The sequence below is a fragment of the Nocardia sp. NPDC056100 genome (assembly GCF_042266325.1).
Lineage (GTDB): Bacteria > Actinomycetota > Actinomycetes > Mycobacteriales > Mycobacteriaceae > Nocardia.
Genome location: NZ_JBHJVY010000004.1, coordinates 909025 through 1137776 on the forward strand (window position 1 = coordinate 909025; position 228752 = coordinate 1137776).

The following is a 228752-nucleotide window of genomic DNA, read 5'->3' on the forward strand; positions in this document are numbered from 1 at the left end:
GGCACGCACCGCTGGAGCGGTACGGCATGAGTGAAACCATGATCACGCTGTCCACCCGGCCGGACGGGGAGCGGCGGCCGGGGTGGGTGGGCACGCCTGTGGCGGGGGTGCTGACGCGGTTGGTCGACGAGGCCGGGAACGTGCTGCCGCATGATGGGGAAAGCGTTGGCGGACTTCAGGTCCAGGGGCCGATGCTGTTCGACGGGTACCTGAACAAGCCCGAGGTGACCGCCGAGAACTGGACCGCGGACGGGTGGTTCAAGACCGGCGATGTCGCGGTCATCGACGCGGAGGGCATGCACCGGATCGTCGGCCGTGAATCGGTGGACCTGATCAAATCCGGCGGCTACCGAATCGGCGCGGGGGAGATCGAGACCTCGCTGCTCGGACATCCCGCCGTGGCCGAGACCGCGGTGATCGGCGTCCCCGACGATGACCTCGGCCAGCGCATCGTCGCCTACGTCGTACTGCGGGACGGCGCGGATGATGCGGTGGCCCGGCAACTCATCGACCATGTGGCGGGCGAACTTTCGGCACATAAGCGGCCCCGCGAGGTGCGCGTGGTGGACGCGCTGCCGCGCAATGCCATGGGCAAGGTGCAGAAGAAACTGCTCGGCTGAACATCGCCCCGCCCGGACCGTGTCGCTTGACCTGAACCGCACTTCAGGTCATAACGTCGCGGACATGATCGCAACACTGACGCCCGCGCAGATCGAGTATCTGGGCAGCCAGCGCCTGGGCCGGCTCGCCACCATCCGGCCCGACGGGTCACCGCAGAACAATCCCGTCGGGTTCCGCTACAACGCGGACCTGGGCACCATCGATATCGCCGGACACAATATGGGGGCGTCGCAGAAGTTCCGGAACCTCGCCAAGGAGGAACGGATCGCCTTCGTCGTCGACGATGTGCCCTCGGTCAACCCGTGGACCGTGCGGTGCCTCGAAATCCGCGGCACCGCACAGGCTTTGCGCGGCGTCGAAAGCTATATCCCCGGCGGCACGCCGGAGCTGATCCGCATCACCCCGGAGCGGATCATCGCCTTCGGCATCGAATAGCGGTCCAGCGGTTGGAGAGTGAGTCAGTCGTTGGCGTGCAGTGCGGCATTCAGCTCGATGCCGGTGCCCTTGCGCGCCACCGCCTCCACCGTGCCGGTCACCGAATTCCGGCGGAACAGCAGATTGTCCTTACCGCTCAACTCGGCCGCCTTGATGACCGCGCCGTCCGGCAGCGTCACCTTGGTGCCCGCGGTGACATACAGCCCGGCCTCGACCACGCAGTCATTGCCGAGCGAGATGCCCAGACCCGAGTTCGCGCCGAGCAGGCAGCGCTCACCGAGCGAGATGACCTGCTTACCGCCACCGGACAGGGTGCCCATGATGGACGCGCCGCCACCCACATCGGAGCCGTCGCCGACCACGACGCCACCCGAAATGCGGCCCTCCACCATGGAATTGCCGAGCGTGCCGGCATTGAAGTTCACGAAACCCTCGTGCATGACCGTGGTGCCCGAGGCCAGATGCGCGCCCAGGCGCACCCGATCGGCGTCCGCGATGCGCACACCCGACGGCGCGACGTAATCCACCATGCGCGGGAACTTGTCGATGCCGTACACGGTGACCGGGCCGCGCGAGCGCAGCTTCAGGCGGGTCAGCTCGAACTCCTCCACCGAGCACGGGCCGTAATTGGTCCACACCACATTGGCGAGCAGGCCGAAGACGCCGTCCAGATTCAGGCCGTGCGGCTTGACCAGACGATGCGAGAGCAGTTGCAGGCGCAGGTAGACATCGTGCGTATCGACCGGCGCGGCATCGAGATCGGCGATGCTGGTGCGCACCACGACCGTCTCGACGCGGCGGGCCTCGTCGACACCGGCGGCGTCGGCGAACTTGGCGTACTCGATATCGGAGGCGTCCAGGCGCTTGGTGCCGGTATCGGCGACCGTGCCCAGCTCCGGATACGGGTACCAGGTGTCCAGCACCGTGCCGTTGGCGGTGATGGTGGCGAGGCCGACTGCTACTGCTCCCTGAGTGCTCACGTCGGTAAAGATTACCGGCCGCGAATTTTGCCCCGAATGGTGGCTTTTTGTGCCACGGCCGCCGCCATACCGGGAGCGGAGATTACACCTCCTTTAAGGTGGAAGGGGTGACCATCGATCTGAGCGCCGACCCGATCAACCTCGCTGCCGCTCTGGTGGACATTCCCAGCGTTTCCAAGGACGAGACCCGCATCGCCGATATCGTCGAAAAAGCCCTGCGCGAGCAGACCACCGGCTTCGAAATCCTGCGGCACGGCAATACCGTGCTGGCGCGCACCAGTCGCGGTCTGGCCACCCGGGTCATCCTCGCCGGACATCTGGACACCGTGCCCATCGCCGACAATGTGCCCAGCCGCTTCGAGGTCACCGCGACCGGCGAACGGCAGCTGTGGGGTTGCGGCACCGTGGATATGAAATCCGGTGACGCGGTCTTCCTGCACCTGGCCGCCACCGTCGCCGAACCGGTGCACGATCTGACCCTGATCTTCTACGACTGCGAGGAGATCGCCGCCGAGTTCAACGGGCTCGGCCGCATCGAACGCGAACTACCCGAATGGCTGGAGGGCGACCTCGCCGTACTGGGTGAGCCGTCCGGCGGCTGGATCGAAGCGGGATGCCAAGGGACGCTGCGGGTTCGGCTCACCACCTCCGGCGTGCGCGCGCACACCGCGCGAGCGTGGCTGGGCGACAACGCCATTCACCGGCTCGCGCCGATCCTGGAGCGGCTGGCGAATTATCGAGCGCGCGAAGTGGATATCGACGGCTGCGTCTACCGCGAGGGCCTGTCCGCCGTGCGCGTCTCCGGCGGCGTCGCGGGCAATGTGGTCCCCGATGTGGCCGAGGTGGACGTCAACTTCCGCTTCGCCCCCGACCGCACCCTGGACGAGGCGACCGAGCATGTGCGCGAGGTCTTCTCGGGCCTGGACCTGGGCTTCGAGCGCACCGACGGCGCTCCCGGCGCGCTACCCGGCCTGACCGCCCCCGCCGCCAAGGACCTCATCGAGATCGTGCACCTGCACGGCAGCGGCGGCGTCCGCGCCAAATACGGCTGGACCGACGTCTCCCGCTTCGCCGCCCGCGGCATCCCGGCCGTCAACTTCGGCCCCGGCGACCCCAACCTCGCCCACAAACGCGACGAACACCTCCCCATCGACCAGATCACCCAGGTCACCTCCATGCTCCGCAGCTACCTCCTGGGCGATAAAGCCTGACGGCTCGCAGCGGCGTCGGCCGCCGCAGCGAAGCGGAGGCAAACCCAACCCAGTACGGTGGCTGGCATGTCTGCTGAGGCTGAAATCCCGGGTTCGAAGAGTCCACGGTTTCGTGGGCCGATAATGCTGCGCCGGGATCGCAAGGTCGGGATCGGGACCACCGATCAGCATCTGCTGGATGAGCGGGGACCGGCGGATTGGGTGCATACCGATCCGTGGCGGGTGCTGCGCATTCAGGCCGAATTCGTCGAGGGCTTCGGGGCTTTGGCGGAGGTGCCGCGCGCGGTGGCCGTGTTCGGATCGGCGCGCACCGCACCGGAATCGCCGGAGTATCAGGCGGGCATCGCGATCGGCGGGGCGCTGGCGCGGGCCGGGTTCGCGGTGATCACCGGTGGTGGACCGGGGGCCATGGAGGCCGCGAATCGCGGTGCTTCCGAGGCGGGCGGCTATTCGATCGGGCTCGGGATCGAGTTGCCGTTCGAACAGCACCTCAACGAGTGGGTCGATCTCGGTATCAACTTCCGGTACTTCTTCGCGCGCAAGACCATGTTCGTGAAGTACGCGCAGGCGTTCGTCTGCCTGCCGGGCGGGTTCGGGACCCTGGACGAGCTGTTCGAGGCGCTCACGCTGGTGCAGACGCATAAGATCAATCAGTTCCCGATCATCCTGTTCGGCACCAAATACTGGTCGGGACTGGTGGATTGGCTGCGCGAGTCACTGCTCGGCTCGGCCAAGATCGCGCCCGGCGATATGAATCTGTTGCACGTCACCGACAGTGTGGACGAGGTGGTGCGCCTGGTGCTCGCGGCCGCCGAACAGCGCGCCGAAATGGATGCCGCGGCACAGGGAGATCAGTGGTGAGCGATTCGTATTCGGTCTGCGTGTACTGCTCGGCGAGCATCGGCGATCCCGCCGCACTGGAATTGTCCCGGCAGGTGGGAGCCGAAATCGGCCGCCGCGGTTGGCAATTGGTGTCCGGCGGCGGCAATGTCTCGATGATGGGCGCGGTCGCCACCGCGGCGCGTGCGGCGGGCGCGAAAACCGTCGGCGTCATCCCCAAGAAGCTGGTGCACCGCGAAATGGCGGATGTGGACTCGGACGAACTCATCGTCACCGATTCCATGCGCGAGCGGAAGCAGGTCATGGACGAGCGCGCCGACGCCTTCCTGACCCTGCCCGGCGGCATCGGCACCCTGGAGGAGTTCTTCGAAACCTGGACCGGGGCCTACCTGGGCATGCACGACAAGCCCGTGGTGGTGCTGGATCCGGACGGGCACTATCGCGGCCTGTTCGCCTGGCTGGAGGAATTGCGCGAGCGCGGTTACGCCGGGCGCGAGGCGATGGACCGGGTGATCGTGACCGGCGATCTGGCGGAAGCTTTCGAGGCGCTGCGCCCCGGGCGCTGAGTGCTGTTGAAGTTGACAGATTGCGCCGTCACGGGCGGTGCATCTGACAATTTTGTGCGGAACTATCGGGTTTCACTCGACAACGAAGGGTGTATCCGTCAGGGTGTGACCACGAGCACGACCCGGTGAGGAGCCCCGCGCAGTGAACAACGACGCCCGTTCGACGGTCAGCCTGGTGGATCTGGCGCGCAGCCTGCCCGGTATGGCGGTACAGCTGCCGGGCATGACCCGCAATGCCGTGCACATGCTGGTGAAGTCCGATTCCAAGGCTTCCATCGGACTCTTCTTCCAGCGGGCCGCCGCCAAACACCCCGAGCGCGCCTTCCTGCGCTTCGAAGGCCGCGAATACCGTTGGGGTGAAGCCAATTCCGAGGTGAACCGGTACGCGAGCGTATTGGCTTCGCACGGCGTCAAGCGCGGCGATGTGGTCGGGGTCCTGATGACCAACCGGCCCGAGGCGCTGTTCACCGTGCTGGCCGTGGTGAAACTCGGTGCCACGGCCGGACTCCTGAACCACAATCAGCGAGATGCCGTGCTGCAGCACAGCTTCGGACTGTTGAACTCGGTGCTGGACGTGATCGGCGAGGAATGCGCCGAAGCCCTGGACACGCTCACCGAACTGCGCCCCGCAGTGCTCTGGTCCAAGGATCTGGAGGCCGCCGCCCGCACCGCCGACGCCGCGAATCCCGCTGTCTGCGAACAGATTCTGGCCAAGGAACGCGCCTACCTGATCTTCACCTCCGGCACCACCGGCCTGCCCAAGGCCAGCGTCATGACCCATATGCGCTGGACCAAGTCCATGGCCGGGGTCGGCGGTCTGGGCGTGCGCCTGGACGGCGGCGACACCCTGTACTGCTGCCTGCCGCTCTATCACAACAACGCCCTCACCGTAGCGCTGTCCTCGGTGGTCGCGGGCGGCGCGACACTCGCACTGGGACGCAAGTTCTCGGCCTCCCGCTTCTGGGAGGAGGCCATCGCCAATCAGGCCACGGCCTTCATCTACATCGGCGAACTCTGCCGCTATCTGCTCAATCAGCCCGCCCGCCGCACCGATCGGCAGCATCGGGTCCGGCTGGCGGTCGGCAACGGCCTGCGCCCGGAGATCTGGGACGAATTCCGGGATCGCTTCGGTATCAAGCGGATTGTCGAGTTCTACGGCGCGAGCGAGGGCAATGTCGCCTTCATCAACGCGTTCAGCCTTTCGCGCACAGCGGGTTTCACCCCACTGCCGTTCGCGGTCGTCGAATACGACGATGCCACCGGCAAGGCCAAGCGCGGCCCGGACGGCAAACTGCGCCGCATCGGCGCGGGCGGGGTCGGCCTGCTGCTGGCCAAGGTCACCACCAGTTCCCCCTTCGACGGCTATACCGACAGTGCCGCAACCGAATCCAAGCTGGTGCGGGACGGTTTCACCGCCGGTGACTGCTGGTTCGACACCGGCGATCTGGTGCGCAATCAGGGCTGGGGTCATATCGCCTTCGTGGACCGGCTCGGCGACACCTTCCGCTGGAAGGGTGAGAATGTGGCGACCACCGAGGTGGAGGGCGCTTTCGACGGTATCGACGCGGTGCTCCAGGCCGTCGTCTACGGCGTGGATATCCCGGGCGCGGACGGTAAGGCGGGCATGGCCGCGATCACCCTCGCCGAGGGCGCGACCTTCGACGGTAAGGTCGCCGCGAAGACGCTCTACGACCGCCTGCCCACTTACGCTGTGCCCCTTGTCATTCGAGTGGTCCCGGAACTGGAGCAGACCTCTACCTTCAAGTCCCGCAAGGTGGAACTGCGCACCCAGGGACTCGGCACGGACGACATCAGCACGCTGTACGTGCTGACCGGGCGCGGTGACGGTTATGTCCCGATCTACCCGGAATACGCGGCCGAGGTGGCCGCGGGCAAACTTCCGCGCGGCTGAGGCCCGGGCGGCGGCCGGAATCCGGTCGGCTGCCCAGCATCAGCTGGACACGTGTCGGTACAGTCGAGGGCATGTGTGCGCCGTTGCCGACATTGTGCGGAAAGCCGGTGGCGACGGATCGGGCGCTGGTGATGGCGATCGTGAACCGGACGCCGGACTCGTTCTATGACCGGGGTGCGACCTTCTCCGATGAGGCGGCCATGGCCGCGGTCACCCGGGCAGTGGACGAGGGCGCCGATCTCGTCGATATCGGCGGAGTGAAGGCCGGTCCCGGTAGCGATGTGGATGCCGCCGAGGAGGCGCGCCGGGTGGTGCCGTTCGTCGCCGCTATCCGGCAGCGATTTCCCGAGCTGCTGATCAGTATCGACACCTGGCGGGCCGAGGTCGCGCGGGCCGCCGTGCACGCGGGCGCGGATCTGATCAACGACACCTGGTCCGGGGCGGACCCGGGACTGGTCGAGGTCGCCGCCGAGTTGAACGCCGGAATTGTGTGCAGTCACACCGGCGGAGCCATTCCGCGGACCCGTCCGCATCGGGTGCGCTATACCGATGTAGTGACCGAGGTCACCGAAACCGTTGTCGCGGCCGCCGAGAATGCGGTCGCGGCGGGAGTTTCCAAAGACTCGATATTGATAGACCCCACGCATGATTTCGGGAAAAACACGTATCACGGGCTCGATTTGTTGCGTTCTGTGGACGTTCTTGTGAATACCGGATGGCCGGTCTTGATGGCGCTGAGTAATAAGGATTTCATCGGAGAGACTCTTGGTGTCGAGCTATCCGAGCGATTGGAGGGCACATTGGCAGCGACTGCATGGTCGGCCGCAGCGGGTGCTCGAGTTTTCCGGGTACACGAAGTAGCGGCCACCCGACGCGTGGTGGACATGATCGCCGCGATCCAGGGCCTGCGCCCACCCGCCCGAACCCTGCGAGGTCTGGCATGAACAAGGTGACCGACTGGGTGACCAGCAATACCTGGGACCGCCCCGAATGGACCGTCGAGGAACTCGTGGCCGCCAAGGGCGACCGCACCGTCTCGGTGGTCCTGCCCGCACTCAACGAAGAAGCCACGGTCGCGACCGTGGTGGCCAGCATCCGGCCCCTGCTGGGCACGCTGGTGGACGAACTCGTCGTTCTGGACTCCGGTTCCACCGACGCCACCGCCGAGCTCGCACAGGCCGCCGGAGCGCGCGTGGTGACCCGCGAACAGGCCGTGCCCGAACTCGATCCGGTTCCGGGCAAGGGGGAGGTGCTGTGGCGCTCACTGGCCGTCACCTCCGGTGATCTGGTGGCGTTCGTGGACTCCGATCTCATCGACCCGGACCCGATGTTCGTGCCGAAACTGCTCGGGCCGCTGCTCACGGTCGACGGAATGCACCTGGTGAAGGCGTATTACCGGCGTCCGCTGCGGCAGGGCGCGAGCATCGACGACAACGGCGGCGGCCGCGTCACCGAACTGGTGGCCCGCCCACTGCTGTCGGCGCTGCGCCCGGCGCTGTCGAATGTCCTGCAGCCCTTGGGTGGTGAGTACGCGGGCACCCGCGAACTGCTCACCGCGGTGCCGTTCGCACCCGGCTACGGCGTGGAGATCGGGTTGCTGCTCGATACCCACGACATGCTCGGACTGTCCGCCATCGGGCAGGTGAATCTCGGTGTGCGCCAGCACCGCAACCGCCCGCTGTCCGAACTCGGGGTGATGAGCCGGCAGATCCTGGGCACCGTGCTCGGACGTGCCGGGGTCTCCGACTCGGGTGCCGCGCTGACCCAATTCCCGCTGATCAGTGGCGAATTCACGGCACGCTCCACGGATGTGTCGCTGGAGGATCGCCCGCCGATGAACACCCTGCGCCCGGAATGGGCTGCCGCGTAACGACCCCGGCGTCCCGGTCGCGTCCGCGACCGGGACTCAGCGGTCGTGCCGGTAGATCGGGGTGAGCAGGTCCGCCTCGATCGGCTCACCGGTATTGCGGTCGTAGCGCACGCCCACCACCGCCGAGAACGGGTGGGTGGCCGCGCGCTCGTGCAGCGTCGCCAATCGTGTTGCCAGCAAACGGATCGCGCCCAGTGAGGCCGGGGGATGCAATCCGTCGATGACAAGGACCGTTCCCTTACCGTCCGGGCGGGGGAGCCGGGCCAGGTACGCGATGTCGTACGGTTCGGTGCCGCCAGGGCGGTATACGCGCCGCGCGGCCCGATCCTCGATACCCCGGCGCACCCGGCCCGCGCGCGCCACCGTGCGGCGCAGCCGGGGGTCCGCGGCGACGAGATAGCGCAAGCTGGGCGATAATTCGGGGCCGCCGAGCACGATCAGGCCGTCCCGATCCAGATCCAGCGGCCGCCCGGGCAGGAAGCGCTGCACCGCCGCGGTGAACCCGAGTTCGCGTAGCAGCTCCACCAGGCGATGCGGCGCGGCCGCGTCCGGTGCGCCCACCAGGGCGATGGCGCGCGTGGTGCTGCGCACGTCCGGGGTGAGAATCGTGAGCGGGCCGTGTCCGAAGAACAGGCCCTCCGGCACCGGGCCCTGCGTGCTCACCTGATGGATGCGGGCCCGGGAAAGTCCGGCGGCCGCACCGATTCTGGCGAACGTCCAGCCCTCGGCATGTAGTTCGCGGATTACGGCGCGGCGTATACGCGTGAGCTCATTGATCTGCTGTTGCGCCGCCGCCACGCCGTCGGTGGCGGCTTTGAGGCGCTCGACCTTGTCCTCGATCGCGAACACCCGTGCCACCTCGTCGGCTGACATGGAGGCAGTCTAGATACCTGAACAGCCCCATGCGTCTAGACCGCTTGACGAAGTTGCTCTAGGTGGCGTCCGGATCGACCGGCGGACGTTCGTTGCGCTCCAGCGGTTTCTGCGGTTTCGGCATGGAGTAATCCTCGAAACCGCTGCTCGCGGCCGTGACCGGCTTGTCGAAGTTTCCGGTCAGAAACGAATCGTCGCCATTGAGAAGATGTTTGGTGACCAGAGTCTTGGGATTCATACCGCGGAGTTCGTTCAACTGCTCCAGCGGTTTGCGGATCTCCTCGAACTCCGGCCCCAACTCGTCCTTGAGTTGCTGCGTCGCACCGCTCGCGTAGTCGCGAGCCTGCCGCAGCGCATTGGTTGTCCAGCGCACGGCGCCGGGCAACCGCTCCGGGCCGAGGATCACGAGGGCGGCGACGAGCAGAATAAGTAGCTCGCCCCAGCTGATATTGCTGAACACGGTACCTATTCTGCCTTAATCCGATTCCAGGGTTACCGGCACATCGACTTCGCGGCCGTCGCGAATGAGGCGCACATTCACCTTCTGGCCGATCTCATTCGACTGCACCGCGACCGTCAATTCCTCCGGGCCGGTCACATCGCGATCGCCGACCTTCACGATCACATCGCCCTCCACGATGCCCGCCTTGGCGGCCGGGCTACCGGCCTGCACATCGGCGACGGCCGCACCGCTCATCACGTCATTGGCGACGATTTTGGTCTTGGCGCTCACGCCCAGGCGCGGATGATGCACCGACCCGTCCCGGATCAGCGCCTGCGAAATCCGCTTCACCTGATCCACCGGAATCGCGAAGCCCAGACCCACCGAACCACCGCTCTCGGACTTGATAGCCGAGTTGATGCCGATCAGTCGCCCCGTCATATCCACCAGCGCGCCACCGGAATTGCCGTGATTGATCGCGGCATCGGTCTGCACGGCGTCGAGCGTGGCATTGGTATCGGTGCCCTCGCCGCCCACCTTCACCGGACGGTGCAGCGCGGAGACGATACCGGAGGTGACGGTCTTCTCCAGGCCCAGCGGCGAACCGATGGCCAGCACATCGTCGCCGACCTTCACATCGTTGGAATTGCCGAGCTGAATCACCGACAGGTTCTTCACATCGACTTTCAGCACCGCCAGATCGGATTTGATATCGCGGCCGACAATGCTGGTCGGCACCCGGGTGCCATCGGAGAACACCACTTGCAGTTGGGCTTTGCCGCTCTTGTCATTGGCGGCCAGTGAGATCACGTGATTATTGGTCACGATGTAGCCCGCGCCGTCGATCACCACACCCGAACCCGTGGAACCGGAATCGCCGACCCAGGCGCGCACGGTCACCATCGCGGGCATGACGGTGTCCACGACCTTGGAAATCTGGCCGTGCGCCACATTCGTCGAATCGGCGGACTGCAATGAGACTTTGCGCGAGGTCAGCGCCGATTCGGCGGTGAGCCGGCCGACCAGACCGCCCAGCAGACCGCTCATCAACCCGACGACCAGCGCGATCACGGCCAGAATGGCCAGCGCCGCGGGCGCGACCTTACCGCCGAACAGCACCTCCCTGGCACTGATCTGGCGGCCCTGCGTCAGCGGCGGCGGCAGCGGGGTGCCCACGGCCGGAGTGCCAAGGCGGGCAGCGGAATTCGGATCCCGCCACGGGTCGGCGGGCCCGGCCGCGGCGGCCGTCTCGGCCTTGGCCTCGGGATCGCGCTGCAGGAGCTCCTGTGAACCGGTGGGACGGCCGAACGCCTCGGCCAGCACCGCGTCCGGCGGCCGGTTCTGCACCTGCGGGCCGTCCGTGGCGGCGGCAGCGGCCGCGGCGGCGGCCGTGCGCGGTGAGAACGAGCCGTTCTGCCCACTCGGGCGGCGGAAGGCGCGTGCGGTATGCGTGTCGACATGCGGCCGCATTACCGGCCGCGGTCCCAGGACCGGTGCGTCCGACGGCCTCAGGTTCCCCCGATCGGCCGCCGAATCCGAAGCCTGCGCGGAATTCTGCAGGTTGTTCGCCGCGGGCCCGTCACCCGGAACCGGGCCCGTGTTCTTCGATTCGGTGGTCACGCGATGAACTCTACTTGCGCCACCAGGATGTCCACCGTTTGCTGTCGAACGAATCTTGGCGCAGCCCGACGAAGTTCGCGCCGCGCGCGAAAGTTCCGCGATCCGCATTCAGCGTTTCCGCGGTGGGAAGTTCCGAGAGCGGGATGCGGCTCAGCGAATCGTGCAGGCGCATCGGCGCGGAAATCTGATCCGAGGACTGCCGCAGCGCAATGCGCGCCTGCTGCTGCGCGTCCACCTCCGCCGCGCATTCCACGCAGACGGAAAGATGGTGAGCGGCACGCAGGTACGCGTTCATCCGCAATTCGCCGTCCACATACGCGGCAATGGCCTCACTGGCCAGATGCTCGGTGGGGGCGAAACGCGGCGGACGCGGCGTTCTGTCCTCGCCACTCATAAGCTGCACACCCTTCCGGGACACCTCGGCTGCATCGGGAATGCCGGTGTTCGGGCGCTGGGCCCGGCGTGTCACCTGGCGTTCTCGGGGGCGGCGAAGCGCCGCTCCACTCCATTATGCGCAAGGTGTTCTTTGAGTGCCTGACGTCCTCGGTGGATCCGGCTGCGCACGGTGCCCAACTTGACCCCGAGCGTCGCGCCGATCTCCTCGTACGACAGACCTTCGATATCGCAGAGCACCACCGCGGCACGGAACTCCGGCGCCAGCGAATCGAGCGCCGCCTGCAGCTCCGGATCCAGATTCGCGTCGTGGTAGACCTGCTCGGGGCCCGGGCCCTCGGACGGCACCCGGTCGTAATCCTCGGGCAGCGCCTCCATGCGAATCCGATTGCGGCGCCGCACCATATCCAGGAACAGGTTCGTGGTGATGCGATGCAGCCAGCCCTCGAAGGTGCCCGGCTGATAGTTCTGCAGCGAGCGGAACACCCGGATGAAGGTTTCCTGGGTCAAATCCTCTGCGTCCTGCTGATCACCGGTGAGGCGGTAGGCCAGGCGGTACACGCGGTCGGCGTGCTCCCGGACCAGTTCGTCCCAGGTCGGCATCATGGTGCGGTCACCGGTGGCATCGAAGGCCGCGGTGCCGCTCAGGGCAGCCTCGTCGAGTTCGCTTTCCGGCACGGTGGTGCCGTCCAGCACGGAGTTCAAGTCCTGCGTGGGCAGGATGGCGGGTTCACGCGCCGCGTCGACCATGTGGATGGGATTACCTCCTACTCGGGACCGAAGTTCCGACTGCCGGGTACAACCGACCTGGTTGGTCGTGTGTTCCCCGCCCGCCGGACCGACTGTCGCTGGCCTGACTTGGCAATACTCTTGCCGGTCCCGATGTGGTGGTCGTATGCGCAGGCTGAGGGACACCTGAGAAAAATCGCCACACCGGCCGGTCGCCGCCGGGCTTTCCCGGTTCCGCGCCATTAGCCTCATAGCCGTGAGCCTCACTCCCGCGGCATCGAACCTGCAGCGCAACCTCGCCTACGTGGAGGAATCCGTCGCCGAGGACGAGATTCTGATCAGCGCGCGCGAACGCGCCCTCGAACTCGGCGCCGCACCGGTACCCCCGTCGGTGGGCGCACTTCTCAGTATGTACGCGCAATTGCTCGGTGCGCGAGCGGTCGTGGAGGTCGGCACCGGGGCCGGGGTGAGCGGACTCTGGCTGCTCGACGGCATGCGCGAGGACGGCACGCTCACCACCATCGATTCCGAACCCGAACATCAGCGCGCGGCGCGCGAGGCGTTCCGGTCCGCCGATATCGCGCCCGCGCGCACCCGGCTGATCAACGGCCGGGCGCTGGATGTGTTGCCGCGCTTGGCCGATGGCGCCTACGACCTGGTGTTCATCGATGCCGCACCGCTCGAGCATCCGCAGTACGTGGCGCAGGCGGTGCGATTACTCCGCGAGGGCGGGGCGATTCTGCTGCACAACGCGCTGCTCGGCGGGCGGGTGCCCGATCCGGCACAGCGCGATCCCCAGACCCAGGCGGTGCGCGCTGCCACGCGGGCCATCGCCGAGGATCCGGCGCTCACCAGTGTGCTGATTCCGGTCGGCGACGGACTGCTCTGCGCTTCGCGGGGCTGATCACCGCTCCACCGCCTCTGACCTGCGGATAGTTTTGTCCACGCGGGGACTTTCCGCGTAGCAGCAGCTGCTGCGGGGGAGGTGTTCCGCGCGTGGAACATCCGCGTTCGCGCTTGTTTTCGCACCCTTGACGGTTTCCTTCGGCGTGCGCTCTTGCCATCGCATTGAACGAGTGTTTAATCTATTGAACATGCGTTCAGCCTCTGAGGATCTGACCACCCGGGCCCGGATTCGCGATGCCGCGATCACCACCTTCGGCGAGCAGGGTTTCGGAGTGGGGGTGCGGGCCATCGCGGCCGCGGCGGGCGTCTCACCGGGTCTGGTCAACCACCACTTCGGGTCCAAGGAAGGGCTGCGCGCGGCGTGCGACGATCACGTCCGGGATGTCATCCGGGCCGCGAAAGTCGAATTCGCACAGCGTCCTTCACCCAACGGGCTGCTGGAACAGATGGCCGAGATCGAGGAATTCGCCCCGCATATGGCCTATATGCTGCGCAGCTTCCAATCCGGCGGCGATCTGCTGACCAGTTTCTTCGAGCATATGGTCGAGGATGTCGAGCAGTATCTGATCGCCGGTGTCGCCGCCGGAACCTACCGTCCCCCAAGGGATTTGAAGGCCACCGCCAGATACATCGCCACCACCAACGGCGGCGGCATGGTGATGTTCCTGCAGCTGTACGCGGCCCAGCACGAAGGCCGCATCGACTATCGAAAAGCCTTGCGCGAGTATGCCGATCACATGACCCTGCCCGCGCTCGAGATCTACACCAACGGGCTGCTCACCGACTCGATGGCGCTGGACACCCTCACCCAACAGCAGTAAAACCCACTGTCGTTTTCCTACAAGGAGATTCGATGAACACACCGGCCACCCCGGCCATCTCGGTCCGAGATCTGCACAAGAACTTCGGACAGGTGCGCGCCCTCGACGGTCTCGACCTGGAGGTCGCGGAGGGGGAGGTACACGGATTCCTCGGGCCCAACGGCGCGGGAAAATCCACCACCATTCGCGTGCTGCTCGGCATTCTGGCCCGCACCTCGGGTGCCGCCGAGGTGCTCGGGCGGGATCCGTGGACCGACGCGGTCGCCCTGCACCGCGATATCGCCTATGTGCCCGGCGATGTCACGCTGTGGCCGTCCCTGAGCGGCGGTGAGACCATCGATCTGCTGGCGCGCATGCGTGGCGGACTGGATCAGCAGCGGCGCGCCGATCTCATCGAGCGGTTCGAACTCGATCCGCGCAAGAAGGCCCGCACCTATTCCAAGGGCAATCGGCAGAAGGTGGCGCTGGTGTCGGCGTTCTCGTCCGAGGCCCGGCTGCTACTGCTCGACGAACCCACCTCGGGCCTGGATCCCTTGATGGAGCAGACCTTTCGCGAATGCGTGACCGAGGCCGCGGCGCGCGGCTGCACGGTGCTGCTGTCCAGCCACATCCTGTCCGAGGTGGAGGCGCTGTGCCAGCGCGTCACCATCATCCGGGCCGGGCGCACGGTGGAATCGGGCACGCTGGCCTCGATGCGGCATCTGAGCCGCACCGCCATCACCGCCGAAATGATCGGAGACCCGGGCGATCTCAGCCGGATTCCGGGCGTCGCGGACATCACCCTGGAGGGGCACACCCTGCACTGCCAGGTGGACAGCGAACATCTCGGCGAGCTCATCAAGGTGCTCGGTGACGCCGGTGTGCGCAGTCTGGTCAGCCAGCCGCCGACGCTGGAAGAGCTCTTCCTGCGGCACTATTCGCTCAACGGCGAGGACGCCGCCGAATCCGGCCGGGATTCCGCCGATCTGCAGCGGGCCGCGAAATGACCGCCATCACCGCACCTCGCTCGATCGAAAGCTCTTTACGGTCAACGGATTTCACCGGCACTGGGCAATTGCTGCGGCTGTACCTGCGCCGCGATCGCGTCGTGCTGCCGCTGTGGGTGCTGCTGCTGTCGCTGCCGCTGGGCAGTGTGTACATCAACAGCATCGTCAGCGTGTACCCGGACGAGGCCGACCGCGCCGGATTCGCCAACTCGATTCTCGCCAGTCCGGCCCAGCTGGCCATGTACGGGCCGGTGTACAACACCAGCCTCGGTGCGGTCGGCATCTGGAAGGCGGGGATGTTCTACAGCCTCATCGCCATCGCCACCATTCTCACCGTCATCCGGCACACCCGCGCCGAAGAGGAAACGGGCCGTGGGGAATTGGTGGCCGCCACCCGGGTCGGGCGCTACGCCGGGCTCACCGCGGCGCTCATCCTCGGCTACGGGGGTGCGCTGGCCACCGGCCTGATCGGCTTCCTGAGCCTGTCCGGCAGCAAGCTCACCGGTGACGACGCCAGGACCGGATCGCTGGCCTTCGGGCTCGCGCTGGCCGGATCCGGTGCGGTGTTCGCCTCGGTGGCCGCGGTGTGCGCGCAATTGACCACCAGTGCGCGGCTGGCCCGCGGCATCGCCTTCACGGTGCTCGCGGTGACCTTCACGCTGCGCGCCATCGGTGACGCCCGCGCCGGAGACGGGCCGACCAGCCCGCTGGTGTGGCTGTCACCGCAGGGCTGGTCATTGCAGGTGCGGCCGTTCGCGGGCAATCACTTCGCGGTGCTGCTGTTGCACGCGGCGGCGGTGATCGTGCTGACCCTCATCGCGTATTCGCTACTGCGGCACCGGGATATCGGTGCGGGACTGATCGCCGAACGCCCGGGCGCGGCCACCGCCGGACCCGGTTTGGCCGGACCGTTCGGACTGGCCTGGCGATTGCAGCGCGGCACCCTGATCGCCTGGACGGTCGGACTCGGCCTGTACGGATTGATCATCGGCAGCGTGATCCACGGCATCGGTGATGAATTGGGCAGCAGCCAGGCGATTCGCGATCTGATCACCCGGATGGGCGGCTCCGCCTCACTGGAGAATTCGATGATCAGCTACGCCTTCACCATGATCGGGGTGGCGGCGGCCGCCTACGCGGTATCGGCCGCGCTGCGCCTGCATTCGGAGGAGAGCAGCGATCACGCCGAAACCCTGCTCACCGGTGCGGTATCGCGAACCCGCTGGGCCGCATCGCATCTGCTGTTCGCCCTGCTGGGACCGGCGGTGGCACTGTGTGTTTCGGGTCTGCTCGGTGGCTTCGTGTACGGACGGGCGGCCGGTGACGTCGGCGGCAAACTGCCCGATGTGTTGGGCGCGGCGCTGATCCAACTGCCCGCGGTGTGGATATTCACCGGAATCACGGTGGCGCTGTTCGGTCTCGCGCCGCGCTGGACCCCGGTGGCGTGGGGCGTGCTGACCGCCGCCATCGCGGTCTTCCTGCTCGGTGCGATCTCCGGTGCCCCGCAATGGCTCCGCGACCTCGAACCGTTCGAACATCTGCCCAAGGTGCCCGGCGCCTCCTTCGACCTCGTGCCGGTGCTGATTCTGCTGGTCATCGCGGTCGCGCTGATTGCCTTGGGGCTCATCGGATTCCGCAGGCGCGACCTGCGCTGAACCGTCCGGAGGTGCCGCGAACCGTTGCCGACGGTTCGCGGCCCCTTCGGTATTTCCGGCAGGGGCAGTGCTGGGGCAGTCGCAGGGGTGGATTCGAATGGGCCGCAGGTGGTAAACGAGAGTAAGGAACGAAATAAGGAGGTGGGGCATGGAAGGTTTGATGCTCGGCATTCATCTGCCGGCAGGCTGGCTATGGCCCGCACTGATCATTTTCGGACTGGTCGTCTTCGCCGCGCTCCTGGTGCTGCTTCTGGTGAGCGGAGCCAGATTCGACGATCAATCACACGTGGTGCCCTCGACACCGGGGCCCTGTGAACCGTTCTGCGGGGGGCGCACCGTATCGCCCGTCTACCAGAACTGAACCGTCCTTCCGGACAACAGGATTACCGCGCGCGGATCGGGATACTCCAGGGGAAAGTTCGACGAGTGAGGTTTTCATGAGTCAGCGGGCCCCCGCCGTTGTCGGTCTGTATCTGCGCGAGTCGGGACGATGGCGACGCATCGCCGAGTTCCGGCTGAATTCGGACGGGCGGGCCAGCTTCCGCGCGGTCGATCCGGTCGAGGGCCTGGTCGCGCGCGTCTGGTATCACCAGGGCGTCGACCTCCTCGGCCAGGAGCGCACCGTGCTGCCCGCGGACGGCGCGGAATTCCTGCGAGCCCTGTTGCAGCCGTTCGGATTCCGCGATTACCGCTTCCGGGACGACAGCCGCCCGGGTCGCGCCGCGAACGGGCTGCCGCGCACCGGAGGCGGTCGCACGCGCATCGGGAACGGGTTGCCGCACACCGGTCATGCCGCGCTGCCGCATGACACCGGCGGCGCCGCAGCCGATTCCGACTGCGCGCACGGCACCCACCGCCCGTCCCGGCCCGCCGCGTGGCGAGCCCTGGACGAGGATGTCATCCGCTTCTGATCCGTGCGGGTCTAGAGGCTGTTGGCCAGCAGTACGTACTGCGCCGTCGCCTTCTTCTGCACCTCGTCCTGACTGCTGCCGGTCACCACGCCCACGAAGCGTTTGTAGACCACGTAGCAGCGGTAGGACGTGCTATCCGCGCGGTGCTGAACGCATTTGGTGTCCGGCACCTTGTCCGGCGCGCCGATCGCGGTCTCGCCCAGACTGCTGATCAATCCGGCCGTGAGATCGATACCGCCGCGCGCGTCCCGGGTGCGGAACAGATAGCCGTCCTTGGTGAGCGCCATGGCGTCCATGCCCGTATCGTTCACCAGCCGCTGCCGCAGGCTCTCGTCACCGGCCGGGTGAATGAGCATATTCGCGCCGTACACCGCGAAGTTGTCCGGGTCGGGGGTGTGAGAATCCCTGTCGGACACCAGGATTCGCGCCAGCAGCCGATCCGGATCCACCGGCAGCGCATCGATCTGATCGGCCGGCGTCGGGGTGAAGGCGTCCACCACCGGCACCTCGGCGTCGAGGGTCTTCTTCGCCCAGGACAGCAGATCCCCCTGATCCGCCTTGGGCCGCGAGATGAAGATGGAGATGACGAATTCCTTGCGCGCCATGACCACACCGATACTGCCGACACCGGGCCGCCAGTGCGAGAAGGCATCCGGATAATCCGCCAGCGACAACTTCTTGTTCTGATCCAGCGCGACGCTGAAGTCGGCGTCCTCCAACTCCTTGGCCGCCAGCTTGGCATTGTCGGCGGACGGGAAGCGCAGCAGCCGGATGGTGGCGGTGGTGCTGGCCGGATCCGGTGCGTTGGAACCGGCCGGATCGGGCAGATCCGAACCGCTCATGGCGAAACCGGCCACGAAACCGCGATTCTGCAGCACCGGTTTGGCCGAGGAGGACAGGTGGCTCACGCTCACCACATCATTGACGGTGGTCAGCACGATGCCGCCGCGCCCGATCTTGAGACTGGGATCGATCTGCACCGTCGGCACCACCGCCGACGCCATCCGCATACCCTCCAGCATCGGGCCGTTGCCGTTCGAATTGCGGTCGTAGGTGAATCGATTCACCGCGTAGGTGCCCGCGTCCAGGGTGCGGACGTCCATTTCCCCGGCGACGGCCTTACCCTTCTGCGCGCACCCGGACAGGGTGGCAGTCAGGGCCAGACAGGTGAGTGCGGTCAGGACCCTCGTTGCGCGGTTCATGGTCTTCCCTCCCGCGCGGCCCGGCGGGGCAGCGCTCCACCCACCGATTTTCGGACCCGGATGGGCGGCTGTCCACCGTTATCCGCGCGTCGCGGCTGCTCTCACACCCAAATGCCCTTGCCGACCGTGACCACCCCGCCATTGCTGAGCGCGAATCTGTCCCGGTCGCGATCCAGATCCACACCGATGATCTCGCCCTCGGACACCACCACGTTCTTGTCCAGAATCGCGTGCCGCACCACCGCGCCGCGGCCGATCCGCACCCCCGGCATGAGCACACTGCCCTCCACGGTCGCGCCGTCCTCCACCATCACATTGGAGAACAGCACCGAATTGCGGACCGTGGCCGCCGACAGAATGCTGCCCGCGCCCACGATCGATTCCTGCGCCAGCCCGCCGCGGCCGAATTTGGCGGGCGGCAGATTCTCCATGGCACCGCGAATCGGCCAGTGCCGGTTGTAGAGATCGAAGACCGGATCCACCGACACCAGATCCATATGCGCCTCGTAGAAGGCGTCGATGGTGCCCACATCACGCCAGTAGCCGCGGCTGCGATCGGTCGCGCCGGGCACCTCGTTGCCGCCGAAGTCGTACACCGAGGCCGCGCCCGCGCGCACCAGGGCCGGAATGATGTCCCCGCCCATATCGTGATCGGAGTCGTTGTCATCGGCGTCCGCGCGGATCGCGTCCACCAGCACCTTGGTGGTGAAGACGTAATTGCCCATCGAGGCGAAGGTGACATTCGGATCGTCCGGCGTGCCCGGCGGATGCGCGGGTTTCTCCAGAAAGCCGGTGATGCGGCCGGATTCGTCGGTGTCGATGCAGCCGAACGCGCTCGCGGTGCTGCGCGGTACCCGGATGCCCGCCACCGTGACGCCCGCACCGGATTCGATATGCGCCTGCACCATCTGCTCCGGATCCATCCGGTACACGTGGTCCGCGCCGAAGACCACGATGTACTCGGGGTCCTCGTCATAGATCAGGTTCAGCGATTGCATGATGGCGTCCGCGCTGCCGGTGTACCAGCGCGGGCCGAGCCGCTGCTGCGCCGGAACCGGGGTGATGTACTCGCCGCCGAACCCGGACAGCCGCCAGGTCTGCGAGATATGCCGGTCCAGCGAATGCGATTTGTACTGGGTGAGAACACAGATCCGCAGATAACCGGCATTCACCAGATTCGACAGCACGAAATCGATGAGCCGGTACGCGCCGCCGAACGGCACCGCGGGCTTGGCGCGATCCTTGGTGAGCGGAAAGAGTCGCTTGCCCTCGCCACCGGCGAGCACGATCCCGAGTACGTGCGGCTGGCTCCTCACACTCGCCAAACTACCGGGTATAGCGGAACCCTGAATGAACGTGTCCGTCTACGTCGCCCGCCGCGTCGCGTGTTCACGGCCCCGCAAGCCGTGGTTCGTCGCCGCTCCACTCCGCCGCCGCGTTCCCGCGCCGCGCCGCACACGGGACGGCGAACCGCGGGCCGGGTCGTGAACTCTGTGTTTTCTTTCATCGATGTGGGCCCGAGCCGCCCGGTGGCAGGCTGTAGTTTGAATCGGTGAGTTACGGCGCGGACGGCGGGCGCGAACTTCGAGTCGCGATGATGACCCGCGAATACCCGCCCGAGGTGTACGGCGGGGCGGGAGTGCATGTCACCGAACTGATCCCGCGCCTGCGGGCGCTGTGCGATGTGACCGTGCACTGCATGGGGGTGCAGCGCACCGATGCCGTGGTGCACCAGGCCGATCCGATGCTGTACGCCGCCAACTCCGCTCTGCAGATGATGTCCGCGCAATTGCGCATGGCCGATGCCGCCGGTGGCTCCGACGTCGCGCATTCGCACACCTGGTACACCGGACTTGCCGGGCATCTGGCCGCGGAGCTGTACGGGATTCCGCATGTGCTGACCGCGCATTCGCTCGAACCCCGGCGGCCCTGGAAGGCCGAACAGCTCGGCGGCGGCTATCGGCTGTCCTCCTGGTCCGAGCACAATGCCATGACCTACGCCGATGCCGTGATCGCGGTGAGCAAGGGGATGCGCGGCGATGTGCTCGCCGCCTACCCGGATATCGATCCCGCGAAAGTGCATGTGGTGCACAACGGAATCGACGCACAGGTCTGGCATCCCGGCGGACCCGCCCGCGATACCCGCGACATTCTCGCGGAACTCGGGGTGCGGCGGGATCGGCCGGTGGTGGCGTTCGTCGGGCGCATCACCCGGCAGAAGGGCGTCTCGCACCTGCTGGCCGCCGCCCGGTATCTGGATCCGGATATTCAATTGGTGCTGCTCGCCGGGGCCGCCGATACGCCCGCCATGGAAGCCGAAGTGGCCGGAGCCGTCCGCGAACTCGGCAAGACCCGGGACGCGGTGTTCTGGGTGCGCGAGATGCTGCCCACCGAATTGGTGCGCCAGGTGCTCGCCGCCGCAACGGTTTTCGTCTGCCCCTCGGTGTACGAACCGCTCGGCATCGTGAATCTGGAGGCCATGGCCTGCGGCACCGCCGTGGTCGCCTCCGATGTCGGCGGCATTCCCGAGGTGGTGGATCGGGACGCCACCGGGCGGCTGGTGCACTACGACGAGCACGCGCCCGACGCCTTCGAACGCGGACTGGCGCGGGCCGTCAACCAGGTGGCCGCGGATCCCGCGACGGCCGCCGCCATGGGTGCGGCCGGACGGGCGCGCGCCATCGCCGAATTCGATTGGGACCGCATCGCCGCGCAGACCGCGAAGATCTACGACCTGGTGCGCAAGAACTAGAGGTCGTAGCGCATGAACACGTCGGCGCGGTCGTAGGGCGTCGGCGGCAGCTCCGACGGCGGCACGTGTACGAAACCGATCGATTCGTAAAGGTGCACCGCCGGAGCCAGTTTCGAATTGCTGGCCAGGATCAGCGAGGTCGCGCCCAGCGCCCGCGCCTGCTCGATGGCCGCGCGCAGCAGCACCCGGCCGATACCGCGACCCTGAAAGCGCGGCGAGACAGCCATTTTGGAGAGTTCGAAGACGCCGTGACCCTCGGCGACGAGCGCGACGCAGCCCGCGGCCTCCGCACCGGCGCGGGCGATGAGCACCCGACCGCCCTCGTCGACGATGCGTTGCGGATGGTCCAGGGTGACCAGGTCCGCGGCCTCGACCGCGAAGAGTTCGGTGATCCACTCCAGATTGAGGTCCTTGAAGGCGCGCGCGTCGGCGGCGGTGGTCATCGGCTCGACCGTGATCGAGCGCTGCTCCGGGGCGAGGGAATCCGTTTGCTGAGTCACCCGTTCAGCATGTCCCGCCTGCACCTATAACGTCCAATACTTGATAGCTCGGATTGATATGTTGAACTTATGATCGAAGGGGTTGAGCTGCGGCACCTGCGCTACTTCCGCGCCGTCGCCGAGGAACTGCACTTCGGGCGCGCCGCCGCCCGGCTGCACATCGCACAGCCCGCGCTCACCCAGCAGATCCAGCGGCTGGAAACCCTGCTCGGCGCACGGCTTTTCGATCGCACCTCGCGCACCGTCGCGCTCACCGCCGCCGGGACCGTACTGCTGGAACGATCCCGGGCGCTGCTCGGGCACGCCGAACGCGATCTCGCCGAAATCCATCGGATCGGCCAGGGCAGTCAGGGCACGCTGTACCTCGGCTTCGTGCCCTCGGTACTGCCGCTGGAACCGCTGCGCGGCGTACGGGCCTTCCGGGACCGTTTCCCGCTGGTCGAGGTGGACCTGGTGGAAGGGTTCACCAGCCATCTGATGGAACGGCTCGCGCACGGCGCGCTGGATCTGGCCATCGTGCGCGATCCGGACGAACAGCCCGGCACCGTCACCACCCCGCTGATCACCGAACCGTTTGTGGCGATCCTGCCCGCCGACCATCCGGACGCGCACCGGGACAGCATCACCGGAACCGAACTGGTCACCAATCCGATGGTGTTCTATCCGCGCGCGGCGGGTGGGCGCGCCTATGACAAGAACCTCGCACCGCTGCTGGAATCCGGTCATCGGCCGCGCATCGTGCAGGAGGGTACCAACTGGACGATCCTGCTGTATCTGGTCGCGGCGGGACTCGGGGTCACCGTCGCACCGCGCAGCGCCACCTTCACCGCACCCGAATCGGTGCGCATCATCCCGCTCGCCGGGACCGATGCCGCCACCACGATCTACACCGCGCACCGTGCCGACGACAACCGGCCGCTGGTGCGCAATCTGCTGGATCTGCTGCCGAATCAGCCGCGCGGGCGATAGACCGATACTGTCACCGACGCGGTCACCTCGAACGGATCCGGCAGGGCCGCGATGCGTTCGGCGCGCTGTTCGGCCGCGTGGAATGCGGACGGTCCCATCGCGGACACATTCGCGATATCGGTGTGCGTCAATGACATTCGATACTCGACCGGAGTGCGGTCCAGCAGTTCGAAGCGATCTTCCAGCGAATCGGCGAGTCGCTCGGTTTTGCCCGCGTCCACGCGGACCATGTCGAGCGGCTCGATCAACTCGGTCAAATGCCGCGGCGTCGGGGTGACGACAAAAAACCGCCCGCCCGGATTCAGCACCCGGGCAACCTCTTCCGCATTGCGCGGCGCGAAAACCGACAGCACCGCCGCGACCGCCCCCGTGCGCACCGGCAGCCCGCGCCAGGCATCGGCGAGCACCGCCCCGGCTCGCTCATGCGCCCGGGCACTGCGCCGCGCGGCCGGTTTGGACACATCCAATGCCAGCCCGCGCGCGCCGGGCATCGCATCCAATGCCATAGCCAGGTAGTAACCCGTACCCGCACCGATCTCCAGTACCGCCTCCGCCGTCGCGGGTGTCGCCGCAGTGGTTGTCGGGCCACTCGAACCGATCGGCAGCAGGGTCGCCGCGAGCCGTGCCGCCGAGGCCGCGGTCACAGCCGCGCCCGGGCGTGTCATGCCGCTGTCGCGTGCGTGTGCGGTCCTGGGAGGTGCGGGCATGGCCGCGACAGCCGCCGCCAGGGCCGCGGCGATGGGCGTGAAATGACCGGCCCGCTGGAAGTCCGCGCGGGCGTCGAGCATGGCCGGGGTATCGCCGGTCATCTTGGTGGAGGCGCCGGTGAGCAGGCTGATATAGCCCTGTTTGGCGATATCGAAACTGTGCCCGCGCGGGCAGCGCAGGGTGTGCTCGCGGGGGCCGAGGTCCCGACCGCATTCCGGGCAGGACAGTAGGTCGGCGCAGGCGATCAGGCGATCGGCCGGGCCGAGGGGGTATGCGTTCTGAACCGATATGCCGGTGAGCGGCTGCTCTCCGGATCCTCGGGGTTCGGGGGCCGAGTCTCCGAGTGCCCCGGAGGGCGGGTTGCTCACCGGCACAGGCAAGTCTGGCAACTAGCTGGTGACACTCTTGAGTTCGTCACCCAGTGCCGCAGCTTCCTCCGGCGTGAGCTCGACGACCAAACGCCCGCCACCCTCGAGTGGAACCCGCATGACGATTCCACGCCCTTCCTTGGTTGCCTCGAGGGGACCGTCCCCGGTGCGGGGCTTCATGGCCGCCATCCTCTGCTCCCTCCAGATCTGCGCGAATATCTGCGCACTTTCATGGAACTCCAGTTGTCACCAACCAGGCAGCCCGCCGACATGTGGCGGGCTACACCATGACCATTCTTCCCTATCGCGGATCGGGGCGGGTACCTGAGTTCCAAAAACCGACCGTTGTGGCGTTCATGGAGTCCTGACATTCACCCAGCAATCGGCGATGTGATCGTCTACCATCCCCGTCGCCTGCATGAGTGCGTACGCAGTAGTGGGTCCTACGAACTTGAATCCGAGCCGCTTCAGTTCTTTTGCGAGAGCGGTGGATTCGACCGTGACGGCGGGCACATCGGCCAGGGTGCGTGGCCGCTTTCCCGGGGCCGGGGCGAAGGACCAGAGCAGCTCGTCCAGGGATCGTCCCAGGTCGCGAGCAACCCGCGCGTTGTGGATGCTGGCGTGGATTTTGGCGCTATTGCGAACTATGCCCGGATCGGCCATCAGGCGTTCCACATCCGCGTCCCCGAACTCCGCCACCCGCTCGATCACGAACCCGTCGAACGCCGCGCGGAAGGCCGGGCGCTTGCGCAGAATCGTGATCCACGCCAGCCCCGACTGGAACGCCTCCAGGCACACCCGCTCGAACAGGGCGTCATCCCCGTGCAGCGGGCGACCCCACTCCTGATCGTGGTAATCCCGATACAACTGCGACCCGTCGGCCCACCCGCAGCGGGTCCGGCCGTCACTCGGTTCGGCCGCCGCGGTCATCGCGCACCCGGCTCGGTGCTGCCGGGGGTGCCGGGCTCGGCCGCCGGGCTCGGCACGGCGGGTTGGCCACTCACGCCGTGGTCGCCCGGGAGCGGGGTCGGGTCGGCGGCGGGGAGCACCTCGGGAACGGGCGCGGCTGCGCCGGAGAGCGCGTCCGGGGCCATCCGGCGGGGTGCGGGTGGTTCGGCGGGAATCGGAGCGCCATTGGGCGATACGGCGATACCCGCGAGATGGTTGCCGGAGCGGGCGTGCGCCAGCTGGGTTTCGAGTTCGTCGATGCGCGCCGCCAGGCGGGTGAGGGCCCAGTCGACCTCGCCCGCCTTGTAGCCGCGGATCACCTGCTGGAAGCGCAGCGCGCGCACATCCGCCCCGCTGATGCCCTCGGCGGGCAGGACCGTCGCGGTGGTGTTCTCCGGTAGCGGGCCGAGCTCTTCCGACCGTCCGAACAGCGCGCTGACGACCAGGAACAGCAGGGCGGCTACCAGGCCGACGATCAGCACGTACAGAAGCAGCGTGAGCATGCTCCCGAGCTTAGGTGCCGACCGGGGCGCGGCCACATCTCACCCCGGCGGAAATCAGCCGTCGAATTCGCCCGCAGCCGAGCGTTTCTCGCTACAGGTGGCGAGTGGTGTCGATGTTGAGCGACATGCCCGCCAGGCCGCGGCGGCGGACCGCGAGTTTGTCGGCGATTTCGAGCAGGGCCTTGCCGGAGGCGCTTTCCGGGGCGGACAGCACGATCGGGGTGCCCTCGTCGCCCGCCTCGCGCAGTTCCTGTTCGATCGGAATCTGGCCCAGCAGCGGCACATTCGCGCCGACCGCGCGAGTCAGGTTGTCCGCCACGGTCTGTCCGCCGCCGGAGCCGTACAGCTCCATGCGCGAACCGTCGGGCAGATCCAGCCAGGACATGTTCTCCACCACGCCCGCGATGCGCTGGCGGGTTTGCAGCGCAATGGATCCCGCGCGCTCGGCGACCTCGGCGGCGGCCAGCTGCGGGGTGGTGACGACCAGGATCTCCGCGTTCGGGATCAGCTGGGCGAGCGAGATGGCGACATCGCCGGTGCCCGGCGGCAGATCCAGCAGCAGGATGTCCAGATCGCCCCAGAACACATCGGCGAGGAACTGCTGCAGTGCGCGGTGCAGCATCGGGCCGCGCCACACCACGGGCGTATTGCCCTGGGTGAACATGGAGATGGAGATGAGCTTCACGTCATGTGCGATGGGCGGCATGATCATTCGCTCGACCTGGGTGGGCCGCTGATCGGTGCCCAGCATGCGCGGCACGGAATGTCCGTAGATATCCGCGTCCAGCACGCCGACCGACAGGCCCTTGGCGGCCATGGCGGCCGCGAGATTCACGGTGACACTGGACTTTCCGACGCCGCCCTTACCGGAGGCGACCGCGTACACGCGGGTCAGCGAGCCCGGCTGGGCGAACGGGATGACCGGTTCGGCATTGTCGCCGCGCAATTTCTTGCGCAGTTCGGTCCGCTGTTCATCGTTCATCACATCGAGGGACACATTGATCGCGCCGACGCCGGGCACGTCATTGACGGCCTTGGTGACCCGCTCGGTGATCTGCCCCTTCATCGGGCACGCCGAGGTGGTCAGATAGACGACGACCTGAACGCTGCCGTCCGCGCCGACCTCGACGCTCTTCACCATGCCCAACTCGGTGATCGGTTTCCGGATCTCCGGGTCGTTCACCTTCGCGAGCGCGCCCCGCACATCCAATTCCGTTACCACTGGCATACCGAAAGCTTAGGAGTTCGGGCCAGCCGCGCTGTCACGGGGACCGCCTCGCGCCCATCGGCGGGGAACGATTCGGCCGCCCCGAGCTGCTTGCGCCGGGGCCTCACCGCTGACACGGGCACCGCGCGGCGACGACGGGCGTCGGCTCAGATGCGGGGGAGGGCGGAAGCGCCGGGGGCGATCCCGGTGGAGTAGGCGGTTTCCCAGGCCATCACGTTGGCGACGTAGGCCATGGAGTTGTTGTAGCGCAGGATGGCCCGGGTCTGCTGCGCCGGATCGCGCATATCGAGATTGCCGGAGCAGAGGTATTTGCCCGCGGTGAGAGCGGCGTCGAAGAGGTTCTGCGGATCGGCGATGCCGTCGCCGTTACCGTCCGCGGCGTAGTGCTTCCAGGTTTGCGGCAGGAACTGCATGGGGCCGATGGCGCGGTCGTAACCGGCGAGGCCGTCGAGTTCACCGCCGTCGGTGTCGTGCACGACATTGTTGCCCCAGAGGCTGCCGTCCAGAACCGGGCCGTAGACCGGATCGATGGGGTTGCCGTCCGCGTCGGCTTTACCGCCGAAGGCGTGCGTGGATTCGACCCGGCCGATACCGGCGAGCAGGGACCACGGCATGGCGCAGGCCGGATTCTCCACGGCCAGAATGCGTTCCGCGTTCTGATAGGCGTTTTCCGCGATGCCGGGCATTCCGATCGGGCCGGCGGGCAGGGCGGCGGGCACGCGGCCCTCGGGTAGAGCGACTGTCTTGACCACCGGGGGGCCAACGGGCACAACCTGTTTGGCCTCGCGGAGCATGACTTCCGGGACGGCGACCGGCGCGGCGGCCGCCTCGGGTCTGGGTAGCGCCGCGTCCGCGTCGGACGAGAACTCGTGCTGGAGAGCGGAAGTCAGGCCGCTGACGATATTGCCGCTGTCCGCCGCGCCGGAGATGGTGGCGCCCACCGCCGGGACGAGACTGGTGAGGGCGATGACCGATCCGCGGCGAATCGTCGGAACCGGGGGCTTGCGATGACGTCCCACTTGGTGCTGACCCTCCATTGCCGTCGGTTCTCGCGAACCGGTTGACGCAGTGAGGACCAAGCTACATCATTCGAGACCGTTCCGTTACTACTTCGTAATCTTTCCTGATGATTCGATTACGCCTGAGTGGTTAAAGGCGTCAATGGGACAGCCTGTCGTGCCTGTGCCGGACGAACTTTCGCGCCTGTACCGGACAGCTGTCGCACCCGTACCGATACGACTCGGCCGCAGCCCCGGGGCTGCGGCCGAATATCGGTCTTCAACTGTAACTCTCCGGACGTCGGCGGATGAGGCCAACGGCCGCAATGGATTACGGCACCGCCGGGGCGGGCGGCGCGGGCAGCGGAATGGTGATGCCGAACGGGAGCGTGATGCCCGGGGCCGGGGTGGTCGGATCCACCGATTCCGGTGCGGGCGCGGGCTCCGGCGCGGGGGGCGCGGCCTCATCGGTCTTGGCGGGCTGCGCGGGCTGATTGTTCGGCTGCTGCTGTTGCGCCTGCGCGGCCGGATCCTGCTGCTGCGGCTGGGCGCAGGTGGTGGTCTTCTCGATCGGCTTGCCGTCCGGCCCGAACTGCTGTTCGCCGGCCGCCTTGTCCTGATCGGTCTTGTCCTGCGCGCCGACCTGGACGCCGTCCTCGGGCTTGGCGTCCGGCTTGGTCTCGGTGGGCGGAAGGTTCACGGACTCACAGGGATTCGCGGGCACCACGGGCGCGGGGCAGAAGATGCCGCACGGAATGGGCGGCAGGCCCGGGATATTGATCATCACCTGGGTGGGCGTCTGCCGAGTGGTGCTCGGCGGCGCGTCCGTGGTGGTGGTCGTGGTGGTGGCCGGGATATTGACCGAGGCCGCCGTCATATCCGGTCCGGCGGTGAGCGCGCCGGGCGGGATCATGTCCGCGGAGATGTTCACGGCCGAGGGCGTCCCGCCGGTCTTGTACGCGTTCGACCAGCTGAGCACATTGGCCGCGTACGACATCGAGTTGTTGTAGCGCAGCACCGCGCGCAGCTGCTGGGCCGGATCGCGCAGATCCAATCCGCCCGAGCACAGGTATTTGCCCGCCGCGAGCGCCGCGTCGAAGACATTGTTCGGATCGGAGACGCCGTCGCCGTTACCGTCCGAGGCGTAGTTGGCCCAGGTGCTCGGCAGGAACTGCATGGGTCCGACGGCGCGCACATAGCCGCCGTTGGTGGCCTTGATGACCTCGTTGCCGGGCAGGGTGCCATCCAGCGCCGGACCGTAGATGGGCGAGATGGTGGTGCCCGCGGCATCGGTGCGGCCGCCGCTGGCGTGCAGCGATTCGATGCGCCCGATACCGGCGAGCAGATTCCACGGCAGCCCGCAGCCGGGCGTCGAGGATTCCAGTGCCAGTTCGGCATTGCGGTAGGCGGCCAGCACCAGCTCGGGGATGCCGAGCGCGCCGGTGCCGCCGGGCAGCGCGATGTTCTGCAGCTGCACATTGCCGCCGAGCCTGCCGTCAGCGGGCGGGGTCATTGCGCTGAGTTTGCGGGGCGCCTCGGGCGCGGCGGGCACCAGCCCGACGGTCTGATCCGAGGCGTTCTGGACGGCGTTTCCGGATCCGGTATCGGACGCGGCGGCCGCCAGAAGCGCTTCGGGCGCTGCCTGCGGCGCCTCGGTGTGCACTGTGGTGTTGGTGGCCGAACCCGCGGTGACCAGGCCCGCAATCAGCAGCGCCGATGCGGTCACCGGTGCAGATATTCTCTTGCCCACCACACAATCCCCTCAGTCGTGCGGCCGTTTCCCGGTGACGACGGCCGCAAAATGCGGGTGTCTGGGTCGGTCGCTCGGAACAACGTGATCCAGGTTACCCATCCGTAAGCTTGTTGGGTACAGCTTGTGCGGTTAGTCGCCATCTTTTTGCGGCGAAATTGCGACCTCCGCCCTCTTTCGATCGCTACTCTTCTTCGGTTTCCGCTCCTTCACGATCTCGCCGTCGGTGGCCAGTTTCTCCAACCTGACCAGCGCATCCTTGACATCATCCAACTCTCGGCGCAGATAGTCACGGGTCGCCACCTCGCCGACGGCGAGTCGCAGCGAAGCGAGCTCGCGCGCCAGAAATTCGGTATCGGCTTTTGTCTGGGCTGATCGCGCGCGATCCTCCTCGAGTGCCACGCGGTCGCGGTTGTCCTGCCGGTTCTGTGCCAGCAGGATGAGCGGCGCGGCGTAGGCGGCCTGGGTGGAGAACGCCAGATTCAACAGGATGAACGGGTACGGGTCCCACTGCAGCCGCAGCGCGAACACATTGAGCAGAATCCAGACGATCACGATCACCGTCTGGATCACCAGATAGCGGCCGGTGCCGAGGAAGCGCGCGACCCGTTCACTACTGCGCGCGAGAGCCTCTGCGTCCCAATCGAATCCGCGGAAGCGGGTCTCCATCGGCGATTCCAGGCGCTGGCGGGCGTTGGACTTCTCGGTGCGATCGGTCATGCGCGGCCTCCGGTGCCGTCGATCAGCGGAACGCCGTGCATATCGTGATTGTCCTGATCCTGTTCGCGCCAGTCCTCGGGCAGCAGATGGTCGAGCACATCGTCCACGGTGACCGCCCCCAATAGATGATTCTCCGCGTCCACGACCGGACCGCACACCAGATTGTAGGTAGCGAAATACCGGGTCACGGCGGTGAGCGGGGCCTCGGGCCGCAATCGCACCAGATCGGCGTCGACAATGCCGCCGACCAGGTTCGCCGGAGGTTCGCGCAGCAGTTGCTGAAAGTGCACGCAGCCGAGATAGCGACCGGTCGGTGTGGCGGTCGGCGGCCGCACCACGAACGCCATGGTGGCCAGTGCGGGCGTCAGCTCGGGATCGCGGATGCGGGCGAGCGCCTCGGCGACGGTGGTGGCCGGAGTGAGCACCACCGGCTTGGAGGTCATCAGACCACCGGCGGTGTACGGCGCGAATTCGAGCAGTCGCCGGACCGGTTCGGAATCCTCCGGATCCATAAGCGCCAGAAGCGATTCCGCTTCCCCCTCGGGCAATTCGCCGAGCAGGTCGGCCGCGTCGTCCGGATCCATCGCCTCGAGCAGATCGGCCGCGCGCTCCACGCCGAGCTGCTCCAGCAGCTCCACCTGATCGGCTTCCGGCAATTCCTGCACCACATCGGCGAGTCGCTCATCGTCGAACGCGGCCGCCACCTCGATCCGGCGCTTGCGCGGCAACTCGCGCAGCAGATGCGCCACATCCGCGGGCCGCATGCCCTCGAACTGGGTGAGCAGCTGGGTGACGTCCTGTCCGGGCAGGTTCAGCTCTGTCTGGGTGAGCCCGCGCACCTGCGCCCAATCCACCACGTGCACCGCCCCGCGCCGCCCGAAACCGACGCCGAGCCGCCGCCGTTCGCGCACCGCGACCCGGGAGACCACGTAATCGCGGGTGCGGGACTGTTCGATGCCGAGATCGACCACCACCACCTCGGTATCGGCCAGCTGCGGCAGTTCCGGATCGTCGACCCGCACCGTCGAATCGAGAATCTGTGCGATGGCGAGCATCTCGCTCGCGCGCTGTTCGAAACGCCGCACGCTGATGGTGCCGGTGGTCAGTGTCACCGCACCCGGATCGATCGCCTGCACCCGCAGCATCGGCACGAAAATCCGTTTGCGCGTTGGTAGTTCGACGAGCACGCCGAGCACACGCGGCTGCCGCTGGTCATAGCGGATGGAGATCACCAGGTCGCGGACGCGGCCGATAGACTCCCCGTCCGGTCCCAATACCACCAAGCCCGCGAGCCGGGCGGCGAAAACTCTCGTCGCTGCCATGAGTGTCAAGGCTAGTGGGTCCGGGCTGCCCGAAATGTCGCGCCACGAGCGCGGACGTAGAAGGAGTGACTCATGACATCGCGCCGTACGGTGCTCGCCGTCCCCGGCAGTAACCCCCGAATGATCGAGAAGGCCAAGGGGCTGGCCGCGGACGAGGTGTTCCTCGACCTCGAGGACGCGGTCGCGCCCGCGGCCAAGGCGCAGGCCCGCGCCAATATCGTGGCCGCGCTGAACTCGGACGGCTGGGGCGAGCAGATTCGCGTTGTGCGGGTCAATGATTGGACCACCGAGCACACCTACGCCGATGTCATCGCCGTGGTGGACGGCGCGGGCGACCGCATCGACGCGCTGCTGCTGCCCAAGGTCACCGACGCCGGCCAGGTGCAGGCCCTGGACCTGCTGCTGACCCAGCTGGAGAAGACCAACGGGCTGCCGGTCGGGCGGATCGGCATCGAACCGCAGATCGAGAACGCGCTGGGGCTGCGCAATATCGACGCCATCGCCACCGCGAGCCCGCGCGTGCAGACCCTGGTGTTCGGCCCGGCCGATTTCATGGCCTCGATCAATATGCGCACCCTGGTCGTCGGCGAACAGCCCGAGGGGTACGAGCCCGGTGACGCGTATCACCACATCTATATGACGATCCTGCTCGCCGCCCGCGCGCACGGACTCCAGGCCATCGACGGCCCGTACCTGGCGGTGCGCGATGTGGAAGGCTTCCGCCGCAACGCCTCTCGCACGGCCGCACTGGGTTTCGACGGCAAATGGGTGCTGCATCCGGATCAGATCGCGGCCGGTAACGAGATCTTCAGCCCACGTCAGGCGGACTACGACCGCGCCGAGGAAATTCTGGACGCGTACGCTTTTCACACGTCGGCCGCGGGCGGAGCCCGGGGCGCGGTCATGCTCGGCGACGAGATGATCGACGAGGCCAGCGCCAAGATGGCGCAGGTGATCGCTGATAAAGGACGAGCTGCGAAAATGACTCGCACCACGGTTTCGCCGTAATCGGCGCTGCGCGGCCCCGTCCGACACGCCGAAATAGCATGATGGAGATATGACGAATCCCTTGGGGAACGCGAGCCGGAACCGTCCGGGCCTGCCGACGCCACCGTCCGGCTGGCCGGTCGGCTCCTATCCGACCTACGCCGAGGCCCAGCGCGCCGTCGACTACCTGGCCGACAATTCCTTCCCGGTCGAGAACGTGACCATCGTCGGCGTCGACCTCATGCAGGTCGAACGCGTGCTCTACCGCCTGACCTGGGGCAAGGTCATCGGCGGCGGTGTGGTGTCGGGCGCCTGGCTGGGCCTGTTCATCGGCCTGCTGCTGAGCCTGTTCTCCTCCAGCGGTGCGATTCTGGTCGGCCTGATCGGCGGCATCGTCTTCGGCGTCATCTCCACCACCATCCCGTACGCCGCCACCCGCGGACAGCGCGATTTCGCCTCCACCATGCAGTTGGTGGCCGGGCGCTATGACGTGCTGTGCGATCCGAAGGCCGCCGAACAGGCCCGGGACATGCTCGCCAGGCTGGCCATCTAGCTCATGGATGTGATCAATACGGTCCGGGCCGGGGTGCTCGGGCATTTCGGTGTGGCAACCGCCGACGCCGCGTCGGTGACCTTTCTCGGGCTGGAGCCCATCGATATCCTGCGGATTCCCGATGGCGATCTGGTGCACTACGTGACACTCGGCGGCTCCCGCCACCCCATGACGGATCCGACTGCGGCACTTGCCGATCCGGTGCGCGGGCCGCGCGCGGAATTGGCGCTGACCCTGCGCGGCGGGGTGGGTGCGGGCAGCGGGCTCACCAAGACGCTGGCCGTGCTGGTGGCCTCACCGTCGGTGGAAGGCATTGTGCTGCAGGCCGATGCGCTGCTGGATATGGGCGAACCGATCTGGTCCGGTGCGCCGTTCACCGCGGTACTGCTCGGCGAGAGCGATATTCCCGCCGTGGAATTGCCCGAACCCGCTGAGCCCGTACGCTTTCTGGCCGCGACGCCGATCACCGCGACCGAGGCGGCCTGGGTGCGCATTCGCGGGGCCGCGGCACTGCGCGAGGCCTGGACCGAGGCGAAAATCGATGTGCGCGACGCGGATCGCGGTGCGGCCTCGCTGTAATCACAACCACTTGTTGCGGTGGAAGTTCACGTAGAGCCCGGCGCACAGCAGCACCATGATGCCGAACACCAGCGGATAACCGAAGGTCCACCGCAATTCCGGCATGTGGTCGAAGTTCATGCCGTAGATGCCCGCGATCATGGTCGGCACCGCCGCCATGGCCGCGTACGCGGAAATCTTTCGCATATCGGTGTTCTGCTGCACGCTCACCTTCGCCAGCGCGGCATTGATGAGCGCGCTGAGCGATTCGTTGAAGTCGATGATCTGTTCGGTGACGGCCGTGTGGTGATCGGTGACATCGCGCATATAGCGCCGAATCTCCGCGGGCAGCGGCAGTTTCGGGTCGTGGGTGAGCAATTGCAGCGGCAGCGCAAGGGGTTTCACTGCGCGCCGCAATTCCACCACCTCGCGCTTGAGCTGGTAGATGGCCTCGATGATGATATCGGCGGCCGGCGTGAACACCGCCTCCTCCATGGCGTCCACATCATCCTCGATGGCCGCGGTGACCTCGGTGTAGGTGTCCACGACATTGTCGGTGACCGCGTGCAGCACCGCGCTCGGGCCGAGTGCCAGCTGTTTCGGCGTCGACTCCAATTCCCTGCGCACACCGGCCAATCCGCTGTGATCGCCGTGCCGCACGGTGATCACGAAATCCGGGCCGAGGAAGATCATGATCTCGCCGGTGTCCACGATCTCGCTGACGCTGTTGAGTTCGTGCACGTGATAGCTGACCGTGCGCAGCACCAGGAACAGGATGTCGTCGTAGCGTTCGAGTTTGGGCCGCTGATGCGCGCTCACCGCGTCCTCGACGGCGAGCTCGTGCAGACCGAAGGATTTCGCCACATCGGTCATCAGCCCGGTGCTGGGTTCGAGCAGGCCCAGCCAGACATAACCCTCACCGCGCCTGCGCACCTCGGCCAGCGCTTCGTCATAGGTGCAGTGCGCCGTCAGCCGTTTGCCGTCCACGTACACCGCACAGTCGATGACCACGTTCGCGCCGTGCTTCGGCTTGGCCGGATGCGGATGCGCCGGTGTCCGGGTCGGCCAGCGGAAGGAGGGCAATTGCGGTATCGAGGACACCTGCCGGAGTCTAGTTCGCGGGACTCGCCGCGCTCGCGATGCGCGCGCTCCAGACCGGCTGCCCGGGATCGGCGGCGGGCCGCGTGCAAGATGGACCGTGTGCGCATCGATCTCCACACCCATTCCAATGCCTCCGACGGCACCGACACTCCGGCCGAGTTGATCCGCAATGCCGCGGCCGCCGGACTGGACGTGGTCGCTCTGACCGATCACGACACCACCGCGGGCTGGGCCGAGGCGGTGGACGCGCTGCCCCCGGGGCTCACGCTGGTGCGCGGTATGGAGATGTCGTGCGTGGGCCGGGGCGAGGACGGCTGGCCGGTCGCGGTGCACCTGCTGGCGTACCTGTTCGATCCCGCCGACGACGTCTTCGCGCAGGAGCGCGAGCGCCTGCGCGGTGAACGCATCATCCGATTGCGGGCCATGGCCGAGCAGATGGCGGCCGACGGCCTGCCGGTGGATCCGGACGCGGTGATGGCGTCCGCGGGACCGTCGGCGGGCCGCCCGCATCTGGCGCGGGCGCTGGTGGAGGCGGGCGTGGTGCCGACGGTCGACGCGGCGTTCCAGGATCTGCTGGCCTCGGACGGCCGGTACTACGTGGAGAAGGCCGATACACCGCTGCAGCGCGCGGTGGAGATGGTGCAGGCGGCGGGCGGGGTGAGCGTGGTGGCGCACGCGCGCGCCCGCAAGCGCGGCCGGCTGCTGGCGCTGGACCACATTCGTGAGCTGACCGCGCTCGGCCTGGGCGGTCTGGAACTCGATCATCCCGATCACAGCGCCGCGGACCGCGAGGTGCTGGCCGGGCTGGCCGCCGAACTCGGCCTGCTCACCACCGGGTCCTCGGACTACCACGGTCGCAACAAGACCATCCGGCTCGGCGAATTCACCACGGACCCGGCGCAATTCGAGGAGCTGGTGGGCAAGGCGAGCGGGGTTCCGGTGATCACCGCATGATCGGGACGGGCGTGACGGTATGAAGGTGCTCCGGGGTCTGAGCGGACTCATCGCGGGCGGCACGGTGATCCTGGTGCTGACGGTCGTCGGCGCGGCGATCATGGGTGCGCAGCGTGATTTTCCGGGCCCCGGGGCTTCCGATCTGGCGTGGCATATCGGTGCGGCGGTGGTGATTGTGACCGCCCAGGTATTTGCTGATAGACGTCAGGGAATTGCGGCTTTTTCCGGATGTGCGATAGTTTTTGCGGTAGCTGGAATGTTGTTGTGGACACAGTGGTGGAATTGAAATACGCATAACAGTTGCGAGCAGTTGAACGGTCGACGAACATTTGTCGATATGACCGAATTCGACGCGGATGTGCTCGTGCTGGGAGGCGGTCCCGCCGGGGCCTGGGCCGCGCTCGCCGCGGCGACCGCGGGCGCCCGCGTCCTACTGGTCGACAAGGCCCGTTGCGGTTCCAGCGGCCCCACCGCGCGCGCGGGCGCGACACTCTGGAACATCCCGCCCGGCCGGTTGCGCGATGACGCGGTGGCCGAGAGCTTCGCGCACGGCGGCGGGCTCGGCGATCCGGAATGGATGTACCGGGTGCTGGAGGAGACGCACCGGCGTGTCGGACAGCTCGTGCACGGGGGACTCCGATCACACGGCGACGGCTCCGCACGGCCCACCCGGGTGCACCTGGACGGACCGAAATATCTCGGGCGACTGCGCCGCAGCATGATCGTCGCCGGGGTGCGGATTCTCGATCATCATCCGGCGTTGCAGCTGATCACCGATGCCGACGGGGTGGTCTCGGGTGCGGCCGGGGTGGCGCTGCAGGGCGATTTCCGCAGTTGGTCCGCGCATGCCAAGGCCGTGATCATCGCCACCGGCGGCTGCGCCTTCCTCTCCGGCGGCGCGGGCACCGATGTGGATACCGGTGACGGTCTGCTGATGGGCGCCGAGGCCGGGGCGGAACTGTCCGGAATGGAGTTCTCCAACGCGTATTCGCTTGTCCCGGCCGGTGTTTCGGGACCCGCCTCGGTATCGGGCCAGCGCCCGCCGGGTGCGTTCCCGGCCGATCAGGTCCGGCATTTCGCGACGCTCTACGACGAATCGCGCTCGGTGCTCTGCGATCAGGGCGCGGGGTCGCGGGCCCAGGCGTTCGCCGCCATCGCCGACGGGCGGCGCGTCTACGCCGCACTCGACGAACTCTCCGATGTGAGCGCGCTGCTCGGCGGCCCCGATGAGCAGCCGTTCGGACCGCGCCCGGAGGCCGGGCCGGAGGACCTACTGGCGCAAGCGAATTCGGGCTGGTCGGGGCGGGTGCCGCTGCGTGCGGTGCTGGAGGGGACGGTGCGCGGGACCGGTGGGCTGCGGCTGGCCGGACCCGATTGCGCCACCACGGTTCCCGGACTCTTCGGCGCGGGCGATGTGACCACGCGGGAACCGGTGACCGGTGCGGTGTCCGGGGTCGGCGGTCAGCACGGGGCGTGGGCGGTGTCCTCGGGGGTGTGGGCGGGACAGGCGGCGGCGCGGTTCGCGGGCAATCGCCGCAAACTCGGTAAGACACGCCCGGTTCCGGGGGTCGGGCTCACCGATCGGGCGCGCATCGATCCGCGCGCGGTGGTCGGGCTGGTGCAGGAGCACACGCTGCCGCTGCGCCGCAGCTACTGGCGCAGTGACGGGAGCCTGCGGGACAGCATCGGCGAACTCGACGGTATGTGGCCCGGCGTCGAATACGACCTCGGCGGCAAGGGCGCGACCAGGCTGCACGCCCGCCAGGCCGCTGCCCTGCTGGCGGTGGCGCGCTGGACCAAATACAGCGCGCTGGCCCGCACCGAAACCCGCGGTATGCACCGCCGCACGGATCATCCGGGCGGGACCGATGATTGGCGCGTCCGCCTGCTCACCGGCGGTCTCGACAGCGTCTGGGTGCGGCCCGAGCGCACCGCAGCGCCGCGCACCATGCGCGGACCCGTGGAAAGCGCCGCGCCCGAGGCGTCCTGATTCGCAAGGCTCGGTTCGGGCTCGATCTCACCGCGCCGCTGCCAATCGGGCGCGACAGCTCACGGCGGCGGGCGGTATCGGGTTGTGACAGTTCTCCGCAGTCGCGGCCGGACGTGCGAGTTTCCCTTAACCTGCGGGTGATTCGGCTCACCTAGGCTTCGTTGATGGTGAACGCGCGCGATGGGCCGGGGGCGATTTGGCGCGTCGTCGACGCTACTGGCAGAATGTGACGACCCCCGGCCGCAGCCACCGCCCGGTCCGGGGCCACTCGGTGATTACGGTCCGCGACGCGCGGGTTGACTCTGATCACCCCGGCGATATCGCCCGGACCACCCGTCCGGTTCCAGCTCGACGATCTGTGCAGCGCCGTGTTGTCTGTCCGCAGACACGCTTCCCGCGATCGGTAATACTTTGTGCCCATTGCCACGATGTGGTGGCAAGGTTTTCGAAGTGGCCCGCGGTGATGGCCGACGCGCCCGAAAAACGAGTATCGAAACCCCCATTACCTATTACCGAACGGTAACCGTCAAACGGTTGAGTCCGCACCGAGATGGAGTGAAATCGTGTCATCCGTGACTGAAGCAGTGAATGCCCCCACGGCAAACCCCGCGACCAATACTGCGAACCTTTCCGACATCACCACGGAAGAGATTTTCGCGGGCCACCTGGGCGGCAAGCTCTCGGTCGAACTCACCGCGCCGCTGGAGACCCAGCGCGACCTCTCGATCGCTTACACCCCGGGTGTGGCGCAGGTCTGCCGTGGCATCCACGCCGACGAATCCCTCGCCAAGACCTACACCTGGGCCGAGCGCCTGGTCGTGGTCGTCTCGGACGGCACCGCGGTGCTGGGCCTGGGCGATATCGGCCCGCGCGCCTCGCTGCCGGTGATGGAGGGCAAGGCGGCCCTGTTCAAGAAGTTCGCCGGACTGGATTCCATTCCGATCGTGCTCGACACCAAAGATGTCGACAAGATCGTCGAAACGCTGATTCTGCTGCGTCCGAGCTTCGGCGCGGTCAATCTCGAGGACATCTCGGCCCCGCGCTGCTTCGAAATCGAGAAGCGCGTTATCGAGGCGCTGGATTGCCCCGTCATGCATGACGATCAGCACGGCACCGCCATTGTGGTGCTGGCCGCCCTCAAGGGCGCTGCCGCGGTGCAGGGTCGCGATATGTCCGCTCTCAAGGTGGTCGTGTCCGGTGCGGGCGCGGCCGGTGTGGCGTGCACCAATATCCTGCTGGCCGCCGGTGTCTCGGACATCGTGGTGCTCGACTCCAAGGGCATCGTGAGCCGGGACCGCGGCGACCTCAACGATGTGAAGGCCGAACTGGCCGAGCGCACCAACCCGCGCAATATCACCGGTGGTCCGGCCGAGGCGCTCGCCGGGTCCGATGTGTTCCTGGGGCTGTCCGCGGGCACCGTCGCCGAGGAGCTCATCGCCTCCATGGCGCCCGAGTCCATCGTGTTCGCCATGTCGAACCCGGATCCGGAGATCCACCCGGATGTGGCCGCCAAGTACGCCGCCATCGTGGCGACCGGTCGTTCGGACTTCCCGAACCAGATCAACAATGTGCTCGCGTTCCCGGGCGTCTTCAAGGGCGCGCTGGATGTGGGCGCGCGTCGCATCACCGAGGGTATGAAGGTGGCTGCCGCCGATGCCATCTTCGCGGTGGTCGCGGATGAGCTGGCCGTGGATCGGATTATCCCCAGCCCGCTGGATCCGCGCGTGGCCCCGGCCGTCGCCGCGGCCGTGGGTGCGGCCGCGCGTGCCGAGGGCGTCGCGTAGGCAGCAGCCGTAAACGATTCGGCCCCCGCACCTTTCCGGTGCGGGGGCCGAACTGTTAGACGGGGACGGCTTCTTTCACGGGTTGTTCGGTGGGGGATTCGGTCCAGCCGGGCGGGCCGAAGATGTAGGCGACGCGGCCCTTCCAGGTGCGGGCGGTGCGGACGTCGCGAACCAGGTTCATGAGTTCGGCGTAGTTCACCTTGATCGGATTGTCGGTGCCGATGTTCTTGGTGAGGCCGTAGGCGATGGGCTCGGACTCGGCCGCGAAACTGCCGAACAGACGATCCCAGATGATGAGGACGCCACCGTAATTCGTGTCCAGGTACGGCTGGTTGGAGCCGTGGTGCACGCGATGGTGCGCCGGGGTGTTGAACAGGAATTCGATCGGCCGCCACATGGTGCCGATGCGCTGGGTGTGGATCGGGAACTGGTACAGCAGGCCGATGGTCTGGAGCAGGAAGATCATCCACACCGGGAAGCCCAGGGCCGCGGCCGGAATCCAGCACATACCGCGCAGCTGCGCCGCGATCGGATGCGCCCACGGCAGCCGGATGGCGGTGGAGAGATTGAAGAACCGGCTGGAGTGATGCACGCTGTGCGAGGTCCACAGCAGCCGCACGCGGTGGTCGGCGCGATGCGCCCAGTAGTAGCAGAAATCCGTCACGATCAGGCCCAGCACCCACACCCACCAGTCACCCGGGGACAGGTGCAGCGGGGTGAAGTGTGCGACCAGCACCACCGTCGAGAACGGAATCAACTGGGCCACAAACGGTTTCACGAAGCGGCCGATGGTGTACGTGGCGATGTTGGAGGCGCGGTCCCGGCCGGACATGCCGTTCGCGGGGCGATCCGGATCGCGGCGGTCGGCAAACCATTCCACCAGCATGAGCAGCAGGAATGCCGGGACGGCGTATATGAACAGGTCTGGACTCATGGGGACTCCTGAACGGGAAGTTCCTGCTCGGCGGGCATATCTCGACGCTAATCAGCCCGGCGCGCCGAATCGTCGCGCCGACGGGGGATTTCACGTCCCCCACACGGGGGATCGGGGGTCTCGGGGGTACCGTCGCGCACAATGCCCGAGATGACGACGGAGGTGGTGCGCGGTGGATGTGAGCAGGTCGCTGGCGCGCCAGTCGCTGCTGGTGGCGGTGGTCGCGGCGGTGGTGGACAGCATGCAGCTGGTGGTGTGCGGTGCGTTCGGGGCCGCGCCCGGTATGGCGGCGCTGCTGGCGGTGGGGATCGTGATCGCGGATCTGGCGCTGGCGGCCCCACCGTCCACGGCGGCGTACGCGGCGTTCGCGCAGGTGCTGGTGAAACTGGGGATCGGGGCGTTCGTCCAGCATTACGCGTTGCACGCCCGGATACCCGATGTGGGGTTCCTGGTGGCGGGATATCGGGCGGGGGCGTGGCTGACCGGTGCGACCTCCTACCTGACGGTCGCCATGCTGGCGGGTGGTGCGGCGCTGGCGCATATCCTGGTGGGCGGCAATGACTCTCGGGATTGGAAGCTGCTCATCGTGACCATTGTCGCGGGGTATGTGCCGTGGCTGGTGGGACGCAATACGGTGGCGCGCGGGGCCTATATCGCCGAGTTGGAGCAGCGGGAGCGGTTGCGGGAGCAGGAGCAGCGGGCGGCGCTGGAGCGTGCGCTGTCCGAGGAGCGGGCCGCCATCGCCCGGGATCTGCACGATGTCATCTCCCATCATGTGAGCGCCATCGGAATTCATGCCGGGGTGGCGCGAATAGCGCTGTCCCGCACCGATTCCGACGGGGCTACCAAATCGCTGACGGCGGTCGAGTCGAGCAGCCGGTCGGCCATGGTGGATCTGCGGCGGCAATTGGATCTGCTGCACGGGCATGACGATGACGGACAGCGCCAGCCCGGACTCGCCGATATCGAGGATCTGCTGGAGCGGGTGCGCTCGGCGGGACTCGAAGTGCACGTGGAGATTTCGGGCGAGCCGCCGGTGCTGCCCGGCTCGCTGGACGTGATGCTGTACCGGGTGGTGCAGGAGATGCTCACCAACGCGCTGCGACACGGCCGCGCGCCCGCGCGACTGGAGATCGGCTATCGGCCGACGCGGGTGGAGGTTCGCGAGACCAATCCCATCGCCACGGTGCCGCAGGTTCCCGAGGGGGTGCGCCGGGGTCTGGACGGTATCCGGCGGCGTGTCGAATTGTTCGGCGGCACCGTGGTATCGGGGCCGGATCGCACCGGAAGTCGTTGGGACATCGTGGTTTCGGTACCGATTGGAGCGGCATGAGCGTAAGGGTGCTGATCGCGGACGATCACACCATGTTCCGGTCCGGGCTGCGGGCCGTGGTGGACGCGCAGGATGATCTGGAATGTGTGGCCGAGGTGGCGGACGGTCGCGCCGCGATCGAGGCGGCGGCTCGGCTGCGGCCGGAGGTGGCGATCCTCGATGTGCGCATGCCGAAACTCGACGGCCTGGCCGCCACGGAAGCCATTGTGGCGGCGGGCGGTACGCGTGTGCTGGTGCTCACCACCTATGACAGCGAAGCCAGCCTGTCCCGCGCCCTGGCCGCCGGAGCCAGCGGCTTCCTGCTGAAGAGCCTCCCACCCGAGGACCTGGTGGCGGCCATTCGCGTGGCGGTGCGCGGTGACGCGGTCATCGACCCCTCCATGACCCGCAGGCTCGCAACGCGTTTCGCCACCGAACTGGCCCCGCCCGCCGAACCCCCGGAACTCGCCCAGCTCACCGCCCGCGAACGCGAAGTGCTGCTCCTGGTGGCCGACGCCCGCAGCAACTACGAGATCGCCGCCGAACTGGGCGTGGGCGAGGAGACCGTCAAGACCCACGTCTCCCGCGTCCTCGCCAAACTCGGTGTCCGCGACCGCATTCACGCGGTGGTCTACGCCTACCGCAACGGCTTGGTGCGCGGCTGACACGAAACCGGCGGACACCGTGGAAGTCGGTGTCCGCCGGTCGGTGCCGTCGGCGTCGTGTCGCGAGGGCAGTCGCGGCATATGCGCCGGACCGGCGAGGGATGGTCCGGCGGGCGGCGCTGACGGGTCGTGGATTATTTGTGGCAGTTGGCGCGGTAGTCGCGTACGGCCTGGCGGGCGTCCTTGATGGCCTGGGCGTCCTGGGGGTGCGAGGAGGCGTACGCCTTCATTTCGGCGCGGCGCTGATCCTTGGGCAGGGTCTTGATCTTGGCGAATTCGGCGGCCGCGTCCGGATGGCTCGAAAGGTACGCCTGCACTTTGCCTTTCGCGTCGGCGCGGGCCGCGCTCAATGCCGCCGGGCTGCAATCGGGGCCGTCGGCCGAGGCCACGCCCGGCACCGCCAGCGCGATGGCGGCGAATCCGGCCGCACCGGCGACGACGGCGGCAATGCTGCGCTTCATACTCACTCCTACCTGAGGGGATCGGTCCCCACCGAATCTGCCCCCGGCACCTGAGGATCCCCTGAATCCCGGCCCCATCTTCAGCCGATCTTCAGCTCCACCCGCCAACGGCCCATAGCCCGCTGGGCTCAGTCGCGGGGGAGACGGAGCAGGAAGACCGCACCGGAGCGGTCGGGAGGGGGCGGTTCGCAGGTCAGGTCGCCGCCGTGGGCGCGGGCCAGGCCGCGGGCGATGGGCAGGCCGAGGCCGGAGCCGTCGGTGCGGTGGTCGCGGGCGGCGTCGAGGCGGACCAGGCGATCGAAGACGCGTTCGCGGTCGGCCGCGGGAATGCCGGGGCCGGTGTCGATCACAGCCAGTTCGGCGAATTCGCCTGTGGCGCACAGGCGAATCCGCACGGTGGGGAGGTACTGCCGATCGGTCGGTCCCGTTGCGTCGTTCATGGCCTGGCAGGCGTTGTTCAGCAGGTTCGCCAGGATCTGGGTGATGCGTTCGGGGTCGGCCGTCACCGTCACCGGATCGCCGTCGAGGCGGAAGGTTGTGTCCGGGTGCAGGATTCGCATGCGATCGAGTTGGGTCGCGGCCAGGGTGTGCAGATCGGTGGGTACACGGTGGAGTTGCAGTCCGGCGTCGATGCGCGCCAGATCGAGCAGATCGTCGATGAGGCGGCCCGCGCGGACGGCTTCGCGCACCAGGAGCAGGTGCATGCGCTGCAGGTCTTCCGGATCGGCGTCGGCCGGATGCTGGATGACCGCTTCGGCGAGGGCGCGGATGCCGGAGACGGGCGTGCGGAGTTCATGGGCGGCATCGCCGACGAAGGTGCGAATGCGCTGTTCGGAGGCCCGGGCGCGAGCTTCGGCGGCGGTGGTGGCGTGCAGCGCGCCTTCGAGGGTGTCCAGCATTTCGTCGAAAGCCGCTGCGGTGCGCCCCAATTCGGTATCGGTGCGGGACGGGTTCAGGCGTCGGCCGAATTGGCCGCGGGCGATTTCGCGGGCGAGCCGGGTCATGGCGTCCAGTGGTGCGAGGGCGCGTGGCACGCCGAACCAGAGCCCGGCGGCGATGACGGCGATGGCCCCCGCCGTGGCCAGGCTCAGCAGGATGCCGAGGCGGTCCTGTACGCGGGACAGCAGCGGGGTGTCGATTTGCAGGGTGAGGCGGCCGCCGTCCAACTGCCCGCCGGTGAGTTTGACGATGCGCGTTTTCACCGCGCTGTCCTCGGCGTTCTTGCGAGTGAGGCTGCCGAATCCGCGCCCGTCGGGCAGCACCAGCCGCGCCCGCACCGACCGGGTGTCCACCCGCGCGATCAGATCGTCGGGCGAAACCCCTTCCTGTGCCAACTGTTTCGCCAACTGCACGCGATCGGTGAGCACCGTGTTCTCGCTGCGATTCACCACCAGCCCGAACAGTGCGTGCACCGTGAACGCCACCGCCACCAGCACCACGCCGGAAACGATTGCGGTGGTGAGGGTTACCCGCCTGCGCAGCGATACCGTGCGCACCTATTCGCCCACCCGCAGCGTGTACCCGAGCCCGCGCACGGTGTGCAGCAGCCGATCCCCGTGTTCCTCGAGTTTGCGGCGTACCGCGCTCACATTCACCTCGACCAGATTGGGGTCGTAATTGTCGTAACCCCATACGGCCGTGAGGATCTGGGTCTTGGTCACCACCCGATCGCGATTCCCGGCCAGGTAGGTGAGCAGTTTGAATTCGGTCGCCGTGAGCGCCACCGGAATGTCCGCGCGCCGCACGCTGCCGGAGTCGACGTCGACGACGAGATCCCCCACGGTGATCCGGGTCCGCGCCCGCCCCATGCGCCGCAGCAGCGCGTCCACCCGCGCCACCACCTCGGCCAGCTCGAACGGTTTCACCACGTAGTCGTCCGATCCGGCGCGCAGTCCGCGCACCCGATCCTCGACGCCGTCGCGCGCGGTCAGCATGAGCACCCCGGACGCCGATCGCGCCCGCACCACTTCCAGCAGCGCGAATCCGTCCCGCCCGGGCAGCATCACATCGAGCACGACCATATCGGGCCGGAACTGCGCCAGATCCTGTTCCAGCAGCGCTCCGTCCGCTCGCCCGAGCACGTCATGCCCGGCGGCGCGCAGTCCCGCCGCGACGGCAGTGCGAATGGCTTCGGCGTCCTCGACCACAAGAATTCGTCCCGGTTGCACGGGCACATTCTCCGGCCGCTCCCTGTGAATCAGCTGGCGATGGCGATCGAGGGGGTACTCATGGCGGGATTCCACGGGATTCCACCGCCGTGCGCACCCCCTCCGCGCACTAGTGCGGGATGGAGACCGCGGCCACGAATTCGGCGAGCTGCTTATCGGTGACGTTCTTGGCGAGGTCGGATTCGCAGATCATGCCGATGAGGCGTTTGCCGTTGGCGACGTCGATGACGGGGAGGCGCTTGATCTGATTCTGTTCCATCATGTCGAGCACCGCGGAGACGTCGGTGTCGGCGTCGACCCAGCGGGGTGTGCCCTGGGCGAGGTCGCCGGCGCGGACCCGGGAGGGGTCGTGGCCCTCGGCAATGCAGCGGACGACGATGTCACGATCGGTGAGCATGCCGATCAAGCGGTCGTTATTGCAGATGGGGAGTGCGCCGACATCCATATTGCGCATCATTTGCGCGGCGCGGTCGAGGGTTTCGTCCGCCGGAATGCATTCCGCCGTGCGGTGCATGATGTCGCGGGCTTTCATGGCTTTCACGCAGACCTCCTGAAGAGTGGATGGTGCTTCGGGCCATCTGCCATCGTGTCCCAAGTCACACCGGAGGTCAATGCGCGACCGGTCAGCTGATCGGTTGTGCGGCCGCCGCGACGGGCGGTGGCGTGCGACGCAATCGGCCGGTGCCGGGAGCCGACAGCCACACCGCGAAGGCCAGCACCGCGTCCAGGGCCAGCGCGAGCGCCGCCACCAGAATCGCGCCGACGAGTACGCGATCGTATTTGTAGAGCCCGATGCCGTCGAAGATGTGGCGGCCCAGTCCGCCCAGGTTCACATAGGCGGCGATGGTGGCGGTCGCGACCACCTGCAGGGTGGCCGCGCGCAGCCCGGTGAGCAGGACCGGCAGCGCGTTGGGGAGCTCCACCCGGAACAGCACCTGGCGTTCGGTCATGCCCATGGCCCGTGAGGCGTCGACCACGACCGGATCGACATTCGCGATTCCGGCGTAGGTGCCCGCCAGCAGCGGCGGTATGCCGACGGTGAGCAGTGCGAGAATCGGCGGGAACAGTCCGAGACCGAGCAGCAGCACCACGAAGGTGAGCAGGCCCAGGGTGGGCAGGGCGCGCATGGCATTGGCGAAGCCGACGATCAGCGCCGATCCGCGCCGGGTGTGCCCGACCACCAGCCCGATGGGCAGTGCGACGGCCACCGACAGGCCGACCGCGAGCAGGCTGTACCAGAGGTGTTCGGCGATGCGCTTACCGATGCCGGTGGGACCGGACCAGTTCGAGCCGGTGCTCAGGTAATGCCAGGCGTCGAGGAAAAGGTTCATGCCGCAATGCCTTTCGCGCGGCGGATGCGTCCGCCGGTGCGCAGCCACGGGGTGGCGAGTCGGCCGAGCACATACAGCAGTCGATCCATGACCAGCGCCAGCACCAGCACCACGATGATGCCCGCGACGATCTCATCGGGATAGTCGCGCTGATAGCCCTGGGTGAAGAGTTTGCCGAGTCCGCCGACGCCGATCAGCGCGCCGACGGTCACCATGGAGATATTGGTGACCGCGACCACGCGCAGGTTGGCCACGAAAACCGGTAGGGCGAGCGGGAAGTCGACGGTGAGGGTGCGGCGCAGCCGGGTGTAGCCGATGGCGTCGGCGGCGTCGAGGACTTCGGCGGGCACCGAATCCAGGGCGGCGGGCACCGCGGTCACCAGCAGTGCGACCGAGTAGATGGTCAGTGCGATAACCACATTCAGCGGATCGATGACCGAGATGCCGATCAGCGGCGGCAGGATCACGAACAGCGCCAGCGACGGAATCGTGTAGGCGATGCCCGCCGCGGTGGTGGTGACGCGGCGCAGCCAGCGCGCCCGGTGCGCGAGCGCCCCGGCCGGTATCGCGATGAGCAGTCCGATGAGCAGCGGGAGCAGCGCCAAATACAGGTGGGTGCGGGCGAATCCGGCGATCTCCGCGAAATTGTCGAGGAGATACCTCACTTGGCCGCCTCCTCCTCGAAGAAGGCGCGATTGCGTTCGGCGTCTTCGGCGGCGCGCTGGTTCGAGAGTTGTTCCAGCACATCCGCGGCCAGGATGGCACCGCGCACCGCGCCGGAATTCTGCACCGCCACACCGATTTCCGAGGGTGATGAGATGGCGGCGTCCAGCGCCTGGCGCAGATCGCCGTCCGGCGGGTAGAGCGAACCGCCCGCTGCCATATTGTGCTCGAGCGGCTGTCCGGCGCGCACGGCCTCGACGCCGGTGGTGTCGATCCAGCCGAGCGGACGCCGTTCGGGATCGATGACGAGCCGCCATTCGCCCTTGCTCAGGCGCACCCCGGTGACTTCCTCGGGGGTGATGGTGGCGAGTTCGCGCAGCGGTACGGCGGCGGCGCTGCGGAACGACAGTTCCCGATAGCCGCGATCGCGCCCGACGAAGCCGGCGACGAAATCCGTTGCGGGCTGCGAGAGTACGCGCTGCGGTTCGTCGTACTGCTGTAGTCGCCCGCCCGCGCCGAAGACGGCGACGCGGTCACCGAGCCGGATGGCCTCGTCGATATCGTGCGTGACGAAGACGATGGTCTTGTGCAGTTCGGCCTGCAGTCGCCGCATCTCGGCCTGGAGCTCGGTGCGCACGACCGGGTCGACGGCGCTGAACGGTTCGTCCATCAGCAGAATGGGCGGATCGGCCGCCAGTGCCCGGGCCACGCCGACGCGCTGCTGCTGACCGCCGGACAGCTGTGCCGGATAGCGTTGCGCCAGTTCCCGATCCAGGCCGACCCGGTCCAGTACCTCGAGCGCCGCCTTGCGGGCCGCGCGGCGGGAAGCGCCGCGCAGTACCGGGACGGTGGCCACATTGTCGAGCACGGTGCGGTGCGGTAGCAGTCCGGCGTTCTGGATGACGTATCCGATGCCGAGCCGCAGCTGTACCGGGTTGATCGTCGAAACATCCTGTCCGGCAACGGTTATGGTGCCGGTGGTGGGACTGATCATGCGGTTGATCATCCGCATGGCGGTGGTCTTGCCGCCGCCGGAGGGACCGACGAATACGGTGAACGACCCCGATTCGATGCGCAGGTCGAAATCGTGGACGGCCACTGTCCCGCCCGGGTAGGTCTTGCTGACCCCGCTGAATTCGATGTCGGACACCGTATTTCCCCTATCAGCCGATCGGCTTGTTCAGCCCCTGCGCCTGCACCCACGCCTTGGCGGCCGCGGCGGGTTCGGTTTTGGCGCTGCCGGAGACCGCGGTATTGAGCCCGATCAGTTCGGCGGTGGTGAGTTTGGCCGAGACGGCATCGAGGACGGCGATCAGCTTGTCGCTCTTCTTGGCGGTGTTGAACAGCGGCACCACGTTCTGTGCGGCGAAGTTGTGCAGCGGATCGGCAAGTACCACCAGGTTATTGGCGGCGATGGACGGCGAGGTGGTGAAGATGTCGGCGGCGGTCACCTGACCGTCGGTGAGTGCGCGCACCGTGGCCGGGCCGCCGCCGTCGGCGATGGCCTGGAACTTGGCGGGCGCGATATCGAGGTTGTAGACCTTCTTCAGGCCGGGGAGACCGCCTGGGCGCTCGGCGAATTCGGCGGGCGCGGCGAAGCTGACCTCGGACGAATGCGGGGCGAGATCGCCGATGGACTTGAGATTCCAGCGTTCGGCGGTGGCGCCGGTGACCACGACGGCGTCGGAATCCTCACCGGGAGCGGGGGTTGCGATACCGAGCTCGGTGCCGAGCGCCTTGGTGAGCGCGGTGTTCACATCGGCGGGCGCGGTGGCCGTGGACGATTTGTCCAGGTACTGCAGCAGATTGCCGGTGTAGTCGGGGATCAGGCTGATCGCGCATTCGCGCAGCGCGGGCACGTACGCCTCGCGGCTGCCGATATTCAGCTTGGTGGTGATCTGGAAACCGTTGGCGCGCAATGCTTCCGCATACACGTCCGCGACGGTTTCGGATTCCGGGAAGTTGGCCGAGCCGACGGTGAGGGTATCGGTGCCGCCCCCGCAGTCGCTCTTGCCGCCGAGTGGATTGGAGTCGCCGCCGCAGGCGGAGGCGGCCATGGCCGCTGCGAGCGCGACGGCCGCGGCGAGGATACGTAGCACGGTGCGGGCTGTGCGCCTGCCGCCGGCGCGCGTGGAGATTAGCGAATGCACTGTTGTCCTTCCGAGCGAGGCCATTCGGATTCCCCGTGCGGATCGCGTCGGGGGAACCAACCTGAGTGTTCATACTGCCCGGTTTGCCGCGCGAACGTTGCCTACCTCGGGTTGGTTTCTTCGTGTGCCGCGGCACGATTTCCGATATCGGCTGGTGAGACACGCTCGGGGCCACCCGATCCGGAGTTCGCGCCCGGCGCGCGGCAGACTGTTGCGAATGTTCGGCAGAACGGATTCCCGCGCCCCCCGGCGAGCCCTGCTGTCCACCGCGCTGGCGGTCACGGTGGCACTGGCAACCCTCGCGTGCGGTACCGACGACGCGCCCGCGCTGACCATCGGCGCGGGTGATTCGGCGCAGTCGGGTCTGCTCGCCGAGATCTATGCGAACGCACTCGGGCGCACCGGCGCGCGCACCGCCGTGCACCGTGGTCTGGGCGCGCGTCCGGGTCAGCTCGCCGCGCTCGACGCGGGCACCGTCGTAGCGGTCGCCGATGTGACCGGTGATCTGCTCACCGCGCTCGATTCCACCTCGACGGCGAACAAGCCCGACGATGTGGTCAAGGCGCTCAATGCCGCTCTGCCCGAAGGGCTCACGGTCGGCGATCCGGCCGACGGCACCGATCTGCGCCCGGTCGTCGTGGCCGATACCACCCGCACCGAGGTCTACCCGTCGTCGCTGAAGGAGCTCGCCCCGCGCTGTCCCGAGCTGACCGTCGGCATCGCCACGGGCCCCGCGCTGGATCCGATGCGCGCGCCGCTGGATCCGCAGCGCGATGTGCTCGCTCCCCTGGAAGCGGTCTACGGCTGCGCCCTCGCGCATCCGGTCACCTTCCCCACCGCCGAGGACGCTCGAAAAGCCCTGTCCAGCGGTGAAATCCAGCTGGCGGTGCTGTCCGGCCCGCCGTCCTACCTCCCCGGCGGCGGTGCGGACCTGACCGCGCTGGCCGACCCGGCCTACGCCTTCCCCTCCGCCATGGTGGTCCCGGTGATCCGTAAGGCCGCCTTGACATCGACCCAGCTCCGCAAACTCAACTATGTCGCAGGCGAACTCACCACCGTCGACCTCGCCGATATGCTCCGCCGGATCCGCGATAACGGCGCGGTCCCCGCGGACCTGGCCCGCACCTGGCTGGACGCGCACGCGCTCTGAATCCGGATCGGGCCGCCGAATCCGCCGCAGGTATCGCCGATTGTGATGTGAGTTGCGGTTCCGTTCCCGGAAAGCTCGCTTACCGTTGAGTTTCGGGGACGATTCCAACTAGGCGGATTTGGATTCGATGGTCGATTTGGATTCTTGGCCGTGGCCGGAGAACACGTTGCTGGCGCGGTTGAGTCCGCGCTCGCGGCGGGAGCTGCTCGGGCTGGGGCATGAGCGGTACTGCAAACCGGGGACATTGCTGATGCGGCAGGGGGATCCGGGGAACATCGTGTACGTGCTGCGCTCGCACGATACGAGCGTATCGGCGTGCGTGAAGATCACCGCGGACGCCGGGACGCTGTTCGCCATTCGGGTGAGCGGCGATGTGATCGGGGAATTGGGCGCGCTGACACCGAATTCGGTGCGCTCGGCCACCGCGACCGTCTGCACGGCGACGATCGCGCACTGCATTCCGGGCAATATGTTCCTGTCGTTTCTCAACGAGCATCCGGACGGCTGGCAGACGCTGTGCCGCACGCTGGCCGATCGGCTGGCGTGGTCGGATCAGCGGCGGCTGGATTTCGGCGGCTGGCCGGTGCGGCGCTGTCTGGCCCGGCTACTGGTGGAATTCGCCGAATCCTACGGCCGCCCCAGCGAATCCGGTGTGGAGATCACCGTGCGGCTCTCCTATGAGGAGCTCGGGAATCTCATCGGCGCGGGGGAGGACGCGGTCGGGCTGGCGATGAAGCGAATGCAGCTGAAGGGTCTGGTCTGCCTGCGCAACAGGCATGTCGTGGTGCGTGATCTCGAAGGTTTGCGGAACTACGCGGAGCTGGAGTGAAAATTCTCTGAAATCTACTCCGCGGCCGGATTTTTCAGGCGCGGGGCGGGTTCGTCCGGTGGCACTCTCGTGGCCTGGTGATACACGAGATATGGGAGGGCACCGATGTCGACACTGGAACCCGAATACGACTGGAATCCCGCCGAACGGCTGTTTCTGACCCTGAGCCGCGCGCACAGCCCGCTCGCGGCGGCGCTCATGGCGACCGCGGTCACCGGCTACTGGCCCGAAACAGCCTCGCGCGCAATCGATACCCGGGTCATCGCGCCCGTGACCGAGCTGGCCGTCACTCGAGCAGGGCGGCGGCGAGCGTGGAGTTGAGCGCCAGCGCGGGCAGTGATTCGACCAGCAGGTCGATCAGCGCCTCGCGGGTGATGGGGGCCTCGCGGAGCCAGGTCAGGGTGGTTTCCTCGACGAAGGCGATCCAGCCGCGGACCGCCAGGGTCAGGCGCGGCATATCCGAATCCTCCACGGGGATGGGGGATTCGGCGAGGATGCGCTCGACCTGGGCGAGGCGGTGCGCGTTCACCATGGCGACCAGTTCCGGGCTGGCGCTGATGGGTCCGCGCAACAGGGCCTGGTAGGGGGTGCGGTTCTCCTCCACGTACGCGACATAGCGTTCGACCGAATCGCGCAGCATCTCCGCCAGCGGCAGCGCGGGATTGGGGGTGGTGCGTTCCAGCAGTTCCGCGTTGGCGTAGGCGATGATCGCCAGGTGGAAATCGCCCAGGGTGGGGAAGTAGTGGAACAGCAGGCCGCGCGAGATGCCGGCCTGTTCGGCGATCTCGCTGACCGACACCTCCTCCAGGGACCGTTCGCGCAGCATGTTCGCGCCCAGGGTGATGAGTTGCAGGCGTCGATCGTCGGGGCTGAGCCGGGTGCGTTTGGCACCCGCGTCCGGCTTGCTCACCTTGGCTCCTCGGGTCATGGCGAAATCTTACTGAACGTGAGTCAATACTATTGACTCCTACTCAATAAGACCCTACGCTGATGTACATGAGTCGCAAGGTTACAGACAAAGCTGTCGACAACCGGGCCGCCCGGCATTCCCACATCATCATCGTGGGCAGCGGGTTTTCCGGCCTGGGCCTGGCCATTCGGCTGAGTCAGCAGGGTCGCACCGACTATCTCGTGCTCGAGCGCGGCAATGATGTCGGCGGCACCTGGCGCGACAACACCTACCCGGGCGCGGCCTGCGATGTGCCCTCGCACCTGTACTCGTACTCCTTCGCGCTGAACCCGGACTGGTCCCGCTCGTTCTCCAAGCAGCCGGAGATCCAGGGCTACATCAAGTCCGTCGCCGATAAGTACGACGTGCGCGACAAGCACCTGTTCAACTGCGATATGACCGGCGCGCAGTGGAACAATGACACCGCCCGCTGGGAGATCCAGACCTCGCAGGGCGATTTCACCGCCGATATCCTGGTCTCCGCCGTCGGCGCGCTGTGCGAGCCGAACCTGCCGGATATCAAGGGCATCAACGACTTCCAGGGCGAGATCTTCCACTCCGCGCGCTGGGATCACAATGCCGATCTGACCGGTAAGCGCGTCGCCGTCATCGGCACCGGCGCCTCCGCCATCCAGATCGTGCCGTCGATCGCCAAGCAGGTCGCGCACCTGGACCTGTACCAGCGCACCGCCCCGTGGCTGCTGCCGCGCGCGGACCGGCCCTACCTGCTGCCGGAAAAGCTTGCCTTCAAATACATTCCGGGCGCGCAGGCGCTGTCCCGCGCCGCCATCTACGCCGCGCGCGAGACCCAGGTGGTCGGCCTGGCCAAGTTCCCGCCCGCCATGAAGATCCTGGAGACCGTGGCGCGCGCCAAGCTGCGCATCGAGGTCAAGGATCCGGAGCTGCGCAAGAAGGTCACGCCGAACTTCCGCATCGGCTGCAAGCGCATGCTCATCTCGAACGAGTACTACCCGGCGCTGGGCCGCGACAATGTCGACGTCGTCACCGACGGCATCCAGGAGATCCGCTCCGGGTCGGTCGTCACCAAGGACGGCGTGGAGCGCGAAGTGGACGCCATCGTGGTGGCCACCGGCTTCCACGTCACCGATTCCCCTGCCTACGACACCATTTCGGGTCGCGACGGCCGCACCCTGGCCGAGGTCTTCGAGAGCATCGGGCAGCAGGGCTACAAGGGTTCGGCGATCCACAACTACCCGAATATGTTCTTCATGCTCGGCCCGAACGTCGGCCTCGGCCACACCTCGATGGTGTTCATGATCGAATCGCAGATCAACTACATCGCCGACGCCGTGGCCACCATCGACCGCCTGGGTGTGCGCACCATCGAAGTGCGCAAGGATGTGCAGGACGAATACAACGCCGAACTGCAGCAGAAGCTGAGCGGCGCGGTCTGGAGCACCGGCGGCTGCGCCTCCTGGTACATGGACAAGCACGGCAACAACACCACGCTCTGGCCGGACTTCACCTTCCGCTTCCGGAGCCTGCTCCAGAAGTTCGACGTATCGGCCTATGAGACTTCAACTTCCGCCCGGACCGCCGCCTAACCTCCGGCAGCGCCCGAACAACCGAAAGTGGTAACCGTGAGCAACGATGCTTACTTCAAGGACAAGGTCTGTGTGATCACCGGCGCCGGCTCCGGCATCGGCCGCGCCCTGGCGGAGAACCTGGCCCGCCGCGGCGCGAAACTCGCGCTGTCCGATATCGACACCGAGGGCCTGGCCGAAACCGTGCGACTGTGCGAGAAGTTCGGTGTGGAGATCAAATCCGATCGGCTCAATGTGGCCGAGCGCGAGGCCGTGCTGGTCTACGCCGATGAGGTCAAGAAGCATTTCGGCAAGGTCAACCAGATCTACAACAATGCCGGAATCGCGCACCACGGCGATGTGCTGGACACCGCGTTCAAGGACATCGACCGCATCATGGACGTCGACTTCTACGGAGTCGTCAACGGCACCAAGGCATTCCTGCCGTACCTGATCGAATCCGGTTCGGGTCACGTGGTGAACATCTCCAGCCTGTTCGGCCTCATCGCCGTGCCCGGCCAGAGCGCCTACAACGCCGCCAAGTTCGCGGTGCGCGGTTTCACCGAGGCGCTGCGCCAGGAAATGATCATGAGCGGTAAGCCGGTCAAGGTCACCTGCGTGCACCCCGGCGGCATCCAGACCGCCGTCGCCCGCAACGCGACGGTCTCCGAGGGCCTGAACCAGCAGAACCTGGCGACCCTGTTCGACAAGAAGCTCGCCATGCACACCCCCGCCATGGCCGCGCAGACCATCACCGAGGGCGTGGCCCGCGGACACGGCCGCGTGCTGATCGGCTGGGAGGCAAAACTGCTGGATCTGTTCGTGCGCAGCACCGGCTCGTACTACCAGCGCATCTCCGCCGTTGTACAGAAGCGCTTCCTGCCGTAGGGAATTGGTTATGCCACAGCTGAATCTGCCGTTGCCGCTCGCGCGTGCGGTCCTGCATCCGGTGTTCCGGGTCATGCTGAACAAGACGCTGCCCTTCTCGGTGCAGCGCGCCCTGATGGATCTGGGCGCGCCGTTGCAACGGGCTCCGCGCGGTACGCATTACGAGAAGGTGCGCCTGGGTGGTCGTCCGGCCGAGCGGGTCACGCTCGGTCCGGCCACCGACAGCGCCACCGTGCTGTATCTGCACGGCGGCGGTTACACGGTCGGCTCGCCCGCCACGCATCGGGCGCTCGCCGGTTATCTGGCGCGTGAAACCGGTTGTCCCGTACAGGTTCTCGACTATCGCCTGGCCCCGGAGCATCCGTTCCCGGCGGCGCTGGACGATGCCGAGGCGGCGTTCCTGGAGCTGATCGCCTTCGGCTACAAGCCCGAACGCATTGCGGTGGGCGGGGATTCGGCCGGTGGCGGGCTCGCGCTGGCGCTCGCGATCCGATTGCGCGATAAGCACGGACTGGCCCCGGCCGCGCTCGGACTCATCGCACCGTGGGGCGATCCCAACGAGATCCCCGAGCGCACCCGGGATCTGGTCATCAACAAGCCGTGGTCGCGGGCCTGCGCCGCCGCCTATCTGGGCGCCGGTGACGGCCTCGACACCGGTTACGCGCCGCTGCTCGCCGATCTGCACGGGCTGCCGCCCACCTATGTGCAGGCCGATAAATCAGAGCTGCTGCACGACCAGTGCACCCGGCTCACCGCGAAACTGCGCGCGGCGGGCGTGGAGACCCGGTTCACCGAGACCGAGGGTCTCTGGCACGTGTCCCAATTGCAGGCGTCCCTGGTGGCGCCCGCCGAGGCCATTACCCGGGAACTCGGCGAGTTCCTGCGCCAGGCCCTTCGACCTGCGCAAACCCGTTCCATAGGATAGTGGTGGCACGGTTTGTGAAGCCCGTTCGAACGGTTCGATAGAACAGGTTCGGGCGGGCTGCCGGGTGTGACATGTAAGCGTGGCGTAAATTACCCGCGAGTAAACCCACTGTGGAAGGGCAGCGATGCGAGAGTTCGAAGTCCCGGCTACCTACACCATCCCCGAGAGCGCCAATATGTCGGACGGTGCGTTCCGGCATGCGGAGAAGACCCCGGACCTGGTCGTCTTCAACACTCCGGATGGTAAGGGCGGCTGGAACGACGTCACGGCGGTCGAGTTCGCCAAGGCCGTCACGGGTGTGGCCAAGGGCTTGGTCGCCTCCGGAATCGAACTCGGAGATCGGGTGGCCATCATGGCCGCCACCTCCTACGAGTGGGTCGTGCTGGACTTCGCCATCTGGGCGGCCGGCGGCTGCACCGTCGCCATCTTCGACAGCTCCTCGGCCGAGCAGATCCGCTGGATCCTGTCCGACTCCGCCACCAAGGCGATCGTCGTGCAGAACGAGAAGCAGCGCGCCACCATCGCCGAAATCGAAGGCGGACTCGGTGATCTGCGCGAGGTGCTGCAGATCGAGGGCGGCGCCATCGCCGAACTGACCACGCGCGGTGCCGAACTCGACGACAGCGTCGTGCACGAGCGCCGCGCCCAGGTCAAGGCCGCTTCGCCCGCGACCCTCATCTACACCTCCGGCACCACCGGACGGCCCAAGGGCGTCATGCTCTCGCATGCCAACCTGTACGCCGAATCGGCCGCCGACCGCTCCGCCATGAGCGAATTCCTGCGCCCCGGCCAGAAGTCGCTGCTGTTCCTGCCGCTCGCGCACGTCTTCGCGCGGGCCGTGGCGCTGGCCGCGTTCGACGCGGGCGTCACCGTCGCGCACAGCTCCGACTGGTCCACGCTGGTCGACCAGTTCGGCGCGTACAAGCCGAACTTCATCCTCTCGGTACCGCGCGTATTCGAGAAGGTGTTCAACGGCGCGAAGCAGAAGGCGCACGACGGCGGCAAGGGCAAGATCTTCGACTACGCCACCGAGGTGGCCATCGACTACAGCAAATCGCTGGAGACCGGCGGCCCCGGACTGGTGCTCAAGCTCAAGCACACCGTGCTGGACAAGCTGGTGTTCGCCAAGCTGCGCGAGGCCATGGGCGGGCAGTGCGGTTCCGCGGTCTCCGGCGGCGGACCCCTCGGCGCGCGCCTGGGCCACTACTTCCGCGGCGCGGGCGTCACCATCTACGAGGGCTACGGCCTGACCGAGTCCACCGCGGCCGTCAGCGTCAACACCCCCAAGAACATCAAGGTCGGCACCGTCGGCCAGCCGCTGCCGGGCCACGGCGCGAAGGTCGCCGAGGACGGCGAACTGCTCATCCGCGGACCGGTCGTATTCTCCGGCTACTGGAACAACCCGGACGCCTCCGCCGACGCGTTCGACGCCGACGGCTGGTTCAAGACCGGTGACCTGGGCGCGATCGATGAGAAGGGGTTCATCTCCATCGTCGGCCGCAAGAAGGAAATCCTGGTCACCGCCGGCGGTAAGAACGTCTCTCCGGCCATGCTCGAGGATTCGCTGCGCCAGCACCCGCTGATCAGCCAGGTCATGGTGGTCGGCGACGGGCAGCCGTTCATCGGCGCACTCATCACCCTGGATCAGGAAACGCTGCCGAAGTGGCGCGAGCGCAACAACATTCCGCCCGAGACCACCATCGAGCACCTGATCGAGAACCCGGCGCTGGTCGCGGAGATCAACGAGGCCGTGGCCGCCACCAATAAGCTGGTGTCGCATGCCGAGGCGATCAAGAAGATCCGCATCCTGCCGGTCGACTGGACCCAGGAGGGCGGCGAGCTCACCCCGAAGCTCTCGCTCAAGCGCAACGTGGTCATGAAGGAATACGCCAAGGACGTCGAGGCGATCTACTCCTAGATCTTCGTTCGGACAGGGCGCTGCCACCGGATTCTTCCGGGGCAGCGCCTTTTTCATACCGCTGACCGGGGGAGTTCCGGCGTCATCGGAATGTCATTTCTGTGGCCGGTGCGGTGGCCCGATCCCGCAGTAGGGTCGAATTCGTGGCCGGTCGTGAACTTCGAATTGCCGGTGGCGTAGCCGCCGCCGCGGTGACCCTCGGGGTTGCCGAGATCGTCGCGGTGCTGATCAGCCCGGACAGCACGCCATTGCAGGCGATCGGATCGCTGATCGTCGATCACACCCCGGATGGGGTGCGCGAGTGGGTGATCGGCACCTTCGGCACCAAAGACAAACTGGTGCTGTTCATTTCGATGGGCGCGGTCGCGGTGCTGGTGGCCGGGCTGGCCGGACTCGCCGAGCGGGTGAAGCGCCCGATCGGGTCGATCCTCTTCGCGGCCTTCGGGCTGTTGGCGATCGTCGCCGCGGTCACCCGCGCGGATTCGTCCTGGACCTGGGCGCTGCCCGCACTGCTGGGTGCGTGGGCCGGAATCGCGGTGCTGCGCAGCCTGATTCGCCGCATCGAGGATTTCGATGCGGCGAGCGCGGCCGCGCTGGCACCCGCCGACGGCTCGGAAACCGCCGCCGCGGAAGCGGATCCGGATGCACCGGTGGAGCGCCGACTGGTCATGCGCGGGATCGGCATCGCATTGGCCTCCGGTGCGGCGGCCGGTCTGGTGGGACGCGTTCTCGGACTGCGGAAACGGGACGTCTCGGGGGAGCGGGCGGAGGTGCAATTGCCGCCGCCGTCGGGGCCGCAGGTGGCGGTCGATCCGGCCGCCGATCTCCGAATCCCGGGCCTGTCTTCGTATCTCACGCCGAACAGCGATTTCTACCGCATCGATACCGCGCTGACCGTCCCGCAGGTCAGCAAGGATGATTGGTCACTGCGCATCCACGGCATGGTGGATCGCGAAATCCGGCTCAACTACGCCGATCTCGGCTCCCGGCAGGCCATCGAGAAACTGGTGACGCTCACCTGCGTCTCCAATCCCGTGGGCGGCGATCTCATCGGCAATGCCAGCTGGCTGGGCTATCGGCTGGATGAGATTCTCGCGGAAGCGGGTCCGCATCCGGACGCCGATATGGTGTTGTCCCGCAGTATCGACGGGTTCACCGCGGGCAGTCCGCTGGCCGCGCTCACCGACGGCCGCGATGCCATGCTCGCGGTCGGTATGAACGGCGAACCGCTGCCCACCGCGCACGGCTATCCGGTGCGCATGGTGGTGCCGGGCCTGTACGGCTATGTCTCGGCGACCAAATGGGTGACCGATATCGAGATCACCAGATTCGATCGCGCACAGGCGTATTGGACCCGGCGCGGCTGGTCCGAACGCGGCCCGATCAAGACCGGAACCCGCATCGACACCCCGGCCGGCGGCAAACTGGCGGCGGGCAAGGTGACGGTGGCGGGCGTCGCCTGGGCGCAGCATCGCGGCATCAATGCCGTGGAAGTGCGGATAGACCAGGGTGCATGGCAGCCCGCGCGGCTCGCCGCCGAACCGTCGATAGACACCTGGCGGCAATGGGCTTTCGACTGGGACGCCACCTCCGGCCCGCACACCATCTGGGCGCGCAGCACCGACGGTGCCGGCGTCGTGCAGACCTCCGATCAAGCGGGTGAGGTCCCCGACGGCGCGACCGGTTACGCGTCGCGGTTCGTGCGCATCGGCTGAAATACCGCAAACCACCGGTTATTCGGAGTGTCGGAGTGGCGAAAATGCCGAACGGCCGTTTTGCCCGCGCCCACGGTTTACGATCGCCCAGGCCGTTCGACGCCCGATCAAGGAGCGCCATATGACCGGAGTGCTGGAGTGGGCGCGGGCGGAAAACCTGCAGCCCGAACCGATCACCCTCGATGTCTGGAAGCAGCTACCCCGCGACTTCTGCCGCATTGTCGAAGTGGTGAACGGTGATGTGGTGCGCGCCGATCCGGCGCCGCAGCCGCATCGCAATGCCGCCCGCCGCCTCGCCGCCATGCTCGAGGTCGCCGCCATCTCGCATATGGGGCAGTACAGCGACGGTCCGCTCTACGTCGGCACCGATAAGGACGTACTGCTCTGGGAACTGCCGCGGGTCACGCTGCGCCGCCCGGACGTCGCGCTGTTCACCTGCGCCCCAACGGTTTCCGGGGTGCTGCCCGCACCGCGCGTGAAACTCGCGATCGAGGTGGTGTCACCGCTGACCGAACGCGTGGACACCGCCGACAAACAGGCCGAGTACGCACTCGCTGGCATTCCGTGGTTCTGGCTGGTGTATCTGGACCGCGATCATGTGACCGCGATCCAGACCCACGTGCTGGTGCTCGGGCACTACCGCCCGCACCGGCGGCTCACGCCCACCGGCGGTGAGACGCTGATAGATATGCCGATAGAGATCCGCATCGACTGGACCCGGTTGTACGGGCTCGTCTATTGATGCGGATCCCCTGTCGCACAGGATGATTCAGCCCGCGATATCGACCTTCTCCGGAGCCGGGGCCTGCCGGTGATCACTCTTGCCGTGCCCGACGAACAGCGCGGACGCCAGCACGCCGATCAGCAGGATGCAGCCCGGCAGAATCATGGACTGGCTGAGCGCGGTGCTGATCTTGTCCAGCACCTCCGGCGGAATCTTGCCGCCACCGCTACCGCCGCCCTCCATCACCGGACCGCCGGGCAGATGCTGCGCCGACAGTCGCGAGGACATCAGCGCCGCGATGGCCGCCGAGCCCAGCACCGAACCCACCTGACGGGTGGTGTTGTACACGCCCGCGCCCGCACCGGCCTGCTGAATCGGCAGGTTGTGCGTGGCCGTGGTGGCCAGCGGCGCCCAGATGCAGGCATTGGCGATACCGGCGATACCGCCGATGACCAGGAACAGCGGAATCGAGGTATCCGGCTTCATCAGCGCGGAGAAACCGAAGATGGTCGCCGCGAACACCGCGAAACCGATGGTCGGCAGAATGCGCGGCGGCATCCGATCCGAGATCTTGCCGATGATCGGCGCGAACACACCGGTCAGAATCGCCATCGGGGCCAGCACCAGCGCCGACTTGGTCGGCGACATGCCGTGCACCTGCTGCAGGAAGAAGTAGAACGGCACGAACGTCGCGGTGATCGACGCGCCCATGGCCGCGATCGCCAGGCTGGACAGCGAGAAATTGCGATCCTTGAACAGGCTCATCGGCACCAGCGGTTCACCGGTATTGCGCGCCTGATTGACCACGAACAGGCCGAGCACCACGATGCCGCCGCCGATCATCAGCCAGATCAGCGCGTCCCAATCCCGGGTGCCGCCCTCCTGGATGCCGAACACCAGCAGGAACATGCCGACCGCGGACAGTGCCACGCCGACGAAGTCGAACTTGTGCTCGTGGGTCTCCAGCGCGGGCACCAGCCAGGCCGCCAGCACGAACGCGATGATGCCGATCGGCACGTTCACGTAGAAGATCCACTGCCAGCCCTGCCAGTCCACCAGCACGCCGCCCAGGATCGGGCCGACCAGGGTCGCCAGACCGGCGACGCCGCCCCACAGACCCATGGCCGCACCGCGCTTGTCCGGCGGGAATGTGCGGGTGATGACCGCCATCGTCTGCGGGGTCATCAGGGCCGCGCCCAGACCCTGCACCGCGCGGGCCGCGATGAGCATCTCGATGCTCGTCGACATGGCGCACCACAGCGAGGCGAGGGTGAAGACCGTCAAGCCGATCAGGTAGATGTTCTTGGGGCCGAAGCGATCTCCGAGTCGCCCGGTCACCAGCAGCGGTACCGCGTAGGCCAGCAGATAGGCCGAGGTGACCCAGATGACCTTGTTGATATCGGCGTTCAGATCCTCCTTGATCGCCGGATTGGCCACCGCGACGATGGTCATGTCCAGCAGGATCATGAAGAACCCGACGACCAGCGCGTATAGCGCCAGCCACGGATTGTGTTGAGTGGACATGGGATTCCTATCTAGAGATGAAAGTCTGTGTAGTGGACCGGTTTTCGCGGTTTGTCAGGGGACCACGCCCTTTCGGACGGCAGCCAGATCCGCCTGACTCAGGCCCGCGCCCCAGTCCGCGCCGAGCCGATCGTCGTCATCGTCATCGCAGCTCGGGATGCGTTCGCCGGTCTCCGGGTCGAAATCGGACCACGGCAGTTCGCCGGACTCCAGTTCGGCGATCGTCTTGCGCAGCCAGCCGACCTCGGTGAGATTCGTGGCGTGCAGGAACTCGATGACCATCCAGTACCGCCGCGGCACCCGCCGCGAACGGATCCAGTCCTGCAGCGCCTCGAACTCGGCGACTCGCCCGTCCAGCCAGGTGACGCGTTCGCGCAGTAGTGCGATCACATCGTGCACTGGCAAATTGTGCGCCTCGGCCATGGCGAGCGGAAAAATCGGGTACTCCTTCACCGGAGTGCGAAGGATTTCCGTGATGCGCGTGCGCAGGCTGTCCCGGCCCGCCGGATTGATCCGATAGGTGGTCCGTTCCGGGCGATTACCGGCCCGATCGGTGCCTTCGGCCACCACCAATTCCTGCTCCGCCAACCGCGCCACCGTGTGATAGAGCGAGCCGGGTTTGATCTTCACCAGCTCGTCCTCGTGCCGGGTCATCAGGAGTTGATACATCTCGTACGGATGCATCGGCTTCTCTTCCAGCAGCGCGAGCACCGCGATCGCCAAAGGCGTCAGCGTCGCACTCGCCTGCTTGCCGGTCATATCGGCCTCCTGTTCCGCTCCAAATATTCCACGTGGAATATACGACGTGGAACATGGCGGGCACAACCCACTGTGCCCTGGCGCACAGTGGGTCCGGACGGCGCACGGGTGGGTCCGGATGGCGCACCGCGCCAGTCACTTTCGGGGCAGGACGAGAAACAGGCCGCTCGGTAGGCTGACGCGGTGGTCAGGGATTCGGTGGCATCACATGTGATGCGGTTGCTGGTGGGGGTGGCACGGGAGTCCGGGGTTGCCGAGCATGAGCTGGCCTTCATCGAGGGGGTGACCGGACCCGCGGTCGACGATGATCTGACCCGGTTCCCGACCTCATCGCTGCTGCGGGTGTGGGAGCTGATCGCGGCGGCCGATCCGGTGGGCGGGGGTGCACGCGCCATCGCGGCCGCGGACCGTGGGCGGTTGCACGTGTGGGACTACCTGGTGACCGGAGCGCCCACCCTCGCGGCGGGTTTCGCGGACGCGGGAGAGTATCTGAGCGTCATCTGCGATCCGGTCGCGCGAATCTCGGTGATGGAGGACGGTTCTCGGCTGACGGTGCAGCACGACAACCTCTCCACCGGCACCGAGGTGGACAACACCATCAACGAGTACGCGCTCGGATTGATACTGCGCCGCGCGCGAGATGCGCGCGGAGACGGATTACGGCCCGTACGAGTGGATTTCGCGCATACCGCGCCGCGGCGGCACGGACATCTCGACGAGGTGTTCGGGACCGGGAACATCCACTTCGGCCAGGGCGGGAATCGAATCACCTTCCTCGATACCGAATCCGAGCCCGCCACAAGACCTTTCGATCCCGAGCTACAGCGCGTCATGCGAATGTACGCGCGCTCGATCATCGACAGCGCGCGGCCCGCGCCGGATTGGCGCGAGAGCTTCCGCGGTGCGATCGGGGAGGCGCTGGCGGACAGCCACGGCCGCGGCACCTCGCTGGAGGAGGTCGCGCATCGGCTGGCGATGAGCCCGCGCACCCTGCAACGCCGGTTGGCCGAACACGAGACGACGTGGCGAGAGGAGTTGGAGGCGGTGCGATTCGAGCGTGCCACCCGGTTGCTGCGCGAGACCGATCTCTCGCTGCAATCCATCGCCGGACGACTCGGCTACACCGATCATCGCACCCTGCGGCGCGCCTTCCAGCGCTGGACCGGGCAGACCCCGGACGCCTTCCGGCGCGCCGCCTGAGCGCACCTCACGCCTTCGCGGCCCGCGCCGCCTTCGCCGCGTTCAGGGTGACGGCGGCGGCGTTCCAGATGGCGTACAGGCTCACCGCGTACGGCACCCAGGTCGGATGATGAACGGCGATCAGCACGATCGTCGCCACCGCCAGCGCGAGCGCGCGATGCACGATTCCGTTGTGCAGCAGGCTCTTCAGCACGATCGTATGCACCGATGGCTGGACCGTGGTCATCGCTCCACCCGCTTCTTCAGCGCCTCGTTCGACAGTTCGAAACTCTCGATGGTGCTCGCGATGGTGCCGCTCATGAAGGGAGCCAGCACCCCGCCGAACTCCTCCGCCTGCACGAACCGCGTCCCGCCGTCCCGCGCCTCCATCGTGAACTTGTGCGTACCGTCGAAAAGCCCGGGCACCACCACGATTCCCTTCCAGGTGACCGCCTTCGCATGCTCGGCCACCAGCACCCGGGGCTTGAAACCCATGGGCCGCCCCGTCACCGGATACATCCGCATCTCCAGCCGCTCACCGACCGCGAGCGTCCCCTTGGCTTCCCGAATGAACGGATTCCACTCGCTGTAACTCTCGAAGTCACTGAACACCGCCCACACCTGCTCCGGTGTGGCGTCGATCTGAATATCGGTACTGATCGATTTCATGAATCCGAGCCTATGACCAGCACATTCGCACCGAACGGGATGTAACGCGCCAGCTAGGGGACAAACGGCGCCGGGCCGGATTCCCGTGAGAATCCGGCCCGGAACGTGAAAACGGTTGTGCTAGACGGTCGGTGCGAACGCCTCGCCGATGATCTCGGCCTGCTCCACCGCGTGCACCTTCGACGAACCCGAGGACGGGGCCGACATCGCGCGCCGCGAGATGCGACGCAGCTTGGCGAAGCGGGCGGGCAGGATCTCCGGGAGGTTCAGGCCGAAGAAGGGCCATGCGCCCTGGTTGGCCGGTTCTTCCTGGACCCACACCAGATCGGTGGCGTTGGGGTAACCCTCCAGCGCCTCGTTCAGGCGGAACTTCGGGATCGGGTAGAGCTGTTCGACGCGCACGATGGCCACATCGTCGCGCTTGTTCTTGTTCTTCTCCGCGACCAGCTCGTAGTAGATCTTGCCGGAGGTCAGCAGTACGCGCTTGACCTTCGAACGATCACCGTCGCCGCTCTCGTAGGTGGGCTCCTCGAGCACCGAACGGAACTTGTTGTCGGTGAAGTCCTCGACCTCGGAGACCACGGCCTTGTTGCGCAGCATGGACTTCGGGGTGAAGACCACCAGCGGACGGCGGATGCCGTCGAGCGCGTGCCGGCGCAGCAGGTGGAAGTAGTTCGACGGGGTGGACGGAACCGCCACCGTCATCGAACCCTCGGCGCACAGCTGCAGGAAGCGCTCGATACGACCGGAGGTGTGGTCCGGACCCTGACCCTCGTGACCGTGCGGCAGCAGCAGCACGACCTCCGACAGCTGGCCCCACTTGGCCTCACCGGAGGAGATGAACTCGTCGATGATGGTCTGCGCGCCGTTGACGAAGTCACCGAACTGCGCCTCCCACAACACCAGTGCGTCGGTGTTGCCGAGCGAGTAGCCGTATTCGAAACCGACGGCGGCGTATTCGGACAGTGCCGAATCGTGCACCGCGAACCAACCCGGATTCTTCGACCCGATGTTGTGCAGCGGGGTGTACTCGCCACCGGTCTTGCGGTCGATGATCACCGAATGCCGCTGCGAGAAGGTGCCGCGACGCGAATCCTGACCCGTCAGGCGAACGGCCTTGCCCTCGTCGATGAGCGAACCGAAGGCCAGCAATTCGGCCATGGCCCAGTCGATCTTGCCCTCGTACGCCATCTCGCGGCGCTTCTCCATGACCGGCTTGACGCGCGGATGCACATTGAAGCCCTCGGGCGCGTTCACGAACGCGTCGCCGATGCGCTGCAGCACGGTCTTGTCGACCGCGGTGACCAGCGTGGTCGGCATCTGCTGCTCGTCCTCGACCGATTCGGACGGCTCCGGAACGTACTTCTCCAGCTCGCGCACCTCGTTGAAGATCCGCTCCAGCTGCCCCTGGTAATCGCGCAGGGCGTCTTCGGCTTCCTTCATGGAGATATCGCCACGGCCGATCAGGCTCTCGGTGTAGGCCTTGCGGACCGAGCGCTTGGTGTCGATGGCGTCGTACATGTTCGGCTGCGTCATCGAGGGGTCGTCGCCCTCGTTGTGGCCGCGGCGGCGGTAGCAGATCATGTCGATGACCACATCGCGGTTGAACCGCTGGCGGTAGTCGACGGCCAGCTTCGCAACCCACACACAGGCTTCGGGATCGTCGCCGTTCACGTGGAAGATCGGCGCGCCGATGAACTTCGCGATGTCCGTGGAGTATTCGGTGGAGCGCGAGTACTCGGGCGCGGTGGTGAAGCCGATCTGGTTGTTGACCACGATGTGCACGGTGCCGCCGGTGCGGTACCCGCGCAGACCGGACAGGTTCAGCGTCTCGGCGACGACACCCTGACCGGCGAAGGCCGCGTCACCGTGCAGCATGAGCGGCACGACGGAGAAGCTGCGCGCCTCTTCGCCCTTGGTGACCAGGTCTTCCTTGGTGAGCAGATCCTGCTTGGCGCGAACCAGACCCTCCAGCACCGGGTCGACGGCCTCGAGGTGCGACGGGTTGGCCGTCAGCGAGACCTCGATGTCGTTATCGCCGAACATCTGGATGTAGGTGCCGCGCGCGCCCAGGTGGTACTTCACATCGCCGGAGCCGTGCGTGGCGGCCGGGTTCATATTGCCCTCGAACTCGGTGAAGATCTTCGAGTAGGGCTTGCCGACGATATTCGCGAGCACGTTCAGGCGGCCGCGGTGCGGCATACCGATGACGACCTCGTCGAGGGCGTACTCGGCGCACTGATCGATGACGCCGTCCATCATCGGGATGACAGATTCCGCGCCCTCGAGCGAGAAGCGCTTCTGGCCAACGTATTTGGTCGCGAGGAAGGTCTCGAACGCCTCGGCCGCGTTGAGCCGGGACATGATGTACTTCTGCTCGGCGACGGTCGGCTTGGCGTGCTTCTGCTCGACCCGGTCCTGAATCCACTGCAGCTGTTCGGGATCCAGGATGTGGGTGTACTCCACACCGACGTGGCGGCAGTACGCGTCACGCAGGATGGACAGCACATCGCGCAGCTTCATGCGCTCCTGGCCGTGGAAGCCCGCGACATTGAATTCGCGATCCAGATCCCACAGGGTCAGGCCGTGCTGGGTGACATCCAGATCCGGATGCGAACGGAACTTGTCCTTCACCAGCCGCAGCGGGTCGGTGTCGGCCATCAGGTGACCGCGGTTGCGATACGCCGCGATCATCTCCTGAACGCGGGTCGACTTGTCGATACCGCGTTCCTTGATGTCCTTGCGCCACCGGATCGGCTCATAGGGCACGCCCAGGCCGTGGTGGATATCGTCGTAGAACTCGTCCGAGATCAGCAGGTTGTGAATGGTCCGCAGGAAATCGCCGGACTCCGCGCCCTGAATGATGCGGTGATCGTAGGTCGAGGTCAGCGTCATGAGCTTGCCGATGCCGATTTCGGCGAGCTGCTCATCGCTCATGCCCTGGAATTCGGCCGGGTACTCCATCGCGCCCGCGCCCACGATCGCGCCCTGACCCTGCATGAGCCGCGGCACCGAATGATTGGTGCCGATGGTGCCCGGGTTGGTGAGCGAGATGGTGACGCCGGAGAAGTCGTCGGCGGTGAGCTTGCCGTCGCGCGCGCGGCGCACGATGTCCTCGTACGCGCTGTGGAACTGCGCGAAGGTCATGGTCTCGGTGTTCTTGATGGCCGCGACCACCAGCGAACGGTTGCCGTCCTTGCCCGGAAGGTCGATGGCCAGGCCGAGATTGGTGTGCGCGGGGGTGACCGCGTTCGGCTTGCCGTCGATCTCGGCGAAGTGCCGGTTCATGTTCGGGAACGCCTTGACCGCCTGCACGATCGCGTAGCCGAGCAGATGGGTGAAGGAGATCTTGCCGCCGCGGGTACGCGCGAGGTGGTTGTTGATGACCACCCGGTTGTCGATCATCAGCTTGGCCGGGAAGGCCCGGACGCTGGTGGCGGTGGGGATGGCCAGCGACGACGACATGTTCTTGACGACGGCCGCCGCCGGTCCGCGCAGGATCTTGGTCTCATCGGCGGTCGCGGCCTTGGGCGCGCCCGTGGTGGGGGCCGCGTTGGAGGCCGGAGCCGGGGTGGTCTGCGGGGTGCGCACCGCGGCCGCGGCGGGCGCGGGGGTGGCCAGCGCCGCGGGGGCCGGATTGGCGGCGGGCGCGTTGTTCGCGACCGAAGTCGGCACGCTGTTCGTGGACGGTGCGACGCTCGGCGTGGCCTTCGGTGCGGCGGGGGCCGCGGGCGGGGTGACAGGGGGAGCTACCGCAGCTGTCGCCGGGGTAACCGGCTGGCTGTTGCCGGTATCGCCGGGAGTGGACTCCGGCGAGTAATCGGCGAGGAACTCGTGCCAGCTCTCATCGACCGACGACGGGTCTTGCTTGTACTTTTGGTACATCTCGTCGACAAGCCACTGGTTCTGTCCGAACTGGTCTGTTGAGCTGCTCACAGCAGGTGTTCGCCTCATTTCGTTCTTCGCGCTGCGACGTTTGTGACGTGCCCGGCACGGGTAATCGGCGGATGCGCGCCGACGCGCCCCCTCTGAGGATATGCCCACCCCTGTAAGCCCATGGGCATGGACTACCACCGAGCGGACACGTTCCTTAGTGACGACTCGTCCTCAACTGAGAATATTCCTTCGGTGGCCTGTGCCGCAGCCCAGAGGCGGGAGTACCCGCCGTGTGTTGATAGCAGTTCTTCATGAGTGCCGATTTCGGTGATCTTGCCCTGGGCCACCACGGCGATCAGATCGGCCTGCGCGGCGGTCGCGAGGCGGTGCGCGACGATCACCGCGGTCCGGCCCTGCGTGACCGATTCGCTTGCTACCAGCACCGATGCCTCGGCCGCCGGATCCAGTACCGCGGTGGCCTCATCCAGCAGCAGCAGATCCGGCTGCACCAGTTCGGCGCGGGCCAGTGCGATCAGCTGACGTTGCCCGGCCGAGAGTCCACGGCCGCGTTCGCCCACCGGCTGGCGCATTTTCAGCGGTAGCGCGTTGATGGTGTCCAGTGCGCCGACCGCCGCGGCTGCCGCCTCGATCTCCGCTGAATTCGCAAAAGGTTTGCCGAATGCAATGTTGCTGGCGATGTCGCCGGTGAACAGGTGAGCTTCCTGAGGAACGACGCCCAGCCGCGATCGATAGTCGGTGAGCCGATAGTCGCGGATATCGACGCCATCCACGCTGATCGTGCCGCTTTCGGCGGTAATGCGATGCGTCCCATAGGAATCGGCTATCGAGCCGGATATATCACCGTGCCGTCGATCGTGATTTCCGTCATAGGGCATGTCGTACAACCGCGCCAGCAGTTTCACGATGGTCGATTTCCCCGCGCCCGTCGCACCGACGAGCGCGAGGCTGGTGCCCGGCGGAATGCGCAGCGTGACACCGTCCAGCGCCGGGGTATCGGTGCCCGGATAGCGGAAGCGCACATCGTCGAAGACCACCTCACCGCGCAGACGGCCGGGTACGGCGACCGCGTCGGCGGGATCGGCGGCGATGGAGGACGGGGTGCGCAGCAGTTCCCCGATGCGGCGCAATCCGACTCGCGCCTGCTGATAACCGTCGAAGAGTTGGGAGAGCTGATGGATCGGGCCGAACAGCAGCTCCAGATACAGCACGAACGCCACCAGCGTGCCCGCGGTGGTGACGCCGTTCGCGACCTCGCGCGCACCCATGAACACGACCGCGGCCAACGCCAGATCGGCCCATGCGCCAACGAACGCGAAGAACAGCGCGATGGCGCGCTGCGCCCGCATCCGGCTCACGCGATAGCGGTGCGAATAGCCGGTGAAGCGCTCGGCCGAGCGCCGCTCGTGCCGATTCGCCTGCACCGCACGCAAACCCGCGACATTCTCGGCGAAATCGCCGTTCACGGTGGCGGCGTGCTCACGCGATTCGGTGTACGCGGCATCGGAGACCCGGCGGAACCACCAGGTGGCCAACAGCAATGGCGGCAGCGACAGGAAAACCACCAGCGCCAGTTGCACATTGATGATCAGCAGTGCCACCGCGATGCCGAGCACCATGAGCACGCTCACCAGCGCATCGGGCACCCCGGTTTGCAGGAAGGTGGAGAGCGCGTCGATATCGGTGGTCATGCGGGTCAGGATCTTGCCGGACAGCTCGCGCTCGTAATAGTCCAGCCCGAGCCGTTGCAGATGCGCGTAACTGCGCACTCGCAGGCCGTACAGCACCCGCTCACCCGCGCGGGAACCCCACACCAGCGCGGTCGAGGCGGCCAGCCAGCCGACGGCCGCCAGCACCGCACCGATGATGGCGGCCTTGGCCAGTGCCGCGCCGTCATGGTTGGTCACGCCGGAGTCGATGGCGTACCGCACGATCGACGGAAAGCCCACGCCGACAATCGCATCCACCGCCAGCAGCAGTACCGCGGCAATGACCAGCCAGCGCACCGGCCGCATGGCTTTGCTCAACCGGAATTCGGTATCCGGCTCGCGCAGCTCGGCCGGATCGAGCTCCGGCAGTTCGTTCGCGGCGGGCAGTTTCGCCAGCGATTTCCGAACCTCTTGCGGCGTATCGGGATCCAGCCCGGCGTCGGCTTCCAGTCCGGTGCGCGCGGGCGTCGCGATCGCCGGTCCGGGTGTGGTCTCTCCGCCCGGAGCGGGCAGGCGGATGATGCGGTCGGCGTGGGCGAGGGTGGATTCGCGGTGCGCGAGGATGAGGGTGGTACGCCCGGAATCGGTGGGCAGCGCGGCGAAGATGGCGGCCTCGGTGAGGGCGTCCACGGCGGAGGTGGCGTCGTCCAGGATGAGGATGCGCGGGTTCGCCAGCAGGGCGCGGGCCAGCGCGATGCGCTGGCGCTGACCGCCGGACAGGGTGAGGCCGCGCTCGCCGACCACGGTGTCGTAGCCCTTGGGCAGGGCCCGAATGAATTCGTCGGCGGCGGCCTGGACCGCGGCCGTGTGGATTTCGTCCTCGGTCGCCTCGGGGCGGCCCAGCGCGATATTCGCGGAGATGGTGTCCGACAGCAGGAAGGCCTCGTCGAAGACCACGCCGACGGCATCGCGCAGTTCGGTGGCGCGCAGTTCGGCGATATCGGCGTGGGAATCGTTGCCGTACAGCGAGATCCGGCCGGAATTCGGGGTGTAGAAGCGGGGGAGCAGCAGCGACAGCGTGGATTTGCCCGAACCCGCCGGGCCGATGATGGCCACCGTCTCACCGGGGGCCACGGTCAGATCGAAATCGTCCAGGATGGGCCGCTTCGGATCGAATCCGAAGGTGAGGCCGGAGATCTCGATACCGAGCGGCCCGGCGGGCAGTGCCACCGGATGTTCCGGATCGGTGCGTTCGGGCGCACTGTCGATGACCTGGTGCACGCGTTCGGCGGCGGCGCGGGTGAGCTGTGCCATCACCACCACCATGGAGATGGTGCGGGTGGCATTGGTCATGGTGGACAGGTAGGCGGTGAAGGCCAGCAGGGTGCCCAGTCCGATCGAGCCGTGCAGTGCCAGCACACCGCCCGCGGCGATGACCGCCACCAGCCCGGCCTGCGGCACCGAGGACAGCGTCGGCCCGAATTTGGCGTCGATGCGGGCGGCGCGCATGCGCTCGGCATAGAGCTTGCGGCCGTGCCGTTCCAGCAGATCCACCATGCGGGCTTCCTGCCCGAAGCCCTTCACCACGCGCACGCCGGTAATGGTCTCCTCGACATGCTGGGCCAGATCCGAACCGCGCTGCTGCGCCGACCAGGTGGCGGCGTACAGCCGCGGCCGGACGCGATAGACCACCAGCGCCAGCACCGGCACCACCAGCAGCGCGGTGAGCGCCAGCGGCGGGGACAGCCACAGCATGACGCCCGCGGCGAGCACGAATTGCAGTACCGCGAGCGAGGACCACGGACCCATGGCGAGCAGGCCCTGCACCAGGGTCAGATCGCTGATGGAGCGGGACACCACCTGCCCGGTGCGCAGCGCGTCCTGACCGGGACCGTCCAAACGCTGAAGCGCCGCAAGCAGATCCACGCGCAATTCGTGCTGCACATCGAGCGCGAGCTGCCCGGCGGCCATGCGGCGGCCGAAGGAGGACAGGAAGCGGCCGACGGCCAGCAGCGCCAGCAGCCCGGCCATGGCGGTGATGATGCCGGTGTTCCCGGCGGTGGCGCCGTCCAGCGCGCGCTTGGCCAGCAGCGGCCCGGTGACCTCGACCGCCGCACCGATCAGCACCGCGACGGCGATGCCCGCCAGCAACCACGGATGTTGACGGCAGCGCTCCCAGAGACGGCGCAGCCACCCGGGACCGGCCGCCGCTCCGACAGCCGCGTTTTCGGGCGCTCCCGTGGCGGCCGCATCCCCGCGCGCCGTCGTCGCGCCCGTTCGAGCCTGGTTCACCCCGTTTTTCTCCACCCCGGCCTCATCCACCTTCATCACGCTCACCTAGTGCCGTAACGACGGCCCTCCCCCCAGTTTGTTCCCGCCCACCGACAATCCCGGGGTCGCGGGCGTGTCGGTGCGCGAAGTCGGACTCGCGCTTGTGCGGGGGCGCGATGGCGTGGTCCGCTGGATTCATGCCGATTCAGGGTCTCAATCACGCCGTACTGTTCGTCGCCGAGTTGGAGCGGTCGGTGGCCTTCTACGAAGAGGTGCTCGGCTTCCGCCGGCTGCCGGGCGGGTTCCCGGGTGCGGCGTTCCTACAGGCGGCGGGTTCGGCCAACGATCATGATCTCGGCCTGTTCCAGTCGCCGGATCCGTCGGTCGCGCATCGCACCGGGCGGGTGGGCCTGTACCACCTGGCCTGGGAGGTGGACACGCTCGCCGAATTGCAGCGCGTCAAGGGTGTGCTGTCGGCCGCGGGCGCATTGAACGGAGCCTCGGATCACGGCTCCACCAAGGCGCTCTACGCCGCCGATCCGGACGGTATCGAGTTCGAAGTGTGCTGGCTGGTACCGGATTCCGCCGTCGAGGAGGAACTCACCACCATGGCCGCGCCCACCTCACCGCTGGATCTACCCGCCCTCATCGCGAAGTACGGTGCGGACACCCCGGGCGGTCCGCGCACCGATCACGAGGTGTGGCGTCGCCTGTTCGCCGACCGCGGCACCGACTGAATCCGTACTGCCGGAACGGGTCTCACAGGTCGCGGCGGGTGAAGAACCACCATGCCGCCGCGGCCGCGCCGCCGGTCCAGATCAGCAGTACCGCGATGGCGGCCGGGGTGGGCGCGATGAACGCGCCCTTGGCGTAGGCCCCATTGGTCATCGCACCGACGGTCGCCGAGATCGGCAGGATATTCGCCAGCCCGCCGAAGCCGACGGCCCGCGCGGTGATCCACACCAGCGGCTCGATCACCGCCACCGCGATCATGGCCGCGATCGCCTGCACCGGCGTCCGCAGCAGAAAGCCCAGTGCCGCACCGATAATCGACCAGCAGACCACCGCGAAGGCGACGCCGCCGAAGATGGCCAGCAGATTCGCGGTGAGCGGCACCCGATCCCGCCCGAACAGCAGTAGCGCCGCACCGCCGAGCACTTCCAGCCCCAGCGTGACGACCAGTGAAACCGCCGCCGTCACACCGAGTTTCGCGCCGAACAGCAGATTGCGGTCCGGTGTGAACAGCGCGCTCAACCCCAGTGACCCGAGTCGATACTCATCGCCCGAGGCCACCGCCCCGAGGATCGCGGCCAGCACCACCGCCGCGAGCAACGCCAGTCCTGGTGCGATGGCGGACCCGGTCGTGAACAGGAACCGATCCCGCACCGCCGCATCCGCCGGTTCGAAGCTCAGCCCCATGATCGCGAACGCCACCACCCCGTACCCCACCAGCACCCCGGCCACCCGCCGGTTCACCCGCAGGGAGGTGATCTTCCGAAACTCCGAATCCGCCGCCCGCAGTACAGAATCCGGCACGACATCCAGAATCATCGAAAATCCTCTCGTAGCTGGCCACCGGCCGGACGGGTCCGGCCGATCATCGGCGATCCCGCCACAGCGTCATGAGCGCGTTCGGCCGGAGCGGCCGCGGCGTCCGATTCGGAAGCGCGCGGGGCGTTCGCGCGCGCTGCGGTCAACGCGGCATTCCGTACATGGTGGGGGCCGGGTAGGGCTGGGCCGCGGGGGCGGTGTGGGCCAGGGCGGCCAGCACCTGGTCGGGGTGGATGTGTTCCGGGGTGATCTCGGTGAGCTGGACGCGAGCCTGGGAGGCGGCCGATTCCAGTTGGGCGAGTGAGGCTTCGGCGACGGCGAGGCGGCCGTCGGGGCGCATGACGGCGTCGGTGAAGCCCGCCGCGGCCAGGGCAGTTGCCAGGGCGATCGGGCTGGTGGCGCGCACCAGCAGGCGATCGGGGTGATTGCGGCGCAGGCGCGCCGGGCTGCCCTGATAGGTGATCTTGCCGCGGTCCAGCACGATCAGCTCATCGGCTACCGGGAGTACCGCGCTGAGGGTGCGGGAGGTGAGCAGGACGGTGCCGCCGCGCCGGGCGTGTGCGCGCAGATATTCGCTGAGCCAGGCGGTTTCGGCCCCGTCGAGCCCGTCGAAGGGATCGTCGAGCAGCAGCAGCGGCGGATTGCCGAGCAGCGCGATCGCCAGCGCGAGGCGGGTGTGCGCCCCGGGCGGCAGGGCACGCGTGAACTCCTGCGCGAGGGTGTCCAGGCGGGTCAGCGCCAGCACTTCGTCGATCCGCTCACCGGAAACACCCGCGGCCGCGGCGAATACGCTCAACTGCCCGCGCACGGTGCGGGCCGGATGCAGTCCGCGCGGGGATTGCACCGCGCCCAGCACCTGCTTTCCGCGCGGTGCGGCGGCCGGACCGCCGAGTTCGGCGGTACCGGAGTCCGGGGTCAGCTGGCCGAGCAACAGGCGCAGCACGGTGGTCTTGCCCGCGCCGGGCGGGCCCGTGAGCGTCGCGACCTTGCCCGCGGGCACCACGAAACTCACATCGTCGACGGCGGTGACGGTGCCGAAGCTCTTGCTCAGCCCGGCCGCGGCGAAGGCGAGCGGTCGCGCCGGGCTCACTGCTGCTTGGTCCGGGGTGCGGATTCCACGGCCGGGAACGGATCGGCGTCGATGACCAGCGGCTGCGGCCACACCGCGGGCGGTGCGCCGAAAGCCTTGCGCGAATTGTCGATAATGCCGTGCCCGAGCGCGCGGTTACCGAAACCGCCGATGGCCGCGCCGATTCCGGCTGGAATCACCTTGCCCGCCATGAGCGCGGTGCGCTTGGCGAGGAACTGCATGACGAATCGCTTGAGCAGGGTGTCGTTCATACCGCTGATGCCGGGGATCTTCCCGGCCATGAGCGTGCCCCAGTTCTTGGCGGAGCTGCCGACGCTCTTCTGCACGATCTCCATACCGCTCTCGCCCATGACGACGGCCAGCACCAGGGCGCGGCGGCGTTCCTTGTCATCGGGCGCGACGCCGTGCACGGCCGCGACGGCGAGGGTGTAGACCGCGGAGGCTTCGAGGAAGAACGCGGTCTCCGCGCTCATGGCCGCGATCGAGGCCATGGTGCCGACACCCGGCACGGCGGCCGTCGCGCCGACGGCGGTACCGCTGCCGGTGACGGCGGTCAGGTACAGCTTCTCGATCCGGGCAATGATCTGCGCGGGGGATTCGCCCGGGTGGCCATCACGCAGCTTCCCGACATACTTCGCGACAGCGGGGGCCTGGACCTGCGCCCCATTGTCGAGCAGCGAGACGACTGTCTTCTCGAGCCCGGCCTTGAACATCGCCATACCCCTAACATTCGCGCGGTCCTCCGACCGAAACTCTATTGCACGGCTTCAACGATCCGCGAGACCAGCCGGTTCCGTCTCAGCGCGGCTCCGCCTCGACGAGACTTTCACCGGTCACCTGGAGACATAGCCGTTTTCGCACCGGACATGCGGTGTGAGCGGGGCCAGTTCCGGGAGTTCTCCCGAAGGTCGCCGGATCACTCCTTACCCCTGTCGGACACGCGGCATATCGTGGGCTTCGTGGCGGGTGTGTCGGAAGGCGCGAGCGGAATCCCGGATCCGCGATTGCGCCCTTACGTCCTCGGATACGAGGGCTACCTGTTGCATGGGTTCGACCCGGGCACGCACATCGGGATGCCCGCATCGGTGCTGACGGTGATCATCACCATCGACGAGCCGATCGAGGTGCCGGTCTCCTCACATCCGGATCAGCCGGGCGGAACCTGGGAGATGCTGGCCAGCGGCCTCACCACCCGGCCATGTCTGATCGCGCACAACGGTTATCAGCACGGCGTGCAGCTGGCTCTGACCCCGCTGGGCTGTCGCGCCCTGTTCGGCATGCCGGTCTCGGCGCTGGGTTCCTGGATCGTGGATCTGTCCGAGGTGTTCGGACCGTCCGCGCGGGAACTGCGGGAGCGGCTCGCGGGCACCGCGCAATGGCCGCGCCGTTTCGAGATCCTGGATGAGATCCTGCTGCGCCGCGTGCGTCCCGTGCGGTGGGATCCGGAGCTGGCGCAGGCCTGGGACCTGCTGGCCGGACCGGATCCGGCGGTGCGGGTGGCGGCGGTGGCCGATGAGATCGGCTGGAGCCGAAGGCATCTCGGCAATCGATGCAGTGCCGAACTCGGCGTGAGTCCGAAGGATCTCGCGCGCATCGCCCGGTTCGAGCGTTCGCACGCCATGCTGCGCCTGCCGGAACCGCCCGGGCTGGCCGAGGTCGCGATCCGCTCCGGCTACTACGACCAGGCGCATATGGCTCGCGAGTGGCGCGAACTCGCCGGGCTGCCGCCGTCGGTGTGGCGTGAGCGCGAGGAGTTCCCATTCGTCCAAGACCAGCAGCCCGCCGGGATAGCAGGCTGAGGTCATGACCGAAACGACGACATCAGCAGCTTCCACCGCAGCGCCGACCGGCACCGTTCTGGTGTGGCCGACCCTGGTCTACCGCGACGCCACGGCCGCGATCGACTTCCTCGAGCGGGCCTTCGGTTTCGAGACCGTCGCCCGCCACAATGACGGCGATATCGTCGCGCACGCCGAACTGGCCTGGCCCGCCGGCGGCGGCGCGATCATGCTCGGTTCGTCCCGCGAGGGGATGGCCCTGGATTGCCAGCCGCCCGGGGTCGGCTCGATCTACATCGTGGTGCCCGATCCCGATGCCATCTACGCCCGGGCGAAGGCCGCGGGCGCGAACATCACCCGCGAACTCCGCGACGAAGAGGGTTACAAGTCACGGGGTTTCGTCTGCCGTGATCCCGAGGGCGTGTACTGGAGCTTCGGCACCTACGGCGGCGAAACCCGCTGACCCGGTTCCGGCCGCGCGGGGTGGCCGGAACACTGTCGTGCGGTGTCAGGCGGGCTGGTGCCCGGCGGGCACCAGCTCGGCCGGGAGCGGCGGCTCGGGTGGCGTGCCTTTGCCGAAGGGGTTGCCGCCCAACGCTTCCCGGCCGTGCGGGGTCAGCCAGTTGGCCAGGTCCGGGCCGTCGGGAACGATCTTGGTGGGATTGATATCGGTGTGCACGATGTAGTAGTGCTGCTTGATCTGGGTGAAGTCGGTGGTGTCACCGAATCCCGGGGTCTGATACAGATCCCGGGCGTACGCCCAGAGCGCCTCGAATTCGGTGAGCTTCTGCCGATTGCATTTGAAATGCCCGTGATACACCGGATCGAACCGCGCGAGCGTGGTGAACAGTCGCACATCGGCTTCGGTGATGGTGTCGCCCACCAGGTATCGCTGGCCGGTGAGGCGTTCCTCGAGCCAGTCGAGCGCGGTGAACAACCGGTCGTAGGCGGCGTCGTAGGCGGCCTGGTCGCCCGCGAATCCGCAACGGTAGACGCCATTGTTGACCTCGGTGTACACCCGCTTGTTGACGGTGTCGATCTCCGCGCGCAGCTCCTGGGGATAGAGCTGGGGCGCACCGGGCCGGTGGTATTCGGTCCATTCGGTGGAGAAGTCGAGGGTGATCTGCGCGTAGTCGTTGGTGACGATCTGCCCGGTCGCGATCTCCGCGATGGCGGGCACGGTGATACCGCGCGGGTAGTCGGGGAAGCGGGCCAGATACGCGTCGCGCAGGAAATGGATGCCGAGCACCGGATCCACCTCGCCCGGATCCAGATCGAAGGTCCAGCTGCGCTTGTCATGCGTGGGCCCGCAAAGGCCGAGGGACAGTACGGATTCCAGTCCGAGCAGCCGTCGCACGATGAGCGTGCGATTGGCCCACGGGCAGGCCCGCGCCGCGACCAGCCGATACCGTCCGGGTTCGACGGGGTAGCCGTCGCGTCCGTCCGCGGTGATCCGCGTGGTGATGTAGTTGGTATCGCGTTTGAACTCGCCCGGCTCGACGTACGCGCCGTTTTCGGCTTCCGAGGTGGTCACCGGATCAGTCTTCCAGATCGGCGGTGCGGGCGGCGGTGCTCCGCGACGCGCTGCGGATCCGATCTATCCCGGGGATGTGACTGCGCATACATTCAGTTCATGACCGACTCGAAGCCCACCCGTCTGGAACGCATCGTCACCGAGGGCGGCGCGCAGGCCGCGATCATCACCATCGCGCATCCGCCGCTGAATCTTTTCGACCAGGCCCTGCTGGACTCGCTCGCCGACGATATTCAGGAACTCGCCACCGAGACGCCGCGCGCGTTGCTGTTGCGCGCCGAGGGCAAACTGGTGTCCGGCGGCGTGGACGTGCATGTGTTCGACGGACTTTCGATGGCCGAGGGCGCGCAGCTGTGGCAGACGCTGTTCGCGCGCATCATCCATCCGCTGGAGGCGCTGCCGTGCCCGGTGATCTTCTCCGCGCACGGCCTGACCCTGACCGCGGCCTTCGAGATCGCGCTGGCCTGCGACATCATTCTGGCCGCGCCCAAGGCCAAGTTCGGTCTGGTGGAGACGGTGGTCGGCCTGACCCCGTCGATGGGCGGCCCGCAGCGGCTGGCCGAGCGCGCCGGTTCGGGTCGCGCCCGCGAATTCGTGATGACCGGCGATCTCTACGACGCGCCGACGATGGCGGACTGGGGTGTGGTCAACGCGGTGCACGAGGATGTCGACACCGCCGCCCGCGCACTGCTGGCGCGGCTCGCCGACGGCCCGACGCGCGCGCACGCGGCGACCAAGGAGATCATCGGCGCCTGGCGTTCCGGCGGTGTGGCGCATGCGGATTCGGTGACGCCGCAGGTCTCGGGCCAGCTCTTCGCCACCGATGATCTGCGCGGTGCGGTCAAGAGTTTCCTCGACGTCGGCCCGGGGAAGGCCACGTACACCGGGCGCTAGTCGTTTCCGTGCCGTGACGTCTCGACTACGTTTGCCGACAATCCGCCCACGGATGTGATGTGCATCATATAGTCACTGGTGCCTGCAGGCTCGAGGCGCTCGGAGGGACGGATGTCGCAGTTACTGGTCGAATACCCGCACTCGCGAAATGCCTGGTGCGACAACCCGGTTGCGCGCGGTGCCGATGGCATCCTGCGCTACGGGAACCTGACCCCGGCGCTCACGGAATTGCTGGATGTGCAGGTACACAACTTCTCCGCGCGGGAGGCGGTGGTCGAGATCGGCGGCCCCCGCCTCACCTACCGGGAGCTCTGGTACTCCGCCTCCCGGATCGCAGGAGGATTGCAGGAGCACGGAATCGGTTACGGGGACCGGGTCGCAGTGCGAATGCCGGTGGGCGCGCGCTGGGTGCAGGCGTTCCTGGGCGCGCTGCTGTCCGGCGCGGTGCCGGTGCTGGTGCATGACGGTTTGCCGGATGCGTTGGCGGACCGCGTGATTCGCGATGCCGATGCCGATTACATCCTGGACGGTGGTGGCAGCGCGGCGAATTACCGCGAGGCGCTGCCGGACGGCGCGGCGTTCATCGATGACGGTGCGTCCCTCGGTGAGCTGGCACTACTCTGCTACACCAGTCCCGGTGCCGAGATCGGACCGCGCGGTGTGGAGTTGACCAACGAAAACCTTTTGTCCGCAATCCGTTCCGTGGTCGGCACCCTCGATCTGCCGAGCGAAGGGCTGCGCAATCTGGTGCTGCTGCCGCTCGCGCACGCCAGCGGCTGTGTGGATCAGTTGCTGCCCACTTTCGCGGTCGGCGGCACCGTGGTGCTTGCCCCGGATCCGGCGGTGATCGCGAAAACGCTTGTCGCGGAACGAATAGACATGGTCTCCGCGACCCCCAGAATCTTTGCGGGCCTACTGCCCGAACTTGCGGGCCTGCGCCTGGATCGGGTGCGCCAGGTCTGCAGCGCGGGCCACCGCGCCGAACTCGCCGCCGCCGACCACTCCACCTCGGATTCGGTGGCGGCCGATCTTCGTGAGATCTTCCCCGAGGCCCGCCAGTGGTCGGTCTGGGGCGCCACCGAAACCAGCGGTATCGGCCTGGCCCGCGATGACGGCGCGGCCGCCCGCGATGTCCTCGGATTCCCTTTCGGCGGAACCGAACTCGCGCTCTGGGGTCCGCGCGCGGAAGCGGGCCACGGCGAACTGCTCTGCCGCGGCCCGAATGTCGCCCCCCGCTACTGGAACGATCCGCAGACCACCGAATCCCGCTTCACCGGCGCGTGGTTCCACACCGGCAACCACGTGAGCATCGACCCGGACGGCCTGGTCCGCCGCTCCCTCGCCGAATAACAGCCAGCGTCGACCGCGACCTCGCCGGTCGCGGCCCTGCGTCGTGTGCGGTGCTTACCCGACCAGGCGGGTGCGCAGCGCGTCGCGCTGCGCGGTATCGATGCCGACCTCGGTGAGGTAGCCGTCGATGCCGCCGTACATCTCGTTCATGGTGTTGGTGCCGGACTCGAGGTACTCCGGGCGTACGCCGAGCAGATCGTCGGAGAGTTCCTCATCGGTATCGCCCGCCATGTAGGCGCGCAGCACCGGGACCGCGTCATTGCTGAGCAGGTAGTCGGCGTAGACGTCCTCCTCGGTGACCTCGACCGCGCGCAGCAGTGTGGCCACGGCCCAGCCGGTGCGGTCCTTGCCCGCGGCGCAGTGCACCAGGGCGGTGCCGGTGAGCACCGAATCGGCCAGCGCCTTGATCGCGCTGTGCGCCTCGGGCATGGCCGGGAAGAGCCGGTAGACCTCGAGCATGTGATTGGCCGCGGTGACATTGCGGCGCGCCTCGTGCGGCGGGGTCTCGCCCATGCGCGGGTCGAAGGGGGTGACGTGCAGCCGGACCTGTTCGGGCAGGGCGTCGTGGCCGATCAGGTCGATCTCGGCGAAGCCGCGCAGATCGTGCACATCGGTGACGCCGAGTTCCAGCAGCCGGTCGCGGCCCTGGTCGTCGAGGCGGCTGAGCTGGGCGGAACGCAACAGCACTCCATCGCGCACGGATGCGCCCGCGGTGGTGCGGGCGCCGCCCACATCGCGGAAGTTGAAGGTGCCGTTGATCAGGAGGGGGTCGTGGCGCGCTGAAGTCACTCGGCCAGGCTATCCGTGGGCGTCCGAACGGAGGATGTCGAATCCGGCTAGTGGACGTGAATTTCGTGTCGCTACCGGCGCGTTGCGAGGGCGTGGCGGGTTCGGACGTGTGGGTTCGCGCACACTCGCTATCTTTAGCGGTACTAGCTTTCATAAAATACCAAGCGGTTCTAATGCCTGGTTTACCGGGCGATCGATGAATTTCGACGATTCCCATTCGATCGCGGACGAGTAGCGATTAGGTAACGAAACAATCTTCCGGTACGAAACCGGCTATCAAAGCTGGTCATCGACCCAGAAAACGACGTATCGTTGAGACCCGTTGAACGGGTACGCCGGGGTCCTGCTCGGGGATCAGTGCTGATCTGCAAACCCGTTGAGCGAGCCGCGCAAGCAAGATGCGCGAATCTTTTTCGCCAAAGGGAGTCGTCGTTGAGCGCTAGTGGAGAAATCGTCCAGGTCGGATTGCGATCGGCCATGTCCGAGGCGATCGAAAAGGCCGCCGATTCGCTCGACATCACCGGTAGCCGTGCCCTGCGAGTGCTGCTGCACGCGGGGGTGAGCACCCTCTGGCCGATTCTGAAGTCCTCGCCGGACCGGCAGTTACGCGCCTACGAGGGCACGCTGGCGGTCCTGCGCCGACGCTGGGAGGGCGGTCAATCGGTCTGTGTGCCGGATCCGGTGGCGTCGGCCATGTTCCGGGACCTGGATCAGGAGGTGACCGCGTTCCTGGAGCTGTGTGCGCAGCGGTCCGGTACGCAGTGGCTGGAGCCGGTGGATGCGATCTCCGCGTATCTGGTGGCGGTGATCCAGGGCATGGTGTTGCGCTGGCTGGCCGACTGCGATGACGAGATATCGCTGGTCGTGCTCGATGACCTGGTGTCGTACCTGTCCACCAAGGCGCTCGACCTCTGATCCGCTGTGTATTTCCTGGGGAGCCGCTGCGGCGTCGCCCGCGGACTTTCCGAATTGCTGGACGCATGACCAGTTTCGTGGTCGAATGAACCTGTGAGCGAACCGTCGCCGATCGCGGGGCTGCACGCGGCCACCGCCGAGCTCGACCCGCCCCTGGCCGCAGTCGACCTGGCCGCCCTGCGCGCCAACGCCGCCGATCTGGTACGCCGCGCCCGCGGAGTGCCGATCCGGGTGGCGAGTAAATCCGTGCGCTGCCGCGCCGTCCTCGAAGAGGTGCTCGGCAGCGACCTCACCGCATCCGGCGGATTCGCCGGAATCATGGGTTATTCGCTCGCCGAAGCCATTTGGCTGGCCGGACTGGGCGCGCGGGACATCCTGCTCGGCTATCCCACCGTCGATCGCGGTTCGCTGGCCAAACTCGCCACCGATCCGGTGCTGCTGGACGCGATCACGCTCATGGTCGACGATCTCGACCAGCTGGACTTCATTCGCGCCGCCGTCGGCAGCGATAAGGTCGCGCCCCGGGTGTGCATCGATGTGGATGCCTCGCTGCGCATCGGGCCGCTGCATCTGGGCGTGCGGCGCTCACCCATTCATTCCCCCGAACACGCCGCCCGGGTCGCCGGTGCGGCGCGGCGGCGCGGGTTCCGGGTGGTCGGCGTGATGACCTACGAGGCGCAGATCGCCGGGCTGCCGGACACCAATCCCGCTGTGCGACTGGTGAAGAAGGCGTCGGCCTTCGAGATCGGGCGACGCCGGCGGCAGGTCGTCGAGGCGGTGCGCACCGAGATCGGTGAACTCGAGATCGTCAACAGCGGCGGTACCGGCTCCATCGAGGTGAGCATCTCCGATCCCGATGTCACCGAGGTGACGGCGGGCTCCGGGCTGTATCTGCCAACGCTTTTCGACGGTTACCGCAATCTGGCTCCGCGCCCGGCGATGTACTTCGCCATGCCGGTGCTGCGGCATCCGGCCGAGGGCATTGCCACCGTCTTCTCCGGCGGCTACATCGCCTCCGGCCCGGCGGGGGCCACGCGTGTCCCGAAACCGGTGTGGCCCAAGGGTTTGAGCCTGATCGGCACCGAAGGCGCGGGCGAGGTGCAGACCCCGCTCACCGGTGCGGACCACCTCGCCATCGGTGATCGCGTCTGGTTCCGGCACGCCAAGGCGGGCGAACTCCTCGAACGCTTCAACCAGGTGCAGCTCGTCGCCGACGGCGAGCGCACCCAGGTGCCCAGCTACCGCGGCGAAGGCCAGAACTTCGGCTGACGCCGAATCCCGTTCAGACGCGGTCGAGTTGCAGGACCGCGGCGAGATCGGACAGTTCGGCCGCCGTGGTCGGCAGGTATTCGGTGAGCAGCGGTGAGCGGACGATGATCGCCGCCCACATGGCTCTGGAGATGGCGCTGGTCAGCCAGTGTCTGGACACCAGCGCGCCGATGCCGTGCGGGGCGTCCTTGGGTGCGGAGGTGGCCATGGAGACCAGCACGACCGCGGCCTCGCGGCCCTGGAAATGGTCCGCCGTGCCGACCAGCACATCCTCGATCCTGGCGCGGGACAACTGGGTTCGAATGCGCGCCACCTGGGCGTGATACGGCGCGACCACCACGATGTCGTGCGGATGCAGGCGGCGGGTGACCGCGCCGGTCTGCCACGGCAGGCCGAGCAGATTGCGCACCTGGCGCACGATCTCGCGGGCCTCCTCGGCGGATTCGGTGCTGTTGCCGTGATGTTCGATGGTGATGGTCCGCACGCCGGGCTCGATGCCCTCGAGTTCCCTTGCCAGGGTGACGGTTTCGTTCGATCGCAGCCGATTGTCGTAGCGCAGTCGCGACACCGGGCCGCAGACGCGCGGATGCATGCGCCAAGTGCGATCCAAGAAGTAGCCGAAGGCCGAAGGCAGGGTGCGATGCGCGCCGACCAGGCGGCCCAGCACCGAATCATGCACCGGCTCCGGATGAATGCCGTGCCCGCTGGTGGGCGCGGGATCGCCCACCAGCAGCAGATTTCGCGCGCACAGTGCCACCGCGACGGCATCGGCGAGCGGGTATTTCCCGGCGTCGGCGATCACCAGCAGGTCCAGGCCATCCCGTGCGATACGGCTCGGATCGGCGAAATCCGTCGAAAGTCCGCCCACCACACCGCCATTGACGGCATTGTCGAGGAAGCGCTCATATTTGGCGGCGTCGATGGGCAGCCATTCCGGGGCCACCGACTGCGCTTCGGCCTTGGCGACCAGTTCGGGCAGCACGCCCACCTGCACCACCGCGTCCAGCACATGCTCGACCACGGCGTGCGTGCGGCCGACCACGCCGACGCGCCATTTGTACCGTGTCACAAGCCTTTCCACCACACGCGCGGTAGTGGCGGTCTTACCGGTGCCGGGTGGGCCCTGCACCGCGATATAGGAGTCCTCCAGGTCGAGGATGGCGGCGGTGACGGCGGCGGCGTGATCGCCGAAGACCTCGGGCAGCGGTTTGCCCCCGCGCAGCCGAGGCGGGCGGCCGCACAGCAGATCGAACACGGCGTTGTCCGGCACCTCCGGCAGGGTCACCAGCAGCTGGTGTGCGATGTCCTCGAGCGATTCCTCCAGGTATTCGCTGCGGCCCGGCGGGCAGGGCGCGATGGCGGTGGGCAGTTCGTCATAGGGTTCGCAGCCGTCCGGCAGCAGTTCGACGACGCGCACCACATCCTCGAAATTGGTGTCCAGGGCGCAGCCCAGCACGGTCGCGTGCGCGGCCGCGCGCTGACCGGGCAGGGCGGTCAGACCGGGTGCGGAGCGGTCGTACAGGGTCAGCACCCGGGTGCCCGGCTTCGGCGCGTCACCGGTGCCGAGCCTGCCGGTCAGGGTCAGATAGCGGCGCATGGGCCGGTGATCGGTGCTGTGCCATTTGGTGTCCACGGTGCCCCAGTCGGCGACCAGGACGCCGGGAGTCTCGGCCCACTCCTCCACGGGATGATCCAGTCGATCGTCATGCGCCCAGCGCAGTGGTTGCCGTTCGCGCCGGAAGTAGCCCGCCGCCGCCGCGGTGAACGCGGCCGCGATCTGCGCCGAACTGCGTTCGCGGCCATCGCGATAGCCGGTCTCGGCGAATTCGCGCAGCGCCGCCTCGACCTCGTCCGGACCGGTTTCCCAATAGTCGTAGGACATGCGCCGGGCCGGTGTCACGTTGTGGTCGCGCGCCACCTCGAGTAGCCAATCCCGCAGTCGCCGAACATCTTCGGGGCCGCTGCCGGCCAGCCCGCCGGGAGCCGGGGGAGCGCTGGCGCCGACCTGATTCGGGGGGAGCTGGCGCAGGTCGTAGCAGCGTTCGCCGACGATCATGGCGGCGCGGACGATCGGGTAGAGGTCGACCAGGGCCGGAAGCAGTTCGGCGACAACGTCTTCGCCGTCCGGATAGCGTTCGCCGATCGTGCTCAGCAGTGGGCGCAGATCACCGCGGTAGTGGTGGATGCGCAGATCCGGATGCTCCCACTGGCGTTCGGTGAGGAAGTCCAGCAGGGCGTCGGCGTCATCGGGCCAGTGGGAAATATCCTGTGCCGCAGCGGTATCGGTGACCGAGACATCGTCGCCGGTGTGAATGACGAAGGTGTGCACGCGATCCGCGGACCAGTTCGACCACACCTCGATCCGATCCGGTGCGGTGCGGCTGACGAAAAGATCGCCGAGGCTGGGTTTCGGCAGTGCGGCCAGTGCTCCGGCATCGATGAGGGAGTGCGCGGGATGGCCGGTGCTCGCCCGCTCCAATTGCAGTTCGGCCTGCCGGCGCAGGGTGCTGAAGGTCGGGCCGGGTACACCGGTGACGGTGGCATCGGCGGCGGCGAGCCGCTGCACGGTGGTGATTCCGGCATCGCGGAGTTGCGCCCGGGTGGCGGGCCGCATACCCGCCACCAGCAGCAGATCGCGGCGGGATTCGAGTTCGGCGGTACAGGTCGGGCAGCTGCCGCAGGCCAGGAAACGACGATCGCCCCACTGCACGGGCAGCAGCTCCCCGAGCTTGGCCTCGACAATCCGGTGCAGCCGATCCCGGCGCGCCTGATGCACGACGGCGATATCGGCCAGCGAATGCGTACCGGCCACACCGTCCACCCATAGCCGGGCTCGTGCGGCGGGCCGGAATCCGCACCGCCGCAACGCATCCGCCATGGCGGCCAGGCTCAACAGCGCCGGAATCCGCCCGCTCCGCCCGACCACCGCCGCGGGCAGATAGTCATAGGTCTCCGGATCGCTGTCGTGCACCAGGAAATCGCAGCGCGTGGCGAACTCCCCGTCGAACACGACCGCCCCGGCGACCGCCTCGGCCTGCCCCCGCAGCGCCGCCAGCGTCCGCTCATGCGCATCCCGCAGCGCCGCGACCGCCGCCTCCGCGTCGACGGATCCGTCCGCGCACTGCTCGACCCCGGGGACGCGCACGCGCACCACCCTGTTCCCGTACCGGTCCCGCAGATCCGCGAGCCGATGTTCGACCGCCCGATCCCAGGCATGCGTCAGCACACCGGGCGCCGGATATCCGATCGACGTCACCAGCCCCAGTTCGGCGTCGAGCCCGCGCAGCAGCGCGAACTCACAACGCGCCGCCGACACCAGGTCACCGGTGCTGCACACGACACGATCACCGAACAGAATCAATCGCGGCCCTCCTGTGTCTCTCCGCCCGACACCCGCGACCCGCGCACGCCATTACGTGCCGAGTCGCGCCATAGCGTAGTGACTCCACAGCCGATCCCACGCCGCCAGGTAGCCCCCGCGCACCCCTGCTCCCCGGCCCAACCCCCGGCCGATTTCACCGGATTGCCGGGCCACGTTGCGGGACAACACGACTCACACCCGCCCGTCGTCACCCCACCCCAGCCCACCCCGTCAGCCCCCTGGAAACCTCACCCGGCATTCCGGCGTGTCGCCGCCCCGCTCCGACCCCCGATGCACGCCCCTGACCCGCCGATCCGGTCGAATCGGACCACCTTTCGAGCGTTTGCGAGAATCGCCGGATGCCGTATTTCGAGGGTGGCCGCGGTCGGCTGCACTACCGCCGGTGGCCGGTCGCCGATCCCGCGGCAAGGATCGCGCTGTTGCCCGGCACCGGCCAGCACAGCGGCCATTACCACCGCTTCGCCCGCGCCCTGGAGCCCGCCCGCATCGAACTGTGGACCCTGGACACCTCCGGCCACGGACTCAGCGAGGGCGATGCCGAATGGCCGGGCACTTTGCCCGAATTGTCTGCTGACGCACGGGCATTCCTCGATCAAGCCCCGGCCGATTCCCTCCCGCTGTTCCTCATGGGGCATTCCCTGGGGGCAGCCACCGCTATGGCCGTGCTCGGCCCACCCGCGCCCGCGCTCGCCGGACTGATTCTCTGCGGCACGCCGCGCGCGGTACTGGAGGGCAAACCCCCGAAGTCCGCCCGGGGCAAGGACACTCCCACCGCGCGCGGCAACGCCTCGACCGACGGTGGCGGCTCGCGATCAGGGGCCGCGCCGGGACCGGTTGTGCCGGAAGGGCTTCCGGTGTTGTTCGTGCACGGGGTCGATGATCGGCGCACGCCGATCGAACCGGTGCGAGTATGGGCCGCGACCGTGGCAGCGGAGTTCCGGGAATACGCCGACGCCGGGCACGATCTGCTGCACGAACCCGTGCACGCGCAGGTCAGCGCTGATATCGCGGACTGGGTCGGCAGGATCGCGGCTCGCTGAGTCGACCTGGCGTCGCGGTGCTGGTTCGGGTGGGTGGCCGGTGATGTCGAACCGTTGGGCAGGGTGGGGGATTACGGTGCGGGGGTGCCACTTTATGAATTCGAGGGTAAGCGGCCCACCGTTGATCCGACGGCGTTCATCGCGCCGACCGCGACATTGATCGGGGATGTGCGGGTCGAGGCGGGGGCGTCGGTTTGGTACGGGGCCGTGCTGCGCGCCGATCTCGCGCCGATCATTATTCGCGAGCGGGCGAATGTGCAGGACAACGCCGTGATTCACGTGCCGGAGGATGTGCCGGTGGAGATCGGTCCGGGGTCCACGATCGCGCACGCGGTGGTGTTCCACGGTGCGACGCTGGGCGCGGAATCGATTGTGGGCAATGGCAGCACGGTGCTGGATATGGCGAAGATCGGCAGCGGCACCATGATCGCGGCGCACTCGCTGGTGCCGCCGGGTGCGGAGATTCCGGACGGGGTGCTGGCCGCCGGATCGCCCGCGCAGGTGCGCAAGCCGATCACGGGCACGCCCGCCGAACTCTGGGTGAAGGTGAATCCGTCCTACTACGCCGAACTCGCGCAGCGACACCGCAAGGGCATCACCGAGATTCACTGACCCACCGGATCTCCCGCCGAATCTCCCACGGCGTCACCGTTATTCGGCGAGCAGCTGAACGACCTCGTCGTCGGCGAGCTGGTGGAAGTCGAGGTAGACGCCGCCGACGCCGCCGAGTTCGCGCGGTACCAGCGGGCAGACGACTTCGTCGGCGAGCGCCCGAATGCGGTGCAGCGCTTCGGCGGAGGACACCGGGACGGCCACGATGACGCGGCGTGGTTCGTGCAGGCGGGCGATCTCGCAGGCGGCGGCGACGGTCGCGCCGGTGGCCATGCCGTCGTCGGCGATGATCACGGTGCGGTCCTTCAAGGGGATCGGGGGGTCGGCGCGCAGTACCTGCCGTCGCCGTTCCAGTTCGACGCGTTCGCGGTCCTCGACCTCGGCGAACTGCCGGGGTGTGACGCCGGTGTTCAGTACGACGTCGGCATTGAGCACCCGCACCCCGTCCTCGCCGATGGCCCCCATGGCGAGTTCGGGCTGCCAGGGCACGCCGAGTTTGCGCACCAGCAGCACATCGAGATCCCCGCCGATCACCGCGCGAATGCCGACCGCGATGGGCACCCCGCCCCGAGGCAGTCCCAGAATCAATGGATCCGCCGCGCGGAGGTGTCCGAGCACCCCACCCAGCGCTCGCCCGGCGGTCCCCCGATCCGGATACATCATTGCTGTTCAGTCTAGTTGCCGCCCCGGGACGCCCCGGTTTTCTGGCACATCCGGTCAGTAACCGGGCTGTCGCCGCAAGAAATCCGAACTACTCCCCGCGAATGGTGAAGCGGCGCAGCGCCAGACTCGGATTGGTGGTGCGGACCTCGGCGAGGTGATCCAGATCCACCCGCGCGGTCGCGATACCGGGCTGATCGCCGAGTTCGGCGAGCACGGCACCGGTCGGCGCGATGATCATGGACGCCCCCGACCCATTGGGCGCGGCCTGATCACACGCGGCCACGTAGATGGTGTTCTCGATGGCCCGCGCCCGCAGCAGCGTCGTCCACTGATCGACCTTGCCCGGCCCGGGAATCCATTGCGCGGGCAGCACCAGCACGTGCGCCCCCGCCGCCGCGATGCGCCGAATCCCTTCGGGGAACCGCAGGTCGAAGCAGGTCTGCATACCGAACACGATGCCGTCGATGGTGAATGTCGGATCCTGGTCCAGCGGCCCGGGCAGGATCACATCGGATTCCCGCGATTTGAACGCGTCATACAGGTGCACCTTGCGGTACACCGCCGCGAATTCCGCATTGGGTGTCGCGGCCACGAGCGTGTTGTAGATGAGCCCTTCGGGCTGGTCCCCACCCGGCGCTTCCAGCACGCCCGCGACCAGGTGCACCCCGAATTCGGCTGCGATACCGCGCAATCCGTTCACGAACGGCCCGGTGAGCGGTTCCGCCGCCGCGACCGCGCCCGCATCGAGCCGCAGCACCGAGTACATCGAGTACTCGGGCGCGATCACGAGCTGTGCTCCGAGCTCGGCGGCGGCCTGTACCTCGGCACGCAACGCGGTGAGATTGGCCACGGTGTCGGTGCCGGGTGCGAACTGCACCACGGCTATGTCAATGGCTCTGGCATCCGCCGCGCCGACGCTCGGTTGCGGTTGGAGCTCGGGTTCGTGAACGACGACGGTCGTCGCCCCCGAACTGCTCGGTTCCGGCGTTGTGACCGTGCCGGTTACGTAGTTGCGCACCGGAGCTGGTTCGGCGTGACCCAGTCCGGAGGCCGACGGGAGGGGGGCTGCGGCGACGGCCGAGGGCGGGTTGTCCGGTTGCACACGGTCCAGCCTATTCACCCTATGGTCGGACCGACCAGGGTAAGGCAGTAAACTCCTGGTCAATGAGTACCTCACCGGCCGACAGCGTTCCCACTGACGACGAGAGGGACGCGAACGGCCCGTCCTTCGCTGATCTCGGTATCGATGACCGCGTTTTGCGGGCCATCGCCGATGTCGGCTACGAATCGCCGTCGCCCATCCAGGCTGCGACGATTCCCCCGCTGCTGAGCGGTTCGGACGTGGTGGGTCTCGCGCAGACCGGCACCGGTAAGACCGCCGCGTTCGCCATCCCGATCCTCATGGGGTTGGAAGTAACCGGCAAGTCGCCCAAGGCACTGGTGCTGGCGCCGACGCGTGAGCTCGCGATCCAGGTTGCCGAGGCGTTCGGCCGGTACGCCACGCATATCCCGGGTCTGAACGTGCTGCCCATCTACGGCGGTCAGAACTACGCCGTGCAGCTGTCCGGCCTGCGCCGGGGCGCGCACGTGGTGGTCGGCACGCCGGGTCGTGTCATCGACCATCTGGAGCGCGGCACGCTCGATCTGACCCAGCTGCAGTATCTGGTCCTCGACGAGGCCGACGAGATGCTGAAGATGGGCTTCCAGGACGATGTGGAGCGCATTCTGCGCGATACCCCGGACACCAAGCAGGTGGCGCTGTTCTCGGCGACCATGCCGCCGGTGATCCGCAAGATCGCCAAGCAGTACCTGCACGATCCGGTGGAGATCACGGTCAAGACCAAGACCTCCACCAACACCAATATCGGTCAGCGCTATGTGATGGTGTCGTACCAGCGCAAGCTGGACGCGCTGACCCGCATCCTCGAGGTCGAATCCTTCGAGGCGATGATCATCTTCGTGCGCACCAAGCAGGCGACCGAGGAGTTGGCCGAAAAGCTGCGCGCGCGTGGGTATTCCGCCGCCGCCATCAACGGCGATATCGCGCAGGCGCAGCGTGAGCGCACCATCGGTCAGCTCAAGAACGGCCAGCTGGACATCCTGGTCGCCACCGATGTGGCCGCGCGTGGTCTGGACGTGGATCGCATCTCGCACGTCGTGAACTACGACATTCCGCACGACACCGAGTCGTACGTGCACCGCATCGGCCGTACCGGTCGCGCGGGCCGCTCGGGTGAGGCGCTGCTGTTCGTGGCTCCGCGTGAGCGCCGCCTGCTCGATGCCATCGAGCGCGCCACCCGCCAGCCGCTGACCGAAATGCAGCTGCCCAGCGTCGATGATGTGAACGCGCAGCGTGTCGCGAAGTTCGGCGACACCATCACCGAGAATCTCTCCTCGGCGAATCTGCCGCTGTTCCGCAAGCTGATCGAGGATTACGAGCGCGAGCACAATATCCCGCTGGTGGATATCGCGGCCGCGCTGGCGATCGGCTCGTACGACGGCAACAACTTCTTCATGGAGCCCGATCCCGAGCCCGCGCCCCGGCGTGAGCGCGGCGATCGCGGTGAGCGTTCGTCCTTCGAGGGTGATCGCCGCGAGCGTCGTTCCCGCGAGGGCGGCCCGAGCCAGCACCGCCAGACCGGTGCGGATCTGGTCACCTACCGCATCGAGGTCGGTAAGCGGCACAAGGTCGCGCCGGGCGCGATCGTCGGCGCCATCGCCAACGAGGGCGGCCTGCGCCGCAGCGACTTCGGGCATATCTCGATCCGCCCGGATCACAGCCTGGTGGAACTGCCCGCCGATCTGTCGCAGGAGACGCTGAACGCGTTGAGCCGCACCAGGATCAGCGGTCAGCTCATTCAGCTCCAGCTCGATTCCGGTGCGCCGGGTCAGCGCTCCATGAGCCGCGCGCCCCGTCGCGGTCCCAGTGATCGTGAGTTCAAGCGGGCCGACACCCGCCGCAAGCCCCGCTCGTAAACCGCACCCGCCCAGCTGTTTTCGCCCGCCTGCCCGGCGCGGCGAAAGAGCCCGGGCGCGAGCGCGTTACGACGCCGACAAAAATGCGCCCAGGCTGTGAGCCGGGGCGCATTTGTTGTTCTGCGGGGTGTTTCAGTTGGCGTCGCTGGAGCCGGTGCCGCTGCTGCCGGTGTCGGCCGGGCCCGCGGGTGCGGCCGGGGTGGTCGCGGGGGCTGCCGGATCCGTGGTCGCCGGGGGCGGGGTCACTGGGAAGTCGGCGACGGTGAAGAGGCCGACGGTGGGCAGGACCAGGCAGCGCGAGCCCGGATAGTCGATGCTGCCCCAGAGCGAGGCGACGACGGTGCCGGGGCCGGTGTCGACGGTCTTGGCCAGGGCCGGGAGGTTGTATTCGGTCTGCTCGTCCAGGGGCGTGATACCGCTGCGGCCGTTGCCGACATTGAGCCAGGCCACATTCAGGCCGGAGGCGAGCGGCATGCCGACGGTGGCGGGCGCGGCCTGGAAGCGCAGGGTTCCGGGAGGACCCGAGAGGCCGTTGTCCGGACCGGGCTGACCGGAGACCGCGGAGGCGGCGGTCATGGTGAACGGCAGGTTGAAGCCGCAGCCCAGGGTCGGGGCCTGATATCCGAACGGTGTGAAGCCGATGTTCTTCAGTCCGGCGGCGGCAACCAGCTGTGCGGTCTTGGCGGTGGACGCGACCGCGTTCAGCGCGTCCTGATCGGTGCCCGCGGCCTGGGTGAGCTGGGCGACCGCGATGCCGACCGGAGTGTCGCCCGGAACTTTCGGCTCGGCGGTGGCGGTGCTGGTCGCACCGAGGACCGCCGTGGCGGCGATGGCGGCGACCGCTGCGGCGCGCCGGGGGAGGGTCCTGCCGTTCACTCGTGCTGCTCCTGCGAACTCTCGGATACCGGATGTGGTGGCAGGCGAGCGTCTTTCGCCGCGTGACGCGGGCGGGAACGTGCCTGATCTTCTCGGCAACGTACCAGCTCCGGCTGTGAACCGCCGGGCCGAGTGGCCCGCGGTTGTGATCCAGGCGACAAGCCCGCTATTACCGGGGGGTAAGTTCGAACTCGATACGACAGCGACGCTGGGAGATGCGATGAAACTTGCCCTGTCACCCGACGAGGTGAAATTCCGGGACGAACTGCGCGAGTTCTACCGGACCGAGATCCCGGCGGAGATCCGCGACCGCGTCAAGTACGGCCGCGAACTCTCCCGCGATGACATCGTCACCACGCACCGGATTCTCAACCAGCACGGTTACGCCGTCCCCAAGTGGCCGGTCGCCTGGGGCGGCCGCGACTGGACCCCCATGCAACTGCACATCTGGGAAGACGAGATGCAGCTGGCGTCGGTGGTGGAACCGCTCACCTTCAACGCCCAGATGATCGGGCCCGTGATCGCGCAGTTCGGCTCCGAGGAGATGAAGCAGCGCTTCCTGCCGCCGACCGCGAACCTCGACATCTGGTGGTGCCAGGGCTTTTCCGAGCCGGACGCCGGATCGGACCTGGCCTCGCTGCGCACCACCGCGGTGCGCGACGGTGATTCCTACATCGTCAACGGCCAGAAGATCTGGACCACCCTCGCACAGTACGCCGACTGGATCTTCTGCCTGGTGCGCACCGATCCCACGGTGAAGAAGCAGGCCGGCATCTCGATGCTGCTCTTCGATGTGAAGACCCCCGGCGTGACCATCCGCCCGATCAAATTGATCGACGGGCATCACGAGGTCAACGAGGTCTTCTTCGAGAATGTCCGGGTGCCCGCCGATCAGCTGGTCGGCGAGGAGAACATGGGCTGGACCTACGCCAAATTCCTGCTCGGCAACGAGCGCACCGGCATCACCGGCGTCGGCCGCACCAAGGTCAAGCTGGGTGTCGCGAAAGAGTATGCGGCGCAGATCAAGTCGGGTCGCGGCACACTGCTCGAGGATCCGGTGTTCGCGGCGCGCATCGCCGAACTGGAGAACGAGCTGCTGGCCCTGGAGCTCACCCTGGCCCGCGTGGTCTCCCAGCCTTCCGACGGCAAGCCGAATCCGGCCTCCTCGGTGCTCAAGCTGCGCGGTTCCGAATTGCAGCAGGCCGCGACGGAATTGCTGCTCGATATCGCCGGGCCGGACGCGCTTCCGGTCGAGACCGAGGGCATCGCGTCGCCGGATTGGGCGCAGCGCACCGGTCCGAGCTATCTGAACTACCGCAAGACAACCATCTACGGAGGTTCCAGCGAGGTGCAGCGCACCATCATCGCCTCCACCATCCTCGGATTGTGAGCTGCCGCCATGGATTTCGAACTCACCGATGAACAGGTCATGCTGCGTGATACGGTCCGCGATCTGCTCGCGCGGGCCTACGATCCGGAAACCCGCCTGAAGGTCACCGATACCGAACTCGGCTGGAATCGCGATGTCTGGCGTCAGCTCGCCGAACTCGGCGTGCTGGGTCTGCCCTTCAGCGAGGAGGACGGCGGCGTCGGCGCGGGACCGGTCGAGGTCATGGTGGTGCTCGAGGAGGTCGGCCGCCGTCTCGCGCCCGAGCCCATCCTCGACGCGGTGCTGATCCCCGGCACGCTGATCGCCGCCGCGGGCACCGAGGCGCAGCGGCAGCGGGTGCTGCCCGAGCTGGTCGGCGGCACCAGGCTGCTGGCCTTCGCGCACGATGAGCCCGGTACCCGCTGGCCCGCAACCGAACTCGGCACCACCGCCGTTCCGTCAGGTGACGGCTACGCGCTGACGGGCGTCAAAAACCCGGTCCCGCACGGTGATTGCGCCGACGAGCTGGTGGTCAGCGCCGAACTCCCCGGCGGCGGCCTGGGCCTGTTCCTGGTGGCGGCCGATGCGGAAGGCGTGTCCCGCAAGCCTTTCCGAACTTTCGACGGCCGTCGCGGCGCACAGGTGGAATTCGCCTCGGCCCGGGCCGAACTGCTCGGCGACAATGCCGATGCGCAGGCGGCGGTGGCGGTGGCGACCGCCCAGGCGCAGGCGGCACTGTGCGCCGAATCCCTCGGGGCGATGGAGGAGGCCCTGCGCCTGACCACCGAATACCTCAAGACCCGTAAGCAATTCGGTGTCACGCTGTCCAAGTTCCAGACCCTGAGCCAGCGTGCCGCCAATATGTACGTCTCGCTGGAGCTGGCCCGCAGTATGAGCCTGTACGCCACCGCCGCCGTGGCCGACGATGTCACCGATCCGGTGGTCGCCTCCCGCGCCCGCCTCCAGGTCGGCCGCTCGGCTCGCCACATCGGCCAGGAGGCGATCCAGATGCACGGCGGTATCGGCATCACCACCGAATATCCGGTCAGTCACTACGTGGCTCGTCTGACCGCCATCGCCCGCACGCTGGGCGGCGATCTGGAACACCTGCGCGTCCTCACCGACCGCGTCGGCGACTACACCCTGGTCGAGTTCTAGCTCACCGCAAACGAATTCGCGCCCCGCATCAGCACTGATGCGGGGCGCGATTCGTTGGCGTGGTCTACCCGCTGGCGGGTGAATCGTCCTCCGTCGTCGGGACCGCGATCGCGGGTTCCGTCGTGGCGGGCGGGGTGGTGCGGGTGTATTCCGTTGTGGGAGCGGGGTTGTCGGTGGTGGGACGCGGCCGCGTGGTGGTCGGGCGGGTGGTGCTCGGATGCAGCGGCGTGGTGCGGGACGCCGTGGTCGGGGCCTCCGCGTCCGGGTTCGCGTCCTTGGGGTCCGTCGTGGGGAGCGAGGAGATCGGCGAATGGCGCGGCGGCTGGTCGGCCGCCACCCGCCAGGTGGGGGAGGGCGGGATCACGACGGCCGGGGTGGTGGTGCCGTTCTTGGTGGCCGAAACCACGGGCGCCGCTTGCAGATCCGCGTTCAAGGGCGGGGGCGCGACGTAGGTGTCCTGGCCGCCGAGGCCGCACGCGCCGATGAGCACCAGGCCGAGCGAGACCGCGCCGACGGCGGCCGCGACGCCCGCCACGGGAGCGGGTAGCCGCCGCCACGGGGTGGCGTCGCGCGGGTCCGCGCCGACGTTGCTGCCTGCCATGGGGAGCACTCCTGATTCGTCTCGAGTGGGCTCACCCTAACGGAGGAGGTACCGCGGTGCCAGGCGGGTGGTCGGTCCGTTTCAACGACAACCCCGGCGAAAGCGCAAGGCACAACAATATCTCAAACAGCGATGATTCACATATCGAATCAATAAAGTCGGCGTGTTCTGCGCACGTGTCGCATGGACATTTCGTTGCCGAGCCGTAATGTGTGTCCAAAGTTACACGTGAGACGCCCGAAATTTGCCGAGAGACGCGCCCCTGGTTCGCCGAACTCGGCGGGCGTCATCGAGGAGTGGATGATGGGTGCATTCTCGACATCCCCGCAGCGCGCGATAGCGCGTACGGGGGAGCCTGCGGCCTCGGAATCGTCGCGCTGGTGGACAATTCTGGCTCGCACCACCGCCTGGGTGATCTTCCTCGGGGGACTTGTCGGCGCGGTGCTCGGGATTGCCGGTCTACGCGTCGAAATCACGGTCGCCGGACTGATTCTCGCCTGCACCGCCGGTTTGATTCTGCTCAAACTGCGTGCCGACGCCGCGGCCGCGGCCGCCGATAAACACTGACGCGTTCCGCGGAACTCGCGCGCGCATTCTCCGAACTCGCAATTGCGCTGAAGCTCAAGGCTGCCTGCGAATAACCCATTCGAATGCGGCGGCCTCCGACCGGCTGCCCTCGGCCGTTCGCGACCTATTCGGCTCCCCGAGTTCGGCGAGCAGGCGCTCCGAGATCGGCACGAGTGCCGCCAATGCCGCCGGTGTGAACCATTCCGGCCGGGTCGCGAAAAGCAGATCCTCACTCGAGGTATTTCCCGACGCACCCGGTGCGAACGGGCAGCCGCCGAGCCCGCCCAGCGACCCGTCAAGGACGCTTGCACCCGCACCGAGCGCCGCCAGCGAATTGGCCACGCCCATACCCCAGGTGTCATGCCCGTGGAAGACGATCCGATGCGCCTCGGTGCCCCAGTGCCCCTGTGCGACAACCGCGCTCACCAGCGCCGTCACCTGCCCGGGATGCGCCTGCCCGAGGGTGTCGGCCAGCACGATATCGGCCGACCCCTCCGCACGCGGATCCCGCGCGATGGCCAGCACCCGCTCCGGATCCACCGGCCCCTCGAACGGGCACGTGAAAGTCGTTGCCAGACAGAGCTGAATCCGCCCGCCCGCCGCCCGCGCGAACTCCACGGCGGCGGGCATCGCGGCCAGACTCTCCTCGGTGGTGCGACCGATATTCGCCCTGTTGTGCGAATCCGAGACCGAGAAGCAGTACTGGAAATTGCGCACCCCCGCCGCGGCGGCCTTCTCCACATGTCGCGGCGTCGCCACCCACACCCAGCAGCGCTCCAGCTCCTCCGGGGTCAGCGCGGCCACCAGTTCGAGGGTATTGGCCATGGGCGGCACCAGATCCGGCCGCGCCATGGAACCGATCTCCAATTCCGGCACCCCCAGTGCCAGCAGTTCGCGCACGATCTCCACCTTGCGCTCGGTGGGCAGCACCTTTCCTGTCAACTGCAATCCGTCGCGCAGCGTCACATCGCGCAGTATGCCGTTCGCCAGCGCGGTCATCGGCCCTCCAGAGCATCGATTTCGAGATCGGACATGCCGAGCAGTCCGGAGAGCACCTCGTGCGTGTGCTCACCCAGATCGGGGCCGACATTGCGAATATCCAGGGACTGTTCCCCGATCACCGGGACGATGCCGGTGAACCCGACCTGCTTGGGTTCGGCCTCGCCCACATCGACGGCGAAGTTCTGAATCATATTGCGCGCCCGGTACTGCTCGTCGGCGACGATATCGGCGGCGGTGTAAATGGGCCCGCACGGAATGGCGGCCGCCTCGAGCAGTGCGAGCGCCTCATCGCGCGTGCGCAATCGAGTCCACTCCGCGATGGACGCGTCCAGCCGCTCGCGATTGCGCCAGCGACCCGCATTGTCCTGGAGCTCAGGATCACTCGCGAGATCCGGCCGCTCGATCACCTGCATATAGCGCTGGAAGATCGCGTCGCCATTACCGCCGATGATGATGCTGTACCCGTCGGCGCACGGATAGGCATTGCTGGGCGCGATGCCCTCCATGCGCCCGCCCACGCGTTCCCGATTGATGCCGTAGGCCAGATAATCGGGCACCAGCGATTCCATCACCGACAGGATGGATTCATTGAGCGCGACATCGATGATGCGCTGTTCCAAGGGAACCCGGTCATTCCGGCGCTCGCGCTGGAACAGCGCCATGACGGTCCCGAACGCGGCGTAGATCCCCGCGATGGAATCGCCGATCGACACCCCGACCCGCACCGGCGGCCGATCCGGATCACCGACGAGTTCCCGCAATCCGCCGACGGCTTCGGCCACCGCCGCGAATCCCGGCCGCTGTGCCAGCGGCCCGGTCTGCCCGTAGGCGGAGATCCGGGTGATCACCAGATCCGGATTGGCGGCATTGAGCGCTTCCGGCCCCAGCCCCCACTTCTCCAGCATGCCGGGGCGGAAGTTCTCCAGCAGCACATCGCACCGCTTCACCAGATCCAGCACGATCTGCCGCCCCACCTCGGTCCGCAGATCCAGCGTGATCGACTTCTTACTCCGGTTGACCGTGCGATAGAGCATCGAGGTGTCGCCGCCGTAGAGTCGCCAATTGCGGAGCTCGTCACCGGTTTTCGGCCGCTCGACCTTGATCACCTCGGCCCCGAAGTCCCCCAGGATCCGGCCCGCTGTCGGCGCGGCCACGTAATTACCCAGCTCCAGAACCCGCACACCGTCGAGCGGCCGAATCTCCATGCGCGCAATTCTGCCTCGAGCCCGCGATCGGGCGGTCGGCTCCGGTCGCGCGACGACCTGTGCGAACCCCGGATACGCGAAAGGCCGATGCGACCCTCGAGAGATGGGAGGTCGCATCGGCCGGGCTTCCCGGGCATGGCGCACGCAAGAACATCACGCCGGGAAGGGTTTTCGTCAGGCAGCGCGCGGGGCGACCTGTTCGATGACCGAGTAGTGCTCGGCATTGCCGGTGATGATGGTGCTCGGGTTGCCGTGGATGTCGACCGGCACATCGCCGGCGAGGGTGATGCGGGTCAGGCGGCGCGGCTGGCCGTCGTAGTCGTCGATGGCGTAGTGCTGGGTGGCGCGGTTGTCCCAGATCGCCACATCGCCGAGCTGCCAGTTCCAGCGAGTGGTGTTCTCCAGCTTGGTGACCCGGTTCTGCAGCAGCTGGAAAAGCGCGGCGGATTCGGCGGCGGACAGCCCGACGAAGTTCTTCACGAAATGGCCGAGCAGCAGGGTGCGCTCACCGGTGACCGGGTGCACGCGGACCACCGGGTGCTCGGTCTCGTAGTAGGTGGACTCGAACTCCGCGCGGTACGCCTTGCCCTGCTCGTTCGGGGCGTGGGTGTCGCTGCGATCGGCCGCGTAGTCGTAGGCGTTGGTGTGCCGGGCGCGCAGGTTCTCCACCAGCGCCTTGAGCGGCTCCGGCAGCGATTCGTACGCGGCGGTGGTCGAGGCCCAGGTGGTGGAGCCACCGTAGGAGGGCAGGTGCACCGCGCGCAGGATGGACGCCTTCGGAATGCGGTCCACGAAGGTGACATCGGTGTGCCAGCTATTGGCGCGGCCGTACTCCGAATCGATGGGCAGCGACTTCACGCCCCGCGAGGTGACGGTCGGATGCGGGGTGGTGGGCTGACCCAGCAGCTGCGCGAATTCGTACTGACCGTCCTCGGTCAGATGCTCCTGGCCGCGGAAGAAGATCACCTTGTGCGCGTGCAGGGCGTCCTGGATCACCTTGACGGTCTCGGAATCCAGCTCGCCGCTCAGCCGGACGCCGTCGATACGGGCACCGATCTTGCTGCCGAGCTTCACCACGGTGGCGGTGGAGGTGGCGTAATCGACGGACATACTGGGCCTTTCGCTCGAACGATTGCGTGGTTCGAGCACACCATCGGCCCAGCGTCCGAAACAGGTTTAGGCGCAGCCGGATCGAAAGCCGTTACCGGGGCTGAGCGCAGGCGTATGCCTATCCGACTTGTTCGCGGAGGAAGGCCAGATCCTCGGCGACGCCCTCGGCGGGGGTCTCCAGGATGATCGGGGCATCCACGGCCTTGCAGACCTCGACCAATAGCTGCGCGTCGATGGTGCCGTCGGCCAGGTTCGCGTGCCGGTCCGCGCCCGAATTGAAGTCGTCGCGCGAGGAATTCAGGTGCACCAGGTCGATGCGCCCGGTGATCGCCTTGATCCGATCCACGATGCCGAGCAGTTCCTCACCGCCCGCCCAGGCGTGGCAGGTGTCCAGGCAGAACCCCGCGCCGAAATCGCCGACCGCGTCCCACAATCGGCCGATATCGTCGAAATGCCGTGCCATGGCGTGATTTCCGCCCGCGGTGTTCTCGATGAGAATCGGCACCGCGAACCCGCCCTTGTCCTGCTGGCGTTCGAAGAGCTTGCGCCAGTTGAGGATTCCCTCGACCATCTCCTCGTCCTTGCGGACGTGCCCGCCGTGCACCACCAGCCCGAACGCCCCGAGATCCGCCGCCGCCTTCGCCTGCGCCGCCACCGCGCCGCGCGAGGGCATGCGCAGCCGATTGTTCAGGCTGGCCACATTGATCTGATACGACGAGTGCACCACCACATCGATGGGACTGGCCTTGATCTCCGCCGCCAGCGGATGCGGCGCGGGTTTGTCCCAACTCTGCGGATCGACCACGAACATCTGGATGACGTCGGCCCCCAGCTTCTCCCCGAAGCCGATGGGATCGCCGTCCTGCCGAACGTGTGCTCCTATGCGCATGCCGAACACCCTATCCCCGCCCCCCGACAGGAGATTGTGCTCACTCTTGTTGCGCTTGCGGGATTCGCGGAGATAGTTCCGTAGGACTCGATTGCGCTATGGTTTCGGTGATTTCCGGATCGGCCCGAGCACGATCATGCCGATCGTTTGCGGTACGTCGCGCGCTGGTGGGTCCCGGCGCAGACGTAGGAAGTGGGAGCTAGACATGCTGTCCAGCGGTGATGTGTTTGCGGAATACGTTATCGAGCGGCAGCTGGGGCGCGGGGGCATGGGCTCGGTGTATCTGGCCAAGCATCCCCGGTTGCCCCGGCTGACCGCCCTGAAGCTGTTGAACCGGGAAATGGTGTTCGACAAGGAGGTTCGCGCGCGCTTCGAGCGCGAGGCGGATCTGGTCGCCCAGTTGGATCACCACAATATCGTCACCGTCTACGACCGCGGGCTCGAGGACGGGCAGCTCTGGATCTCCATGCAGTACATCGACGGTGTCGATGCCTCCAGCGTGAATCCGCAGACGCTGCCGCCCGAGCGGGCCGTGCAGATCATCTCCGAGACCGCCGACGCGCTGGACTACGCGCACCGCAACGAGGTGCTGCACCGCGACGTCAAACCCGCCAATATCCTGCTGGCCCGCTCCACCGGCGGTAAGGGCGAACGCGTCTACCTCACCGACTTCGGCATCGCCCGCCTGCGCGATGACAGCGGTCATCTGACCCAGACCGGCACCTTCACCGCGACCCTGGCCTACGCCTCGCCGGAACAGCTCACCGGTTCCGCCCTGGACGGCACCTCGGATCAGTATTCGCTGGCCTGCACCCTGTTCTGGTTGCTCACCGGTTCCGGGCCGTTCTCGGCGACCAATCCGGCGGCGGTCATCCAGGGCCATCTGCAGCAGCCGCCGCCCCCGCTGAGCGGTGCGCGCCCGGGTCTGCCGCCGACGCTGGATCTGGTGTTGAACAAGGCCATGGCCAAGCGCCCGGAGGAGCGCTTCGCCAGCTGCGCCGATTTCGCGGCCGCCGCCAAGCACGCGCTGGCGTCGCCGAGTTCGCCCGCGCTGCCGCTGGTGAATCCGCGCACCGCGCCGCCGTCGCCCGTGCATACGCAGCAGGGTCAGCCCATGCACACCCAGGGACCGCATCCCACCATGGGCCAGCAGGGTATGCCCATGACCGGCGGACCGGCCCCGACGGCGAACGGGCCGATGTACACCTCGGGTCCGCGCACCGCCGCGCCCGCGCCCACGGTCGGGCCGAATCCGTATGCGACGCAGCTGAATACGGCCACCCCCACACCGCAACCGCTGTACGGCCAGACCCCGAACCGGCCGACGAACCAGTACACCAGTCCGCCGCAGAACCAGTACACGAGCCCGCCGCAGTACAACTACGGCGGGCCGCCGCCGGGACAGCCGCCGGGCATGGGTGGCCCGATGGGCGGACAGCGCCCGCCGCAGCCGCCGAAGAAATCCAATACCGGGCTCATCGTCGGCATCGTCGTGGGTGTGCTGGTGCTGGTCATCGTGGCGGTCATCGGATTGGCCGCACTCGGCAGCAAGAGCAACGACACCACCACCGCTGGCGGTACCACGAGCGCGGGTGCGACCGGTAAGCCCAGCGGTTCCGCGCCGCCCGCCAACCCGGGCGGTTCGGACAAGCCGGTCGACTCCTCGGCGATCAGCAAGGAATTCCCCCGCCTGGTGCCCGCCAGCAAGACCGGCGACACCGGCTACAACGGCGCGACCTGCTGGCTGGCCGATCCCAAGAGCCCGCCGGACAAGTCCGACGGCGAACCCGATTTCGGCGACTGGGCGGTGCAGTGGCGCTGCTTCGGCGGCGGCAATAACGCCGACCCGTTCTACCGCATCTACGCCTACTCCTCCGCGGCCAAGGCGCAGGCGGCGGCGAGCGCGCTGCACCCGGACAAGAAGAGCTCCGACACCAGCGGCGGCAAGGCGTACACCAACTACCAGTTCACCGGTGACGATCGCCCGCGCATGGTCACCGCCTTCACCGGTGACGCCAACCGCGGCCAGTACCTCATGTACACCGACGGCGTCGTCGGCAGTATCGATGAAGTGCTGACCTGGTGGCGTTCCGCACCCCTGAACTAAGCTCGCTCCCGCCTGCCTCACCGAGGTGGTGATCGACTCCCTGGGCCGCGAACAGCCGCAGCGCAGCGGAGGTTAATGGACACGGAAGGGTGCTTGTGCTGCGCAGCGGAGAGACGTTCGCCGGATATCTGATCGAACGTGAACTCGGCCGTGGTGGCATGGGATCGGTGTATCTGGCGCGGCATCCGCGATTGCCCCGGCTGGTGGCGATCAAGCTGCTCAATCGGGAGTTGTTCGGCGACAGCGAGGTTCGGGCGCGATTCGAGCGCGAGGGTGATGTGGTCGCGCGGCTGGATCACCCGAATATCGTGCCGCTGTTCGATCGTGGCTTCGATGACGAGCGGCTGTGGATCGCCATGCGGTACATCGACGGGCCGGACGCCTCCACTCTGGAATCAGCGAATCTGCCACCGCGACAAGCGGTCCGGATAATCTCCGAGACCGCGAAGGCGCTGGATTTCGCGCATCGCAAGGGTGTGCTGCATCGAGATGTGAAGCCCGCCAATATCCTCATCGAACGCTCCGACGGTGAGGAGCGAATCTTCCTGGCGGACTTCGGCATCGCGCGACTACGCGATGAGGGCACCAAACTCACCCAGACCGGCTCGTTCACCGCCACCCTGGCGTACGCCGCCCCCGAACAGCTCTCCGGGCAGCCGCTGGATCACCGCTGCGATCAATACTCGCTGGCCTGCACGTTGTTCCGGCTGCTCACCGGTGTCGTCCCGTTCGACGCCCAGCATCCGATCGCCATCATGCAGGGCCATCTGCAACAGCCGCCGCCCCCGGTCAGCTCGCTGCGCCCCGGTCTCCCGCCCGCCCTGGACGCCGTGATGGCCCGCGCCATGGCCAAACAGCCACCCGCGCGGTTCGGCTCCTGCGTCGAATTCGCCACCGCCGCACAGCAGGCCCTGGACGGCGGGCCCACGCAGGTGGCGGGGCAGCACTCCGGCCCGCGGAATCCGATGGTCGGTCAGCCCGGTTTCACCCCGGGCGGCGCAGCCGGTTCGAACACGCCCCCGCGGCCCTTCATGACGCAGGGCGGCCGGCCCGCCACACCGCAGCACGCGTCGGCCGCGATGGGCTATTCGCCACCGCGCGGCCAGAACGCCGCTGCCGCCTATGCCGCGCCGTCACCCACCCGGCCACCGGCGAAGCCGTCGGCGGCGCGTTCGGCCACGAAGGCGATGCCGAAGTCGGGGACCCAGGTGTTTCCGCAGCCGCGCAAGAAGCCCAAGAAGAAGTCACGGGCGCGGGGCTGCCTGATGTGGTTGCTGGCCCTCATCCTGATTCCGCTGCTGATCGCCGTGGTGGTGCTGCTGGCGATCGATCAGATGCGCACGGGCGGCGGGGGTTCACCGGGTCTCACCACTCCGCCGGCCCCGGCGTACACGACCACCGAGGAGTACTACCAGGACACCACCACCGAATCGGTGCCGGAACCGTCCGGTGGTACCGCGAGCGCGACACCGGAATACAACACGCCGCAGCCCGCGGTCCCGTTCTGGCAGCACTGAGAGATTTGCGGTGGCGTGCCCCGAGTTCGGTGGGCATCGCCGAGGCATACGATGCCGGAAATGTCCTTCTACCGGCCCCGATCGGTCGCTTGACCGTCTAAGGAATCACTGAGGGTAGACGGCTCCGGGTGTTCCCGGATGGCATCTGCCTGCGAAGACCGACACACTGGACGGCATGACTTCGAATGTCTCGGATTCCGTCGGGCTCGACACGGGCACGGGCGCGGTCGCCGCGCGCGCGACCGATCTGATGAAGATCTACGGTTCCGGCGATACGCAGGTCCGGGCACTCGACGGGGTGTCGGCAGATTTTGCCAAGGGGGAGTTCACCGCGATCATGGGGCCTTCGGGCTCCGGTAAGTCGACCCTGATGCACTGCCTGGCCGGGCTGGACGCCGCGACCGGGGGCAGCGTGCACATCGGCGATACCAACCTCACCGAACTGTCCGATAAGGGCATGACCCAGCTGCGCCGCGATCGCATCGGTTTCGTCTTCCAGGCGTTCAACCTGGTGCCCACCCTGACCGCACTGGAAAACATCACCCTCCCACTGGATATCGCCGGTCGTAAACCCGATGAGGAATGGCTCTCGACCGTGCTCAAGCGGCTCGGCCTCAACGATCGCCTCACGCACCGCCCCAGCGAGCTGTCCGGCGGTCAGCAGCAGCGCGTCGCCTGTGCCAGAGCCCTGGCGGGCAAGCCGGACATCATCTTCGGTGACGAGCCGACCGGCAATCTGGATTCGCATTCCTCGGGTGAGGTGCTCTCGATTCTGCGTGCGGCCGTGGACGAATTCGGCCAGACCGTCGTCATCGTGACCCATGATCCGCGCGCGGCCTCGTACGCCGATCGCGTGGTGTTCCTGGCCGACGGCCGGATCGTCGATGAATTGCGTTCGCCCACTGCCGATTCCGTGCTCGACAAGATGAAGTCGCTGGAGACCGTCTGATGTCCGGTAGTCCCATGCGCAAGGTTGCCTTGCGCAACCTCGCCGCGCATAAGGTGCGGCTGTTCCTGACGGTGCTGTCGGTGGTGCTCGGAACCGCCTTCATCGCAGGGTCTTTCGTCTTCACCGACACCCTGCAGAGCAGCTTCGACAGCATCTTCGCCAATCAGGCCAAGGGCGTCGATGTCCGGGTGAGCCCGAAAGAGCGCCAGTCCCTGGGCATTCCGAACGAGGCCGTGGACAAGATCACGGCCATGGATCAGGTGCGCGCGGTCGCGCCGTCGGTCAACGGTTCGGTGGTGCTACTGAAGGACGGCAAGGCCGTGCAGACCGGTGGCGCGCCGACGATCGGCATCTCCTATCTGCCGCCGGACAAGTCGGTCGCCGAACCGGATAAGTTCATCGAGGGCGTGCCGCCGAGCCAGACCGGACAGGTCGCCATCAACAAGAGCGGCGCGGATCGCGCCGGTCTGCACGTCGGCGACACCACCAAGGTGCTCATTCCGTCCAAGGGCAATATCGATGTCACCGTCTCCGGCATCTACGACCTGACCGGCAATACCGGCGGTTTCATCCAGCTGTACTTCGATGACGTGCAGGCCCGGGAGCTGTTCACCGACGGCCAGCATGTGGCCTTCGTCGATATCGCCGCCAAGCCCGGCGTGAACGCGGACGCGCTGCGTGATCAGATCGCCAAGACCTTCCCGGATTACAAGGTGCAGGACGGCGATCAGGTCCGCGAGGACATGAAGAAGCAGATCGGCGATGCGCTCAAGTTCATCAACTACTTCCTGCTCGCCTTCGGCGCGATCGCGCTGATCGTCGGCACGTTCATCATCTACAACACCTTCTCCATGCTTGTCGCACAGCGACTTCGGGAGCTGGCGCTGCTGCGCGCGGTCGGCGCGTCCCGCCAGCAGGTGGGGCAGTCGGTGGTCGGTGAGGCGCTGATCATCGGATTGATCGGCAGCGCATTGGGTTTGGCGGCCGGTGTCGGCCTGGCCTTCGGATTGTCGGCGCTGCTCAATGCCTTCGATCTGGGCCTGCCCACCGGATCGATGGCACTGAAGCCGCGCACCGTGCTGGTGGCGCTCGGTGTCGGCGTCGTGGTGACGGTGCTGAGCGCGTACGCGCCCGCCCGCCGCGCCGCGACCATTCCGCCGGTCGAGGCCATGCGCTCGGAATTCGGTTCGGCCGCGGAATCCAATCGCATTCGCACCGCGATCGGCGCGGTGCTGGCCGTCGCCGGCATCGTGCTGGTGGTGCTGGGCGCTCAGCACACCGGCGGCAATGCCGCGCTCACCGTCGGAATTGGCGCGCTGGCACTGATTTTCGCGGTACTGCTGGCCTCGCCGGCGCTGTCCAAGCCGGTGGTGAAGGTGCTCAGCGTGCTGGTGCGCCCGTTCGGCCCGGTCGGCCGGATGGCGCGCAATAACGCGCTGCGCAATCCGAGGCGCACCGCCGCAACGGCTTTCGCGCTCACCCTCGGGTTGATGCTGGTGACCGCGATCGGCATGCTCGGCGCTTCGGCCAAGGCCAGTATCGGCGAGGTCGTGGATAAGGGCGTCAAGGCTGACTACATCCTCCAGGGCCCGACCAACAGTCTGGTCGGCGTGCCGCTGGCGGCCGGACCGGTCGTGCAGAAGGTGCCCGGCGTAGCGGATGTGGTGCAGTTCCACGGCGTCACGTTCAAGGCCGGTGACGATCAGCTGCTCGGCACCGTGCCGGAGGGCCCGCTGAACAAGGTGCTCAGCTACGACATCGTGCAGGGCAGCGACAATCTCGGCGAGAACGGCATCATGCTGTCCGAAACCGAAGCGGGCGACCGCGGTTGGCATGTCGGACAGCAGGTCGACATCACCAGCCTGGACAAGAAGAACTACAAGGTCCAGGTCGTCGGCATCTACAAGGACACCCAGCTGCTCGGCCCGCTGGTCGCGCCGATGGCGCTGTACAACCAGGTGATGCCGGTGAGCTTCCGCACCAACTTCATCGTGCTCATCACCGCGCAGCCCGGCGCGGATCTCAAGGCCATGCGCACCGATCTGGAGAAGGCCGTCGATCAGTGGGCCGTGGTGCAGGTGCAGGACCGTGAGGATTTCAAGGGCGCACAGGGCAAGCAGATCAACACCATGCTCGCCATCCTGTACGGCCTGCTGGCGCTGGCGGTGGTGATCGCCATCCTCGGCATCGTCAACACCCTGGCGCTGTCGGTGGTGGAGCGCCGCCGTGAGATCGGCATGCTGCGCGCGGTCGGTATGCAGCGGCCGCAGGTGCGGCGCACCATCTACCTGGAATCCATGCTGATCGCGATCTTCGGCGGTGTCGTCGGGGTGGCGCTGGGCCTGGTGCTCGGCGTCGGATTCCTGCGCACGCTCAAGGATCTCGGCCTGGCCACCATTTCGGTGCCGTGGGGTCAGATCGTGCTCATGGTGGTGAGTTCCGGCGTGGTCGGCGTGCTGGCGGCGCTGTGGCCCGCGGTGCGTGCGGCCCGGACGCCGCCGCTGGCGGCCATCGCGGACGTGTAGGGGTCAGCGGTTGTACAGGATCACCGTTACCACCACGATGATCAGCACCAGGGTCACCGTGGTGGCGGCGATGATCCAGCCGATCTGGCTCGAATTGCGTTCGGGCGCACGGTAGGCCGGTTGCTGGGTGGACTGCGGGGCGAAATTCGGCTGGTGCTGCTGATTCGGGTACGCCGGACCGGACACCGGATTCTGCCGATTGGGTGTCGGGGCCACGACCGGATTCTGATAGGCGGGTGCGGGATTCTGATATCCCGCACCCGAATTCGGATACGCCGGATTCGGCTGCACCGGATTCTGGTACAGCGGAACGGGATTGGACCCCGACATGGGCCGCTGCTGCTGCGGGGCCGGAACCACCGGCTGCGGCCGCACCGGTGTCGGCTGCCGTGGGACGACCGGCGGCGGCGCGACGATCGGCTGCGGTCGCGCCGGCGTCGGCTGCCGCGGCGGCACCGGGCGCGCGGTCAGCGCGTGCTCGACCGCGGCGGCGAATTCCGCACAGGACCGGAAGCGATCCTGCGGACGCTTGGACAGCGCCCGCGACAGCACCCCGTCGATGGCGCGCGGCAGTTCGGGCCGCAACGGACTGGCGGGCGGGGGCGTCTGCTGCAGATGTCCGCGAATCACCGCCGCCGGGCTGGTGCCCTCGAACGGCACCACGCCGGTGAGCAATTGGAACAGCGTGCAGCCCAGCGCGTACTGATCCGAACGCCCGTCGATGGTGGCCCCGGTCAACTGTTCGGGTGAGGCGTACGCCAGGGTCGCGGTCACGGTGCCGGTCTGGGTGAGATGACCGGTGTCATCGCGCAGCCGGGCGATGCCGAAATCGGTGAGGTACACCCGTTCCCCGCCCGCACCGCCCGAGGAGCGGGCCAGCAGGATATTCGCGGGCTTCACATCCCGGTGCAGGACGCCGCGCCCGTGCGCGTAATCAAGGGCCTTGGCCGTCTCGGAGACGATCTGCGCGGCCCGCAGCGGCGGCAGTGAAGCGGCCTTGACGGCGGAGGCGTTCACACCGTCGATGTACTGCATGGAGATCCACAGCTGTTCACCCTCGGTGCCGCGGTCGTAGACCGTGACGATATTCGGATGATCCAGCTGGGCGACCAGATCCGCCTCCCGGATGAACCGGGCGCGAATCTCGTCATCGGTGAACATTTCCTGATTCAGCAGTTTCAACGCCGTCTTGCGCGGCAGGCGGGGATGCCGGGCCAGGTACACCGACCCCATACCGCCGCGGCCCAGTTCGCGTTCGATGACGAAACCGGCGAACACATCACCAGAGCGCACAGTCGAGCCCCCGTTTCCGAGTCAGATCAGGTTGGCAGCCTACCGTGCGGGTCGCGGCCGCCTCAGACGCTACATTCCACGGCTGTATATCTCAGCCCGCCTGCCCGGCGTTCACATGCGCCCACCGCTGCACGTCACCGCGATCGAGAGCGACCGCGAGCAGATCCGGGAAACGGTCCGGCGTACAGGCGAAAGCGGGCACGCCGAGGGCGGTGAGCGCGGCGGCGTTATCGCGGTCGTAGGACGGTGCGCCTTCATCGGAGAGGGCCAGCAGCACCACCACCTGTACGCCCGATTCCTTCATGCTGCGAATTCTGCGAAGCATCTCCGTGCGCACCCCGCCCTCGTAGAGATCGGAGATGAGCACGAACAGGGAATCGGCCGGGCGGGTGATGAGCGACTGCGAATACGCGATGGCGCGATTGATATCGGTGCCGCCGCCCAATTGGGTGCCGAACAGGACATCGACCGGATCGGCGAGCTTATCGGTCAGATCCACCACGGCGGTGTCGAAGACCACCAGCGAGGTCTTCAGCGAGCGCATGGAGGCCAGCACCGCGCCGAACACCGACGCGTACACCACGCTCGACGCCATGGACCCGGATTGATCGATGGCCAGCACCACATCCCGGCGCACCGCCTGCGCCTTACGGCCGTACCCGACCAGTCGTTCCGGCACCACCGTGCGCTGTTCGGGCAGATAGTGCGCCAGATTCTTGCGAATGGTGCGGTCCCAGTCGATATCCCGCAGTTTCGGCCGCGACACCCGCGCCGCGCGATTGAGCGCGCCCCCGACCGCGGCGATGGTCTGCGCCGCGATCCTGCGCTCGATCTCCCGCACCACCTTCTCCACCACCGTGCGCGCGGTGGCCTTGGTGGTCTCGGGCATCACCCGATTCAGGCTCAGCAGCGTGCCCACCAGATGCACATCCGGCTCCACCGCCTCCAAAAGCTCTGGCTCCAAAAGCAATTCGGTGAGATTCAGCCGATCCACCGCATCGCGCTGCATGACCTCCACGACCGTCGACGGGAAATACCGCCGAATATCGCCCAGCCACCGCGCCACCTGCGGCGCGGACCCGCCCAGCCCGCCGGATCTGCGCCCGCTCGCCCCGTTGCGCGCATCCGCGTCGTACAGCGCCCCCAGCGCCCGGTCCATGGCCACATCCTCGGCCCCGCCGAGCCCGCCCACACTCGCCTCGGCCGCCCCGCCCAGCACCAATCGCCAGCGCCGGGACTGTGCGTCATCGGCTGTCATCGGCTCGGTCATCCCGCTACCCCCAGGATTTCGGCGGCGGCGCGGAGCGCGAGTTCGCCACGGACGGTGTCGTATTCGGTGCCTCCGGAAACGGAGGTGGCGGGCCCGCCATTGCGCACCGCCTGCCCGATGGCTTGGCGCTCACCGGATTCGAACGCGCCGAAGGTGCGGCGCAGCAGGGGCAGCGTGGCGACGAACTGGTCGTCGTCCAGTCCGGCGAGCCAGGTGTCGATGAGGCTCAACAGGTTTCGGTCGTGGACCAGGAGCAGGCCGCGGCCGCCCAGGAAGCCGTCGATCCAGGCGGCTTTCTCGGCGGGACTGTGACCCACCGACAGGGCCGCGGATAGTCGGCGGGCGGATTCGGCGGCGTCGATGATGTCCGCGTCGGCCAGCAGGCGGACGGCGCGGCCGATCAGGGTGCCGTTGATATCGTCGCGATCGGCCAGCATGCGCAGGGCGGTCAGCCAGGTGGTGGTCGCCCATTCGTTCTCGCGGGCCGAAAGCGCCAGGTGCACAGCGTCTATCAGGGTGCGGAGTTCGGCGGCACCGTCGGCGTCCAGGCCGGTGACCGCGCTCGGCAGGCCCGCGCAGACGCGGATGAGCAGGCCGTCGGCCACCCGGGTCAGGGCGGCGGAATCGGTGCCGCGCACATCGCCGTAGCGCAGCGTGCGCAAGAGGCCGGGCAGCGCGGCCAGCAGGTGCGTGATGTCGTGATCGAGGGCCGCGACCGATTCCAGGCGGGTGATGAGGCCGTCGGTCGCACCGCTCAGATCCGCGAGTAGCGCCGACTCGAGCATTGCCGACACCTGGCCGACCGTTGCGTCCGGATTCGCCACGGTGTCAAGCACTTTGGCTTCGGCGGCGGTGCGCAACGTGGTGCCCCAGCGCGCCGCCTCCACGATGGCGATGGCGAGTTCCGGTCGCCAGCGCAGCGTCCAGGTCTCCCGGAAGGTGCCGGTATTGCGCACCTGACTGTCGGTGAGCTGGCCCCAGCCGATGCCGAGTAGTCGAAGCTGGTGCAGCAGATGCGATTTCGCCATATCGCGTTCGGTGCGCAGATCCAGATCGATGACGCGTTCCAGGGCCTGCTGTTTGAGTCGCAACGTCCTGATTCGCGCGCGCAGATCCGCCTCCAGCGGGACGGTCGGCGTGCCCTCCGGAACCGAGCCCAGCGCCTCACCCACCACCATTTCGGTGCTGACCAGGCGCAGCATGGTCTCGTCACCGTCGCACAGCACCGCGCGGGTCGCCTCGGTCACCTCCGACAGCCCGGCCAGCGGCCGTTCCCGCAGGATCGCGAGAGTCTCGGCGAGCCTTACCGATTCGATGATGTGCGCACTGGACACCGGCAGATCATGCGTGCGCAGCATGCCCGCGACCTTGGTGAGCCAGCGCACGATCGGCTGGTCGGTCTGGGTGAACAGGTGGTGATACCAGCCCGGCGAGGTGATGCCCGCGCCGTACCCGGAGGACGCGGCCAGCCGGGAATGCGTCCACGGCACCCAGGTCAGCGTGGCCTTCCCCTTGGGCAGGCCCTTGAGCACGCGGGCATCTGGGGCGGCCGGGCCGAGCTTGCCGGACAGTGCCGGACCGTGCCAGGCCCCGCACACGATGGCCAGGCGTTGTGCGCCGTCCTTCAACGACTTTCGCATGACCTGCCGCATATGCGCCTCGCGGCGCAGCGTGTGCTCATCGATATCGGCGTTCTCCCGCAGCGCCGTCATGGCCTCGTTCACGGCATCGAAAATGTCGGCATCCGAGGAGGATTCGACGACGGCATCCCACCAGCGCTCGGCATCGTCGTAACCGCCCGCCGCGGCGAGTTCGGCCAGGGGGTCGCCGCTGTCACCCGGCTCGGTCTCGAGGGCCAGCGTCATGGCGGCGGGCAGATCGAAAAACCCCACGGGCACGGTGTTCTCGGCCCCGTACCGCATCGCCTGCCATTCCGGGGAGAACACCGCGAACGGCCACAGCGCGGCCTTGGCGGGCTCATCCGGGTGGTAGCCGAGCAGGGCCACCGGCGGTTCCATTCCGTCGGCGGTGACGAAGCCGAGCAGCGGATCGGCATCGGCCGGACCCTCGATGAGAATGGCGTCCGGGGAGAACTTCTCCAGCGCCAGGCGCAGCGAACGCGCCGAACCCGGTCCGTGATGGCGGATGCCGAAGATCCGGGTTTCCGCCGTCACGGTGGTGGTGACGGTGCTCATCAGCTCACCTCGCGGCAGGCCCGGTAGAAGTCGGCCCAATCGGCGCGCTGGCGCACAACGGCTTCCAGGTATTCGGTCCACACCACCGAATCCGCGACCGGATCCTTGATGACCGCGCCCAGCACCGCGCCCGCGATATCGGCGGGCCGCAGAATGCCGTCGCCGAAATGCGCGGCCAGTGCCAGGCCATTGGTGATCACCGAGATCGCCTCGGCGGTGGAGAGCGTGCCGGACGGTGATTTGAGTTTGGTGCGGCCGTCCTCGGTCATGCCCGAGCGCAGTTCGCGGAACACCCGCACCACGCGCCGCACCTCCTCGGCGGCGGCGGGCACGGCGGGCAATTCCAGTGCGGCGCCGAGCTGTTCGACCCGGCGGCTGACGATCGCCACCTCCTCATCCTCCCCGGCGGGCAGCGGCAGCACCACGGTATTGAAGCGGCGGCGCAGCGCCGAGGACAGCTCGTTCACGCCGCGATCGCGATCATTGGCGGTGGCGATCAGATTGAAACCCTTGGCCGCCTGCACTTCCGAACCCAGTTCGGGCACCGGCAGCGTCTTCTCCGACAGCACGGTGATGAGCGCGTCCTGCACATCGGACGGGATGCGGGTGAGCTCCTCCAGGCGCGCGATGGATCCCGCGCGCATGGCCATCATGATCGGGGACGGCACCAGCGCGGCATCGCTCGGACCCTCGGCGAGCAGGCGCGCGTAGTTCCAGCCGTAGCGGATGGACTCCTCCGCGGTGCCCGAGGTGCCCTGCACCAGCAGCGTCGAACGACCCGACACGGCGGCCGCGAGATGTTCGGACACCCAGGTTTTCGCGGTACCGGGGACGCCGATGAGCAGCAGGGCGCGATCGGTGGCCAGGGTGGCGACCGCGACCTCCATGAGGCGGCGCGGGCCCACGTACTTCGGGCTGATCACGGTGCCGTCGGACAGGGTGCCGCCCAGCAGATAGGTGACCACCGCCCACGGCGACAACTTCCAGGACGGCGGGCGCGGCCGGTCATCGGCGGCGGCGAGCGCGGTGAGTTCCTCGGCGAAGGCCTGTTCGGCATGCGGGCGCAGCAGGGCGTCCTGCGATGAAATCGTGGTCACTTCAGCTCCTCGAGCATTGCTCTGCGTTGGGTGAGGTCGTAGGTGAGTTGATCGAAAGCCTGCTCCCAGTACGGATCTCCGCATTTGCGGGCGATCGCGGTCACCATGTCGGCGGTGTCCACCGGGAAATGCGCCGAGGCCGCGCGGAACAGGGTGCGGTAGGAGGCGGGCCGCAGGCTATTGGGGGTGCCCGGGCGATCCGCGCTGAGCTGAGCGCGTTCCAGCAGCAGGCGCAGCACATGTTCGGCCATGGGACCGGGCCACGGATGCGGCATGGCGCGCAGCAGCGATTCGATCTCGGCGAGCCAGCTGCTGTCCAGGCGGCACAGATGCCGGATCTGATCCGCCAGGGGTTGCAGGGCGAAGAGTTCGCGTAGCGTCTCGCCGGCCGAGCCGCCCTCCTCCTGTGCGGCGTAGGCGGCGAAGAGTTCCCGCGCCCAGGCCGGATTGCGCTGTGCCAGTGCGGCATCGGCCCAGCCCGCGAACATGGGGCCGCGCATGGCCTCGGTCATGGCGGCGCGCACCGCCTGTTCGGGCGGGCCGAGGACGCGTTCCCAATGCGAGAGCGGGGTCGCCGCGACCACCCGGTGCAGCCATTCGGCGGCCAGATCGGGTGCGCCGTCGGCGCGATAGACGGTGTAGCCGTACGGATCTCCGACGCCGTCGCGGCGCGCGGCATCGTCCAGCACGCCCGGACCGGTGGTGGTCAACTCCGGCCTGCGCAGTTTGCGGCCGAAGGTCAGCCAGGCGGCGGCCCGCTCGGTCATGCGTCCCGCGAAATGCGAATCCTGCAGCCTGCCCAGCAGATCGGCCGCCGTGCGCCGCACCTCGGCCCGCCGATCGTCCAGCGCGGTCTCCAGCAGTGCCTCATCCATGAGCGAGAGCCCATCGGCGAACACCGCCAGCAATTCCGCCTTACCCGGCCCGGATTCGGTACCCCAGGTACCCGCCAGCGCATCCCGCGCGGCAATGGGATCGCGCCGCCGCAACTGCGCCAGCCACACCCGCCGCTCGGCGGCCCGCCCGTGCGACCACACCGAATCATCTCTCACGTCCGCCCGCACCAGCGCCCGCCACCCCGGATGCTGCGCCGCCAGCCACCGCCCGCGCGCCCCCGCCAGCCGCAACAGCGGCTCCCGCTGCAACGCAAGTGCTTTCGCCCGATCCAGCAACCCGCTCACCAGCGCGTCCGGAGCCCGCAATTCCCGCTCCTCAGCCGCCGCCAGCCACTCATCCAGAAACGGCGAACTGGTGGAAAGCAACTCCGCCAACCGCGCCGAAGCGGCCGCCGAAAGCCGCAGCCGCCCATCATCATCCGCAGCCGCAGGCAACTCCACCGCCAGCGCGCCCACCCCACCCCGCGCGAAACAGTCCTGCAGCGCAGCGGATTCGAGCAACACCGCCGCGCTTTCCTTGCCCGGGCCGCCGGATGCCGAGGTGTCCCCGGCTGCTTGATGCACGGCCGGATCGGCCTCGCCGAATTGATGCGCGGCCGAGGCGCTTTCGCCGGGCCGGGGCGGAACGGCGGAATTCGCGCCCGGCTGCTCGCCGAGCCGGTGCGCCAGCGCGGCGACCGGGGCGGCCAGTTCGTCCCGGTTCGCCGGTCGGCGGGCGGTGCCGATCAACGCGACTGAGACCAATTCCGCACTGCCCGCTTGGGATTCGGTGGAGCTGGGCGGAGCGGCGGGAGTGGTTGCCTCCATGAGGTCGATATTGATCACCGTCCCGTCGAGCAGGGCGGCGACGGGAATCAGGCCTTCGGCGGTCCACTCGCCGATCACGCCTACCGGGTGCCCGCCGGACAGTCCCAGCAGGTGCCAGGGCTCGCCGTGGTCGGTGGCGATCGGGAGGGCGGTGCCGTCCGATTCGGCTATGTACCAGCCGCTTTCGTCGCGGACCGGCACCACGTCGGTGAGCAGCACCGGCCAGGAGCGCAGAAAGGGGTCGGCCCCCACTGCGCGCGCGTGGGCGGTGAGCGCCGCATCGATTCCCCAGGTGCGCTCGGAGTTGGGGATGGTTGTGAATGGATCCGGCAGGCCGTGGCGGGTGCCCCAGAGGGCGCGCAGGGGGTTCGCGCCGGGGTAGAAGTGCAGGTCGGCGTCGATCATGAAGCCCGGGGGCGGTGTGTCCTGGGGGAAGCCGGGGCCGCCGTGTTTGTGGTCGATCAGCAGGGCCCAGCGGCCGGATTGCCTGCCGAGCAGCCAGATTCGGCGGGTATAGATGGCTTCCTCGTTGGTGATGCGGGTGCCAAGGACCATCCAGGTGTCGCGGACCGGGGGTGTGGCGCGGACGGATTCGGTGCCGGTCTGGTAGCCGATATGGGTGCGGATGCTGGCGGCCAGGGCGGGGGAGAGGGTGTCCAGGCGGCGGTGGGCGGTGGCCAGCAGGTGCAGGCGGGCGTATTCGCGCAGCAGCAGGCGCGGCCAGTCGGAATGGGTTGCGGTGCGCGGCAATTGGCGCAGGACGGCGGCGACGCCGGGGGCCTTGGCGTCGACCATGCGCTTGGCCACGGACTCGAAGGTCGCCATCGAACGGTCCGCCGAGGCCAGGCCGGTGCGGATCTGGTCGGTGAGCCAGATATCCAGATCGGCGAGACCGGCGGTGACCAGGGCACGGCGCTGATCGGCGGTGGCGCTGCCCGCCGGGGTGGTCGTGGTCGGCGAATTCGATTCGGATGCGGCCTTTTTCGCGTCGCGCGCGGCACGATCGGTTTCGCGCGCGGCGCGACCGGCCAGCCATTCACCCGCGAAATCGGCGACGGTATCGGTAGCTGGAATTTCGCCCTCGGACCAGGCGAGCATTAGCGAAAGCGCGTGTTTGCACGGGAATTTACGGCTCGGGCAGGAGCATTTGTACGCGGGCCCGGCGGTGTCGACGACGGTTTGGTAGGGGCGACCGCCGCTGCCCTGGCACAGGCCCCACAGCGCGGTGTCGTGCCGTCCGGTGCCGTTCCACTTGCCGCGCAGCTTGCGGGCGGCGGTGAGCGATGTGGCATCCGGAGCCAGCGCCGCGATCTGATCAGCGGTCCAGGCGGTGGTCATCGAGCCCCCTTCGTTCGTTCACCGCATTTCTATCGCAGAGCACCGACAAGTGCGCGGCGACGTCAATAGCCGCTATTTTGCTGAAAGCGCTGTGTGAAAAGGCAATTCGAACCGTGCCCCGGTAGCGCCGCGCGCCGCCGGTAAAGTGCCCGATATGTCCCGCGTAGCGATCGAATACTGCACCCAGTGCCGCTGGCTTCTGCGTGCGAGCTGGATGGCCCAGGAATTGCTGACCACCTTCACCACCGATCTGTCCGAGGTCGCGCTGGTACCCGGCGAGGGCGGGGTGTTCCGCATCACCGTGGACGGCGAACAGCTCTGGGATCGCAAGGCGGACGGCGGTTTTCCCGATATCGCCGTCCTCAAACAGCGCGTTCGCGACCGGGTCGCCCCCGGCCGCTCGCTCGGTCACACCGATAGGAAGGACGCCGAACCGGTCATCGACCAGTCCTGACGTTCAGCAGCAGCCACCGCCACCACAGCAACCCCCGCCGCCGGCCATCGGCACCTGCGGTGCGGCGGCGGGCACGCTGCCCCCGCGATTCACCGTTCCGAACGTGGTCAGCAGTTTTACGGTGTCCGAATGCCCCTGCGGGCAGTCGGCCGGATCCGAGGACTCCGCCATCGGACGGGACTTCTCGAACGTGTCGCCGCAGCTGCGGCATCGGTACGCATAACTCGGCACCCGCCCAGCGTAGCGAATCGCGGGTGACGATCCGGCAACCTCAACCGATGCACTCGGTACTCTCGATTTACGGAGTACGAGGAGGTGGCTGTGAGCACTCGAGTCTTCGAGACACTGCAGGACGAGGGCATCGATCCGGTCGCACGGACCGAATTCGGCGAGGTCAGGGGCCGACGCGAGGGTAAGACCGCGGTCTGGCGCGGCATTCCGTACGCCGCGAGCGCGGGTGGGCCGAACCGATTCCGGCCCCCGCAACCCCCGCACCGCTGGGATGGCGTGCGCGATTGCGTGAGTTTCGGCGAGATAGCGCCGCAGAGCGCGGGCTTCGTCCCGGTGGACTCCGGTTTGCGGATGGGCGAGAACTGCCTCTGGCTCAATGTGTGGGCCCCGGCCGCCGCCACCGAGGAACCCCGCCCGGTGATGGTGTGGTTCCACGGCGGCGCGTACTGCCTGGGCACGGCCGCGCAGGCCATCTACGACGGCCGCAAACTGTCCGAAATCGGCGATCTCCTCGTGGTCACGGTGAACTACCGGCTCGGCGCGCTCGGCTTCCTGGACCTGTCCTCGCTCGGCGCGGATTTCGTGCCGAATCTGGGCCTGCACGATCAGATCTTCGCCCTGGAATGGGTGCGCGACAATATCGCGGCCTTCGGCGGCGATCCGAGCAATGTCACCATCTTCGGTGAATCCTCCGGCGCGGGCTGTGTCACCGCCCTGCTCACCTCACCGCGCTCGGCCGGGCTGTTCCATCGCGCCATCGCCGAATCCCCGCCCGCCACCACGGTTTTCGGGCCGGAGCGCACCGCGGGCGTGGCCCGGCGCTATCTGGAGATTCTGGAACTGCCCGAATCCCGCGCGGGTGAACTGCTGGAATTGCCGATCGAACGCATCGCCACGGCCGCCGGGACGCTGTTCGACGAGGTCCCGACCAAGGAACCCGGCCGCCTGGCCGCGGTCCCCGTGGTGGACGGCGATCTGCTGCCCGCCTATCCCACCGAACGCTTCCGCGAGGGCCGCTCGCACCGGGTGCCGCTGATCATCGGCACCAATAGGGACGAGGCGTCCATGTTCCGGCTGTTCCGCTCGCCGATCATGCCGGTCACCCCGGAAGCGGTGAACTCCATGCTGCTCGGCGTGGCCGCCGAACATCCGGGCCTGTCACCGGAGCGCATCGCCGAGATCGCCTCCGCGTACGCGGTCACCTCCGCGCGCGGCGCGCTGAGCATGTCCACCGATGCCGCGTTCCGCATGCCCGCGCACTGGGTGGCGGAAGCGCATTCGGCGCATTCACCGACCTGGATGTACCGCTTCGACCATGCCACGCCGATGCTCAAGGCGGCCCGGGTCGGTGCGGGGCACGCCTGCGAATTGCCCTACGTCTTCGGCAATTTCGGATCCTTCGACCGCGACCCCACCTTCTGGCTCGGCGGACGCAAAGCGGCACAGGAGGTTTCGGGCCGGATCATGCGCCGCTGGACCGCCTTCGCCACGCACGGCGTGCCCGCGGCCATCGACGGCTCCAAACACTGGCCGCCGTACACCGTCGCCGAGCGCAAGACCCTGGTCATCGACGCCGCCGACCGCATCGTCGAGGACCCGGACGGCGAACGCAATTCCATCTGGGGCGATGAGGTCGTCGGCTTCTACTGAGCTCGATCCGGGATCCCCACCGCCACAATGGATCCCGGGTCGACCCGCCCGGGTTACACCGTCGCGGTGGCCCGACGGCCCAAATTGACCGGCAGCCGCGCGTACCCGTGCAGCGTGTACAGCGGCCGCCGCTCCGGCGTGCCCGACAGCGCCAGTTCCGGGAAGCGGTCGAACAGTGAGCGCAGCGCGTATCCGGCCTCCATGCGCGCCAGGCTCGCGCCCAGGCAGGTGTGGATACCGCTGGAGAACGTCAAGTGGTCCTTGGCATTCGAGCGCGTGATGTCGAATCGATCCGGATTCTCGAACATCTTCGGATCCCGATTGGCCCCGGCCAGCGACAGCACCACCACGCTGCCCTTGTGCAGCGTCACCCCGCCGAGTTCGGTATCGCACAGCGCCGTTCGCGCGGTGCTCTGCACCGGTGCGTCGAAACGCAGCACCTCCTCGACCGTCTGCGGCCACAGTTCGGGCTCGGTGCGCAGCCGCGCCAACTGCTCCGGATGCGCCAGCAACTGCACCACGCCATTGCCGATGAGGTTGACGGTGGTCTCGAAACCCGCGCCCATGAGCAGGCTGGCGGTGGCCTTGAGTTCGCGATCGTCCAGATCGCCCGCGATCACCAGGCTGCTGAGGATGTCGTCACCGGGTTCGCGGCGCAGTCGCGCGATGTGCTCGTCCAGATAACCGTCCATATTGATCATGGCGGTGGCTGCCTCGCGCCAGGTGCGCCAGGCGATGCCGAAGTCCAGCAGCGGGCTGGCGGCATCACCCCAGGCCAGGAATTGCCTACGGGATTCCTGTGGGAAGCCCAGCATTTCGGCGATGATGGCGATCGGCACCTGCGCCGCGTAATCCTCGATGAGATCCGCGGACCCGTCCTCGGGCAGCGCGTGCAGCAGTTCCGCGGTCACCGATTCGATCCGCTCGCGCAGTCGTCCGATGGCGCGCGGGGTGAACGCGGCCGACACCGATTTGCGCAACCGGGTGTGCTCGGGCGGATCGATCACCAGCATGGACGGCGGCTCCACCGGATTCGGCGGCAGTTCCGCGGCCCGGATCAGCTTGGTCAGCGGCCCGGGCAGCTGCACATTGTGCGCACCGAAAATTCCGAAGCGACTGTCCCGCAACGCGGCCCGGGTCAACTCGTAATCGGCCGTCGCCCAGCCGACCGGACCCTTGTACAGCCGCCCGCGCCCGCGCAACTCCTCGATATGCGGGTACGGGTCGTACAGACCGGAGGTGCTGCCGACCAATTGCGCGAACGGGTCACCCCGCCTGGCCTGAAAACGCAGCGCGTACCTGGGTGTGCCCTGCTCCAGCAGCCACCGTAACCAGTATCGCGGGCTCATCATCGCTGAACTCCCATCCTCGGATGCCTCCACCGTACGGAAAACCGGTGTGACGAAAAACATCCCGAAGAGGGAATCGGAAATCCTCCCGTGGCAGGAGTCAGGAACGCTGCGCGGTAACCCGCTCACTGGTGACGCGGCGCTCGCGCGCGGCCGGGTCCGGGTTCGCGACCTGCACCAATGACGCTCCGGACGCCAGCACGGCGACCAGCCCATCGATCAATTCGGCCGGGGTTTCCCACGGGGTCGAGGACAGCACCCGATCCTCGGCGGTGAAGCCCTGGCGCGCAGCCGATTTGCGGGCCTCCTCGAAGACCTCCGATACCGAGGTGCCGTCCAGCGCACAGCCGATACCGCTGGGCCGGAACTGGTCCCCGTGCACGCGCACCGCTGTCGCGTAATCGGTGACGCCGATCGGCAGATCCCGCACCGGCATACCCATCGGATCCAGCGACAGCGCCGCCACCTCCGGAATATCACCCGCCTCGGCGATCCGGTCGGCGGTCACGAGGGCGAGTTCGGCGTCCGGGTCGGCGTGCAACACCACTTCCACCCCGGCCCACCAGCAGCCCAGCAGGACCGCCGCGGTCTGCCAGTGCGCGGGCAGCAGCACCGCCACCCGGGAACCGGCCGAGAGCCCGAATTCGTCGCGAATCATATTGGCGGTCTTGGCCGCCCAGTTGGCCAGCGTGAGCGCGGATAGCTCGATGCGCGCTCCGGTGGCGTCGTCGTAATAGGTGATGCGCGGGCCCGCGGGATCGCGGGCGAGGATGGGGTCGAGCACCGCTTCGGTGAGGGTCTCGTTCAGTTCACGCATTTCGGTCCGTTCTTACCGGCATCGATGGGTGGGGCGGGCGGCACCGGGGTCATCGTGGTGGAGCTGCTGGTGGTGGGGTCGAAGGCGGTGCTGCTCGTCGCCGAACCGGGACCAGAGTAGTCACTCGCCAGCACCACCCGGATCGAGCCCTCCGGCATACCGCTCTGCGAGAACACCGGCAGCCCGCCCAGCGCCTTGCCCACCGCGCGCGCTTTGGTATCACCGCTGCTCGCCGCCAGCACCCGACTGCTCTGAATCGGGCCGCCGATCCAATTGTCCACCGTGCCGGTGCGGAAACCCTTGCCGGTCAGCGCCTGTGCGGCCTGGCCCGCCAAACCGCCGGTGCCGCTGGCGTTGTAGATGTCCACCGTAATGGTGGAGGGGTCCACACCGCCGGTCTCCTCGTGCGGGTCATTGTCCTCGCCGATGGTTTTGGCGACGTACTTCTGCACCGCGACCGGATCGACCCGGACCACCGATTCGCCCTCATCGGTCCAGCCGTTGAGATCCTTCACCGGGATGGTCTCGAACTTCACCTGACCGCCGGACAGATCCTGCAATTGGTTCATGAACGACAACACATCCCAGCCGTCGTCGAGTACGACCGTGCGGCCCACCGCATCACTGAGATCCTTCAGGCGACCCGGGCTGGTCAGCGTCTTGGCGCTCAGCACCTGATGCACCAGCTGCGCCATGTACACCTGCTGGCGCACGATTCGATCCAGATCGCCGCGGGGCAGCTCATGGCGTTGCCGTACGAAGCTCAAAGCCTCGGGGCCATTGAGTTTTTGGGGTCCGGCGGGGAAGTCCGCGCCCGACATCGGTTCGTACACCGGATTGTTCAGGCAGACGTCCACACCGCCGACCGCGTCGGTGAGCAGTACGAAGCCGAGCAGGCCGACCTCGGCGTAATGGTCGACGGTGATACCGGTCAGGTTCGCGACCGATTTGATCAGCGCCTGCCGTCCGGACTGGGTGGACCGCTTATCCGCGTCGGTCGCGGAAACGCCCTTGTCCAACAGCTTCTGCTGTTCGGTCAGCTTGGTCGCGCCGTACGCCGAATTGATCTTGCCCATACCGATGCCCGGAATATCGACGTACGAGTCGCGCGGAATCGAGATGGCCGTCGCGGATTCACCGTTGTTCGGCACCCGGATCAGCACGATGGTGTCGGTATTGAGGCCCACCTCATCGCCCGCGTGCAACATGGCCCGCTCATCCTCCGACAGCGGATTGCCGTGCGCGTCGGTGCGGGAATCGATGCCCACCATGAGAATGTCGACCGCGCCGTCCTTCTCCCCACCCAGCCCGAGATTGCCGATCCGCTCGATGCTGGACACCAGCTCGTCCACGCTGTGCCAGCCCAAACCGGTGACCACCAGCACCAGCACCGCGGCCGCCGCCGCGAGCGCACGCATCGGATTCGCGCGCTGTCCGCCGCCCCACGACCTGTTCCCTGCGGGGCGGCGCGACGGTAGCGGCGCGGATGCCCTGGTGGATTGCGACACCCTCGACTTCCTCTCAGTGCTCGGCCGACCACACCCGAGCTTCCGGGTGACATCGATGGACTTCCCCCAATTGCTGAGGCTAGACGCGTGGCCGGACATGTTCGTGTAGCCCGCGCTCCGTGAGTCGTGCGTCCGCGCGAGCGGGTTGCGCACTCGAAGCCGGGCATCGCCGCAGGCAGACTCGGGCGCGACCGGGCCACCTCGGACATGCCAGACTGACCGCCGTGACTTCTCCCGCCGTGACGCCAATCACCGCGCGGCTCGTGGTGACCGGTGCGCACGGACAGCTCGGCCGCGCGCTGCTGGAACTCGCACCCGATGCCCGCGGTTACGGCCGTGCCGAACTCGATATCACCGATCCGGATGCCGTACGCGCGGTGCTGAATCCGGGTGATGTGGTGCTGAACTGTGCGGCCTACACCGCCGTCGACAGGGCCGAATCCGATGTGGACGCGGCCTTCGCCGTCAATGCCACCGGACCGGCGGTGCTGGCGGCGGCCTGTGCCGAAGCCGGGGCGCGGCTGGTGACGGTCTCCACCGATTACGTCTTTCCGGGCGATGCCGAAAAACCGTATGAGCCGGGCGATCCGACCGGACCGTCGACGGTGTACGGCCGATCGAAATTGGCCGGGGAACAAGCGGTGCTGGACCTCGACCCGAATGCGCGCATTGTCCGGACCGCCTGGGTCTACACCGGGCGGGGCACCGACTTCGTCGCCACCATGCGGCGGCTCGAAGGTGAGCGCGAGAGCGTGAACGTGGTCGCGGATCAGCTCGGATCACCCACGTACGCACCGGATTTGGCAGCCGGACTGCTGGAACTGGCGGCTCGCTCGGACGATCCCGCGATCCCGCGCGTCCTGCACGCCACCAATGCCGGACAGGCCACCTGGTTCGAGCTCGCGCAGGCCGTGTTCGCGGGTATCGGCGCTGATCCGGGGCGTGTACTCCCGTGCGGCACCGCCGATTTCCCGAGACCGGCTCCGCGCCCGGCATATTCGGTCCTTTCGGGCAAATCCTGGGCCGCCGCCGGGCTCACCCCGCTCCGGGATTGGCGAGCGGCACTGAACGACGCGCTGTCCGCCATCTCCGACTAGGCTGGGCGTCCGTGAGCCCCTCGGATTCTGCTGAAAAGCCGACGCTGGCCGTCGTCACGGTGACCTACTCGCCCGGTGAGCACCTGCAGCACTTCATCAGCACGCTAGCCACCGCCACCAGCGAGAAGCCTCAGGTCATCCTGGCCGACAACGGTTCAACGGACGGCGTGCCGGAATTGATCGCCGACGCCAACGCGCATGTGCGCCTGCTACGCACCGGCGGCAATATCGGATACGGCGGCGCGATCAATCGCGCGGTCGCGGAGATCGATCCGGACATCGAGTTCATCGTCATCGTCAACCCGGATATTCGCTGGCATACCGATTCCATCGACGAACTGCTGACCGCCGCCCGCCGCTGGCCGCGCGCCGGAGCCCTCGGACCCAAGGTCCTCGAACCGGACGGCTCGCTGTACCCGTCCGCGCGTTCGGTGCCCGGCCTGGCCGACGGCGCCGGACACGCCATCCTCGGCACCATCTGGCCCGGAAACCCCTGGACCCGCCGCTACCGCCAGGAGAACGAGCAGATCTCCGAGCGGACCGTGGGCTGGCTGTCCGGTTCCTGCCTGCTGGTGCGCCGCGCCGCCTTCGATGCCATCGAGGGATTCGACTCCCGGTACTTCATGTACATGGAGGATGTCGACTTCGGTGATCGGATGGGCCGGGCGGGCTGGCACAATGTGTTCGTGCCGTCCGCCGAGGTCACCCATGCCAAGGGGCACGCCGCGGGTCGCCATCCGGAAACGATGCTCCCGGCGCATCACGCCAGCGCCTACCGTTTCCAGGCCGACCGGCATCCGCACTGGTGGCAGGCTCCGCTCCGGGTCGCGCTCAAGGCTGGACTTGCGATCCGCTGCAGGCTTGCGGTTCGATCCGCACTGCGCGAACGCGACAAGGCGGACGCGCTCAACTGACAACCCACACCACAGGGGAGATGATGGCGAACAGCGGCAATGCTGCCGGGTCCACGGACGCGGTGATCCTGGTCGGGGGCCAGGGCACCAGATTGCGTCCACTGACCCTGTCCGCCCCGAAACCGATGCTGCCCACGGCCGGACTGCCGTTCCTGCAGCATCTGCTGGCCCGCATCGCCGATGCGGGCATCACCCACGTCGTACTCGGCACCTCCTACAAGGCGGAGGTGTTCGAGGAACACTTCGGTGACGGCTCCGAACTCGGCCTCGAACTCGAATACGTCACCGAGACCGAGGCCCTGGGCACCGGCGGCGGCATCCGCAATGTGCTGCCCAAACTGCGCGCCGACACCGTCATGGTGTTCAACGGCGATGTGCTCGGCGGCACCGACCTCAACGGTGTGCTGGAAACCCATCACGCCTCCAACGCCGATGTCACCCTGCACCTGGTCCGCGTCGGTGATCCGCGCGCCTTCGGCTGCGTCCCCACCGACGAAACCGGCCGCGTCACAGCCTTCCTGGAGAAGACCCAGGATCCGCCGACCGACCAGATCAACGCCGGCTGCTATGTCTTCCGCCGCGAATACATCGAGAAGATCCCGGCGGGCCGCCCGGTCTCGGTGGAACGCGAAACCTTCCCCTCTCTGCTCGCCGAGGGCGCGCACATCCAGGGCCACGTCGACACCTCCTACTGGCGAGACATGGGCACCCCCGAGGACTTCGTCCGCGGCTCCGCCGATCTCGTCCGCGGCATCGCCCCCTCCCCGGCCCTGCCCGGCCAGCGCGGCGAATCCCTCGTCCACCCCAGCGCGGGCGTAGCCCCCGGCGCGCTCCTCATCGGCGGCACGGTCGTAGGCCGCGGCGCCGAGGTAGGCGCCGGCGCCCGCCTCGACGGCGCGATCCTCTTCGACGGCGCCTGCGTCGAAGCCGGCGCCACCGTCGAACGCTCCATCGTCGGCTTCGGCGCCCGCATCGGCCCCCGAGCCCTCGTCCGCGACGGCGTAATCGGCGACGGCGCGGTAATCGGCGCCCGCTGCGAACTCCTCCGCGGCGCCCGCATCTGGCCCGGCGTAGACATCCCCGACGGCGGCATCCGCTTCAGCACCGACGTATAACGCTGCCCGGGAACCCAATTGAATGACTGGCGCTCGCGAATAGTTCCGCCGGCCGAACTGTGGTCGACCATCGCCGTCTGGGCGGTGGTCGTCGCAGCGGTCAACGACGACGAGTTCATGCTGATCTCAGACGCCCGGATCTCCTACGACAGCGGGAGCGGTGAATGGGCCACACTGGTCCGCTACGCCGACGACCACTGGCTGCTCTTCGGCTGGGACGGTGACAGCGAGACGGACCGCGCGGTATACGACCCGCTCGCGGCCGCGCCCCCGTGGGTGCCCGTAGCTGAACTCCGCCCGCGCATCGGCGTGGACGAGGTGAGCTTCGTGCATTGGTGGGACGGTGCGCGCTGGCGGCGTTCCCCGACCGATATCCAGGATGGTGAGGGGCTGCTCGGCCTGTTCATGGGCCGGGCCGATTTCATCGAATGGGTGACGGACGAGGACGGCGTCCTCCCGGATGACGACGGACCCGAGGTGATCGAACGGCTGCTGCGAGCCGCCGATCGAGGTGCGGTGACAGCGGAGATGCTCGGCTACCTGGAACCCGAAATAGCCGACGTCGCAATGGAATATCTCAGGGCGGCGGGAGTGGCGGCCGGCGCCGCGAAACCCGTCGAGCCATTGCCGGAGCTGTGGACCGGTCCCGCGTCGCACCGGCGCATCAATGCGGAGGAACATCTGCGCGTGCTGGTCGACGCCATGGCCGCCGCAGCGGAACGCGCACGCCCCGAACCTGATCCGACCCCTGAGCTGAATGCCATAGTGGCCCGGATGAATTCGTTCCAAGGCCGAGTCGATTGCGCCTTCCGGGTGGGTACCTTCGGGCACATGGCACTGGGCCCGAATTCGCGAATTACCTTGCCGGGTCTGGAAGAACTGTGGCTGGCCGAGTCTTCCGAACACGGCCGCTGGCTGTTCATTAGATTCGAGAAGGACGAGCACGGCCTCACCATCCAGCGTGCCTACGACCACTGGCCGACCTGGGTCGACCGCTCCCCATACGACTACGTGGTCCGCCGCGCCGATATCGCTGCCGAGGTAGCGGCTCGTTCTGAGCAGTGGAAGCCGTCCTGGGCCTCGATCGCCGCGGATGAATACGCGTACGACCTGCTCGATTGATCTCGAGTGCGATTGTCGGCAGCAATCGGCCGCTCCCAGTTGGGGGCGGCCGATTTGCGTTGTGGGGGAGGGAGTTCAGCGTTCCCACTTGCCGGGGTTGAGGTGGAAGCCGGCTAGGGCGGTGGCGTGGCCGTGGCCCATTCCGTATTCGGATTTGAGGTGGTCGACCAGGGGTTTTTGGGTGGTGATGCCGGTTTCGGCGAGGAGGGTGAACCAATCGTCTACGGAGCGACCGTATTTGGCTTCGATGGAGGGGAAGTAGTAGGCCGGGCCGTGCGGCTTGGTGGTTGCCATGGGTCGCTCCTTCGTGTGCGTGGTTGTAGGAGAAGACGATTCGAGGCCGTGGAAATCATCGGGCGGTGGCGGAGGTCACAGCGGGGGAGGTGAGGGCGGGGGTGCGGGGTTCGCGGAGCAGGAGGGCGCCGGTGAGGATGACCAGGGCGGCGGTGAAGCCGTGGATGCCGAAGGCGGCGGCCTTGGAGCCGTGGTAGCTCAGCACGGTGGTCATATCGCCGAGGGGGATGAGGGAGACCACCAGCAGGGTGATGCCGAGGGCGTAGCGCTGGCCGGCGGCGAGCAGGGCCAGGATCAGGATGCCGGAGGCGGTGTCGCGGACGCCCTTGAGATTCATGAAGGCGGTGGCGTCGCCGTGCGGCCATTCGGGCAGGCCGAAACCGGTGGCGATGGTCTGCGGGGTGATCAGGTAGCTGATGCCGATGTAGAGGATGAAGGCCGCGCCGATGACGGACAGGGTGGTGGCGATGCGGGAGATGTTCACTGTAGCTCCAAAATCTAGCGCTGCTAACTGATGTGGATAACGCTAGATCATGCACGGGTAGTTTGTCTAGCGATGCTAGAGTTCTTGGTATGAGCGCCATACAGACCCGCAAGGAACGCGAACGCGCCGATCGACATCAGCGCATCATCGACACCGCTCGCGAACTCGCCGAGACCAAGGGCTGGGAAGCGGTCACCATTCGCCGCCTCGCCGACGCCATCGAATACAGCCAGCCGGTGCTCTACAGCCATTTCGCGGGCAAGGACGCCATCGTCGCCGCGGTCGCCGAACAGGGCTGCGCCGAACTCGCCGTCGCCACCCGCGAGGCCCGCGAACGAGCCGCCACCCCCGAGGCCGGACTCATCGCCGTCACCGAGAACTACCTGACCTTCGCCCGCGACAGCGCCGCGCTCTACGACGCCATCTTCCTGCTGCGCACCGATCTGAAATTCGGTCCCGAGGCGCCGCAGGCGCTCAAGGACGCGTTCCTGGAACTGCTGCACACCTTCGCCCCGTTCGCCGGATCGCACGATGTGGAAACCTTCACCGAGGTCGCCTGGTCCGCGCTGCACGGCCTCGCCACCCTCGATCGAGGTGGCCGACTGCGGCCGGACTTTCGCGATCAGCGTATGGAAATCTTTATCGCCCAGTGGGTCCGGCCCGCCTGATCCGGGCAACCGAGGGCGGGGTTCGTCACGGTCGCGGCACACCCGGGCGCGGCGCGCATAGGCTGTGGTCATGGCTGACGCGGTGGTGGTCGGATCGGGGCCCAATGGGCTTGCGGCGGCGGTGATCCTGGCTCGGGCGGGGCTCGAGGTCGAGGTCTACGAGGCCGCCGACGCGATCGGCGGCGGCTGCCGCACCGGGGAGATCACGCTGCCCGGATTCCGGCACGATCTGTGCGCCGGGGCGCATCCCATGGCGGTGGCGTCCCCGTTCTTCCGCGCCTTCGATCTGAAGGCGCACGGCGTGGAATTGCTTACCCCGCAGGTCTCGTACGCGCATCCGCTGGATGGCGGGCGCGCCGGTCTGGCCTGGCGCGATCTGGAACAGACCGCGGACGGACTCGGCCGCGACGGCGGCTCCTGGCGGCGGCTGTTCGGCCCGCTGGTGCGCAAATGGGAAGATCTCGTCGGCCTGATCATGTCGGATCTGCGCCATCCGCCCATCGATCCGACCGGACTGCTGCATGTGGACCCGGGCGTCGAACTGCGCATCGCGCGCCGCATGCTGGAGCAGTCGACACCGCTGTGGGACTTGCGTTTTCGCGAGGACATCGCGCCCGCACTGCTGACCGGCGTTGCCGCGCACGCGATTCGGCCGCCGCGCAGCCTGCCCGGCGCGGGCGTCAGCCTGCTGCTCGGCACCCTCGCCCACGCGCGCGGCTGGCCGGTCCCGCGCGGCGGCAGCCAGGCCATCGTCGATGCGCTCGCGGCCGATCTGCGCCGCAACGGCGGTCGCGTCATCACCGGGCACCGGGTCGACTCCATCGACGAATTCGATTCCGCGCGAGCGGTATTGCTGGATCTGGCCCCCGCCGAACTCCAGCGCATCGCCGCGAATCGCCTGCCGAGCCGATACAACCGGGCGCTGAACAACTTCCGCTACGGCGGCGCGGCCTGCAAGGTGGATTTCGCGCTCTCCGGCCCGGTGCCATGGCAGGCGCGCGGCTGCGAACGCGCGGGCACCCTGCACCTGATCGGCAGCCGTGCCGAGGCCGTCGCCGCCGAAAAAGCCGTCGCCGCAGGCGATCACGCCGACAGCCCGTACGTACTGTCCATCCAGCCCGGCGTCGTCGACGACACCCGCGCCCCCGCCGGACAGCACACCTTCTACACCTACGCACACGTCCCGAACGGTTCCACCCGCGATATGACCGAGGCCGTCACCGCCCAGGTGGAACGCTTCGCCCCCGGCTTCCGCGATCTCATCCTGGCCAGCACCGTCCGCACCGCCGCCACCATGCCCGCGCACAATGCCAACTACATCGGCGGCGATATCTCCGCGGGCGCGATGACATTCCGCCAGACCGTTTTTCGCCCCGTCCCGCGCTGGAACCCGTACCGCACCCCGCTCCCCGGCGTCTACCTCTGCTCCTCGGCCACTCCGCCCGGTCCGGGCGTGCACGGTATGAACGGCCTGCATGCCGCCCGCCACGCCCTGCGCCGCGAATTCGGCGTCCGCACAGATCCTTTGGATTTGCTGCGCACCACCCACCCCTGACCCGGCTCGGTGACACGCGGCAGCCGCCGCCGGAGTGCGGGCCCGTCAGCGCTTACGCTCGCGATATGGCCGGCTACTCGGGCACCCCGCTGCCTCGCAAACTAGGGATCAAAGAGGGCAGCCGGGTGCTGCTGGCCGGTGCGCCCCCGGGATTCGAACTCGAGGAATTGCCCGGGGCGGTCGAGGTGCACCGGCGCGCGGGCAGCGGCGATTACAACGTGATTCTCGGCTTCTGCCCGGATCACGCCACCCTGCTGCGGCACTTCGGTGCGTGGCGAACGCGGCTGGTCACCGATGGCGGCCTGTGGATCGCGTGGCCGAAGAAATCCGGCGGTATGCCCACCGATCTCACCGAGACCATGGTCCGCGAATACGGCCTCGCCCAGGGCCTGGTCGACAACAAGGTCGCCGCCATCGACCCCGTCTGGTCGGGCCTGCGGTTCGTCGTCCGGCTGGCCGATCGCTGAGGTTCAGCGCTGTTCGGTGCGGTACAGATCCGGTTCCAGATAGACGTTCCCGGCGGCCGGAACCGCTTCGCGCACACGCGCTTCCGCATCGTCGAGGGCGAGCGCGGCGGCATTGATGTCCAGTCCGGAGGTCATCGACACCTTGGCCGCGACCAGCAGATCATTGGGCGCGAGGTACTGCGTCTTGAGATTGAGCACGCGGGTCACCGCACCGCCGCCGTCCACCAGCGCGGTACGGATGCGCCGCTCCTCATCGGGTGTCGCGCCCTCGCCGATGAGCAGGCTCTGCATCTCGATGATGAGCACCACCGCGATACAGCCGAGCAGCACGCCGATGGCGACGGTGCCGATACCGTCCCACAGCGGGTTTCCGGTGAGCGCGGTCAGCCCCACGCCCGCGAATGCCAGCACCAGCCCGATGAGCGCCCCCGAATCCTCCAGCAGCACCACCGGCAGTTCGGGATTGCGCGTGGTGCGAATGAATCGCCACCAGCTATTGCGCCCCTTCAGCGGTGAGGACGCGCGGGTCGCGGTGAGCAGACTGTAGGACTCCAGCCCCATCGCCACCACCAGGATGGCGAGCGCGATGCCCACATCGGTCAACTCTTCCTGATGCCGGATCTTGTTGATGCCCTCCTCGATGGAGTACAGCGATCCGACACTGAAGATCACCAGCGCCACCACGAAGGCGTAGAAGTAGCGATTGCGCCCATATCCGAAGGGGTGCAATTGATCCGGTTCCTGCTCGGCGCGTTTGCGCCCGATCAGCAGCAGCCCCTGATTGGCGCTGTCGGCCAGCGAGTGCGCCGCCTCGGCCAGCATGGATCCGGATCCGGTGACGGCCGCGCCGATGAATTTCGCGATGGTGATGCCGACATCCGCCGCGAATGCCGCGAGAACCGCTTGCCTGCTGCCGGAAGCCATACGGTCCACGCTACCGGCGTCAGGGGTGAGTTCATCTCTGAACCGGTTGTGTCCGATACAGATCCGGCTCCAGGTAGATCACCCGCGCGGCCGGAACGGCCTCGCGCACCCGGGCCTCGGCGGCGTCGATGGCGGCGGCGATATCGGCGATCTCCAGTCCCGGCACAATGGACACCTTGGCCGCGACCAGCATCTCCTCCGGCCCCAGGTACTGGGTGCGCAGGTGGATCACCTTGTTGATGCTGCTGTCGTCCACCAGGTTCGCCCGGATGGCGCGATCCTCCTCGGGTGTCGCGCCCTCGCCGATGAGCAGACTCTGCATCTCGATGATGAGAATGACCGCGATGACGCCGAGCAGGATGCCGATGGACAGCGTGCCGATGCCGTCCCACACCGGTTCATCGGTGATCACGGTCAGGCTGATGGCCACGAACGCCAGCACCAGGCCGATGAGGGCGCCGGAATCCTCCAGCAGCACCACGGGCAGTTCGGGATTGCGCGAGTTGCGGATGAACCGCCACCAGCTGGCATCGCCCTTGAGCGGCTTGGATTCCCGCATGGCGGTGATGAAGCTGTAGCTCTCCAGCGCGATGGCGATGCCGAGGATGCCGATGGCCACGAACGGGCTGGTCAGTTCCTCGGGATGCTGGATCTTGTGGATGCCCTCGTAGATGGCGTACACCGAGCCGAGCGCGAAGATCACCAGCGCGACGATGAACGAGTAGAAGTAGCGGTTGCGCCCGTAGCCGAACGGGTGCAGTTGATCGGCCTGCTGTTCGGCGCGCCGCTGCCCGAGCAGCAGCAGCCCCTGGTTCGAGGTGTCGGCCACCGAGTGCACGGCCTCGGCCAGCATCGATGCCGATCCGGTGATCGCCGCGCCGATGAACTTCGCCACCGCGATTCCGGCATTGGCGCTGAGCGCCGCCAGGATCGCCTTCTTACCGCCACCCGCAGACAATGTGCCGTTCCTTCCCGAACCCATGTCCGTTTTGTCGCAAAACTACTCGAGGGGACAGCCTACTGATCCACGCCGCCCGCCATGCACCCTATGCCGCTCCGCGCGACGCACCACAACCGTCGACCCGGCATGTTCGCGGCCGGGATGACGGGAAGGGCATTCAGTCCTCGTCGACGGTCGCGCAGAACAGTTGTGCCGGACCGTCTATCGCGCGAGCCCGAATAGCGCCGTCCGCGGCCGAGATCCAGGCGGCATGCCCGCATTCGACGCGCAGCTCGTCACGCCCCTGCGAGAACGCGATGGTGCCGTGCGTGCACAGCGCGATACCGGGACCGGCGGTGTGCGGAATGACCACCGCTTCGCCGTCCGCCCCGAGCTCATACCGGCTGAGCGCGAATTCCGGTGCGGGCGTGTGGTACTGGAAGACGCCGTCGCCCAGTTCCTCCGCCTCGATGATCGGCAGGTCCAGGGGTTCGAAGTCCAGCACCCGCAGCAGCTCCGGCACATCCACGTGCTTGGGCGTGAGCCCGCCGCGCAGCACATTGTCGGAATTGGCCATGATCTCCACGCCGACGCCGCGCAGATACGCGTGCAGGTTCCCGGCGGCGAGGAACAGGCCCTCACCGGGTTCCAGCGTCACACGATTGAGCAGCAGCGCGGCGAGCGTCCCGGCATCGCCCGGATACGCCTCGGCGAGTTCGAGTGCAGTGCGCACCTCGGCGGTGAATTCCTTACGCGTGCCGTTGCTTCCGGCATCACGCTCGGACAGATAGCGCACGCACCCGTCCAGCACCTTGGGCAGCAGGGTGCTCAGCGCGGCCTGCGGCAGCGCGATCCAGGTGGTGAACAGCGTGCGCAGCCCGGCCGAATCGGGTTGGGCGGCAAGCAGCTCGGCGTACGAGTTGAGTTCGGGCACATCGAGCGCGTTGAGCAGCCGCACGGTCTTGCGCGGTTCCCGGAATCCGGCCAGCGCCTCGAAGCGTTCCAGCGCCACCACGAGTTCGGGTTTGTGGTTCTCGTCGCGGTAGTTGCGCATCGGCGAGTCGATCGGCACCCCGGTGTGGTTCTCCCGGGCGAAGCCCTGCCGTGCCTGTTCCAGGCTCGGATGTGCCTGCAGAGAGAGCGGTTCCTCGGCGGCGAGGATCTTCAGCAGGAAGGGCAGTCGGCCGCCGAATTCGCCCGCGACAGCGCCGAGTTCGTGTTGCGGGTCGGCGCTGACCACCTCGAGCAGGGATCGGGTGTGCCCGTTGATCCGCACCTGTGCGGGATCGGCGGGATGCGCGCCGAACCAGAGTTCGGCTTCCGGATGTGCGGATGGAACCGGTCGCCCGCACAGCTGAGCGAGCGCGGTGCGCGAACCCCATGCATAAGATCGCAGCGCACCAGCGAGTTCGTGCACTAGTAGTTTCCCCCGTCATAGCGACCCGGATTCGAGGCCGGGCTGACGCCGAGTAGTCGTAGGTACGCGGCGGCCATTTCCAGCCGAAGTGCGAGCACCGCAAGCTGTTCCAGTTCACCGCGCGCCCCGGGCAGCGGCTGGGCGGGTGCGCCCGCCGGTTCCGGTTCGGTCCCGCCGACGGTCTCGGCGTCCAGGTTCACCAGTTCGGCGTCGACCAGTCCGGCATCGGAGCCGAAGATCGCCAGCCGCCGGCGCGCCGTGGATTGATCGGGGTCGGCGCTGAGCACGAAGAGCCGCACCTGCTCCACAGGAGCCGGGCCGTCCAGTTCGGCATCGTGGAAGAGCGGATCGAAATCCGGTGCGGCCGTCCCCGCCGCCTGCACCAGACGACCGTGTGCGGCAACGGCTTCGGCGAGGGTGACCGCGGCGGTGATCTGCCCGGCGCCGGCCAGCAGCACCTCGGAGGCATGCGCGGCGAGTACGGTCGCCGCGGGCGAATCACCCGCGAGCACCATGCGCTTGCGCTGCTGCATACGGGTGGCCAGGGTTTTGGCCGGATTGTGGAACGCCTCGTGCTGCGGTCCGTCGCGCAGCGCCTCGGCATCGAGCAGATCGGCGAGCGCGTTCAATTCGGGCAGGCTCGGGCCGGTGCGATTGGGGTCGACCGCGCCCAGCACCGCCATCCCGACCGCCAGATAGCGCAGCAGCCGATTGTGGTCGAGCACTCGGACCCGGGGCGGCAGCATGGTGGCGCGCCCGGCCGCGGCGGCGCGCAGCGGTCCCTCATCGGGTGCGGCGACCACCACTTCGGCGCCGCGGCGGACCGCGAAGTCCACGGCGGCGGCGAGGCGCGGATCGCCCGCGTCGTCCCCGGCGACCAGCACCACGTCCAGCGGGCCGACCCAGGGCGGTATCGCGGTGGCGGCGACCAGCGGCATGCTGGTGCGATCGCCGAGCGCGGCGAGCAGCAGGGCGGCCGCGCGCGCGGCTCGGCCACTACCGGAAACCATGACGAGACTGCGCGGGCGCAGATCCCGCAACCGGGTGAGCGCGTCCTCGGCGAGTGCCGCCGCGGTCGCTCGCACCAGCGCACCGCCGGATGCGGCAGAGCGCAAGGTGCCCCCGGTGTCGGCCGCCTCCAGCGAGGCGACGTCATCGAGGTCGAGTACAGGTGTCCCAGCGATCATCGGGCGTTGCCACCTCCCCTCATCGGGTCACCAGACGCTGGTGAATCCAAGCTCTGTGATTCCACTATTCCAGTCAGGCGCGAACGATGCCCAGGATCTCGGTGACGAGTTGGTCTACTTCCTCCTGCGATCGGGCTTCGACGTTGAGCCGCAGCAGCGGTTCGGTATTCGAGGCCCGCAGGTTGAACCATGCCTTATCCGCGAGTTGCACGGTGACCCCGTCCAGGCGGTCCACCGACTTGGCTCGCTTACCGAACGCCTCGAGCACCGCGGTGGTTCGTTCCTTCGCGTCGGCCACTGTCGAGTTGATCTCTCCGGAGGACGAATACGTTGCATACGCGGACGCGATCTCGGACATCGGCCGGTCCTTCTCACCGAGCACGGCCAGTACGTGCAGCGCCGCCAGCATGCCGGAGTCGGCGCCCCAGAAATCGCGGAAGTAGTAGTGCGCGGAATGCTCGCCGCCGAAGATCGCTCCGGTGGAGGCCATCTGCTGCTTGATGAACGAGTGACCCACGCGCGTGCGCACCGGATTGCCGCCCAGCTCGTTCACCAGCTCGGGCACGGCCTGCGAGGTGATGAGGTTGTGGATGACGGTCGCGCCCGGCTCCTTGGCGAGCTCGCGCTCGGCCACCAGCGCGGTGATCGCGGACGGCGGGACCGGATCGCCCTTCTCGTCCACCACGAAACAGCGGTCGGCGTCGCCGTCGAAGGCCAGGCCGATATCGGAACCGGTCTTGCGGACGTAGTCCTGCAGATCCACCAGATTCTTCGGATCCAGCGGATTGGCTTCGTGATTGGGGAAATTGCCGTCGAGTTCGAAGAACAGCGGTTCGATGGTGAACTGCGCCAGCGTGCCGAGCACGGCGGGAACGGTGAAGCCGCCCATGCCATTTCCGGCGTCCACCGCGATGCGCAGCGGGCGCGCGTCACTCAGATCGACCAGCTTGTGCAGGAATTCGGCGTAGGCGGACAGCAGATCCTGTTCGGTCGCGGTGCCGCGCGGGCCGTCGAATTCCGGTACGCCGGAGATGACCTCATCGGAGATGGTCGCCAGGCCGGTGTCCTGCCCGACCGGCAGCGCCTTGGCGCGGCACAGCTTGATGCCGTTGTACTTGGCCGGATTGTGGCTCGCGGTGAACATCGCGCCCGGGCACTCGAGATGGCCGGAGGCGAAGTACAGCTCATCGGTGGAGGCGAGCCCGATGTGCACCACATCCAGGCCCTGCGCCAGCACGCCGTCGGCGAAGGCGGCGGAGAGTTCGGGGGAGGAGTCGCGCATATCGTGGCCGATCACCACACGCTGCGCGCCTTCGGCTCGCATCAGCCGGGCGAAGGAACCGCCCACGTCACGCACGAACGCCGCGTCGATTTGTTCACCTACGACCCCGCGTACGTCATATGCCTTGATGACTGCATGTACGGACTCGGCGGAGCGGGGCTCTGTCATGCCGACCACATTAGTAGAGGCGGCCCTGGGATCGAATTCGGCGCTGCTGCGCATGTCCGCGAAGCTTCGATGCTCAGTTGGGCGGGTCCGGGAGTACCCGTAGATGCCCGCGTCTGCCGGTGCGATTCGGGCGCTGCTGGGCGGGCGGGTAATCGGTGTAGCCGCGCGGGTCGGGTTCCGGTGTGCGGCGGCGCAATCCGGCTTCGCGCACGGCCTCGGCCAGCGCGGTCAGATCGTCGTCGTCGGGTGTGCCGGAGGAGAACCCGCCCTCATGCTTGACCAGTTCCCAGCCCTTGGGGGCGGTGATGCGGGAGGCATGTGTCTCGCAGAGGTCCCAGGAGTGCGGTTCGGCGACGGTGACCAGTGGTCCGACCACTGCCATCGAGTCCGAGTACACATAGGTCAGCGTCGCAACGGCCGGATTCTTGCAGCCTGGACGGCAGCAACGACGCATGGGAATCACGCCATGCAGGGTAACCCTCCGGGCGCGCCGAGGGGGATAGACACGCTCAATGAGGTCGGCCTCACTCGAGCAGATGTCCGGTTCGGCCGGTCGATGTCCGGTTCGCCGGGTGTTGCGCGAGCGACGCCGAGGCGAATCCAACTCGAGGGTGGATTGCGGTTAGATTCAGTGTTATGACCCGTTCACGTAAACGACCGGCGCCGACCGCGCGCTCGGTGATCCGCCGCGGGCGGGGTGTGCGCGGGCCGATGTTGCCGCCGACGGTTCCGGCGCGGCGCACGCGCGGGCAGCAATTCGATCGGCTCGTCCTGGAGGCGTTCGCGCCCCTGGAGAGTCGCTGGCACGACCAGCTGACCAAACTCGATATCGCGGTCGATGATGTGCCGAAAATTCGTCCCCTGCACCCGGATTCGGTGACCTGGCCGGATGAGGTCGTCGCCGACGGACCGGTACCCCTGTCGCGCCTCATCCCGGCAGGGGTGGACCGATACGGTCAGGCGACCCGCGCCCGAGTTGTCTTGTTCCGCAAACCCTTGGAACTACGCGCGGGCGACCCTGACGACCTGGTGGACCTGCTGCGCGAAGTTCTCGTCCAGCAGATCGCGACCTACCTCGGGGTCGACCCGGATGTGATCGACCCCGAACCCGGAGAGTAACTCCGGGACGCACGGCGGCACTGAAATCAGCTGCCGCCCAGTGCGTTTGAAACTTGCTGCGCTGGGTACGCAGCAAGGTCGACTTAGATGATTCCGCGCTTCAAGCGACGACGCTCGCGCTCGGAAAGCCCGCCCCAGATGCCGAACCGCTCATCATTGGCGAGGGCGTATTCCAGGCATTCATCGCGAACTTCGCAGCCCAAGCAGATGCGCTTGGCCTCGCGGGTGGAACCGCCCTTCTCGGGGAAGAACGCCTCCGGATCGGTCTGGGCGCACAGCGCCCGTTCCTGCCACTGCTCCGCTTCGGTCATCTGACGACCACCGCGGGAAAAACTGTCGAACGCTTCATCATTGCCCGTGACGATCAAGCTCAGGCGCGGCGGTTCGGGCTGATATTGCGCTCTCGCCCATTGGCCGCCCCCCGGCCGCGTCGTCATCGGTTCACCCCCCTCGATTCCGTTCCAAGCATCGGCGCAGAAGCCAGGTGCTGCGCCAGCTGTGGAATCGGTTTGCGATACACCGCCTGGAATTTCTGACGGGGCCAGCTCATCGGCCATCGCTCCGCCTCCTCACTGTGTGTTAGCGCAGAATGATTAATCCGCCGGAACCGATCCCACCGACGGCCCAACACCGCGACGTAGTCCCGCGGCCATCCCCGAGCTGTTCGCCATTCCAATGATGCGAACGCGTGTTCGAAATGCTGTCCGCGCCTTGAGCTCTCGCGCGGACCCGGAATGACATGCCTGTGATTAGACACGCCGGGCGTGGCGGTGGTCAAGCCGCCGAAGCTATTCCGTTACCATCCGCGACCCCGTTCGGCAAGGTTCCCGCAGATCAAACAGCAAATTCACAGCAAATATCCCGTGAAGGTTCTTCCGGCCCGAAACGCTTAGGCTGTGCGGATGTGACTCGAGAACAAGCGGACACCGCACCCGGAACCGGTCTGCGCATCGCGGTATTGGTCGGCGGAGTGGGCGGCGCGCGGTTCCTGATGGGCGTGCGAGAGCTGGTCCCCGGGGCCGAGGTGACTGCCATCGTCAATGTCGGCGATGACGTCTGGATGCACGGCCTGCGCATCTGCCCTGACCTGGACACCTGCATGTACACGCTGGGTGGCGGCATCGATCCGGAACGCGGCTGGGGCCATGCGAACGAGACCTGGAACGCCAAGGAGGAGCTGGCGAAATACAACGCTCAGCCCGATTGGTTCGGACTGGGTGATCGCGATATCGCCACCCATCTCATTCGCACCGAAATGCTGCGCCAGGGGTATCCGCTATCGGCGGTGACCGAGGCGCTGTGCAAACGCTGGGAACCGGGTGTGCGACTGCTTCCCGCAACCGACGATCGGTCCGAAACGCACGTTGTTATCGGTGACCCGGAGAACCCTGGCGAACGTCGCGCGATCCATTTCCAGGAGTGGTGGGTCCGCTATCGGGCAAACGTAGAGACCCATGGATTCGTGACTATTGGGGCGGATCAAGCAAAACCGGCCCCCGGTGTGACGGAAATCATAGAGTCCGCGGACGTCATTCTGCTGGCCCCTTCGAACCCCGTGGTGAGCGTCGGATCCATCCTCGCGGTCCCCGGAATCCGCGGCGCGCTGCGCACCACCGATGCCAAGGTCATCGGCCTCTCACCCGTGGTGGACGGAAAACCATTGCGCGGCATGGCCGATGAATGCCTCTCGGTGATCGGCGTGGAAACCACCGCCGAGGCGGTCGGCAACTACTACGGCGCGCGCACCGGCACCGGCATCCTCGACGGCTGGCTCATCCACGACACCGATACCGCCGATGTCCCCGGCGTGGAGGTGCGCGCGGTGCCCCTGCTCATGACCGATCCGGCCGCGACCGCGGAGATGGTGCGCCAGGCTCTCGACATCGCCGGGGTGAAACCATGAGTGAGACAACGGGATTGCCCGAATTCGGGGACCACGCGTCCGGTGGTGCGCTGACCATCCTGCCGATCGAGGGGCTGCCGGAATTCCGCCCCGGCGATGACATCGCCGAACATATTGCGGCGCAGGCGAGTTGGCTGCGGGACGGGGATGTGCTGGTGGTGACCAGCAAAATCATCTCCAAGGTGGAGGGGCGCATCGTGGCCGCGCCCACCGATCCGGACGAACGCGATGCCGCGCGGCGCGAACTCGTGCAGCAGGAGGCGGTGCGCGTGGTCGCGCGCAAGAACCGCACGCTCATCACCGAGAACAAGCTCGGCATCGTGCAGGCCGCCTCGGGTATCGACGGCTCCAATGTGGAGCGGAACGAACTGGTGCTGCTGCCGGTCGATCCGGACGCCAGCGCCAAGGCATTGCGCACCGCGCTGGCCGAACGGCTCGGTATTCAGGTCGCGGTGGTCATTACCGACACCATGGGACGAGCCTGGCGAAACGGCCAAATCGACGCTGCCATCGGATCTTCCGGGCTGCGCGTCATGCACGACTACGACGGCGCGATCGACGGGCAGGGCAATGAACTGCACGTCACCCTCGTCGCCATCGCCGATGAACTGGCGGCCGCGGCGGATCTGGTGAAGGGCAAGCTCGGCGGCGTCCCGATCGCGGTGGTGCGCGGACTGGACTATGTGGACGACGGATCGACGGCGGCGGATCTGCTGCGGCGCGGGGTCGAGGATCTGTTCTGGCTCGGCACCGAGGAGGCCATCGACCTCGGTCGCGGTCAGGCACTGCTCATGCGCCGTTCGGTGCGCCAATTCGCCGACACCCCGGTCGAACCCGAGTTGATCCGAGCCGCCGTCGGTGAGGCGCTCACGGCTCCGGCTCCGCATCACACCCGCCCGGTGCGGTTCGTGTGGGTCCGCAAGCGCGGACTGCGCAATCAGCTCCTGGAAGCGATGGCCGAGAAATGGCATGCGGATCTGAAGGGTGACGGCCTCTCCGATGAGCGTGCCGAACGCCGAGTTTCCCGGGGCCGCATCCTGTTCGACGCCCCCGAGGTGATCATCCCGTTCTGCGTTCCCGACGGCGCGCACGACTATCCGGATGAGCGCCGCCGCGCCAACGAGGCGACAATGTTCAACGTGGCGGTCGGCGCGGCCGTGCAGGGCCTGCTGGTCTCGCTCGCCACCAAGGGCATCGGCAGCTGCTGGATCGGCTCCACCATCTTCGCCCCGGAGATCACCCGCGAGGTGCTCGGTCTGGCCCCGGACTGGAATCCCCTGGGGGCCATCGCCATTGGCTACCCGCTGGAAGATCTCGCGCCGCGTGATCCCCGTGAGCCGGGTATGGGGCTGGTCGAACTGTGAGCGCGGAGTCGTTGCACAAGTCCGCCGTGGAGTTGCTCGAAACGTGGTCTCCGGCAACGGGTTCGGAGCAGTCGCTGCGGGAGGCGATGCTGGCGTTCCTGGGTTCCGCGCCGCGCGGGTGCCTGCGCGAGCACGCCGCGGGGCATATCACCGCCTCGGCGATCGTGCTCTCGCATGACGAGTCGGAGGTGCTGTTGACGCTGCATCCCCGGGTCGGAAGGTGGATTCAGCTGGGCGGGCATTGCGAGGAATCGGACGATACGGTCGCGGCGGCCGCGTTCCGGGAAGCCACCGAGGAATCCGGGATCGCGGGGCTGACCCTGGAGCCCGGGTTGTACGGCGCGCAGGCGCATCCGATCAAATGCTCACTGGGTGTGCCGACCCGGCACCTGGATCTGCTGTTCAAGATCAAGGCCCCGGAAGGCGCTGTGCCCGTGCGCAGTTCGGAATCCGACGATCTGCGCTGGTGGCCGGTGCACGCACTGCCCGCCGACTCCGACGTACTGCTGCTCTGAACGGCGGTCGATCCGGCCGCCTGTCCGGTGGCTCACTCAGCGGCCCCTCGCGTTGATTCCGGCCGGGGGACCGCATAGAGTCCGGATTCGTAAGACGTTCTCAGGGCGGGGTGGAAATCCCCACCGGCGGTCATGGCGTCCGGCCTATCCGGTGCGCATGAGCCCGCGAGCGCCGCGCGATTCGCGAGAATCGCGCGGGTCAGCAGATTCCGGTGTGAGCCCGGAGCCGACGGTCACAGTCCGGAGGAAAGAGAACGCGACGGTTCCTACCCGGCCGCAGCCCGGCCGGGTGAGTTCGCGTCGTCATGCCCTGGGTGACAACGCGAACAGGAGAACACTCATGTCACCCATTACCGATTCCGCTCGGGTCGCGATCATCGCCGCACGCTGGCATTCGGAGATCGTGGACAATGCCGTCGAGGCCGCCCGTATCGGGCTCGCCGATCGCGGCTACACCGAGATCGATGTGATCGAGGTGCCCGGCGCTTTCGAAATCCCTTTGCAGGCACAGCGTTTGGCCAAGAGCGGGCGCTACGCCGCGGTCGCGGCGTGCGCGCTGGTCGTCGACGGCGGTATCTACCGGCACGATTTCGTGGCTTCGACCGTGGTGGACGCGCTCATGCGGGTGCAGCTGGACACCGATGTGCCGGTGTTCTCGGCGGTGCTCACCCCGCATCATTTCCATGAGCACGAGGAGCATGTGACCTACTACTCACGGCATTTCACCGTGAAGGGCGCGGAATTGGCGAATGCCATCGCGTCCACGCTCGCACTGGACGCCGTGCTCAGCTGATACGACGCAGTCCCGCACCCCGGTGGGGTGCGGGACTGCCGCGCTGCGGCGGTACGGCATTGCGCCGCAGCGGATATGGTTCCGGTCGCGTACGCGGGCAGCTAGACCGGAACCGGGCTCTTCTCCAAAGACGGTGCGGCGGTGGCGGGATGATCGTCCACCATGGTGGTCTCGTCGAACGGCAACTGTCGATCCAGTACCGCCCGCACCCGCGCCGGTTCGATGGTGTTGGTCCAGGTGCCGATGAGCACCGTGGCGACCGCGTTGCCCGAGAAGTTGGTCACCGCACGGGCTTCGGACATGAACCGGTCGATACCGACGATCAGGCCGACGCCGTCCAGCAGTTCCGGGCGATGGCTCTGCAAACCGCCCGCCAGGGTGGCCAGGCCCGCGCCGGTGACCCCGGCCGCGCCCTTGGACGCCACGATCATGAACACCAGCAGGCCGAGCTGTTCGGTCCAGGACAGCGGTTTGTGCATGGCGTCGGCGACGAACAGCGTGGCCATGGTCAGGTAGATGGCGGTGCCGTCCAGATTGAACGAATACCCGGTCGGCACAACGACACCCACGGTGGTGCGCTCCACGCCCAGATGCTCCATCTTGGCGATCAATCGCGGCAGCGCGGACTCCGAGGAGGACGTCGCCACGATCAACAGGTATTCGCGGGCCAGGTAGCGCACCAGCTTGAAGATGGACACCCCGGCCGCCGCCCGCAGCAGCACGCCCAGCACACCGAACACGAAGACGGCGCAGGTGAGATAGAACGCCACCATGAGCAGCGCGAGCTCCTTCACCGCGTCCAATCCGGTGCGCGCCACCACATTCGCGATCGCGCCGAACGCGCCGAGGGGAGCCAGCCACAGGATCATGGTGAGAATCCGGAAGACCAGTTTCTGCACCAGTCCGATACCGCGCAGCAGCGGTTCGCCGGTGGTCCCCATGGCCTGGATGCCGAAGCCGACCAGCAGTGCCACGAACAGGGTTTGCAGCACCTTGCCGGCGGTCAGCGACGACACCAGCGTGGTGGGCACGATGTCCTTGAGGAAGTCCCAGGTGCCGCCCGCGCCCTGCGCGTCCTTCACGTATTTGGCGGTTTCCTTGGCGTGCCCGGCGATATCGAGCCCGCTGCCCGGATGCAGCAGATTGCCGACCACCAGGCCGATCGCCAGCGCCACCGTCGACATGATCAGGAAGTATCCGAGGGCCATACCGCCGACCTTGCCGACCTTCGCGGCCGCCCGCACCGACCCGATGCCGAGCACGATGGTGCAGAAGATGACCGGCGAGATCATCATCTTGATCAGGTTCACGAACAGCGTGCCGAGTTCGCCGACCTGCTTGCCGAATCCGGGCGCGAGCCAGCCGACCAGGATGCCCGCCAGCACGGCCACTATGACGGCCAGGTACAGCCAGTGCGTCCGATCGCGCTTGGGCGCGGTGTTCGGTGTCGCGTTGCCCGGCGTCCCGCCGGTGTCGTTCGGTGTCGTCGTACTCATTACTGTTCGGTCCCCATCTTCCGCGGGTGTGAGCCCGCTCACGCCGCTGCGTGAAGAATGATGTCCCCGGACAGTGACGCGGGTCACTGTTTCGTAAGTTTTGTTCACGGAGGCGCAGTGATCGGTCGAAGAACGGAGCCCAGGCGCGGGCGCACGGTCGCCGGGCAGGTGTTCGTGGTGCAACTGCTGGTGCTGGCCGTTGTCATCGGGGTCGCGACCGCGCTGGTGGTGTTGCAGACCCGGCGGGCGCAGGATGACGCCACGCGCGATCGGGTCACCGATATCGCGGTGGCGGTGGCGCAGTCCCCGGCCACGCTGGCGGCCGTGCGGACTCCGGATCCGACGGTGCTGCTGCAACCGGTCACCGAGGCCATCCGCACGCGGACCGAGGTCGATTTCATCGTGGTGATGGCCCCGGATCGCACCCGGTACACCCATACCGATCCCGAGCGGATCGGAAAACCGTTCAGCGGCACCATCGATCGCGCGCTGGCGGGGGAGACCTTCACCGAGACATTCGCGGGCACTTTGGGTCCGTCCATTCGCGCGGTCACCCCGGTGCGTGATCCGGACGGCCGGATCGTGGCGCTGGTATCGGCCGGGGTCACCCGCACCCATATCGGTGCGCAGGTGCGCGAACAGCTGCCGATGATCCTGATCGTCGCCGCGGCCGGACTGCTGCTGGCGACGGTGAGCGCACTGCTGTTGCGGCGCAGGCTGTTACGGCAAACCGTCGGCTTGGCCCCCGGCGAGCTGCGAGCACTCTACGACCATCACGACGCCGTGTTGCATTCGATACATGAGGGCCTGCTGGTGTTCGACAGGAGCGGGGAACGCGCGGAGGTGGTGAACGACGAGGCCCGTCGCCTGCTCGAATTGCCACCCGGTGCGGTTGCCCGCACAGATCTGCCGATCTCATTGCAACGGTTGGGATCCGGGGTGGTGCGCGATGAGATGCATGTGACCGCCGATCGGGTGCTGGTGGTGAATCAGGATGTGGTGGAGCAGAACGGGCGGCGCGCGGGCACCGTGCTCACTCTCCGCGATCACACCGAATTGCGGGATGTGATGGGGGAATTGAATTCGGTGCGCGGTTTCGCCGACGCGCTGCGCGCCCAGGCGCACGAGGCCGCGAACCGCTTGCACGCGGTCGTCACCATGGTCGAATTGGGCCGGGCCAAGGAGGCGGTGGTGTTCGCGACGGCGGAACTCGAACTGTCGCAGGCGCTCATCGACCGACTGGCCGGTGCGGTCGCCGAACCGGCCGTGGTGGCGCTGCTGCTGGGCAAGGTGGAGCAGGCCGCGGAGTACGGGGTGGAGTTGACGGTCACCGGTGACACGCTGCTGGACTCCACCGAACCGCTCACCGCGCACGAAATGGTCACGCTGCTGGGCAATCTCGTCGACAACGCGCTGGACGCGGTCGGTCGTGACGAGGACGCCTGGGTGGAGGTGACCGTACGCCGGGATGAGACCGAACTGTATGTGCGGGTTGCTGATAGCGGGCCGGGCATGTCGGAGGAATTGTTCAGCCGCGCGACCGAGCGTGGCTATTCCACGAAAACCGACCACCACGGTTTGGGATTGGCGCTGGTACGGCGTTTGGTGGCCAGGCACGGTGGGGAATTGCGTGCCGGGCGGGAGCCGGAATCCGCTGTCATAGTACGGTTTTCGCTGCCCGAGCCGCCCCCGAATGAATCCGGGAGTGCCGATGGAAGCGGTCGGCGATGATCAATGTCCTTATCGTGGAAGATGATCCGGCTATCGCGCAGGCGCATAAGTCATATGTGGAGCGACTGGCCGGTTTTCGGGTTGCCGGGGTCGCGCACACCGGACGCGATGCCATCGCCGCCGCCGGAAGGTCACAGCGCGGTGACGATTCGATAGACCTCGTCCTGATGGATATCGGTTTACCGGATATGAGCGGTCTGGCCGTCGCGGCGGCGCTGGCGGGGCTGCGCCCGCGCCCGGATGTCATCGCGGTCACCTCCGCGCGTGATCTCGCCATGGTGCGCGCCGCCGTCGCGCACGGGGTGGTGCTGTATCTCCTTAAACCGTTTACCTTTTCGGCGTTCCGGGAGAAGCTCGAGCGCTATCTCGACTATCGCGCGGCGCTGCCCGCGGGGGAGGCCGCGATCTCGCAGCAGGAGATCGACCGCGCCTTCGGGGTGCTGCGCACACCGGATCAGCGGACTACCTCGCCGAAAGGTATTGCGCCGCAGACGATGGAGGAGGTGTCGAAGGCGGTGCGCGCGGCGCCTGCGGGGGTGTCCGCGGGTGAGGCTGGGCGAGTCGTCGGCGTTTCGCGGGTTACCGCGTGGCGATACCTGGAACGTCTCGCCGAAGACGGCGTGGTGGAACGGCGAACAGACTACGGTCGCACCGGGCGGCCACAGGTTCGCTACGTGTGGTTGCACTGAGCTCCGGTTCACCACCGGTTTGCCTGTGATGTGCGGTGACTGCGCTCACATGGTCAGTTGCCCGACTGGGGTCTGCCCATGGTGTAACGGTTGCCACCTTTGGCGGCCAATCAGTGTTGTAACGGGGATAGAGTCTGTACATATCTACCTGCGAAGTTCTGAGGTATCTAATTAGCGGGGCAAACGTGCAAATGGTCGGCAAACGGTCGGGTTCGCCGGACCCTAAACGACACCTGTGGGTGTTGGGGCTCATCGCCCCTGCGAGTGCTTTGTTGCCTTCACAGCTGGTGCTGCACACCAAAGCCGAGGTGTTCTGGTGGATCGGACCGATCATCGTTCTGATTGTCATACCCGTGCTGGATTGGGTCGTAGGGGAAGACGGCACCAATCCGCGCGACGAGGATTACGAACTACTCAGCAATGACCGGTACTACCGGTGGTGCACCTATCTGTTCCTGCCGGTGCAACTGGTCGGCCTGGTCATCGCGGCCGTGATGTGGGCGGGCGACGATCTGTCCGTCATCGACAAACTCGGGCTCGCCGCCACGCTCGGCTTCGTCAGCGGTATCGGCATCAATGCCGCGCACGAACTCGGGCACCGGGTGGAGAAGCTGGAGCGCTGGCTGTCGAAACTGGCGCTGGCGCAGTCGGCGTACGGGCATTTCTTCGTAGAACACAACCGCGGGCATCATGTGCGCGTCGCCACACCGGACGATCCGGCCAGCGCGCGCATGGGGGAGACGCTGTGGGAGTTCCTGCCGCGCAGCGTGATCGGCGGCTTCCGGTCCGCCATCACGCTGGAACGCGCGCGGCTGCGGCGAAAAGGCAAGGGCTGGTGGAGTGTTCAGAACCACGTGTTGCAGGCGTGGTCCATGACGGTGGTGCTGTTCGGCGTGCTGCTCGCGGTGTTCGGGCCGCGCATCCTGCCGTATCTGCTGCTGCAGGCGGTCATCGGCATCGCACTGCTGGAGACCGTCAATTACGTCGAGCATTACGGGTTGCTGCGGCGACGGCGACCCAATGGCAACTGGGCGCGCTGCTCGCCACGGGACAGCTGGAACAGCGACCGCTTGGTCACCAATATCTTCCTGTTCCATCTGCAGCGGCACAGTGATCACCACGCGAATCCCGGTCGGCGGTACCAGACTTTGCGGACCTCCGATGAGGCCCCGCAACTACCGGCCGGATACGCCACCATGATCCTGCTCGCCATGTTCCCGCCGCTGTGGCGCTATGTCATGGACGCGCGATTACTCGCGCACTACGGCGGGGATATCGGGCAGGCCAATATCCAGCCGCGCAAACGCGAACGCATCCTCGCCCAGCACGGCGGCGATATGGCGGCCGCGGCCTGAATCGCGCATAACCCCCGGCTACGGCAGGGTCACCTCCCCTCGAGGCGGTGACCCTGCCGTCGTTGTGTCGCCCGCCCAGGGCACCGACTAGCCTTGCCAGGGGAAGCAGGCCGACCAGGAGAGGCAGATGACGACCGCAGTGAGCAGCATGATGACCGCCGACGTCCGCAACGGGATCGACTTCAAGGTGGCGGATCTGTCGCTGGCCGAGTTCGGCCGCAAGGAGATTCGGCTCGCCGAGCACGAGATGCCGGGTCTGATGGCCCTGCGTCGCGAGTACCACGATGTGCAGCCGCTGCGCGGCGCGCGCATCTCCGGCTCGCTGCACATGACCGTGCAGACCGCCGTCCTGATCGAGACCCTCGTCGCGCTCGGCGCGGAGGTCCGCTGGGCGTCCTGCAATATCTTCTCCACCCAGGACCACGCCGCCGCCGCGATCGTGGTGGGCCCCAACGGCACCGAGGAAGAGCCCAAGGGCACCCCGGTGTTCGCGTGGAAGGGTGAGAGCCTCGAGGAGTACTGGTGGGCCGCCGAGCAGATGCTCACCTGGCCGGGTGAGCCCGCCAACATGATCCTCGACGACGGCGGCGACGCCACCATGCTGGTGCTGCGCGGCGCGCAGTTCGAGAAGGCCGGAGTCGTTCCGCCCGAGGACGAGACGCACTCCGATGAATACAAGGTGTTCCTGAACCTGCTGCGCGCGAGCTTGGAAGCCGATAAGGGCAAGTGGGGCAAGATCGCCGACAGCGTCAAGGGCGTCACCGAGGAGACCACCACCGGCGTGCTGCGGCTGTACCAGTTCGCCGCCGCGGGTGAGCTGTCGTTCCCGGCGATCAACGTCAACGACTCGGTCACCAAGTCCAAGTTCGACAACAAGTACGGCACCCGGCATTCGCTGGTGGACGGCATCAACCGCGGCACCGACGTTCTGATCGGTGGCAAGAAGGTGCTGATCTGCGGTTACGGCGACGTCGGCAAGGGTTGCGCGGAGTCGTTGAAGGGTCAGGGCGCGCGCGTCCAGGTCACCGAGATCGACCCGATCAACGCGCTGCAGGCGCTGATGGACGGCTTCGACGTGGTCACCGTCGAGCAGGCCATCGCCGACGCCGACATCGTGGTCACCTCGACCGGCAACAAGGACATCATCACCCTCGATCACATGAAGGCGATGAAGGGCCAGGCCATCCTGGGCAATATCGGCCACTTCGACAACGAGATCGATATGGCCGCCCTGGAGCGTTCGGGCGCACACCGCCTCAACATCAAGCCCCAGGTCGACCTGTGGACGTTCCAGGACACCGGCCGCGCCATCATCGTCCTGTCCGAAGGCCGCCTGCTCAACCTCGGCAACGCCACCGGCCACCCCTCCTTCGTCATGTCGAACTCCTTCTCCAACCAGGTGATCGCCCAGATCGAACTCTGGACCAAGCCCGAGGAATACGACAACGAGGTCTACCGCCTCCCCAAGCACCTCGACGAAAAGGTCGCCCGCATCCACGTCGAAGCCCTCGGCGGCACCCTGACCAAGCTCACCAAGGACCAGGCCGAATACATCGGCGTAGACGTCGAAGGCCCCTACAAGCCCGAGCACTACCGCTACTGAGTCGAATACCCTGTAGCACAACCTGATCGGGCCGGTCGCACCAGCGACCGGCCCGACCTGTCTCCAATATCGACCTGCCACAAGACTTTTCGCGGACCACCATGGGCGCACAGCGGAAGGACCCCGATGTCGGCCTTCAATTCCGTGAACTGGACAGCCCACGCATTAGGCGACTCAACAGCCGAAACCGCTGTGGCCGAAGGATATGTGTGCGAATGCCCGAACTGCGATTTCGAGCTCGGCGAGTGTGAGATGCTGATAAGCCACGGCAGGTTGATCGGCGTCCGACCGTTGACCGGAAGGTGGGATTTCCGCGGCGATGGGTACGTGGAGAACGTGGTCATCGATCAAGAACTTGGCCCGGAGGTTCAGCTCGCCCGTAAAGCTATGCGAACGTGGGCCAAACCCGCCGACGTCCCACCGGGCAGCGGCGTCGCCGAGCAACTGAATCTGATGAAATCCCTTGCCTGTAGGCAGATTACGTGCCCGAACTTCGCCAGATCCTGGTACGACGCCAGACGGCGCTCGCTCGACAACGGTGAGCGGGTACGAGACCCATTCGAACGCCTGCTCACCCGAGTGTTCTACGACCTGGAGGACTACCCCATCGACCCCTCCCTACGAGAAGCCGGAGATATCACCGACGAGCGTCTCATCGACAATGTCCGAGATGTTCTGAAAGAACTCGCCCGGTTATGAAGAGGCGTCGCGGCGGGGGATGGTCGATGACGGAGTACGACAGCGATCAGGTTACGAAACTGTATTTCGACACCAGCTTTGTCGACGATCAGTCCGAAAGAGAATGTCCCGCATGCAAATCGATTGCGGTGCGCGCATACATCTGGCGACACGACGGAGGCAGTCGCACAGTCCTCTTCTCGTACGCCTGGTGCAAGCACTGTCGACGATTCAAAGGCTGGACCACCGCGGACACCGGCGAGTTCACCTTCTCCGATCCCATCGAATCCCTCCCGGAGCCGGAGCGCGAGATCTACCGCCGAGGCGTCGCGAAACTTCTCCCGAAGCTCGACAAACTCTGGGATGAGGGAGAGCTTCCGCAGACGTTCGTCAGGGTGAGACCCCTGAAGAAGCGGTCGAAGAATTAGCTGTGGGTGGCTAGCGCGTCGTCGCCGACGATTCGGATCGAGCTCGGGGTTGGTGCTGGATCCGTGTTGATCGAGTCCGATGCGGGATTCGGGGATCAGCTGCCGGTGGAGCCGGTTCTGGTGCCGGGGGCGCCGTGGTCGCAGCCGAGGTCGGGGATCCAGTAGCCGCCGCTCAGTTTGCAGGACATGGCGGGGGTGTCGAGATCGCTGGAGCCGATGAGGCGGAAGGGCCAGGCGTAGTCGATGGAGCCGCCGCCGCTGTCCACGGGGGCCACGGAGACAGGTGCGGGGGCGGCGGGTTCGAGGGTTAGCGGGGCTGCGGCGGCGGTACCGGCGGAGCAGACGGCGGTGAGGGCCAATACCGCTACCGCTGTTCGCGGAATCAGTTTCGGGACAGAGGATTTGCGCATTGTGGACATCCTTGGGAGGGGAGCGGGGTGGTGGACTCGGGTGAGTTCAGGGGACTGGTGCGTCGCACTGTATGCACTTATGAAGTATTGACTTTTCAAAATGGACGCCCCCAGTTTCTTGGGTGCGGATACGCGAACGGCCACCGGTCGCACTGGCGGGCGGTGGCCGTTCGTAGGTCGGGGCTGCGACCTACAGGCAGATGTCCAGGATCGGGACCCACTTGCCACCCTTGAGGGTGCACAGGGCCGCGTTGATGAGTTCGCTTGCGCTGGAGCCGGTGCCGCCTACGTTGCTGGAGCCGGAGCCGCCGGAGGCGGAGTCGGCCGAGCCGGTGGGGGAGCTGTTGGTGGCGACCGGGGCGGCGTTGGGGGCCGGGTCGAGGGTGACCGGGGCCGCGGCGGCGGTGCCCGCGGTGGCGATGGCGGCGGCGATGGCGAAGGCGCCGACCGCGGCACGCGGCATGTGGTGTGCGAAGCGAGAATTCATCAGGTGTGCTCCTTGCAGGGGGAACCAGTGCGATCGCACCCTACAAGAGATGAAGCATGTGTGTTTCATAATCGGTGTAGATGATCGCGGCTGCCTTCGGCGAGTCAGCGGGCGCAGGTCATCGTGGTATTGAATTGTCGCCAGGTGCCGCCGGTAAAGCTGCAGATCAGTGGTAGGAGTACCCAGTTTGCGACCGATCCTGTGGATGATCCCGAATTTCGTACGGCTGAGATCAATGCGTCGCCCAGGGTGGCTGACCCGGTAGTCGCGGCCCCCGGCTCGGCTATTGCCGTCGTGGATTGGGCCGGTTCGGTGGTGGTGATGACTGGCGCGGCCGCCGCGGCGCCGGTGGTGGCCAGGCTTGCGGCAATGATGCACGCACCCAGTGTGGTCAGTGGAATACGTTGTGTGCGGGGGGATTTCATCGTTTGCACTCCTTGTGTGGTGATGATCGATGAACCATACAAGAAGTGAATGGTTAGTGTTTCAGTATTGGCTACCTATGGAAAGACGGCGGGAGGGGATAACCCTTTTCGGTCATGACCTCGCGGGCACGGTTCGGATAATCGGTGATCAGGCCGTCGACGCCTTGGTCCAGGACCAGGGCGATCACTTCCTTGTCGTTCACCGTCCAGGGGATGACCTTCAGGCCGAGGGCGTGGGCGCGGGCCACGTATGCCTCGGTGGTGGTGAGCTTGAAGTTGGCGTCGCCGGGCTTGGCGGTGCTGTCGGAGGGGTTCAGGTAGCTGGGGGAGGAGATGTCTGCGCCGAGGGCTTTGATGGCCGCTAGCGGGTCGTCGCGGTGGTCGTCGTAGCTGATGGGGCTGAGCCAGGGGCTTTCCGGTTTGAAGGTGGAACTGTCGTAGAGGGCGACGGTGGGGATTGTTGGGTTCTTTGTTTTCACCAGCGGGAGGCTGCGCCAGTCGAAACTTTGGATTTCGACTTTCGAAGTGGCTCCGGCGGTGTCGATCGCGGCGAGGATGACATCTACGAATTCGGCTGGGGTGGCGGATTGTTCGGGGTGCTCGGCTTCGAGCTTGGTTTCGATGTTGTAGCGCAGCGCGTCGAACGCGCCGGGGTAGGACTTCACCAGATCGAAGACCTGGGGTAGGCGGGCGATCTTGTTGCCCGGAAGTTCCTGTGCCTCCGGATAACCGGCGAGCTTCTTGCCGCAGTCGAGTTTTTCGATTTGGGTGGAGGTGAGGTCGTGTACCAGTTTTCCGACGTAGGGGAACTGGAGATCGTCGAGGAATGCCGGGCCGGTGTCGGTGCATTTCTCGGGCAGGATTTTCGGGTCGTGCCAGACGAACGGGACCTTGTCCTTGCTCAGCACGATATCGAGTTCGAGGGTGCTCGCGCCCAGTTCGATGGCCTTGGCGAAACCCGGGAGCGACTCCTCGATGGTCATGCCCCGGCCGCCGCGATGGGCTTGCAGGTCGAAAGCCCGCCCGGGGTCGGTATGGGACGGCACGGAGCTCGACACCGGGACCGACTTTTCGCCGCCGTCCCCGCACGCGGACGCGGCGAACACCACTCCCAAGATCAGAAAAGCGTGCCCGAGCTGCTTCGATCCCACCCTCGAAAACCCCATTGCCGGACTATAGCGACATTCCGCCGGTAACCGCGGGAGCCCATGTCGGGGGGATTCGGTACGCTCGCGGCCATGGGTGCGCTGGTTCCGGTGGAAGGGCTCGACGGTGCGGGTAAACGCACGCTGACCGATGCTGTCGTCACCGGCCTACGCGCCCGCGGCCTGCGCGTCGCGACCCTGGCCTTCCCGCGCTACGGCGTCTCCGTCTACGCGGATCTGGCGGCCGAGGCTTTGCGCGGACAACACGGTGATCTCGCCGATTCGGTCAACGGCATGGCCCTGCTGTTCGCCCGCGATCGCGCCGACGCCCGCGACGAACTCTCGAAACTGCTGGCGGACAACGACATCGTGCTACTGGACCGCTATGTCGCCTCCAACGCGGCCTACTCCGCCGCGCGGTTGAAAGAGGACGCCTCCGGCGAAATCGTGGCCTGGATAGCCGAATTGGAATTCACACGCTTCGCCCTACCTGTCCCAGATGTCCAAATTCTCCTGGATGTTCCGGTAGAACTGGCGGAGGAGCGCGCCCGGCAACGCGAAACGCAGGACGCGACTCGCGCACTCGACGCCTATGAAAAAGATGGTGGGCTGCAACGCCGCACCGGAACCGTCTACCGTGAGCTTGCCGAAACCAACTGGCACGGAACGTGGTGGGTGCATCGGAGCGGTGACGATCCGGCAACACTTGCCGCGCGGCTCGCGGAAATCGTTGGTGGATAGGGTTGGATGTGCGCCGACAGGTCACGAGTGTTGGCGTGGCGGCCTGATTGGAGCCGGAGAGGTGACAACATAGTCTTATGAAGCCCAAGATTCTGGTCGTCGACGACGATATGGCTCTCGCTGAGATGCTCACGATCGTCTTGCGGGGTGAGGGATTCGATCCTCACACCGTCGGTGACGGCACGCAGGCGCTGACAGCGGTCCGGGAGCTGCGCCCGGATCTCGTGTTGCTGGATCTCATGCTGCCCGGCATGAACGGAATTGACGTATGCCGGGTATTGCGAGCCGATTCGGGAGTGCCCATCGTGATGCTGACGGCGAAGACCGATACGGTCGACGTCGTCCTGGGGTTGGAGTCTGGCGCCGACGATTACATCGTCAAGCCGTTCAAGCCGAAAGAACTCGTTGCTCGCGTGCGAGCCCGCCTGCGCCGCACCGAGGAAGAGCCGCAAGAACTTCTGTCCATCGCGGACATAGTCATCGATGTGCCCGCGCACAAGGTGACCCGCGGCGGTCAGCAGATCTCGCTCACACCGCTGGAATTCGATCTCTTGGTCGCGCTCGCCCGCAAGCCGCGCCAGGTGTTCACCCGTGAAGTGCTCCTGGAACAGGTCTGGGGATACCGGCACGCCGCCGATACCCGCCTGGTCAATGTGCACGTACAGCGGTTGCGCGCCAAGGTGGAGAAGGATCCGGAAAACCCTGAGATCGTGCTGACCGTACGAGGTGTGGGCTACAAGGCCGGACCGCCGTGATCGCTGGCTCCAGAAACCGCGTACAGCGGTGGCTGGCAGTAGTGGTGGCCTGGTTTCGCACCGTAGGTGAGCGACTGGGCCACGTGTGGCGTGGTTCGCTGCAACTGCGCGTTGTCGTGTCCACCCTGACCCTGTCGCTGATCGTGATCACGATTCTCGGAGTCGTGCTCACCTCGCAGATCACCGACCGGCTCTTGGACGCGAAGATCAACGCGGCCGTCGAGGAGATGGGCCGCGCCCGAAATACGGTGCAGGCCACGCTCACCGGCGTGCACGACTCCAGCACCCAGCTGGCACGATTGGAGGATGCCCGCCGCGCCCTGGCCGGGGGCGGCGGCTCCCAATCCGGCGGCGCGGCAGGCAGTTACGACTCCGCGCTGGCCATGGTCGGGGACTCGCAATCGGAGCTGAGTGCCGGGCCGATTCAGGAAATACCCCCGGAGCTACGGCATTTCGTGCAGGAGCGCCAGGTCAGCTACCAGTTCGCGACGGTGTCCGATCCGGACGGCTATCGCGGCTCGGCACTGGTCATCGGCAGCCCCGCGGCCGACATTCCGACGCTGGAAATCTATTTGATCTTCCCGCTCACGAATGAGAAACGCTCACTCGACCTCATGCGCGGCACCATGCTCATCGGCGGCATCGTGCTGCTGGTCCTGCTCGCCGCCATCACCGCCCTGGTGACCCGGCAGGTCGTGCTGCCCATCCGATCCGCCGCCCGGATCGCCTCCCGCTTCGCCGACGGACGTCTGAAAGAGCGAATGCTCGTCAGAGGGGAGGACGACATGGCCAGGCTGGCCATGTCGTTCAATGAGATGGCCGAGAGCCTCTCGAACCAGATCACCCAACTCGAGGAGTTCGGAAACCTCCAGCGCCGCTTCACCTCCGACGTCAGCCATGAGCTGCGCACACCGCTCACCACCGTGCGCATGGCCGCCGACCTCATCCACGGTTCCAGCGATGACCTCGATCCGGCGCTCGCGCGCTCGGCCGAACTGCTTGTGAACGAACTGGATCGGTTCGAAGGACTGCTCAACGATCTGCTCGAGATCAGCCGCCACGACGCGGGTGTGGCCGAGCTGCAGGTGGAATCGCTCGACGTGCGCATGTGCGCGCGGGCCGCGGTCTCCACCGTGCGGCATCTGGCCAAGGAATCCGGCGTCGAACTGGTCGTCGACATGCCCGAGGAACCCCTTGTGGCAGAGGTCGATCCGCGCCGCGTCGAGCGGGTGCTGCGCAATCTGCTCGCCAACGCCATCGATCACAGCGAGGGCAAGCCCGTCCTCATGCGCATGCGCGGCGACAGCGACGCCAATGCCGTCGCCATCGTGGTGCGCGATCAGGGCGTCGGCCTGCGGCCCGGTGAGGAGAAACTGGTCTTCAACCGGTTCTGGCGTTCGGACCCCTCGCGGATGCGCCGTTCCGGCGGAACGGGTTTGGGCCTGTCCATCAGCGTCGAGGATGCCAACCTGCACGAGGGCAAACTCGAGGCCTGGGGTGAGATCGGCGTCGGCGCCAGCTTCCGCCTCACCCTGCCGCTGGTGCGCAGCAGGAAACTCGGCGTCAGCCCACTCCCGCTGGAACCGGCCAAGACTCGCGGCGGCATCACCCCCGAACAACTCGCCCTCGATATCGGCACCGTGGAAGCCACCCCGGACCACACCGATTCCACCCCGACCGAATCCGAACTCGCGGCCGCCGAACCCATCGACCCGGCCACCGGCGAACCCTACGAACTCGCCGTCGCCGAACCCTATGAACCGGCGACGGCGGGACCCACCGCCGAAGCCGAAACCGCCCCTGCCGCATCGGTATCCGATAACGGCGACGGCGCGCAGACCGTGTTACCGCTCGCATCCGGCAGTACACCGCCGGACAGTCCCGATGACACCGTGCTCGCCGACAAAGGGGACGGAAAGCCATGAGGATGGGGAAATCGCGCCTTAGCCGGGCGCTGGTGGTTGTCGCATGCCTGGTGGGCCTCACCGCGTGCGCGAACCTACCGGATTCCTCCGCACCGCAGGCCCTGGGAACGCTGGACCGCCAGCCCACCAGTGCCGGTCCGACACCGCCCATTTCGGGCAGAGAACCGGATCAGCTACTCCGCGATTTCCTCCAGGCCACCTCCGATCCCACCAATCGGCATCAGGCGGCGCGGCAATTCCTCTCGCCCGCCGCCAATGTGCGCTGGGACGACGCCGCCGGCACCACCGTCGTGGACCGGCCGGACACCCTGCGCGAATCCCGCACCGCCGATTCGGCCACCTATGTGATCCGCGCCCGCAAGATCGGCGAGCTCGCCGCCGACGGCGCCTACCGCGCCAGCGACGGCACCCTGGAGAACAAGGTCGAAATGGTGAAGGTCGACGGCGAATGGCGCGTCGACGAACTACCGCCCGGCGTCATCATCGAACAGAACGCGTTCGCCAAGTCCTATAAGCGGTATTCGCTGTTCTTCCCGAATCTCGCCGGAATGGCCATGGTTCCGGATCTGCGTTGGATCTCCGCGCGCAAGGACCAACTGCCGCAACGACTCATGGGACTGCTCGCCGAAGGCTCCCAGGAGGCGCTCGCCCCGGCCGTGCGCAATCCGCTCTCCGGCCCGGTCACCCTGCGCGGGCCCATCACCAAGGCCAATGGCGAGACCGACAATGTCGGGGTCGGCGCGGGCGGGGTGACCGTCGATCTGGCCGGTGCCTCCGCGCTGGACCCGAAGGCCAAGGAGCTCTTGGCAACCCAGATCGTGCTCACCCTCGCGGGCGCGGAAGTGCTCGGCCCGTACATCCTGCTCGCCGACGGCAAACCGCTCGACGACCGCTACGCCGCCACCGGCTGGAATCGCGCCGACGTGGAATCCATGAGCCCGGACGCCATCGCGCACAACCGCGCCGGACTGCACGCGGTCCGCGACGGCTCGCTGGTCGCGGTCACCGAGAACGGCATCACCGCCGCGCCCGGCTTCTTCGGCACCACGCACACCCTGCAATCGGTGGCGCTGTCCCCGGACGGGCAATTGGTCGCCGCCGTCGCCAAATCCGGCCGCCCCGAACCGGAACCGGAACGCACCCTCATCATCGGCACCTATGACGGGCAGGGCTTCCCCGTCGCCACCGGCGGCACCTTCACCCGGCCCTCCTGGCCCGCCGACGGCACCTCCGCGTGGACCGTGGTGGACGGTGATCGGGTGATCCGCGCGGTGCACGATCGCAGCACCGGCAATGTCTCGGTGCAGGATGTGGACATCACCGAATTGACCGCCGCCGCAGCCAATGCCAACGCACCGCGCGGGCCGATCACCGAACTGCGCATCTCGCCCTCGGGCGCTCGCGCGGCCCTGATCGCCAACGGCAAGGTCTACGTCGCGGTGGTGTCACCGCAGTCGAGCACCAAGTTCGCGCTCACCGCGCCGCTGCCCCTGGCGGTCGGTTTGAGCACCAATGCCGTCTCGGTGGACTGGCAGACCGATGAGCGTGTCATCGTCACGCGAGAAGGCAATGTGGACCCCGTAGCGGGCGTTCTGGTGGACGGCTCCGGCTTCACCCCGCAGACCACCCAGAACCTCACCCCGCCGGTGCGCGTCGTGAGCGTCTCACCCGACCACGAATACGTCGCGGACTCCCGCGCGGTGCTGGAACTGACCCGCAATCCCGAAGGCGGCGAATACTACTGGCGCGAAGTTCCGGGTCTCGGCGGCAATGCGGTCCCGGTGCTGCCCGGCTAGGCGCACACTGACCCCATGGGGGAACTGCTGGATCTGATCCTGCCGCGCTCCTGTGGCGGTTGCGGGGCAGGTGGCACGGCGTGGTGCGCGGATTGCGCGGCCGCGCTGTCCGGTCCGCCGATTCGCCTGCGCCCCAGGGCCGATCCCGGCGTACCGTGCTGGGCGCTCGCGCCCTACCGGGGTGCGCCGCGGCGCGCGGTGCTGGCCGCCAAGGAACAGCGCCGCGCCGATTTGGCACACTCGACGGGGGTGGCCCTGGCCAGGGGGCTGGATCTTTTACGCGACGGCTCCCGGCCGCTGATTCTGATCCCGGCACCCACCCGCAGGGCCGCTGCTCGCAGGCGCGGCGGTGACCCGGTACTGCGTTCCGCGCACGTCGCGGCGAGTTGGCTGCCCGATTGCCGATTGGTGCGCGTATTGGGTTTAAGACCAGGTGTGCGCGATTCGGTCGGCCTGAATCGCAGCGACCGCCAGCACAATCTGCGGGGGCGGATCATCGTAGCGCCGAGCCGTGCCCAAACCCTCCCATTTCCGGCAAATGCCGAGGTAGTGCTCATCGACGACGTCCTGACCACCGGTGCCACAGTGACGGAATCGGTGCGTGCGCTACGCGAGGCGCGAGTGACCGTTCGTGCCGCGCTGGTTACCTGCCACGCTTGATTCTTCGAAATTTGCGTGAACACTGGCGGACAGGTCGCTGGCGAACTAGCGTGGCGATCAGACACCCGAACTCGAAGTTTGGAGGTGGCGCCTCGGACCAAGATGTGCCGAGCGATTTCGATCGGCACACGTTTCAATCCCGCCGCACGAGCGGATTGTGCGGCCAGATCCGGGAGGTACGCGTGACGACATCTTCACGACCTTCAGCGAAAAACGCAGACACTGCGCTGCTGGACGAATTCATTCCAGACGACCAACCCACCGGGGCCACCCAGGCGGAAGTCGTCGTCAAGGGACGCACGCTCGGCGAGGGCGGCGTACCCGAACATTTCCGAATCCACGTCGCGGACAAGCTCTCTCGGCTCGAGCGCTTCGATCCCAGCATCTATCTGTTCGACGTGGAGCTCACCCACGAGCGCAATCGTCGTCAGCGTAAGAACTGCCAGCGAATAGAGATCACCGCCCGCGGCAAGGGGCCCGTCGTCCGGGCCGAAGCCTGCGCGGACAGCTTCTACGCCGCCCTCGAATTGGCGGTCGAGCGGCTGGAGGGCCGGTTGCGCCGGCTCAAGGACCGTCGTCGCGTACATCATGGGGACAAGACACCGATCTCGGTGTCGCAAGCGACGGCCGGGCTCATCGACGATTCGCTGTTCATGTCACCGAACGGGTCGTCCGGCGTGCATGATCACGCGGCCGAGGAACTGGACGGCGAAGCCGGTCCGGGACACGTCGTCCGTACCAAGACCCATCCCGCCATCCCCATGACGGTTGACGACGCCCTCTACCAGATGGAGCTCGTCGGCCACGATTTCTTCCTGTTCCAGGACAAGGAGACCGACCGACCGTCGGTTGTGTACCGCCGCCACGCCTTCGACTACGGGATAATCCGTCTCGCATAGCGGCAGGTGAACTCTGGTTCGACCGGGGCTTCACCCAAGCCCCGGTCCCTTGCTGTTACAACTCGTATCAGATACAACTGAGTCGTGACCAACAAGGGCGCTCGTCGCGCAGTAATCGTGTCCGGTGCGCGGACCCCGTTCGTGCGGGCGTTCAGCGACTACACCCGGATGGACTCCATCGACCTCGCGGATATCGCCGTACGCGGACTCCTCGAACGGACCGGGCTGTCGAAGGAACTCGTCCAGGCGATCGTGTGGGGCGGGGTGATCCTGCCCAGCGCCGCGCCGAATATCGCGCGCGAGATCGCACTGGATCTGCAATTGGATCCGGGGTGCGAGGGGTACACCGTCACACGCGCGTGTGCTTCGGGGCTGCAGGCCGTCACCTCGGCGGCCGCGGCCATCGAACGCGGTGAATACGACATCATGATCGCCGGTGGCAGTGACTCCACCAGCAATGCGGAAGTGAAGCTGCCGCAGAAGGTGGTGCACGCCGCCGCACCGCTCGCGCTGGGCAAGCCCAAGGCCAAGGATTACCTCACGGCCGCAGCGCAATTGGCCCCCTTCATCGATCTGGTGCCGCGCCGGCCCAAGATCGAAGAGCGCACCACCGGCGAGGTCATGGGTGAGAGCGCCGAGAAAATGGCTCGCATCCACGGCATCTCGCGCGCCGCGCAGGACGAGTTCGCCGCGCGCTCACACCATCGCGCCGCGGCCGCCATCGAATCCGGGCGATTCGACAGCGAAGTCCTGTCCGTCACCACGCCCGAGGGCAAGACCGTCACCCGCGACGGCCTGGTCCGGCCGGGCACCAGCGTGGAGAAATTGGCCACGCTCGCACCGGTATTCGCCAAGGGCGGCACCGTCACCGCGGGCAATGCCAGCCCGCTCACCGACGGCGCGTCCGCGGTGCTGCTCATGAGCGAGGAGAAGGCCCGCGCCCTCGGCTTCGAACCCCTGGCGGCCTTCCGCTCCTGGAGCTACGTCTCGGTCGACCCCCGCGACCAGGTGCTGATCGGCCCCGCCATCTCCATGCCCCGCGCCCTCGACAAGGCCGGATTGTCCTTGGCGGACATCGATTTCGTCGATATCCACGAAGCCTTCGCCGCCCAGACCCTGTCCGTCGTCTCGGCCCTGGCCAGCACCGACTGGGCCAAACAGCGCCTCGACCGCGACACCGCCGTCGGCGACATCGACCCCGCCACCCTCAATATCCACGGCGGCTCCGTCTCCCTCGGCCACCCCTTCGGCGCCACCGGAGCCCGCATGGTCACCACCATGGCCAACGAACTCGCCCGCTCCGGCAAATCCACCGCCCTCCTCGGCATCTGCGCCGCAGGCGGCATCGGCGCGTCAGCGGTCCTCGAACGCGTCTGACCCATCCTGCTCCGAAACCCCGGTCTGCTCAGGCAGATCGGGGTTCGGTCTATTCGGCGGGGTTGCCGGGGGTGAAACGTTCCCAGTGGATGGCGGATTCGAGGGGGCGGCGGGTGCGCCAGCCGAAGCGCTCGAGGTCGGGGATCTGCTGGAATTCGGTGACCGGGCCTACGCAGAGCCAGGCGACGGGTTTGATGTGGTCGGGGAGGTCGAGGAGATCGGCCAGGACCGGGGTGTCGTAGAAGCTGACCCAGCCGACGCCGATGCCCTCGGCGGTGGCCGCGAGCCACAGGTTCTGGATGGCGAGGATGGTCGAGTAGATGCCGGTTTCGGGGACCGTCGCGCGGCCGAGGATATGGGTGCCGCCGCGAGCCTGATTGTGGGTCACCACGATTCCGGTGCCGGATTCGGTAATGCCCTCGATCTTGATCGGGTTGAAGGTCTCCGAGCGATCGGCGGGGAGGGCGTCGTTGAATTCGCGGCGCTTATCGGCGACGTGATCGGCGAACTTCGACAGCATCGCCCGATCCCGGATCACGATGAAATCCCAGGGCATGGAGTTGCCGACACTGGGGGCGCGATGCGCCGCTTCGAGAATCCGCAACAGCGTGGGGTCGTCCACGACTTCGCCGGTGAACTCCGCGCGGACATCGCGGCGCAGGCGGATGGCGTCGTAGACGCTGAGACATTCTTCGGGGGCTATCGGACCTTCGGCACACACGCCGACCAGTGAACCAGGCACTCATAGCGCCCTTCCTGGCAGCCTCGCGATAAACGAATGCGGCCCTCACCGGGAAGGTGAGGGCCGCATTCGGCGGGTATTCGGGTCAGCCGACGAGGGCGGGCTCGCGGCGGCGCAGGCGCTTGCGGCCTTGGGCCAGGGCGGTGCGCAGGCCAGTGCGGCGGCCGGTGGTGGGGTCGACCGTCGCGACGCCGCCGAAGATCTTCTCCGACTTGGTTTCCGGGGCGTCATCGGCGCTGCGGAACAGGTACTTGTTCGGCAGCGACAGCTTCATGATGGTGCGCCACGACTTGAAGTACTGCACCGGCAGCGAACCGGTGGTGTACGGCAGGTCGTACTTGTCGCACATGGCGCGCACCCGCACCGCGATATCGGCCAGCCGGTTGGACGGCAGATCCGGGAACAGATGGTGTTCGATCTGGTGGCTCAGGTTGCCGGACATGAAGTGCAGCAGCTTGCCGCCGGAGATGTTCGCGCTGCCCAGCATCTGGCGCAGGTACCACTCGCCCTGGGTCTCGTTCAGCACATCGTGCTTGGTGAACTTCTCCGCACCGTCCGGGAAGTGCCCGCAGAAGATGATGGCGTTGGTCCACACATTGCGCATGACGTTCGCGGCCAGGTTCGCGGTCAGCGTGCCGAAGAACGCGGGACCGGTGAGCAGCGGGAACAGCAGGTAATCCTTGCCCGCCTGCTTGCCGATCTTCTTGAGCACGAGCGCGCGGTCGGCCTCGAACTGCTTCCATTCGGGGCTGTCCTTGGCCCACTTCTTCTTGGCGACCTTGCCGAGCTCCAAATGCTGGATGGCGACGCCGTATTCGAAGAAGCTCTGCAGCAGCAGGTTGTAGATCGGCTGACCGAGGTAGAACGGGCTCCAGCGCTGATCGCGGGTGACGCGCAGCAGGCCGTAGCCGATATCGTCGTCCATGCCGAGCACATTGGTGTACTTGTGATGCAGGAAGTTATGCGTGATCTTCCAGTGCTCGGACGGTCCGGCGTTATCCCATTCCCACGAGGTGGAGTGGATTTCCGGATCGTTCATCCAATCCCACTGGCCGTGCATGACGTTATGGCCGATCTCCATATTCTCGATGATCTTGGCCGTGCCGAGCAGTGCCGTGCCCGCGATCCAGGCGGGCGGGAAGAGACTGAAGAAAAGCGCTCCGCGCCCGCTGATTTCGAGGGCGCGCTGGAGACGAATAACGCGGCGGATGTAACGCGCATCGCTTTCGCCCCGGGAGGATTCGATTTCGCGGCGGATGGCATCCAGTTCCGCGCCGATAGCTTCGACATCCTCCGGGGTGAGGTGTGCGTATTCCTTGACATCCGAGATCGCCATGCAACTTACAGTACCGTAGGTTACGGCTCCGTAGGTTCCGAGCGAGTGAATCCGTAACGTGTCGAACGCCGCATTGCGTTCGATATCGTAACCTGCTAGCGCGAACGCCGCAGCATTTGCTTCAGCGAGCGCCGGCGCCCGGCCTTCTCGGTGAGCAAAGCCTTTTCGTGCCTTGCCTTTTCCTGCAATGCGGCCTTGGCCTCGCGCAGTACTTCCTTCTCGTGCTGGGCCTTCTCCTTGAGCGCGGTCTTGGCCTCCTGCATGGCCGAACGCAGTCCGCGCCGCTCACCCGTCACGGGGTCCACACCAGCCCAGTTGTGCTCGGCCAGCCACTCCTGACCGTCCTGCAGCGACGGCATAGCGGGCAATGCGGGCAGCGTGATACCGGCGAATTTGCGCTCCGAGGAAGTCTCCGGCGCGTCATCGGAAGTCCGCTTCAACCACTGATCCGGCAGCGCCAGTTTGTGAATCGTCCGGAATGCCAGCAGGTATTGCTTACCGATCGAACCGGTGGTGTACGGCAGGTCGTACTTGTCGCACAGTTCCTTCACCTTCACCGATACCTCGGCATACCGATTGCTCGGAATGTCCGGGAACAGATGATGTTCGATCTGGAAGCTGAGATTGCCGCTCATCAGCGCCATCGCCGGGCCCGCCTCGAAATTGGCGCTGCCCAGCATCTGCCGCAGATACCATTCGCCCTGCGTCTCGTTCTCGAACTGCTCCTCGGTGAACTTCTCCGCACCGTCCGGGAAATGCCCGCAGAAGATGACCGCGTACGCCCACAGATTGCGCACCAGGTTCGCGGTGGCATTGGCCTTGAGCGTGGACTTCCACGCCGGACCCGTCAGCGCCGGATAGATCACGAAATCCTTGACGACCTGCTTGCCCGCTTTGCGCCAGAACTCCTTGTTCGGCTCGGAGAACCAGTCCTTGGGATCCACGCCCTGCTGCTCTTTGACAGCCGAAAGATCGTGCAGCGCAATGCCCCACTCGAACAGCGCGGCCAGCACCAGATTCGCCACCGGCTGCGCCAGGTTGATCGGCTTCCATTCCTCATCGCGCGTCATGCGCAGAATGCCGAAGCCAAGATCCTCATCCATATCGAGGATGTTCGTATAGGTGTGATGCGAGTAGTTGTGCGCGGTCTTCCACTGCGCCGACGTACCCGTCATATCCCACTCCCACGTGGTGGAGTGGATCTCCGGGTCGTTCATCCAATCCCATTGCCCGTGGCTGATGTTGTGCCCGAGCTCCATGTTCTCGATGATCTTGGCGACCGACAGCAGCGCGGTGCCGCCCAGCCAGGCCCACCTGTTCTTGCTCGCGAACAGGGTGGCGCGCCCGGCAGCCTCCAGCACGCGCTGGGCGCGAATGACGCGGCGAATGTACTTCGCGTCCTTCTCGCCGAGCGAGAGCTCGACATTTCTGCGAATGGTGTCGAGCTCCTGACCCAGGGTCTCGATATCCGCCTCGGTGAGGTGAGCGAACGTCTTGATGTCGGTGATGGCCACCGGCGGTCCTTCCGTGGTTGAACTGCCTCACGCCGCTGGGGCGGATTCGCGGCCCCGAGCGGGGCCGCGGTCAGGCTCGACTGCTATCGAGGGTAGCTGCTATTCGGAATGGTGGTGCCGCACGGTGTGTGCTTTATACGTCAAGAGTGCAATCGCCCGCGGCGGCGGAGATACAGGTCTGCACTTTGTCCCCGGCACGGCGCTCATTGCCGTTGCGGAGATCGCGCACATGACCGTCGGTGATGGTCACCACACAGGTCTGGCAGATGCCCATGCGGCAGCCGAACGGCATCTGCACGCCCGCTTCCTCACCGGCCTGCAACAGCGTGGTGGCGCCGTCGATCTCGACGCTGCGGCCCGCCCGCGCGAAGGTGACGGTGCCGCCCTCGCCGGTGGCCGAACGCTCGATCTCGAACCGCTCCACATGCAGCTGATCGGCGATATCGGCGTCGTCCCAATGCTTTTCGATCTCATCGAGCATGCCGATCGGCCCGCACGCCCAGGTGTCGCGCTCACGCCAATCGGGTACGAGCTCATCCAGCGAGGCCAGCGCGAACTTGCCGTTCTCACCGGTGTAGTGCAGGTTCGCGGTGAAACTCGGGTGCTTATCGTGCAATTCGCGCAGATCGTCACCGAACATGACGTCCTCGGGGGTGCGGGCGGAATGCACATGCACCACATCCGGCACCACACCGCGGCGGTCCATGGTGCGCAGCATCGCCATCACCGGGGTGATGCCCGAACCCGCGGTGAGGAACAGCACCTTCGCCGGCGGCGGCTCCGGCAGTACGAACCCGCCCTGCGGCGCGGCCAGCCGGACGACACTGCCGACCGCGACACCGTTCACCAGATGGCTGGACAGGAACCCCTCGGGCATCGCCTTGACGGCAATCGAGATGAGCCGCTTGGCCTTATGCTCCGGATCGGTCCAATCCGGCGGGCAGGTCAGCGAATACGAACGCCAATGCCAGCGCCCCTGCACAAGTACGCCGATGCCGATGTACTGGCCCGGCGAGAACTTGAAATCGAAACCCCAGCCCGGCTTGATCACCAGCGTGACCGAATCCGCGGTCTCCTTGCGCACCTCCACGATGCGCCCGCGCAGCTCGCGCGCCGACCACAGCGGATTCACCAGATGCAGATAATCGTCGGGCAGCAGGGGAGTGGTGACTCGTGCCGCCGCACCGCGCAGCGTGTTCAGCTTGGTGCGTCCCGCGGTCGCGCCCTCGGCGACCGGCGCCTCCAGCCATTCCCGGAGTCCCCGCACGGAGAATCCGCCACTCTTCGATGCCATTTTTCCGGACGTTCCTGTCGTCGTGCGCTGTAGCGCAGTGTCGTCAACCGCGGCCCGTGACGGGCCGCCCGCTCCGCGGCACAGCTGCGTCGCTGCTCGCGGTGCTCAGGTGCTGCCCGGCGGATGGCCTGTGCGGGCCATACCGGGTGCTTACGCACGCTGTCACAGCAAGGTTACGGCATCGTAGGTTACGGTGCCGGTGCCGCCGACGAAAGAGGTACAGGACCACCGGTGAATCGGGGGGTTCGCCCCGAAATCCGCCCTACAGCAGTTCCAGCAGGAACGGCAGTTCCTGGGCGGCGTACCAAGCCAATTGGTGATCCTCGGCATCGCCGAGCACGAATTCGGCATCGGTGTCACCCATATCGGCGGCGTCGATCACATCCACGGCCTTGGCCACCTCGGGCTCGGCTTCGACCAGATCCACGTGCACCGAGGCGATGCGGTCATAGGGGATCGCGGCCGCGAGCCGGACCACCGCGTCGTCGAGATCGGGCCGCAGGGTCGCGCCGTCGACATCGGCCGCGATCACCGCGCGCCGGAAGATCGGCCCGCGCGCGGGCGAGGCGTCATCGTCGGAGTCGGTGTCCTTGTCGTCGAGCGCGGAATCCTCGGCGAGCAAGCGCAGCGAGGCGCGCGCCGCCTCGGACATGGCGACCTCGGCCAACTCCTCGTCATCGCCGGACGCGTACGCCTCGCGCAATGCGGGCGTGACCGCGAACGCGGTGTCGTTGATTGCCCGGATCTCCCGGTCGGCGACCAGTTCCCGCAGCATCGGCACGGTGGCCGGGACGTACACGCGTAGCTTCTTCGCCACGCCGGACGACTCACTGGACGCAGGCACCGAGCATCTCCTCCATCGACTCGTGCACCGAAGCGGTCAATACCGCGATATCGGCCATCGCGTCGCGGTCGGCGGTGAGCCCGTAGCAGACCCGCCCGTCATAGGAGGTGAGTCCGATACTCAATGCCTGATTGCGCAGCAATGGCGACACCGGATACATCTCCAGCATCCGCGCGCCGCCGATATACATCGGCTGCTGCGGACCCGGCGCATTGGTGATCACCAGATTGAACGTGTGCTCGGCAAAGGTACTCGCAGACCGCACACTCATCGCATGCAGGCTCGCCGGAGCGAATCCGGCCATATGCACGAGGGTCCGCGCCTGCACCCCCTGCTGATGCCGGGCGTGCGCCTCGGTGGCGTGCTTGATATGCGACATCCGGATCACCGGATTCGGTTCGCCCACCGGCAGATCCACCAGCAGCGGGGTGACCTCGCCCGCCGGTTTCAATTCCGCGCCGTCGGCGTACACGGACATGGGCACCACCGCGCGCAGGGCATCGGCCTCGGTGAGCACCTGCCCGCGCGAGAGCAGCCAATTGCGCAGCGCACCCGTGACCACGGCGAGAATCACATCGTTGATGGAGCAGTCGAATCGTTTGCGGATCTTGCGGTAATCCTCGAGATCGGTGCGCACGACTTCGAATCTGCGGCTGCGCGAGGTACGCGTATTCAGCGGACTGTCCGGCGCCCCGAGTGCGGCCGCGCGCAGCATGGACACCATCTTCTGCACGGCCTTGCCGGTGGCGTCGACCACCGCGAACGCCTCCGCGCCGTGATGCCGCATGACCTCCAGGGCTTCGCGCGGCTGGGTTGCCAGATGCAGCACCGCCCCGATCAGCAATTCCAGGTCGGCGGGTTCGCGATGCGCGATCCAGGCGTCGTCGGCGACCTCGCGGGGTGCGGCCGAGGTGTCCAGGATCACATGCCCGATCTCCAGCGCGGTATCGCCGTCCACCAGCGCCGAATGCGTTTTGGTGAACACCGCGGACCGCCCGTCCGAGAGTCCCTCGACGAGGTACATCTCCCATAGCGGCCGGGCGCTGTCCAGCGGCCGCGAGGCCAGCCGTGCGACCAGGTCGAGGAGTTGCTCATCGGTTCCCGGCTCGGGCAGCGCGGACCTGCGAATGTGATAGGTGACGTCGAATTGCGCGTCGTCCACCCAAATCGGACGACCCAGGGCGAACGGAATCTCACGCACCTTGCGGCGATACAGCGGCACCAGCGGCAATCGTGATTCCACCAGTGCGACGAGGCTGTCGTAATCCAGCGGCGCGTGCCCGGAATTCCCGGTGGGCGCGCTATTGCGCAGGATGGCGAGGGAGCCGATATGCATGGGATTGCTGCTCGATTCGAGCCGGTAGAACGACGCGTCCTGCGGCGTCAGTCTGGTGATCACGCTGCCCGCTACTCCCTAATCCCTGCCGTGCGCCCGCCTGGCATCCCCCCGCAAGGCGTCGGCGGCGCGCGCCGGTTCTGGTGGCAAGCTATCGCAATCCGATCACCTGGGGGAACGGTCCGGGCCTCACTGCCCGCAAATTCACGTCGTAGCCGACGCCCCCGGTTCGCGCCTCCGCGCGCCGAACCTTGGTACATCCTACGTCAGCGGACTTGAAACAGCCTCGGACACAAAGTCATTCGCTCAACTGTCGCTACGTGCGGTTTCGGGCTCGCAGCAACCGGCCGTCCCGTCGCTCGTGCACTTCAGCGCCTATGCTGGGCTGCGGATTACCATGGCAGTGATTGCGCGCTCGCGCGCACGTTCCCTGCCTTGGTGGGGGCTACCGAATACACCGACCAGAGGACTGACAAGACCCGTGCCTGCGCTGACGCTTTCGAGGTTGCTACGGATTGGTGAAGGTCGCACGGTCAAGCGGCTTGCGAACCTGGCGGATGAAGTTATCGCCCTGGACGAGGAGTTCGCGGCGCTGTCCGACTCCGAGTTGCAAGCCAAGACCGAGGAGTTCAAGGAGCGCTATGCCGAGGGTGAATCCCTCGACGAGCTGCTCCTCGAGGCCTTCGCGACCGCCCGGGAGGCGTCCTGGCGGGTGCTCAATCAGAAGCATTACAAGGTGCAGATCATGGGCGGCGCCGCCCTGCACATCGGCAATGTGTCCGAGATGAAGACCGGTGAGGGCAAGACCCTGACCTGTGTGCTGCCCGCCTATCTGAACGCCATCAGCGGCGACGGCGTGCACGTGGTCACCGTCAACGACTACCTCGCCAAGCGCGATGCCGAGTGGATGGGCCGCGTGCACCGGTTCCTCGGCTTCGATGTCGGCGTGATCCTGGGCGGTATGACCCCGGCCGAGCGCCGCGTGGCCTACAACGCCGATATCACCTACGGCACGAACAACGAGTTCGGCTTCGACTACCTGCGCGACAATATGACGCATTCGCTGGACGATCTGGTGCAGCGCGGCCATAACTTCGCCGTGGTCGACGAGGTCGACTCGATTCTGATCGACGAGGCTCGCACCCCGCTGATCATCTCGGGTCCGGCGGACGCTTCCTCGAAGTGGTACGCGGAGTTCGCGCGCATCTCGCCGCTGCTGAAGAAGGACCTGCACTACGAGGTCGACATCAAGAAGCGCACCATCGGCGTGCACGAGGCGGGCGTCGAATTCGTCGAGGATCAGCTCGGTATCGACAACCTGTACGAGGCGGCGAACTCCCCGCTGGTCAGCTACCTGAACAACGCCATCAAGGCGAAGGAGCTGTACACCCGCGACAAGGATTACATCGTCCGCGACGGCGAGGTCATCATCGTCGACGAGTTCACCGGCCGCATCCTGGTGGGTCGCCGCTACAACGAGGGCATGCATCAGGCGATCGAGGCCAAGGAAGCGGTCGAGATCCAGCCGGAGAACCAGACCCTGGCGACGATCACGCTGCAGAACTACTTCCGCCTCTACGACAAGCTGTCCGGTATGACCGGTACCGCCGAGACCGAGGCGGCCGAACTGCACCAGACCTACGGCCTGGGCGTGGTGCCGATCCCGACCAACCGGGAAATGGTCCGCCAGGACCAGTCCGACCTGATCTACAAGACCGAAGAGGCCAAGTACTCCGCGGTCGCCGACGATATCGTCGAGCGGCACGAGAAGAACCAGCCCGTGCTGGTCGGCACCACCTCGGTCGAGCGTTCGGAGTACCTGTCCAAGCAGCTCACCAAGCGCGGTATCCCGCATTCGGTGCTGAACGCCAAGTTCCACGAGCAGGAAGCCCAGATCATCGCCGAGGCCGGTCGGCCCGGCGCGGTCACCGTCGCCACCAATATGGCCGGTCGTGGTACCGATATCGTGCTCGGCGGCAATCCGGACATCATCGCCGACATCCTGCTGCGCCGGCAGGGCCTGGACCCGGTCGAGACCCCGGCCGAGTACGAGGCGGCCTGGCTGCCCGCGCTCGAGCGCGTCAAGGAGCAGACCGAGGAGGATGCCGAGACGGTGCGTGAGGCCGGTGGCCTGTACGTGCTCGGCACCGAACGGCATGAATCGCGTCGTATCGACAATCAGCTGCGCGGTCGTTCCGGCCGTCAGGGCGATCCGGGTGAATCCCGCTTCTACCTGTCCCTGGGTGATGAGCTCATGCGGCGCTTCAACGGCGCGGCGCTCGAGTCGATCATGACCCGCCTGAACCTGCCGGACGATGTGCCGATCGAGGCCAAGATGGTCTCGCGTGCCATCAAGTCCGCGCAGACCCAGGTCGAGCAGCAGAACTTCGAGATCCGCAAGAACGTCCTCAAGTACGACGAGGTGATGAACCAGCAGCGCACGGTCATCTACGCCGAGCGTGCCCGCATCCTCAACGGCGAGGATATGGAAGGCCAGGTCCAGGAGATGATCACCGATGTGATCACCGCCTACGTCCAGGGCGCCACCGCCGAGGGCTATGTCGAGGACTGGGATCTCGCCAAACTGTGGACCGCGCTGAAGACGCTGTACCCCATCGGCATCGACTACAAGGACCTCACCGGCGAGAACGCCGACGGCGAGGTCGGCGAGCTGTCCCGCGAGGAACTGCTCGAAGCCGTGCTGGATGACGCGCACGCCTCCTACGAGAACCGCGAAGCCGAGATCGACGGGCTCGCGGGCGAGGGCAGCATGCGCAATCTGGAGCGTCAGATCCTGCTGTCCGTGCTGGACCGCAAGTGGCGTGAGCACCTCTACGAGATGGATTACCTCAAGGAGGGCATCGGCCTGCGCGCCATGGCCCAGCGTGATCCGCTGGTCGAGTACCAGCGCGAGGGCTTCGATATGTTCGCCGCCATGCTGGAGGGTCTGAAGGAGGAGTCGGTCGGCTTCCTGTTCAACCTCCAGGTCGAGGTGCAGCAGCCCCAGCCCACCGGTGTCTCGGTCGGCGCGGGCCTGCAGTCCCCGGTCGGCAACCGCCCGCTGCCCACCCAGGAGCAGCCCGCGGCGGGCAATGGCGCTCCGGCGGCATTGCGCGCCAAGGGAATCGACGAGCCCGCGCCGCGTGCGCTGAGCTACTCGGGTCCGGACGAGGGCGGCCACACCGCGGTGCACAGCGACTCCGAGGAGTACGGCGACGGCAATGCCGAGGGCACCCGCCGCGAGCGCCGCGAGGCCGCCCGCGCCCAGGGCAAGCTGGACAAGGCCCCGAAGTCCAAGCGCCGCCGCTGATTTCGGTTGTCTGATGTAGGCGCCCCGGGTGGAGACACCCGGGGCGCTGTCGTTTCGGGGGGCGATTCAGATTTCCTCGAGGTCAATCTGAAGTGCATGTACTTCAGATATGGATATGCTCCCGGCACTCATTCACGCAAGACCGCTGGAAGGCATGGCCCCATGCATCGTTCACTCCGCGCCACCGTCGCCACCGTTTCGATCACCGCGGCCCTGATCGGGGCCACCGCGACAGCGAACGCCGAGCCCGCCGCCCCCGCGCCGGTGGTGGCGCAGCAGGTCGATACCACCACGGGTGGCAGCAGTGCGGGTTCCGCGGCATTGGCGCTCCAGGACATCATCAAGGACCCGACCTGGCTGCTGCTGCCGTTCATGATCGGCCTGTGCGTGCTCGGAGGTTCGAGCGGCGGACGGGGCTGCACCGGTCCCGCGATGTGAATTCGAAGGGACCCGGTCCTTGGCGGCCCGGTCCCGTTTCGAATGTCAGTCGAGCTTCACTGATTCGCCCCAGTGTCGCGGGTCCCAGTTGATCAGGATCATTCCGGCCACGCTCCCGGTGCACGCGCCGCAGGCGTTGACCTGAATCAGCTTGTCCACGTCGGTGTCTCCGTTGAGGACGGCCTGGGTCGAGAGCCATACGGCCCGAACATATAACGCGGCGGGCTTCCCACACCGCACGCACGCGGGCAGTTCCTGCCCGTCATCGTTGCGCCCGACTCGCACCTCGGGTGTCACCGGTGCGCCGGGGCCTAGATCTGCGTCGAGGAGCGGCGAGTATTCGCCCCGCTCATGGTCTTCCACTCCGGCAATCTAGCGAGTTCGGGCGGCGCGCGCAGCACTTACGTCGACCGTCCGGTCCGTTACGAGCTATCTGCGGGCGGTCACGCTCGGGTGAGCTCGAACATCCGGAACACCCGCGCTCCGGCCAGTCGCTGTTCCATGACGTAACCGGGCCAGAACGCGATGGCGCGAGCCCAGGCGCGTTCGCGGTCGACACCGTCGAGGGTGCGCACGTTCACCGTGAATCGCTCACCGCCGATATGCAATTCGGCGTGATCGGCCGCGGCCAGATTCGACGACCACGCGGGATGTTTCGGCTTTCCCCAATTGGATCCGATGAGCAGGAAGACTTTTCGATCGATCGGATCCGGAATGTACAGCAGCGACACCGTGCGCGGTTGTCCGGTGCGCCGTCCCGCGACCGTCAATTCGAGTGCGGGCAGTCCGGCCAAATCGAGTACGCCCATCCGCCCCCGGCTGAGTCGCCGGGTGGTGCGCTCCAGCAATGCGACCGCGGGCGCACTGCGCATCACGATCGGCCTGCGAGCCAGCGCCCGCCCCACCGCCGGAAGCGGATTCCGCAGGCGGCGTTCGCGCCGTCCCGCACCTGTACCCTCCTGCTGATCATTCGCCATGCCTATCAAGCCTAGTCCGCCGACGGGGATTCATGGGATGTCAGGTCCTCCGGGCGGTCGGAGCGCGGACGGCGAAAAGGCCGTCTCCGTGCCTATTCGACTGGGAGACGGCCTTTTACGGCGGAGATTACTTCTTCACGCTGCCGGCGGTGAGACCCTTGAGGATCAGGTTGACCCAGTTGACGACCTGGTCCGCGGAGCCGGTGGTGGCGGCCGGGGGCGGGGTGGTGGTTTCGGCGGCGGCGATACCGGTGGCGCCGAACAGCAGACCGGTGGCGATAGCGGCCACACCCAGCGCGCGCATCTTGCGCATTCTTACTCCTAGAGATTTCGAACGGATCGGCGGTGTGCCCGCCGACCGCAAATTCCTACCACATTCCTGTGAGTGCAATGTGAAGTCCCTGTGCGGAAAATGAATCGACGGTTAACGTCAACCCTTTTATTCATTGCCATTCAATTATCGCGATACGAAACGCATTCGGGGAATTGCGATTCCGTGCCGGAATGCGCTCGGCTCACGCCGGAACATTGTCGGCGCCGGCCAGAATCGAGAGGCGTACCGCGCCGAGTGCGACCGTCCGGTGTGGTAGCCGCATGGTGCCCGGTTCCGGTTCGCTGGCCCAGTGCCAGCCGAGGGGGAGATCCGTGGTGGGCAGCATGATTCGGGTTCCGGGTTCGGGCAGTTCTACGGCGTGGGCGTGCAGGCGGCGCAGGAGTTGCTGGGGGAGTGGGTGATACGGGGCGGGCGGTGCGGTCAGCAGGGTCCAGCGGCGGCCGCGGGGATCGGCGATGACGGGCGGTCGCGGTAATTGTTCGGCTCGCTCCAGCAGTTCGCGGCCGACCCGGAGCCGTTCCAGCACCCGGCGGCCGAGCCCGGCCGGCAGCGTGATCGCCTCCAGCATCGGGCCGACGGACAGGAACGGGCGGTTGGCGAACATTTCCACCGGTAACCCATAGCGCGCCCGCAGCAGGTGGGCCGATTCATGTGGGGAGCAGCAGGATTCGAACATCGGGGACCTCCGGGCGGCGAGTGGTGTGCACCCGGCGCCCGGGGCGTCGACGGATCCCGTGGGCTGGCGCGATCGCAGGACGAAGTCTTCGCGCCGGATCCGTACCGCCGGGGCCCGCTGCGGAGGGGGCGGGCCGCTGCCGGACGCCGGGTGCGGAAGACAGTGTGCGCCTCGGAGTTTGCCGAATGGGTGACGGTCCGATGGCGCTCGGATGACCACCTGTAACGCGAATATTTCCGATTGCGGGCGGTCAGCTGTGAGCGTAGCCGAAACTGAAACCTGTTGCTGTACAGCTTATTTCATTACCGCCGAGTAGTTTCCGCGTAGACGCGGTGGCGCGCACGACCAGGGCGGTAAGCTGCACGGTTCAGACTGTCGGCTGTACACCCTTGAACCACGGATCATTGGTGTTGAGCGCGGTGAGCAGCAGTCGAATCGCCGCCACCCGCGCCTCTTTCCCGGGCAGATTGTCCAGCGCGCATTCCGGATCAGCGGGCGGTCCCAGATGGGTGCAGCCGCGCGGGCAGTCTTCGATGGCATCGGCCAGATCGGAGAACGCGCCGATCACATCGTCCGGGGTGATGTGCGCGAGACCGAAGGAGCGCACGCCGGGGGTGTCCACCACCCAGCCGCCCTCTTCCAGTGCCAGCGCCACCGATTGGGTGGAGGTGTGCCGCCCCTTACCGACTCCGGAGACGACGCCGACGGCCCGATCCGCATCCGGCACAAGACGATTCACCAGGGTGGACTTGCCGACCCCCGAATGTCCGATCAATGCGGTGAGGCGGCCGTTCAGCATTTCGAAGACCGGTTCCAGTGGATCCTCGATACCGCCGTACACGATGGTGAGATCCAAATCCTCGAAGGCGGCCGCGAATTCGGAGTCAGCTGCCAGATCGTGTTTGGTCAGGCACAGAATCGGTTGCAGCCCACCGACATACGCCGCGACCATGGCGCGTTCCACGAATCCGGTGCGCGGCGGCGGATCGGCCAGCGCCACCACGATGAACAACTGTTCGGCATTGGCGACCACGATCCGTTCGAAGGGATCGGTGTCATCTGCGGTGCGGCGCAACACGGTTCGCCGATCCGCCACCCGCACGATGCGGGCGAGGGTATCGGGTTTGCCGGACAGATCGCCGACCACATCCACCTGATCGCCGACCACGATCGGCGTGCGCCCTAGTTCGCGGGCGCGCATGGCGACGATCCGGTGGTCCGGATCGTCGGCCAGGACGCAACCCCAGCGGCCGCGGTCGACCGAGACCACCATGGCCGCTTCCGCGTCCAGGTGCTGGGGGCGGGTTTTGGTGCGCGGACGTGAGCTCTTGCCCGGTCGGATCCGGACATCGGACTCGTCGTACTCGCGGCGCTTCAGCGGACCGCCTCCGGTCCGTCGAGCATGGTGCTCCACAGTTCCACGAAATTGGGCAGCGTCTTGGCGGTGGTGCCGATGTCCTCGATCTCGACACCGGGCACGACCAGGCCGAGAATCGCACCCGCGGTGGCCATCCGGTGATCGGCGTAGGAATGCCACTGTCCGCCGGAAAGCGGTGCGGGCGTGATGGAGAGCCCGTCCTCGGTTTCGGTGACCTTGCCGCCGAGCCGGTTGATCTCGGTGGTGAGCGCGGCGAGTCGATCGGTCTCGTGCCCGCGCAGGTGCGCGATACCGCGCAGCCGGGACGGCGAATCCGCAAGGGCGGCAAGGGCTGCCACGGTCGGGGTGAGTTCGCCGACATCGTGCAGATCGATATCGATGCCCGCCAGGCGATCCGGGCCGTGCACGGTCAGAATCCCGTCGAAGATGCGGCATTCCGCGCCCATGCGCACCAGGATCTCGCGGATCACATCGCCGGGCTGGGTGGTGTAGCGCGGCCAGTGCGGAATGCTCACCTCACCGCCGGTGACCGCGGCCGCGGCCAGGAACGGGGTGGCATTGGACAGATCGGGTTCGATCTCCCAGTCCACGGCGCGGATCGGCCCGGGGGAGACGGTCCAGGTCTGCGCCTTGCGCGGATCGGCGGGCGCGTCCACCTGCACATCGGCTTCGCGCAGCATCTGCACGGTCATCTCGATATGCGGCATCGAGGGCAGTGCCGCGCCATCGTGATTCACGGTGATGCCCTGTTCGAAGCGCGCCGCGGAGAGCAGCAGCCCGGAGACGAACTGCGAGGAGCCGGAGGCGTCGATGGTGACCGGCCCGCCGCGCAGCGCGCCCGTCCCGTGCACCACGAAAGGCAGTGCGTTGCCGTCGATATCGACGCCGAGCCCGCGCAGTGCGTCCAGAATGGTGCCGAGCGGCCGGACCCGGGCCTGTTCATCGCCGTCGAACGCGACATCGCCGGTGGCCAGTGCCGCGACCGGCGGCAGGAACCGCATGACCGTCCCGGCGAGCCCGCAATCCACCACGGCGCTGCCGAATTCGGCGGGCGGTGTGACGACGAGGGTGTCGCCGTCGCCCTCGATGCTCGCGCCCATGGCCCGCAGCGCGTCGATCATGAGGTTGGTGTCGCGGCTGCGCAGCGCACCGGTGAGGGTGGACGGCCGATCCGCCAGCGCGGCGAGAATCAGCGCCCGATTGGTAATGGATTTGGACCCGGGCAGGGTCACCGAAGCGTGGACGGGAGTGCGGACGTGGGGCGCGGGCCAGAAAGTCACAGTCCCATCCTCCCAAACGATCGACCTCTCGCGGGCCCTCCCCGCCCCTTTCGTCCGGTGCGGCCAGTAGAAATGTCCGATATTTCCGGTATTGCGCAGGCGTGAGACGCTATCGCGCCCGTCGCGCTAGCCATATACGTATATGAGTACGTATACTGGCCGGGTGATCGATCCCATCAGCCTCCTCATCGGCGCCGGGCTGGTCGGCGGCGGCTGGGCGCTCGGCCGCTTCGGCTCCCGCCCGGCCAAGAAGCCCGCCGTGGCCACCGCGCTCTGCGGCTGCGGCCACGATCTCGCCGTCCACGACCGTGAATCCGGCCAATGTCACGGTGAGACCTTCCGCAACACCGGTGTCGGAATCAAAGCCTGGGTCCCCTGCAACTGCCGCCGCTACACCGGCCCCACCCCGCTCGAAGAATTCTTCGCCCCACCCGTCCTGCCACCCAACCCCTGATACGCCGAATGCCGGTCCCCACAAGGGAACCGGCATCCGGGAGTGGGTAATTCCTATTTGTTGCGCCCGTGCAGGAACGGCACGATCTTGCGCAGCAGCTTCATGGTGCTGTCGGTGCGGCTGTAGGACAGCAGCGCCATACCCGGAATCGTGAAGCGCTGCACCGCGATCGAGTGCGGGCGGGAGAATTCCAGCAGTCCGGGCGCACCGTGGATGCGGCCGATGCCGGAGTCGCCGACCCCGCCGAACGGCAGTCCGGAGATCGCGGCGTAGCTGAGCACCGAATTCACCGAGGTGCAGCCGACATTCAGGCGGCGGGCGATCTCGAGCCCGTGCTTGGCCGAGTACACGGCGGACCCGAGCCCGTACTTGCTCTTGTTGGTGAGCTCGACCGCCTCGTCGATGCCGTTCACCGTGCGAATGGTGACGGTGGGCCCGAAGGTCTCCTCGCACACCGCATCCGAGGATTCGTCGGTGTCGACCAGGATGACCGGCTCGATGTAGGGACCCTTGATCGATTCGGGTCCGCCCAGCACGGCCGTGCCGCCGTTCTTGATGGCGTCCTCGATATGCCGCCGCACGATATCGATCTGGCTGGGCATGGTCATCGGCCCGTACGAGGCCTTGTCGTCCGAGCCCGGCTTGATATCGGTGAGGATCCGCTTGACCTCGGCGATGAACGGTTCGGCGACCGATTTGTCGACGTACACCCGCTCCACGCCCGCGCAGGTCTGCCCGGAGTTGGCGGTCGCGCCCCAGGCCACGGCGTCGGCGGCGGCCTTGATATCGGCGTCCGCGGCCACGATCACCGCATCCTTGCCACCGCATTCCAGCAGCACCGGGGTGAGCGAGTCGGCGGCCGAGGCCATGATCTTCTTACCGGTCGCGGTGGATCCGGTGAACGCCAGCTTGTCCACGCCCGCCCGCACCAGCGCCGCGCCGGTGGCGCCGAATCCGTTGATGGTGGTGAACACCCCGTCGGGCAGTTCCGGATTCGCCTCGTTGAACGCGGCGGCCACGAAATTGCCGATGCCCGTGGAGAATTCGCTCGGCTTGAACACCACGGCATTGCCCGCGGCGAGCGCGTAGGCGATGGATCCGTTGGGTGTGTAGACCGGGTAGTTCCACGGTCCGATGATGCCGACCACGCCCAGCGGCCGCTGCTCGAGATGCGCCGCGAAGTTGGCCATCAGCGCACCGGGCGCGACCTTCTTGGGCTTGAGCACCTTCTCGGCGTTGGAGGCCGCCCACTTGATGTGCTCCAGCGCGAGCATGAGCTCGAGGTAGGCGTCATCGAGGGGCTTGCCGTTCTCGGCGTGGATGAGCGCGCAGAGCTCGTCGGATTTGGCGACCAGCTTGCTGCTCCAGCGCAGCAGATGCCGTTTGCGTTCGGCGAAGCTCAGCGCGCCCCAGGTGGCGGCGGCGGTGCGGGCCTTGGCGACGGCGGCGTGCACCGCGTCTTCATCGTCGATCTTGTAGGTGGCGAGAACATCGCCGGTGGCGGGGTTGACGGAGGTCAGCGAGGCGTCCCGGTCGATCGAGGCGGTATCGGTTGCAGACATGAGTGGCGGCGATCCCTTACGAGAGTGTGATGGGACGAACGTCTCATACGATACAAGTGAAGTCAACCGCCTTCACATGACTCGCAAGAGGTCCGGAAAGGAACCGTGCGGTATTTCCCGGGGTGGCGAAGCCTCGAATATGTCGGTCCGCGGTGGCAGCATGGTCATCATGTGCGGCAGATACGCGACAACGACGAATCCCGCCACGCTGGCCGTCGAGCTGGACGCGCTCGACGAGGCCACCCCCGGGACTTCGAGCGATAAGGGTTTCAACCCCAACTACAACGTGGCCCCGACCAATCAGGTGCTCACCGTGGTGGAGCGGCACGACCGCGACCATCCCGAGGATCCGGCCACCCTGCGCATCCGGGCCATGCGCTGGGGTCTGATCCCGCCCTGGAGCAAGGCGTCCGAACCCGGCATTCCGGCCAAGGGCAAACCGCTGTTCAATGCCCGCGCCGATAAGGCCGCCACCACCGCATCGTTCCGCGATGCGGTGAAGAAGCGTCGCTGTCTGGTCCCCATGGACGGCTGGTACGAATGGGTCACCGAGTCCGAGGGCCCCGGAAAGGCCGTCAAGCAGCCGTTTTTCATGTCCCGGGCCGATGGTGGCCGCCTCTATATGGCGGGCCTGTGGTCGGTCTGGCGTGACCGCTCGCTCGGCGACGACGCCAAACCCCTGCTTTCGTGCACGATTCTGACCACCGACGCGGTGGGCGATCTGACGAAGATCCACGACCGCATGCCGCTGCCCATGCCCCGCGAGCACTGGGCCGCCTGGCTGGATCCGGATCACCCGGCCCCGGAGGAACTGCTGGAAACCCCTGGCGTGGAAGTGGTTTCGGACATCCTCATCCGCCCCGTGCCCTCCCTGGTCAACAGCGTCCGCAACAACGGCCCCGAACTATTGGCCGAAGTAGACGAGAAAGCCGGTCAGATCAGCCTGATCTGACCGGCTTGTCGAGACAGCGCTTACAGGTCGCACTTCACGGCGGGGAGCGCGATATTGAGCCCGCACTTGAGCACACCGGTGGCGAGGTCGATGACCTTCGTGGTCACGGTGCCACCGAGTTTGCCCGCCTTCTCCGGCTTCTCGTCCTTCTGCTGCTGGCCGGGTGTGCTCGGATCTGGCCCGAGCGGATAGTTGGGGTTGACCGGCGCGGCGGTGGCCGTCGCCATTGTCATCGGGCCTGCCAGCGCCAAGAGCAGTGCGCCGGATACTGCCACGATGCCGGTGCGAAAACGCTGGTTGGACATAACCGCATCACATCCTCGGGTCGAAACGAACCTGGCGAGATGGGAACCCACGCGGTACAAGTAACGCACACATCCGGCCGCTTCCCGTGGAAGGCGACCGGATGTGTGCGTGTCAAAAGTGCTGGTCAAGCGCCCAGCGGGTGATCTTGGTGGCTAGCCGATGGCCTCGACCGCGGCCTCCTCGATCTTCTCCTGCCGCGCCTGGATACCGCCGGAGGTGCGCAGTGGCACCTCCTTCCAGAACAGCACCAGGATCATCGCGATGAGCGCCACCGCGGCCGCCGCCAGGAACACCGTGTCCATGGCATTGGCGAAGCCGACCTTGAACGGATGCGCCAGCGTCGGATTCAGCTTCTGAATGATCGAGCTGTCATTGAGCACCTCCGCCGCGGCGGCGTGATCCTGCTTGGCGAGCCCGGTGGACAGCGCCACATCGGCCGGATTGCTGCTGTGCATGCCCTCGGCGATGGCGACCTTGTACTCCTGAGTCGTTGCCGCCGACTGCAATTCGGTGCTGATATTCGGCCCGACCTGCGAGAACAGGATGGACAGGAATACCGCGACACCGAGCGTGCCGCCGATCTGCCGGAAGAACGTCGCGGCGGCCGTGGAGACGCCCATATCCTTGGGCGGCAACGCGTTCTGGATCGCCAGCGTCAGCGGCTGCATGAGATTGCCCAGTCCCAGACCGGTGATCAGCATGAACAGCATGGTCACGTACAGGTGCGTGTCCGCGGTGACGAAGTGCAGCAGGAACAGTCCGAGCACCAGCAGTCCGGCGCCGATCGGCGGGAACCACTTGTACCGTCCGGTGCGCGAGATCAACTGTCCCGCAATGATGGACGCGGTCATCATGCCCACCACCAGCGGCAGCATCTGCATACCGGCCAGCGTCGGGCTGGACCCGCGCACCACCTGCAGGTACTGCGGCAGCAGGGTGATGCCGCCGAACATGGCCGAGCCGACCACGATCGAGATGACAACGCCGAGCGCGAACGTCGAGTTCTTGAACATGCGCAGTGGAATCAGCGCGGCGTCACCGAGTTTGGCCTCGACGGCCACGAATCCGATCAGGCCGAGCGCGCCCACCACGTAGCAGGTGATGGAATTGAAACTGCCCCAACCCCATTCGCGGCCCTGTTCGGCCACCACGAGCAGCGGCACCAGGCCGACGGCCATGGTCAGCACGCCGAACCAGTCGACGGCCACCTTGGGCTTCTCCACCTTCGGCAGCTTCAGCACGCGCGACACCACGGCCAGCGCGATGATGCCCAGCGGCACGTTCACCAGGAACACCCAGCGCCAGCCGGTGATGCCCAGGATGGTGTCCTGTCCGGAGATGACGCCGCCGAGCACCGGCCCGACCACGCTGGAGGTGCCGAACACGGCCAGGAAGTAGCCCTGGTAGCGGGCGCGCTCACGCGGCCCGACCATATCGCCGAGGATGGTCAGCGCCAGCGACATCAGACCGCCCGCGCCCAGGCCCTGGAACGCGCGGAACGCGGCCAGCTCGTACATGGACTGGGAGAACGTGCACAGCAGCGAGCCGACCACGAAGATCGTGATGGCGGCCAGATAGAACGGCTTGCGGCCGTACATATCCGAGAGCTTGCCGTACAGCGGGGTGGAGAGGGTGGCGGTGATCAGGTACGCCGTGGTCACCCACGCCTGCATCGAATAACCCTGCAGGTCATCGGCGATGGTGCGGATGGAGGTGGACACGATGGTCTGGTCGAGCGCGCCCAGCAGCATGCCGAGCAATAGACCACTGAGCACCACCAGGATTTGCTTATGCGTGAAGCCGGCGGGTGCCGCGGCTTCCGTCTCTGCGGTAGTCGTCACGAATTACTCTCTGCGGAATCGATTTTCGGGAAGAGGGGGGCGCGGGTGGCGAGTTCGGCCAGCATGGTCTGCCGGTTGATCTCGTAGTCGTCCACGAAGCGCTCGAGCAGGTGCGCGAAGGTGTCGCGTTCGCCGGGCTCCCAGGCGCGCAGGATCTGCGTCAGGGATTCATTGCGGCGCACGCGAATCTGCGCGGCGCATTCGCGCCCGAGGTCGGTGACCGCCAGTACGCTGACCCGTCCGTCGGCCGGATCGGCGCGGCGTTCGAGCAGTCCGCGTTTCACCAGCGCCGCGACCTGCCTGCTGATGGTGGAGGCGTCCGAATACAGCGCCTCGGCCAGTGCGCCCGAGCGCATCGGCCCGTTGTGCAGCAGTTGGAAGAGGATGCCGAACGCGGCCGGTTCCACCTCGCCATTGGTGGCGGCGGCGACCTGTGCGTTGGTCTTCTCGCGTAGCCGGGTGAGCCGGGTGAGCTGGTAGCCGATGGTGTCGAGCAGGTCGTCGGCGAGCGTTATCGCCGGGTCATCGCTCATCGGGCACCTCCTTGCGCTAAACAACTGCTTGTAGCAATCAACTAGTTGTACTGAGCAAGTATGTGGAGATAGTTGTGTCTTGGCAAGTTTTTTTCGGAAGGGTGTCTCAGCTCACGGCGACGGCCGCGGTGACGGCTCCGGTGAGCCGCACCAGATCGGCGGGCGCGAGCTCGATCTCCAGCCCGCGCTTACCCGCACTGCACAGCACCCGATCGAAGCCCAGCGCCGATTCATCGATCACCGTCGGCAGTCGCTTCTTCTGCCCCAACGGCGAAATCCCGCCCAGCACATAGCCTGTGGTGCGTTCGGCCTTCGCCTTGTCGGCCATCGCGGCCTTACCGCCGCCCAGCGCCCCGGCCGCCGCCTTGAGGGAGAGCTTGGCCGGAACCGGCAGCACCGCGACCGCGAGCCCGCCCGATCCGAGCTCGATCACCAGCGTCTTGAAAATCTGCCCCGCCACCAGTCCGAGCTCCTCGGCGAGCGCGTCCACCGCCTCGGCCCCGTACGAATCACTGCGCGGATCATGCGTATACGCGTGCACCCGATGCTCCACCTTCGCCTGCACCAGGGCCTTGATCGCGGGAGTCGACGCAGCTGCCATGCCGTCACCCTAAACATCCGGCACCATGACGCGACACCGGATTTCGCCGCGGCGGGAACATGGCGATCTCTCGTCCTGTTGCACGCCATACGCGTCACAGAAAGCCGACAGCCCGCGGTGTGCGCGACGTTATTCATCACGAAGGAGGAGTCGGTGACCGTTCTGGTCGAAGAACGCCCGGTGCGGATGCTGATCAACATCCCAGCAGACATCGCCCGCCCTGCCGGTTTCCCGGCGCTCACCCCGCTCGCGGTAGATTCAAGTGCTACGGCGATCGAAGGGAACAGCGTGACGAGCGACGACGACAAGGTCGATCGCCTGCCCGATGACGACTCGGAAACTGACGAGGCCATCGACGGCGGCGATTCCGGCCAGGATGACGAGAACCGTGTGCGCAGCACGGAGAGCACCGAGGAGCTCGGCCGCCGATTCGAGCGTGACGCGCTGCCGCTGCTGGATCAGCTGTACGGCGCCGCGCTGCGCATGACCCGCAATCCGGCCGATGCCGAGGATCTGGTCCAGGAGACGTTCGCCAAGGCGTACCAGGGGTTCCGCTCGTTCCGCGAGGGCACCAACCTGCGCGCGTGGCTGTACCGCATCCTCACCAACACCTACATCAACTCGTATCGGAAGAAGCAGCGCCAGCCCGCGCAGTATCCGACCGACGAGATCACCGACTGGCAGCTCGCCGCCACGGCGGAGCACACCTCGCAGGGTCTGCGCTCGGCCGAGATGGAGGCCCTGGAAGCGCTGCCGGACGATGAGATCAAGCGCGCTCTACAGGAACTTCCCGAGGAATTCCGCATGGCGGTGTACTACGCCGACGTGGAGGGCTTCCCCTACAAGGAAATCGCCGAGATCATGGGTACCCCCATCGGCACCGTCATGTCCCGCCTGCACCGCGGCCGTAAGCAGCTAAAGGGTCTGCTCGCGGATGTGGCGCGGGAACGCGGATTCAACCGGTCGGGCAATGACGCGCGTCAGGAGGTCACCCAGTGAGCGACGAGATGGATATGGACTGCACGGCGGTACTCGCCGACGTCTGGCTGCTCCTGGACAACGAATGCGATGAGTCGATCAAGGCCCGTCTGCAGGAGCACATCAACCGGTGTTCCCCCTGCATCGAGGCGTACGGCCTGGAGGAGAAGCTCAAGTCGCTGCTGAACCGCAAGTGCGGCGGCGAGCGCGCCCCCGACTCGCTGCGCGCCCGCCTGACCATGGAGATCCGCACGACCTTCACCCAGGTGGAGACCAGGATCGAACCGGTCGAGTAGTACCCCCGGAAAAAGCATGAGCGGCACACTTCGTCGAGAAGTGGTGCCGCTCAGTGCATTTCGAGCTATGTAACCAGCTCAGGCGTTCGGCCGCTTGCCGTGGTTGGCTGCGTTCTTCTTGCGGCCACGCTTCTTACGTCCACGCTTACCCATAGGTAGTCTCCCTTCTGATTGAAGACCATTCTTTCATGTGTGATTGGCTGTACCTTCATCGGATCAGGTCAACGAACACCGAGGGGCAACATGGCTGAGGAAGTACTTGCGGAGATGGTGTCCACCGTCTTCCAGATCGTCGCGAACGTGGGCGATCAGGTGAAGGAGGGCGACACCCTGGTGATCCTCGAGTCGATGAAGATGGAGATCCCGGTCGTGGCCGAGGCCGACGGCACCGTGGCATCCATCAACGTCAAGCCCGGCGATGTGATTCAGAAGGATGACCTGATCGCGGTCATCAGCTAGTACCCCCGGCAACACCTGCGGTACCCGCGCGTTCCTGGCGAAAGCGCGAATCCTTAGTTCGGCGTGGGAACATACACCGAGGTTGGGATCTGAGGAGCGTGGGTGAATGTCGACACTGAGCGATCTACTGGCTGAGCACACCGATCTACCGGGTGCGGCGGTCGATCATCTGCAGCGGGTGGTGGGGGACTGGCAGTTACTGGCCGACCTGTCGTTCGCGGATCTGCATCTGTGGGTGGGCACGGGGCCCATCACCGATGGCGCGGATGTGGTGTGCGTCGCGCAGTGCCGCCCCACCACCGCGCCGACGGTGCATCCGGAGGATCTGGTCGGTTCGCTGGCCAATAAGGACGCGTTCCCGCAAATCTTCGAAGCGCTGCTCACCAGCGATATCAATCGCGTGGATTCCGATGCCGAGGTGTCCGGCGTCTATCACCCGCATCCGGTGCACGCGATCCGCGAGGCCATTCCGGTCCGCGTCGGCGACGATGTGATCGCCATTCTCGGCCGCGATACCGATGTGCAGCGCCGAAAGATGCGCTCCAGCTTGGAGATCGCGTACATGGCGTGCGCGGATGATCTGTGCCAGATGGTCGCGGACGGCACCTTCCCCGCGCTGGAGGATCGCACCGGAGCGCATTCCAGCCCGCGCGCCGGTGACGGTTTCATTCGCCTCGATACCGACGGCATCGTGGTCTACGCCAGCCCGAACGCGCTCTCGGCCTATCACCGCATGGGTCTGCAGAATGATCTGGTCGGCCAGGATCTGGCGCTGACCACGCGCTCGCTCATCACCGATCCGTTCGACGCGCAGGAAGTCGTCGGCGATATCCAAGCCGCGCTGGCCGGAAAGGCCGGGCGCAGAATGGAAGTCGAGGCGCGCGGTGCGACCGTGCTGCTGCGCACCCTTGTGCTGCGCCCCAATGGGGAGCTCGCCGGCGCGGCCGTGCTGGTGCGCGATGTGACCGAGGTGAAGCGCCGCGATCGCGCGCTGCTGTCCAAGGACGCGACCATTCGCGAGATCCACCATCGTGTCAAGAACAATCTGCAAACGGTTGCCGCATTGTTGCGGTTGCAGGCTCGCCGCACCGAGAACGAGGAGGCGCGGCTGGCGCTGACCGAATCGGTTCGCCGCGTCACCTCCATTGCCTCTGTGCACGAGATGCTTTCGATGTCGGTGGACGAGGAGGTCGATCTCGACGAAGTCGTGGATCGCCTCTTGCCGATAATGGCCGATGTCGCTACGGTGCACACCGCTCGCATAAAGGTCCGGCGCGCAGGCTCTTTGGGCGTCTTCTCGGCCGAGCGCGCAACCCCGCTTGTCATGGTGCTCACCGAATTGGTCCAGAACGCAATCGAACACGCCTTCGACGCGGGTGAGAACGGCACCGTCACCATCCGCTCCGAGCGCTCGGCCCGCTGGCTGGACGTGATCATCAGCGATGACGGCCGCGGCCTGCCCGACGGCTTCAGCCTGGAGGCCTCCGACCGCCTCGGCCTGCAAATCGTCCGGACCCTGGTTACCGCCGAATTGGGCGGTTCCATCGGCCTGCACCCGGGTGCGGACATTGGTACCGACGCCGTTCTCCGCGTCCCCCTGGGTCGCCGTTCAGCCCGCTAGAAACCGGCACACCCGCGCCATTAAATGAGCGCTTCGCCATTAGTGGCGAAGCGCTCATGTCATTCATGAATAGCTGAATCCCACTCAACGGAATTGTTCTTCGGCGAGTCGGAGCATCAGAGGTTTAGTCGCAGCCCAAAGCGTTTTCGGGGTTCGTGCAAAGCCCTCGGAAGATGTCCGGGGGTTCGTTTACCCCTGTTAGACACTGAAGCCCGGCACCGTGTGGTGCCGGGCTGAATTGCGCTGGGCCGCGAGCTGTGCGGCCTAGCGCCAAGTCGTCTAGCTGCTGTTAGACGACGGTGCGGGTACGCGTGCGAGCGTTGCGACGCTTCAGCGCACGACGTTCGTCTTCGCTCATTCCACCCCACACGCCTGCATCCTGACCGGACTTCAGGGCCCAGGAAAGGCAATCGGCGGTGACGGGGCAGCGAGCGCAGACCAGCTTGGCATCGGCAATCTGCGCGAGCGCAGGACCACTGTTACCCACCGGGAAGAACAGCTCGGGGTCCTCGTCGCGACAGATGGCCTTGTGGCGCCAGTCCATTCCTCTGCTCCTTTGCTTGGGCATGCGCATGGCGCTGCCCCTGTGGTTTGTGGTCCGTTCACTTGTGCGACTCGAATGTTTCCGCACGGTTGCTTGTGAATGCTTTCACGAACACCGTAGATGTCAATAGATACCTGGTGCACCGTGGGGAAGCTCACGCTGTAAGACCCCTACAAGGCGGGCCTGCCGAACCATTTCTACTCGGTCGAGCGGGTTTTCGCAGCGCAACCGCAAGGTTTCTCAGGTGTGTCTTACCGGTTAGGGCTTCGGCGCGACCACATCGAGGATATCCGGTGCGGCTGTGAAATTCACCATGTTGCGCCGACCAATGAAGTCACCATCGATTTGCAGTCCGATCGGCTCGGTGGCTTCGATGCGGACGGACGGGACATCGTCCTCGCGAAACAATTTGTGTCCCTTGGGATTTCCATCGCTTGCCAGCAACTGACGGGCAATCATCAGGGTGGGCACGATCCCCATGGTCCGCATGGCAAACACCCCGAGACCGGATTCGAAGGTGGTGCCGGGGTTGGTCCGCACGGGCGTGTTGTCGAGGAAAGTCCATGGGCTGGTGTTGGTCACGAATGCGTAATGCACTTCCGTGACCGGTTCGTGACCCGGAATCTCCAAGCGCACCTGGGGAAGACTGCGCGCGGCCTTGAAGAACTCACGCACCGTGGTGCGCAGATACCGTGCGGGAGTAGCGGCTTTGCCGTTGGCGCGCTTGGCGTCGATGGCCTCGCACACATCGGCGTCCAGGCCCACGCCCGCGCTGAACAGGAACCAGCGATCGTCGGCCAGTCCGAGTCCGATGCGCCGATCCGCGTCCGCCGCCAGCAGATCGATCAACTGGTTCGCCGCGAACACCGGATCCTGTTCGATGCCGAGCGAGCGCGCGAACACATTCGCCGACCCGCCCGGGATCACGCCCAGTCGCGGCAGCCAGTCGCGCTGCGGCTCATGCGGCAGCGGCAGGAAACCGTTCACGGTCTCGTTCACGGTGCCGTCGCCGCCGTGCACCACGATCAGATCCATCCGGGTATCCGCGGCCCAGCGCGCGAGTTCGGCCGCATGCCCGCGCCGTTCGGTGTGCACGACGGTCAGCTGGGTGCGGCTTTCGAGTGCGTGGGCGAGCAGATCGCGAGTAGCCGGGGTGGTGGAGGTGGCATTGGGATTCACGATCAGCAGCGTCCGCACCCAAGCAGCCTACTTTGTTGGTTTATGCGAACTGGCGTGTGTCAGAGCCTCATCCGATGGTCCGGTGAACTACGGACGGTCGTAGGCTGGGCGGGTGGCTGAGCAGAACGAGACAGGTGCGGGCGCGTCGACGATGGTGCCCGGCACCGTGCGGGTGGCCGGTGCGCTGGTGGCGCTGGAGGGCGCGGCCGGGGTGATCGTGGCGATCGTGCTGATTCTGCGCGCGGCCACCGGGAGTGATCAGCATGTGGTGAACGGGTACGGGACCGCGGCCTGGCTGGTGATTCTCGCGGGCGCGGTGCTCGCGGCCGGGATCGGGCTGTTCCGCGGTAAGCGGTGGGGGCGGGCCATCGCGGTGATCGCGAATCTGCTGTTGCTGCCGCCGGCCTGGTACATGATCACCTCGCATCAGGTGCCGCTCGGCATTCTGTTCGGTGTGATCGCGCTGGGCGCGCTCGGTGCGCTGTTCGCGCCCGCCTCGAGCCGGTGGATGGCGGCCGGGTACGTCACCCCGGACGACGAGTAGGTCAACCGTCCAGGAGTGCCGCATAAACCCCGCTGATCACGCCACAGCGGGGTTTTGGACGCCCGACCTACCCGATGTGCCCGACCGGCTCAGTCGTCGGCGTGCGAAGCCAGCCGGGCCAGCGCGCCACCGGTGAGCCGGTAACCGGTCCACTCGTCCTGCGCGACCGCGCCGATCGATTTGTAGAAATTGATCGACGGCTCATTCCAGTCCAGCACCGCCCAGTCGACCCGGGAGTACCCCTGTTCGACGGCCTCGCGGGCCAGCGCCGCCAGCAGATCACGGCCCAGGCCGAGCCCGCGCGTCTCCGGCTTGACGTACAGATCCTCCAGGTAGATCCCGTGCACGCCGGTCCAGGTGCTGTAGTTCAGGAACCAGATCGCGCAGCCCGCCACACCCATATCGCCCGGACCCTCGGCCACATGCGCGAAGACCGCCGGGTTCGGGCCGAACAGCGCGGTCCGCAGCTGGTCTTCGGTGAGCGTGCACTCGTCGCGCAGCTTCTCGTATTCGGCGAGGTCGTAGACGAGTCCCACCAGAGCCGGGATATCGGCGGGTGTGGCGCGGCGGATCATGCGATCAGTTCCCTTCCAACTGCGGAACCAGGTTGTGCGCGAGCAGGGTTCGCGCCTGGTAGTCGTACCCGAGCACGGTAACGGCGGCGGTGGACAGGAAGAACCGCCGCCCCTCCACCACCTCGAATTCGGCCCAGCGCGCGATCATGACCCGGGAGAAGTGCCCGTGCCCGACCAGCACCACATCGCGGGTGGCGAGCTCGGGGATGACGGTGGCCAGCACGTGGTCGGCGCGCTTGCGGACCTGGTCGGCGGTTTCGCCTTCGGGGGTGACGCCGGTCCAGATGGTCCAACCGGGTGACATGCGCTGGATCTCGAGCGTGGTGAGACCTTCGTATTCGCCGTAATCCCATTCGACGAGATCATCGTCGACGTGCACATCGGTCAATCCGGCCAATTCGGCGGTGCGCAATGCGCGTTGCCGGGGACTGCTGAATACCAGCGGATCGTGCAGCCCGAGACCGGCCAGCAATTTCCCGGCGGCCAGGGCCTGTTCCTCCCCGGCGGGTGTCAGCGGAATATCGGTGCGCCCGGTATGGCGGCGTGCGGCCGACCACTCCGTCTCACCGTGTCGTAGCAATATCAGCCGATAATCATGTTCGGACACGCCCTCGATCATGCCCGACAAACCACCCGTCCCGGGCGGCGGCGCACGGAAATAGCGGCGGTATCGCCGGACTACGCCGCGCCGAGGGCGTACAGCCGGGTGCCGCGCTGTTCCAGCACCGTGCCGCCGATGGCCGCCAGCGAGATGGGCTCATTGTGATAGTCGGTGCGCTGCACCGCGATCCGCCCGGCCGCCGCGCCGGTCGCGGGATCGACCGCGCGCAGGCCCTCCGGTGCGGGGACCAGCAGTTGACCGGACATCAGGGTGGGGGTGCCGAGCACGTTCTGGATCGTCCAGGTGACATCGAAGGTGCTCGCGTTCAGCGCCAGCAGGGACTGCCCGGTGAAGACGAACCAGGCCGAGCTCAAATGGCTCACCAGTGCGTTGTCCGGCAGCGGGGCCGGAAGCTGGTGTGTGGCAATGACATTGCCGGAAATATCGTAGATCACGAATTGCGGTGCGGTGCCGCCGATTCCGGGCAGGTAGAGCGCGATTCGACTGTCCGACACCGCGATCACCCGCGCGCTCTCGGACGCGCCGCCGGGTTCGTTCAGCACATGCGTGCTGTACTCCTCGGGCGTGGTGCCGTCCTTGGGGGCCGGATTCAATACGGTGAGCCGCACGGCGGTGTCCTTGGGGCAGCGCTCCAGCACCGCGACCCGGCTGGGCGAGGACGCCGCCGAAAGCAACGCGCATCCGGTGCGCGGCTGGGTCTTCGAGTTCACCGGGGCGTCGACCTTGCCGAATTCCAGGGTGCGCACCAGATCCGACCGCCACACCTCGAGCCGGTCCGGTCCCTGTGCGAGCGTGTACGTCCCGTCCACCGACATCTTGATGGAATCGTCCATATAGCTGGACCGCGAGGTGATCCGCCCGCCGGTCTCGGCATTGAGCAGCGTGGTCTGACTGCATCCGCGCTGATCCCGATAGGTGGCGATCACCGTCCCGAACTGGGATTCGATCCCGCACAACGGCATATCCCGCTGGTACTTCCACACCTGCTCACCCGTGACCGGATCCCGCCCGGTGACCGTGCCCCCGTCCCCGGTGACCGCGACCCCGCCGACCGTAATGGCCCGCGCACTCGCCGGATTCGGCGAATTCCACAGCTCCCGCATGCTCGCGGGCAACTGCTCGGGAGTAGGTGGCGCGGAAAGCGTCTTATCCGCGGTCACCGATTCGGTGCCACGGGCATCACTGGTCCACCACACCACGCCTGCCGCGATCGCCAGCAGAGCGACGATCGCGGCAGCGGTGAGAATATCGGCGCGCGTTCGCCGCTCGGGTGCGAGCACGACAGCGAGACTATCCGATCCCCTCCACTACGCCGAGGCGGCAACCCGCCCCCGGGCTATAAACCAGCGCCGCCGCGATCGTCTGGAGTGACGATCGCGGCGGCGTCGAGGTGCCAGCGGGTGGTCGCGGTTCGGGGGTGAGCGGCGGTCCCGGCTGATCTGTTTCGGTTACTTGGAAGCGGTGGCCTTGGTCCGCTTCTTGGCGGCGGACTTCGGTGCTTCGGGCTCGGCCTTGGCGCGGGTCTTCTTGGCCGGTGCGGCCTCGACCGCCTTGGCCTTGCCCTTCTTCGCGGGGGCGGGCTTCGCTGCCTCGGCGGCCTTCTTGCGGGCCGGTGCCTTGACGGGCTCCGCGACCGCGGCCTTGGTGCTCTTGCGAGCGGCCTTGGCCGGAACCTCGACTGCCGCAATGGTCTTGGCAGCCGGGGCGGCCTTCTTCGACGCGGCGGTCGTTGTCGCGGCCTTGGTGGCTGCCTTGCGGGCCGGTGCCTTGGCAGGCTCCGCCACCGCGGTCTTGGCTGCGGCCTTGGTGCTCTTGCGAGCGGCCTTGGCCGGTGCGGCCGGAACCTCGGCTACCGCAACCGCCTTGGTGGCGGTCTTGCGTGCGGTTTTGGCGGGCGCGACCGTCTTCTCCGCTGCCGCGGCCTTGGTGGCTACCTTGCGGGCCGGGGCCTTGGCGGGCTCCGCCGCCGCGGCCTTGGTGCTCTTGCGAGCGGCCTTGGCCGGTGCGACCGGAACCTCGGCTGCCACAGCAGCCTTGGCGGCGGTCTTGCGTGCGGTTTTGGCCGGTGCGACTGTCTTCTCCGCCACTGCGGTCTTGGTGCTCTTGCGAGCCGCCTTGACCGGTTCGGCCGGAACCTCCACTGCGGCAGCAGTCTTGGCGACGCGCTTGCCGGTCGCCTTCGCGGGCTCGGCGACGACGTCGACCGCTGCCTTGGCCGCGCTCTTACGAGCCGTCTTGGCGGGCGTGGTTTCGACGGCTTCCGCTGCCGGAGCCTTGGCGGACGCGGCGGCCTTCTTGCGTGCCGGGGCCTTCACGGGCTCGGCGACCACTTCCGCGACCTCGGCGGTCTTGGCCGCTGCCTTGGTGCTCTTGCGAGCGGCCTTCGCAGGTGCGGCCGCGACTTCGGCGACCGTGTCGGTGGTCGCCGCCTTGGCGGTGCGCTTGCGTGCCGGGGTCTCGGTCTCGGTCTCGGTCTCGGTGACCGGGGTCTCGGCTGCGGTGCGCTTGCGGGTGCTCTTCACCGGTGCGGCTGCTTCGGTCGCGACGGCGACTTCGGCGGGGGCCGTGGCGGTTTCGGTGGCGGCCTTGGTGCTGCGGCGGGCGCGCTTGGGGGCGGCGTCCTCCGAGACCTGAGCCGTGGCGGTGACCGGATCGCCGGAAACCGTTGCGGCGGGTGCGGAACCGTTCACGGTCGGGGCCGGGCTCGCCGTGGGGCGGCTGGCCCGACGGCGGCCGGTGCTCTTGACCGGTTCGGCCGGAGCCACCGACGCGGTGACCGGGTCGCCGGAAGCGACTGCGGCACCGGTGGTTTCGGCAGCCGCATCGCCCGGAGCCAGGGCCGGGCGGCTGGCGCGGCGGCGGGCGGGGCGCTGACCGAGCACCGCTGCCGGAGCGGCTGGCGCTTCGGCTTCGGCGGTGACCGTCGCGGCGGGCGCGGTGGCAGCACCGTCCACCGCTTGATCAGCGGTGGCGGGGTTGCCGGTGACCGCATCGGCCGCGGGCTTGTCCGCGCGGCGGGCGCGGGTGCGCTTCGCCGGAGCGGCAGTCGCCGTGCCGGATGCGACCTCGGTCGAATTCACCTCGGCGACAACCGATTCGGTGGATTCGACGGCGGTTGTGGTGACCTGCGCAGAGTCCGTGGCGGCCGCTTCGGCCGGGGCCGAACCGTTCTCGCTCGCTCCCCGCGCACGACGGGTACGAGTGCGCTTCGCCGGTGCGGCGGCCTCGGCGGCTGCGGCCGAGTCGGCCGGAGCCGATACGGTCGCCACCGAGTCAGCGGGGGCCGGTGCGGTCGCCAGCGAGTCAGCCGGAGCCGACGCCACCGAGTCAATCGGAGCCGGTGTGGTCGTCACCGAGTCAGCCGGAGCCGACGCGGTCGCAGCCGAACCCGCGGTTACGGCGGAAGCGGTTGCCGCGGTGCCGGTTTCGTCGGCGTGGCTGAAGGTGACCGTGGTGACGGGCGGAATTGCCGCGCCGTTCGTGGCCGCGCCACCGGCGTTGCCGACCGCGTTCTCGGTCACGGTGTTCGCCGTGACGTCGTTCTCGGCCACGGAATTCACGGCCGCCGAGTTCTCGGTGGTGTGCTCACCGTTGCCGCGCGCGCCGTTGTTGTCCGAACCGCGGTTGCGGCGGTTGCGGTTGCGCCTGCGGCCTTCGCGCACCGGGGCGTCGCCGGTGTCGGCCCGGGGGGCCTCGGCGGCGGACTCGGTGTCGGTCTGATCCTCGGCGGTGGTGGAAACCGTTGCGGCGGTGGCATTGTCGGAACCACCGCGGCCGCGACGGCGGCGACGGCGGCGGCCCGGCTTATCGGCGGAGCCTTCCTCATTGCCCGCGACCACATGGCCGTTGACGGCGTGACCGTTGAGCGCGTGACCGTTCACGGCCGCGCCATTGCCATTGCCATTGCCGTTGACGGCGGTGCCGTTGACCGGGTTGCCGTTCGCGGAGTTGCCGTCGACCGAACTGCCATTGACCGAATCGGCTTCTGCGCCAGTCACATTCGACCCGTTGACCCGCACGTCCTCACCGGTGCGCGCGCCACGGGTGCGCTTGCGATTGCGGCTACGCGGCGAGCGGGCTTCGCGCGGTTCGCGTTCCACCACCACGGCGTCCTCATCGCGCACGACGGGGCGCTTGCGCACGATCCCGGTGACGTTCTGGGGGATGCCCAGATCGGAGTACAGGTGCGGCGACCGCGAGTAAGTCTCGACCGGTTCGGGCATACCGAGCTTCAATGCCTGGTCGATGGACGCCCAGCGCTTGAGCTCGTCCCAGTCGACGAGCGTGACGGCGACGCCGGTGCGCCCCGCGCGCCCGGTGCGGCCGATGCGGTGCACGTAGGTCTTCTCGTCCTCGGTGCACTGATAGTTGATGACGTGGGTGACATCGTCGATATCGATACCGCGCGCGGCGACATCGGTGGCGACGAGCACGTCGATCTTGCCCTCGCGGAACTTCTTGAGCGCCTTCTCGCGGGCGATCTGCCCGAGGTCGCCGTGTACCGCGCCGACCGCGAAGCCGCGTTCGGCCAGATCGTCGGCCACCTTCTGCGCGGTGCGCTTGGTGCGCGCGAAAATCATTGTGGCGCCGCGAGTTTCGGCCTGCAGAATGCGGGCGACCACCTCGCTCTTGTCCAGCGCGTGCGCCCGGTACGCGAACTGCGTGATGCGATCGGTGATGGTCGAGTCGTGCGGTTCCTCGGCCCGAATATGCGTGGGCCGGTTCAGGAACGTGCGCGCCAGGGTGATGATCGGACCCGGCATGGTGGCCGAGAACAGCATGGTCTGACGCTGGTCCGGGACCATGCTCAGAATGCGCTCGATATCGGGCAGGAAGCCCAGGTCCAGCATTTCGTCGGCTTCGTCGAGCACCAGGACCTGGACCTTGCCCAGGATGAGGTGCTGCTGTTCGGCCAGGTCCAGCAGTCGTCCGGGGGTGCCGACCACGACGTCGACGCCATTGCGCAGCGCGGCGATCTGGGTGTCGTAGGGCCGTCCGCCGTAGATGGAGGTGACCCGAAGCGGGCGTCCCTCATGCGTTTTGACGTACTTGCTGGCGTTCTCCAGATCGGAGGTGACCTGCATGCACAGCTCGCGCGTCGGCACGATGACCAGTGCGCGCGGCGTGCCGTCCAGCGGAATGGTGCCCGAGGTGCCGGAGGCGATGCGGTGCAGCAGCGGCACACCGAAGCCGAAGGTCTTGCCCATGCCGGTGCGGGCCTGCCCGATGAGGTCTTCACCGGCCAGCGCGAGCGGCAGGGTGAGTTCCTGGATGGCGAAGGTGCGTTCGATGCCCATTTCGCCGAGGGCGCGCACGATCTCGGGGTTGACGCCGAGTTCGGCGAAGGTGGGGGCGGTGTGGGTTTCGTCGAGCTCCGCGGTCAGCAGCGTGTCGGCCACTCCGGGTTCCTGCTCTACGGTGATCTTGCTCAGGGTACGTGCCTTCCTCGATTTATCGCGTCTCGCGCGCACGAGGTGTGGGGCGGACCGGCCGGTCCGCGCTGCCACTTGATCCGTTCGTCTGTCGCCGCTGCGGGATGCTCTTGCGGGCATCGACCTGGCGCGGCGGACAATGTTGCGGATCGGAGTGCGCGCACATTTTCCGTGACTACGGCCACCCGATCGAAACACGTTCGGGCGAAAGTTTCCGTTGTCCCCGGAGATTGTAGCGTGATACGGTCTTCGCTCTTTTCCCCGCCACCGCAATTGCCTTCGATATTGCGCTGCTAGACGCGATTCCCCGGCATATCGGTTGCCCGCCCCGAGTCTTCGCAGCCACGTTAAGGATTGTGCCGCAGTGGAATTGGCCCGGATGCCGCGTGTACTCACCCAGGTCGGCAGTTGGATTGCTCACATAGCTGTTACAAGCTGTAGCAGCATGTGCGAAGTTGTGCGGGTGAGCTTGGCAGACACCGTGAGCATCGCCGCGCGCAATGCGTGGGCCCTGACCTTCGGCACCGGCATCGGAGCCCCCGAACCGACCCCGTCAACGGTGCTTTCCAGTGCGCCGCACCGGGAATTGCGCCGCTATGACGGCGCGGCGGACGGCGATCCGGCGGTGCTGCTGGTGCCGCCGCTGGCCGCCCCCGCGTTCTGCTTCGATCTGAGCCCCGAGCAGAGCATGGCGCGCTTCCTGCTGGAATCCGGTCGCGCGCCCTACCTGGTCGATTACGGCGATATCACCTTCGAGGACCGCCGCATGGGCTTCGAGGATTGGATCGACGACATCCTGCCCGAGGCGATTCGCCAGGTGTCCGCGGATCGCGGTGGTCAGCCGGTGGATCTGGTGGGCTGGTCCATCGGTGGCGTGCTGGCACTGCTGACCGCGGCCGCCGATGACACGCTGCCGATCCGCTCCATCACCGCGGTGGGCGCGCCGCTGAGCTACAACCACATGGTGGGCGTGCGGGAATTGCGCGCGCTGGCCCGGCTGGACGGCGGCCGCACCGCGACGGCCGCGATTCGCGCCACCGGTGGGGTGTCGGCGCAGCTGACCCGGATCGCGTACCGCGCGACCGCGTGGGATCGAGAACTCAAGCGCCCCTTCTTCATTGCCAGCAATATCACCGATACGCCGACGCTGGAGCGGATGGCGACGATCGACCGTTTCCAGAATTCGCTGCCGGGTTATCCGGGCCGTTTCTACAACCAGTTGTGGGGCCGGTTCATGCTGAACAATGACATCGGCAAGGGCGTGGTGCATTTCGGTGCGCGCGAAATCGCGGTCGCCGATGTCACGGTTCCGGTGCTGCTGGTGGGCGGGCCGAACGATGCGATCACCGCGGCGGCCGCCGTCGAGCACGGTACGACCACGCTGACCGGCTCACCGGAGGTGCGGTACGAGACCGCACCCGGTTCGCACCTGGGCATTCTCATCGCCCGCGACACCACGTGGATGTACCTGGACAAGTTCCTGCGTGACGTGAATTAGCCCGGGAGTGGACGCCCGCTAGATCCCGGGAATCGTTGGGAACGGCCGCCTTTCGGGCCAGGACGTGGTGGTCAGCGTGCCGATGCGGTAGTTGGGCACCAGCGTGTCGGCGATCTGCCGGGCGATGAGTTCGTACACCGCCTGGGTGGGGTGCGCGAGATCGCTGGTGGTGAGGGCGCGCCGGATCGCGGGCGGTGTCGGATCCTGCATGCCCAGGTAGAGCACCGGCCCGTGATCCTGGGCCAGCGGTGTCAGGTTGAACTGCTGTGGATTGTTCGACACCACCTGCATCCAGTCGGCGATGCGCACGAACGAGATATTGGGCGCGAACGCCCCCAGCCCGTCCTTGGGCGGCACCCAGTGCGCGGCCAGCTGACGCAGCGCGGTGTTGAACGCCTGCACGTTGGCGACCGCCTTGGCCACCGAATCCTCACCCTTGTCGGCGGCCTTGTCCTGGAAGCGGATCGAGACCAGCGGGCTGGGCAGGTCGATCAGCACGAAATGCTCGTATGACGGGTTGGTCGGGAACGAATCGCAGATCTCGTTGACCAGATCGTTGATCTCGCGCACCAGTGGCCGGACGCCGGTTCCGGCCGCATCGGTCGGACCCGGATTGTCGGGGACCGGCCGTTTGGCGGTGATGAGATCGTTGAGCCCGATCCAGATGACGTGCAGGGTATGCCCGGTGAACTGGTTCTGCTCGGTCAGTTTGCGGCGGGCGTTGATATAGGTCGAGACCTGTTCCTTCAGGTAGCCCAGTGCACCGGCCTTGGGTTTCCAGTCCGAGGCCGCGATGGCCCCGCCTTCGGCGTAGTTGGCGTATTTGACCGGGGCGAGATCACCGAAGTTGGTGCGCAGCACCAATGAGTCGGTGGTCAGGGTGCGATGCGGTGCGGTGGCGTATTCGGTGTTCTTCTTATCGCCGCGGATGAGCGGTTCCCCGCCGATCCACTCGATCAGGTAGTCGGCCCAGTTCTTACCGTCGCTGTAGCGGCCTACTTCATTGGTGCGCATCATGCCGGCGGCGCGCGCGAACATGCCGGCGGGCGCCTCCCGTTTGATGCCGATATCCGACAGGCTGTCGCCGAGGACGACGAGATTCTGAATCGCAGTGGGCACGGTACTTCTCCCGAACTATCGGTTGATCATGAAAAATGTTGTGGCACAGTACCTTCCGAGCAGTTTGAGGGTACGACCGATGATGTGTCAGCGATGGGTGAATGGCGTTCATACCCGCGGACTAGGGTGGGGTCCATGGGAGCAAACTCGTCTACCGCGCTGGGCGACGCGTCGGAATCGGCCGACGCGCGGATCGCCGCCACACATCCCGGAGTCGCCGACCTTTTCGCGGTCCTCGCCTACGGTGAGATCTCCGCCTTCTATCGGCTGGCCGAAGAGGCCAAATTGTCGCCGTCACTGCGCGGCAAGGTGCACGTCGCCAAGATGGCCGCCAACGAGATGGGCCATTTCGAAACCCTCGAGCAGGCGCTCGCGGACCGCGGTGCGGACGTCTTCGACGCCATGGCCCCGTTCGTGCGCGCGCTCGACGCCTATCACGCCTCCACCGACCCCTCCACCTGGCTGGAGTCGATGGTCAAGTTCTACGTCGGTGACGGTATCGCCGCCGACTTCTACACCGAGATCGCCGGCGCCCTGGCTCCCGAGGTCGCCGATGTGGTCCGCGATGTGCTCGCCGAGACCTCGCATTCGGAATTCGTCATCGAGGAGGTGCGCCGGGCGGTCGAGCAGAATCGCTCCGAGCGCGACCGGCTCACGCTGTGGGGACGCCGCCTGCTCGGCGAGGCGATCACGCAGGCGCAGTACGTGATGGCGCAGCGTGATGAGCTCACCGAGCTGGTGCTCACCGCCACCGGCGATCTGAACGGTATCGCGACGCTGTTCGAACATATGCAGGATTCGCATGCCGAGCGCATGCGCGTGCTGGGTCTGGGCTAGCCCTCGTTCGCTCTCAGCGCAGGGCGGTCGCTGCCGGTGGCCGGGCGTCCTGCACTAGCCTTGGCGAAGACAGCACAGGACTCTAGGTTCGGAGGTTGGCCGTGGAGGTCAAGATCGGTATTTCGGATAGCCCGCGTGAGCTGATCATCAACAGCGCGCAGACTCCCGCCGAGGTGGAGGCACTGGTCACCGGCGCGCTGTCGGGTGAGAGCGGTGTGGTGACGCTGTCCGACGAGAAGGGCCGCAAGTACCTGATCCAGGCCAAGAAGGTCGCCTACGTGGAGATCGGCGCTCCGTCCGCGGGTCGTGTGGGTTTCGCCGCGGTCTGAAGCCGCGAATGCGTCAAAAGCAATTGCCCCGTTGAGAATTCAACGGGGCAATTCTTTGCTTGGTCTTTAGTATTTGTCGTCGATCGGATGCAAAGGCACGTGTGACAGCCCGCCCCAGCAGAGCGCGACGGTCGTATCGACCGCTTCGTCCTTGGGAATCGGGCGATCCGCCTCGAGCCAATAGCGGGCGCTGATCTGGCTGGCGCCGACGAGGCCGACGGCGAGGATGCGCGCGCGGTACGGATCCAATCCGGAATCGTGTGCGACAAGATCGAAGACCGCGTCCACACAGGATTCGGTGGCCTGCTCGACCCGGCGTTGCACCTGCGGCTCATTGGTGAGATCGGATTCGAAAACCAGTCGGAAGCCCTGGGTTTCGTGATCGACGAAGTCGAAGTACGCCTGCACGGCCGCGCGCACGCGATGCTTGTTGTCGGTGGTGGAGCGCAGCGCCTGGCGCACACTCGACACGAGGGCTTCGACATAGTTCTGCAGCACCGCCAGGTACAGCTCGAGCTTGCTCGAGAAGTGCTGGTACAGCACGGGTTTGCTGACGCCCGCACACTGCGAGATCTCATCCATGCCGGCCGCGTGATAACCGCGGAGTACGAATACCTCCCCGGCGGCGGCGAGCAGCTGTGCGCGTCGGGCCTCGCGGGGCAGGCGGGTGCCGCGCTTTGTCGGCGCCATGGCCTCGGATGACGTGCGGTGCGCGCTCATCCGGTCCACGAGGTCAGTCATTTTCCGATCTCCCAGTCGATTCCCGGCGGAAAGGATGTCACCGGGTATCACCCGAACGATACTCGCTCGAGGGGTCGGTGCCGATCCAGGTTCCGAATATTGATGTGCTGGATGTTTGTCGATCCGCACAAGGCTTTGTGGATGCGGCTCGTGTATTCGGCGAGCGCGCTTGCCGCTTCGATTATGCGAGGCGGGTCACAACTGTGTAGCACATGTCCAGATTTGTGAGATCCGTCGCTGTCCCCGTGACGGCCCGTGAGTGCGGTCGAGCGCACTGTGAGAGTCTGTTCTGGTGACCGACGACGGGGGCAGAAACTCCAAGCGGAAAGGCCGACCGACCGGGCCGATTTACGATCCGCTCGGGCTGTACACCGGGAACCCTCCGGCACATCCCGAGCAATCCGGACAACCGGATTCGCCCGGACCGTCCGGACTGCCGGTGCTCGCCGAGGAACGGCTCCCGCTCCCGCATGAACCGCTGCGCGCCAGCTGGGATCCCACCGCCGCACCCGAGGGATCGCGTGATCGGCCCGAACGCGAGACCAAGAAGCAGAGTCCGCTGGGGCGTTTCGTCTCCACCTACGGCTGGCGCGCCTACGCGCTGCCGGTGCTGCTCGTGGTGACCGGGCTGGTCGCGGTGGACGCGTTCCGTGGCGGCGGCGACAGTGTCGCCGGGGTACCGGGTTTCGGGCGATTGAGTGATCGCAGCGAGACCACCAAGATCATCGGTGTACCGCCGCCGGGCAGTGGCAAGTTCGCCGCCAACCTGCCGACGGGCGCGGTGCCCGGCGGTGGGCCGTTCACCGAAATCGGCGCGGGCACTTGGCATATCGTGCCCGGCGGGACCGGACAGGTCGGCGCCGGTTCGGAGCACGTGTTCAGCTATACCGTCGAAATCGAGGACGGGGTGGACACTTCCGGGTTCGGCGGGGACACCTCGGTGGCGCAGATGGTGGATGCCACGCTCGCCAATCCCAAGAGCTGGACCCATGATTCGCGTTTCGCGTTCCGGCGCGTCGACAACGGCAATCCGGATTTCCGGATCTCGCTGACCTCGCGGGAGACCACGCACAAGTCGTGCGGTTTCGAGATCCCCATCGACTCCTCCTGCTACAACTCGGATTTGGATCGCGTGGTGCTGTCCGAGGTGCGCTGGGTGCGCGGTGCGCTGGCGTTCGAGGGCGATATCGGCTCGTACCGGCAGTATCAGATCAACCATGAGACCGGGCACGCGATCGGCTATCACGAGCATCAGCCGTGCGATGTGGACGGCGGGCTGGCGCCGGTGATGATGCAGCAGACCTTCGGCACCCGCAATAACGACATCGCCACCCTCGACCCGACCGGTGTGGTGCCGATGGACGGGAAGAAGTGCCGCTTCAATCCGTGGCCGTATCCCCGCGACTAGTGCGCCGCCGCACGCCGCCTAGGCTGGGGAAGAACGGCCAGGGCCGCGGTGTTGCACGAGTGGCCGCGAAATGCCGGCGAAGTCGATTGAGGAGTCTGCCAGCGTGACAGCAACGCATCCTTCCCTGCCGCCCCTGGTGGAGCCGGCCGCGGAGCTGACCAAGGACGAGGTCGCCCGCTACAGCCGCCATCTGATCATTCCCGATCTCGGGGTGACGGGTCAGAAACGTCTGAAGAACGCCCGCGTACTGGTGATCGGCGCGGGCGGGCTGGGTTCCCCGGCGCTGCTGTATCTGGCCGCCGCCGGTGTGGGCACGCTCGGCATCGTCGAATTCGACGAGGTCGACGCGTCGAACCTGCAGCGCCAGATCATTCACGGCGAATCCGATATCGGCCGTTCCAAGGCGGACAGCGCCCGCGACTCGATTCTGGAGATCAACTCCGGAATCAATGTGGAGCTGCACAAGATTCGCCTCGAACCCGATAACGCCATCGAACTGTTCCGGCAGTACGACCTCATCGTCGACGGCACCGACAACTTCGCCACCCGCTACCTGGTGAACGATGCCGCGGTGCTCGCGGGCAAGCCGTACGTGTGGGGTTCCATCTACCGCTTCGAGGGCCAGGTCTCCATCTTCTGGGAGGACGCCCCCGACGGCCGCGGCATCAACTACCGCGACCTCTACCCCGAGGCCCCGCCGCCCGGCATGGTCCCCTCCTGCGCCGAAGGCGGCGTCCTGGGCGTCCTGTGCGCGTCCATCGGCTCGATCATGGTCACCGAGGCCATCAAGCTGATCACCGGCATCGGCGACCCCCTGCTGGGCCGTCTGATGGTCTACGACGCACTCGACATGACCTACCGCACCATCAAGCTCCGCCGCGACCCCGAACGCCAGCCCATCACCGAACTCATCGACTACGACGCCTTCTGCGGCGTGGTCTCCGAGGAAGGCCAAGCCGCCGCGATCGGCTCCACGGTCACCGCCCGCGAACTGAAGGAAATGCTCGACGCAGGCAAAGACGTAGCCATAATCGACGTCCGCGAACCAGTCGAATGGGAAATCGTCCGCATAGAAGGCGCAACCCTCATCCCCAAGGACCGCATCCTCACCGGCGAAGCCCTAGCCGACCTCCCCCAAAACACCCCAATCGTCCTGCACTGCAAGACGGGTATCCGCTCAGCCGAAGCATTGGCCGCATTGAAAAACGCCGGCTTCTCCGACGCCACCCACCTCCAAGGCGGCATCATCGCCTGGGCCAACCAGGTAGACCCCTCCCTCCCGGTCTACTAACCAGCCTCCGCGCGTCCGCTGAACCGCGTCGAAGAAGCCCCGGTCCCTATACCGGGGCTTCTTCGCTTTCCATGCCGTACCAGGACCATGGCAACCGAGTCGTATCGAACGATCCTTGTATATAGGACGCATCCTATATAAGATCTGTCCTATGTATCTGTACGCGGTTGAGATCGAGCCAGATGTGGCCGACTGGCTGCGTTCGCTATCCGACAAAGACTTTGGTCGTGTCGACGTGTATGTCGGCATGCTCGCGGAGAACGCCGAAACGCTGGGTGAACCGTGGTCGCGCAATCTCGGCGACGGTGTCCGGGAACTGCGATTCCACCTGCATCCCAGAGAGATGCGCATTACCTACTGGCTAGCCACCGGGCGCAGAATCATCCTGCTGACGGTTTTCCGCAAAACCAGGATGCGGGAAGCCACGGAGGTGGCGCGGGCGAAGTACCTTCGCAAGGTCTGCGAGGCAGAGCATGATCACGCCCGGGCCAGTTTCGATAGAGAGGTGATAGACGATGGCTGACCACACGTCCATGGACGATCTGCGCCGCGAGCGGGCCGACCGTTCCGACTTCAATGCCGACGAGTACGACGCGGGGCGCGCGGAGGCGAAACTCGCGATCGAACTCGCCAACGCCATCAGGGAGCGTCGCATAGAGCTCGGCTTGACGCAGGCACAACTGGCCCAGCGCGCGGGTCTGCACCAGCCGGACGTCTCCCGCCTCGAATCCGGCGGCGGCACACCCACTATCGGCATGCTCGACAGACTCGCGCACGCTCTCGAACTTCGCTTTGTCGCCCGATTCGAACGAACCGACGCAGCCTGACGATCCCTGCGGAGCACCCGGTCATGTTGCAGCTCTGCCTGCGACGCACCGGTTTTCGGCGTCGCCATGCCCTGTGACCGCGACGAGATCGAACTCCGAGTGGTCCATGACCTCCTGGCAGTCCATCCGATGTCTGGTTCGAATACTAGGTCTGAACTGGACGAGTGGCGGTGACTGAGGTCGTAAGGATGGTTTACGGACCGGGCGGTTTCCGGCGCGGCGTCCGATTCGGGTCACTTTGCGGCGGTACCGTACGCGCGTGACCATGACTGCTGTGGAGCCTCCTGAGCATGTGCGGGCGACCTTTGGGTTGCGCGAGGCTGCGCCGGTTCCGCTGGGGAACTGGGATGGGGGGTGGCGGTGTGCGGATGTGGTGTTGAGTCCGGTGACCGATCATGCGCGGGCTGCTTGGTCGGCGAAGGTGCGGGAGACGTTGCGGGTTGACGGGGTGCGGTTGGCTCGGCCGGTGCGGGCCACCGATGGGCGGTATGTGGTGTCGGGGTGGCGGGCGGATACCTTCCTCGAGGGGATTCCGGAGCCTCGGCATGATGAGGTGGTTTCGCTATCGCTTCGATTACACGAGGTGACGGCGAAATTGGAGCGGCCGCGGTTCTTGGCGCAGGCGCCTGCCGCGCCCTGGGTGGATGTGGATGTTTTCGCCGCGGCGGATCGGGCTGCCTGGGAGGCGGTGCCGTTGCGGACGTTGAAGGTGGGCGGGTTGCTGCCCGCGACCTCGCCGGACGGGGATCGCAGTCTGATGTTGATCACGCAGCTTTCGACGCTGCGTAAGCCGATAGCCACGCCACCGCAGCTGGTGCACGGTGATCTGTTCGGGACCGTGCTGTTCCACACCGGTTCCGCGCCCGGCCTCACCGATATCACCCCGTATTGGCGGCCCGCGCCGTGGGCCGCGGCCGTCATCGTGGTCGACGCGCTGTCCTGGGGCGGAGCCGATGACGGCCTGCTGGAGCGCTGGGCCGGCCTGCCCGAATGGCCGCAGATGCTGGTGCGGGCGGTCATGTTCCGGCTAGCCGTGCACGCGCTGCACCCGAGGTCGACGCCGCAGGCGTTCCCGGGGCTGGCGCGCACCGCCGACATGATCCGGCTGATCCTGTAGTCGGACAAGCGCGGTCGTCCGATCCGCGCCGATGACGAAAAACTGTCGCGCCGAGCGAATTGCTCGGCGCAACAGTCATATTCAGGGGAACTGATGCTCCCCGAGCGTGAGAATCACACGTTGGCGTGCGCCAGGGACGGGACGCGGCTCGCCGCGAACGAGGTCCGCAGATAGAACCACCAGGTGATCCCCGCCATCGCGAGATACGCCACCGCGTACCCCCAGAACGCCGGAGTCATGCTGCCGTAGTGCGTATTCGACAGTCGCAGCGCCTGCTGCAGCACCCAGCCGCCCGCCGCGCCGACCGCGCCGATGACACCGATGGCCGCACCGGCCTGCCGCTTGGCGGAGATGAGCGCCGCCGAGATGTCCTGCCCGGTTTCCGAGGCCCGCCGCCGCGATTCCGCCCCGAAGATGGACGGGATCATCCGATAGGTGGACCCGTTGCCGATACCGGTGAGCACGAACAGCACCAGGAACGAAATCAGGTACAGCGGAAAGTTCTTCGCAGACAGCGACGCCATGATGAGCAGTGTCGCGACCGCCATCCCGCCGAATACGTACAGCGTCATCTTGGCCCCGCCGACCTTATCGGACACCCATCCGCCGAACGGCCGGCTCATGGAGCCCACGAGCGCGCCGAGGAACGCGAGATTGCCGAGCGTGCCCATCCAGCCGATCTTGGCCAGATCCGGGAAGTTGGCCTTGAGCAGTGTCGGGAAGGCGAAGGAGAACCCGATGAATGATCCGAAGGTGCCGATGTAGAGGATCGCCATCACCCAGGTGTGCTGGTTGGTGAGCGCCAATTTGTACGATGCCCCATCGGATTTCGCGCCCGAGAGCGAGTCCATGTACCGCAGCGCTCCGAACATGGCGACCAGGATGAACGGAATCCACATAAGCACCGCGAGAGTGATGCCGAACCGGTAACCGCCCGCGTCCTTGGCCATGATGTGCGTGCCGAGCGTGATGATCAGCGGTACGAACAGCTGGGTCTGCGCCACGCCGAGATTGCCGCCCGCGGCGTTGATGCCAAGTGCCGCACCCTTCTTGCCTTCGGGGTAGAAGAAGTTGATGTTCGCCATCGACGAGGAGAAGTTGCCGCCGCCGACACCGGCGAGCGCGGCCAGCAGCATGAACACCCACATGGGTGTGCCAGGCTGATTGATGAACCAGGCCAGGCCGAGGGTGGGCAGCAGCAGCATGCCCGCGCTGAAGATGGTGAAGTTGCGCCCGCCGAAGCGCGGGATGGCGAAGGTGTACGGAATGCGAAGTGCCGCACCGACAAGCGTCGGGGTGGAGGTGAGCAGCAGGGCGTTGCTCACCGCGGTCGGGTTGCCCTTGCCGAGTCCGGCGAGGAAGTCGAATCCGGCCGCGCCCATGGCGGTGACGACGCTGCCCCAGATCACCCAGATGCTGAATCCGAGGTTTTCCGCGAATACCGAGAAGATCAGATTCTTGCGGGCGGTTTGTTTTCCGCCGTTCTCCCAGAATTCACTGTTATCGGGTTCCCAGTGGTCTATCCATCGTCCACGTTTCTGAAATGCGAACGCGGGTTTCGTTTCTTCGACGGTTGCCATGAACAGCGTTCCTCTCGCATGTCGACCGCCCTCATCGTGGTTACCTGCGGTCGGGGACAACCGTACGAAGGTGTGATTACGCCGACATAGCATTCGGTGACGCCGAAACTAATTCCGGCTCACCTTCGGATGGACCGCGCGGTGACGTTCCGTTTACCCGCAGGATTTATCGACTGTCCGGAAATTCGGCGATGAGTGAGCCGAGGAAGCAGTTGGCCGCCCGCGCCGCGCGGTCGGGATCACCGTCGATGACCGCGCGCACCAACTCGGTGTGCTCGGCGTGATACGCCTCGCCGGCTTTCTCGGAGCGGGAACGGATTCCGGCCGCGATCACCGGCAGCAGCGAATCGTAGAACTCCAGGTATACCGCGTTGTGGCTGGCGACCACGATGGCGCGGTGCAGTTGCACGTCGGCGTCGATGGCGGTGTCCTGATCGTCATCCCAGGCGATCCGGCGCTCCTGTTCGAGTCGCTCCAGATTCGCGATGTCGATGTCATCGCGCCGTTGTGCGGCGAGGGCGGCGGCGGTGGTGTCGAGGGCCTGCCGCAGTTCGAGGATGTCGCGCTGCTGGGCGTCGGCGAAGAATTCGGTGAGGGTGCCGCCGAGCGTGGAGGTGGAGATCACATAGGTCCCCGAGCCTTGACGGCGTTCGACCATGCCCGCATGCACGAGCGCCTGGACGGCCTCGCGGACGGTATTGCGGCCGGTGCCGGTGAGCTCGGTGAGTTCGGGCTCGGTGGGGATACGCGAGCCGACGGGCCAACGGCCGGAACGGATTTCGGCACGCAGCTGCTCGGTCACCTGGGCGATGAGGCTGGTGCGCCGGACTGGTTGCACGTTGCACAGCGTACCGTGCCTCACATTCGTTGCATCACATCATCGGGTCATCCTATGATTTCGTGGTGACTGCGACCTTGAACGAGACGACGGCCCCCGCGCGGGGCCTTACTTCTGCTACCCGGCAGAACACCGCCGTCGAATCGGAAAAGGCGCATATCAGGCAGTCGATACCGGATCGCAAGCGTTCGCTCCTCGAGGGCCGCCTGCTCGTCCTGGCCGCCATCCTGATGTCCGCGCTCACCCTGCGCATCGCGGTCACCGCCTTCACCCCGCTGGCCTCCCGCATCGGCGATGACCTGGGCTATTCCACCGCCGTCGTCGGCGTCTTCGGCATGATCCCGACCGCCATGTTCGCCATCGCGGGCCTGCTCACCCCCGTGCTCTCCCGCCGCTTCGGGCTGGAAACCACCGCCCTGATCGCCATGCTCATGACCGCCGCGGGTTCCGCCGTGCGCGCGGTGGTGCCCGATACCTGGGAGCTGCTCGCCTTCTCGGCGCTGGCCCTGACCGGTATGGGCATCGGCAATGTGGTGATCCCGCCGCTGGTCAAGCGGTACTTCTCCGATCGTCTGGCGCTGCTGAGCTCGGTCTACATCGTGCTGGTGCAGCTGGGCACCGTCATCCCGGCGCTGATCGCGGTGCCGCTGGCGGATTCGCACGGCTGGCGAATCTCCTTGGGCCTGTGGGCGATTCTGCCGCTGCTGGCCATGCTGCCGTGGCTCGGTGTGCTGCGCATCCGGCGTGATCACGCCCGCCTGGACTCCACCGAACTGCCGCCCGAGCCGCTGGAGGCGACCGGCAAGGTGTGGCGCTCACCGCTGGCCTGGGGCATGGCCCTGATGTTCGGCATGACCTCGCTGACCACGTACTCCATGTTCACCTGGATGCCCACGATCTTCTCCGACGCCGGGGCCAGCGCGTCCTTCGGCGGCAGCATGGTCGGCGTCTTCGCCCTCATCGGCCTGGCCGCGGCGCTCAGCGCGCCGATCGTGGTGGGCCGCATGCGCAATCCGTTCCCGGTCGTGATCGCCTGCGCCGGTTTCTTCTTCGCCGGTTTCGCCGGTCTGCTCATCGCCCCGATGAGCGCGCCGCTGGTGTGGGTGCTGCTGCTGGGCCTGGGCCCGTCCACCTTCCCGATGGCGCTGACCCTGATCAACCTGCGCACCCGCACCTCCGCCGGTTCGGCCGCGCTGTCCGGTTTCACCCAGGGTGTCGGCTACGCCGTGGCATGCATCGGCCCGGTGCTGTTCGGTGCGCTGCACACGATGACCGGAAACTGGCTGGCGCCCTTCGGTTTCCTGTCGGTCGCGGTGCTGGTGTTGGTCGGCGGCGCTTGGCTGGCGTGCAAGCCGCGCATGCTGGAAGATACGTGGGGATAATTCCGCGCACTACGCGGTGAATGTGACGGTGAGGTTTCTCGCCTTCTCACCGCGCGCTCATGAGATACGTGAGCAACGTTTGATTTCCCGGTCATTTCGCGCAGCATTTCGGCAATACCCGTTTCCTACCTTGAGGTCATCAAGATTTCAGGGAGGCCGGGAAGATGCTGACGCGCAATCGCGACATCGAACACTGGGATGCCGAGGATGTTCAAGCCTGGGAATCCGGTGGTAAGGCCATCGCCCGGCGCAATCTGATCTGGTCGGTGTTCGCCGAGCACATCGGATTCTCGGTGTGGTCGATCTGGTCGGTCATGGTGCTGTTCATGCCGACCAACGTCTTCCACATCGACACCGCCGGAAAGTTCTTCCTGGGCGCGGTGCCGACCCTGGTCGGCGGTGTCATGCGGATTCCGTACACCGTCGCCACCGCCAGGTTCGGCGGGCGCAACTGGACCATCTTCAGCGCGCTGGCGCTGCTGGTGCCGGTGCTGCTGACGCTGTACTTCATCAACAAGCCGGGCACCTCGTACACCACCTTCCTGGTGATCGCGGCGTTCGCGGGCCTGGGCGGCGGCAACTTCTCGTCGTCGATGTCGAATATCAACGTCTTCTACCCGCAGCGGCTCAAGGGCTGGGCGCTGGGCATGAACGCGGGCGGCGGCAATATCGGCGTGCCGGTGATCCAGCTGATCGGCCTGGCGGTCATCGCCACCCTGGGCAACGCGTACGGCAATGCCTCGGTGGTCTGCCTGGTGTACTTGGCGCTCATCGTGGTCGCGGCGCTGGGCGCGGCGATCAATATGGACAACGTCAAGAACCAGAAGGCGGATCTGTCCTACATGCTCAAGGCGCTGCGGGTACCGCAGTCCTGGGCCATCGCCTTCCTGTACATCGGCACCTTCGGTTCGTTCATCGGCTACAGCTTCGCGTTCGGCCAGGTGTTGCAGATCAGCTTCAAGGCGGGCGGCGCGACCGCGGCCGCTGCGGCGCTGCACGCGGCGCAGATCGCCTTCATCGGTCCGCTGCTCGGTTCGCTGGCCCGCCCCTACGGCGGTAAGTGGGCCGATCGCATCGGCGGCAGCCGGGTCACGCTATACACCTTCGGGGCCATGACGACGGCCGCCGCGGTGGTCGCGGTGTCGAGCACCCTGGGTGACGGCACCGGCAGCCCCAAGGGCGGCGTGCTGGTGGCGCTGATCATCGGTTTCACCGCGTTGTTCATCATCTCCGGGTTCGGCAACGGCGCGGTCACCAAGATCATCCCGTCCGTTTTCGAGGCGAAATCCCGTGGCATCGAGGGTGATTCGGCGACCCGTGCGGCGTGGGCGCAGAACACTTCCGGCGCCCTCATCGGTTTCGTCGGCGCGATCGGCGCCCTGGGCGGTGTCGGCATCAACCTGGTGCTGCGCTCCTCCTACGCCTCCACCAGCTCCGCCACCACCGCCTTCTGGGTCTTCATGGCCTTCTACGTGATCTGCGGCCTGGTCTGCTGGACGGTCTTCATGCGCCGCCCGAGTCTCAAGGCCCTCGATTCCGAGGTGGTCACCGAGGCCGAGGCGCTGGTGCTGAAAGCCGAAGCGGTGCAATCCGATTCCCCGTCCACCACGTCGGCCCGGGTCTGACCCGCACCGTCGTCCCGAAAGGACCTGTCATGACGAACTCAGTCGAACGCAAGACCGCGGTGGTCGTCGGCCACGGCATGGTGGGACACCGTTTCGTGGAGGCGCTGCGCTCCCGCGACGACGCCGGTGACTGGCAGGTCATCGTGCTCAGCGAGGAGCGGCTGGCCGCGTACGACCGAGTCGGGCTCTCGTCCTACGTGGGCGAATGGGAGACCGCGGCACTCGCGTTGCCGGGCAACGACTACCCGGGCGACGAGCTGGTGCAGGTGCGCCTGGGCGTGCGCGCCGACGCGATCGACAAGGCCGCGCGCAAGGTCACCACCTCGACCGGTGACGTAATCGGTTATGACGCACTGGTTCTCGCGACCGGTTCGTACGCCTTCGTACCGCCGGTCCCCGGTCATGACGAGCCCGAATGCTTCGTCTACCGCACCCTCGAGGATCTGGACGGCATTCGCGCCACCGCCGAGGCCGCCGGTCCGGGCGCGGTCGGCGTGGTCGTCGGCGGCGGTCTGCTCGGCCTGGAGGCCGCCAACGCGCTGCGCCTGCTCGGTATGACCCCGCACGTGGTCGAGTTCAACCAGTGGCTGATGCCCGCCCAGATCGATGAGGGCGGCGGCGCGATCCTGGCCAAGCTGGTCACCGAACTGGGCCTGCACGTGCACACCGGCGTCGGCACCTCCAGTATCGAAACCATCGCGGACGCACCGCTTTCGGAGAAGCTGAACGTCACCTTCTCGGACGAGTCGCAGCTGCGCGCCGCCCTGGTGGTGTTCGCGGCGGGCGTGCGTCCCCGCGATGAGATCGCCCGCACGGCGGGCATCGAGGTCGGCCCGCGCGGCGGCATCATCACCGACCTGAGCCTGCGAACCTCCGATCCGAACATCTACGCCATCGGCGAGGTCGCCGCGATCGAGGGCGTCTGCTACGGCCTGGTCGCCCCCGGCTACAGCACCGCCGAGGTCGTCGCGGACCGCTTGCTCGGTGGCGCTGGGGAATTCCCGGGTGCGGACCTGTCCACCAAGCTCAAGCTGCTCGGTGTGGACGTGGCCAGCTTCGGTGACGCGCACGCCCGCACCGAGGGCGCGCTCTCGGTGGTGCTGCACGACGCCGCCAAGGGCACCTACGCCAAACTCGTTGTCTCCGATGACGCCAAGACGCTGCTCGGCGGCGTGCTGGTCGGCGATGCCACCGCGTACTCCTCGCTGCGCCCGCTGGTCGGCCGCCCGCTGCCCGCCGAACCGGCCGCGCTGATCTCCCCGGCCGGTGCGGAACTGGGTGCGGACGCACTGCCCGATGACGCCCAGATCTGTTCCTGCAACAACGTTTCCAAGGGTTCGATCTGCGGGGCCATCGCCGATGGCGCGTGCGATGTCCCGGCCATCAAGAGCTGCACCAATGCCGGAACCTCCTGCGGCGGTTGCGTTCCCATGCTCAAGAAGCTGCTGGAGCAGTCGGGAGTCGCGGTCTCGAAGTCGCTGTGCGAGCACTTCACGCAGTCCCGCGCCGAGCTGTTCCACATCATCCAGTCCACCGGCATCCGCACCTTCTCCGGTCTGATCGCCAAGCACGGCACCGGCACCGGTTGCGATATCTGCAAGCCGACCGTGGCCTCCATCCTGGCCTCGACCTCCAGCGATCACATTCTGGACGGTGAGCAGGCCGCACTGCAGGACACCAACGATCACTTCCTGGCCAATCTTCAGAAGAACGGCACCTATTCGGTGGTGCCGCGCATGCCCGGCGGTGAGGTGACCGCCGAGCAGCTCATCACCATCGGCCAGGTCGCCAAGGAATTCGATCTGTACGTGAAGGTCACCGGCGGTCAGCGCATCGACCTGTTCGGCGCGCGAGTCGAGCAGTTGCCGCTGATTTGGCAGCGCCTGGTCGACGCGGGCATGGAATCCGGGCACGCGTACGGCAAATCGCTGCGCACGGTGAAGTCCTGCGTCGGCTCCACCTGGTGCCGTTACGGTCAGCAGGATTCGGTCGGCATGGCGGTGCTGCTCGAAAAGCGTTACCGCGGTTTGCGTTCCCCGCACAAGCTGAAGCTGGGCGTATCCGGGTGCGCCCGCGAATGCGCGGAGGCGCGCGGTAAGGACGTCGGCGTCATCGCCACCGAGCACGGCTGGAACCTGTACGTCGGCGGCAATGGCGGTCTCACCCCGAAGCACGCGGTGCTGCTGGCCGGTGAACTCGATGACGAGACGCTGATCAGCTATATCGACCGCTACCTCATGTTCTACATCCGCACCGCCGACCGGTTGCAGCGCACCGCGCCGTGGCAGGAGGCCCTGGAGGGCGGCATCGACTACCTCAAGGCCGTCGTCTGCGAGGACAGCCTCGGCATCGCCGCCGATCTGGAAGCCGCCATGGCCCGGCACGTGGACGGCTACCGCGACGAATGGGCCGCCGTGCTCGAGGACGAGGAGAAGCTGTCCCGCTTCGTATCGTTCGTGAACGCCCCGGACGAGGCGGATCCGACCATCGCCTTCGACGAGAGCGGTGAGCGCAAGGTGCCGGTGTTGCTGGGAATTCCGCCGATCAAGGCGGCCGATTCGCTGTGATCAGCGGCTCAGCCATCGCCACCTACGGGAAATGACCGCTTAACCGCCCGGAAACAGGACGTCCGTATCAATAGGTGAGGGCGTTCGGAGGAGAGTACCGATGACCACCGTGATCGACACACCAGGCACCGCGACCAGCCTCGCCGGCTGGACCCCGGCATGCCGACTCGATTATCTGATTCCCGGCCGCGGCGTTGCGGTATTGCTGAAGGGCGGCCGTCAGGCGGCGCTTTTCTTGACCACCGACGGCACGTTGTACGCCATCGGCAATATCGATCCGTTCGGCCGGGCGGCGGTCATGTCGCGCGGCATCGTCGGCGACCGCGGCGGGGTGCCCGTGGTGGCTTCGCCGCTGCTCAAGCAGGCGTTCTCGCTCATCGACGGGCGCTGCCTCGATGATGACGCGGTATCGGTGCCGGTGCACGCGGTGCGCGTGGTCGACGGTGCGGTCTCGGTGGCCACCGAGCCCATGCGTTTTCCCGGTGAGCCTGGAGCGTTCGACGGCGGTACGGCATGACCGAGGTCGACGCTGGAACCCCGCTGGCCGGATTCACGGTCGGCATCACGGCGGCGCGCCGGGCCGATGAGCTCGGTACGCTGCTCACCCGCCGGGGCGCGAATATTGTTTCCGCACCGGCGATTCGAATCATTCCGCTCGCCGATGACACCGAGCTGGAGCGGGTCACCCGCCAGCTGATCGCCGAACCGCCGCAGCTCACCGTCGCCACCACCGGGATCGGATTCCGGGGCTGGATGGAGGCCGCCGAGGGCTGGGGACTGGCCGAGGAACTGCGCGAAACCCTGGCCACCACCCGCATGCTGGCGCGCGGCCCCAAGGCCAAGGGCGCGATTCGCGCCGCCGAACTGCGTGAGGAATGGTCGCCCGCGTCCGAATCCTCCGCCGAGGTGCTCGATCATCTGCTCGCCCAGGGCGTCGAGGGTATGCGGATCGCGGTGCAGTTGCACGGCGCGACCACCGAATGGGAGCCGGTCCCGGACTTCTGCGAGGTATTGCGCTGTGCCGGAGCCGATGTGGTGCCGGTACCGGTCTACCGCTGGATTCCGCCCGAGGATCGCACCCCGATGGATCGCCTCATCGAGGGCATCGTCACCGGCGGCCTGGACTGCGTGACCTTCACCAGTGCGCCCGCCGTTGCCTCACTTCTGATGCGCGCCAAGGAAACCGGACTGCTCGACGCGATCCTGCACGCCTTCCGGGGTCGGGTGCTGGCCGCGTGCGTCGGCCCGATCACCGCCGCGCCGCTGGAGGAACTCGGTGTCGCCACCACCATGCCCGGTCGCGCCCGGCTCGGCGCGCTGGCTCGCCATGTGGCGGAAGAACTTCCACGCCGTGCCAACCGTATCCAGGCGGCCGGTCACATCCTGAGCGTGCGCGGCGCGTGCGTCGTGGTGGACGGTCAGGTGCGCCAATTGGCCCCGGCCCCAATGGCTCTCATGCGTTCGCTGGCCCGCCAGGCCGGTCGCGTGGTCTCCCGCGAGGATCTGCTCGCCGCCCTCCCCGGCGGCGGCGATGACACCCACGCCGTGGAAACCGCCATCGCCCGCCTGCGCGCGGGCCTGGGCACCCCCAAGGCCATTCAAACCGTCGTCAAACGCGGCTACCGCCTCGCCCTGGACCCGGCCGAATGCATAGACAACCCGCGCCCGGTCCAGCCCCCGACCCCAGCCGCGCGCTCGCAATTCCCCTCCCGGGCAACGGGTTTCCCGCCCCGCCAGGACATCCCGGCGCGCGGCCCCGCCATCCCCCGTCCCACCGACTCCCCGATGAATGGCGCGGCACACCCGCCGCGTCCCGCCGTCACCGGCTCCGGCGCACCCGTCCGCCCGATCCGCCCCGCCCCCGTCGCGGAGGTCTGGTGAACACCCCTGCGCTGATTCTGGTGGCGCACGGCACCAGGAGTGCGCGCGGGGTGGAGATGATCGCGGCGCTGGCCGAGGCCGTTTCGAGCGAGTTGGAGGCGCAGGCCGACGGACGTGTCACTCGCACAGCGGATTTCGCGGTGCGGGTGGAAGCTGGTGCCGGTGCGCCGTTCGGGGGCGCATCGGCATCTTCCGAGGTGCCGCGGGTGCGGACGGCGTTCGTGGATGTGCTCGGGCCTTCGCCGTCCGAGGTGTTGCGCGACGTGGATGATGTTCCCGCCGTTGTGGTTCCGGCGTTCCTGGCGTCCGGATATCACGTGTATCAGGATGTGCCGCGAGAGGTGGCCGCGAGTGCGCACGGCGCCGTCGCGGTCACCCGGGCCATGGGGCCGGATCCGGCCCTGGCCGCGGTGATGCGGATGCGGTTGCGGGCTGCCGGTTGGCGGCCCGGTGACGCGGTGGTGTTCGCGGCCGCCGGATCATCGGATGCGCGGGCGCGCCGGGATGTGCGGCGGGCGGCGGGACTGCTGGCCGAGCAGATCGCCGCGCCGGTGCGGGTGGCGTATATCGCCACCGGTGAGCCGAAGGTGCCCGAGGTGGTCGCCGAATTGCGGGCGGCGGGCGCACAGCGGGTTTTCATCGCGTCGTATCTGCTGGCGCACGGTCTTTTCCATGAGCGGCTGCATGGCGCGGGCGCGGACGGAGTGGCCGAGCCGATCGGTGTGCACCCCGCGATCGTGCGTTTGCTCATCGATCGCTATCGCATCGCGGCGGGCACATTGCGCACCGTTCGCGCGGCCTGACCGAATCGCCGAAATCTTCGATTGTTTGGCAGTTTTCGCAGTGCCATGGCAATGTGCCAGGAAATTCCATTTCGCTCGAAGGGTTTCCCGGTGAAGAAGCTGGTTGTCACTGTCGGTCTGATTGCAGGTTGTGCCGCAGGGTCTTTCGCCCCTGCCTCCGCTGTGCCGATGTACGACCCGTGGACGGCGTGCAAGGCGTCCGGCTTGAGCGATGAGGCGTGCAGCGCGCAGGTCAATGCCAATGATCCGGCTGTCACCCCGGGTGCGGGCTTCGGCTGGACGGGTTCCGCCGCCGCCCGCTGACCGGAATTCCCGGTCGACTATCGACTACGGCGGGCACAGGATGGCGGCATGTCCGATGCCGAACATCCCGCCCGCCGTGCCGGTCTCGCCTCACAGGCCGCGGTGCGCGGTAAACGCAAGGCGGCGTGGCTGGCCCTGTTCGCGCCGGACGCGCGGGTCGAGGACCCCATCGGTATCTCCCCGTACGATCCCGTCGGCGCGGGCCATTTCGGCCTCGATGCCATTGCCGCCTTCTGGGATATGGCCATCGCCCCCAGTGCCATCGACTTCCGGCTCACCGATTCCTATGCCTGTGGCGATGAGGTGGCGTTCATCGGAACCATTCGCAGCGAGCGCGCGGAGCGTGCCACCGAGGTGGACGGCGTCTTCACCTATCGCGTGAATTCGGCGGGGAAAATCATTGCGCTGCGCGCCTTCTGGGAATTGAAACAAGCCCGCACCACATTCATCGCGAACTGAGGCAGCTGGGCATTTGCCAGTGCCCACCCCAGCGCATTTGCCAGTCCCCGCCGAGAGGCATTTGCCGATCCACGCTGACCGGCATCGCCAATAGCCGTCAGGCCCCGGGTGTTTGCAATGCCGGGAACCAGATATCGGTCAGCACCGTCGCGGCCTCCTCGGCCGAGACGTCGATCGTGCCCTGCATGGCCCAGCGCGTGAAGAACCGCTCCAACTGCGCCACCAGCAATTCGATCCGCAGCCGCGCCTCATCCTGCTGCCCCTCGGGCCAGCGCGACAGATACGACGTCATCACATTCGGCACCGCCAGAATGCCCTCGCGCGCCACTTCCCGGAACTCCGGTTCCAGCGCCGTCGCCTCATCCCAGGCGGGCAGTAGATCCTTGTACTCCTGGAACCAGTCGATGGACCGCCGCATCCAGGCCGCGAACTCCTCGCGCGATCCGGTGTCGAGCACATGGTCCAGATCCTCGTAGAAATGCTGCACGCTGGGCAGTGCGCCCTGGGCGGCAATGGCCCGCAATACATCCGGTTTGCCGGTGAAGTGCAGATAGAAGGTGGCGCGGCTGCATCCGACCGCCGCGGCGATGTCGTCCACTCGCACGGGTGCGTACCCCTGGGTGGTGAACAGCTGTTTGGCCGCGTCGATGAGCCTGCTGCGGGTGAGCCGTTTCTGCTCATCGCGCAGTGAGGTGCGCCGGGTGGTCACCCCCGCGACGGGTGCGGGGTCAGTGGCCGGTTCGGTCTGCATAGGTGCTGGCCGCCTTGGTTCGGGGTGAGCGAAAGGCGCCCGTGCGGCGGCCTTTTCCGATGCTCGAGTCTACGTCTGCCGGTGTTTCCCTCCCGATAATAGACGTTTGTAGATTCACTAGACACTATGTCTAGCGAATGCTAGCGTGTGTGTCACATCACGTCCGGCCGTGGAGTGTGACCTGCGGCCGAAGCCAGGAGAGTGCATTGGAAACACGCGAGTTGCCCAGGGTGTGCGTTATCGGCGCCGGCCCGTCCGGCATCACTGCCGCCAAGCGGCTTGCCGAGTACGGCATCCCCTTCGATTGCTATGAGGCTTCCGATCAGATCGGCGGCAATTGGTACTTCAAGAACCCGAACGGCATGTCGGCCTGCTATCAGAGCCTGCACATCGACACCTCCAAGTTCCGGCTGGCCTTCGAGGACTATCCGGCCCCGGATGAGTGGCCGGACTTCCCGCACCACACCCAGCTGCACCAGTACTTCAAGGATTACGTCGAGCATTTCGGCTTCGGCGATCGAATCATCCTGAACACCAAGGTGATCTCGGCCAAGCGCGATGCCGAGGGTCTGTGGCAGATCAGCACCGACACCGGCCGCACCGAAACCTATGACGTGCTGCTGGTGTGCAACGGCCACCACTGGGATCCGCGCATGCCGGACTACCCGGGTGAATTCGACGGTGTGCTCATGCATTCACACGCCTACAACGATCCGTTCGATCCGATCGATATGCGCGGCAAGCGGATCGTGGTCGTGGGCATGGGCAATTCGGGGCTGGATATCGCCACCGAGCTGTCGCAGAAGTTCATCGCCTCGAAGTTCTTCCTGTCCGCCCGGCGCGGTGTCTGGGTGCTGCCCAAGTATGTGAACGGCAAGGTCGGCGATAAGGCGTCGCTGCCGCCGTGGATGCCGAAGAAGCTGGGGCTCAAGCTGAAACAGCGCTTCGTGGTCAAGAATCGCGGCTATATGGAGGATTACGGCCTGCCCAAGCCGGATCATCTGCCGTTCGAGGCACATCCGTCCGCGAGTGAGGAATTCCTGCACCGCGCCGGTTGCGGCGATATCGACTTCAAACCCGCCATCACCCGCCTGGACGGCAAGAACGTGCATTTCGCGGACGGCAGCGTGGAGGAGGTGGATGTGGTGTTGTGCGCCACCGGATATCACATCAGCTTCCCGTTCTTCTCCGATGCGGAACTGGTGCCCGATGCGCGCAATATGATTCCGCTGTACCGGCAGATGATCAAGCCGGGCATCGACAATCTCTTCTATCTCGGCCTGGCCCAGCCCATGCCGACGCTGGTGAACTTCGCCGAACAGCAGTCCAAGCTGGTCGCCGCTTATCTGACCGGCAATTACCGGCTGCCGTCCGAGGCCGAGATGGCCGAGGCCATGCGCCTGGCCGAGGAGAAGCGCAGCGGTCAGTACTACGACTCGCCACGGCACACCATCCAGATCGAATTCGAGCCCTATGTGCGCGATCTCCAGCGCGAGCTGGCGCGCGGTGCGAAACGCGCCGCGGCACAGGGTCATGAGCTACCGGTCCCGGCCCGCGCGGCCGTCCGAGTCTGAGAAAGGGCGGATCGGAATGAGCAACGTGGCTGGATTCTGCGCCGACGAATTCGCCGATGTCCGTACGGCTTTCACCGAACAGGTGGAGTCCGGGGCGGAATTGGGCGCATCCCTGTGCATCACGGTCGAGGGCGATACCGTCGTCGATCTGTGGGGCGGGCACGCCGACCCCGAGCGCACCCGGCGCTGGGGTGCGGACACCCTGGTGAACGCCTTCTCGGTCACCAAGACCATGACCGCGCTCAGCGCCCTGCTGCTGGTCGATCAGGGCGCGCTCGATGTGCACGAGAAGGTGGCGCACTACTGGCCGGAGTTCGCGGCCAATGGCAAGGCCGATATCGAAGTGCGGCACCTGCTTTCGCACACCTCGGGTGTCTCGGGCTGGGAAGCCCCGATCGAAGTGCCCGATATCTACGAGCGGGAGTCGTCCACCGCGCGGCTGGCCGAACAGGAGCCGTGGTGGGAGCCGGGCACCGTCTCGGGCTATCACGCGCTCAACTACGGGCATCTGATCGGGGAGCTGATCCGCCGTATCGACGGCCGCACCCTGGGGAAGTTCTTCGCCGACGAGCTGGCCGGTCCGCTCGGCGCGGACTTCCATATCGGCGGGGCCGCACAGTATTCCGATCGCATCGCCACCCTGGTGCCGCCGGAGTATCCGGAGTTCGATCAATCGCTGCTGCCGCAGGACAGCGTCATGTACAAGACGCTGTTCCAGCCGCTGCTGGATTTCGAGATGTGCGGTACGCCGGAGTGGCGGGACGCCGAGATCGGCGGCGTGAACGGTCAGGGCAATGCCCGGTCGGTGGCGCGCATCCAGTCGCTGATCAGCAATGGCGGGGAGCTCAGCGGCCGGAAGTACCTGTCCGAGAAGACGATCGACCTCATTTTCGACGAGCAGACCGACGGTGTGGACCTGGCGATCCTGCTGCCGCTGCGTTTCGGTATCGGTTACGGCCTGCCGCACGCGCAGACGGTGCCGAATGTCCCGGACGGCCGGGTGTGCTGGTGGGGCGGTCTCGGCGGCTCCATGGTCGTCAACGATCTCGATCACCGGGTGACCTTCGCGTACACCATGAATCGCATGGCGCCCGGCCTGATCGGCTCCGACCGCGCGGACGCCTACCTGAAGGCGGCCTTCGCCGCGGTGCGGGGCGGCGCGTGAGCGCGCGGAGAAACGGCAATATCGGTACGCGGACCCACCACATACTCGAGGATCAGATTCATGACCAAAGCTGTTGACCTCCAAGCGCTCGCGGCGCAGATCGCCGGTGGCCTGACCGGTCCCGGCGGCCCGTTCGAGATCACCGTGGAACCGGTGCTCGGCGCGACCATTCCGGTATTCCGCAATCGGCGGCGCTCCCTGCTGGAACTGCTGGAGGATTCGCGCGAACTCGGCGACCGCGACTATCTGGTCACCGCCGATTCCCGGCTGACCTACGCCCAGCACTACGAGGCGGCGGGTGCGCTCGCCGCCGCACTGGCCGAACGCTACGGCGTCGGCAAGGGTGATCGGGTCGGCATTCTGGCCGCCAATACCCCCGAATGGGTGCTGACCTTCTGGGCCGCACAGCGTTTAGGCGCGATCCCGGTCGGCTACAACGCCTGGTGGGCCCCGCAGGAGATCGCCTACGGCATCGGGCACACCGAGCCGAAGGTGGTGATCGCGGACGCCAAACGGGCCGCGCTACTGGCGGATTCGGGCGCACAGGTGCCCGTCATCACCATGGAGAACGACCTTCCGGCGCTGACGGCGGAATTCGCGGGGCAGTACCCGACCGCCGAAGTGGCCGAGGAGGATCCGGCCTGCATCCTCTACACCAGCGGCACCACCGGCCGCCCCAAGGGCGTGGTGCACTCACAGCGGAATATGGTGGCGGTCAGCGACTATCACCGTTTCACCGATGCGCTGGCGGCGGGCTTCCGCGGACTGCAGTGGGATGGTTCGCCGACGAATCGGCGCTACCTCAACACCTCGCCGCTGTTCCATATCGCGAGCCTGCACAATCTGGTGATTCCCCGGCTCACCACCGGTGACGCCGTCATCTTCCACCGCGGCGGTTTCGACGCCGAGAAGATTCTGGGGCTCATCGAATCCGAGCGCATCACCAATTGGGCGGCGGTGCCGACCATGGCCAGCCGACTGCTCGATGTCGATGTCGCGCAATACGATCTGTCCTCGCTGTCGGCGCTGTCGCTGAACACCGCGCCGTCCTCGCCCGCCCTGCATCAGCGCCTGCGCGAGCGGGTGCCGGTGGCCCAGGTCGCGCTGACCACCAGCTACGGCTGCACCGAGAGCGGCACCGCCGCCACCGTGGCGACCCCGCCGGACCTGATCGCGAATCCGGAGACCGTGGGGCGGCCGATCGTCGGCGTCGCCATCGAAATCCGCGATGCCGAAGGCAAAGTCGTGCCGGACGGCACCGAGGGCGAGATCTGCGTGCGCAGCCCGTACGTCATGCTCGGCTACTACAACGATCCGGCCGCCACCGCCGCCTCCATCGATGAGAATCGCTGGCTGCGCACCGGTGACTTCGGCTTCGTCTCCGGCGGCCTGCTGCAAATGGCCGGGCGGCGTTCGGATCTCATTCTGCGCGGCGGCGAGAACGTCTACCCGGCCGAGATCGAGAACGCCCTGGACGAGCATCCGCTGGTGCGCGAATCCGCGGTGCTCGGCGTCCCGCACGAGGATCTCGGGCAGGAAGTCGCGGCCATTATCGTTGTCGCGGACCCGGATTCGGTCACCGAGGATGAGTTGCGCGATCACGTGGCGCAGCGGCTGGCGTACTTCAAGGTGCCCGCGCGCTGGCTCATCACCGCCGACGCCCTGCCGCGCAATGCGACCGGCAAGGTGCTGCGCCGCGAACTATCGCTGGGGGAGTGAATCACCGTGTACGACACCATCATCAAGGGCGGTCGCTGGTTCGACGGCACCGGCGCGCCCTCGGCCATCCGTGATATCGGCATCAGCGGCGGCCGGATCGCCGTGGTCAGCGCCACTCCGCTGGACGAAACCGATTGCGCGCGAGTGATAGACGCCGCCGGGCAGTGGGTGATTCCGGGCATGGTCGATATCCACACCCACTACGACGTGGAGGTGCTGCTGGATCCGACGCTGTCGGAATCGCTGCGGCACGGCGTCACCACGATTCTGCTCGGGTCGTGCTCGCTCTCGACCGTGCACGTCAACGGCTCCGACGCCGGTGACCTGTTCGGCCGGGTGGAGGCCATTCCGCGCAAACACGTGGTGGCGGCCGTCGACGGGCTCAAGACCTGGAACAGCGCGCACAGCTATGTGGCGGCGCTGGAATCGCTGCCGCTGGGCGCGAATCTCGCTGCCTTCATCGGGCATTCGGATATCCGGTCGGCGCAGATGGGCTTGGAGCGGGCCACCAGTCCCGATGTCACGCCCACCGAATCCGAGTTGCGGGCCATGGAACACAAGCTGTCCGAGGCCCTCGACGCCGGATTCGTCGGCATGTCGTCACAGCAGCTGCTGTTCGACAAACTCGACGGTGAGGTGTGCCGCTCGCGCACACTGCCCTCCACCTACGCCAAGCCGAAGGAACGGCGGCGGCTGAATCGCATTCTGCGCGAACGCAAGCGGGCGCTCCAGGGCGGTCCCGATGTGGCCCGCCCGCAGAGCCTGGTCGCCATGGCGGTGAGCAGTCTCGGCATCTTCCGGCCGAATCTGAAGGTCAGCCTGCTCTCGGCCGCCGATATCAAGGCGATCCCCGGTGTGGTGAAGGTCTTCCCGCTCATCGGCAAGGTCCTGAACCGGCTCGGCGGCGATTTCCGCTGGCAGCATCTGCCGGTGCCGTTCGAGGTCTACTCGGACGGCATCGATCTGCCGGTGTTCGAGGAATTCGGTTCCGGTGCGGCCGCTTTGCACCTGTCCAATCAGATCGACGAGCGACGCGAGCTGCTCGCCGACGAGAACTACCGGCGCTGGTTCCGCAGGGATTACGACAAGAAGTGGGGTCCGCGGGTCTGGCATCGGGATTTCTTCGATGCCGAGATCACCGAATGCCCGGACGCGAGCGTGATCGGCAAGACCTTCGGTCAGGTCGGCGTGGATCGCGGCGGCGTGCATCCGGTGGACGCCTTCCTGGATCTGGTGGTGGAGTACGGCCCCAAGGTGCGCTGGCGCACCACCATCTCCAATCACCGGCCCGAGGTGCTCGATCAGCTCGCCGCGGATCCCAGTGTGCAACTGGGCTTTTCCGATGCGGGTGCGCACCTGCGCAATATGGCCTTCTACAACTTCGGCCTGCGCCTGCTGCGGCGGGTCGATCGGGCGCAGCAGGCAGGCAAGCCGTTCATGACCGTGGAGCACGCCGTGCACCGCGTCACGGGCGAGCTGGCCGACTGGTACGACCTGGACGCCGGACATCTGCGCGTCGGTGATCGCGCCGATGTGGTGATCATCGATCCGGCGCACCTGGACGAGAGCCTGGACGCGTACGCGGAGAACCCGATTCCCGAGTACGACAACCTCTCTCGCATGGTCAATCGCAATGACGACACCGTCACCGCGGTCCTGGTGAACGGTGAGCACGTCTTCGGACTTGGCGAGAAATCCCCGGCCCTCGGGAAACAGCGCACCGGGCAGTTCCTGCGCGCCGGTCGGCGCGGGCAGTAGCGCATCAATGAGCAGATCAGGGAATTCACAATGAGCACAGCACGATTCGGTGGCAAGACCGCCGTGGTGACGGGCGCGGCCTCCGGTATCGGTTCGGCCATCGCCACCGCACTGGTGGCCGAGGGCGCGTCGGTCGTCGGCCTCGATATCGATGAGGCCGGTTTGCAGAAGAAGGTCGCCGAACTCGGCGACGCCTTCGTCCCGGCCGTGGCCGACGTAACGGTGGAGGCGCAGATCGCCGCCGGAATCGCCATTGCCGCAGAGCGTTTCGGCCGCCTCGACGCGGCGTTCAATGTGGCGGGCGGCTCCCGCATCGGCGCGGTTACCGATCTCGACGAATCCGATTGGGATTTCACCGTCGATCTGGTGCAGAAGAGCGTGTTCCTCTGCACCAAACACGAAGCGCGCCTGATGCGTGAGTCCGGTGGCGGTGCGATCGTCAACATCTCGTCGTTGGACGGCCGCGTGCCGATGCCGGGCGGCAGCGCCTATGCCACCGGTAAGGCCGGTGTGGTGATGTTCAGCAAGAACGCCGCATTGGAGTTGGCCCAGTACGGAATTCGAGTGAACTCGGTGCTGCCCGGCCTCGTCGACACCCCGCTGGTGGCGGCGGTCATGGGGTACGAACCGGCGAAACAGATGTTCCTGGACCGTATTCCGCTGGGTGCGGCGGCCACGGCGGAACAGGTCGCCGCGCCGTGCCTGTTCCTCGCCAGTGCCGACGCCTCGTACATCACCGGTACCGAACTGGTGGTGGACGGCGGCTGGGAAATCAGCAATTTCCCGAACCTGGCCAAACTCGCCGGGTAAATACGGTTACCCCTGCCGGTCATCAGAAATTCTGGTGACCGGCAGTTGCTTTTTCAATCCTTGGCGAGACCGTCCGGGCCGAGGCTGGCCGCGTCCAGACCCAGCATCTGCAGGAGGTATTCGCAATCGGCCGCGTCGAGTGCGTGCCCGGCGACCGTATGCCTGGCCTGCGCGTTCTGCTTGGCGCAGGCGGCCTTCTCCGCGGCGCGTGCCGCACCGAACTCACCCTGCTCATCGCGCAGGTTGGTGGTCTGGTTGATCAGGGTCATAGAAGTCTTCCCAGGCCGTGTCGGGTTGCCGTATCCGAATGAATCGGGTCAACACCGTCTATTCCTTACCCTACTTGGTGGCCGGAGTTATAGAAATGAGATCGCCCGGAAACGCGTTTGTCGCTTGTCACAAGGCAGGTCGACGGGGGTTTTCGCGAACTAGCGCGGCGGCAGCGATGAGGTTTCCCAGGCGCGGGCGAAGCGGCGCTTGTCGGCCGCGTTGGTCTCCTTGCTGCGGTAGACCACGTACGGGCGGGTCAGATAGCCGATCGGGGCGCTGAACATGTGCACCAGGCGGGTGTACGGCCAGATGCCGATCAGGGTCAGCACGATCAGCCCGTGCGCCTGGAAGGTCCAGGGCGTGCCGACCATGAGATCGGGCTGGGGATGGATGGAGAACAGGCTGCGGAACCACGGGGAGACGGTCTCGCGGTAGTTGTAGGTCCCCCACAGCAGATTGCTGCCGACCGTATTCAGCAGGCCGGTGATGAGCGCCCCGGCCAGCAGCACGTACATGACCTGATCGTTGCGGGTGGTGGCCTTGCGCACGGCGGTCACGGTGAGCCGCCGATACAGCAGGATGGCGATGCCGGCGATTACCGCGATACCCGCGACCGTGCCCGCCGAGACCGCCACCACGTGATACAGGTGCTCGGAGATGCCGACCGCATCGGTCCAGGACTCGGGGATGAGCACACCCAGCACATGCCCGCCGATCACCCCGAGCATGCCGAAATGGAACAGCGGACTGCCCAGGCGCAACAGCCGGGATTCGTAGACCTGCGAGGAGCGGGTGGTCCAGCCGAACTGGTCATTGCGGTAGCGCCACAGATGGCCCAGGGCGAAGGAGGTGAAGGCGACGTAGGGGAGCGTCAGCCAGAGGGCGGGGGTCATCGGCGGGCTTCCGATCCGGCGAAGGCCAGGGGGTCCATGGCGAAGGGTTCCAGGCCGACCTCTTCCTCGGGCGGACCCTGGGCGGCGAGTTCGGCGATGCGACGGCGATCGGCGGTGGTGACCGGCGGCAGCGTGCAGGTGACGGCGGTGAGAATGCCCGCGTACGGAGATCCGCTGTCGGACAGCGAAAGTCGCAGCAGCTCCAGCACCGGGACGTGTTCGCCGAGCAGCCGTTCACCCCCGATGGGGTCCACGGTGGCGGCGAATTCCAGCAGTACCGGCAGATGATCGGGCAGTTCCTGATCGCCGAGCTCGACACCCGCCTGACGGTAGGCGTGCTTGAAACGCAGCAGGGCCATACCGCGTTTGCGGGTGTCGCCGTAGGCGTAGAAGGTCAGGTGCAGGCTGGCGCGGCGGCGCATATCGAAGGTTTCGACATACTGCTGGGCCAGTGCGATGGGGGAGGTGGTGCGCAGGTGATCGAGGAAGCCCTCCAGGTGCGGGCGCACCGTGGGCGGCAATTCGGCTGCGGCGCTGGACAAATCGTCGAGCATGGCGAGGGTGCGCTCGTGTGGATAGTCCAGCAGCAGTGCCGCCAGCCGCCACACCAGATGGCGGTCCCGCTCGGAGAGCGCGATCACCGGTTCGGGGCGACGTCGCAGTTTCAGCAGGCTCATCGGCTCGCGCCCGTCGTAATCGGTTCGGGCACATCGTCGCCGGGAGGAGCGTCGCCGTTCGTGCCGTCGCCGTTCGTGCCGTTGGCGTTGCCGTTGCGGGTGGGCAGTAGGCCGTTGGCGTTCTTACCGTCCCAGTTCAGCAGGTTGACCCGGGTCGACTTCTCCTCCGGCGCAGCGCCATTGGTATCGGTGAGATGGAACTTCTCGGCCATCACATCGAACGCCGTCATTCCCGGCCCGCCGTCGGTGTCCAGCGAACACCCGGTGGCGAGCGAATCCAGTTCGTGCGCCCGCGATGTCGCGCCGTTGGGGATCACATAGCGGTGCTCGTATTTGGCGATGGCGAGCAGCCGGTACATGGCCTCGATCTCCTCGGGTTCGAGGTGCACCGAATCCGGAATCGCCATATCGGGTTCCTGCCCGAGATTGATCGACCGCATGAACGCGCGCATGCCCGCCAGTCGTTGCAGTGCATCGCGGACCGGGCCGATCTCACCGGCGGTGAACAATTCGGCGAGGTATTCCAAGGGAATTCGCAGGGCGTCGATCGCACCGAACAGGTTCGAGGCGTTCTCACCGTCGTGCCCGGTCTCGGACAGCACATCCACCACCGGTGACAGCGGCGGCACGTACCAGACCATCGGCATGGTGCGGTATTCCGGATGCAACGGCAGTGCGATCTTGTAGTCGACGATGAGCTTGTAGACCGGCGAATCCTGCGCCGCCTGAATCCAATCCGGAGAAATGCCAGAGGCCTCGGCCTCGGCGATCACGCGCGGATCATGCGGATTGAGGAACACCCCGAGCTGCGCCGGATACAGATCCTTGTCCTCGGTCACCGAACAGGCGTCGAGTACCGCGTCCGCGTCGTAGAGCATGACGCCGATGTACCGCAGCCGTCCCACACAGGTTTCCGAGCACACCGTCGGAATGCCGACCTCCACGCGCGGATAGCAGAAGGTGCACTTCTCCGCCTTGCCCGTCTTGTGGTTGAAGTAGATCTTCTTGTACGGGCAACTGCTCACGCACTGCCGCCAGCCGCGGCACTTGTCCTGATCGACCAGGACGATGCCGTCCTCGGACCGCTTGTAGATGGCCCCCGACGGGCAGGCCGCCGCGCAGGACGGGTTCAGGCAGTGCTCGCAGATGCGCGGCAGGTAGAACATGAAGGTCTGCTCGAATTCGAGCTTCACCTGTTCGGACAGCTTGGCCAGCAGCGGGTCCTTACCGACCTGCTCCGGGCCGGAACCGAGCGAGTCATCCCAGTTCGCGCCCCAGGTGACGTCCGTATCCTCGCCCGTAATAAGGGATTTGGGCCGCGCCACCGGGGTGGTGTCCATCTGCGGTGCGGACAGCAGATTGTCGTAGTCGTAGCTCCACGGGTCGTAGTAGTCCGACACGGTGGGCAGATCCGGGTTGGCGAAGATATTGAGCAGCCGCTTCATCCGGGACCCGGATTTGAGGGTGAGGCGGCCCCGCTTGTTCAGGGTCCATCCGCCCTTCCACTTCTCCTGATCCTCGTAGCGGCGCGGATACCCCTGTCCCGGACGGGTTTCCACATTGTTGAACCACACGTACTCGGTGCCCGCGCGATTGGTCCACGCCTGTTTGCAGGTGACCGAACAGGTGTGACAGCCGATGCATTTGTCGAGGTTCATCACCATCGCCAGCTGTGCCATGACGCGCATATCAGTACTCCACTTCTTGGCTGCGCCGACGGATGGTGGTGACCTCATCGCGCTGATTTCCGGTGGGCCCGTGGTAGTTCAGCGCGAAGGACTGCTGGGCGTACCCGCCGATGAGGTGCGAGGGCTTGATCATGATGCGGGTGAGCGCGTTGTGGATACCGCCGCGCTTGCCCCGGCCCTTGAATTCCGGTGCGCCCTCGGCATTCTCGGCCGGTCCCTCGATACGCGGCACATTCACCGCGCGGTCCTGGGCGTGATACATGAATACGGTGCCCTCGGGCATGCGGTGCGAGACGATGGCGCGGGCGACGACCACGCCGTTGCGATTGACGGCCTCGATCCAATCGTTGTCGGCCACACCGATTTTGGCGGCGTCGACCTCGGACATCCAGATGGCCTGCCCGCCGCGCGAGAGCGTCAGCATATGCAGGTTGTCCTGATAGGCCGAGTGGATGGACCATTTGGAGTGCGGCGTCAGATACCGCACGGTGACGCCGTTCTCGCTCACCTTGCCGATGCCGGGCTCACTGAACAGCGCCGTCATATCCAGGGGCGGCCGGTAGATCGGCAGCTGTTCGCCGAGTTCGATCATCCAGTCGTGGTCGAGGTAGAAGTGCTGCCGCCCGGTGAGGGTGTGCCAGGGCTTGAGCCGCTCGGTATTGATGGTGAACGGGGAGTACCTGCGCCCGCCGGTCTCACTGCCGGACCATTCCGGTGAGGTGATGACCGGCACCGGCCGAGCCTGGGTGTCCGCGAACGTGATTCGCTTACCCTCGTGTTCGGCGGCCAGATCGGCCAGTTGGGTGCCGGTGCGCTTCTCCAGTTCGTGGAAGCCCTCCACCGCGAGCCTGCCGTTGGTGGTGCCGGACAGCGCCAGAATGGCCTCGGCGGCGTGGATGTCCTTGGCCAGGGACGGACGCCCCTGTGCCACACCGGAAACCACGGTGCCGTTCATACCCTTCAGGTACTCGACCTCGGCGTCGGGAACCGTCGTGACGCCCTTGGTGGTCAAGCCCATGCGCTCCACGAGTGGACCGAGCGCCGCCATCTTCTCCGCGACATTCGGGTAATCCCGTTCCACCACCACGATTTTGGGCATGGTGACGCCCGGAATCGGCTCACATTCGCCCTTCTTCCAATCCAGCACCCGGCCACCGGCCTGTGCCAGCGCATCGGCGCTGTCGTGCTGGAGCGGTACCGCGACTATGTCCTTGCGCACGCCCAGATGCTTTTCCGCGAGCCAGGAGAAGCCGCGCGCGATGCGGTGGAACGCCTCGAAATCGGTGCGCGCCTCCCACGGCGGCGAGATGGCGGGGGTGAAGGCGTGCACGAACGGGTGCATATCCGTGGAGGACAGATCGTGCTTCTCGTACCAGGTGGCGGCAGGCAGCACGATATCGGAGAACAGCGTGGTGCTGGTCATCCGGAAGTCAAGGGAGAGCAGCAGATCCAGCTTCCCGGTGGGCGCTTCCTCGCGCCATTCCAGTTCCTGCGGGCGCACCCCGGTGGCCTCGGCGGTCTGGAGATTCGAATCCGCGCCCAGCAGGTGTTTGTGGAAGTACTCGTTGCCCTTACCGGAGGAGCCGAGCAGATTCGCGCGCCAGACGGTCAGCACGCGCGGGAAGTTCTCCGGGGCGTCCGGGTCCTCGCAGGCGAAGCGCAGCTCACCGGATTTGAGGCCGTCGACCACGTAATCGGCGGCGGACTTGCCCGCGGCCTCGGCCTCATCGGCGAGGTCCAGGGGATTGCGATTGAGCGTCGGGTAGGACGGCATCCAGCCCAAACGTGAAGCGAGCGCGATATTGTCGGCCGCCGTGCGCCCGGAGAAGGTGCCCTTGCCCAGTGGGGAAGCGAACGCCTCGGAGGTGAACGGGTCGTACCGCCACTGGTCATTGGTGAGGTACCAGAACACGGTGCCCTGCATCTGGCGCGGGGGGCGCTGCCAGTCCGAGGCGAAAGCCAGTGTGGACCAACCGGTTACGGGTCGGCACTTCTCCTGGCCGACGTAATGCGCCCAGCCGCCGCCGTTCACGCCCTGGCAGCCGGTGAGCAGTGTCAAGGTGAAGAAGGCGCGGTAGATCTGATCGGAGTGGAACCAGTGGTTGGTGCCCGCGCCCATCAGGATCATCGAGCGCCCGCCGGAACGGTCCGCGTTATCGGCGAATTCGCGTGCGATGCGCTCGGCCTGTTTGGCGGGGACGCCGGTGATGGTCTCCTGCCAGGCGGGCGTGTACGGCTCGCTCGGATCGTCATAGCCGGTCGGCCAGCTGCCGGGCAGGCCGGGGCGGGCGACGCCGTACTGCGCCAGCAGCAGATCGAACACCGTCGTCACCCGTTTACCCGCGATGACGGTGGTCGGCACGCCGCGGGTGAGGACCTCCGCTGACGGCCCGTCG

The 228752-nt window shown here is 66.9% G+C and carries 213 protein-coding genes, 2 pseudogenes and 1 riboswitch (2 of these 216 only partly in view); of the genes and pseudogenes, 110 read left to right on the forward strand and 105 right to left on the reverse strand.

Annotation, left to right across the window (positions count from 1 at the left end; genetic code table 11):
• Both ACFC0O_RS34600 and ACFC0O_RS34605 read left to right on the forward strand, forming a co-directional pair.
• Positions 1–620, forward strand: partial view of an acyl-CoA synthetase gene (locus tag ACFC0O_RS34600; RefSeq protein ID WP_375965542.1) — the 3' portion only. It extends 808 nt beyond the left edge of the window; only the last 620 of its 1428 coding nucleotides appear in the window; its start codon lies off the left edge, out of view; the stop codon is at positions 618–620.
• Positions 621–684: 64 nt separating this feature from the next.
• Positions 685–1056: a PPOX class F420-dependent oxidoreductase gene (locus ACFC0O_RS34605; protein ID WP_375965545.1), complete on the forward strand. Its 372-nt coding sequence runs from the start codon at positions 685–687 to the stop codon at positions 1054–1056.
• Between the two features lie 23 nt (positions 1057–1079).
• On the opposite strand, the gene dapD is transcribed toward ACFC0O_RS34605, so the two are convergent.
• The gene (gene dapD, locus ACFC0O_RS34610; RefSeq protein WP_375965548.1) at positions 1080–2036 is read right to left on the reverse strand and encodes a 2,3,4,5-tetrahydropyridine-2,6-dicarboxylate N-succinyltransferase; all 957 of its coding nucleotides are present in this window, start codon (positions 2034–2036) and stop codon (positions 1080–1082) included.
• 107 nt (positions 2037–2143) lie between these two features.
• Between dapD and dapE the strand changes: the two genes are divergently transcribed.
• From dapE to ACFC0O_RS34640, 6 genes are all read left to right on the forward strand, one after another.
• On the forward strand, positions 2144–3247 hold the full coding sequence (gene dapE / locus ACFC0O_RS34615) for a succinyl-diaminopimelate desuccinylase (protein ID WP_375965550.1): 1104 nt from the start codon (positions 2144–2146) through the stop codon (positions 3245–3247).
• Positions 3248–3313: 66 nt separating this feature from the next.
• Entirely contained in the window at positions 3314–4108 is a 795-nt protein-coding gene (locus ACFC0O_RS34620) for a TIGR00730 family Rossman fold protein (RefSeq protein WP_375965553.1), read from the forward strand.
• A complete protein-coding gene (locus tag ACFC0O_RS34625) occupies positions 4102–4653 on the forward strand; it encodes a TIGR00730 family Rossman fold protein (RefSeq protein ID WP_375965555.1) in 552 nt (183 codons plus the stop codon). Before ACFC0O_RS34620 ends, ACFC0O_RS34625 begins: the two co-directional genes overlap by 7 nt.
• Before the next feature lie 142 nt (positions 4654–4795).
• Positions 4796–6565 carry a long-chain-acyl-CoA synthetase gene (locus tag ACFC0O_RS34630; protein WP_375965558.1) on the forward strand — a complete coding sequence of 590 codons (1770 nt, stop codon included), beginning with the start codon at positions 4796–4798 and terminating at the stop codon, positions 6563–6565.
• A gap of 71 nt (positions 6566–6636) precedes the next feature.
• Entirely contained in the window at positions 6637–7509 is an 873-nt protein-coding gene (gene folP / locus ACFC0O_RS34635; protein WP_375965560.1) for a dihydropteroate synthase, read from the forward strand.
• Positions 7506–8435: a glucosyl-3-phosphoglycerate synthase gene (locus tag ACFC0O_RS34640; protein WP_375965562.1), complete on the forward strand. Its 930-nt coding sequence runs from the start codon at positions 7506–7508 to the stop codon at positions 8433–8435. The genes folP and ACFC0O_RS34640 overlap by 4 nt, the downstream gene beginning before the upstream one ends.
• 36 nt (positions 8436–8471) lie before the next feature.
• Here the strand turns inward: ACFC0O_RS34640 and ACFC0O_RS34645 are convergent, their stop codons facing one another.
• The 5 genes from ACFC0O_RS34645 to sigE form a co-directional block, all read right to left on the reverse strand.
• Complete coding sequence (locus ACFC0O_RS34645; RefSeq protein WP_364640017.1) at positions 8472–9308, reverse strand: hypothetical protein; 837 nt, start codon at positions 9306–9308, stop codon at positions 8472–8474.
• A 58-nt stretch (positions 9309–9366) separates the two neighbouring features.
• On the reverse strand, positions 9367–9768 hold the full coding sequence (gene tatB / locus ACFC0O_RS34650) for a Sec-independent protein translocase protein TatB (RefSeq protein ID WP_364640014.1): 402 nt from the start codon (positions 9766–9768) through the stop codon (positions 9367–9369).
• A gap of 15 nt (positions 9769–9783) precedes the next feature.
• Positions 9784–11370 (reverse strand): S1C family serine protease, encoded by a 1587-nt coding sequence (locus ACFC0O_RS34655; protein WP_375965565.1) that lies wholly within the window; start codon positions 11368–11370, stop codon positions 9784–9786.
• 10 nt (positions 11371–11380) lie between these two features.
• Complete coding sequence (locus ACFC0O_RS34660; protein ID WP_364640011.1) at positions 11381–11764, reverse strand: hypothetical protein; 384 nt, start codon at positions 11762–11764, stop codon at positions 11381–11383.
• Between the two features lie 71 nt (positions 11765–11835).
• Positions 11836–12513: an RNA polymerase sigma factor SigE gene (sigE, locus tag ACFC0O_RS34665; protein WP_364640008.1), complete on the reverse strand. Its 678-nt coding sequence runs from the start codon at positions 12511–12513 to the stop codon at positions 11836–11838.
• Positions 12514–12748: 235 nt separating this feature from the next.
• Here sigE and ACFC0O_RS34670 point away from each other — a divergent pair, with 235 nt between their 5' ends.
• The 6 genes from ACFC0O_RS34670 to ACFC0O_RS34695 all read left to right on the forward strand — a co-directional run bounded on the left by ACFC0O_RS34670 (position 12749) and on the right by ACFC0O_RS34695 (position 17771).
• The gene (locus tag ACFC0O_RS34670; protein ID WP_364640006.1) at positions 12749–13396 is read left to right on the forward strand and encodes an O-methyltransferase; all 648 of its coding nucleotides are present in this window, start codon (positions 12749–12751) and stop codon (positions 13394–13396) included.
• Positions 13397–13586: 190 nt separating this feature from the next.
• The gene (locus tag ACFC0O_RS34675) at positions 13587–14219 is read left to right on the forward strand and encodes a TetR family transcriptional regulator (RefSeq protein WP_375965569.1); all 633 of its coding nucleotides are present in this window, start codon (positions 13587–13589) and stop codon (positions 14217–14219) included.
• Between the two features lie 32 nt (positions 14220–14251).
• Complete coding sequence (locus ACFC0O_RS34680) at positions 14252–15205, forward strand: ATP-binding cassette domain-containing protein (protein ID WP_375965571.1); 954 nt, start codon at positions 14252–14254, stop codon at positions 15203–15205.
• Complete coding sequence (locus ACFC0O_RS34685) at positions 15202–16860, forward strand: ABC transporter permease (RefSeq protein WP_375965574.1); 1659 nt, start codon at positions 15202–15204, stop codon at positions 16858–16860. Before ACFC0O_RS34680 ends, ACFC0O_RS34685 begins: the two co-directional genes overlap by 4 nt.
• Positions 16861–17008: 148 nt before the next feature.
• A complete protein-coding gene (locus ACFC0O_RS34690) occupies positions 17009–17221 on the forward strand; it encodes a hypothetical protein (RefSeq protein ID WP_375965577.1) in 213 nt (70 codons plus the stop codon).
• 76 nt (positions 17222–17297) lie between these two features.
• Complete coding sequence (locus tag ACFC0O_RS34695) at positions 17298–17771, forward strand: hypothetical protein (RefSeq protein ID WP_375965580.1); 474 nt, start codon at positions 17298–17300, stop codon at positions 17769–17771.
• An 11-nt stretch (positions 17772–17782) separates the two neighbouring features.
• On the opposite strand, the gene ACFC0O_RS34700 is transcribed toward ACFC0O_RS34695, so the two are convergent.
• Together ACFC0O_RS34700 and glgC are read right to left on the reverse strand one after the other, a co-directional pair.
• The gene (locus tag ACFC0O_RS34700; RefSeq protein ID WP_375965582.1) at positions 17783–18973 is read right to left on the reverse strand and encodes a hypothetical protein; all 1191 of its coding nucleotides are present in this window, start codon (positions 18971–18973) and stop codon (positions 17783–17785) included.
• Positions 18974–19074: 101 nt separating this feature from the next.
• Positions 19075–20289: a glucose-1-phosphate adenylyltransferase gene (glgC, locus tag ACFC0O_RS34705; RefSeq protein WP_364639985.1), complete on the reverse strand. Its 1215-nt coding sequence runs from the start codon at positions 20287–20289 to the stop codon at positions 19075–19077.
• A 278-nt stretch (positions 20290–20567) separates the two neighbouring features.
• Here glgC and glgA point away from each other — a divergent pair, with 278 nt between their 5' ends.
• Positions 20568–21725, forward strand: coding sequence for a glycogen synthase (gene glgA, locus ACFC0O_RS34710; protein WP_364640506.1), 1158 nt, complete (start codon positions 20568–20570; stop codon positions 21723–21725).
• Here the strand turns inward: glgA and ACFC0O_RS34715 are convergent.
• The gene (locus tag ACFC0O_RS34715; RefSeq protein WP_375965587.1) at positions 21722–22225 is read right to left on the reverse strand and encodes a GNAT family N-acetyltransferase; all 504 of its coding nucleotides are present in this window, start codon (positions 22223–22225) and stop codon (positions 21722–21724) included. The genes glgA and ACFC0O_RS34715 overlap by 4 nt on opposite strands.
• Positions 22226–22294: 69 nt before the next feature.
• Between ACFC0O_RS34715 and ACFC0O_RS34720 the strand changes: the two genes are divergently transcribed.
• A complete protein-coding gene (locus ACFC0O_RS34720; protein WP_375965590.1) occupies positions 22295–23194 on the forward strand; it encodes a LysR family transcriptional regulator in 900 nt (299 codons plus the stop codon).
• Here the strand turns inward: ACFC0O_RS34720 and ACFC0O_RS34725 are convergent.
• From ACFC0O_RS34725 to ACFC0O_RS34765, 9 genes and pseudogenes are all read right to left on the reverse strand, one after another.
• Positions 23176–24150: a putative RNA methyltransferase gene (locus ACFC0O_RS34725; RefSeq protein WP_375966427.1), complete on the reverse strand. Its 975-nt coding sequence runs from the start codon at positions 24148–24150 to the stop codon at positions 23176–23178. The two genes, ACFC0O_RS34720 and ACFC0O_RS34725, sit on opposite strands and share 19 nt — an antisense overlap.
• Before the next feature lie 141 nt (positions 24151–24291).
• Positions 24292–24459 carry a DUF3117 domain-containing protein gene (locus ACFC0O_RS34730; RefSeq protein WP_006554284.1) on the reverse strand — a complete coding sequence of 56 codons (168 nt, stop codon included), beginning with the start codon at positions 24457–24459 and terminating at the stop codon, positions 24292–24294.
• A 165-nt stretch (positions 24460–24624) separates the two neighbouring features.
• Entirely contained in the window at positions 24625–25200 is a 576-nt protein-coding gene (locus tag ACFC0O_RS34735) for a DNA-3-methyladenine glycosylase I (protein WP_375965595.1), read from the reverse strand.
• A 221-nt stretch (positions 25201–25421) separates the two neighbouring features.
• A pseudogene (locus ACFC0O_RS34740) lies at positions 25422–25721 on the reverse strand (DivIVA domain-containing protein); the annotation flags it as partial.
• A 91-nt stretch (positions 25722–25812) separates the two neighbouring features.
• Positions 25813–26949, reverse strand: coding sequence for an Mrp/NBP35 family ATP-binding protein (locus tag ACFC0O_RS34745; RefSeq protein WP_375965597.1), 1137 nt, complete (start codon positions 26947–26949; stop codon positions 25813–25815).
• Between the two features lie 146 nt (positions 26950–27095).
• Positions 27096–27968: a lytic transglycosylase domain-containing protein gene (locus tag ACFC0O_RS34750; protein WP_375965599.1), complete on the reverse strand. Its 873-nt coding sequence runs from the start codon at positions 27966–27968 to the stop codon at positions 27096–27098.
• Between the two features lie 310 nt (positions 27969–28278).
• Positions 28279–29673: a lytic transglycosylase domain-containing protein gene (locus tag ACFC0O_RS34755; protein WP_375965601.1), complete on the reverse strand. Its 1395-nt coding sequence runs from the start codon at positions 29671–29673 to the stop codon at positions 28279–28281.
• A 156-nt stretch (positions 29674–29829) separates the two neighbouring features.
• Complete coding sequence (locus tag ACFC0O_RS34760; protein WP_364639963.1) at positions 29830–30417, reverse strand: DUF1003 domain-containing protein; 588 nt, start codon at positions 30415–30417, stop codon at positions 29830–29832.
• Entirely contained in the window at positions 30414–31739 is a 1326-nt protein-coding gene (locus ACFC0O_RS34765) for a magnesium transporter MgtE N-terminal domain-containing protein (protein ID WP_375965603.1), read from the reverse strand. The genes ACFC0O_RS34760 and ACFC0O_RS34765 overlap by 4 nt, the downstream gene beginning before the upstream one ends.
• 72 nt (positions 31740–31811) lie before the next feature.
• Here ACFC0O_RS34765 and ACFC0O_RS34770 point away from each other — a divergent pair, with 72 nt between their 5' ends.
• The 3 genes from ACFC0O_RS34770 to ACFC0O_RS34780 are packed head-to-tail and all read left to right on the forward strand — an operon-like array spanning position 31812 to position 33858.
• Positions 31812–32747: an HpcH/HpaI aldolase/citrate lyase family protein gene (locus ACFC0O_RS34770; RefSeq protein WP_375965605.1), complete on the forward strand. Its 936-nt coding sequence runs from the start codon at positions 31812–31814 to the stop codon at positions 32745–32747.
• 49 nt (positions 32748–32796) lie between these two features.
• Positions 32797–33279 carry a general stress protein gene (locus ACFC0O_RS34775; RefSeq protein ID WP_364639954.1) on the forward strand — a complete coding sequence of 161 codons (483 nt, stop codon included), beginning with the start codon at positions 32797–32799 and terminating at the stop codon, positions 33277–33279.
• A gap of 3 nt (positions 33280–33282) precedes the next feature.
• The gene (locus ACFC0O_RS34780) at positions 33283–33858 is read left to right on the forward strand and encodes a suppressor of fused domain protein (protein WP_375965608.1); all 576 of its coding nucleotides are present in this window, start codon (positions 33283–33285) and stop codon (positions 33856–33858) included.
• On the opposite strand, the gene ACFC0O_RS34785 is transcribed toward ACFC0O_RS34780, so the two are convergent.
• The gene (locus ACFC0O_RS34785) at positions 33859–34929 is read right to left on the reverse strand and encodes a magnesium and cobalt transport protein CorA (protein ID WP_375966430.1); all 1071 of its coding nucleotides are present in this window, start codon (positions 34927–34929) and stop codon (positions 33859–33861) included. It abuts the gene before it with no gap.
• Positions 34930–35037: 108 nt separating this feature from the next.
• Between ACFC0O_RS34785 and ACFC0O_RS34790 the strand changes: the two genes are divergently transcribed.
• From ACFC0O_RS34790 to ACFC0O_RS34805, 4 genes are all read left to right on the forward strand, one after another.
• Positions 35038–35892, forward strand: a complete 855-nt coding sequence (locus ACFC0O_RS34790) for a PHP domain-containing protein (protein ID WP_364639948.1) — start codon at positions 35038–35040, stop codon at positions 35890–35892.
• A gap of 19 nt (positions 35893–35911) precedes the next feature.
• The gene (locus ACFC0O_RS34795) at positions 35912–36178 is read left to right on the forward strand and encodes a hypothetical protein (protein ID WP_364639945.1); all 267 of its coding nucleotides are present in this window, start codon (positions 35912–35914) and stop codon (positions 36176–36178) included.
• 51 nt (positions 36179–36229) lie between these two features.
• Positions 36230–37882 carry an FAD-binding protein gene (locus ACFC0O_RS34800; RefSeq protein ID WP_375965611.1) on the forward strand — a complete coding sequence of 551 codons (1653 nt, stop codon included), beginning with the start codon at positions 36230–36232 and terminating at the stop codon, positions 37880–37882.
• Positions 37883–38445: 563 nt separating this feature from the next.
• Entirely contained in the window at positions 38446–39666 is a 1221-nt protein-coding gene (locus ACFC0O_RS34805) for an NADP-dependent malic enzyme (RefSeq protein WP_375965614.1), read from the forward strand.
• A gap of 55 nt (positions 39667–39721) precedes the next feature.
• Here ACFC0O_RS34805 and ACFC0O_RS34810 read toward each other — a convergent pair whose 3' ends face one another.
• Positions 39722–40600 (reverse strand): sterol desaturase family protein, encoded by an 879-nt coding sequence (locus tag ACFC0O_RS34810; protein ID WP_375965617.1) that lies wholly within the window; start codon positions 40598–40600, stop codon positions 39722–39724.
• A 172-nt stretch (positions 40601–40772) separates the two neighbouring features.
• Between ACFC0O_RS34810 and ACFC0O_RS34815 the strand changes: the two genes are divergently transcribed.
• Together ACFC0O_RS34815 and ACFC0O_RS34820 are read left to right on the forward strand one after the other, a co-directional pair.
• Positions 40773–41933 carry a sensor histidine kinase gene (locus ACFC0O_RS34815; protein WP_375965619.1) on the forward strand — a complete coding sequence of 387 codons (1161 nt, stop codon included), beginning with the start codon at positions 40773–40775 and terminating at the stop codon, positions 41931–41933.
• The gene (locus ACFC0O_RS34820; protein WP_364639927.1) at positions 41930–42577 is read left to right on the forward strand and encodes a response regulator transcription factor; all 648 of its coding nucleotides are present in this window, start codon (positions 41930–41932) and stop codon (positions 42575–42577) included. Before ACFC0O_RS34815 ends, ACFC0O_RS34820 begins: the two co-directional genes overlap by 4 nt.
• A 134-nt stretch (positions 42578–42711) precedes the next feature.
• Here ACFC0O_RS34820 and ACFC0O_RS34825 read toward each other — a convergent pair whose 3' ends face one another.
• The 8 genes from ACFC0O_RS34825 to ACFC0O_RS34860 form a co-directional block, all read right to left on the reverse strand.
• Positions 42712–43038: a hemophore-related protein gene (locus ACFC0O_RS34825; RefSeq protein ID WP_375965623.1), complete on the reverse strand. Its 327-nt coding sequence runs from the start codon at positions 43036–43038 to the stop codon at positions 42712–42714.
• 128 nt (positions 43039–43166) lie between these two features.
• Complete coding sequence (locus ACFC0O_RS34830) at positions 43167–44534, reverse strand: ATP-binding protein (protein WP_375965626.1); 1368 nt, start codon at positions 44532–44534, stop codon at positions 43167–43169.
• Positions 44535–45206: a response regulator transcription factor gene (locus ACFC0O_RS34835; protein ID WP_375965629.1), complete on the reverse strand. Its 672-nt coding sequence runs from the start codon at positions 45204–45206 to the stop codon at positions 44535–44537.
• 109 nt (positions 45207–45315) lie between these two features.
• Entirely contained in the window at positions 45316–45738 is a 423-nt protein-coding gene (locus ACFC0O_RS34840; protein WP_364640497.1) for a CBS domain-containing protein, read from the reverse strand.
• Positions 45739–45829: 91 nt separating this feature from the next.
• The gene (locus tag ACFC0O_RS34845; protein WP_375965631.1) at positions 45830–46537 is read right to left on the reverse strand and encodes an ABC transporter permease; all 708 of its coding nucleotides are present in this window, start codon (positions 46535–46537) and stop codon (positions 45830–45832) included.
• Positions 46534–47202 (reverse strand): ABC transporter permease, encoded by a 669-nt coding sequence (locus tag ACFC0O_RS34850; RefSeq protein ID WP_375965633.1) that lies wholly within the window; start codon positions 47200–47202, stop codon positions 46534–46536. The genes ACFC0O_RS34845 and ACFC0O_RS34850 overlap by 4 nt, the downstream gene beginning before the upstream one ends.
• Positions 47199–48350 (reverse strand): ABC transporter ATP-binding protein, encoded by a 1152-nt coding sequence (locus ACFC0O_RS34855; RefSeq protein ID WP_375965636.1) that lies wholly within the window; start codon positions 48348–48350, stop codon positions 47199–47201. The genes ACFC0O_RS34850 and ACFC0O_RS34855 overlap by 4 nt, the downstream gene beginning before the upstream one ends.
• A gap of 13 nt (positions 48351–48363) precedes the next feature.
• A complete protein-coding gene (locus ACFC0O_RS34860) occupies positions 48364–49257 on the reverse strand; it encodes an ABC transporter substrate-binding protein (protein WP_375966433.1) in 894 nt (297 codons plus the stop codon).
• 310 nt (positions 49258–49567) lie between these two features.
• Between ACFC0O_RS34860 and ACFC0O_RS34865 the strand changes: the two genes are divergently transcribed.
• The 3 genes from ACFC0O_RS34865 (at position 49568) to ACFC0O_RS34875 (ending at position 51650) form a co-directional block, all read left to right on the forward strand.
• Positions 49568–50500, forward strand: a complete 933-nt coding sequence (locus ACFC0O_RS34865) for a glycine betaine ABC transporter substrate-binding protein (RefSeq protein WP_375965639.1) — start codon at positions 49568–49570, stop codon at positions 50498–50500.
• Positions 50501–50627: 127 nt separating this feature from the next.
• Positions 50628–51329: a Crp/Fnr family transcriptional regulator gene (locus ACFC0O_RS34870; protein WP_375965643.1), complete on the forward strand. Its 702-nt coding sequence runs from the start codon at positions 50628–50630 to the stop codon at positions 51327–51329.
• Between the two features lie 105 nt (positions 51330–51434).
• Positions 51435–51650 (forward strand): hypothetical protein, encoded by a 216-nt coding sequence (locus ACFC0O_RS34875; protein ID WP_364639900.1) that lies wholly within the window; start codon positions 51435–51437, stop codon positions 51648–51650.
• Here the strand turns inward: ACFC0O_RS34875 and ACFC0O_RS34880 are convergent.
• On the reverse strand, positions 51616–52257 hold the full coding sequence (locus tag ACFC0O_RS34880; RefSeq protein WP_364639897.1) for a TetR/AcrR family transcriptional regulator: 642 nt from the start codon (positions 52255–52257) through the stop codon (positions 51616–51618). The two genes, ACFC0O_RS34875 and ACFC0O_RS34880, sit on opposite strands and share 35 nt — an antisense overlap.
• Positions 52258–52325: 68 nt before the next feature.
• On the opposite strand from ACFC0O_RS34880, the gene ACFC0O_RS34885 reads away from it, so the two are divergent.
• From ACFC0O_RS34885 to ACFC0O_RS34910, 6 genes are all read left to right on the forward strand, one after another.
• Positions 52326–53843, forward strand: a complete 1518-nt coding sequence (locus tag ACFC0O_RS34885) for a flavin-containing monooxygenase (protein ID WP_375965649.1) — start codon at positions 52326–52328, stop codon at positions 53841–53843.
• Between the two features lie 36 nt (positions 53844–53879).
• Positions 53880–54710 (forward strand): SDR family NAD(P)-dependent oxidoreductase, encoded by an 831-nt coding sequence (locus ACFC0O_RS34890; RefSeq protein WP_375965651.1) that lies wholly within the window; start codon positions 53880–53882, stop codon positions 54708–54710.
• Between the two features lie 10 nt (positions 54711–54720).
• On the forward strand, positions 54721–55635 hold the full coding sequence (locus ACFC0O_RS34895) for an alpha/beta hydrolase (protein ID WP_375965654.1): 915 nt from the start codon (positions 54721–54723) through the stop codon (positions 55633–55635).
• Positions 55636–55759: 124 nt separating this feature from the next.
• On the forward strand, positions 55760–57553 hold the full coding sequence (locus ACFC0O_RS34900; protein ID WP_375965657.1) for an AMP-dependent synthetase/ligase: 1794 nt from the start codon (positions 55760–55762) through the stop codon (positions 57551–57553).
• A 143-nt stretch (positions 57554–57696) separates the two neighbouring features.
• Positions 57697–59268, forward strand: coding sequence for a molybdopterin-dependent oxidoreductase (locus ACFC0O_RS34905; protein WP_375965659.1), 1572 nt, complete (start codon positions 57697–57699; stop codon positions 59266–59268).
• A gap of 121 nt (positions 59269–59389) precedes the next feature.
• A complete protein-coding gene (locus tag ACFC0O_RS34910) occupies positions 59390–60010 on the forward strand; it encodes a Uma2 family endonuclease (protein ID WP_375965662.1) in 621 nt (206 codons plus the stop codon).
• 27 nt (positions 60011–60037) lie between these two features.
• Here ACFC0O_RS34910 and ACFC0O_RS34915 read toward each other — a convergent pair whose 3' ends face one another.
• Together ACFC0O_RS34915 and ACFC0O_RS34920 are read right to left on the reverse strand one after the other, a co-directional pair.
• On the reverse strand, positions 60038–61516 hold the full coding sequence (locus ACFC0O_RS34915; protein WP_375965665.1) for a DHA2 family efflux MFS transporter permease subunit: 1479 nt from the start codon (positions 61514–61516) through the stop codon (positions 60038–60040).
• A gap of 54 nt (positions 61517–61570) precedes the next feature.
• Positions 61571–62275, reverse strand: coding sequence for a PadR family transcriptional regulator (locus ACFC0O_RS34920; RefSeq protein ID WP_375965668.1), 705 nt, complete (start codon positions 62273–62275; stop codon positions 61571–61573).
• A 183-nt stretch (positions 62276–62458) separates the two neighbouring features.
• On the opposite strand from ACFC0O_RS34920, the gene ACFC0O_RS34925 reads away from it, so the two are divergent.
• On the forward strand, positions 62459–63475 hold the full coding sequence (locus ACFC0O_RS34925) for a helix-turn-helix domain-containing protein (protein ID WP_375965671.1): 1017 nt from the start codon (positions 62459–62461) through the stop codon (positions 63473–63475).
• Positions 63476–63482: 7 nt separating this feature from the next.
• Here the strand turns inward: ACFC0O_RS34925 and ACFC0O_RS34930 are convergent, their stop codons facing one another.
• The 4 genes from ACFC0O_RS34930 to ACFC0O_RS34945 form a co-directional block, all read right to left on the reverse strand.
• The gene (locus ACFC0O_RS34930) at positions 63483–63701 is read right to left on the reverse strand and encodes a hypothetical protein (protein ID WP_375965673.1); all 219 of its coding nucleotides are present in this window, start codon (positions 63699–63701) and stop codon (positions 63483–63485) included.
• Entirely contained in the window at positions 63698–64123 is a 426-nt protein-coding gene (locus ACFC0O_RS34935) for an SRPBCC family protein (RefSeq protein WP_375965675.1), read from the reverse strand. The genes ACFC0O_RS34930 and ACFC0O_RS34935 overlap by 4 nt, the downstream gene beginning before the upstream one ends.
• Positions 64124–64243: 120 nt before the next feature.
• Entirely contained in the window at positions 64244–68077 is a 3834-nt protein-coding gene (locus ACFC0O_RS34940) for a multifunctional oxoglutarate decarboxylase/oxoglutarate dehydrogenase thiamine pyrophosphate-binding subunit/dihydrolipoyllysine-residue succinyltransferase subunit (protein WP_375965677.1), read from the reverse strand.
• Positions 68078–68190: 113 nt separating this feature from the next.
• On the reverse strand, positions 68191–71994 hold the full coding sequence (locus ACFC0O_RS34945; RefSeq protein WP_375965679.1) for an ABC transporter ATP-binding protein: 3804 nt from the start codon (positions 71992–71994) through the stop codon (positions 68191–68193).
• Positions 71995–72134: 140 nt separating this feature from the next.
• On the opposite strand from ACFC0O_RS34945, the gene ACFC0O_RS34950 reads away from it, so the two are divergent.
• Complete coding sequence (locus ACFC0O_RS34950) at positions 72135–72674, forward strand: VOC family protein (protein ID WP_375965682.1); 540 nt, start codon at positions 72135–72137, stop codon at positions 72672–72674.
• Positions 72675–72696: 22 nt separating this feature from the next.
• Here ACFC0O_RS34950 and ACFC0O_RS34955 read toward each other — a convergent pair whose 3' ends face one another.
• From ACFC0O_RS34955 to ACFC0O_RS34965, 3 genes are all read right to left on the reverse strand, one after another.
• Positions 72697–73488 carry an ABC transporter permease gene (locus tag ACFC0O_RS34955; RefSeq protein WP_375965684.1) on the reverse strand — a complete coding sequence of 264 codons (792 nt, stop codon included), beginning with the start codon at positions 73486–73488 and terminating at the stop codon, positions 72697–72699.
• A 142-nt stretch (positions 73489–73630) separates the two neighbouring features.
• The gene (locus tag ACFC0O_RS34960) at positions 73631–74578 is read right to left on the reverse strand and encodes an ATP-binding cassette domain-containing protein (protein ID WP_375965687.1); all 948 of its coding nucleotides are present in this window, start codon (positions 74576–74578) and stop codon (positions 73631–73633) included.
• The gene (locus ACFC0O_RS34965; RefSeq protein WP_364640491.1) at positions 74575–75291 is read right to left on the reverse strand and encodes a hypothetical protein; all 717 of its coding nucleotides are present in this window, start codon (positions 75289–75291) and stop codon (positions 74575–74577) included. Before ACFC0O_RS34965 ends, ACFC0O_RS34960 begins: the two co-directional genes overlap by 4 nt.
• A 246-nt stretch (positions 75292–75537) precedes the next feature.
• On the opposite strand from ACFC0O_RS34965, the gene ACFC0O_RS34970 reads away from it, so the two are divergent.
• Entirely contained in the window at positions 75538–76377 is an 840-nt protein-coding gene (locus ACFC0O_RS34970; RefSeq protein WP_375965690.1) for a helix-turn-helix domain-containing protein, read from the forward strand.
• Between the two features lie 4 nt (positions 76378–76381).
• A complete protein-coding gene (locus ACFC0O_RS34975) occupies positions 76382–76819 on the forward strand; it encodes a VOC family protein (RefSeq protein WP_375965692.1) in 438 nt (145 codons plus the stop codon).
• Positions 76820–76864: 45 nt separating this feature from the next.
• On the opposite strand, the gene ACFC0O_RS34980 is transcribed toward ACFC0O_RS34975, so the two are convergent.
• The gene (locus tag ACFC0O_RS34980) at positions 76865–77890 is read right to left on the reverse strand and encodes a glutathione S-transferase family protein (RefSeq protein ID WP_375965695.1); all 1026 of its coding nucleotides are present in this window, start codon (positions 77888–77890) and stop codon (positions 76865–76867) included.
• Positions 77891–77989: 99 nt separating this feature from the next.
• Here ACFC0O_RS34980 and ACFC0O_RS34985 point away from each other — a divergent pair, with 99 nt between their 5' ends.
• Both ACFC0O_RS34985 and ACFC0O_RS34990 read left to right on the forward strand, forming a co-directional pair.
• Positions 77990–78784 carry an enoyl-CoA hydratase/isomerase family protein gene (locus ACFC0O_RS34985; protein WP_375965697.1) on the forward strand — a complete coding sequence of 265 codons (795 nt, stop codon included), beginning with the start codon at positions 77990–77992 and terminating at the stop codon, positions 78782–78784.
• Between the two features lie 111 nt (positions 78785–78895).
• The gene (locus ACFC0O_RS34990) at positions 78896–80134 is read left to right on the forward strand and encodes a class I adenylate-forming enzyme family protein (protein WP_375965700.1); all 1239 of its coding nucleotides are present in this window, start codon (positions 78896–78898) and stop codon (positions 80132–80134) included.
• Between the two features lie 54 nt (positions 80135–80188).
• Here the strand turns inward: ACFC0O_RS34990 and ACFC0O_RS34995 are convergent, their stop codons facing one another.
• Positions 80189–80923, reverse strand: a complete 735-nt coding sequence (locus tag ACFC0O_RS34995) for a tyrosine-protein phosphatase (protein WP_375965703.1) — start codon at positions 80921–80923, stop codon at positions 80189–80191.
• Between the two features lie 432 nt (positions 80924–81355).
• On the opposite strand from ACFC0O_RS34995, the gene ACFC0O_RS35000 reads away from it, so the two are divergent.
• Both ACFC0O_RS35000 and ACFC0O_RS35005 read left to right on the forward strand, forming a co-directional pair.
• Positions 81356–81838 (forward strand): TetR family transcriptional regulator, encoded by a 483-nt coding sequence (locus ACFC0O_RS35000; RefSeq protein WP_364639832.1) that lies wholly within the window; start codon positions 81356–81358, stop codon positions 81836–81838.
• A gap of 93 nt (positions 81839–81931) precedes the next feature.
• The gene (locus tag ACFC0O_RS35005) at positions 81932–83107 is read left to right on the forward strand and encodes an amino acid deaminase/aldolase (protein WP_375965706.1); all 1176 of its coding nucleotides are present in this window, start codon (positions 81932–81934) and stop codon (positions 83105–83107) included.
• 13 nt (positions 83108–83120) lie between these two features.
• Here the strand turns inward: ACFC0O_RS35005 and ACFC0O_RS35010 are convergent, their stop codons facing one another.
• Positions 83121–86468, reverse strand: coding sequence for an AAA domain-containing protein (locus ACFC0O_RS35010; RefSeq protein ID WP_375965709.1), 3348 nt, complete (start codon positions 86466–86468; stop codon positions 83121–83123).
• A gap of 359 nt (positions 86469–86827) precedes the next feature.
• Between ACFC0O_RS35010 and ACFC0O_RS35015 the strand changes: the two genes are divergently transcribed.
• Positions 86828–87529: an alpha/beta hydrolase gene (locus ACFC0O_RS35015; protein ID WP_375965711.1), complete on the forward strand. Its 702-nt coding sequence runs from the start codon at positions 86828–86830 to the stop codon at positions 87527–87529.
• Positions 87530–87613: 84 nt separating this feature from the next.
• Entirely contained in the window at positions 87614–88141 is a 528-nt protein-coding gene (locus ACFC0O_RS35020) for a gamma carbonic anhydrase family protein (RefSeq protein WP_364639819.1), read from the forward strand.
• 39 nt (positions 88142–88180) lie between these two features.
• Here ACFC0O_RS35020 and ACFC0O_RS35025 read toward each other — a convergent pair whose 3' ends face one another.
• Complete coding sequence (locus ACFC0O_RS35025; protein ID WP_375965714.1) at positions 88181–88804, reverse strand: phosphoribosyltransferase; 624 nt, start codon at positions 88802–88804, stop codon at positions 88181–88183.
• An 88-nt stretch (positions 88805–88892) separates the two neighbouring features.
• The gene (locus ACFC0O_RS35030; protein ID WP_375966436.1) at positions 88893–89696 is read right to left on the reverse strand and encodes a carbon-nitrogen hydrolase family protein; all 804 of its coding nucleotides are present in this window, start codon (positions 89694–89696) and stop codon (positions 88893–88895) included.
• Between the two features lie 272 nt (positions 89697–89968).
• On the opposite strand from ACFC0O_RS35030, the gene ACFC0O_RS35035 reads away from it, so the two are divergent.
• Positions 89969–91780: a DEAD/DEAH box helicase gene (locus tag ACFC0O_RS35035; protein ID WP_375965716.1), complete on the forward strand. Its 1812-nt coding sequence runs from the start codon at positions 89969–89971 to the stop codon at positions 91778–91780.
• Positions 91781–91912: 132 nt separating this feature from the next.
• On the opposite strand, the gene ACFC0O_RS35040 is transcribed toward ACFC0O_RS35035, so the two are convergent.
• Positions 91913–92656 carry a hypothetical protein gene (locus ACFC0O_RS35040; RefSeq protein WP_375965718.1) on the reverse strand — a complete coding sequence of 248 codons (744 nt, stop codon included), beginning with the start codon at positions 92654–92656 and terminating at the stop codon, positions 91913–91915.
• 220 nt (positions 92657–92876) lie between these two features.
• Here ACFC0O_RS35040 and ACFC0O_RS35045 point away from each other — a divergent pair, with 220 nt between their 5' ends.
• Positions 92877–94046, forward strand: coding sequence for an acyl-CoA dehydrogenase family protein (locus ACFC0O_RS35045; RefSeq protein WP_364639808.1), 1170 nt, complete (start codon positions 92877–92879; stop codon positions 94044–94046).
• A gap of 9 nt (positions 94047–94055) precedes the next feature.
• Complete coding sequence (locus ACFC0O_RS35050) at positions 94056–95183, forward strand: acyl-CoA dehydrogenase family protein (protein ID WP_375965721.1); 1128 nt, start codon at positions 94056–94058, stop codon at positions 95181–95183.
• Positions 95184–95247: 64 nt separating this feature from the next.
• Here ACFC0O_RS35050 and ACFC0O_RS35055 read toward each other — a convergent pair whose 3' ends face one another.
• Positions 95248–95784, reverse strand: a complete 537-nt coding sequence (locus tag ACFC0O_RS35055; protein ID WP_375965724.1) for a hypothetical protein — start codon at positions 95782–95784, stop codon at positions 95248–95250.
• 303 nt (positions 95785–96087) lie between these two features.
• Between ACFC0O_RS35055 and ACFC0O_RS35060 the strand changes: the two genes are divergently transcribed.
• A complete protein-coding gene (locus ACFC0O_RS35060) occupies positions 96088–96351 on the forward strand; it encodes a hypothetical protein (protein WP_375965726.1) in 264 nt (87 codons plus the stop codon).
• A 54-nt stretch (positions 96352–96405) separates the two neighbouring features.
• On the opposite strand, the gene ACFC0O_RS35065 is transcribed toward ACFC0O_RS35060, so the two are convergent.
• The 4 genes from ACFC0O_RS35065 to ACFC0O_RS35080 all read right to left on the reverse strand — a co-directional run bounded on the left by ACFC0O_RS35065 (position 96406) and on the right by ACFC0O_RS35080 (position 100557).
• On the reverse strand, positions 96406–97350 hold the full coding sequence (locus ACFC0O_RS35065; RefSeq protein ID WP_375965728.1) for a hydroxymethylglutaryl-CoA lyase: 945 nt from the start codon (positions 97348–97350) through the stop codon (positions 96406–96408).
• Positions 97347–98558 carry a CaiB/BaiF CoA transferase family protein gene (locus ACFC0O_RS35070; protein ID WP_375965730.1) on the reverse strand — a complete coding sequence of 404 codons (1212 nt, stop codon included), beginning with the start codon at positions 98556–98558 and terminating at the stop codon, positions 97347–97349. The genes ACFC0O_RS35065 and ACFC0O_RS35070 overlap by 4 nt, the downstream gene beginning before the upstream one ends.
• Positions 98559–98732: 174 nt before the next feature.
• Positions 98733–99668, reverse strand: a complete 936-nt coding sequence (locus ACFC0O_RS35075; RefSeq protein WP_375965733.1) for a TauD/TfdA dioxygenase family protein — start codon at positions 99666–99668, stop codon at positions 98733–98735.
• Between the two features lie 118 nt (positions 99669–99786).
• The gene (locus ACFC0O_RS35080) at positions 99787–100557 is read right to left on the reverse strand and encodes a deoxyribonuclease IV (protein ID WP_375965736.1); all 771 of its coding nucleotides are present in this window, start codon (positions 100555–100557) and stop codon (positions 99787–99789) included.
• Positions 100558–100762: 205 nt separating this feature from the next.
• On the opposite strand from ACFC0O_RS35080, the gene ACFC0O_RS35085 reads away from it, so the two are divergent.
• The 4 genes from ACFC0O_RS35085 (at position 100763) to ACFC0O_RS35100 (ending at position 107655) form a co-directional block, all read left to right on the forward strand.
• Entirely contained in the window at positions 100763–102664 is a 1902-nt protein-coding gene (locus ACFC0O_RS35085; protein WP_375965738.1) for a protein kinase, read from the forward strand.
• Positions 102665–102759: 95 nt separating this feature from the next.
• A complete protein-coding gene (locus tag ACFC0O_RS35090; protein WP_375965740.1) occupies positions 102760–104181 on the forward strand; it encodes a protein kinase in 1422 nt (473 codons plus the stop codon).
• A 175-nt stretch (positions 104182–104356) separates the two neighbouring features.
• Positions 104357–105130 (forward strand): ABC transporter ATP-binding protein, encoded by a 774-nt coding sequence (locus ACFC0O_RS35095; RefSeq protein WP_375965743.1) that lies wholly within the window; start codon positions 104357–104359, stop codon positions 105128–105130.
• Positions 105131–105144: 14 nt separating this feature from the next.
• Positions 105145–107655, forward strand: a complete 2511-nt coding sequence (locus ACFC0O_RS35100) for an ABC transporter permease (RefSeq protein ID WP_375965745.1) — start codon at positions 105145–105147, stop codon at positions 107653–107655.
• A 3-nt stretch (positions 107656–107658) separates the two neighbouring features.
• Here ACFC0O_RS35100 and ACFC0O_RS35105 read toward each other — a convergent pair whose 3' ends face one another.
• The 5 genes from ACFC0O_RS35105 to ACFC0O_RS35125 form a co-directional block, all read right to left on the reverse strand.
• Positions 107659–108948, reverse strand: a complete 1290-nt coding sequence (locus ACFC0O_RS35105) for a protein kinase (RefSeq protein ID WP_375965747.1) — start codon at positions 108946–108948, stop codon at positions 107659–107661.
• A 91-nt stretch (positions 108949–109039) separates the two neighbouring features.
• Positions 109040–110218, reverse strand: coding sequence for a VWA domain-containing protein (locus ACFC0O_RS35110; RefSeq protein WP_375965749.1), 1179 nt, complete (start codon positions 110216–110218; stop codon positions 109040–109042).
• On the reverse strand, positions 110215–112413 hold the full coding sequence (locus tag ACFC0O_RS35115; RefSeq protein ID WP_375965752.1) for a DUF5682 family protein: 2199 nt from the start codon (positions 112411–112413) through the stop codon (positions 110215–110217). Before ACFC0O_RS35115 ends, ACFC0O_RS35110 begins: the two co-directional genes overlap by 4 nt.
• A complete protein-coding gene (locus ACFC0O_RS35120) occupies positions 112413–113510 on the reverse strand; it encodes an AAA family ATPase (RefSeq protein ID WP_375965755.1) in 1098 nt (365 codons plus the stop codon). Before ACFC0O_RS35120 ends, ACFC0O_RS35115 begins: the two co-directional genes overlap by 1 nt.
• Entirely contained in the window at positions 113507–116551 is a 3045-nt protein-coding gene (locus tag ACFC0O_RS35125; protein ID WP_375965757.1) for a DUF5691 domain-containing protein, read from the reverse strand. The genes ACFC0O_RS35120 and ACFC0O_RS35125 overlap by 4 nt, the downstream gene beginning before the upstream one ends.
• A 154-nt stretch (positions 116552–116705) precedes the next feature.
• Between ACFC0O_RS35125 and ACFC0O_RS35130 the strand changes: the two genes are divergently transcribed.
• Positions 116706–117005 (forward strand): SelT/SelW/SelH family protein, encoded by a 300-nt coding sequence (locus tag ACFC0O_RS35130; protein WP_364639756.1) that lies wholly within the window; start codon positions 116706–116708, stop codon positions 117003–117005.
• Between the two features lie 3 nt (positions 117006–117008).
• Here the strand turns inward: ACFC0O_RS35130 and ACFC0O_RS35135 are convergent, their stop codons facing one another.
• Positions 117009–117236: a zinc ribbon domain-containing protein gene (locus ACFC0O_RS35135; RefSeq protein WP_364639753.1), complete on the reverse strand. Its 228-nt coding sequence runs from the start codon at positions 117234–117236 to the stop codon at positions 117009–117011.
• 90 nt (positions 117237–117326) lie between these two features.
• Here ACFC0O_RS35135 and ACFC0O_RS35140 point away from each other — a divergent pair, with 90 nt between their 5' ends.
• Positions 117327–118886, forward strand: coding sequence for a carboxylesterase/lipase family protein (locus ACFC0O_RS35140; RefSeq protein ID WP_375965760.1), 1560 nt, complete (start codon positions 117327–117329; stop codon positions 118884–118886).
• Between the two features lie 53 nt (positions 118887–118939).
• On the opposite strand, the gene ACFC0O_RS35145 is transcribed toward ACFC0O_RS35140, so the two are convergent.
• The 3 genes from ACFC0O_RS35145 to ACFC0O_RS35155 form a co-directional block, all read right to left on the reverse strand.
• On the reverse strand, positions 118940–120235 hold the full coding sequence (locus tag ACFC0O_RS35145; RefSeq protein WP_375966439.1) for a cytochrome P450: 1296 nt from the start codon (positions 120233–120235) through the stop codon (positions 118940–118942).
• Between the two features lie 100 nt (positions 120236–120335).
• On the reverse strand, positions 120336–121052 hold the full coding sequence (locus ACFC0O_RS35150; protein WP_364639750.1) for a TIGR03089 family protein: 717 nt from the start codon (positions 121050–121052) through the stop codon (positions 120336–120338).
• On the reverse strand, positions 121040–122470 hold the full coding sequence (locus tag ACFC0O_RS35155) for an LCP family protein (protein WP_375966442.1): 1431 nt from the start codon (positions 122468–122470) through the stop codon (positions 121040–121042). Before ACFC0O_RS35155 ends, ACFC0O_RS35150 begins: the two co-directional genes overlap by 13 nt.
• A 305-nt stretch (positions 122471–122775) precedes the next feature.
• Between ACFC0O_RS35155 and rfbD the strand changes: the two genes are divergently transcribed.
• From rfbD to ACFC0O_RS35175, 4 genes are read left to right on the forward strand one after another with little or no spacing between them, the layout of a single operon-like run.
• Positions 122776–123657 (forward strand): dTDP-4-dehydrorhamnose reductase, encoded by an 882-nt coding sequence (gene rfbD, locus ACFC0O_RS35160; protein WP_375966445.1) that lies wholly within the window; start codon positions 122776–122778, stop codon positions 123655–123657.
• Between the two features lie 11 nt (positions 123658–123668).
• On the forward strand, positions 123669–124571 hold the full coding sequence (locus ACFC0O_RS35165) for a glycosyltransferase family 2 protein (RefSeq protein ID WP_375965763.1): 903 nt from the start codon (positions 123669–123671) through the stop codon (positions 124569–124571).
• Positions 124572–124594: 23 nt separating this feature from the next.
• Positions 124595–125686: a sugar phosphate nucleotidyltransferase gene (locus ACFC0O_RS35170; protein ID WP_375966448.1), complete on the forward strand. Its 1092-nt coding sequence runs from the start codon at positions 124595–124597 to the stop codon at positions 125684–125686.
• An 18-nt stretch (positions 125687–125704) separates the two neighbouring features.
• Entirely contained in the window at positions 125705–126808 is a 1104-nt protein-coding gene (locus ACFC0O_RS35175) for a hypothetical protein (protein WP_375965765.1), read from the forward strand.
• 75 nt (positions 126809–126883) lie between these two features.
• On the opposite strand, the gene ACFC0O_RS35180 is transcribed toward ACFC0O_RS35175, so the two are convergent.
• Entirely contained in the window at positions 126884–127102 is a 219-nt protein-coding gene (locus ACFC0O_RS35180; protein WP_375965768.1) for a DUF4287 domain-containing protein, read from the reverse strand.
• 55 nt (positions 127103–127157) lie between these two features.
• Positions 127158–127586 (reverse strand): DUF4267 domain-containing protein, encoded by a 429-nt coding sequence (locus ACFC0O_RS35185; RefSeq protein WP_375965771.1) that lies wholly within the window; start codon positions 127584–127586, stop codon positions 127158–127160.
• An 89-nt stretch (positions 127587–127675) separates the two neighbouring features.
• Here ACFC0O_RS35185 and ACFC0O_RS35190 point away from each other — a divergent pair, with 89 nt between their 5' ends.
• From ACFC0O_RS35190 to ACFC0O_RS35200, 3 genes are all read left to right on the forward strand, one after another.
• Entirely contained in the window at positions 127676–128254 is a 579-nt protein-coding gene (locus tag ACFC0O_RS35190; RefSeq protein WP_375965774.1) for a TetR/AcrR family transcriptional regulator, read from the forward strand.
• Positions 128255–128324: 70 nt separating this feature from the next.
• On the forward strand, positions 128325–129809 hold the full coding sequence (locus ACFC0O_RS35195; protein WP_375965776.1) for a phytoene desaturase family protein: 1485 nt from the start codon (positions 128325–128327) through the stop codon (positions 129807–129809).
• A 65-nt stretch (positions 129810–129874) separates the two neighbouring features.
• On the forward strand, positions 129875–130276 hold the full coding sequence (locus ACFC0O_RS35200; protein WP_375965778.1) for a hypothetical protein: 402 nt from the start codon (positions 129875–129877) through the stop codon (positions 130274–130276).
• A 3-nt stretch (positions 130277–130279) separates the two neighbouring features.
• Here ACFC0O_RS35200 and ACFC0O_RS35205 read toward each other — a convergent pair whose 3' ends face one another.
• From ACFC0O_RS35205 to ACFC0O_RS35230, 6 genes are all read right to left on the reverse strand, one after another.
• Complete coding sequence (locus tag ACFC0O_RS35205) at positions 130280–131200, reverse strand: cation diffusion facilitator family transporter (RefSeq protein ID WP_375965780.1); 921 nt, start codon at positions 131198–131200, stop codon at positions 130280–130282.
• A 31-nt stretch (positions 131201–131231) separates the two neighbouring features.
• The gene (locus ACFC0O_RS35210; RefSeq protein ID WP_375965783.1) at positions 131232–132158 is read right to left on the reverse strand and encodes a cation diffusion facilitator family transporter; all 927 of its coding nucleotides are present in this window, start codon (positions 132156–132158) and stop codon (positions 131232–131234) included.
• A gap of 160 nt (positions 132159–132318) precedes the next feature.
• Entirely contained in the window at positions 132319–133557 is a 1239-nt protein-coding gene (gene manA, locus ACFC0O_RS35215; RefSeq protein ID WP_375965785.1) for a mannose-6-phosphate isomerase, class I, read from the reverse strand.
• Positions 133557–134744 (reverse strand): tobH protein, encoded by a 1188-nt coding sequence (locus ACFC0O_RS35220; protein ID WP_375965788.1) that lies wholly within the window; start codon positions 134742–134744, stop codon positions 133557–133559. The genes manA and ACFC0O_RS35220 overlap by 1 nt, the downstream gene beginning before the upstream one ends.
• A gap of 73 nt (positions 134745–134817) precedes the next feature.
• Positions 134818–136194 (reverse strand): phosphomannomutase/phosphoglucomutase, encoded by a 1377-nt coding sequence (locus ACFC0O_RS35225; RefSeq protein ID WP_375965790.1) that lies wholly within the window; start codon positions 136192–136194, stop codon positions 134818–134820.
• A 73-nt stretch (positions 136195–136267) separates the two neighbouring features.
• The gene (locus ACFC0O_RS35230) at positions 136268–136648 is read right to left on the reverse strand and encodes a DUF3499 domain-containing protein (protein WP_375966452.1); all 381 of its coding nucleotides are present in this window, start codon (positions 136646–136648) and stop codon (positions 136268–136270) included.
• Between the two features lie 182 nt (positions 136649–136830).
• Here ACFC0O_RS35230 and ACFC0O_RS35235 point away from each other — a divergent pair, with 182 nt between their 5' ends.
• Positions 136831–137313 carry a metallopeptidase family protein gene (locus ACFC0O_RS35235; protein ID WP_375965792.1) on the forward strand — a complete coding sequence of 161 codons (483 nt, stop codon included), beginning with the start codon at positions 136831–136833 and terminating at the stop codon, positions 137311–137313.
• Positions 137314–137396: 83 nt separating this feature from the next.
• Here ACFC0O_RS35235 and ACFC0O_RS35240 read toward each other — a convergent pair whose 3' ends face one another.
• Complete coding sequence (locus ACFC0O_RS35240) at positions 137397–137624, reverse strand: WhiB family transcriptional regulator (protein WP_033089244.1); 228 nt, start codon at positions 137622–137624, stop codon at positions 137397–137399.
• Between the two features lie 632 nt (positions 137625–138256).
• Here ACFC0O_RS35240 and cofD point away from each other — a divergent pair.
• The 4 genes from cofD (at position 138257) to ACFC0O_RS35260 (ending at position 141888) form a co-directional block, all read left to right on the forward strand.
• Positions 138257–139216: a 2-phospho-L-lactate transferase gene (gene cofD, locus ACFC0O_RS35245; protein ID WP_364640476.1), complete on the forward strand. Its 960-nt coding sequence runs from the start codon at positions 138257–138259 to the stop codon at positions 139214–139216.
• Positions 139213–140580: a coenzyme F420-0:L-glutamate ligase gene (locus tag ACFC0O_RS35250; protein ID WP_375965794.1), complete on the forward strand. Its 1368-nt coding sequence runs from the start codon at positions 139213–139215 to the stop codon at positions 140578–140580. Before cofD ends, ACFC0O_RS35250 begins: the two co-directional genes overlap by 4 nt.
• On the forward strand, positions 140577–141095 hold the full coding sequence (locus ACFC0O_RS35255) for an NUDIX hydrolase (RefSeq protein ID WP_375965796.1): 519 nt from the start codon (positions 140577–140579) through the stop codon (positions 141093–141095). The genes ACFC0O_RS35250 and ACFC0O_RS35255 overlap by 4 nt, the downstream gene beginning before the upstream one ends.
• A gap of 92 nt (positions 141096–141187) precedes the next feature.
• Positions 141188–141355: riboswitch (FMN riboswitch) on the forward strand.
• A gap of 80 nt (positions 141356–141435) precedes the next feature.
• Positions 141436–141888, forward strand: a complete 453-nt coding sequence (locus ACFC0O_RS35260) for a 6,7-dimethyl-8-ribityllumazine synthase (RefSeq protein WP_375965798.1) — start codon at positions 141436–141438, stop codon at positions 141886–141888.
• Between the two features lie 101 nt (positions 141889–141989).
• Here the strand turns inward: ACFC0O_RS35260 and ACFC0O_RS35265 are convergent, their stop codons facing one another.
• Positions 141990–143384, reverse strand: coding sequence for a cation:dicarboxylate symporter family transporter (locus ACFC0O_RS35265; protein ID WP_375965799.1), 1395 nt, complete (start codon positions 143382–143384; stop codon positions 141990–141992).
• 60 nt (positions 143385–143444) lie between these two features.
• Here ACFC0O_RS35265 and ACFC0O_RS35270 point away from each other — a divergent pair, with 60 nt between their 5' ends.
• The 6 genes from ACFC0O_RS35270 (at position 143445) to ACFC0O_RS35295 (ending at position 149868) form a co-directional block, all read left to right on the forward strand.
• The gene (locus ACFC0O_RS35270; protein ID WP_375965800.1) at positions 143445–145115 is read left to right on the forward strand and encodes an ATP-binding protein; all 1671 of its coding nucleotides are present in this window, start codon (positions 143445–143447) and stop codon (positions 145113–145115) included.
• Positions 145112–145804 (forward strand): response regulator, encoded by a 693-nt coding sequence (locus tag ACFC0O_RS35275; RefSeq protein WP_375965801.1) that lies wholly within the window; start codon positions 145112–145114, stop codon positions 145802–145804. Before ACFC0O_RS35270 ends, ACFC0O_RS35275 begins: the two co-directional genes overlap by 4 nt.
• Positions 145805–145995: 191 nt before the next feature.
• Entirely contained in the window at positions 145996–147159 is a 1164-nt protein-coding gene (locus ACFC0O_RS35280) for an alkane 1-monooxygenase (RefSeq protein ID WP_375965804.1), read from the forward strand.
• Positions 147160–147286: 127 nt separating this feature from the next.
• Entirely contained in the window at positions 147287–148762 is a 1476-nt protein-coding gene (gene ahcY / locus ACFC0O_RS35285; RefSeq protein WP_375965806.1) for an adenosylhomocysteinase, read from the forward strand.
• Between the two features lie 126 nt (positions 148763–148888).
• The gene (locus ACFC0O_RS35290; protein ID WP_375965809.1) at positions 148889–149461 is read left to right on the forward strand and encodes a hypothetical protein; all 573 of its coding nucleotides are present in this window, start codon (positions 148889–148891) and stop codon (positions 149459–149461) included.
• A 26-nt stretch (positions 149462–149487) separates the two neighbouring features.
• Complete coding sequence (locus tag ACFC0O_RS35295) at positions 149488–149868, forward strand: hypothetical protein (protein WP_375965811.1); 381 nt, start codon at positions 149488–149490, stop codon at positions 149866–149868.
• A 95-nt stretch (positions 149869–149963) separates the two neighbouring features.
• On the opposite strand, the gene ACFC0O_RS35300 is transcribed toward ACFC0O_RS35295, so the two are convergent.
• Both ACFC0O_RS35300 and ACFC0O_RS35305 read right to left on the reverse strand, forming a co-directional pair.
• Positions 149964–150278 (reverse strand): hypothetical protein, encoded by a 315-nt coding sequence (locus ACFC0O_RS35300; protein ID WP_375965813.1) that lies wholly within the window; start codon positions 150276–150278, stop codon positions 149964–149966.
• A 190-nt stretch (positions 150279–150468) separates the two neighbouring features.
• Positions 150469–150765, reverse strand: a complete 297-nt coding sequence (locus ACFC0O_RS35305; RefSeq protein WP_364639614.1) for a hypothetical protein — start codon at positions 150763–150765, stop codon at positions 150469–150471.
• 144 nt (positions 150766–150909) lie between these two features.
• Between ACFC0O_RS35305 and ACFC0O_RS35310 the strand changes: the two genes are divergently transcribed.
• Positions 150910–151239: a hypothetical protein gene (locus ACFC0O_RS35310; protein ID WP_375965816.1), complete on the forward strand. Its 330-nt coding sequence runs from the start codon at positions 150910–150912 to the stop codon at positions 151237–151239.
• Positions 151240–151261: 22 nt separating this feature from the next.
• Here the strand turns inward: ACFC0O_RS35310 and ACFC0O_RS35315 are convergent, their stop codons facing one another.
• Entirely contained in the window at positions 151262–152356 is a 1095-nt protein-coding gene (locus ACFC0O_RS35315; RefSeq protein WP_375965819.1) for a glycerophosphodiester phosphodiesterase, read from the reverse strand.
• Positions 152357–152428: 72 nt separating this feature from the next.
• Between ACFC0O_RS35315 and ACFC0O_RS35320 the strand changes: the two genes are divergently transcribed.
• The 7 genes from ACFC0O_RS35320 (at position 152429) to ACFC0O_RS35350 (ending at position 160488) form a co-directional block, all read left to right on the forward strand.
• Positions 152429–153076, forward strand: coding sequence for a dTMP kinase (locus ACFC0O_RS35320; RefSeq protein WP_375965821.1), 648 nt, complete (start codon positions 152429–152431; stop codon positions 153074–153076).
• A gap of 77 nt (positions 153077–153153) precedes the next feature.
• A complete protein-coding gene (gene mtrA / locus ACFC0O_RS35325) occupies positions 153154–153831 on the forward strand; it encodes an MtrAB system response regulator MtrA (RefSeq protein WP_364639602.1) in 678 nt (225 codons plus the stop codon).
• 44 nt (positions 153832–153875) lie between these two features.
• A complete protein-coding gene (gene mtrB / locus ACFC0O_RS35330) occupies positions 153876–155756 on the forward strand; it encodes an MtrAB system histidine kinase MtrB (protein WP_375965824.1) in 1881 nt (626 codons plus the stop codon).
• Positions 155753–157552 (forward strand): MtrAB system accessory lipoprotein LpqB, encoded by a 1800-nt coding sequence (gene lpqB, locus ACFC0O_RS35335; RefSeq protein WP_375965827.1) that lies wholly within the window; start codon positions 155753–155755, stop codon positions 157550–157552. Before mtrB ends, lpqB begins: the two co-directional genes overlap by 4 nt.
• Before the next feature lie 15 nt (positions 157553–157567).
• Positions 157568–158212, forward strand: a complete 645-nt coding sequence (locus ACFC0O_RS35340; protein ID WP_375965829.1) for a ComF family protein — start codon at positions 157568–157570, stop codon at positions 158210–158212.
• Positions 158213–158439: 227 nt separating this feature from the next.
• Positions 158440–159111: a ribosome hibernation-promoting factor, HPF/YfiA family gene (hpf, locus tag ACFC0O_RS35345; protein WP_364640470.1), complete on the forward strand. Its 672-nt coding sequence runs from the start codon at positions 158440–158442 to the stop codon at positions 159109–159111.
• 84 nt (positions 159112–159195) lie between these two features.
• A complete protein-coding gene (locus ACFC0O_RS35350; protein WP_375965832.1) occupies positions 159196–160488 on the forward strand; it encodes an acetyl-CoA C-acyltransferase in 1293 nt (430 codons plus the stop codon).
• 49 nt (positions 160489–160537) lie between these two features.
• Here ACFC0O_RS35350 and bluB read toward each other — a convergent pair whose 3' ends face one another.
• From bluB to ACFC0O_RS35380, 6 genes are all read right to left on the reverse strand, one after another.
• Positions 160538–161209, reverse strand: a complete 672-nt coding sequence (bluB, locus tag ACFC0O_RS35355; RefSeq protein WP_375965834.1) for a 5,6-dimethylbenzimidazole synthase — start codon at positions 161207–161209, stop codon at positions 160538–160540.
• Positions 161210–161315: 106 nt separating this feature from the next.
• Positions 161316–162566: a fatty acid desaturase family protein gene (locus tag ACFC0O_RS35360; RefSeq protein WP_375965837.1), complete on the reverse strand. Its 1251-nt coding sequence runs from the start codon at positions 162564–162566 to the stop codon at positions 161316–161318.
• A 95-nt stretch (positions 162567–162661) separates the two neighbouring features.
• The gene (locus ACFC0O_RS35365; protein WP_375965840.1) at positions 162662–164080 is read right to left on the reverse strand and encodes a fatty acid desaturase family protein; all 1419 of its coding nucleotides are present in this window, start codon (positions 164078–164080) and stop codon (positions 162662–162664) included.
• A 133-nt stretch (positions 164081–164213) separates the two neighbouring features.
• Positions 164214–165374 (reverse strand): ferredoxin reductase, encoded by a 1161-nt coding sequence (locus ACFC0O_RS35370; RefSeq protein ID WP_375965842.1) that lies wholly within the window; start codon positions 165372–165374, stop codon positions 164214–164216.
• 262 nt (positions 165375–165636) lie between these two features.
• Positions 165637–166149, reverse strand: coding sequence for a DUF6912 family protein (locus ACFC0O_RS35375; protein ID WP_375966457.1), 513 nt, complete (start codon positions 166147–166149; stop codon positions 165637–165639).
• Positions 166150–166201: 52 nt separating this feature from the next.
• Positions 166202–167617, reverse strand: coding sequence for a wax ester/triacylglycerol synthase family O-acyltransferase (locus ACFC0O_RS35380; RefSeq protein WP_375965845.1), 1416 nt, complete (start codon positions 167615–167617; stop codon positions 166202–166204).
• Positions 167618–168035: 418 nt separating this feature from the next.
• Here ACFC0O_RS35380 and secA point away from each other — a divergent pair, with 418 nt between their 5' ends.
• Positions 168036–170864: a preprotein translocase subunit SecA gene (gene secA, locus ACFC0O_RS35385; protein ID WP_375965847.1), complete on the forward strand. Its 2829-nt coding sequence runs from the start codon at positions 168036–168038 to the stop codon at positions 170862–170864.
• A gap of 162 nt (positions 170865–171026) precedes the next feature.
• Positions 171027–171302: a hypothetical protein gene (locus tag ACFC0O_RS35390; protein WP_375965849.1), complete on the forward strand. Its 276-nt coding sequence runs from the start codon at positions 171027–171029 to the stop codon at positions 171300–171302.
• Positions 171303–171347: 45 nt separating this feature from the next.
• On the opposite strand, the gene ACFC0O_RS35395 is transcribed toward ACFC0O_RS35390, so the two are convergent.
• The 6 genes from ACFC0O_RS35395 to aroA form a co-directional block, all read right to left on the reverse strand.
• Positions 171348–171665 (reverse strand): hypothetical protein, encoded by a 318-nt coding sequence (locus ACFC0O_RS35395; protein WP_375965851.1) that lies wholly within the window; start codon positions 171663–171665, stop codon positions 171348–171350.
• A gap of 80 nt (positions 171666–171745) precedes the next feature.
• Entirely contained in the window at positions 171746–172279 is a 534-nt protein-coding gene (locus tag ACFC0O_RS35400; RefSeq protein ID WP_364639570.1) for a nitroreductase family deazaflavin-dependent oxidoreductase, read from the reverse strand.
• A gap of 127 nt (positions 172280–172406) precedes the next feature.
• Entirely contained in the window at positions 172407–172592 is a 186-nt protein-coding gene (locus ACFC0O_RS35405; protein WP_375965854.1) for a hypothetical protein, read from the reverse strand.
• A gap of 202 nt (positions 172593–172794) precedes the next feature.
• Entirely contained in the window at positions 172795–173289 is a 495-nt protein-coding gene (locus tag ACFC0O_RS35410) for a hypothetical protein (protein ID WP_375965856.1), read from the reverse strand.
• Positions 173290–173656: 367 nt separating this feature from the next.
• Entirely contained in the window at positions 173657–174703 is a 1047-nt protein-coding gene (rsgA, locus tag ACFC0O_RS35415; RefSeq protein WP_375965859.1) for a ribosome small subunit-dependent GTPase A, read from the reverse strand.
• Positions 174664–175947, reverse strand: coding sequence for a 3-phosphoshikimate 1-carboxyvinyltransferase (gene aroA, locus ACFC0O_RS35420; RefSeq protein ID WP_375965861.1), 1284 nt, complete (start codon positions 175945–175947; stop codon positions 174664–174666). Before aroA ends, rsgA begins: the two co-directional genes overlap by 40 nt.
• Positions 175948–176110: 163 nt before the next feature.
• On the opposite strand from aroA, the gene ACFC0O_RS35425 reads away from it, so the two are divergent.
• Positions 176111–176401 (forward strand): hypothetical protein, encoded by a 291-nt coding sequence (locus ACFC0O_RS35425; RefSeq protein WP_375965863.1) that lies wholly within the window; start codon positions 176111–176113, stop codon positions 176399–176401.
• A gap of 53 nt (positions 176402–176454) precedes the next feature.
• On the opposite strand, the gene ACFC0O_RS35430 is transcribed toward ACFC0O_RS35425, so the two are convergent.
• On the reverse strand, positions 176455–177963 hold the full coding sequence (locus tag ACFC0O_RS35430) for an aldehyde dehydrogenase family protein (RefSeq protein ID WP_364639554.1): 1509 nt from the start codon (positions 177961–177963) through the stop codon (positions 176455–176457).
• Between the two features lie 169 nt (positions 177964–178132).
• On the opposite strand from ACFC0O_RS35430, the gene ACFC0O_RS35435 reads away from it, so the two are divergent.
• Complete coding sequence (locus ACFC0O_RS35435) at positions 178133–178915, forward strand: SOS response-associated peptidase (RefSeq protein WP_375966460.1); 783 nt, start codon at positions 178133–178135, stop codon at positions 178913–178915.
• A 20-nt stretch (positions 178916–178935) separates the two neighbouring features.
• Here the strand turns inward: ACFC0O_RS35435 and ACFC0O_RS35440 are convergent, their stop codons facing one another.
• The 4 genes from ACFC0O_RS35440 to ybaK form a co-directional block, all read right to left on the reverse strand.
• Positions 178936–179220: a hypothetical protein gene (locus tag ACFC0O_RS35440; RefSeq protein ID WP_375965866.1), complete on the reverse strand. Its 285-nt coding sequence runs from the start codon at positions 179218–179220 to the stop codon at positions 178936–178938.
• Between the two features lie 153 nt (positions 179221–179373).
• Positions 179374–181062: an MDR family MFS transporter gene (locus tag ACFC0O_RS35445; RefSeq protein WP_375965869.1), complete on the reverse strand. Its 1689-nt coding sequence runs from the start codon at positions 181060–181062 to the stop codon at positions 179374–179376.
• The gene (locus ACFC0O_RS35450) at positions 181059–181595 is read right to left on the reverse strand and encodes a MarR family transcriptional regulator (RefSeq protein ID WP_364639546.1); all 537 of its coding nucleotides are present in this window, start codon (positions 181593–181595) and stop codon (positions 181059–181061) included. Before ACFC0O_RS35450 ends, ACFC0O_RS35445 begins: the two co-directional genes overlap by 4 nt.
• 106 nt (positions 181596–181701) lie before the next feature.
• On the reverse strand, positions 181702–182196 hold the full coding sequence (ybaK, locus tag ACFC0O_RS35455) for a Cys-tRNA(Pro) deacylase (protein ID WP_364639543.1): 495 nt from the start codon (positions 182194–182196) through the stop codon (positions 181702–181704).
• A 186-nt stretch (positions 182197–182382) separates the two neighbouring features.
• Here ybaK and ACFC0O_RS35460 point away from each other — a divergent pair, with 186 nt between their 5' ends.
• Positions 182383–183195, forward strand: coding sequence for a sigma-70 family RNA polymerase sigma factor (locus ACFC0O_RS35460; protein WP_375966463.1), 813 nt, complete (start codon positions 182383–182385; stop codon positions 183193–183195).
• A gap of 8 nt (positions 183196–183203) precedes the next feature.
• Positions 183204–183470: a mycothiol system anti-sigma-R factor gene (rsrA, locus tag ACFC0O_RS35465; RefSeq protein ID WP_375966466.1), complete on the forward strand. Its 267-nt coding sequence runs from the start codon at positions 183204–183206 to the stop codon at positions 183468–183470.
• Between the two features lie 78 nt (positions 183471–183548).
• Here the strand turns inward: rsrA and ACFC0O_RS35470 are convergent, their stop codons facing one another.
• Positions 183549–183623 (reverse strand): 50S ribosomal protein bL37, encoded by a 75-nt coding sequence (locus tag ACFC0O_RS35470; RefSeq protein WP_153805149.1) that lies wholly within the window; start codon positions 183621–183623, stop codon positions 183549–183551.
• 90 nt (positions 183624–183713) lie between these two features.
• Between ACFC0O_RS35470 and ACFC0O_RS35475 the strand changes: the two genes are divergently transcribed.
• Both ACFC0O_RS35475 and ACFC0O_RS35480 read left to right on the forward strand, forming a co-directional pair.
• On the forward strand, positions 183714–183929 hold the full coding sequence (locus ACFC0O_RS35475; protein WP_364639540.1) for a biotin/lipoyl-binding carrier protein: 216 nt from the start codon (positions 183714–183716) through the stop codon (positions 183927–183929).
• Positions 183930–184035: 106 nt separating this feature from the next.
• On the forward strand, positions 184036–185550 hold the full coding sequence (locus tag ACFC0O_RS35480; protein ID WP_364639537.1) for a histidine kinase N-terminal domain-containing protein: 1515 nt from the start codon (positions 184036–184038) through the stop codon (positions 185548–185550).
• 289 nt (positions 185551–185839) lie between these two features.
• Here ACFC0O_RS35480 and ACFC0O_RS35485 read toward each other — a convergent pair whose 3' ends face one another.
• Together ACFC0O_RS35485 and ACFC0O_RS35490 are read right to left on the reverse strand one after the other, a co-directional pair.
• Complete coding sequence (locus ACFC0O_RS35485) at positions 185840–186094, reverse strand: WhiB family transcriptional regulator (RefSeq protein WP_011211115.1); 255 nt, start codon at positions 186092–186094, stop codon at positions 185840–185842.
• Positions 186095–186352: 258 nt separating this feature from the next.
• Positions 186353–187291 carry a diacylglycerol kinase family protein gene (locus ACFC0O_RS35490; protein ID WP_364639535.1) on the reverse strand — a complete coding sequence of 313 codons (939 nt, stop codon included), beginning with the start codon at positions 187289–187291 and terminating at the stop codon, positions 186353–186355.
• A gap of 133 nt (positions 187292–187424) precedes the next feature.
• Between ACFC0O_RS35490 and ACFC0O_RS35495 the strand changes: the two genes are divergently transcribed.
• A complete protein-coding gene (locus ACFC0O_RS35495; protein ID WP_364640456.1) occupies positions 187425–187817 on the forward strand; it encodes a hypothetical protein in 393 nt (130 codons plus the stop codon).
• An 89-nt stretch (positions 187818–187906) separates the two neighbouring features.
• Here ACFC0O_RS35495 and ACFC0O_RS35500 read toward each other — a convergent pair whose 3' ends face one another.
• From ACFC0O_RS35500 to ACFC0O_RS35515, 4 genes and pseudogenes are all read right to left on the reverse strand, one after another.
• Entirely contained in the window at positions 187907–188392 is a 486-nt protein-coding gene (locus ACFC0O_RS35500) for a GNAT family N-acetyltransferase (protein ID WP_364639532.1), read from the reverse strand.
• Between the two features lie 4 nt (positions 188393–188396).
• Positions 188397–189011 carry an acid phosphatase gene (locus ACFC0O_RS35505; RefSeq protein WP_375965875.1) on the reverse strand — a complete coding sequence of 205 codons (615 nt, stop codon included), beginning with the start codon at positions 189009–189011 and terminating at the stop codon, positions 188397–188399.
• A 59-nt stretch (positions 189012–189070) separates the two neighbouring features.
• A complete protein-coding gene (locus tag ACFC0O_RS35510) occupies positions 189071–190294 on the reverse strand; it encodes a hypothetical protein (RefSeq protein ID WP_375965878.1) in 1224 nt (407 codons plus the stop codon).
• 2664 nt (positions 190295–192958) lie between these two features.
• Positions 192959–194413, reverse strand: a pseudogene (locus ACFC0O_RS35515) (DEAD/DEAH box helicase); the annotation flags it as partial.
• A gap of 496 nt (positions 194414–194909) precedes the next feature.
• Between ACFC0O_RS35515 and ACFC0O_RS35520 the strand changes: the two are divergent.
• Positions 194910–195944, forward strand: coding sequence for an alpha/beta fold hydrolase (locus ACFC0O_RS35520; protein WP_375965880.1), 1035 nt, complete (start codon positions 194910–194912; stop codon positions 195942–195944).
• Positions 195945–195962: 18 nt separating this feature from the next.
• Here ACFC0O_RS35520 and ACFC0O_RS35525 read toward each other — a convergent pair whose 3' ends face one another.
• The gene (locus ACFC0O_RS35525; RefSeq protein WP_375965882.1) at positions 195963–197063 is read right to left on the reverse strand and encodes an SGNH/GDSL hydrolase family protein; all 1101 of its coding nucleotides are present in this window, start codon (positions 197061–197063) and stop codon (positions 195963–195965) included.
• Positions 197064–197198: 135 nt separating this feature from the next.
• Between ACFC0O_RS35525 and ACFC0O_RS35530 the strand changes: the two genes are divergently transcribed.
• Both ACFC0O_RS35530 and ACFC0O_RS35535 read left to right on the forward strand, forming a co-directional pair.
• On the forward strand, positions 197199–197900 hold the full coding sequence (locus ACFC0O_RS35530; RefSeq protein WP_364639518.1) for a ferritin-like fold-containing protein: 702 nt from the start codon (positions 197199–197201) through the stop codon (positions 197898–197900).
• A gap of 101 nt (positions 197901–198001) precedes the next feature.
• Positions 198002–198229 (forward strand): DUF3107 domain-containing protein, encoded by a 228-nt coding sequence (locus ACFC0O_RS35535; protein WP_364639516.1) that lies wholly within the window; start codon positions 198002–198004, stop codon positions 198227–198229.
• 66 nt (positions 198230–198295) lie between these two features.
• On the opposite strand, the gene ACFC0O_RS35540 is transcribed toward ACFC0O_RS35535, so the two are convergent.
• Positions 198296–198970, reverse strand: coding sequence for a TetR/AcrR family transcriptional regulator (locus tag ACFC0O_RS35540; RefSeq protein ID WP_375965885.1), 675 nt, complete (start codon positions 198968–198970; stop codon positions 198296–198298).
• A gap of 433 nt (positions 198971–199403) precedes the next feature.
• Between ACFC0O_RS35540 and ACFC0O_RS35545 the strand changes: the two genes are divergently transcribed.
• The 5 genes from ACFC0O_RS35545 to ACFC0O_RS35565 all read left to right on the forward strand — a co-directional run bounded on the left by ACFC0O_RS35545 (position 199404) and on the right by ACFC0O_RS35565 (position 203613).
• Positions 199404–200378, forward strand: coding sequence for a DUF3152 domain-containing protein (locus ACFC0O_RS35545; RefSeq protein WP_375966470.1), 975 nt, complete (start codon positions 199404–199406; stop codon positions 200376–200378).
• 103 nt (positions 200379–200481) lie between these two features.
• Positions 200482–201669, forward strand: a complete 1188-nt coding sequence (gene moeZ, locus ACFC0O_RS35550; RefSeq protein WP_364639510.1) for an adenylyltransferase/sulfurtransferase MoeZ — start codon at positions 200482–200484, stop codon at positions 201667–201669.
• A gap of 151 nt (positions 201670–201820) precedes the next feature.
• A complete protein-coding gene (locus ACFC0O_RS35555) occupies positions 201821–202192 on the forward strand; it encodes a type II toxin-antitoxin system RelE/ParE family toxin (RefSeq protein ID WP_375965887.1) in 372 nt (123 codons plus the stop codon).
• Positions 202185–202496 carry a helix-turn-helix domain-containing protein gene (locus tag ACFC0O_RS35560; RefSeq protein ID WP_375965890.1) on the forward strand — a complete coding sequence of 104 codons (312 nt, stop codon included), beginning with the start codon at positions 202185–202187 and terminating at the stop codon, positions 202494–202496. The genes ACFC0O_RS35555 and ACFC0O_RS35560 overlap by 8 nt, the downstream gene beginning before the upstream one ends.
• Before the next feature lie 265 nt (positions 202497–202761).
• A complete protein-coding gene (locus ACFC0O_RS35565) occupies positions 202762–203613 on the forward strand; it encodes a TIGR02569 family protein (RefSeq protein ID WP_375966472.1) in 852 nt (283 codons plus the stop codon).
• 113 nt (positions 203614–203726) lie between these two features.
• On the opposite strand, the gene ACFC0O_RS35570 is transcribed toward ACFC0O_RS35565, so the two are convergent.
• Positions 203727–205193: an MFS transporter gene (locus tag ACFC0O_RS35570; protein ID WP_375965892.1), complete on the reverse strand. Its 1467-nt coding sequence runs from the start codon at positions 205191–205193 to the stop codon at positions 203727–203729.
• Positions 205194–205359: 166 nt separating this feature from the next.
• Positions 205360–206031, reverse strand: coding sequence for a FadR/GntR family transcriptional regulator (locus ACFC0O_RS35575; RefSeq protein WP_375965894.1), 672 nt, complete (start codon positions 206029–206031; stop codon positions 205360–205362).
• Positions 206032–206096: 65 nt separating this feature from the next.
• Between ACFC0O_RS35575 and ACFC0O_RS35580 the strand changes: the two genes are divergently transcribed.
• From ACFC0O_RS35580 to ACFC0O_RS35615, 8 genes are all read left to right on the forward strand, one after another.
• Entirely contained in the window at positions 206097–207413 is a 1317-nt protein-coding gene (locus tag ACFC0O_RS35580; RefSeq protein WP_375965897.1) for a CynX/NimT family MFS transporter, read from the forward strand.
• Positions 207414–207577: 164 nt separating this feature from the next.
• On the forward strand, positions 207578–209038 hold the full coding sequence (locus tag ACFC0O_RS35585) for a nitrate/nitrite transporter (protein ID WP_375965899.1): 1461 nt from the start codon (positions 207578–207580) through the stop codon (positions 209036–209038).
• A gap of 29 nt (positions 209039–209067) precedes the next feature.
• Positions 209068–211605: a nitrite reductase large subunit NirB gene (gene nirB, locus ACFC0O_RS35590; RefSeq protein ID WP_375965902.1), complete on the forward strand. Its 2538-nt coding sequence runs from the start codon at positions 209068–209070 to the stop codon at positions 211603–211605.
• 100 nt (positions 211606–211705) lie between these two features.
• Positions 211706–212122, forward strand: coding sequence for a nitrite reductase small subunit NirD (nirD, locus tag ACFC0O_RS35595; protein WP_375965904.1), 417 nt, complete (start codon positions 211706–211708; stop codon positions 212120–212122).
• Positions 212119–213486, forward strand: a complete 1368-nt coding sequence (locus ACFC0O_RS35600) for a uroporphyrinogen-III synthase (protein WP_375965906.1) — start codon at positions 212119–212121, stop codon at positions 213484–213486. Before nirD ends, ACFC0O_RS35600 begins: the two co-directional genes overlap by 4 nt.
• Positions 213483–214289, forward strand: coding sequence for a sirohydrochlorin chelatase (locus ACFC0O_RS35605; protein WP_375965909.1), 807 nt, complete (start codon positions 213483–213485; stop codon positions 214287–214289). Before ACFC0O_RS35600 ends, ACFC0O_RS35605 begins: the two co-directional genes overlap by 4 nt.
• 168 nt (positions 214290–214457) lie before the next feature.
• Positions 214458–214592 (forward strand): hypothetical protein, encoded by a 135-nt coding sequence (locus ACFC0O_RS35610; RefSeq protein ID WP_364639487.1) that lies wholly within the window; start codon positions 214458–214460, stop codon positions 214590–214592.
• Between the two features lie 48 nt (positions 214593–214640).
• Positions 214641–215051 carry a nuclear transport factor 2 family protein gene (locus tag ACFC0O_RS35615; RefSeq protein WP_375965912.1) on the forward strand — a complete coding sequence of 137 codons (411 nt, stop codon included), beginning with the start codon at positions 214641–214643 and terminating at the stop codon, positions 215049–215051.
• Between the two features lie 97 nt (positions 215052–215148).
• Here ACFC0O_RS35615 and ACFC0O_RS35620 read toward each other — a convergent pair whose 3' ends face one another.
• Positions 215149–215802 (reverse strand): TetR/AcrR family transcriptional regulator, encoded by a 654-nt coding sequence (locus ACFC0O_RS35620; protein ID WP_364639481.1) that lies wholly within the window; start codon positions 215800–215802, stop codon positions 215149–215151.
• Positions 215803–216008: 206 nt separating this feature from the next.
• On the opposite strand from ACFC0O_RS35620, the gene ACFC0O_RS35625 reads away from it, so the two are divergent.
• Genes ACFC0O_RS35625 through ACFC0O_RS35645 form a run of 5 tightly spaced genes read left to right on the forward strand, consistent with a single transcriptional unit; the run spans position 216009 to position 222828 of the window.
• Entirely contained in the window at positions 216009–217376 is a 1368-nt protein-coding gene (locus ACFC0O_RS35625) for a flavin-containing monooxygenase (protein WP_375965915.1), read from the forward strand.
• A gap of 16 nt (positions 217377–217392) precedes the next feature.
• Positions 217393–218541, forward strand: a complete 1149-nt coding sequence (locus tag ACFC0O_RS35630) for a serine hydrolase domain-containing protein (protein ID WP_375965917.1) — start codon at positions 217393–217395, stop codon at positions 218539–218541.
• Between the two features lie 60 nt (positions 218542–218601).
• Positions 218602–220260 (forward strand): class I adenylate-forming enzyme family protein, encoded by a 1659-nt coding sequence (locus tag ACFC0O_RS35635; RefSeq protein WP_375965920.1) that lies wholly within the window; start codon positions 218602–218604, stop codon positions 220258–220260.
• A gap of 6 nt (positions 220261–220266) precedes the next feature.
• A complete protein-coding gene (locus ACFC0O_RS35640; RefSeq protein ID WP_375965922.1) occupies positions 220267–222018 on the forward strand; it encodes an amidohydrolase family protein in 1752 nt (583 codons plus the stop codon).
• Positions 222019–222048: 30 nt separating this feature from the next.
• Positions 222049–222828, forward strand: a complete 780-nt coding sequence (locus tag ACFC0O_RS35645; RefSeq protein ID WP_375965925.1) for an SDR family NAD(P)-dependent oxidoreductase — start codon at positions 222049–222051, stop codon at positions 222826–222828.
• A gap of 53 nt (positions 222829–222881) precedes the next feature.
• Here the strand turns inward: ACFC0O_RS35645 and ACFC0O_RS35650 are convergent, their stop codons facing one another.
• The 5 genes from ACFC0O_RS35650 to ACFC0O_RS35670 all read right to left on the reverse strand — a co-directional run.
• Positions 222882–223097, reverse strand: coding sequence for a hypothetical protein (locus tag ACFC0O_RS35650; RefSeq protein WP_375965927.1), 216 nt, complete (start codon positions 223095–223097; stop codon positions 222882–222884).
• Between the two features lie 159 nt (positions 223098–223256).
• Positions 223257–223991, reverse strand: coding sequence for a respiratory nitrate reductase subunit gamma (gene narI / locus ACFC0O_RS35655; protein ID WP_364639461.1), 735 nt, complete (start codon positions 223989–223991; stop codon positions 223257–223259).
• Positions 223988–224668, reverse strand: coding sequence for a nitrate reductase molybdenum cofactor assembly chaperone (gene narJ, locus ACFC0O_RS35660; protein ID WP_375965929.1), 681 nt, complete (start codon positions 224666–224668; stop codon positions 223988–223990). The genes narI and narJ overlap by 4 nt, the downstream gene beginning before the upstream one ends.
• Entirely contained in the window at positions 224665–226347 is a 1683-nt protein-coding gene (gene narH / locus ACFC0O_RS35665; RefSeq protein ID WP_375966475.1) for a nitrate reductase subunit beta, read from the reverse strand. The genes narJ and narH overlap by 4 nt, the downstream gene beginning before the upstream one ends.
• A 10-nt stretch (positions 226348–226357) precedes the next feature.
• Positions 226358–228752, reverse strand: the 3' portion of a protein-coding gene (locus tag ACFC0O_RS35670) for a nitrate reductase subunit alpha (protein ID WP_375965932.1). It continues 1310 nt past the right edge of the window; the window shows 2395 of its 3705 coding nt (coding positions 1311–3705); the start codon falls outside the window, past its right edge; it ends in the stop codon at positions 226358–226360.

What these genes read in the sequence shown, in the direction of transcription:
- lpqB (WP_375965827.1), top strand. Translation starts at nt 155,753, where the DNA reads ATGAGGATGGGGAAATCGCGCCTTAGCCGGGCGCTGGTGGTTGTCGCA.
- ACFC0O_RS35460 (WP_375966463.1), top strand. Translation starts at nt 182,383, where the DNA reads ATGCTGATCAACATCCCAGCAGACATCGCCCGCCCTGCCGGTTTCCCG.
- ACFC0O_RS35300 (WP_375965813.1), bottom strand. Translation starts at nt 150,278, where the DNA reads ATGCGCAAATCCTCTGTCCCGAAACTGATTCCGCGAACAGCGGTAGCG.
- ACFC0O_RS35015 (WP_375965711.1), top strand. Translation starts at nt 86,828, where the DNA reads ATGCCGTATTTCGAGGGTGGCCGCGGTCGGCTGCACTACCGCCGGTGG.
- ACFC0O_RS34730 (WP_006554284.1), bottom strand. Translation starts at nt 24,459, where the DNA reads ATGGCGGCCATGAAGCCCCGCACCGGGGACGGTCCCCTCGAGGCAACC.
- ACFC0O_RS34775 (WP_364639954.1), top strand. Translation starts at nt 32,797, where the DNA reads ATGACGAATCCCTTGGGGAACGCGAGCCGGAACCGTCCGGGCCTGCCG.
- ACFC0O_RS34690 (WP_375965577.1), top strand. Translation starts at nt 17,009, where the DNA reads ATGGAAGGTTTGATGCTCGGCATTCATCTGCCGGCAGGCTGGCTATGG.
- ACFC0O_RS35650 (WP_375965927.1), bottom strand. Translation starts at nt 223,097, where the DNA reads ATGACCCTGATCAACCAGACCACCAACCTGCGCGATGAGCAGGGTGAG.
- ACFC0O_RS35615 (WP_375965912.1), top strand. Translation starts at nt 214,641, where the DNA reads ATGTCCGATGCCGAACATCCCGCCCGCCGTGCCGGTCTCGCCTCACAG.
- ACFC0O_RS35200 (WP_375965778.1), top strand. Translation starts at nt 129,875, where the DNA reads ATGGCCGGCTACTCGGGCACCCCGCTGCCTCGCAAACTAGGGATCAAA.
- ACFC0O_RS35340 (WP_375965829.1), top strand. Translation starts at nt 157,568, where the DNA reads ATGGGGGAACTGCTGGATCTGATCCTGCCGCGCTCCTGTGGCGGTTGC.
- ACFC0O_RS34605 (WP_375965545.1), top strand. Translation starts at nt 685, where the DNA reads ATGATCGCAACACTGACGCCCGCGCAGATCGAGTATCTGGGCAGCCAG.
- ACFC0O_RS35565 (WP_375966472.1), top strand. Translation starts at nt 202,762, where the DNA reads ATGACTGCTGTGGAGCCTCCTGAGCATGTGCGGGCGACCTTTGGGTTG.
- ACFC0O_RS35290 (WP_375965809.1), top strand. Translation starts at nt 148,889, where the DNA reads ATGTCGGCCTTCAATTCCGTGAACTGGACAGCCCACGCATTAGGCGAC.
- ACFC0O_RS35635 (WP_375965920.1), top strand. Translation starts at nt 218,602, where the DNA reads ATGACCAAAGCTGTTGACCTCCAAGCGCTCGCGGCGCAGATCGCCGGT.
- ahcY (WP_375965806.1), top strand. Translation starts at nt 147,287, where the DNA reads ATGACGACCGCAGTGAGCAGCATGATGACCGCCGACGTCCGCAACGGG.
- ACFC0O_RS35050 (WP_375965721.1), top strand. Translation starts at nt 94,056, where the DNA reads ATGGATTTCGAACTCACCGATGAACAGGTCATGCTGCGTGATACGGTC.
- ACFC0O_RS35115 (WP_375965752.1), bottom strand. Translation starts at nt 112,413, where the DNA reads ATGAGCACCGTCACCACCACCGTGACGGCGGAAACCCGGATCTTCGGC.
- narJ (WP_375965929.1), bottom strand. Translation starts at nt 224,668, where the DNA reads ATGAGCCTGCTGAAACTGCGACGTCGCCCCGAACCGGTGATCGCGCTC.
- ACFC0O_RS35480 (WP_364639537.1), top strand. Translation starts at nt 184,036, where the DNA reads ATGTCGACACTGAGCGATCTACTGGCTGAGCACACCGATCTACCGGGT.
- ACFC0O_RS34645 (WP_364640017.1), bottom strand. Translation starts at nt 9,308, where the DNA reads ATGTCAGCCGACGAGGTGGCACGGGTGTTCGCGATCGAGGACAAGGTC.
- ACFC0O_RS34990 (WP_375965700.1), top strand. Translation starts at nt 78,896, where the DNA reads ATGTCGCAGTTACTGGTCGAATACCCGCACTCGCGAAATGCCTGGTGC.
- ACFC0O_RS35155 (WP_375966442.1), bottom strand. Translation starts at nt 122,470, where the DNA reads ATGCGTGCGCTCGCGGCGGCGGCCGCGGTGCTGGTGCTGGTGGTCACC.
- ACFC0O_RS34760 (WP_364639963.1), bottom strand. Translation starts at nt 30,417, where the DNA reads ATGACCGATCGCACCGAGAAGTCCAACGCCCGCCAGCGCCTGGAATCG.
- ACFC0O_RS35260 (WP_375965798.1), top strand. Translation starts at nt 141,436, where the DNA reads ATGTCACCCATTACCGATTCCGCTCGGGTCGCGATCATCGCCGCACGC.
- ACFC0O_RS35555 (WP_375965887.1), top strand. Translation starts at nt 201,821, where the DNA reads ATGTATCTGTACGCGGTTGAGATCGAGCCAGATGTGGCCGACTGGCTG.
- sigE (WP_364640008.1), bottom strand. Translation starts at nt 12,513, where the DNA reads ATGGTCGACGCGGCGCGTGAACCCGCCATCCTGCCCACGCAGGACTTG.
- ACFC0O_RS34975 (WP_375965692.1), top strand. Translation starts at nt 76,382, where the DNA reads ATGACCGAAACGACGACATCAGCAGCTTCCACCGCAGCGCCGACCGGC.
- narI (WP_364639461.1), bottom strand. Translation starts at nt 223,991, where the DNA reads ATGACCCCCGCCCTCTGGCTGACGCTCCCCTACGTCGCCTTCACCTCC.
- ACFC0O_RS35145 (WP_375966439.1), bottom strand. Translation starts at nt 120,235, where the DNA reads ATGAGCCCGCGATACTGGTTACGGTGGCTGCTGGAGCAGGGCACACCC.
- ACFC0O_RS35190 (WP_375965774.1), top strand. Translation starts at nt 127,676, where the DNA reads ATGAGCGCCATACAGACCCGCAAGGAACGCGAACGCGCCGATCGACAT.
- glgA (WP_364640506.1), top strand. Translation starts at nt 20,568, where the DNA reads ATGATGACCCGCGAATACCCGCCCGAGGTGTACGGCGGGGCGGGAGTG.
- folP (WP_375965560.1), top strand. Translation starts at nt 6,637, where the DNA reads ATGTGTGCGCCGTTGCCGACATTGTGCGGAAAGCCGGTGGCGACGGAT.
- ACFC0O_RS34865 (WP_375965639.1), top strand. Translation starts at nt 49,568, where the DNA reads ATGTTCGGCAGAACGGATTCCCGCGCCCCCCGGCGAGCCCTGCTGTCC.
- ACFC0O_RS34870 (WP_375965643.1), top strand. Translation starts at nt 50,628, where the DNA reads ATGGTCGATTTGGATTCTTGGCCGTGGCCGGAGAACACGTTGCTGGCG.
- ACFC0O_RS35320 (WP_375965821.1), top strand. Translation starts at nt 152,429, where the DNA reads ATGGGTGCGCTGGTTCCGGTGGAAGGGCTCGACGGTGCGGGTAAACGC.
- ACFC0O_RS35075 (WP_375965733.1), bottom strand. Translation starts at nt 99,668, where the DNA reads ATGTCCGTCGATTACGCCACCTCCACCGCCACCGTGGTGAAGCTCGGC.
- ACFC0O_RS35505 (WP_375965875.1), bottom strand. Translation starts at nt 189,011, where the DNA reads ATGATCGAGGGCGTGTCCGAACATGATTATCGGCTGATATTGCTACGA.
- ACFC0O_RS34955 (WP_375965684.1), bottom strand. Translation starts at nt 73,488, where the DNA reads ATGATTCTGGATGTCGTGCCGGATTCTGTACTGCGGGCGGCGGATTCG.
- ACFC0O_RS35070 (WP_375965730.1), bottom strand. Translation starts at nt 98,558, where the DNA reads ATGGAGATTCGGCCGCTCGACGGTGTGCGGGTTCTGGAGCTGGGTAAT.
- ACFC0O_RS35035 (WP_375965716.1), top strand. Translation starts at nt 89,969, where the DNA reads ATGAGTACCTCACCGGCCGACAGCGTTCCCACTGACGACGAGAGGGAC.
- ACFC0O_RS35230 (WP_375966452.1), bottom strand. Translation starts at nt 136,648, where the DNA reads ATGCGTCGTTGCTGCCGTCCAGGCTGCAAGAATCCGGCCGTTGCGACG.
- ACFC0O_RS35265 (WP_375965799.1), bottom strand. Translation starts at nt 143,384, where the DNA reads ATGAGTACGACGACACCGAACGACACCGGCGGGACGCCGGGCAACGCG.
- nirD (WP_375965904.1), top strand. Translation starts at nt 211,706, where the DNA reads ATGACCACCGTGATCGACACACCAGGCACCGCGACCAGCCTCGCCGGC.
- ACFC0O_RS34745 (WP_375965597.1), bottom strand. Translation starts at nt 26,949, where the DNA reads ATGCCAGTGGTAACGGAATTGGATGTGCGGGGCGCGCTCGCGAAGGTG.
- narH (WP_375966475.1), bottom strand. Translation starts at nt 226,347, where the DNA reads ATGGCACAGCTGGCGATGGTGATGAACCTCGACAAATGCATCGGCTGT.
- ACFC0O_RS34765 (WP_375965603.1), bottom strand. Translation starts at nt 31,739, where the DNA reads ATGGCAGCGACGAGAGTTTTCGCCGCCCGGCTCGCGGGCTTGGTGGTA.
- ACFC0O_RS35450 (WP_364639546.1), bottom strand. Translation starts at nt 181,595, where the DNA reads ATGAGCGATGACCCGGCGATAACGCTCGCCGACGACCTGCTCGACACC.
- ACFC0O_RS34945 (WP_375965679.1), bottom strand. Translation starts at nt 71,994, where the DNA reads ATGAAGGTGGATGAGGCCGGGGTGGAGAAAAACGGGGTGAACCAGGCT.
- ACFC0O_RS34920 (WP_375965668.1), bottom strand. Translation starts at nt 62,275, where the DNA reads ATGACCGGCAAGCAGGCGAGTGCGACGCTGACGCCTTTGGCGATCGCG.
- ACFC0O_RS35295 (WP_375965811.1), top strand. Translation starts at nt 149,488, where the DNA reads ATGACGGAGTACGACAGCGATCAGGTTACGAAACTGTATTTCGACACC.
- ACFC0O_RS35560 (WP_375965890.1), top strand. Translation starts at nt 202,185, where the DNA reads ATGGCTGACCACACGTCCATGGACGATCTGCGCCGCGAGCGGGCCGAC.
- ACFC0O_RS34695 (WP_375965580.1), top strand. Translation starts at nt 17,298, where the DNA reads ATGAGTCAGCGGGCCCCCGCCGTTGTCGGTCTGTATCTGCGCGAGTCG.
- ACFC0O_RS35150 (WP_364639750.1), bottom strand. Translation starts at nt 121,052, where the DNA reads ATGCGTGAACTGAACGAGACCCTCACCGAAGCGGTGCTCGACCCCATC.
- ACFC0O_RS35110 (WP_375965749.1), bottom strand. Translation starts at nt 110,218, where the DNA reads ATGACCGAGCCGATGACAGCCGATGACGCACAGTCCCGGCGCTGGCGA.
- ACFC0O_RS35370 (WP_375965842.1), bottom strand. Translation starts at nt 165,374, where the DNA reads ATGGCATCGAAGAGTGGCGGATTCTCCGTGCGGGGACTCCGGGAATGG.
- ACFC0O_RS34675 (WP_375965569.1), top strand. Translation starts at nt 13,587, where the DNA reads ATGCGTTCAGCCTCTGAGGATCTGACCACCCGGGCCCGGATTCGCGAT.
- ACFC0O_RS35055 (WP_375965724.1), bottom strand. Translation starts at nt 95,784, where the DNA reads ATGGCAGGCAGCAACGTCGGCGCGGACCCGCGCGACGCCACCCCGTGG.
- ACFC0O_RS35100 (WP_375965745.1), top strand. Translation starts at nt 105,145, where the DNA reads ATGCGCAAGGTTGCCTTGCGCAACCTCGCCGCGCATAAGGTGCGGCTG.
- ACFC0O_RS35270 (WP_375965800.1), top strand. Translation starts at nt 143,445, where the DNA reads ATGTCCCCGGACAGTGACGCGGGTCACTGTTTCGTAAGTTTTGTTCAC.
- nirB (WP_375965902.1), top strand. Translation starts at nt 209,068, where the DNA reads ATGACGAACTCAGTCGAACGCAAGACCGCGGTGGTCGTCGGCCACGGC.
- ACFC0O_RS35065 (WP_375965728.1), bottom strand. Translation starts at nt 97,350, where the DNA reads ATGACCGCGCTGGCGAACGGCATACTGCGCGATGTGACGCTGCGCGAC.
- ybaK (WP_364639543.1), bottom strand. Translation starts at nt 182,196, where the DNA reads ATGGCAGCTGCGTCGACTCCCGCGATCAAGGCCCTGGTGCAGGCGAAG.
- ACFC0O_RS34880 (WP_364639897.1), bottom strand. Translation starts at nt 52,257, where the DNA reads ATGACCCGAGGAGCCAAGGTGAGCAAGCCGGACGCGGGTGCCAAACGC.
- ACFC0O_RS34800 (WP_375965611.1), top strand. Translation starts at nt 36,230, where the DNA reads ATGACCGAATTCGACGCGGATGTGCTCGTGCTGGGAGGCGGTCCCGCC.
- ACFC0O_RS34930 (WP_375965673.1), bottom strand. Translation starts at nt 63,701, where the DNA reads ATGACCACGGTCCAGCCATCGGTGCATACGATCGTGCTGAAGAGCCTG.
- ACFC0O_RS34810 (WP_375965617.1), bottom strand. Translation starts at nt 40,600, where the DNA reads ATGAGTCCAGACCTGTTCATATACGCCGTCCCGGCATTCCTGCTGCTC.
- ACFC0O_RS34620 (WP_375965553.1), top strand. Translation starts at nt 3,314, where the DNA reads ATGTCTGCTGAGGCTGAAATCCCGGGTTCGAAGAGTCCACGGTTTCGT.
- ACFC0O_RS34940 (WP_375965677.1), bottom strand. Translation starts at nt 68,077, where the DNA reads ATGAGGCGAACACCTGCTGTGAGCAGCTCAACAGACCAGTTCGGACAG.
- ACFC0O_RS35570 (WP_375965892.1), bottom strand. Translation starts at nt 205,193, where the DNA reads ATGGCAACCGTCGAAGAAACGAAACCCGCGTTCGCATTTCAGAAACGT.
- ACFC0O_RS35495 (WP_364640456.1), top strand. Translation starts at nt 187,425, where the DNA reads ATGGTGCCCGGCACCGTGCGGGTGGCCGGTGCGCTGGTGGCGCTGGAG.
- ACFC0O_RS34770 (WP_375965605.1), top strand. Translation starts at nt 31,812, where the DNA reads ATGACATCGCGCCGTACGGTGCTCGCCGTCCCCGGCAGTAACCCCCGA.
- ACFC0O_RS35280 (WP_375965804.1), top strand. Translation starts at nt 145,996, where the DNA reads ATGGTCGGCAAACGGTCGGGTTCGCCGGACCCTAAACGACACCTGTGG.
- ACFC0O_RS35400 (WP_364639570.1), bottom strand. Translation starts at nt 172,279, where the DNA reads ATGGCGAATGATCAGCAGGAGGGTACAGGTGCGGGACGGCGCGAACGC.
- ACFC0O_RS35085 (WP_375965738.1), top strand. Translation starts at nt 100,763, where the DNA reads ATGCTGTCCAGCGGTGATGTGTTTGCGGAATACGTTATCGAGCGGCAG.
- ACFC0O_RS35435 (WP_375966460.1), top strand. Translation starts at nt 178,133, where the DNA reads ATGTGCGGCAGATACGCGACAACGACGAATCCCGCCACGCTGGCCGTC.
- ACFC0O_RS34735 (WP_375965595.1), bottom strand. Translation starts at nt 25,200, where the DNA reads ATGACCGCGGCGGCCGAACCGAGTGACGGCCGGACCCGCTGCGGGTGG.
- ACFC0O_RS35475 (WP_364639540.1), top strand. Translation starts at nt 183,714, where the DNA reads ATGGCTGAGGAAGTACTTGCGGAGATGGTGTCCACCGTCTTCCAGATC.
- ACFC0O_RS35485 (WP_011211115.1), bottom strand. Translation starts at nt 186,094, where the DNA reads ATGGACTGGCGCCACAAGGCCATCTGTCGCGACGAGGACCCCGAGCTG.
- ACFC0O_RS35645 (WP_375965925.1), top strand. Translation starts at nt 222,049, where the DNA reads ATGAGCACAGCACGATTCGGTGGCAAGACCGCCGTGGTGACGGGCGCG.
- ACFC0O_RS35235 (WP_375965792.1), top strand. Translation starts at nt 136,831, where the DNA reads ATGACCCGTTCACGTAAACGACCGGCGCCGACCGCGCGCTCGGTGATC.
- ACFC0O_RS35390 (WP_375965849.1), top strand. Translation starts at nt 171,027, where the DNA reads ATGCATCGTTCACTCCGCGCCACCGTCGCCACCGTTTCGATCACCGCG.
- rsrA (WP_375966466.1), top strand. Translation starts at nt 183,204, where the DNA reads ATGGATATGGACTGCACGGCGGTACTCGCCGACGTCTGGCTGCTCCTG.
- ACFC0O_RS35225 (WP_375965790.1), bottom strand. Translation starts at nt 136,194, where the DNA reads ATGACAGAGCCCCGCTCCGCCGAGTCCGTACATGCAGTCATCAAGGCA.
- ACFC0O_RS35130 (WP_364639756.1), top strand. Translation starts at nt 116,706, where the DNA reads ATGTCCCGCGTAGCGATCGAATACTGCACCCAGTGCCGCTGGCTTCTG.
- ACFC0O_RS34860 (WP_375966433.1), bottom strand. Translation starts at nt 49,257, where the DNA reads ATGGCCGCCTCCGCCTGCGGCGGCGACTCCAATCCACTCGGCGGCAAG.
- ACFC0O_RS35585 (WP_375965899.1), top strand. Translation starts at nt 207,578, where the DNA reads ATGCTGACGCGCAATCGCGACATCGAACACTGGGATGCCGAGGATGTT.
- ACFC0O_RS34885 (WP_375965649.1), top strand. Translation starts at nt 52,326, where the DNA reads ATGAGTCGCAAGGTTACAGACAAAGCTGTCGACAACCGGGCCGCCCGG.
- ACFC0O_RS35500 (WP_364639532.1), bottom strand. Translation starts at nt 188,392, where the DNA reads ATGATCCGCCGCGCCACACCCGCCGATATCCCGGCTCTGGTGGGACTC.
- ACFC0O_RS35025 (WP_375965714.1), bottom strand. Translation starts at nt 88,804, where the DNA reads ATGATGTATCCGGATCGGGGGACCGCCGGGCGAGCGCTGGGTGGGGTG.
- ACFC0O_RS35610 (WP_364639487.1), top strand. Translation starts at nt 214,458, where the DNA reads ATGTACGACCCGTGGACGGCGTGCAAGGCGTCCGGCTTGAGCGATGAG.
- ACFC0O_RS34780 (WP_375965608.1), top strand. Translation starts at nt 33,283, where the DNA reads ATGGATGTGATCAATACGGTCCGGGCCGGGGTGCTCGGGCATTTCGGT.
- ACFC0O_RS35180 (WP_375965768.1), bottom strand. Translation starts at nt 127,102, where the DNA reads ATGGCAACCACCAAGCCGCACGGCCCGGCCTACTACTTCCCCTCCATC.
- ACFC0O_RS35630 (WP_375965917.1), top strand. Translation starts at nt 217,393, where the DNA reads ATGAGCAACGTGGCTGGATTCTGCGCCGACGAATTCGCCGATGTCCGT.
- ACFC0O_RS35045 (WP_364639808.1), top strand. Translation starts at nt 92,877, where the DNA reads ATGAAACTTGCCCTGTCACCCGACGAGGTGAAATTCCGGGACGAACTG.
- ACFC0O_RS34965 (WP_364640491.1), bottom strand. Translation starts at nt 75,291, where the DNA reads ATGTTCAAGGCCGGGCTCGAGAAGACAGTCGTCTCGCTGCTCGACAAT.
- ACFC0O_RS34660 (WP_364640011.1), bottom strand. Translation starts at nt 11,764, where the DNA reads ATGAGTGGCGAGGACAGAACGCCGCGTCCGCCGCGTTTCGCCCCCACC.
- ACFC0O_RS35240 (WP_033089244.1), bottom strand. Translation starts at nt 137,624, where the DNA reads ATGACCGAAGCGGAGCAGTGGCAGGAACGGGCGCTGTGCGCCCAGACC.
- ACFC0O_RS35360 (WP_375965837.1), bottom strand. Translation starts at nt 162,566, where the DNA reads ATGGCGATCTCGGATGTCAAGGAATACGCACACCTCACCCCGGAGGAT.
- ACFC0O_RS34895 (WP_375965654.1), top strand. Translation starts at nt 54,721, where the DNA reads ATGCCACAGCTGAATCTGCCGTTGCCGCTCGCGCGTGCGGTCCTGCAT.
- ACFC0O_RS34640 (WP_375965562.1), top strand. Translation starts at nt 7,506, where the DNA reads ATGAACAAGGTGACCGACTGGGTGACCAGCAATACCTGGGACCGCCCC.
- ACFC0O_RS35080 (WP_375965736.1), bottom strand. Translation starts at nt 100,557, where the DNA reads ATGCGCATAGGAGCACACGTTCGGCAGGACGGCGATCCCATCGGCTTC.
- ACFC0O_RS35170 (WP_375966448.1), top strand. Translation starts at nt 124,595, where the DNA reads ATGGCGAACAGCGGCAATGCTGCCGGGTCCACGGACGCGGTGATCCTG.
- ACFC0O_RS34795 (WP_364639945.1), top strand. Translation starts at nt 35,912, where the DNA reads ATGAAGGTGCTCCGGGGTCTGAGCGGACTCATCGCGGGCGGCACGGTG.
- ACFC0O_RS35430 (WP_364639554.1), bottom strand. Translation starts at nt 177,963, where the DNA reads ATGTCTGCAACCGATACCGCCTCGATCGACCGGGACGCCTCGCTGACC.
- ACFC0O_RS34985 (WP_375965697.1), top strand. Translation starts at nt 77,990, where the DNA reads ATGACCGACTCGAAGCCCACCCGTCTGGAACGCATCGTCACCGAGGGC.
- ACFC0O_RS34840 (WP_364640497.1), bottom strand. Translation starts at nt 45,738, where the DNA reads ATGAAAGCCCGCGACATCATGCACCGCACGGCGGAATGCATTCCGGCG.
- ACFC0O_RS34825 (WP_375965623.1), bottom strand. Translation starts at nt 43,038, where the DNA reads ATGAAGCGCAGCATTGCCGCCGTCGTCGCCGGTGCGGCCGGATTCGCC.
- ACFC0O_RS35405 (WP_375965854.1), bottom strand. Translation starts at nt 172,592, where the DNA reads ATGCGCAAGATGCGCGCGCTGGGTGTGGCCGCTATCGCCACCGGTCTG.
- ACFC0O_RS35305 (WP_364639614.1), bottom strand. Translation starts at nt 150,765, where the DNA reads ATGAATTCTCGCTTCGCACACCACATGCCGCGTGCCGCGGTCGGCGCC.
- ACFC0O_RS35540 (WP_375965885.1), bottom strand. Translation starts at nt 198,970, where the DNA reads ATGACTGACCTCGTGGACCGGATGAGCGCGCACCGCACGTCATCCGAG.
- ACFC0O_RS35220 (WP_375965788.1), bottom strand. Translation starts at nt 134,744, where the DNA reads ATGATCGCTGGGACACCTGTACTCGACCTCGATGACGTCGCCTCGCTG.
- ACFC0O_RS35125 (WP_375965757.1), bottom strand. Translation starts at nt 116,551, where the DNA reads ATGACCACCGCCTGGACCGCTGATCAGATCGCGGCGCTGGCTCCGGAT.
- ACFC0O_RS34950 (WP_375965682.1), top strand. Translation starts at nt 72,135, where the DNA reads ATGCCGATTCAGGGTCTCAATCACGCCGTACTGTTCGTCGCCGAGTTG.
- ACFC0O_RS35375 (WP_375966457.1), bottom strand. Translation starts at nt 166,149, where the DNA reads ATGCTGCGGGAACTGGTCGCCGACCGGGAGATCCGGGCAATCAACGAC.
- ACFC0O_RS34875 (WP_364639900.1), top strand. Translation starts at nt 51,435, where the DNA reads ATGTCGACACTGGAACCCGAATACGACTGGAATCCCGCCGAACGGCTG.
- ACFC0O_RS35205 (WP_375965780.1), bottom strand. Translation starts at nt 131,200, where the DNA reads ATGGCTTCCGGCAGCAGGCAAGCGGTTCTCGCGGCATTCGCGGCGGAT.
- ACFC0O_RS35600 (WP_375965906.1), top strand. Translation starts at nt 212,119, where the DNA reads ATGACCGAGGTCGACGCTGGAACCCCGCTGGCCGGATTCACGGTCGGC.
- ACFC0O_RS34820 (WP_364639927.1), top strand. Translation starts at nt 41,930, where the DNA reads ATGAGCGTAAGGGTGCTGATCGCGGACGATCACACCATGTTCCGGTCC.
- ACFC0O_RS35620 (WP_364639481.1), bottom strand. Translation starts at nt 215,802, where the DNA reads ATGCAGACCGAACCGGCCACTGACCCCGCACCCGTCGCGGGGGTGACC.
- ACFC0O_RS34700 (WP_375965582.1), bottom strand. Translation starts at nt 18,973, where the DNA reads ATGAACCGCGCAACGAGGGTCCTGACCGCACTCACCTGTCTGGCCCTG.
- ACFC0O_RS34900 (WP_375965657.1), top strand. Translation starts at nt 55,760, where the DNA reads ATGCGAGAGTTCGAAGTCCCGGCTACCTACACCATCCCCGAGAGCGCC.
- ACFC0O_RS35530 (WP_364639518.1), top strand. Translation starts at nt 197,199, where the DNA reads ATGGGAGCAAACTCGTCTACCGCGCTGGGCGACGCGTCGGAATCGGCC.
- ACFC0O_RS35315 (WP_375965819.1), bottom strand. Translation starts at nt 152,356, where the DNA reads ATGGGGTTTTCGAGGGTGGGATCGAAGCAGCTCGGGCACGCTTTTCTG.
- ACFC0O_RS34680 (WP_375965571.1), top strand. Translation starts at nt 14,252, where the DNA reads ATGAACACACCGGCCACCCCGGCCATCTCGGTCCGAGATCTGCACAAG.
- ACFC0O_RS34685 (WP_375965574.1), top strand. Translation starts at nt 15,202, where the DNA reads ATGACCGCCATCACCGCACCTCGCTCGATCGAAAGCTCTTTACGGTCA.
- ACFC0O_RS35275 (WP_375965801.1), top strand. Translation starts at nt 145,112, where the DNA reads ATGATCAATGTCCTTATCGTGGAAGATGATCCGGCTATCGCGCAGGCG.
- ACFC0O_RS35410 (WP_375965856.1), bottom strand. Translation starts at nt 173,289, where the DNA reads ATGTTCGAATCCTGCTGCTCCCCACATGAATCGGCCCACCTGCTGCGG.
- ACFC0O_RS34915 (WP_375965665.1), bottom strand. Translation starts at nt 61,516, where the DNA reads ATGTCCACTCAACACAATCCGTGGCTGGCGCTATACGCGCTGGTCGTC.
- ACFC0O_RS34910 (WP_375965662.1), top strand. Translation starts at nt 59,390, where the DNA reads ATGACCGGAGTGCTGGAGTGGGCGCGGGCGGAAAACCTGCAGCCCGAA.
- ACFC0O_RS34720 (WP_375965590.1), top strand. Translation starts at nt 22,295, where the DNA reads ATGATCGAAGGGGTTGAGCTGCGGCACCTGCGCTACTTCCGCGCCGTC.
- ACFC0O_RS35250 (WP_375965794.1), top strand. Translation starts at nt 139,213, where the DNA reads ATGAGTGAGACAACGGGATTGCCCGAATTCGGGGACCACGCGTCCGGT.
- ACFC0O_RS34935 (WP_375965675.1), bottom strand. Translation starts at nt 64,123, where the DNA reads ATGAAATCGATCAGTACCGATATTCAGATCGACGCCACACCGGAGCAG.
- ACFC0O_RS35060 (WP_375965726.1), top strand. Translation starts at nt 96,088, where the DNA reads ATGGGTGCATTCTCGACATCCCCGCAGCGCGCGATAGCGCGTACGGGG.
- mtrA (WP_364639602.1), top strand. Translation starts at nt 153,154, where the DNA reads ATGAAGCCCAAGATTCTGGTCGTCGACGACGATATGGCTCTCGCTGAG.
- ACFC0O_RS35095 (WP_375965743.1), top strand. Translation starts at nt 104,357, where the DNA reads ATGACTTCGAATGTCTCGGATTCCGTCGGGCTCGACACGGGCACGGGC.
- ACFC0O_RS35440 (WP_375965866.1), bottom strand. Translation starts at nt 179,220, where the DNA reads ATGTCCAACCAGCGTTTTCGCACCGGCATCGTGGCAGTATCCGGCGCA.
- ACFC0O_RS34845 (WP_375965631.1), bottom strand. Translation starts at nt 46,537, where the DNA reads ATGAACCTTTTCCTCGACGCCTGGCATTACCTGAGCACCGGCTCGAAC.
- ACFC0O_RS35195 (WP_375965776.1), top strand. Translation starts at nt 128,325, where the DNA reads ATGGCTGACGCGGTGGTGGTCGGATCGGGGCCCAATGGGCTTGCGGCG.